This window comes from Nocardia sp. NPDC058499 (assembly GCF_042719915.1).
Lineage (GTDB): Bacteria > Actinomycetota > Actinomycetes > Mycobacteriales > Mycobacteriaceae > Nocardia.
The window spans coordinates 57,672-224,990 of the sequence record NZ_JBHXMZ010000011.1; the positions used below are offsets into that span (position 1 = coordinate 57,672).

Consider the following 167,319-nt stretch of genomic DNA (forward strand, 5'->3'; position numbering starts at 1 on the left):
TGCGCGTCGCTGTTATGGGCTGCGTGGTGAACGGGCCTGGGGAGGCCAGCGCGGCCGATATCGGCGTCAGCTCCGGAAACGGCAAAGGCCAGATCTTCGTCCGCGGCGAGGTCGTACGGACTGTGCCGGAAAGCCAGATCGTCGCGGCGCTGCTCGAGGAAGCGCTGCGCCTGACCGACGCCGAGTAACCGCCACCGAGGAAGCAGCGATGACAACAACGACCGCCCACACCAGGATCGACGACCGGGCCGGCGCCGCAGTCGAGTTGGGGTTGCGTTGCGCCCCCCATCCACAGCCGGCGATAGGGGCAAGCGGTGTCCGCGTACAACAGTGGGTCCGCGATCGGGGCCTGACAAGCAGCGAGGAATCGTTTGCCTGGTATCGACAGTGGGACACCGCCGGATTCGTCGGCGCCAGCTACCCGCATGCGTCGACCGACGGAATGGATTTGGTCGGCCGGTTCATGGCGGTGTCGATTCTGCTCGACGATTCGCTCGAGGAACTCGACTCCGCGGCCGAGTGCGCCCAGAAGGTGGCGCCGTTCGTCGATATCGTCCGCGCCGGAGGCGAGGTCGCCGCACCCGATGCCCGGCCCCTGCACCAGGCATTCGGCGAAGTGATCCGCGAATGCAGATTGCGGGCTTCCGCACGCTGGTGGCGTCGCGCTGCCCATCATTGGGAGGCGAGCCTTGCCTCGGTGGTGCACGAAGTCGGTGACCGGGTGCTACGAGGCAGACCAGCGCCCCGAGACATTCACCTGAGTATGCGCCGCCACGGCGGATACATGCACCCTTTCCTCGACATCATCGAGCCCGCCGCCGGATTCGAGCTACCCGAGCTGGCATTCCACGCGCCCCAGATCGCGGTCATGCGCGAGTGCATCGTCCAGATCGGCAATTTGGTCAACGATCTGTACTCGCTGCCCAAAGAGGTCGCCCGCGGCCAGCACACGAACCTGGTGCTGGTCCTCAACGCCGAATCCGGCGGTATCCTCGCCCGATCTCGGCAAACCGTCGTCGACCTCGTCACCGCGCACGCCCGCCGATTCCGCACGCTGCGCGCCGAGCTACCAGCGATGTGTGACTACCTCGGATTGAGCGGCGCGGACCGCGGTCGAGTCCTGCGCTACGCCGAAGCGCTCGAGCTGTGGGCGGGAGGCTATGAACCATGGCACCGCACCAGCGCCCGCTACCGGCATGTCCTGACCACGCGCCCGCCGACCGGGCCGTGGGCCTATGAGGAGCTAATCGACACCACCACCGTGCGGGCGCCTCAGTGAACGCCGCCACCCACACACACGTGGTGGCCTCCGGTAGGTGGCCGCTGATCGGGCACGCGGCGGCACTGGCGCGTAACCCCCTGCAGCTGCTGCGTCGACTACCCGCGCAGGGGGATCTGGTGGAGCTTCATGTCGGCTCGGCCCGCGTCGTCGTGGTGTGCGCGCCGGAGCTTGTCCAGGAAATGCTGACTCACGACCGCATCTTCGATAAGGGCGGGCCCCTGTATTCGAGATTGGGAGAGGTGATCGGGTCCGGCGTCGGGTCCTGCCCCGCCGAGCACCATCGCCGGCAACGCCGCCTGGTCCAGCCCGCGTTTCACCCGTCCCGGATCCAGGCGTATGCCACCGAGATGCAGCGCCACACTTTGACCGCTGTCGACAACTGGTGCGACGGTGAGGCGATCGCGGTCTATCCAGCGATGACCGCGATCACGAGCCGGATCATCGCGCGCGCCCTGTTCGCCACCCCGGAGACCATCGCGGAAACCGACGCATTTGCCCAGGCGATGTCGCAGATGCTCGGGTCGATGGTGGTGCGCATGCTCATCCCGCCGAGCCTGGACTGGGCGCCGCTTCCCGGCCGCCGCCGATTCCGCGATGCACGCGCACGCATGCGAGACATCAGCCGGCGCATCATCACCCACTACCGACAGGTCGGCATCCAGAGCGGCGATGTTCTGTCGATGCTGCTGTCCGCCCGCGACGAAACCGGACAACCGTTGTCGCAGGACCAGATCGTCGACGAGATCACCACCTTGTACCTGGCCGGCGCCGAAACCAACGCCGCCACTCTGTCGTGGGCGATGCATCTGATGGCCGAGAATCCAGAAATCCAGCAGCGACTACACACCGAGGCCAGCACAGTCCTCGGCACCCGCCCCGCCACCTGGGATGACATCCCGAAACTGCGATACACCCGCCAGGTTCTCGATGAAACCCTGCGTCTCTACCCTCCCGGGTGGATCCTGACCCGTACCACCACCCGCGCTACGACACTCGGCGGCCACCCGATGCCGGAGCGCACCACACTCGCTATCAGCCCCTATCTGCTCCATCGCCGCGGCGATACCTTTCCCGGCCCTGACCGTTTCGATCCCGACCGGTGGGCCGACCCACACCTCCGGCCCGCCGCCGGCAGCTACATACCGTTCGTGGGCGGCGCCCGACAGTGCCTGGGCCGCGATTTCGCGCTCACGCACACCGTTCTCGCGCTCGCCACGATCTCCGCCCGCTGGGCGCTGCAACCGCTACCGGGCCGTGTTCGACGCGGGGTCGGCACCACATTGGCCCCCAACCGTCTGCAGCTTCGGCTACGCGACCGCAGACGCCTCGGGCCCAAAACCAGCATCGACAGCCAGCCGGGGGCGGCTCGCGATGATGTGGCCCTCGCCAAGGCCGGGGCCCTGCGATGAGACCTCGACCACCTGGGAACGAAGCGGGAAGCACAGCCGCACTCATAAGCTCTGACCGTCTCGGCCATGCGACGGCCCGATCACTGTCCCAGCAGCCGCGAACAGATCCAGCCTCCCCATGCCTGCCAGTGGTGCAGGACACCAGCACTGTTTCCCGTGTACACACGGCGGCACCAGGTACTCGCCATTTCGGCAAGCGGTCGCGACGCCGTCAGTACCGGCGGCACGTCGCCTACCTCGATCTGCCCAATCCTGGCGCCGAGGGATCGATGGCCGGAGGGATTCATCCCGATCTCCCGTTGGCCCTCTCGCCCCTGCGCGATGCCCTCGATGATGCGGCCTCGGCAGGGGTGGCGCCGCACCGGTATTCCGCGCTGTTGCATCACTACTGGCTGGTGGTCGCCACAGGTAACGCCGACATCGACCTGGCGACATGGGACCCGCACCGCGGGCCCGCCGCCAATGCCTACACGTTCGACCAGGTGTATGTGAACTACCTTCGCCTTGCCCGGGAGAACCCGCACTATTGGTGGATTGGCATGGCCGGCCTCGCCGGCGCGCCGTTCGCGGGGGGCTGGGCCGATATCGGCGGCCTCGGTACCGTTGTCAGCCGCCCGCTGATCCGATGCGCACTCGATGCCCTTGCCGCTGTCGGCAGAGTAGTCCGGCCGCACGGGCTATTCGGCGTTTCTGCCGATATTCGCCTCACACTGCGCCGCGCAGCAAATCTTACCTCCGCGGACCTCGAGTGGTACCAGAAACGTCTCTCGATCATGCAGAAACATATTTTCACCGACCTGGTGACCCAGCACGAGGCCTACCGCCTGGCGGGCATTTCGGGGATCGAGGAGATGTATCGGGCGGGACTGATCGACGACAGTGCCCGCACAGCGTGGCACGGTATCGCCTCGGGCCGCGTGCCCGGACTCACGGATGCCTTGGTGCGGATGGCCGACCGGGAACAAAACCAGATCATCGCCGACCAATGGGACGCCACCGCCGCCGGCCGCGACGGCCTGGGCCGTGTCATGACCTACGCCTCCACAGTGGTCGGTCGCCCGATCATTCCCGGGGTCCGCCCACCCGGGGTATTTGCACCCACCACCCTCACCACCTGCCTCGGCGGCCGGTTGCTGACACTGCGGATGCCACTACCGGACTTCAACTGGGCCGATCGCCTCGGGCGCTGGAACTACATCGCCGCCGACCTGATCCCCCGGCACGAAGAGATGGAACGACAACCGCACTACGCCGCCTCAGTCCTGCGAATTCCGTTCCCCGAAATCCTGGCTCGGGGACGGCTGGTCAACCGCCTCCCCGACCTGGCCTCCACCCTCACCTCCCAATGGCAAATCACCTGGACCGACTCCGCCCCGGCCCCGGGGGGCCGGGCGCTCGCATGGCCGGTCGCCCGCCGACGCCCGCAGCACGAGCCTTCAGAAAGCAAGGAAAACGATGACGAACACGATCACTGACCAGGCCACGGTCACCGGCGTGGATCCGCTGCACTCAGTCACCGAAATGGCCGATCTGATCACCGGCGCCGTCCGGGAATCAGTCGCTCTGCGCAGAGCACCGGACGATGTCATCGCCGAATTGCATGCGCGCGGCATCACCCGGATCAGCTGGCCGCACAGTCGAGGAGGCGCGCAGCTCTCGGTAACGCAGCAGGTGCAGGTACTCAAGGCCCTCGGCGAGCTCGACGGCTCCACCGCGTGGGTCACCGCGATCTATATCGCCATGCCCTATATGGTCCACCAATTCGGGCAGCACGTCTTCGACCAGTTCCTCGACAGCGACACCCCCTACTCGGCGGGCGTGTTCTCCGTGACCGGCACAGCGACCAGCGTCCCCGGCGGCTATCGCCTGACCGGAACCTGGCCGTTCTGCTCCGGCCAGCACCACGCCGGCTGGATCTTTGTCCCCGCGAACCCCGAGGACGGCGGCCCGCCGATCGCCGCGCTCATCCCACGATCGGAATTCCGGCTCGCCGGCGCCTGGGACCTCACCGGACTCATCGGCACCGGATCCAACGCACTGTCGCTCACCGATGCATTCGTGCCCGATGGCCACGTGATCTCGTTCCAGAACATCCTGGAAGGCAAGAACATCGGTCCCGGCGTCCTGCCCCACTACTACGAGCAGCCCATCGTGCCGATAATCTGCGCCCACTCGGCCGGGCCCGCGGTCGGGATGGCAACAGCAGCCCTGGGCACGTTCAAACGGCGCATCCATACCCGGCCCATCACCTACTCCCACCACGGCCTGCAAGCCGACGCCGAGATCACCGCGCGACACCTGGCGGACGCCCAAGCCCTGATCGACGAGGCCGAATGGTGCGGCCGCCGCGCCGCGCAGACTGTCGATCACCACGTCGCCACCGGCAAACCCTGGGATATCTCCACCCGCGTCCGGTGCCGCTTCGACGGGGCACGGGCGGTGAAACTGTGCCGGGATGCCTGCGACATCATCGAGAAAGCCTCCGGCGCCAGCGCCCGCCGCGAGGGAGACCCACTGATGGCCATCCTGCGCGACATCCACGCCCTCAGCCTCCACGCATTCTTGCACTATGACACCGTCGCCGAGGCCTTCGGCGAAGTCCTGGCGGGCAAAACGCCGTCCTACCCGGTGTACTGACCGCCCCGCACCACACTCGGCGAGCGACACACGAAAGTTTCACGCACCCGTGCATACCGCAAGCCTCCGCGCTCGAGGAGGTCACGTGATTGCCACGGCTCCGAGTTCCTCCTGGAGCAAAGCCAGCGCGAGGAGGTCGTCTTCGCGGCTGTCGTCGAGGTCGATGTCGGGAGGCAGAGGCGTCGAGGGCTGTGGTGGTGGCCCAGTGGCGAGCTGAGCTGCCCAGATCACTTCGTTCAGCTCGACGTCGACATCCCATGGCGCGGCGGGGACCGAGCTTGCGCGGGGGTCAGCCGGATCGGGCAAAAGCCCGTATCGGATGTCCAGCCAGCGGCGCCAATCTCTTCGTTCGATCCTGTAGTGGGCGACGCGTTCAGCGCGCTCGAAATGCAGGCCGTGGTGGTGTGCGATGTCGTCGAGCGTGGTGTCACCCAGCGCCACCTCACCGCGGCCGCCTCGAAGTAGCCCAGCCTGTTTGAGCGCGGCCAGCGCGTCATAGCCGGCGCGGGTGCCGATGTGTGCTGCGGCAAAAATATCCGCGGGTCGGGAAAGGCCCCCGTTGGCCACCAGGTCATAGATTAGGCGCTTGCTCAGGCCCACAACACGCCATGCGTCGTGGATGGGAGCGACACGAATCCGTTCGACGTGTACTGCTGCTACCGCAACCTCCATATCGTCATAGCGGCGCGCGGGAATGAGGCTGTACTGATCTGCCAGAACACCAGCCGCTCGCCGGATCCGGTGGATAGGGGAACCCGGAAGATCCCGGATGTGGGCGAGAACGTCGGCGACGGTGGTAACCGACATCAGCCCAGCAAATAGACTCAACCCTCGGACTCCGACATCGACCAGGGGAGTCCCGTCGTTACCCATTATGCCCTGGCATTTGGCCGCGTACGCAAGTGCTTGCAAGACAGCCGACACAGTCCAACGGTATGGCTGTCCAGGCCAGGTCATCTGAATCCACTCGGTAGCGGATGCGAGCCACCGATCGTATACATCGACAGCATGGGCGCGGTTTCTTTGACCGGGTGCCCTACGGGGGGGCGTGTGCTTTCCAGTGGTCTTGTGTCCGGGGGACCGCAATACCTGTATATGCAGTGAGACCCAGCAACACGCGTTCGCCCAGTCTTGGGCGAGTCGCTCGGTGGCCCTGTTGCCGTATTTGGCTTGGTACGAGTCGTTGAGACCGGGCCATGCGCTGGTTCCGGTCCCCTTCATTCGTGCCTGGACGTCGCCGAGACACAGCCCGCGCAACGCGCTGGCCGTAAGTACTGCCTGCCGTGCTTCAGAAGGGCTTTGGTAGCGCCGGTCGGCCGGGAGGACGCCGGTAACCGCAAACGAGCTGGGAGCCGCCGGCATCGCTGACGAAAGCCGCCAGTGGGGCTGTAGTCGTGCCTGGGCCCCTTCACGCTCCCAGAACTCGGACGCCGGGGGCACGGAAGCGATATGCGCTGCGGCGTCGGCTGTACCTGAGTGCGGTGGCCGGTGATGAAGCGTGTCGCCGAGCAGCGCTCGCATGCGCGCGACCAGCCGCGGCTCCGATCGCTTCTCGAACACGGCCACGGCGTCCTCGATCGAACCGTCGAGCTGACGGTTCGAGCCCTGACGCGTAGCCGAGCCTGGAGGCGTTATCCCGCCGGTCGCGGCGTTGAGCATCGGTGCGAGGTCGAGCGTGGGAAGACGTGCCGCAAGCAGGCGGAGTAAGGGCTCGATGTTGACCCGTCGGAACGCTTCCCCGGCGGCCAGGGGCGTGATCACATGCCGGCCACCATTGCTGGGGTTACGGTCTGAGATCCATCGCCCACCGCATTCGTCGAGCCAAGCACACAGGCGTGCGGCGTCACGCTCGACGGACTCGGGGCCGTGGGCCTTGGTGTCGAAGTCGAAGACCAGTTTGTCGGTGCGGCGGCTCTTGTCGAAGATCGGCACAGCTGCCGGTCTCGACGGTGGACGTTTCGACAACCTTCGCGCCCGGCTCGCCTTATTGGTTTCCGGGTCGATGAGCCTCATCGACGCTCGAGCAGCGACGCGGGAAGCCAGGGCGGCCCACACCTGTGTGCCCGCAGCAGACGCGGATGCGGCAGTGCCACCGGTCGTTTGTGACCGAATCGATATGTCGACTGTGGCGTTGAGCTCATCGCCAGGGTTTGCTGGAAAGATGTCGTCGCTCTGACCAGCGAAAAGATGTGAAACGTCTGCAGTGGCCCCCGGGGCTACTGGACCCATTTTTGGGCATGCAGTATCATGGGACGTGACAAAATTAGTTGTCCTATCGCTTAGGAGGACAGCGCAGGTAGATGAGCCGGTAACTCATCGACCACAGACATAGGGCCCCTCGACTTGGCCGGTCGGGGGGCCCTTCTCATCTGTGGACCCATTGCCGTCCTTGTGTTCAGTTGTTCAGATCATCGGGCGCTCCAGGCCGCTTACTCAGACCATGTAGCTAGGCCTACCTCCCTGGTTTGTTTGTGGTCTCACGTGCATCGACGTTTACGAAGCCTCGGCGTAGGGGGACTTAATGTCCCGGTGCGCAACCAGTCGTAGGTGTACGTGAGCCGAAGTCGAACCGAAATGTGGGTTCCAATTGATCTCATACCCTAGCCGTCGAGCCAGTAGTCGAGTGATCATCGTGTTCCGCGCGAAGTTCCTTGAGACCTGCGGAATGTCCTCCTCGCGGGCCATTTTGGTGATGCTGTCTATCACCTCTGTCGACACACGAAACCTCAAGATTCCTATCTCTTCCGGCTTCGGATCCGCCACTAACGCAGCTGGGTGCGGTACAGGAAGAGGATGCTCACCTTTCTTCGAATGCCCGGTGAGTTCAGTCAGAAGCGTTGAGACCACCCTGCTGAACGACACGCTCTTCTTCGTATCCTCCGTCAAGACGGCGGCATGTTTCGCCAAGTCGTCGACGATGACGTTTGGTGCGTAGTAACGGATTTGGACCCGCCCCCCGGACCGCTTCTCACCCTCGCCAAGCCGCTTCTCACTCATAGGGTGAGTCAACCATGTATCAGGTACGCACGCCACTCCGACACGCCGCCTCCAGTTCAGTGGCGTCATGCGGGCGTTGCTGTCGCCGTCCGAATGCATTGTCCAGCCTCCCCGTTGCCCGGACCGTGAACAGTCTCCGCACCGTAGTAACGCCATTTCGGCGGCGTGTCGGGGACCACAACGTTCCAGAGCGAGCGCGTAACCCCCTGTGCAGCTGGAGGTATCGTTCAAGTCCACTCGCATTGCCCACTCGTCACAGACCCGCGCGGCTGGTCTGCCTGTCCGTCCTTCCCGTGTGCGGCCGCGCACCAATGTCGCAGGTCGGTCCAGAAGCAGCATCGAAGCCAGCGACCGTTCCGGGCTGGTTGGTGGCACTGCGTCCCTCCTCCTCGAGCAGGTTGATTAGCTCCGACGGAAAGGTCCATAGGTCCCACAGCTCCGGGTGCGACTGCCTTCCGCCTTTACTCTTCGGCCCCTCCAGAACCGGGCGGTTTTGCGCTCCAACCCTAGTCGCTAGTCAACGCATCCGTTTCTCATAAATTTTGAGAATGATCTTTCGTCAGGCGCCTTGTAATCAGCAGTAAATTGCGCTATCGAGGTGCCGGCGTCCGAGGGCTCCTGACGCTCCTCATCGAGACTCCTTGTCGTCCACACCGGCCCGACGGCAACTCCCGAACACCTGCGGTCTCTTGGGCGCAGCCGACGAGGCCGGCATAGCCCAGCACACGAAGTGACCCATCGGCATTGGGAATGTATCGGATCGCTTCATAATTCCGATGGGGATGACACTGCGGGGTTCTCACCGTATATATGTGTACGTCGCCGCAATCCCACCCTTGTTGCGGAGCCTGGTTCTTCTTTCCCAGAAACCTTGGGATTGCGCTTCGTTGACACCAGGTGTCTGCACGACGAATGCTATATGCAGTTCCAATTCGTCCTACGCAGGAGATATCGGAGCTAAGGCAACCATCAGTACTGTGAGGGGCATTCGCACTGCAAAGCTATTTCTTGGCGGCGGATCAATTCTGTGAACCGCAGGAGACAGCTCGCGGGTTCCTCTCGTGGTTGCCAAGGGTGGGGGCGTTGTCAAGCAGCCGGTCCGCGTGTATGCCTCCGCTGCCCACATCGAATCGGTGCGCGAGATATCGGGCACCTCTATGGAAGGGAAGTGAAGGTTATGGATCCGGTTGGCCTCCTTATCGCTGGCGCGAACTTCGTATCGGCGGTTCTGGGTATCGTCTACGCGGCCATTCCGTTTGTCGTGTCCTTCCTGCCCTGACGCCGGGGCGGTTAGTTGCTTCGGTTGCTGCGGGGCTCATTGTGCCGAGTTCCCGCAGCAACTGAAGCATTTTCTCGGGGGGCATGACGCCTCTGCCAGAAACTTACATTTTGTTCTTGCGCTCCGTTTATCGGAGTTCTGGCTCAGTGAGGATCAGTTCAAATCGTGCAGGGTTATCGTTTGCGCAGAAATTTCCGCCGATTGGGGTGGCGGGGTGCTGTCTGCGTAGTGGCAGTGGCTGGGTTGTTCCCAGTTTCGACCGTTACCGCTCACGCGGGGGTGCCGGATCCGATTCGTGGCGGCTGCCCTGGTTTGGTGGTTTTGGGCGTTCAGGGTACTTCGGAATCATCACCTAATGCTGACGCCTTTGCCGATAGCGGGATGCTGGCACATGTTTTCGTTCCCATGCTCGCTTCCGGTGTGTCGATCGAGCGTGCTTATGTCCCGTATCCGGCCAGTTTCGGCGGTGCGCCGCTCACCGGTTCCGGAGTGGCGCCGTTTGCCGATTCCGTGGCAGCGGGCAGGGTCAATCTGGATCAGATGGCCGCGTCGGCGGTCGCTCAGTGCCCACACTCGCATCTCGCGGTCGCAGGTTTCAGCGGCGGTGCCGCGGTGGTCGGTAGTTTCGCCGAGGCGGTCGGCTCTGGGAATGGCCCGGTGGCGGCCGACCGTATCGCGGGTGTTGCGCTGATCAGCAACCCGGTTCGCCGTGCCGGTAGCGGGCCTGTTCCGGGGCGGGCAGGCCAGATCGCGCCGAGTCCAGCACCGGGTACCTCGGGAGCGGCGGTCGCGCAAGTTCGGTTCGGCCCGGTGCCTGCCAGCGGTGGGATTGCCGACACCGGAATTGATTTCGGGGCGTTGAGCGGCCGGGTCGGCGAGTTCTGCTTGCCCGGTGACTTGGCTTGTGACGCGCCCGGAAATGCGGCCGCGCTGCACCTGGCCGCCGCGATCGCGGCTCAGGCCGACTTGCGTGACCCGATCGCCGCGCTCAACTCGCTGCTCGGAGTGCTCACCACCACGCTCGGGCAAGCGCGCTCCACGATCATCCTCGAGGACTTCCAGATTCATGGCGGTCAGGTGAATTATGTGCCAGCTCGCAGCGCGTCCCAGCGGATCGCTGCTGCCGCGGATCCTCGTGTGCCGGACCCGGGACCGCAGGATATCCACGCCGCTGCGGTGAAGGAGGGCCAGATCGTCGCGGCCATTACCGGCGATCCCCTCGGGCAGCTGCCCCGTGTGCTCGGTCAGCTGGGTTCGGCGATTGCACAGAACTTCGCCGACAACGCCGGTCTGCTCGATCCGGCTGTACTGGGCCGCTACATCAATCTTGTCGCCAGCCACGCCGGCTACGCGACCGGAGGGCAAACACAACAGGTCGCCGAGTGGTTCGCGGCGTTGTCCCACGACCTCGGAGGCAGCCCGTGACTTCCCCGACACGGAGGTTTCGATACTGGCGCGGCAGCCCGGCAGTCGTAGCCGGTCAGTGTCAGCGCCCGCTCACGGCTCCCGGGGCTGCGGACAGGGCAGCTGAGTCGATCCCGGGGCAGAAAGGCAGACGCCATGAATGATCCGAATCAGCAGCCGTCACCAGCGGCGCCTGGACCCGCCGACCGAAGCGCAGCGGCCGTGCCGATCAACCGCAAGCCATCGAGGCCGGTGCTCGCCTCATTCTCCAGTTGTGGTGGCGAGGTCGTTCTGGAGCGGGACCGGTTGCGGCTCTTGGTGCGTGCTGCGGCGACCGTCAGCCTCGCCGAGGCCGAGTTCGTTCGCCGGGTGCGCGGTGTTGGGGTGACGATGTGGCCGGCGAGTTACCATCACGATCGCGACGTGGTGAGTTGTTACGCGTTGGAGGCGACACCCGGATCTGGGCGAACTCACCTCGGTACCGACCTCGATGCCGATCTGGCGCTTTCGGTGCTGCGTGACGACTGGTCCAAGAACGGGCAGGCGCGGCAACAGGCTACGAGGGAGTGGCGGGGGTTGCGGAAGGCCGGGCTCCTCGACCGAGAGGTCATGGTCCTGCGGGATCCGGTGGTCTGGCGGCGGATGTTCGAGGACGCGGGCACGTTCAACGACTATCTGCGCTCGCTCGATGTTTCCCAGCGCACTCCGTGGGCGTGGGCGTCCGGACGCGTGGCAGGTGTTCTGGCCCTCTGGGCGATTCGACAACAAGGCACCGAACCGGCGCGGGCATTGCAGGCCGCGGCGCTGGAGCTGGCACGGTCGGCACAGATCGACGTTCGTGCCGGTCGTTCGCCCATCGATGCTCCGTCGACATGCGGCACGGTCGCCAGCGGGCTGGCACACCTCGAGATCAGTGCGCAGGGCGATCCCGCGCGCGAATCGTTGCTGTTGCTGATCCAAATCGTTGCCGCGATGGACGATATCGCCAAGGCACACCGCCGCCGTGGCGAGCTGACCGAATCGATCGCTGTCAACAAATGCACGGAGCCCTTGGCGCGGTGGTCCCGAGAGTTGCATCGACGCGCCGGAGACGGAGGAAAGAGCGATGGACAGCCCTGAGCCGTACACCGCGGGCGAGACCCCCATGGTCCGTACGAGCGGTCGTGGTCAGGTCATTCGTCTTTCGGGGCTCCTCGCCGTCTGCGCTGGTGACGCCGCGCGGGGCGCTGTGTGTCCGAGTCGGCAAGAGAGCGGTCGTTGACCGGGCCGCCGCCGGGGTTGGAATCGGCGTTGACAGCAGTGCGCGGCCTCGATCCGGCTGAGGGCGGGGTGCTGCTGGCTGCGTTGTGTGGTGAGCAGGTGGTGGCCGCCCGTCATTTCGGATTGAGCGACGTGCAGCGTTCGGCGGTCGAGGCGGCTGTGGTCGGCGCCGACAGTATCGTGCTGGTGGCCCTCGGCTCGATGAGGGTGGCCCCTCGCGCTCTGGCCGTTGCCGAGTCGATCGAGCGGTTCGCCGGTGACCGCGTGCAGATTCTGGCGTCGGTCTATCTGCCGGATCTCGCCGACGGCACCGCCTGGACCGACTTGAGCGGTCAGGTGGGCGACGGAGTCGTGCACGCCGGCAGGCCCCGCCCCGCTTTCGGCCGCCGTTGGTTCCGGATGCCCACATGGGCGCGCAGAGGACGGTGAATGCCATGACAGAACCTGCGGAGGACAGCGGTGAGGACGAATCGGCTCAGCCGATCAGGCCACCGCACACCAGCGCTGTGCGTCCCTGGGTGTTGGTTGAAGCGCTGGGAAGCAAGGGTGAGGAACGTCGTGTGGTCGCCGAAGGGCTGCATCCACGGCGGTATACGCGTCTGACGCGGACACGGATCGCTGGAAGCCGGGCAATCGCCCAGCATTTGCCCGCCGTGGTTGACGCGGCCGTGGACAGCGGCGAACCACAGGTCAAGGTCGCCTACCCACCGTCGGGTGCTCATTTCCGTATTGCCGCCGTGCCGGTGACCGGGCCGGACGGGTCGGTGCTCGCGGTCCAGGTCTGGGCCGGGCCCAGAGCGCAGGCGGCCCCGGAACGGCCTGCGGTGGGCACGATGGTGTGGCATGCGCCAGGCACCGGTATCACGCTGACCTGTCCGGTCGCCGAGTACCTGCTCGACACGGGCATCTCTGTTTCCGCTGAGCGGGCGCTCCCCGATCTCATACGCCATCTCGAGGGCCTGGACAACCGTGCTGATCTGTTGCGGCTGTTCGATTCCGGTAGTCCGCCGGTCCAGTACGCCGGGTTCGCCGTGACCACCGGCGAATCGTCACAGACCCGGCGAACTCTCTACATCACGGCACGGAGCCGAGGCAGTGGCTCGCAGCGACGGGCCGCAGCGTTGATCACCGATGTCAGTCTGACGCGCCCGGTGCCCGCGCCGGGGTTCACGACGCGATTGATCGATGCGATGCCCACCCCTGCCGATCACGCGATCGGTGTGATGGACCTACGCACAGGTTTGGTGCACGACTGGGTACGACGGGGCCGGGAACCCTTGGATCGCTGGATGAACGAGATCCCCCTCGTGCACCCCCATGACCTGCGTGAACTCTCGACGGCCCGCGCCAGGTTACTCAGCGGCGCGGCCTCAGCCCGGAGTAGCTGGCGGTTGCGGTTCGACGAGCAATCGCCCTGGACGAGAATCCACGCGCAGTGGCGAGTACTGACCTGTGATCCCGCCCCGCAGGCGCTTGTCGAGATCCATGTGCTCGATGCCAAACCGGACGGCCTCTCATCCCGACAGATGAATGACCATCGCCGAACTACGTCGCGGTGAGCCCCCATCGATGACACCACCAACGCCAAAGACGATGAGGAAGTATCAATGTGGGGCTGGAGTAACCACGTCGCCGAACGCGCATACGCCGCGGCCTGGACCCGTCCCCCGGCCCTTCAGGCGCGCCCCGAACAGCGCTGCCCGATTTGCTCCGAGACCCGATCCTCGGAACATGCCGGCGGCAACGAGTCGGTCACTGACGCGATGCGCCGACGCGTGCGGGTAATCCTCGCCAGCCTGCGAATGTGCCGACGCGGCCTCGACAGGAACTGGCGAGGCTCTGACCTGCGGTGATCACTTGTTGCGGCGACAGCGACGAGCTGCTTATCCTGAAGGGGCACCCTCGTGTTCTGTCGGAGGGTTTCCCGGGTAGGTCGCCAACTGCGGACCCGGATGTAGCGCCACTGCTTTCTTTCGCGGTCGCCGCGGGGTGTGGTTTCGACTAATCCGGTACGGCCGCCCGCTGTCAGCGGAGTCACGCAATCTCGGCACCGCAATCGACCTGGGTGAGGTGCGGCCGCGACACAGAGAGCGAGCCCGCCCCATGACCACCCCGAATGCCGCCGAGACTCCGGTCGCGCGCTACCAGGTGGAGATATCGATGGTCGCCGAGGACAAGACCGTCGCAACAGATCGTTTTCACCAACCATCCGAGGCACGCGAGTGGACGCGTAGGTACCTTCGTGTCCAGGGTGATTCCTCCGTCACCGTCACGATCAGCGACACTGTGGCGCAACCTCACCTCGAGCAGAAGCTGTACGCGCTGACTGGTTCCGCCGGCCAGGTGGCCCGCGCGTTGGAGGATGACCGGGCCCCGGTTGTCGCCGAAGCGCTGGAATCCGGGGTCGTGTTCGACGCGGCCGCCGAGTTCGCGCCGATGGTTCAGCTCTACGAACAAGCCACCGCCGAGGCTGCCCGCGTCCCATCCGACACTGCGTTGGCCGAGAAACGGAACAGCCTGCGTAGTGACCTGACACTCACCGTCGACCGGTTGATCGGCAGTGACCATCATCGCGCGGCCGCCCGGGTCACCTACATCGACCTGATTCCCATGGCCCGACCGCACGGCGCCTTCACCGCAGTGTTGGAGTCCAGCACCGGAAACAGCCCAGGCCCGCAGGCCGCCGACCTTGCCACACACCCGCTCGCGCTGCGCGTGCAGCAGTTCGACAGCGGCCGCCATGCCCGGGAATTCCTGCGCGCTCACTGCGAGATGCTCGACGAGACGACCGGGCCGGTGAAAGCCTTTGTCGTGCAGCAAAGGCCCGACGGCACCACAGCGACCCTGCGCAGCGAAACGGGTGCGCCCGCCGAAGTCGCGGCCGCGCTGAAAGATCAGGTGGACTACGACGGAACGCTGATCACCGGTGTCGCCGGCACGGACCGGGACCTGCTGGCGAGGCTGGTCGAGGAGTACGAGGATGCCGCGACCGACGCGCCGGTCTTCCAGCCGGTCGCTGCGGGTGCACAAGGCGCCGCAGACGCACGCCGCCAGCTCGCACCTTCGCGTTACAGCAGGCTGGGCACCGAAATCGCGGAGATGCTGGCTGATCCCCGGCTCGCGGACCAGATTTCGGCACTGCGCCCCGTGCTGGCTGCCGCCGACCGGTTTCAGGCGCGCGGTCCCAATGCGGTCAGCAGCACGGTGGGCTGCCCGTCGTCCGGTTTCGTTCAGGCCGACTTGCAGATCGCGCTCGATCAGCACCACCTGTTGATGGTCGACATGCTGGAAGCGGATAGGCCGATGCGACGACAGATCGCCGCGCAGGCCAGCGAGATCCTGCGGCGCATCGACGCGATGCTGCCCAACCCGCTGCTGACCGCCACCGAGCGCGTCGCGGTCCTCGACGATGTCCGACAGGCGATCGAAACACCGACGAAAGGCTATGAACCGGTATTCGAAATGCCAATGCCGGCAGTGATCCGGCAGCGCGCCGACGAGCTCTTGGACGCGCCACCGCGGTCGGGGCCTGGCATGCGCGGCCGCGATGTCGACGATGCGCTGCGGCTGTATCAGCTGACGCGCATCGCCGCGGACGAAGGGTTCAACCCCGAGCGCGACGCGCTGCGGTTGACGATTCTCGATCAGCGAATTCAGGTGGAGGCGCGGATCCAAGATCATCCGCACCTGAATTCCGGTGAGAAGGCGGCGTTGCGAGCAACCTTTCTCGGACTCGGTCACGACCCCTATCAGCGGATTCCGACGCAACGCGCCGAGCATGTCGCAGCTCCGATCCCGACCGAACGCATGATGCCTCCGGCGCCCGATACCGTGGACCGCTACACCATCGGTTTCGAGGACGCGCGGACCCCGGGACGCGAATTCGTGATTCGCGCGGACGGGGATCGCTGGACCGTACAGGCCTATCGTGGCTATGAGGCTCATCCACAGTGGCGGCTGAGCGAGGGTGCCGCGGAGTATCCCGATGTCTCCGCGATGCTGTCGGCCCTACACGGCGGCGCTCAGGTAGCGACCGCCGAGGGCGGGCGGCGGCGCCTCGATCCTGTCCCGGTCCCCGGCGGTGTACGTGAACTGGCGGGCCACGCGGAGCGGATCCGCAAAGCACACGGCTCAGGCTCGGGATCCGATCCGTCTCGTGCGGCAGCGCCGCAAGCTGCTACGGCCCGGTACTCGGGCGAGCAACGCCGAAAGTCGATGCTGCACAGGCCACCACAGTCAGGGGGCAGACACCGCAAGATCGGGTAGACGCCGTCAGGCGTGTTCGTCGGTGATAACCACCGAATCCGGAGTCGGTGTTGCCGCGGTGGCTGCGTCAGGACGAGGAGACGGTGACGGCGGGTTCTTGCGCCAGGCGAGCCGTTCGAGCAGCACCCGCAACTCGCCCGGGTCACGGGCGGTGTGGTCGCCGAGTTCGTTGCGGAGCGCTTCGGTCAGCGAGGGCCACCGGTAACTCGATTGTGTCGGGGTGCGTTCCAGTTCCAGCTTCGCCGGAAGGTCCCACGCCACCTCGGGATCGAGCACGACCAGATGTGTGTGCTTGCGCGATTCGAGCCCACCGTCAGGTTTTCCGAGGAACACCCATACGAGCGCACCGGGAAAGTCCAGGACCCGTCGTGAGACGGTCATGCCGTCACGCGCCACGCTGGTGATGACGACCGGCACCATCCAATCCTGGTTCACGGCGGTAACGAGGTAATCGGGGCGGACGTCGTTTCTTGTCGGTGCCGCTGTGACCAGGTCCGCGCGCGCACACCATGTGGCGAACACAGCCTTCCCAATCTCGGCGGCCTGCCCGGCCTCGAAGTCGCCACCTTGCCACCGCGCAGCCGCGGCAGCGCGCGCACGACTCGTATTCTCCATCAGATGAAACCCCTGTGCTTGTCTACGAACTGCAAACACAAGCTAGCACAGGGACCCTTACTGATGACTCCGCGTAATCGGCGGAGACTCTGTGTAACTGGCGGATGGTGGTCGCTCGAGGTGGCCCTTGCCAGCTGAGACGCGTGGCCATTGAGTGAATCGGGTGATTGCCAAGCGTGGTTGCGGGCCTTAGGCTACAACTGCGCCCCGTTCTTGGGGGTTTCCCGGTGTCCTGCCGTTTGCGGATCCGGATGTGGCGCTACGACACGTGTCCTGTGGTTCTCTGTGAATCCTTTTCGTGCGTAGTTCGTCGAACCGAGTCGATATCGCGGTCCGCGCGCTCTGCCACATGGCAGTTTGCGCCGGCAGTGCGCTCGAGCGTCTCCTGCCCGTCACGCGATGTCGCGGTTCGGCATCCGGATCGACGTCGAGGGGCATGACATGAACGATTTCATTTGCCGAAGGCTGCAACGCGCGGTCGTGACAGGGGCCGTCCCGGTCGCGATGGCTGTGGCGATGGCAGCCACAGCGCACGCCGCGCCTGGTCAGGCGGGGGTGACGCCGGAGCCGCAAGCAGGCGTCACCACGCCGGCTGAGCCACCACAGCCGGAGCAGGGTATTGCGGTGCTGGTGCCCGATCCACCGCCGCTGTCGGTGCCCGACCGCGCCGCTCCCGAGCCATACCAGCAGCACCTGATGCCCGAACCACCGGCACAGTCGCAGTGGGTCACTCCCGAAACGACGTGGGAACCCGAATCGGCACCGCAAACGCAAGCACCGCCACCTCCACCGGCTGCGCCCGGTCCGCCGGCACCGCGCACGATCCGCGCCGGAGATACCGAGTTCGTTATTCCGGATGTCATCGACCCCTACCTCGAGGAGGACATCGAGGCGTGGCTGCGGTGGGTCGAAACAGAAATCGCGATCGGTTACGACGCGCTCGGCATCCCACGCCAGGAGTCCGATCGTCGTGCGTTGTCCACGGTGACCGGTGGCGCGTTCGGTGCCCTCGTGGGTGCCGAGATCGTCGGAGTCCCCACTGCCGCGCTCGGCGGGCTGCTGGGGGCCGGAGCCGGGGCGCTGGTCGGCGCGGGAGTCGGGTCGCTGGCCGGGGGAGTGGGCGCAGTGCCCGGGGCGTTTTTGGGTGTGGCGGTAGGTATCCCGGTCGGTGGTGCACTGCTGGGTATTCCCGGTGTCGTCACCGGCGGGGTGATCGGGGCCGCACTGGGCGGCGGGCTCGCGGCAGCAGTCGGGGCCAGTATCGACCCGACGCCGGTGCCGCCCCCGCCTCCGCTGCACGAGTTCGGCGCCCCACCCCCACCTGCACCACTGCCATCGTCCGAGACCGATTGCGGATGCGACGGTTCCGGACCTGCTGTTCCCCCGGCACCAGCTCCGATGCCTGATCCCGTGCCCGCGGTCGTGGATCAGGTGGTCCAGGCTGCTGCCCCGGCCATCGAGGCAGTCGAGGCCGCGGCCGCGCCGGTTGTTCAGGCGGCCGCGCCGGTGATCGACGCGGTGCGGGTGGCGGCTGCACCCGTGGTCGATGCGCTGGCCGGTGCCGCAGCCCAGCTGTTACCGCCGCCCCCACCTCCGCCGGCTGCGCCGTGCTGACGGCCCGCCACCGCAATGAGGTGAACACCATGGCCGCAGAGCGCCATACCCGCCGCGACGTGGACCAATGGTGGGATGCGCTGGATCTCGACGATCTGACCCCGCCCCACCAGGCGCCGCCCCCGCCTGGTCACCGCGACCGTAGCGGCGCTGCACGGCACCGGGATTGGGCCGACGAGCTCGAGGAGCGTCTGAGCAAAGAGCCAGCCGCGCCGGGGCCGATCCGTGTCCGTCCCGTGCGCCGCGGCCGCGGTGTGCTGGTGGGTGCTGCGGTGGCGGGTCTGGTCGCCGCGGGCTCGTTGGCCGTGACCACCGGTGGATCCGAGGACGGGGACTCCGATAGCGCTGGGGTCACTCTGGTCCCTGCTACCTCCGCGCCGACGTTGAGGTCCGTCGCACCGACGACCGCGCCGCGCTGCCCTACCCGGATCGAGGGTGACACGGTCACGGGTGCGGGGCGAGGCGGCACGGGATCCGGGCCCGAGGCGATCCTGGCTTTCGAGAACGCTTACTACATCGAGCGCAGTGGCGCGGCCGCACGGACGTTCACCACTGCGGAGGCCTCGGTGCCGGTGGCAGAAGTCATCCAGGCGGGGATCGACTCGGTGCCTGCCGGCACGACCCACTGCGTCCGGATTTCTCCGGCAGGCCCGGATACCTGGGCCGTCGACCTATCGGAATATCGGCCCGGCGAAGGACCTCAGCTCTACCTGCAGACCATCACCACCACACGCCGCGACGACAAGGTGCTGATCACCGGGATCGGTCAGCGATGACCACCCCGGCCACGCTTTCAGCCCGCCGCGAGCCAACCGGCCCGCGACACCGCCGTCGCGGCCGATCGTTGCGGTGGCGCCTGTCGATGCTGGCAGTGGTCGTGCCCGTTATCGCGTCCTTGGTGGGCGCTGCGGGCCCTGCGCTGGCCGGGCCGAGCGGCAGCCCGCCTGCGGCGGGCGCTGGCAGCGAGTGTCCGGCGGTGGCCGGTGTCTTCGTTCCCGGAACATGGGAGACCACCGCGGCCGCGGATCCTCGTCAGCCTCAAGGGCTGCTGGCACCGGTAGCCACTGCGCTCGAGCAGCAGTTCGGACCCAGCTTCCACGCCGTGTTCCCGGCGTACGCGGCCAAGGCGATGGACGGGATGCTGTACGGCGACAGCCAAGCCCAAGGCGTGGCCGCCGCCCGGACTGTGGTGGCCGATATCGCGGCGCGGTGCCGGGCCACCAAGTTCGTCCTCGCCGGCTACTCCCAAGGCGCCGACGCCGCCGGGGATCTCGCCTCGGCGATCGGCTGCCACAACGACCCGGTCCCCGCCCAACGGATCCTGGCCGTCGGGCTGGTCGCGGACCCGAAACAGGGCACCACCGGCGGGAAGCTGGTCGGCCCGGCCCTGGACGGCAATGGAATCCGCGGGACCCGCCCGGACGGATTCTGCCGACTAGGGGCGGTCACCGCGCAACTGTGTGAGCCCACCGACCGCTACTGCGCCACCGACGCGGCCACACACCCCATCCTGGCCGGGCTTGGCCAGGTGCTCTCACAGCCCAGCGGCGCGCCCACCTCCAGGTCCTCCGGCCAGGCCTCCAGCTCCGGGGATTCACCCGGATCGGGGACGTCGGTGGAGTTGACCCGTTCGCTCGACGCTGGGTTCAGTGCGGCGGCGCTGGCAGGATTGCCCGTCGATATCGACGCCTTGAGCCGCCAGGTCGGCTCCGGCGACCTCAGCGGCGACGGGCTGGCCGCGACCGCAGCGTCGGTGGGCACCGTGCTGACCAAGATCGGTGACCTCGCCCGGTGGGCGGGCACCGACCCCACCGTGACACGGCGGCTGTCCGAGGCTGCGCCAGGTTCGCCCGATCAGCACGCCGGGCGAGTCCTCGACACGGTGCAACAGCTCGACCTCGGCGCCGCCGCAAACGCAGCCGCCGTGCTCGCCGACCAACTCCACCGGCCCAGCGGCCCGACGACTCCGGCACTGACCCAAGCCCTGGACACACTCGCCTCGTCGACCTCGGCGCTGACCACACTCGGCAGCGACGTGCTGTCGCAAGCCTCGACCGTGCTGTCGCTGCTCAAACCCGCCACGTTGATCGATCAGATCACCGTGGTCGCGACCAACACCGTCGGCTTCGCCGCGAATGTACCCGCGATCTTGGACACGGCCCGCCGGATCGGGACCGCGGTCACCGACCCGGGCACCGATATCGCGGGCAAAGTCCGCGCAGTCCACGACATCTTCCGCACCCTCAACGACCTGTGCCAGCCGCTGGTGCGGTTGGCGGCCGGGATCGACCTGTCGCTGGTGGCGCCGCTGCTGAGAATGATCCCCGATCCGACCGGCACCGCCCAGATCGCGTCACTGGTGCTGTCACTGTTATCGAACCTCGACGTGATCGGGCTGGCCCGCCAAGTCGGCACCTTGCAGCAAAACCTGTGGCACATCGTCGAAACCCTCACCGGGGGCGGTGATCTGATCGCCATCGGCGCAGCCTTCGCCGAACTGATCCCGACCTTGCTCGGGTTCGCCTCCCTGGCCGTGAACACCTTGACCGGAACAGCGAGCACCACCGACCCGGCGCTGCTCCACACCCCCACCTCAGCGGTCGGACAGACCCGGGACCTGGCCGGCATCGCCGAGGTCCTGCTCGACGCCGCGACGTCCCAAGGCGCCACCGACCTCGCGCAACTGGTTGGCGAAGGACTCGACGCTGCGCAGTTCTTCACCTCCGGAGCCCACCAGGGCTACGACAACTACATCGTCGACAGCGCCGGCCGCACCGCCCTGGACTGGCTGACCGACTGGTTCACCAACCGAATCCGGCAGGTGGGCCTGTGACCTCCGAGACCGAAACCTCCCGCACCTGGACCCTGTTGGCGGCCGCGGTGCCGGTGTTGCTGCTGGGCATGTTCGTCATCGGCGCCTCCGACAGCGGCGAACGCGACCCGTCCTGTCTGCCCGACATGCCTTCGGCACCCGACCCCGACGGCTCGGCCGTCTGGCCGATCACCGCGCCGGTGTCTTCACCGTTCGGCCCCCGCGACGGCGGCCACCACGCGGGCGCGGACTTCGCCGCCCCTGAGGGCACACCGATCGTGTCGGCGACCAGCGGCACCGTCGTCGCCGCCGGGCCGGCCGACGGCTTCGGAAACTGGATCGTCATCGACTCCACCGACTCCGACGGCTCGAAAGTGTCCGCCGTGTACGGGCACATGGAACCCGACGGTGTGCATGTCCGGGTGGGAGATCAGGTCACGACAGGTACGCCGATCGCGATAGTCGGCAACGCCGGCCAAAGCAGTGGCCCGCACCTACATTTCGAGATCGTGCCGGGCGGGCGGTTGTCCGGCGGCCGGGCGGTGGACCCGATCCCGTGGTTGACCACCCACGCCGGACCACAGGGCCGCCCACAGCCCGAAGATCCACGGCTGGTGGCCGCCGGCACCACCACCGACATGCCGCCGCTCCCTGCGGCGAAGGGCAGCGAAGCGAACATGCAGGTCGACGCGATCCGAGTCGCGCGCACGCTGGCTGCGGTGTTCCCGCAGGTCGAACGGTTCGAGATGTGGCGAGCCACCGACGATTTTCCCGACCATCCCAGCGGCCGCGCCGTCGACGCCATGATCCCGGACTGGCACACCGACGAGGGGCGCGCACTCGGCGACGCGATCGCCGAATACGTGATGACCCACAGCGAGGAGTTGCACGTCGTCTATATCATCTGGCAGCAGCAGTACCGTCCTGTCGACGGTGCGGGCAACCGCATGGAAGACCGCGGGTCGCCGACCGCCAACCATTTCGATCACGTCCATATCACCGTGGAGGGCGGCGGCCCACCGGCACCCGGCCAAACCTACGGACCCGTACCACAACAAGCCCCGCCACGCTCGGGCTGCAGCAGCACACCGACCCGCGGGTCCACCGTGGAAGCAGGGATCATTCCTGAAGCGTTCGTGCCCTGGATCAACCGTGCCGCCACCACCTGTTCGGAGGTCACCGCCCCGCTGATTGCCGCGCAACTGGAGACCGAGTCCGGGTTCCGGGTCGATGCCCACAACGACGACTCCCAGGCCGACGGGCCCGGCCAGTTCATCCCCAGCACATGGGATGCCAAGGCTGTCGACGGCGACGGCGACGGCCGCCGCGACACCCGAAGCATCCCCGACGCGGTGATGTCGCTGGCCGCCTACGACTGCGAGCTGGTCGGGATCGCCCTCGACGGGCTCGCCTCCGGTGCGCTCACGGGGGACCTGACCGAACTGTGGCTGTCGATGTACAACTGCGGGCCCAGCGCGACGCTGGCCGTCGGCCGGGTGTGCCAGAACCCCGAGACCCTGGCCTATGTCCGCACCATTCCGGCACGCGCACACGTGTTCGCCGCGGGGAGGCAGACATGAATAGACACAATATCGGTGGCCATACCGTGGCTCGGCCGAGGTGGTGGAGGACGCGGGTGGCGGTGTGCGCTGCGTGTGTCGCCGGACTGCTGCTCGCAGGGTGCGCGACCGGAGGAACCCCCGACTCGGGCCGCGCGAGTAAGGCCAGTGCACAACGTTGGTCACCCACCGCGAAAGTGCCCGATGCGGGTGGACGCCCAGAGCTTTCAGCGGCAACAGCGCTGCCGGTCGATATCGGCCACATCGACCGCTCCGACCCCGACGCCACCGCCAGGGCAGCGTTGATCGTCTGGTTTTCCTGGAACCCGAATGTCGATTCCGGTCCCAACAACGCTGCGGCGAGAGCCTCACCGCTGTTGTCGGCGCCATTGCGGGACTCGATCACCGGGACCGCGCCGGTGCGTAGCCCCGGGGCGCAGTGGCGGCGCTGGGCACAGCAACGGGCGACGGCCTCGGTGCGAGTCGATCCCGGCACCGAGGCGGTCCCGCCACAAACACCGACCGAGGCGATCCGCGTCTATGCAGTGACGCAGAACTGGTTCAGCCCGGCCGGTGAGCCGATCGAGGACGTCGTGCACAAGGTCGGGGTCGTCCTGCGTGCCACCAAATCTGTCTGGGAGGTGCACCATGTCGAGCAGCGATAACCACGAACTCGACCGGCAAGCCGGGCTCTTCGACGATGAACCGGCCACGGCCGGTGATCACGGGGACTACTCCGCGGAGCTGCCGGTCAACCTCCGCGAACAGAAACTGCGTCCCCGCCGGGACGGGAACCATGATCCGGTGCCGCACAGCGGCGGCCCCACTGACCCCTACGGGGTCGGCGCCGATCGTGGCGAGCCGGTCACATTGTCGGCTGCCGAGCGTGAGGAGATGCGCGAAGAGCAGCTACGCCGAGTCCTCGGCCGCCCGGCCGGTGTCGAGGACGACCCCGCGCAGTGGGGATGGCGCGGCAAAGCCAACGCATTGGGGGCACGGTTTGCTCCCACCCGTGACGAGGTCGAGCACCGGGTCGCGGTCGAGCAGATCCGTCAACCACTGCCTGGCACACCGTTGATCGTAGTGTGTAACCCCAAGGGCGGGGGCGGCACGACCCCAACGACGCTGATGCTGTCCAACCTCTTCGGCCGCCACCGCGGTCACGGTGTCGTGGCCTGGGACAACAATGAAGCCCGGGGCACACTGGCCACACGGGCCGCTGTCGCACCGAAAACATTGCCCACTATCTGGGGCCTGCTCGAGCACGCCGGGCAACTGTGCTCAGCGGATGTGGTGGCCTCCGCGCTGGGCCGGTTCCTGCTCCCACAGCCCACCGGTGACGAGATCCTGGCCAGCGACCAGTCCAGCAAACGGATGCACATGATCGGCGAGAACGAGTGCACCGCCGCGTTGGCCGTGTTGCGCCGACACCGCACAGTGGTGTTCGTCGACACGGGAAACAACGAACGCGCGCACGCTTTCGACTGGTCGGTGCGCCATGCCACCCAACTGGTGGTGCCGCTGACCTACCGGCGCGACGCCGCACACATGGTACTGCGGACCTTGGACGGGATCGCCGCCCGCGGCCACGAGGACCTGGTGCGCTCGGCGATCGTGGTCCTCGCCGAAGGCACCGCCACCAGCCCCGCCGCGCGGGAAGCGGTACACGAAGCCTTGGCCCGCGCCGAAATCAGCACCCTGCTGCACGTACCCTTCGACCCGGAACTGTCCAGAGGCGAACGCATCATGCTGTCGCGGCTGCCCGATGCCACCGTTCGGGCATGGACGCACGTTGCGGCAGCTGTCGCCGAAAGCACCGCCAATGCCCTGGCCGGCGGAGAACCCCTCGTCGATGCCGGGCACGCTCCCGAATCCCGCCCGGTCCCCGAAGAGTTCGACAGTCGATGGGGGCCGCGCCCCGCCGGCACCCGCCGTGGACGCCGAGGCACCGAGTACGGGACGTTCCACCGCACCGGAGAGGCCGCCGGATGAGTCCGCAACCACAACACCGGGCCCCGAAGCGCTGTGTCCCTGACCGGTGGCGGCGGGCAGCGCGCGCGGCGACGACGGTATACACGCTGACGATCTGGACGCTGATGTGCGGCGGCCCTGCGTCGGCGCAGGGGATTCAGAACCCGCTCGACGGTATCCGGCCCAACTTCTCGCTGTTCGGTACCGCGCTCGATACCGCCTGGAAGCGAGTCGTGGCCGCGATCTGGGCTGCGGTGCTCATCGGCGCGACCGTCCGCGTGATCGTCGGCGCCTACAAGGTGCGCCGCGCCAAGAACCGCGGCTACGCCGGCGACCTCAGCGAAGGGATGGAAGACCTACAAGACGCCCTGGTGTCCCTCGGTTTGGCCGGGCTGGCCAGCCCGATCGTCGCCGCGATCCTGTTCGTCGTCGGCGGCTGAGACCACACAGCGGAATACGGAGACAGTACTTTGACAGCAAAAGGATTCGCCGGTCTGACCCCCGACGACACGAGCAAACCCGCGGCCCCGGCCGCGGACACGGAGAACAGCATGGGGGTGGGGTCACGGGCTGCGCGCCCACGGTTCGATTGGCCGCTGGTGATCGCGGTGGCCGTGGTGGTGACCGTGTTCGTCGTCATGATCGTCGCGGTGAGCCGCTGCGACAGCCTCGCCGGCACCGGCGAGGAGTCAGGGTTCACCGTCCGCGCCGCCCATGGCCCGACACGCGTCATCGACAACGTCCCCGCCGGCTACACCCGCGACGCCGAGGGCGCAGCGACCGCCGCGGTCAACGCCGTGCAGGCACTGGCCGAAGCCGGGCAGGGCCGGATCGACATGGCCAATGTGGTGCGGGTGGTGGTGGCGGCCGAACCCGGCCCGCAGCTGCGTGAATCGATCGAGATCAGCCGCGACCGCGGCAACGACGGCGACGTGCTGACCGTGCTGCCCGCCGCCGTGTCGGTCCTGTCTCTCACCGACACCGCCGCGGAGGTGTCGGTGTGGACCATGGGGGTTTCGCGGGCCTCGATCGCTCCCGGGGATCCGGTGTCGGTCACGACGCTGTGGACGTCGAACACGGTGTCGCTGGTGTGGGAAGGCGAGGACTGGAAGGTCAAGGAGAAAACCGGCCAGGTCGGCCCGACCCCCGACGAAGTCATTGCACCGGATGCCCCGAGTCCGCTCACGCGCCCGTTGGTCGGCGGCTACTACAGCTTCTACGTCAACTGAGGAAGGGGGCAAACGATGCGGCGCCGCGTACTCGCTATCGTACTGGCCGCACTGTGCTGCGGTCTGTGCACCGGCACCGTAGCCCACGCGGCGCCCACAGACCCGTCGAACAACGCCCCCGCGCGCACGTCGATGCTCCCGAGCGGGTTCCCGGACGAGCTCAAACAATTCATCGGCGGCAGCGACGAATTCCGGGCCGGGCCATGGTTTACCGGCGCCTGCAGCGACCGTGGCGGTGATCTCGGCACCTACATCAACGCTGTGTTCGCTGTCGAAGACCAGCTGCTGTATTGGACCGCTGACGACGAACAGAAAACGGCCATGCTCCGCGGCGCGATGCTGGGCGCCCCGGGCACCGCACTCGACGCGGAAGCCCAGGCCGCGCAGATCGTCGAGCAGGGACAGAAGCCACCAGAACAGTTTTTGCCGCGGGTCTTCCCGAAAGGCGATGCCGCCTACAGTATGCGCACCCCCTACTGTGCCGATGATCTGAAGCGGTGGGCGACTCCGAGCTGGAACACCTGGGGATTGGAGTGGGCTGCCACCCCGGACCGGCAGTCGATGAACGATATCCGCAACGCCGCCGGATTCGACACGGTGCCCGAGCAGGCCTGGACAGACCCCTGCGGTGGTGAGGTCGAGGAAATCTATTGCAACCGCGCCTTCTTCGTCGATTGTGAGCAAGCCGATCCCTCTCCCGACGATCTGCGGCGCTGCATCGCGTGGAACCGCTCGGTCGCTCAGCTGTTCATCGGCACTGCGCAGTGGATCGACGCCAACACCTCCTTCTCCGATCGCCTCGACGCCGCGTTCGGGGTGGCGTTCGCGGCGGGCGCCGCCTACGTCAACGCGTTCGCCTGGGTGTGGGGGACCGCGGTGCCGACGGTGGTCGCATTCGTTGCGGACCCGCAATCGGTGATCGACGACTGGGCGATTTCGTCGAAAGAAGGCGCGGTGCAGCTCTCGACGGAAGTGCTCACCGGTCTGTCCGGTGTCGGCGGTTTCGACCCGGCGGCACCGTGGTTTCTGCGCTGGTATGCGATGTCGACCGGGCTCGGGATCGTGGTGATGGCGCTGATGACGATTCTGGCTCTGTGGCGGGCCTCGGCCAAGGGCGAAACCGTGAAGTCCATCGCTGGCGACCTCCTCGGCTACGCCCCGGCCGGGGTGGTGATGATGCTGTTCGCCCCGCTGCTGGCCCAAATGCTGGTCGAGTTGTCCAACGCCTTGTCGGAATCGATCACCCGCGCCTCCGGGCCGGATATGGGCGAGATGGTCAACAACCTCACCACCTTCACTGGAGAGCTCACCGCGCCCGGGCTTCCCGGCGGCGCGATCGTCGGGCTTTTCCTGTTCCTGCTGCTGATCGCCGGAGCGCTGGGGGTGTTCTTCGGGCTGCTGATGCACGCCAACGCGTTGCCGATCCTGGCCGTGGCGGCCGGAATCGGGTTCGGGATGTGGGTGCACCCGAAATGGCGGCCCAAGGCACTGCGCCCGGTGCTGGTGTTCATCGGCATCGTGTTCTCCAAACCGCTGCTGTTTTTCCTGCTGGCCGTGCAGACCGGGGTGATCAACGCCGAACTGACCGGGGAGGCGGCTACCGAGGGCGACACCGGCACCCTGGGCAAGTTGTGCATGATCGTCGTCAGTTTCCTCGTGGTGGGGCTGGCGCCGTGGTCGCTGGTGAAATATGCGCCGCTGCTACCCACCCGCGCTGATGCCTCCGGTTTCGGAGCGCATTCGGGGTCGCTGATGGCTGGTGCGCTCGGCGGCGTCGCCAGCAGCCACATGTGGTACCGCTTCGGCGGCGGGCAGCGCGACCGCGGTGACCGCAAGGACCGCGGCGGCACCGGCGGCACCGCGCGCGGCGGCACCGGCGGCGGTGGCGGAGATCCCGGGCCCGCGTGGCGCACTGCCGGACGCGGCGACGGCCGCAGCGGCACCGAAGCACGGTTCGGCGACATGCTGCAGCGGCGTTCGGGCGGCGCAGGAGGCGGCGGCGCGGCGAAATCCGCCGGCTCCGGCGGCAAGAAGGCCGCGCTGGGAAAGGCGCTGCGCGTCGGGGGGACCGCAGCCTCGCTGGCCATCCCTGCTGCAGCGCAGGCATCGGCGGCAGCGTTGAACAAGGCACGCTCGGCCGCCGAAGCCACTCCGGGAGAAGCGGAGCAGCAGCAATGAGCGAGCAACGCAGTTACATCCTCGGCGGCGAGATCGCGCGGCGATCCTGGCTCGGGCTCTCGCAACCGGTGATGGTGACCTGGGGCCTGTCGATCCTGATCGCGGTCGCGCTGTATCTGCTGGCCGGCACCACCACATGGTCGATCGCGGCGATCATCATCGGATTGGCGACGGTGTTCGCCGCCACCATGGAATGGAACGGGCAACGTTCCTGGGCCTCGCAACGCCTGCACACCCTGCGGACCTTCGACCGCCGCCGCCGCGGCGAGCACGTCTACCGCAATCCCGGCGATCCCGCGTTCGGCGACCCGCGCCTGGACCCAGGGTGGGCGTTGCCGGTGCCGCTGGGCAACACCGCACCGCTGGACGTCGACGGCACCGGCTTGGACGACATGTTCATCCTGCGCCACGCCAACCCCGGAGAACGCACCTATTTTTCGGTGGTCCTCGCCGTCGACGGCGTCGCCAGCGGACTGCGCGGTGACACCGCCTATGCCGCCACCTCGGCCGCGTTCGGCGCGTTCCTGGCGAACATGGCCAAGTCCAGCTCGTTCATCCGCGGTATCCAGCTGGTGCATCGCAGCGTGCCCCACGACATGGCCCCGCACAAACGATGGGCCGAAGCCCAAGTCGCCGCCCTCACCGACGAGCGTCTGCTCCCGGCGGTCGCCTCTTACGGGGCTCTGCTGGATGTGTTGAGCCCGTTGGCCGAAGAGCACCGCAGCTATGTGTGCCTGCGCCTTCCGCAAACCGATGCCTTCATGAACGAGACCGCCAGCATCGCGCGCGCCAAGAACGCCACCATCTACGGCGGGATCGCGCAACTGGTGCGCGACGAAACCGAACGCGCCGCCCGGATGCTGGCCAACGCCGGCATGGGCAACGTCGAGGTCTACGGCGAACGCCGGGCGTGCGCGGTGCTCCGGGCCTGCATCGACCCCGACTTCGCCCTCGCCCGCCATCGCGACGCCACCTGGGGCAACTGCTGGCCCAGCTACCTCGGTGGCCGCGGCTCTGTGGCCATCTCACCCCACGGGCGATGGCGGACCCGGGTCGGGTTCATCCCGCCCCGCGCAATCGAACCCGCCCCACTCGGAACCCTGTGGCTGGCGCCGCTGCTGACCGGGGTGGAAGCCGACCCCGGCGACGACGACACCGCCCCCATGCCGACCATCCGCACCGTCTCGGTGCGCATGGACTTCGTGCCCGCCGCGCGGGCCCGGGCCGCCGCACGCGGCGACTTCACCGCCGATGAGGCCCGCAAGGTCAAAGAGCAGCGCAAAGGCAAGATCGACGACGGCAGCAGCGACGTCTTACTGTCGGCCTCCGATCGCCGCCGCCACGACCTCAGGCCGGGCTCCGGGCACCACGGCGTGATCTACTCGCTGGCGGTCGCCGTCACCGGCCGCGACAAGGAAGACCTCGAACGCGCCTGCCTGCGTGTCACCGAAGCCGCCAACGACTCGGCCATCAGCGAAATCGAGTGGGCCACCGACGACCACGACGTCAGCCTGTTCGCCACCCTGCCCCTCGGCCGTGGGCTCGCTCCCACCTCCTACACCCGGTGAGCAGCGATGGCATCGACGCTGACCCGCACCCCACCAGTCCCACGCCGACCACGCAAAAGCCTGGCCCGGCGCCTACTCGGCCTGCCCGCACCCCGCAACACCACACCCACCACCGGTGAGCGTGGCGCGTCCGAACCGGTGCGGCGGCCGCCACCCAAACGCCGCCGCTGGCTGGACAAACTCGGCTGGTATGAGCCACGCAGGGAAGGAGCGTGGTCGACCACCCGACAGGCCGAAGCCCTCAACCTGGCCACCAGCCGCCGCTCCGTGCGTCAGGAAGGTGTGGCCGCAGGCTTGAACAAGATCAGCCAGGAACTCGAGATCCTGGACCAATTCGCCCTCTACGGCGACGAGATCAGCGGCATCAACGTCTGCGTCATCGGCGATATCGGCAAAGGCAAATCCTCGCTGATCAAAACCGCGTTCTGCCTGCGCCAGCTCGTCCCCAACCGGCAGGTGGTGATCCTGGACCGCAAACCGCAGTCCGGAGTCGGGGAATACACCCCCATCGCCCGCGCCCTCGGCGCGGCCTCGATCCGGTTCAAGACCGGCGGGGGAGGGGCATGCGTGAACCTCCTCGACCCGGCCATCTCCACCGGAGGTGAACACAGCGGCGGACTCGACGGTGTCGTACCCGCCGGACAAGAAGCGCTCGTGCTGGCCGTGCTGGCCGACAGTATGGGCCGCGACCTCGACGAACGCGAAAAAGCAGCTGTCGGAATGGTGTTGGAGGTCATCAACGCCGAAGCCCGCGCCCAGGGCCGCGCCCCGGTCGTGCGGGACCTGGCGATGCGGCTGCTCAACCCCGAACCCGGCGACGGCACGATGTTCGGTGACCGGTGGGCAGAACGCGCCCGCGAATGGGGCCTGCAACCGGGGCTGGCGCTGCTGCGCCTGGCCGACCGCGACCTCAAAGGCCTGGTCGATCAGGAAACCAGCCCGCAGGTCAGCGACGCACTCGAACAGCACAGCCTCGTGCATTTCGATCTCTCGGCGCTGCCCACCGACGGGCCCGCACTGCGGATCGTGATGACGGTCATCAACACATGGCTGGCCAACCGGCTCGCGTCCCGCTCCTCACGTTTCCAGCAGACAGTGCTCATCGTCGAGGAAGGCTGGCACGTCGCCCAGGGATCCACCGGTGAAGTGTTCCAGGCGAATATGAAACTTTCCCGCGGCCTGGGCCTGGGCACGGTCTCGGCGTTCCACCACATCTCCGACCTACCCGAAAACTCACCGGCGCGGGCGCTGATGCAGGAAGCCAGCATCGTCGTGCTGTTCGGCCAAGACCGCGAGGACGACATCCGCGAAACCGTGCGCCTGTACCGGCTGCCCGCCGGCACCGAAGAAGCACTCATGCGGCTCGGGCGCGGACAAGCCCTGGTCAAGATCGGCACCCGAGACCCGTTCCTGCTCGAACACATCCGGTCCCCGCACGAAATCGTGCTCACCGACACCGACACCGCCGTGAAAGGACGCACATGAGGCAAGCCAAAGCCCGCCAGGTAGGTACCGATGACTGAGTTCGTTTCTCTCGCGCCGGGTTCGCTGGCTCGTCGTTCTCAGGCCGGTGATATGAACCGAGGTCGGCGTTTACTCAGTGAGCGCTCCACACACGCGGCAACATCATGAAGCCGCACTACCGCGACAAGGCAGTCACAGTCTATGCCGGGGACTGCTTGGAGCTACTCCGCGAAATGCCCGCGGACTCGATCGATGCCGTGGTGACCGATCCGCCGTTCGGATTGAACTTCATGGGTGCCGAATGGGATTCGTTCAGAGTAGCGTCACCGCAGGTCCGCGTCTGCAAACGCGGCCTAACAGACCCTGCACAGCGGGGATCGACCGCGACAGCACCCACGGCAGACACCGCTGGCGAGCCGTTCCAGGAATGGAGCCAGACGTGGGCAACCGAATGCTTGCGGCTGCTCAAGCCCGGAGGACACCTAGTCGCGTTTGGCGGCACCCGCACCTGGCATCGACTCGCGACAGGCATCGAATGCGCAGGATTCGACCTGCGCGACTCGATCGCCTGGCTGTACGGCAGCGGATTCCCGAAATCGCTCGACGTGCCCCAAGCGATCCAGCACCACCGCCAGAAAACTCGTGGACAGCCGGTTCGCGACAGCGACATTGATGCCGAGCAGCAATGGGAAGGCTGGGGGACCGCACTGAAGCCGGGGTTCCAACCTATCGTCCTTGCCCGAAAGCCTCTGGCCGGCACGGTTGCCCACAACGTCTTCATGTACGGGACAGGTGCACTCAATATCGACGGATGCCGGATTGACGGACGCGAGCGCATCGATTACGGCCTGGCGAACGCAAAACGGACGCGTGTATCCACCTACGGAGTTCCGAGCAGCTCAGCCGACTTCGATGCCACCAAGGGCCGATGGCCGGCCAATGTCGTGCTGGACGAGGCAGTTTCCGCTGCCCTCACGACAAGCCGATATTTCTACACCGCCAGAGCCGGTTCTTCTGAGCGACCTCAGGTCCATGGTGTTCGGCATCCCACGGTCAAACCGATCGCGTTGATGCGCTGGCTCGTACGTCTCGTCACGCCGCCGACCGGACTGGTGCTCGATCCTTTTGCCGGCAGTGGCACTACCGCCGAGGCCTGCGCACTGGAGGGCAAGCGCTGCATCGCGATCGAGCGCGAAGCAACCTACCTGCCATTGATTCTGGCCCGGCTGGTCAAACCCAAGCCGGTCATGCCGCCTGCACCGGGAGCGAGCCTATGAAAGACGATGATCCGCAGGCGATGCCACTGGCACCGGTACGCGAACGATCCCTGCTCCCAGCCGGCATGGAACTGGGACTGTTCCTCGCCTGGGTCACAGGATGTGGGATCTTCGGCGGCGGCGCCATATCTGGCCTGCTGTGGGGCAACGGCCTGGCGGTGCCGGGCTGGGACGGTATCGGCGCAGTCCTGCGCGGGCTGGTCCGCGACCCCGACGACCCGGCTGCGGCGTGGCCGGGTGACCCGCGGCCGGGCCCGGCGTGGCTGACCTGGCTGTGCATCGTCACCGTCACCCTCATCGTCACCTCGGCCGCGGCGATGGCACGCGCCGAGTTCGATGCCCGCCGTCGTCACCGCCACCAGCGCTCCGGTCTGGCCACCAACAGCGACCTGCGCCGCGCAGGGCTCGACGCCCACAGTGCGGTCAACAAGGCCGCCAATGAATTTCCTCGTCTGGCCGAACGCAGCAAACACCACCTCCCCTCACCGATCCGGAGGCGCAGGAAATGAGAAGACCCGCACTGCTGCGCGCACGCCCGCGCATGGACCCGGCCACTATGGCCGTGCCGCTGGGGCCGCTGGTCGACCACCCCGACCAGATGGTCTACCTGCAGCACCGCGACGCCGTATTGGTCGAAGGACCGACCGGCTCGGGCAAGACCTGGCGTCTGGCCTACCAACTCGTCGACAACGCACCCGGGTTCGTATTGGCCACCACCACCAAATCCCGAGACGTGCTCGGCGCCACGATCGCGGACCGCGCCGAGGTCGGCGCGGTCGCGGTGTTCGATCCCGAAGACCTCACCGGCTGGCCCGACCGCATCCGATGGTCCATCCTCGCCGGCTGCGAAGACCCCGATACCGCGATTCGCCGCGCCGCGGCCATGGCCCGCGCGATGCCGATGGAGGGCACGAAAAACGGCGGATACTTCGAAAACAAAGCGGCCACACTGGTGCGCTGCTACATGCACGCCGCAGCGCGGGAGAGGATCAGCATCCGGGAGGTGCGCCGGTGGGTGTCCTCGCGCACCACCACCGTGGCCCGCGAGATCCTGGCCCGCGACCTGCCGGACTGGGCCGCCGAGCTCGATCAGATCCTCGACTCCGGCTCCGAATCCTCCGACGACGTGATCGCTGCCGCCGCACGGCTTTTCGAACCGCTGGCCTCACCGAAGCTGATGAACGCCATCGACGTCGACCAAGACGACAGCTTCGATGTCGCCTCGTTCGTGCTCGACACGACCCACCACAACACCTTGTATCTGGTGTCGAAAGGCACGACCGGCAGCATGGCCCCGTTCGTGGCCGCGCTGGCCGCCGAAGTTCACCACGTCGCCGACCGCGCCTCCCAGAAACACCCCTCGGGCCGGCTCGATCCACCGGTACGGCTCATCCTCGACGAGGTCAACAACGTCGCCCCCATCCCCGATCTGCCCTCGATCTTCTCCGACTCCGGTGGCCGCGGCATCACCGTATGGGCGTTCGCGCACAACCAGCGGCAAAACCAGCAGCGGTGGGGTGACCACGGCGGACTGATGCTGGCCTACTCCGCGCCGGCGATGCTGCTCCTGCCCGGCATGCGCGGCGACGAACTCAACGAAATCTCACGCCTGATCGGCAACCGCAAGGAATGGCGCGCCACCATCGGCCGCGGCGCCCCCTCCTACCAGCTGCACGACGAACCGATCATGACCGCCGCCGAACTGCGCGAGATGGACACCGACCACGGGCTGCTGCTCTACCGCAACGCCCGCCCGATGAAAGTGCATCTGCCCACGGTCTGGCAGGTCCCGCACACCAGAAAACGCGTCGAAGCCAGCCTCGCCGAATTCGACTCGATCGTGCGCAACGGCCGCGTCCCCGACCGATACCGCCACCACCAGGACACCGCCCGCACAGGAGCAACGTCATGACCAGCACCGCACCCGTCACCACATCCACCGCGCCCAGCGAAAACCGTGGCCTGGTCCCGGGCCCGCTGTGCTGGGAGCACCTCACCAAAGACGAAGCACGCGCCCTGTGGAAAGAACTCCACGAGTGGGTGACCTGGCTGCGAGACGCCTATCAGCTCGGCACCAAAATCAAACCGTGCTGGCCGCGGCACAGCCCCGTCGTACGGGAACTCACCGCGCTCATGGCAGCCCACAAGGCGGTCTACTTCGTCGGACGCGACGAGGAGATCATCGTCTACCGAGAAGACGCCACCGCCTGGCACACCCAGTGGTACCGGTCCTCCCTCGAGGTCGTACAACGACTGCTCGCCGACTGCAGCGGCGAGAAATGCAGCTACAAACACCAAGTGCCGGTCGAAGATCCCGGCATCAACCAGTTCATCACCGCTGACGTGGAACGCCGCAGCAACTCCCGCAACCACCAGTCCTCCCCTCAGGCCCAGGGCTGACCCACGATGTCCGCGCACTGCATCCAGCCCGGACCCGGCCTGCCGGGACCGGCAGTGCGCATCGACCGCGGACACGGCTACCGGGCGGCGCGGCCCCGAACCTCGCGACCGCCCTATCACCCGTTGTCCGCATCGGCGGCGGCCACCGTATCGCGCCGGCATGCGTCCCCCTCCGCACCGGCCCACGGTGGTCGCCGCCCACCACTTACCCGCCCGGCCGCCGCAACACCGGGATCCCCACCCGCACACCGGCGGCACGTCCCTCGGTTGAACGGAGGCTGACCATGGCAGACAGCGACACCGCCCCCACGGGCCTGTTCCAGCGGCTGGCCTACCTGCTGGTCATGCTGGCGATGCGGCGCGCGGCCAAACAGATCCGCGATATCAAAGAGGCCGAAGCCGCGATCTCCGACGGCGACGACGAGAAGCTGGCACGGCACGCTGAACGCGTCGCCACTGCCCGGACCGCCGCCGAACAACGTTTGCGCACGCTGCGGTTGGATTTGCCCCGCGAAGATCTCGCCGCCGCTCTCACCGACGCGATGACCTGGAGCGACAGCTCCGAGATTGCGCGTACCGCCCTCGACAAGCTCATCGCCCATTACGACCTCAACTACGGCCTGAAAATCAGCACCGCCGACAACACCGTCGGCGCCGACCCCGGTTTCGTCGGCGCCATCGACGCAGTCCAGGCAACCATCGAGCGTGCCGCAGTGTTGCAACGGGAACAGGCCGCGAGTGACGCGGTCAGCCACCTGCTGTCCAGCACATATCTGTCCGCAACCGACCACGCCCAAGCCAGCGCCGCGATCACCGCCTGGGCCGCCGATCCCGCCGACATCGACGCCCTGGAACCGGATGCCGTGCGCCGGCGCCGCGACCAGCTCGAACAACAACTCACCGGCACCGGCCTCAGCGACCACGACCGCGCCCAAACCCTGTTCTTGGTTGACTACCTCACCGGCCACGCCACCGACACCTCACTCGATCTCCTCGACACACCGGTCTTCCTTCCCGCCCCGCCACCGGCCACCACCGAACCCCCACACCCCATGACCGGTTCCGACCCGGCCACCGGCCTCAGCGCCACCTCGCCGGGCGAGACGGGCCCAGCACCGACCGGTGAGCACAGGTCCGCGGGGGAAGGTGGCCAGCAGAGGAGTGGGAACCGGCGTGGTGGGCGGCGCAGCAAAGGCGGCCGAGACGAAGCGGCCGCGGCCGGCGCGAACCCTGGGCAAGGCCAGGGAGCCGGTGACGCGACACCGTTCTCGGGCGCCGGGGACGAGGCTGGCCCGTCCTCCGGCGCGGCGCGAGGCAGTGGGCCCGCCCCCGAGGGCGACTCCGGGCAGTCGGGGCCGCCACAGCCCGGCCCTGTCGGGCCGACCTTGCCGCCGAACATCCCCGGGCCGGGGACCGCCGCCGGCCCAGGTCCGGCCGTACCGCCAGGGCCTGAGCCCGTGGACCGAGAACAGCTCTCCGCCTTGTTACGTGACTACCTGGGCGACGTCACCACTGCGCACCGGCATGCCGAGGAGGTCGCCACCGGCCGGGCACAGCCCAGCGACGACATGCTCACCCTGGTCGACGGGATCCGCGACAAACGCCACCAGCTCGTCGCTGCCGCCGACCACGGGCACGGACTCACCCCCATCGAGCGCACCCAGATCCGCGCGGTACTCCACGACATCGACACCGGCAAAACCGAACTCCCCATCCTGTTGTGGGTCGACGAACCCACCAAACGTGAGGCGGACACGCGGCGCCACCGCCACCGCGGCAGCGAGATCGCCTCCGAGATTGTCACCGAGGTCACCGAAGTCCTCGACAAGGCGCAGATATTCGCGCCCAGCGACCCGCTGGCCGCCTCGCGGCTACCGACAGACCTGCACGAACCGCTCCGAGACGCTCTCACCGCGCTACGAGACGACAGTGGCCCGATCGACCAGCGCCGCACCGATTTCATGGCTGCCACACGCGAATTCGTGCAAAAACTCGATGACCTGGCGGTTGAGGGACCGGCCCGCGATGAGACCGCGCAGTTCATCCGCCGCGACATCGCCGGCGAACGCTACGCCACTCACCCCGAGCGGGTCATCACACGCCTAACCCAACTCCTCGACAGCACTGGAATCCTCATCGACCCCGACAAGCTGCCACGCACCGACGCCGCGACCGTGACCGCCACGATGAACACCCTGCACACCGTCGTCACCCAGGTGGCCACCGACAACGACAACCGCGACCGGCTGCTACGCCGCTACCAAACCGCCGTCAACGACCTCGGGCAACACCTCCTCGACACAGGCGTCGACCCCGGCACCCGGGTCGAAGTGCACACCATCATCAAAAACCACGCCCGCCGGGCCCACGAGCACGCGCTACGCGGGCGCGAACGCCGCACCCGCTGGGCCGAGCGCTCCCTACCCAACACCGCCACCGGCTCCGCCCACACCAGCGCCGACCCACCCCGCAACGGCCCGGCCCCCGGAACCCAGAGGCCTACCGCGCGCACACAACGCTTCACGCCCACCCAGCGCCGTCGCCAGATCTTCCAGAACTTCTTTCGCCCCCATCACAACACCCGACGCAGCGCACGAACCTGAAAGCCGCCCTCCCGCATGACCGCACCCGACCTCACACCCCACCACCACCGCCCAGCGCCGCACCGGGCACCGCAGCGCACCGGCCGGGGGCTGGCGCGAATGATCATCGCGACCAGCCTGTGGGGTACCGCGAGCGCAGGACTTGCCACCGTGGACACGCCCGGTTTCGCCGCGGCACCGGTCGCCGCGGGTGCCGCCGCCACGCTGCTGATCTTCGCGGTACTGCGCGGACACGCCCCCTGGGCCGAATTCCGGCATTCCCCACGACTGTTCGCGACCCTCGGTGCGCTGGAAGTGCTGAATCTCGCCTGCTACGTGGCCGCGTTGAAGATCGGGCCGCTGCCGGTGGTCGTGGCACTGCACCTCACCGCGCCGATCCTGTTGATCCTCACGCACCTTGTGCGCGGCCGCCGCCCGCTCACGCTCACCGTCGGGGTCGAACTCGCCGCCGTGGCTGTGGCGCTGGCGTTGATCGCCGGGCAACCGCCCGCGACCACATCGCTGGGACCGGCCCTGGCCGGCTGCGTGCTGGCCGTGGCCAGCGCGGCCTGCGTCGCTGCCCTGATCACGGTGGTGGTCCGCGAAGCCGACGGCCGCAGCAGCGAATCGGCCGCCGGGTTGCAGCTGCTGGCGGCTGCGGTACTGGGCGCGCCGCTGTTCGTCCTCGCCGCGCTCAACGGCTCTGCGCCCACCATCGACCAGTCGCTCGGGCTCGCCGCGATCGGGGGACTGTTACTCGGACCGGGCTTCGCGTTCTTCTGGCTGGCCGCCCGCGACCTGACACCGACCACCACCGGCGTGGTCGGCCTGAACGAAGCACTGGTGGCGACTCTCGCCGGGGCCCTGCTCATCGATGCCCAGACCACAGCAACGGATCTGGTGGCCAGCGCCCTCGTCCTGGCCGCGGCAGCCCTGGAACTCGGCCGCCCGAATCCACAGCAGCTGCCTGACACCGACCGGCCCGCACCGACCGCCGTCTTGCACAGAAAGCCCACACCATGACCCGCCACGACCTGCCCACCGCCCACCGCAAGAGCCTTCGCCCAGACCTGTCCGGGTCCACGCCGCGGACCGAGCCGCCGCTGCTGTGGCACCGCTGGTGCCCGCCCCCACAGCCCGCAGGGCGCTTCCATGCCCGGTTCGAAATCATGGACGCCGCCTACGACCAGGTGCACGCCCGCCGCCGGGCACGCTTCGATACTGCATGGCTGGCCCGCACATGGTTGCAACACCACGGCGCCCGGGCCGGGAGTTCGCCGTGCCGCACGGTGGTCGAGCGCAGCGACCCGGACCGGTCACCGGCCGGCGTGTACCACCTCACCGGTCCCGCCGATGAGGTCGTGGCCGCGCTGACCGTCCTGGCCGCCGACCGCGGCGAACACTCACCGGTCAGCCGCATTCCCGGCACCGACACCGCGGTGCTGTCCTCTCTTCTCGACGAATACCGCTGGTGCCTCGCGCAACTGCGCGACCAGGCCGTGCAGGATGAGCTACCGCGCTACCGGTCCCGGCTGCGCGGCGATATCGGCGCGCTTCTGGCCACCGGGGCGCTCACCACCGATATTCACCGGCGAGCCACCACCGTGCTTCGCGGCGCCGACCTGGCGCTGCTGATCCGCCCGGACGGCGCCTTCCGCGCCGCGCTCGACCCGGTCGATTCCACTACCGAGGACGCCGGGCACACACCGCCCGGAGCACCGCTCATAGGCGCCCGCTACGCCAGCGTTCGCCATGCCCGCGAAGCTCTCCTGCACACGCTGCACACCGACAGCGCGCCGGTGGAGGTGCTGCGGGCGAGCATCGTCGATACCCGCACCGGCGCATACGTCCATGACCTCACCGGTCCCGCCGACCAGATCGAAGACACCCTCGCCGGCGTCACCGAATTCGACGGCACCCTGATTCTGGGCCTGCCCCACCTCGATCACCTCCTGCTGCTGTCGCTGGTCCTCGACTACGAAACCCGCGCAGCGACGCTGCCCACGTTGGCCGCCGCGCGTCACCGCGGCTCCGAGTCCGAGCGGCAGTGGCGCGCCGAAATCCACGCACAACACCACCTGCATCGCGAGATCACCACGATGCTCGTCGAGCCCACGCTGCGCCATCACGCCGCCGCGGTGCGTGCCCGGCTGCTCATCGCCGACTCCCGAAGCAACGGTGCCCCCGAAACCGCGTCTGTGTCTACCCCGGCCGCCCGGCCCGCGAGCGCCCGGTGACCCACCGTGATTGGAGAACACGATGTCCGCACCTCCCGACCCCACCATCCCGGGCTCGCCCACCGGATCGGCCGCACGACCCCCGGAATTGGCCCGGGCCCTCGAGGCCCTGCGTGACTACGTCAACGGCCCCGAAGTCGATGACCCCCGAGTCGCACAGCGCCGGGACCTGCATTTGCTGGATCGCCTCACCACGGAGCTGATGCCGGCGGCGGCGTTGCGTGCCAGCGAGCGCGATGCTCTGGGGTATCTGATCGGAGATCGCCGCGACGACTTCGTCCAGTGGCTGCGGGAGGTCTCGGTCCCCGAAGCATGGTCGCTCGCCAACGACCTCGAAAACGACGACCCACCCCTCGCCGACATCTCTACCCGCCTCGCGGTCATCGACACTGTGCGCCGGGACCGGTTCCAGTCGATCGCCGAAGCACTCAACCGCTACACCTACCTGCACGCAGCGATTAAGCAGCGCTCACGACTGAGGTCCGACGGGGCCCCGCCCGGTTCCGGCCGATTGTTGACCCATACCTACGAGGCCTTCACCACAGAGCTGAATCGAGGAGGGCTCAGCGCCTCCGAACGCCGCCACGCCCAGGAACTACGGCACGAAGACGGGCACCACGACAGGACCCAGATACCGCTGCGCGACACCGATCTCGCCGAAGTAACCAAATCCTCCGCAACAGCACCCGAGCCGGATCAAACCGGCGTCGGGGCGGCGCTGGCCGCGCGGGTCGACGAGCTGCCCGTGTGGCAGCGCCTGATCGCCGGTGAAAGCGACACACCGTATTTCGCGTCGTTCCGCGACAACCGCGGAACCAGCCGCACCGCGTATCACCCCAGTGAATCGGTGGCCTGCACATGGCTGTTGGGCAGCAGCTGGGAGACCGCGCCGGACGCTGTCGTGGAATCGGCGATCTATCGGCCCGACCCCGCCACCGGGGCACAGCGGCTCTGCTGGCAGACCCAGCCCATGCCGGTCGCCGAGCACATCGCCCAACTCGAAACCCTCAACTCCCTGTGGCCCACCGCCCGACGGACGCGCGACGACTACACCGACACCAAACAACTGTCGGCCCTGCGCACCGAATATATGATCGCCACCCAACAGCTCAACGATCCCGGCATGGCGGCATCGGCATTCGAAACCGCGATCCACCGCGACAACCTGCGCACCACACTGAGCAAGTTCGCCGCCTCCATCGGACGCGCCGACCAGACCGAGTGGGCAATCAAGCATATCGACCGAGCGACCCGGCCGGTGAGGCTTGTCGACCTCGGCCGCAGATACACGCCGTACCTGGACGCGGCCATCCAGCGGGCCGAACAGCACCTCACAGACCTGCAGTTCAACGGCGTCTCGGTCAACATCACCGATGTCCCGGGCACCGCTCTTCACAACGCGCAAATCGGCTGGTCGCATACCGAAGGACCCGACCGATGGTTCCACTCCATCACCGACTTCGACAGCGACACACTGTTCACCGAGGAGAAATTTCCCACGCTCACCGCCCTGCTCGACGCGCATCCCGAGCATCAACACCACCCGGCCGCCGCCGACATCCTCCTCGACTTCGACAACGATCACCGGCAGGCACAATCCGGCGCCGACATCGCCCGCGCATGGCGCGACACAATCCGCCACTCCACACCCATGCCCGACGGCCTGGCTCCCGACGGCCTACTCCTGCGCCGACGCGATCCAACCGGCAAGACCGTGTCCACCCTGACCGTGGGATCGGGACGAGAACAGACCCGCGCCGCCGCCAGCGACTCACACCCTCACGCGTCGTCGGAGCCCGCGGCCCAGTCAGGCGTGCGTACTGCCTCCGCGCCGAGCCCGCCGAAGGCCACCACTGTCGCGGCCCGCCCTGAACCACGCGCCGCCGCACCGCGCCGGCCGATACCAGGGGTCGCGTCGGCGGCGGCAAACCGCAGAAAGCCCCGGCTATGACGCGGCCCGGGCGGATCCCCGACCGCGACAAGGAAGCGATCCGGGCTGCTTCCCGCATCGAGGAGGTGATCGGGGAGTACGTCCAGCTGCGACCGGCCGGTACATCCCTGCAGGGCCTGTGTCCGTTCCATGACGAGCGCACGCCGTCGTTCCACGTCAATCCCGACCGCGGGCTGTTTCATTGCTTCGGCTGCCACGAATCCGGTGATGTCTTCGGGTTCCTGCAGAAGCACCAGCAGATCTCGTTTCCCGAAGCAGTGCAGATGGCTGCCGACCGGATCGGATACACCATCCGCTACGAGGGCGGCGGCACAACAGCGCACCGCGAACGAGACACCCGGGCCCGGCTTCTGGCAGCGAACAACGACGCCGCCCAGTTCTACGCCGAACAGCTCCAGACCACCGACGCCGCGCCGGCACGACAGTTCCTCACCCAGCGCGGGTTCGACGACTCGGTGATCGGCGCCTTCGGATGCGGGTTCGCACCCAAGTCATGGGACGCGTTGACCAAACATCTACGTGGACGCGGATACTCCGAGCGCGAGCTCGAGACCGCAGGGCTGTCCCGGGCCGGGCGCCTCGGGCAGATCGACCGGTTCCGCGGGCGGCTGATCACACCCATCCGCAATGCCGGCGGAGACGTGCTCGGGTTCGGCGCTCGCCGCCTGTTCACCGACGACCCCCTCGACGTGAAATACCTGAACACCCCGAAAACCCCGCTGTATGAGAAGTCGCAGGTGCTGTACGGCCTCGACCAGGCCCGCCGCGCCATCGGCAAACACCACCAGGCGGTTGTCGTCGAGGGCTACACCGATGTCATGGCGATGCACGCCGCCGGCATCACCCACGCGATCGCCACCTGCGGCACCGCCTTCACCGAACACCACCTCGCCGCGCTGCGCCGGATCCTGCTCGACGACAAAACCTGGCGCGCCGAACTGTGCTTCCTCTTCGACGGCGATCGCGCCGGCCGAGAAGCCGCCGAACGCGCCTTCCGCCACGTCAAAGCGATCCCCGGCCGCACCACCATCGCCCTGGCCCCCGAGGGCCTCGACCCGTGTGAACTACGCCAACGCGACGGCGACCGCGGACTCCACGATCTGCTGGCCCAACGGGGCTCTCTGGTGAAGTTCGTCCTGCACTCCGCTCTCGCCGAACACAACCTCGCCGAGGTCGACGGACGGGTCGCAGCCCTGCACCACGCCATGTCGATCGTGGCCGAACTACCCGACCCGGTGATGCGCAGCGAATACGCCGCCACCCTGGCCACCTCGCTCGGTGTCGATCCCAGCGCAGCCAAAGCGCTACTGCCCCAGCCCGGCCCCCGGCCAGCAGAGCCCGGAGTGCCGGATGCGCGGGCCCGATCACCCGGCGCACAGCGCTGGCAGCACACCGCGTTGCAGATCGCCCTGCAACAACCCGCACTGGCAGCCGCGCACGGATTCGACGACCTGGACACCGAAGTGTTCAGCGATCCGGACTGTGCGCGAATCCATACCGCGATCACACAGCAAGGCGGGACACACACCGCAACGGAAGACACCGGCCGGTGGATACGCGCTGTGCTCGACCACCTCGGAGATCACACCTCCACCGCGACAAGGCTGACCGTCGACCCACTGCGACTGCCCGATACCGACACCGGCCGGCACGTCATTGCGCTGTTCACCAAGCTCACCGACCAATACCTGGCGGACCGAATCGCCGACCTGCGGCACGAACTGATCACTATCGCCCCCGGCAGCGACCCGCAACGCGCCGGCGAGCTCACCCTTTCCATCAGCGACCTCACACAGCGCCGCCGAACCCTGCTCACCACAGACCCGCCGCCCCCAACCCCGCGCCCCGCACCCTCCCCACCGCCGACGGCACCCTCCGTGGGCGGGCCCCCGCCCCGAAGGCGACCAGCCACCTTCGGCGCGTCGACGAGCAGCCCGCGCCGACCCCGCCTATAGGCCGGTCGGGTCGGTCACCAGGTAGGGCGAAGCTCACGCAGGACCGGCAGCCGGAACACCCATTCGGCGAGCCGGGAACCCCAGTACCCGTCGTTACGGTGCGCCTCGACCAAATGGCCCAACAGCCACACACCGAACCCGACCATCAGCCACAGCACCGCGAAACCCACCTCGCCGCCGAGCAGCGGCGACAGCAGCGAGTCCACGATCAGCAGCACCCCTGCCCACTGCGCCAGCACAGGCAGGAAAATCAGCCCGACCACGGTGAGTACCACAGCGCCGGCAACAACGATTTCGAGCATTGAGACCCCCAGGGATTTGGTAAGGCGGACGGCCCGGGATACCTTCGCCCGTGGTGGCCACCTGAGCAATATACGACCCTTTCAGAGCGCCGGTCAATTCAGATACGTGGCGTAGCGGAAGCGCGGGATACTTTGGGCAGCAACCTTTTTCGTCGCTCGTCAGGGTCGAATGTGGCGGTGGTGGTCTGCTGTTCCGTGCGGGAAGACGACGGGGCCGGCGACGGTTCCGCGTTGGGACCGGGTTTGGTCGTTGAGTCTTGATCGGGTTGTGGAGGGCCCGGCTCCGTAGCGGGTGGTGTGAGAACTCCTGGCTCGGCCTGAGTCGGCGCTTCGGGGAAGGCATCGCCGGTCGCCGCCGAAGTGTCTGCGGCGGTGTAGGCCGTCGCGTCCTGTTCCGGGTCGCGCACTGTGGCAACCGTAGTCGGCTGCGATTCGGTGGTCTCCACCTCGGCGGTCTCGGATTTCGGATCCTCCGTTGCGGTGGCATCGGGCTCGGAGTCTGCTGTTTCCGGGTCGGAAGGGGCGAGAGGTGCGGGATCGAGTACCGATGCGACGTCGCCGGTGGCGGCGTAGGCGGCGGCGAACTGTGCCATCTGCTCGCGCACTACGGTGACGTATTGCTGTTTGGTGACGAATCCGGCCCGCTCGACTGTTTGCTTTGTCGGGTTCAGAGCCAGCGACCAGCCGCGGAGCCGGCCGGCAGCCGCCAACCGCTGATCGCGTGCTTCTTGCTCGGCCAGGGCTTCGGGGCTGTCTTTGGCCTGTTGCAGCGCGAGGCGTAGTTCTGCAAGCTCCACGGTGGCGGCCAGAAGTTCGTCGGCGCGCTCGAACGGCGCATCGACTACCGTGATGGCGTGCTCGAGGTCTGCTTTGTCTGCTTCCACCTTGGCGCGCAGGATCTGCACCCTTTCGGAAAGGCCGGTGTAGGCGTTGCCGATACGTTGGGCCAGGCCTCGTGCGATGGCGGCATCGTCGGGCGGGGCGGTCTGTCCGGGCTGGTTACCGTGCCTGGCGTTGGCGAACAGTCGATCACGGTCGATCTCGGCGGCTACCGGGAGATCGCCGATGGTCAGGCGTAGCACTCCGAGGGTGACCAGGGTGGCGGTGATCGTGTGGCCGTCGATCGCTCCGATATCGCGGGAGAGATCGGAGTCGGAGTGAATTCGTTTATATCGCTCGTCGAACTGCAGCAGCGCCTTGCGGGCTTCTGCCAACAGTGCCTTGTTGGCTTGGCCTCGCTCGCTGAAGGTCCGTCCTCCCACAGAGATGATGCCGGGCTCGTTCGCCCATGCCGCCGCGGCTCCCAGATGCTGTGATGCGGAGTCGATGATGGCCTGGCGTCGCTCGACATCGCCCGGTAGCCATTGCAGATTCCAGCTGGCGCGCGAGCGGGTGGCGGTGTGTGCTTCGTCGAGGGCGGTGAGGTTTTCGACGATGGGTTCGAGTTCCACCAGCCGAAGATGGCGCGGGTCGCCGGTGGCTGCCGCTTTGGTAAGCGCCGCGGCGTGGGTCAGGTCGTCCTCGGCGAAGTCGGCGATCTTGTCGAAGTCGATATTTCCGGTGCGGGCTTGCTGGATGAACTCGGACTTCTGTTCGACCGCCGACCACATCATGACGTCGACGGTGCCCTCGGTGACGTAGGTCAGGATCTCGATCTCATCGTTCTGGTTCTTCTGCCGGATGATCCGGCCCTCGCGCTGTTCCAGATCGGCCGGCCGCCAAGGGACATCGATGTGATGCAGGGCGATGGCACGGGTCTGGGCGTTCATGCCCGTGCCCATTTTCTCGGTACTGCCCAACAGGACAGCGACGTGGCCGTTGTTGCTGTCGGAGATGAGCTGCCGTTTCTCCGACGGCTTGCGGGCGTCGTGTATGAAGCGGATCTTGTCTTCGGGCATCCCGGCCAGGTCGAGCTCGGGGATGCCTGAGACCAGCCACCGCTTGACCGCGTGATAGAGCGAGGCCTTCCTGTTGGCGCCGTCGGGCGTGCCGCGGTCGGAGAATCCGATCTGCAATGCCCCGGGTACCGGGTGCAAGGACCCATCAGGTCGGCGATAGCGGTTGTTCTTGGTGGCGTGGTAGCGAATGAGCATCTCGCGAGCCACCACGTAGGCACGGGTCTGCTCGGGATTTTCCACCTCGACCCCGACCAGCTGGGGATCCAGCGCGACATCGCGTCCGTCGTTGAGGACTTTGAGCTGGTTGTCGTACCAGGTTGTTTCCGGGTCGAGGTCATCGAGCCGGCAATCGAGGTCGGCGATGAAGTCGCGGACTTCCTGGCCGGGGACGGTGGTGATGACCAGCCGTTTGCCTCCGGCGAGCTTGGGCAGTTTGACCGGCACTTGCTCCCGGGTCACGATGTCGGTGAACACCTTGGTCATCGCGATCATCTGCCGGACGTTGGCGTAGGCGGCGACCTTTTCCCTCGCGCGGATCTTGCTGCCCGAGGAATTGGTGGTGATGACCGATTTCGTCTCGGTGTGAACCGATCCCCATTCGGTGACACTGCTCATGCCTTTGGCTTCGAGCAGGTCGGGACGCAGATATTGCTGGTTGACCCATTCCTCTGCGAGTGCGTTCGCGATCCGTGTGCCGGTGGCGACGGTGGCGATGCGCATGTTCTCGAGGTCGGGATCGAGGCCGCGCATCAGAGCCCGCTCACCGGCACGTTCGACCAGGAGCTGCAGGACGATCTTGAGGTTCTCCGCGCGTTTGGATCCTGGGCTCAATGCCAGTTCCGCTACCGGGGAGGAGCGCTGCTTGTTCTTGTATCGGTGGAACTCGTCGATACACAGGTAGTCCATGCCGGTGTCTTCCAGCGTCAGACCAGGGTCTTTTTCGGCCTCCAGCAGCTTTTCCAGACGGCGTTCGACCTGTTTCTTGTCGCGGACGATCTGCTTGATCGTCTTTCGCGTGGCGCTGTCTGCCTTTGCGTCTTCGAGCTCTTCGGTGATCTCGGCGAGCTGGTCCTGCACGTATCGGGTCAGACGGGCGGGTTTGACACCGATTCGTTCGAACACCGACTCGGCGACGATGACGAAATCCCAATCGCTGGTGGCAGTCTGTGCGATGAACCGACGGCGCGCCTCGTTGTCCATGCCGGGCGGGGCGGACAGCACCTTGGCGGAGGGAAACCAGCGCTGGACGTCGTCGATGGCGATCTCTTCGACCAGATGATTCGGGACGACGATCCAGGGCTGGCGGATCATCCCGCGCCGGCGCAGCTCCCACGCGGTCATCAGCATCGTCAGGGTTTTGCCCGCGCCAACGACATGGTCGAGCATCACGGTCGGCTCGTTGAGCCCGCGCATGGTGGCGTTGCGCTGGTAGAAGTACGGCACTACGTCCCGGAGCCCGGGGATTTCGAGGTGGTGGCCGTCGTATTGGGGGTCTGCCCAGCAGTTCAGGGTGTTGTTGAACTGCTTGACCAGCCGGTCGCGGCGCTCGTCGTCGGCCCATACCCAGCGCTGGAACTCGTTCTTGATGCGCCCGGCCTGCGCTTGCGCATGAGCGGTGGCCTTCATGTTGATCTGGGGTTTGCCGTTTTCACGCTCCTTGGCCGAGTGCGCGACGACGATCTCTTCGCTGTTGCACAGAGCTTCCAGCAGCGCCAGCGCAGGCCAGTAGGGGGCTTCCCACTCCTTGGCCCGGGCGCTGACCCGGTTGCTCTCGAACCTCCATCTCCCGCTTGTGTGGTCGGCCTTCACATCGGGCAGGTCGAAGGTCTGGCGAGCAAATTCGACGCGATCGGCTGCGGGGATCCAGGTGGTACTCGGGTTGATTGTGATCCGGGGCGCCTCGAACCATTCGGGTATGACTTTTTCCAGAGCGGCGACGTTCTCCTCGTATTGCGGGTCGGCGGCGGCGGCCACCCGGGCGCGGGCCAGTTTCTGGCGGACGTCACCGCTGAGGTACTTGGGAGCCAGCTGCAGTTGGTCTGGGCGGTCCGGATCGCGATACACCTGCCCGCGCAACTGTTCGCGGGCCGTCGGCTCATCGACTCCGAGTAGCTGTGCGATGAATGTCAGATCGGCGCCGCGGCCGGCAGCCATACTGACCGACAGCGCTTCCTCGGCGGTGTCCGCCGAGGACACCGCCGCCACGGGTGTGATGACGTCCTGGGTGAAGATCGGCGCCTTCACTGCGTCGCCGCTGTGTTCATCGAACACTTCCAAGGCTCGCACCACGGCCATGGCCGGGTCCCGGCTGATCGGACCTTCCAGGTGCAGGCGTCGCTTCGTCCTGGCTTGCGCAGTCCAGGCCTTCTCGTCGAATTCCTCCCAGATGTCGGGGGGAAGCTCGCCGAGGTAGGGGTTGCCCTGATGGTCGGAGTGCCTGGCGCGCCACCGGGACTCCAGTTCGGCGAACCGCTTGTCGCGTTCTTCTTCGGTGCGTTCGCGCCCGCCTTGCCATTTGAACCGGTTGATGAAGCCGTATTTGCGGACGTAGGCGTCGTACTCGGCGTTGAGCTTGGCCCGCGCCTCGTCACGCTCGGTGGGCTCATGGTTCTCACGCTGGGTGATGACCACTTGTTGGGCGAGGTCACGCAGACGCAGCAGCGCCCGGGTCTCGACGCTGCGGTTCGCGTAGACCTTGACCGGCTCCCAGGTGCCGTAATCGGTCACCGCTTCGAACCGGCCCTCGTGGTAGCGCATGGTGCCGATGGGTGAGGTGAACTTTTTGCCCGGATCGTGGATCACCAGTCCGGAGCGCGGATGGGAGTTCTCGGGCAGGTCTTCTGTGCGTGCGGTGAGCGCCAGTCCGTCGACGCGGGCGCTGACGATGATCTTGCGCAGCGCGGCGCGGACGTCGCCCGGCAGTCTGTCCAGATCGGGGTGCTCGACGTTGAGGTGCCCGGAGCGCTGTATTCCGCCGCCGGCCGACACTTCGCCGAGGGCATAGCCGGGGTTCTCGATGAACCACTTGCTGATGCGGAGCTTTGTCGGCTCACCGGTGACTGTGTCGGGAACGGTGCGTGATTGGGTGGCGCGGAACTGGTGGTTGCGCCTGGACACCGCGGCCGGTAGCGCGTCGGGTTTGCTGATATCGATGCTGGGATCGCGTTTGCGCAGGATCACGATGTCGGTGACCGCGCCGGTGCCGGCGACGCGGGAGAACGCTCGGCCGGGCAGCCGGACGGCGCCGACGAAGTCGGCGACCGCGAGCATGTCCCGGCGGGCGAGATCGTTCTCTGCGTCCATCGTCCATGGCGAGGTGATCACCGCGACGTAGCCCCCCGGGGCGGTCAGAGCCAGTGATTTCAGCAGGAACGCGTTGTGGATGGAGTGCCCGCGCGGGTTGTGCACCGGATCGCGGACCTCGAATTTGCCGAAAGGGACGTTGCCGATGGTGGCGACGAAGAAATCACGGGGCACCTTGGTGTGCTGGAACCCTTCGAGGCGGACCAGCGCGCTCGGATACAGGTGGTGGGCGATCTTCGCGGAGATCGGCTCGTTCTCGACGCAGACCATCTCCGCGCTGGCCGGTGCCAGCCCGGCGAAAGTTCCGGTCCCTGCCCCTGGCTCCAGGACCCGGCCGCCGCTGAAACCTGCCGAGCCGAGCGCGGACCACATCGCGGCCACGATCGCGGGGTCGGTGTAGTAAGCGCTGAGGATGGAGTCGAGGGCGGACTCCCGGCCGCTGTCGTCGAGCAGCCCGTACAGGCGTTCGCGATCGTTGTCCCAGTCGGCTTGCCGGGCGTCGAAGATCTCGGGCACCGCGCCCCAGCCCGACCATTGAGCCAACTGCTCCTGTTCGACGGTGGTGGCGGGCCGGTCCTCGTCGTTGAGCCGTTGGACGATTTCGATCGCGGTCATGTTGGCCCGGGCCCGGGAGCGTTTCCCGCTGGGGACGGTGATCGTGCCCGGGTGCTTCCAGTCCCTGCTGCGGTCGATCTCCGCCGGCGCCTCGTCACTGGTGGCCTCGATGAGGTCCTCGGCAGGCTCCGAATCGGTCGACGACTCGGCAGGGGCGTGATCGGCGTCGTCGGAGTCGGTGCGGAGTGCGGCGATGCGTTCGCGGATGAACGCGTAGCTTCTGTTGCCGGGCCCGCTCCACATCGGATCGGTGAGTTCGGCCCGGTCCACCAGCGACAGCGCGGTGTCGAACTGTTTGTCTGCGACTGCCTCGATGGCGTCGTTGATCAATTTCTCGGCAGCGTCGCGGCGCTGTTGTTGGCGCTGTTCCACCTGAGCTTGGGTGAGGCCGAGGATGGCCTCACCTCGGTCGGCGATGCGGGCGAGGGCGATGTCTTTGATCGCGCTATAGGAATGGGCGTGCGAGCGGCCGGGCAGGTGACCGAGGGCGACTTCGGCGACGTAGCGGGCGGCGTCGCCTCCAGTTACCGGGTGGTTGAACAGTGCGGCCTTGTCGTCGGTCAGGCAGTGAATGATCGCGATTTCCAGGTCGGTGAAAGGGCCCTCACTGTTTGTGTGGTCGGTGCCGTCCTCTTGCTCCGTGGCGGTCAGTGCGGTGATGTGGGCGCGGCGTTCGTTGTCGGACAGCTCGGGGAAGTCGTTGAGGGCGGAGTCGAAATCATGACGTGCGCCGACGATTTCGCGCTCGAGTGCGGCGCGGTCTGCGCTTCTGGGCCATTCGGCCGGATCGAGCCCGAGTTCGGTGTTCAGGCGTTCGATTCTGGCTTGGGTGTAGATGCGCTGGCGGCGCAGCTGTCGACGCCAGGGGATATCGGCGTCTTCGGAGGCGAGGACGTTGTCGCGTGCGGTGATCTCAGCCGAAAGGCGCTCGCGGAGTGCTTCCGGCACGGGGCTGGTGACCGGGGTTCCCAGGATCGTGGCGAACCCTGCGTCGTCGGCCTGGTTGGCGGGGTCTTCGCTGACGATGGTGGCCAGCACCTGGTCGACGAGTTCGCCGCGGTGGTGGTCGTAGAGGGCGCGGGTTTGGGCGTGGCGGGCGTCTTCGTCGGGGTCGAGCAGGATGTTGTTGAGATGGGCGGTGACCAGCCGGGTGGCCAGCACGCGGGCGGCCTGTTGGATTCGTTCGTCGGTCAGGTCGTGGGTGTCGCTGAACTGCCTGATCTCCCAATGGGCTGCCACAGTGGCAGTCACGGTGGCGATATCTGCGGCGGTGGCGCGGGCCGGGGAGAGGTTGGCTTCGTAGGCTTCGTCGAGGACCTGGGCGCGGTGCAGTTCACGCAACCAGGGCATGGCCACTTCGATGGTGTCGATCGTGCCGAGGTGCTCGCCGGCCACGATCGCCGTGGGGTCTGTGGCGTCGGTGGTGGCCTGCGCGGTCGAGATCTCATACCGGTGGGGTCCATACACCGGCGGCGGATTGGCGCTGAGGTCCTGGAGACCAGTGAGGACTTGGTGCACGAGGTAGTGGCGGTCGCCCAGGGCGAGCAGCAGGCGCCGGCCCGGCGGGTCGGCTTCCGGGAGTGCGCCCAGGTACTGCTCGACCGGATCGAGGAGCTCGAGAGGTAACCAGGTGCCGTGCAGGTCGGTGAACAGGGGTGTGGTCGCGGCGGCCGCATCGAATAGGCGTTGTTGTTCTTCGGCGTGGGCGTCGCGTTCGGCCTGGGCTGCGAGGTCTTCGCGTAGCCGGGTTAGGGCCTGGTCCATGCTGCCCAAGTTGGTGTCGATCGGGCGGTCGGTGCGCCAGCCCAGTTCGGTGTCGGTGTCGGCGGGGCGCGCGGTCCATACCGACAGTGATTCGGGGCCGCTGCGGCGGCGTTTGATGATGTAGTGGTGGCCCACGGCTTCCACGATGTGAAGCTGGCCGTCGGTACCCGCGCTGCGTTCGTAGGGCGTGATGAGCCCGAGGGGGTTCTCGGCGGCCGGATCGGTGTTGGGAGCGTCGGCGGTGTGCTGGTTGTTTCGGACGACTTCGCGGGCGCGTTCGATCGCGGCCCGCAGTGACCGGTTGTCGAAGGTGCGGGTGTATTGGCTGGGTTGCGCGGTCCAGCGTCGCAATTGCCCGGTATCGGTGGCCGCGTAGGCCAGCCGGACATGCGCGGCGCCGGAGTCTCCGACCAGCACGGTTCGGGGATCGATCACCTGCAGGTCGGCGATATCGGCGGTGTTACCGGTTTCGGCCGCCAGTGTCTGCAACACGGTGGGAACGACCTGCTGGTAGAGGTGTTCGAGCGGGTCTATGCCGGCTGTCGTCAGTGTGGTGAGCAGCGCGTTGTTCTCGGCGGAGGCGATGAGTGCGGAGTAGACGTCTTCGGCGGCGGAGCGGGTCAGGGGTGAGTGCAGCATTTCCGGGGAGATGGCGGGTCCCGCGGCGGCGGTGGCAGCACCGCTGTCGGGTTCGGTGGTCACTGCGGGCCGGCTCACTGTCATGCTTGCCGCTCCGGCTGCGCGGTAGACGTAGTAGCCCTGCCCGGCCAGCGCTTCGGCGGCTTCTTCGGCCATTTGTTTTTCTTTGCTGGGGAGCTCGTGGACCGCACGGACCGATACCACGTTCTTGATGGGGTATTTCCCTACCCGGATTCCGTTCCAGTCGAGTCTGGTGCTGGGACGGACGGAGATGCCCAGCCGGTTCAGCTGCGCAGAGACCGATTGCGCTGTGATCGGCAGCCGCTCGTCGGGTATCGACGGCTGATCACCGGAAGCCACCTGAGGAGACAGTCCCGCTGTCGGCTCATCAGCCGCGGAGCCTGCGCTGTGTGCGGCGGCGACCATCCGCAGCACGAGGTTGTCGCGCAGCAGCGGGTCGGCCAGTCCCTCCAAGGCGACGAGGGGCGCTCCCGGCGCCGACGGTGCGGTGCTGCGCTCGGCAGTGATCGACACTGAGACCGGGGCCGGGTCGTCCTCGCCCCCGGGAGGGTCGGCGGTCGGCCCAGTTAGTGAGTCGGTGGGCTCGTCGCTGGAAATATCGTCGCCCGGTGTGACGATTTTCGGTCCGAGAGACGGGGTCTCGGTCTCTCCGGGGTCGTGGGTGGCGGGCTCGGCTGCGGGAGGTATGGCGCTGATGGCGAGCAGGTCGTGCATCAGGGCGTCGATCTCGTCCAGGCTCGACGGCGCAGGCGAGGGGAGTACGACCGAGGAAGCGAACGCGCGCAGCTCTTCGACGGTGATGGTGACCGCAACGTCCGAGTGTCGGCTTCGCTGTGTCAACCGGATCTGGTGATCGGCCACCTGTATCACGCACTGCTCCCACGCGGGGCGGCGTGAGCGCACTGCCAGCGGCAGCGACGCCAGCAGGTCGTTGGCCAGCAGTGCAGGATCCTCGTTGGAGTTCTGGAGGCTGGCGATCAGTCGTCGGGCACCGGAAGTCGAGGTCGCCACCGCGTACAAAAGCAGCCGCTGGTCTTCCGACAGCACGGGCACCGCGGGGCCAGGGCCTGTTGTGGGCGCGGGTTCGACAGCAGGGGCTATATGGGTTTCGCCGGTGACAGCAGGGCTGGGCTGTGCGAGGGCAGTGGTGGGTGGTGCCTCGCCGCCGTTGGGGTCGGTGTGGTCCAGGACATAGGCCAGTGAGCCGAGGTCGAGTTTCTTTTTGGCACGGGTGACGGCGACGTAGGCGAGGCGGCGCTCCTCTTCGGGGGGCATGACGAGTTCGCCGGTGGCGGTGTCGGGTTCGGGGCCTTTGAAGTCGTCGCCTATGCGGACGTTGTCCCATTCCAGGCCTTTGGCCTTGTGCGCGGTGGAGACCACGACGTCAGGGGGCGGGATGGTGGCCAGCTCGCGGAGGCGCGCCATTTTCGCTTCGCGTTCAGCGGCGCTGCCTTCTGCGACCCATGTCTTGATCGGCTGGCCCTTGTTCTTTCCGGACTTGTAGACGCCGGCGCCGGGAAGGACGCGGCGGTCGAATCCCGCTCGTCCGAGTAAGTGCCGGGCTGCATAGGTGGCGTTCCAGGTGCGTCCCTCGGCGACGATCCCGGCCTCGGTTTCGGGGAAGGTCAGGTCTGCCAATGGGTTTTCGCCGAGTTCGTGGACCTGGCGGACCATGGCTTCGAGACCGTCGACGCCGTTGGTGTCGACGATGCGGACCAGCATGTTCAGCTTCGCGTTGTCGCCGCGCTCGGCCTGGTCGGCGGCCTCGGCCCAGGTGCGGTAGGTCGCCAGGTCGTCGTGCAGTTGCGGTGGGCGCGAGCCTTCCCCTTTCAGATACCGGGCGGTGTCCACCACCGATAGCAGGTCGGCTTTCGTCCCTTTCGGTACGCCGACGCGACGGCCGGCGTCGAGCTCGCGCGCGATCTCTTTCAGAGCGCCGCCGTTGGAGCGCACCAGTATCGCGTCAGGGTCGGCCATCGTGCCCGAGGCGATGATCTCCGAGGCTGGGCCGCCGCCGACGATGCGTAGTGGAGAGTCGAGCAGTTGTAGGAACCGATTGCCCATCGAGGCAACTTCCGGGCCGAACCGGAATGACACGGTCAACGGCAAGATGGTGTCGGCGGTGGCAGTGTCGAGGAAGTCCACGGCTCCGGTGAATCCGTAGATGGCCTGGTTCTGGTCACCGACCAGGATCTTGCGCATCGCCTGGTCGGCAACCACCTTGGCCAGCACCGGCGGGGTGTCTTGCCCTTCATCGAGCATCAGCACGGTGGCTGGTCGGCGAAGCCCCGCCCCCGGTTTGGTCAGATCGGGTCGCGACAGTGCCCACTGTTTGCGGAGATGATCGAGGGTGAGGCGAAGCTTCCCATTTTCGGTGCACAGATCCGCCCACGCAGCCCGTGCGTACTCGACGACGCGGTCTTGCTGAGGAGCGGGCCACTCACGCGCTCGAGGCGGTAGATGGCGACGACTGATGTCGTCCTCGGCGCTGGTGGCGTACGTGTCGACGGCTGCCATCGCGGCCGCGGCCTGCTCGGCTGCGGACTCCGAAGCGCGCCGGATACCCAGATGCCGCGCGACCTCGTCGGGGCGGCGCAACGCGTCGGTCTTCTTCGAGCGCTTCTGCATCGCCCTGGACGACCACGTGTAGGCGATGGAATGACCGGTGCGGGATTCCACATTCGCCGGCATCCGCTCGTCGGCTTCCTCACGCACCGACCGGTTGAACGCGATGTAGACGATGCGTGCTCTGGGATCGACCTGCCCGATACGGCGGGATAGGCCTTCGAGGGTGCTGGTTTTGCCCGCCCCCGCTCCGGCTTGCACTTTCACGTCCATCCCGGCAAGCACCGCGTTGTAGATCGCGGCCTGCTGCGCGGTGGGCGCGAATTTCTCCCCGGCGAGGATTTGCGTGGCGATGGGGTGCTCCGGCACGGCCACCGTGGCGGGCTCCGCCGCAGGACTACTGCCGGTAGGGGTGGGCGCAGGCTGTGTTGCGGCCGCGTCGATTCCGGCGGGCGGGTCGGGGATCTCGTGTGTGGCCACGGCGGCTGGCTCGTCGGGCGCGGTGCTGGGGTCTTCGTCGGGCGTGGCGCCGTCGCTGCTGGTGCGGAGGCGGTCGAGGATTGCGTCGATGGCGTCGAGGCGATCGCCGGGCACGATTTCGGTGTTCAGTGCCTCGCTCAGCGCTTCCTCGGCAGCGGGAGATTCGCCCTCGCGGACCAGTTGCCGGATGGCGCGGTCCAGCGCTGCGTCGAGATAGCCTTCGGCCGTGGTGCTCCGCATGGGGAGCAGCTCGAGCACGGCGGCGCGGGCTGTGGCGATGTGGTGCGCGTGCGACAGTTCGGTTTCGGCGATGGCGGCCCGTTCGCGGGCCCCGTCCGGGTCGTCACTGAGGGCGATGTCGGCGTAGGCGGTCAGTGCCAGTGTTTGCCAGTATTCGATATCGAAGGCGTCGCTGTTGCGCCGCCGGCGGCGGGCGTTGTCTTCGGTGGGCAGGTCGCGGGCGGAGGTGGCGGCGTGCTTGTCGGCGAAGTGTCTGTGCAGATCCTGGTGGACGGCGGTCTGCTGGAGCAGGCCGAATACGACGTCGAGTTCGGGTGTCCGGGGGTCGGTGTCCGAGGTTCCCTGATAGGTCGTGCTGGTCCAGCCTGATCGCGGGGCGCAGTGGCTGCCGAGGCTGTCGACGGGCCAGGCCATCGCGACGGTCAGGTGCTTGTCGTCGAGATCGTTTTCGACGACAAGATGCAGCTGGTCGTCCCGGTGGTGTACTGCGGTGCTCCACCCAGTGGCGGCGGCGGCCGCGGCCACGGCGCGCACCGGGTAGGGCAGCGCGGCGTAGGTGCGGCGGTGCTCGTAGACGGCAGGGGCCGGCAGCGGGGAGTATTCGGCCGGATGCCCGGCGCGCTGGCGGGCTTCGATGTCGGCGTCGATGGCGGCCGAGCGGGCCGCGTGCTCGCGCACCGCGGTCATTACCTCGGTCAGTGGGTGGTTGCCCACATACCCCAGGTAGATGAGCTGCTGGTTCTTGCTGTGGTAGACCTCTGTGCCGCCGTGACTGGGGTGGTGGATGAGAGGGTAGATTTGTCCGCCGGCGTGCACGCCCAGGATGGGAGTGTCCTCGTCGCGGGCGCCGATGATCCCGGTGAATCGCTCGTACTGCGGATCCAATTCCAGTCCGGCGCCGAGGTTCTGTAGAGTCGAGCCGTGGTGGGCTCGCCATGCCTTCTTGGCCGTGCGGCCGGCCAGGAGCGTCCGTGTCTCATGCTCGCCGGTGCCGGGAACCGAGTGGAAGACGATCTCGCGTAGTGCTCGGCGGCTGAGGGTGGGGTCCGGTTCCGGGGTGGCGAGTTGATCTTCGAGGGCCTGGTGGGCGGCGGTGATACCGAGGGCGCCGTACAGTTCGGGTGGTGCTTCGGTGGCGAAGCGGGTCAGCATCGGGTCGGCGGCCGCGGCGTCGATGAGTGCGCTGGTTTCGCGGGACAGCTCGGTGTAGCGCTGGTGCAGGTCGGCGTGGTCGAGGTCTGCGGTGTGCCACAACGGGTCGGTGAGTTCGGCGACGCCGAGCCGGTCGAGGGCGGCGGCGAAGTCGAGTTCGTTGATCGCTTCCTCGGCCATGTGACGGTAGCCCGCCGCGGATTCCTCGCGGGCGGTGCGCCGTTGGGTGGCGGCGGCGCTGGTGGAGAAGAGAAGATGCGGGTTGCGGGTCAGGTACTGCGCCACCGTGTGCTGCACTCGGGCCGAGTCGTGTCGGTCACGCAGCGGCTCCAAGGCGGGCAGTTCGCTCAGGTAACGGTCGGGGGTGGGCAGATGTGCGTAACGGTGCGCTTCGTCGTCGATCACGCAGCGCAGCCGCGCCAACTCCACAGTGTTGAATTCCGCGGTCACGGCGAGGTCATCGAGCACGCCATCCCAGCGGGCGCGACACTGCGGATCGGCGCCGGCGAGCGGACCTCCGGCAAATGCCGTGAGGACTGCGGCGACTCGGTCGGTGTAGCCGGATTCCGAGGCCCGCTCGGGCACATCTTGAATGGTGGTGGTGGCGTGGGTGACGTCCGGGACGCGGATCCAGGTGGAGCTCGGGTGGGTGGTTTCGCCGAACGGCCGGTAGCCGCGGTGGCGCAGTAGAGCGCTGAGCCACCGCGGTGATACCGCGGAGAGCGCGGGTTCGTTCTGCGCGCTGTGGCGGAGGTCGGGGTGCCGCCTGGCCAGAGCGGCCGCGATGTCGGCAACTGAGACTGTGCCGTCACTGTGTGCGGTGTCGCCATCTGAAGTTGTGGGCGGTGGGGTGGGCTCGGCGGGTGTTTCTGCTCCGGTCGCGGGCTCGTCGTCGGGTGATGCGGGTTCGTTGGTCGTCGCCGCGGTGGCGGCGGTGTGAGAGCCGGTTTGCCGGGCGGGAGGCTGATTGCGGACTGCTTCGGGTGTGTACCGGTCCTCGGCGAGGGCGTCGTCGATGCGGTCCTGGGCGAAGGTGGGGAAGGCGCGTGGTTTCCATTCGCCGTACCGTCCTCCGAACAGCCACCACGCGACTTCGCTGGTGTGGTGCTCGTTGCAGCCTTGCACGCGCACGAAACGCTGATCGATGTCGATGGCCAGGCCCAGGATCGGGCGGGCGTGCAGCACTTGATGTTCGGCGGGCATCCTCAGCCAGGGCGCGGCCGCGCCCGCAGGCATGCCGGTGGGCGGGTCGAGGATGGTGACGCGTGCCTGGTCGGGGTCGGTTTCGATGGTGGTTCGCTGGGCTGTGGGTGTGGTGGGGTGCTCGGCGAGGGTGATGCGTCCGACGGTTTCCGGTGAGCCCCAGCCGCCGCGAAGTGGACCGGAGTTGACGAGGTATCCGCGGGCGGTGGTGGGCTCGCGCCGGGAGTTGATGCCGGTGACTTCGCAGTATGTTCCGGCGGCAACATATTGGTAGAGCACCTGGGGTCGATCATTGTCCCAGGTGATGACGTCGGCGGGCACGGTGGTTTCGGTGTTGATCCATTGCTGTTCGCGTGGAGTCATCCACCATCGCGGCGCGTAGTGCGCCCGCACCAGTTCCCGGATCGCGTCGCGGTCGTAGTCCGGCGTGGCGGGGGCCGGACCCGCTGAGATGTGCGGGCGCGGGGGTGCTGAGGTGCCCTCGCCGGGCCCCAGCTGTGCTGGGGTGGTGGACAGGGCCGCCACAAAGGTCAACCACGCGTCGCGTTCGGTTTCCGAGAACCCGGCGACGTCGAGGTAGGCGGCCAGCGGCGGGCGCAGGTCCTCGGAGCCGGCGTTGCCTTGTGGGTTGGTGGCGATGCCGTGCAAGAATTCGTTGATCTGGCGGTCGGTGAGGGCACCGAAGGTGAGAGTTTCGGATTCGATGTGGGGTCGTAGTAGTCGTTCGAACTCGCTGATCTGGTCGTCGAGGTCGGTGAGTACGCGCCGGTAGGTGTCGCACTGGGTGCGCAGTTCGGCCGACGTTTCGTCTTCGGCGAGTTCGGCTTCGGCGCGGGCGAGCTGCGCTCGGCGCCAGGTGCGTTGCAGGCTGGTGGCACCCAGAAATGCGGGGCCGAGATCACCGGTCAGCCTCACCACGGTTTCGGCATGCGACTCGGCGGCACGCAGCGAACCCAGGGAGCCCTCGTCAGCGGCGTCCGCGTCGGGGTTGAGCAGCAGCTGCGCGAACACAACCGCCGGCAGGGCGTGGCGGGTGATCTGATCGGAGTCGGCCAGGGGCCGGCTCCACGACAGCGACCGCCGGAACACCGGCCGCCTGCCGGGTGGTGGGTTTGTCCAGACCAGCCGGTGTTCGCGGCGGTCGCTGTCGTGGTCTCGGGCCACGTGGAGCACGTGGTTGCCGACATCGTCGAGTTCCTCGACGCGATAGCCGAACGCGCGCGCCGCGGCGGCGATCGGTGAGTACGGTTCCACCGCGGATTGACCGGCAGCCAAGGGTAAGGCGGTGTGGTCTTGGGGGTGGGTTTCGGCGCGGCGCGTGCGGTAGGCGTGGGCGTATTCGCGGAGATAGCTCCTGATTTCGGGGTGGCGGGCGTGGTCTTTGGCGACCTCGACGCGCCCGTAGCCGCGGCGTTCGAGTTCGTCGGCCAGGTCCGCGATCGCGTCGACTTTCGCGTCGATATCGCTGCGGTCGAGGTCTTGGCCCACCAGCACGCGATCGTCGGTGTCGGCCAGTTGGTGGGCTTGCGCCTGTGTTCCGCCGTATTTGTTCCAGCTGGTGGAGGTCAACGCGGTGCGGGCGATGTCGAGTGCGGCGCGGTCGGCCGCGCTGTCGCTGGCCTCTTCCGCGGTGCGCAGCATCTGGGCCAGCTTCTTTTTGGTGGGCAAGCTGCGGGGAGACACGGTAGGAAGTTGCCATCGTTGCCCGGGATCGACTGGTGCGGAGGAAGTGTCGGCGGAGGCACTGGTGTGGGCGTGGGCGACCTGGGTGAGTGCGCTGGTGATGGCGTCGATGTCGGTGGCGGACACCGCGAGGGCGTCGAGTGCGGCGACGAGGTCGGTGTGCTGTCCGTCAGTGGCGGCGGTGCGGGCGGCTGTGTCGAGGAGGTCGCCGAGCCGGTCGGCGGCGGCCTCATCGAGCTGTCGGCGGGCCGGGGCGGCGGCGGTTTCTGCGGCGTCGCGGATCGCGGTGAGCCGCTGGTGGGCGTCGAGCGCGGCGCGGGCGCGGGTGAGCTGGCTGGCCAGCCCGGTCTTGGTGCGATGGCCGGTCGCGATGTCGACCTCAATCGTGAGCCGCTGCACCACCGCGTCGTGATAGGCGAGTTCGCGGTCCTCGACGCCGGCGCGATTGCTCCCGCGGTCGGCGGCAGCGTCGCGAACGGTCAGCTCGTGTCGCAGCGCCTGCCACAGCTGCGGATAGACGGGCGTGCCGAAAATGTCGCCGCTGGTGGTGGCGTCCTGAGGCACGGGTTGCGAAGCCGACCCGTCGGCTGGCCCCGGATCGAGGGGATCAGGTTGCGGCTGGTCGGCACCTGTGGGCGGCTGTCCCGGCCGAGGCTCGATTGCCTGGGCAGCGATGGGGCTCGGCGGCGACGGTTCGGACTGGGGTTCGGTGATGGTCAGGCCCAGGACGTCTCGTCCGATGAGGTCTGCCAGCACTGCGGGATCGGTCGTCTCGGTCAGCGCGGCCCGGGTTTCGGCGGGCAGCTGGTAGGCGATGGCGGTCAGGTCATCACGGGTCAGGCGCACGGCCGCCGTATCGGCGTCGGCGAGGCCGCGGATGGTGATGAGCTGGGCGGCGACGTCGATCTCCCACAGTGCCGAATCGGGCCATGGAGTGTTGGGCGGTGCGGCGTCGGGGCGTGGCGGGGTGCGGGTGGTGGTGGCGAACAGGGCCGCGATGGCGTGGTCGGGGTCCGCCAGCGCGGCGGCGATCCGGGGGAGTGTGGTGCCGTGGCATCCGGCCCACAGCAGCCGCTGCTGCTCAGGGCTCAGCTGCACCGGCGGCGTGGGAGGCAGCAGTTGCGCCCAGTCGCCGGCGGCCAGCTCCGTCGAGACCTGCCCGCCGATGTCGAACAGCGTGGGCATATCCGACTGCGCTGCCAGATCATCGAACAGTGTGGTGACCGCGGCCAAGGTCAGCCCACGGTCCAGATCGCCTGCGGCCGTTGCGGTTCCCGAACGCCATCGGTCGTAGTTGTAGTGCCCGGTTGCGGCGTCGAGCAGCCAGGTCAGGACCAGGCTGCGCTCGTGGTCGCCGCTGGGCGGGGTCAGGCGCAGTTCATAGCCGGGTATCCCGTCATAGGTGAGGTGGGTGGTGGCGGGTCGCCATCCGAGGCTGCGTGCGACCGAGGCTTTGTCGGTGGCCGCGCGGGGCGGCGGGTAGGTCGGCGCGTCGATGTCGATGACATCGGGGTCACGCTCGGTGGTCGGTGCGGGCCGCGTGTCGGTGAGGGTGCTGATCTGCGACCAGGCCAGTGGTGTGGTGTGGGCTCGGATGAGGCTGGTGGCGAAGCTCTGGCGGGGGTGGAAGTCCTCGGTGGTTCCGTCGCTTCGGCGCCAGCGGATGTGAGAGTGGGTTTCGCTGTAGCTGTAGGTGCGCTGCTCGGGGTGTTCCCAGGCCAGCGTGAGGTCCCAGGTGCCGGAATCGGTTTCGGTGTGCAGCCGCACCTCGAACACGAAGGTGTCGTCTCGAAGGGTGCGATACCCCAGTCCAGGGTTCCAGCCGGTGGCGGCCGCGCGGTCGATGAGCGCGGTGAGCTGAGACGGCAGCTGGTCCAGGGATTGAATGTTCGCGGGGGTGAAATGCCCACCTCGGTCTGCGGCCGGATCGAGTTGTTCGCGCGCGGCGGTGATCGCCTCGGCGAGCTGGTCGGGGTGGATCTGTTCGTCGGTGCGGTCGTCGGAAGCCAGGGCGGTCACCACGATGTGGCGGCGGTCGAGGGCGCCGACTGTGACCTGGTAGCTCGGAGCCATCTCGGTGTCGGTGTGCAGTTCGCGCAGGACCTCGGGGGCGACTTCCTGATGGAGGTATCGGCGGATGTCGATGCCGGCGTGGTGGGCGCGGTGAACCAGGTCGGTGCGTGAGCGAGCCAAGGCGGCGGTGATCTCGTCGAGGGGGTCGCCGACCAGCGCAGAATTCAGCGCGTTGCTGGAGACGCCGCGGTCGACGCTGTACTTCCACAAGCTTTCCGAGCTCGCGGCAGCGCGCACCCGTACGTCGCCGTGTAGCAGGGGGCGGGCGTAGTCGGCCAGCTCGGCGCGGACCGCGGTGACCCGGCGGTGTACCTCGGGTGCGTTATGACCGGGCAGGTCGCCGTCGAGGAGGCGGTGTTCGTATCGGGCTTCGACCAGTGCGGCGCGGCGGTCGGTGCCCCATTGTTCCCAGGTCTGTCCGCCGTCGCGGGTCAGCTCCCAGCCGGGCCGGATCAGGACCCGGCGGGTGGAGGGCTTGCGGGGATCGACCGGGATCGGGGAGTATCCGAGGTCGATCTTGTACCAGCCGCTGTCGCGGTTGACGTCGGGGAGAGGCAGGTTCGGCTGGACGTGGATGCGGACGTCGCCGATGAGCCAGGCGCGGGTATCGGGATCGGAGATATCGAGGTTCGCCTCGGGCAGCAGCCGCGGCAGGTCGCTGATCAGGTCCTCGATGACCTCGTCGAGCGGGGCGACGCGGGCCGAGGTGAGCGGCATGCCCGTCCAGGTGCTGGTCACCGGGTCGGCATACAAGGCGTCGGCGGCCGCCGCCCGCCAAGCGCCGACCTGTTCGGCGTCGGCGAAAGGTGGCTCCCACCACTGCTCGCGCTCGCGCAGTGCGGCGACGGCGATCTGCTCATACAGTTCCCCGCCGCGGGACGCGCGTCCGTGTGCGGCGATGGTGGCGGTGTGGTCGTCGCTGAGGCGTCGTTGCTCCGACAGGCGCGCGTCCACGATTTCGCTGAATCCGCGATGCCGGGCCAGATAGTGGGCGGGGTAGGGGTGTCGCTGGATCGCCTTGCGCACGGTGGGGTCGGCGGCGATCGTGTCGCGAATTGCGCTCCATTCCACCGGCGCGGCGGTGGCGGGCTCTTCGAGGGGCGGTCGCGGCGGTGGCGGCGCCGAACCGGATGGGGATTCGCTGTCTGTGTGGTCGCCGGGTGAGCTGCTGGTCTGCTCGAACAGGAGCAAGTCGTCAGGGGCCGGGGCCGCCGGCGCGCGCGGCTGCGTGGCCGGGGAAGGCGGGGTGGTCGTCGGCGGATCGGGAGCCGGCTCCGCGATCTGCGGTGCGACGCGGGTCGGTTCGGGAGGGGTTGGGGTGGTGGCCAGTTCGCGTCGGGCGTGGGTGAGCGCGTCACGGAAAACCTGTTCGCGGATGCCTGGGTAGGTTTCGGTGATGTCGACCCAGCAGTAGTCGCCCTCTTTCTGTCCGGGCAGGCGGGGTTGGATGCGTTGTTCGAGGATGACGTGCGCGCCGTCGGGGTCTCCGACGAGGATCGTGTGGTACGACACGGGTCGCAGGTCGGTGGCCCAGGCCGGGTGTTGCGGGTCGGCGGCGATCTCGCGGTGCAGGGTCTGCAGGGTGTCGGGGACCAGCGCTTCGTGCAACAACTGCTGTGGGTTGATCGCGCGCTCGGTCAGGGCGGTGAGCAGGTGGGGTTCGCTGGCTTCGATATCGGCGATCACGTCACCGATCGCGGTGTATACCAGTGCGCTGAACGGGGCGTCGCCGAGGTTGTCGGGCATGAGCACCGGCGAGCGGGCGTAGGCGTGCATCATCTCGTGGGCGTGCAGCGGTGCGCGGGCTCGGTCGATGAACGCGGTGCAGGCGGTGCGGACTGCGGCGTGGATCCGGGCGTCGTCGGCGGTGATGAGGTCGGCGCAGCCGGCCAGGTGCAGGGCTTGGGCGCGGGCGGCGCGGTGATCGTTGCCCCACTGCTGTTTCTGCCGTGTCTCGCGTGGGCCGATCTCCACGATCCAGCTGTCGGTGTACCAGTGGACGCCGACCTCGCGGGATCCGATGGTCCAGCCGTGTGTGGAGCTGGTCCACACCGAAGTAGCGGCGGACGGGAGTGCGGGCAGGATCGTGTGGTGGACATCGGCGGTGAGCCAGTCGGTGATGTCGTCGCGGCGCAGACCGGTCAACAGGTCCGGCGTCCGGCGCGGGAGGTCGTCGATCAGGCGGTCGGTGAGTTCGTCGGCCAAGCGGCCCTGGTGCGTGCGCCAACTGTTGGGCTCGACGAGGCCGAGGACGGGGTCGACGGCCAGTTCTGTGGTCGCCCAGTCCCGCCACTGCCGCAGCGTTGCGGCGTCGCGGAACGGGTGCGGCTGCCATTCGCTGGTGTAGGGGTCGGGCCCGGGACCGCCTTCGGCGATCTGGCGTTCGTCGCGGATGCGCGACAGCAGTTGCGGGTAGCTGTCGCGCCCGGCGCCGTTCCAGAGAGGGTCGGTGAGTTGCGCCTGGTAGAGGGTGGCCAGCGCGGTGTCATAGTCGCCGGTGTCGCAGTGGCCGAGGGCGGCGGCGCGCAGCTGTTCGGCGGCAACGGTGCGGTCTTCGGTGATCTTGGAGCGGCGCGGCCACGAGCGCGAAGGGATCTCGGGATCGGCCCGCAGGACGTTCGCGGTCTCGGCGACGACTTGACGCAACCCGTAGCGGCCGATCAGCTTCGGGAGCTGAACGGAGGCGATGGAGAAGGCGATGCGGTCGATGTCGAGCACACCACCGTAGTGGTTTCCGGCCATGTCCTGTGTCGTGCAGCGGATCACCGCACGGTCGATGCCGGACAAACCCACACAAGGCACCCCGAGCGCACGGTCGGTCACCGCGGGTTCTGCCGCCGCGCTCACCGCCTCGGGTGCCGGCGTCGGCCCGTCCGGCGCCGGGTCGGCAGTCGGTGCCGCTTCCTGCGGCCGCGAGGTCGGTGACCGTGGGGGCTCGGCCCCGGTGCTGGCGGCGTCCGCGCCCGATACTGCCGGGGTAGGGCGGGGTTCGTGGACGTTTTCGGTCGTTGTGGGCTGTGCGGGGGTGCGGACCCGGGTGATCGCGGCGGTGAGGGTGAGTTCGGTGATGGTGTCCCCGGTTTCGTGCGCCGGGGCGCTCCATCCGTCGCGGTCTTCGCTCACGGGGGTGCGGGCGCCGTCGGGGCTGGTGACGGTCACCGTGGTGGGATCGGCGGGGTCCAGGTCCAGATCCTCGCCCGGCAGCTGGGGGGTGAACAACGCCGGCTCGTCGAGGGTGGCCGGGTGCTGGGCCTGCTGGTGCAGCTCGGTCAGGACTTCGGCGGCCGCGGTGTCGCGCAGGAACGGCTCCGGCGCCAATCCGAGGCGCAGCGCTTCGGCGATGAGGACCGGTTCGATGTCGGTGATCGCGGCGACGGCGGCGCGTACGGCCTCGCGGGTGGCCACCGAGGTGTGGGCGGCGGGCACGGTGGCGCCGGGGGCCGCGGGGGCGTTCATCAGCTCCGAGCGGGCGGCGGCATGCAGCAGTTCGTTGGCGGCGAGGTGGGGGCGGGCGCGGTCGTCGAGGGCTCGCCGGATCCCGGCGACGCGGGCACGCACGGCGTGGTCGGTGGGCCGGATCTCCTCGTCGCGGCCGCAGATGCGCAGGGCTTCGGCGACGGCGGCGCGGTGGTCGCGCCCCCAGCAGTCCCATCGATCGCCGTCCTGGGTCACCACCCACCAGGCGTCGCGGTGGCGGGCGACCTCGACGCCGCTGCCGGGCACGGTCCAGCCCCGGGCGGTGGGCCCGAAGGCGGAGTCGGTGCCGTCGGGGTCGTCGAGGGTGGGCACCAGGTGCTGGTGGATATCGGCGCGCAGCCAGTGGGCGGTTTCTTCCTCGCCAGTGTCGAGACCGAGGTCGGGGAGTTGGTCGGTGACCTCTGCCAGCAGCGTGTCCGCGATCGCGTCGACGACCCGCGGCCGGGCCGGGCCGGCCGCGCTCAGGTCGGCGGCCAGCAGCGGATCGGAGCGTAGTTCCTGGGCGGCCCAGCTTCGCCACCGCGCGATATCGGCGTCCGAGCGCAGTGGGGCGCGCCAGTTCCGGCGGGTGTGATCGATCGCGTCGGCGGCGATCTCATATGCGAGACCGTGTAAGGGGTCGCCGGTGCGGGCGTGGCGGTATCGGGCGTCACGCAGGGCGGCGTCGGCGAGGTCCGCGGTGGGCACCGCGTTGAGCTGGTCGGCGATCAGCTGCTGGAACTCCCTGGTGCGCGACAGCGTCTGGGCGTCGTAGCCGAGGCGGCGCACCGCGTCGTCGACTTCGGAGGTGGTGGCGATATGGGTGCGCAGCGTGGTCCACACCGGGGCGGTGACGATGGAGCTGGCCTCGTGCCAGCCATCGAGGAAGGCATCCCGGATGCGTTGCGCGGCCGCGGTGGTGCCGGTTGCGGCCAGTACGGCGGCGAGGTCGGGGTGGCGTGCGGGATCCGGCACGGTCAGCAGGTGCGCGGGTTCGAACAACTCGGCCCCGAGTCGGCGCCAACCCTGCAGAGCCGGGTCACCATCACCGGAGGCGGGGCCGGCGCTCGTGGTTGCGGAGTCGGTTTCGGGGGCGGGGTCGTCGGTGGCGGGGTCGTCGGCGGGCGGCGTGGGCCTTGCAGGCGACGGTGGTGGGGCAGTGGCGGGTGACGCCGGGGCGGGTGTGGCGAGGGCGATCGTGTTGGTGCGGGCGGGCGGTAGCGTGCGGGTGTGGTGGTCGGGTAGGTGGGTGCGGCGCCAGTGCGGGCCCAGTCCTGCGCCGGTGCGGGTGTAGCGGGCGCCGGTGTCCAGGCGTTCCAGGACGGCGCGGCCGATGGTGCGGTGTTCGCTGAGTTGCGCGGTCGACAGGTCGACGACTCGCACGATTTCGGGTTCGGGGTGCCCTGGGGTGGTGCTGATGAGGATGTCGCCGGCGTGCAGATCGGTGATGTCGGTGATCGGGTCGCCGGCGGCGGCGAGAGCCTGCTCTTCGATGGAGGTGAGAGCCCTCCAGTCCCGGGGTATCTCGCCCCAGCCGAATTCGTGGCGGGTGCCAGTGGCCGGCTCCTCGACGATCAGGGGGGCTTCGAACAGGCGCGCGGGCTGGGTGACGCGGGCGAGCAGAAAGCGGGCTTCGGTGGTGATCAGCAGCAGATCGCCGGGCTGGACGTCGGTGAGGGCGGGCCGTTCGGCCAGCGCGGCGAATGCTGGGCGTCGAGGCGGGTGCTCTAGGCCGTGCTGCTGTAGTGCAGGTGGTCGCGGCGGGTTTCTTCTTCGGCCATCCCGTCGAGCAGCGCCTGGTGGATCTGGTCGAACAGCGGGCCCTCGGGAGAGTCCGGGATCGGCAGATTCTCGGTGCGGCGGGCGTGCAGCAGGTGCGCGGCCGCGATCTGGGTCTCCATGTCGTGGTCCGGCCACAGGTCGAAGGCCAGGTCGAACAGGTCCTCGTCCGGGTCCTCCGCCCAGGGAGTCGCCCACCGCTGCATCGGCGGGCGATCCATCCACCGAGCTTCGATCTGGTTCCCGATCTCGCTCTGCTCGTCGAGTTCCTCGTCCTCGTAGGGGTCCTCGTAGCCCTCGTACAGCTCGTGCAATGCCAGCTCGTAAGCCTGATCGCGGGAGTTGTTGCGCAGACCGCTCTTCTGCTCGGGGCTCGGGTCGCAGCCCAGCACCTGGCGGGACTCTGCCAGGTTGTGGCGATACAGCGTTTCCGCCGCCCGGGTGATCCGCGCGCTGATCTCCGCGGTCAGTTCGGCGAGGTGCTGCTCGCGCTGCGCCGGGCTCCATTCCGGCCGCAGCTGCTCCAGCTGGGTCCGCTCGACGTGCTCGCGCAGACGTTTGGTCATGGCCAGCACCGCTTTCGAATAGGGCGGGTTCGGTGTCTTCCGGCAACGGTAGCCCCTCCGCATCGTGAGGCACTGCCTCTGTCGTGATGTGGGCATCACCGATCTCCTCTCGATCCGGGAAGGGGGTTGCAGGAACCGAACTACGGGCGCCCTACACCGATGGCCCAGCGATGGGTGGTGGGTTGTGCTGGGTCCGCGGTCGAGATGATCGGGCGGCGCGGCAACAAGAAATCTCGCGAGCGCCTCATCCATCACCGAGAACCCAGGTGGTGGGGCTGTTTCGACGGTATCAGCGTATGAGGCGCTCCGCCAGCGTGTTACGAGCCGTGTGCTGGCGCCGGGCACGAATCGGTCCGGCGGGCAATAGCTTGCAGGGCGTCGGCCTCGGCCTGCGCACTCCCATGGCGACGAACACCACATAACCGGCCGATTCGCCCGCGAATCCCTCACCATCGCCCATAACGCCCGAGTGCACCTTGGGCACACAGTTTGGCCCGCCACTGAACTCACCTGGTGATCTAGGCCGGAACGGGCACAACCGACCGAAACACACCGAACTCCGACGGCTCCGATCAGCTCATGAACCGCTGCCACTCGATGTGTCAACAGAACGCCAATCCGGACCATCTGACGGAAGTTCAATATGGACCACCTGGTCGGTTGGGTGGGTGGTTTCAGTCTTCAGTTGTGCCGGCGGGGACGCGGCCGAGGTCGCGGTCTTTGAGCCGGTAGCTGTCGCCTTTCAAGGCGATGACCTCGGCGTGGTGGACGAGGCGGTCGATCATGGCCGCGGCGACGACGTCGTCGCCGAAGACTTCGCCCCATCGGCCGAAGACTTTGTTGCTGGTCACGATCAGCGAGGCGCGTTCGTAGCGGGACGAGACGAGCTGGAAGAACAGGTTCGCGGCTTCGTTCTCGAACGGGATGTAGCCGACCTCGTCGACCACGAGCAGTGGGTAGCGGCCGAGTTTTGTCAGCTCGGCCTGCAGGCGGCCGGTGTGGTGGGCTTCGGCCAGGCGCGAGACCCATTCGGCGGCGGTGGCGAACGCGACCCGGTGCCCGGCCTGACACGCTCGGATCGCCAGTCCGATCGCCAGGTGGGTTTTGCCGGTGCCGGGTGGACCCAGGAACACCACATTCTCTTTCGCGGTGACGAAATCCAGGGTCCCCAGGTGCGCGATCACGTCGCGTTTCATCCCGCGAGCGTGACCGAAATCGAACTCTTCCAATGATTTCCGGTGGGGGAAGCGGGCCGAGCGGATCCGTCCCTCGCCGCCGTGGGATTCGCGGGCGGAGACCTCCCGTTGCAGACAGGCGACGAGGAACTCCTCGTGGCTCCAGTTCTCCGCGCGGGCCCGTTCGGGTAGTCGTTGCGCAGCTTCCCGCAGCGACGGCGCTTTCAATGCTCGGGTGAGGAAGCTCAGCTCCGCAGTGAAATCTCTCGTCGTGGTCGAGGTTTTCGCGGCGGCTCGGGACCGGCCGGGCATCAGGCCACCCCGCCTTCGATGCCGAGTGCGGTGTCGTAGTCGGTCAGGCAGCGTTGCTCGACCTCGGGTTCCGGTGCCGGTCGAACGACACCGATCCGGCCGCGCCGCAACGCTTTCGCCGCTTCGACGTGATCGGGGTCGGACAAGGTTTGATGCCAGGCCCAGATCCGTTCGTGATCGGCGACGACCCGGCCACCGGAGAACACCTGGACCCGGTCCAGGTCGGCGACGATCTCGATGCGGCGACCGATCACCGCTGGATGCACCGAGTAGTCGTTGGAATCCAACCGGACATAGTGATCGCGCGGCAGCCGTGCTGAGCGCCGCCACCCGGTCTCCGGCGCGACCGGCGGCAACGCCAGCATCGCGTGACGATCCGCGGTGATCCGATCGGCCGGCGCGCAACCCAACGCGCGCCGGGGCCGATGGTTCACCAGCTCCAGCCAGTCGCCGAGCTGGGCGTTGAAGTCAGCAGGACTGTTGAACGACCGCCCGGGCAGAAACGACCGTTCCAGGTAGTCATGAGCCCGTTCGATCATGCCTTTGGCCTCGGGATCGGCGGGTTTGCAGACGAGTACTTTCGCGCCGAGGGTTCCCCGGAATGCTTGGCATTCGGGCGTGAGTTCGCTGCGGCCGGCCCGCCACCGGCCGATCGCACCTTCACCGTCCCAGACCAAGACCCTGGGCACCGAGCCGAGCCGATGCATATGGGTCCACCAACCAGCGAACAGGTCCTCGGCATGCCGCGACGGGATCAACATCGCCATCAACCAGCGGGAATAGCCCGCCACCATCGTCAGGACCGGCAGGTGTTTCGGGCCCCGGACCTGCCCGAACCCGACCGGCAACTCGATCGGCGGGAACCAGAAATCGCATTGGGCGATCTCACCGGCAACATAGGTCGTCCGCGACGCCGGATCCGGCGGCAGATACGCCGGCCGCAGCTCCGCGACCCGGCCCGACAGCGTCCGGACCGAGCGGGTCCAGCCGATCCGCTCCGCGATCACCGTCGACGGCATCGTCGGATACATCTTCAGCAGCTCCCGGACCTGCGGCTCGACCGCGTCCACAACCGACCCCTTCGCCGGACGCTCGTACTTCGGTGGCCTATCCGAAGCCAGGGCCCGCTTCACAGTGTTGCGGGATATGCCCATCATCCGAGCGATCGCCTGGATCGGAATACCCTCCGACCTGCTCAAACGGCGAATCTCAGCCCAATCCTCCACAGCAAGCATCCCTTCGGTCCTCCCTGGCTCGGATAGAGCCAGGGTCACCGACCAGGTGATCCATTTTGAGTTGCCGCGCAGTGATCAGTTTTCACGTTCTGCCGACACGATGCAGGTCCGGAATCGTCTGAACCGTGTCGAGGCGCCGACCACACCGTCGTCGTATGATCGTCCTGGACGGCACGGCGGGACCACGATCACCGCATCTGCCCAGCTCCACCACCACTTTCGGGGGGATCTACCGAATGACCGGCTCCACGCCACACTCCGCATCGACGAACGGCGCAGGTTCGCCCGAGCGAGCCGATGCCCCGGCACCACGGGACCGCAACATCGCGGTGACAGATCCCATCGCAGTCGACGGCGGCCCGAGATGAGCGACCACACCCAGGTGATCCTGGCGGCGGGGCCACTGATTGTGTGCGCGCTGGCCCTGGTCCTCGGTGAGCGGTCAATATCGACGATCACAGGGCTGATGCTGGCCATCTGGATCTATTGGGGCATCGTCGGGCACCTCGCTGGATTACCCGCCCTCTACTTCATGCTCACGATGCTGCTGCTGATAAGCGCGCTCTGCCTCGAAATGTGGGACCAGAGGGCCTTGGCCCACGCGCGCGCCACGGGCACCCAGCCCGCCGCACGCCGTCACCAGCGCATGCTGAAGCACGCCGACGAAGAGCTGCTGGAGGATGCGATCCGGCTGGACCGCACAGCCCGAGGAGGCGAGGCCGACGGGCTGAGCCAAATGATGTGGGACCTGGTCGGGGCGAGGCCGCGCTGGCAGGTCGCCGGGGTGACGCCGCAGAACGCGGCGCGGTGGCTCGAGGCGTCGCGGGCGGGCTGGCAGCCGGGCGACAGCAGGACCGATGGCCCGGTGACCGGAGGATCACGATGACCGAACCGCGCCGGAGCTGCCCTGGTGAACTTGGCCTTGCTGCGGCTGCGCGCCGAGAAGGCTATGCCCGTTCGGTTTGCCTGGCCACCTGCGTACACCAACTCCCGGCCCCACGGTTCGTTGCCCGCTCGAACCACTCGCCATAGGGGTCTTGGGCCCGCTCCTCGAGCAAGGTCCGGCAGTCCGGGCACAAGAAGCCGCCGGGGCCGGCCGGGGCTTCACGACATATCTGGCATAGGACGGGGTCGTCACTCACGGAGAAATCCTAGCGGCCGACCTGCCCATAGTCGCTGGTCGGGGCGGTGCGCCTAGGGAAAAAGAAAGGCCCCGAAGGGGACAGGGCCTTTCCGGCCCCCCGCGATCGGCGGGGTATGAGGTGACGATATCAGTCCTCGGCCGCGCGATCCGCTCGATTCGAAGACAGAGAAGTGTGCCAAACCGTCGGACGCCGCAACGCGCCCTGGATACGGCGGGCTCCCGCGAGGCCTACGTTCATGAGCTACAGGGCGGGACCGCGGCGCTGCCGGCTGTCGCGGCCGGTCGAGGAGGGGCGCCGGTCGCGGCGGCGTGCCGGCCGGACGGTGAGGAAGTCCGTCTCGGGCTCATCGGTCGGTTCATCGGCGGGGCCGGGCTCGGTGCCCGGCTGGGGTGTGCGGTCGTGGATATCGTGCGGGTCCCCGCTCGCGGGGCGGCTGTGGTGTTCCTCGTGGCGAATGTGTTCTTCCAGTTCGCGTGTGGTGTCGTCGAGGTCTGCGCGGCGCTGCGCCTCGGCGAGGGCTTCGTCGAGTGCATGTGTGTAGTGGTCGATGTCGGTTCGGCGTTGTTCGCTGCGCTCGTTGCGTTGCCGGTCTTCTTCGACGGCGGAGCCGAGTTCGGTTTCCAGGCCGTCTTGGTCGGTGGCGCGGGCCACGATGATGTCCCACTGCTGAGGAACAGTGCCCAGGTCCATGGCCGCGGTCTGGGCGCGTGCGGCTTCTTCGTGCGCGGCGCGGTGCTGTTCGAGCAGGGCCGGGAGTGCGCTGTTCAGGTCGCTGATGGCGGCGTCGAGTTCTCGGCGGGCGCGGCCGCGGACCTTGGTGGTGTCGCGGCGCTCGATCAGGGCGGCGAGTTCTTCGCGGGCCCGCGCCAGGGCTTCGGCGCTGGTCTCGACGGTGGTGTGGGCGGTGCGGGCGGTGGTGATCGCGTCGGCTTGGGTGTGGAGGCGCTGCTGGTGGTCGCGGACCTGGTCGGCGACCGCAGTCGGCGAGAGGGTGGTGTCGGGTTGGCGGCGGGCGCGGCGCAGGTGCTCACGCAGCGTGTCGATCTCGGTGGCCAGGGCGGCGTCGGTGAGCATCGTGAGCCGGTGGCCGCGTAGCCGTTCGGCGACGTCGTGGGCGCGGTCGATGAGTGTGCGCCGCCGGGCAGCGGTCCGCGGCAGTGTCGCGACGGGCCCGCCGGCCGGGGACAGTGGCCGGTCGTCGGTGAGGTCGGTGTCGAGGTCGTCGTCTTCGGCGGCGGCGTGTGCGGCGGCGTTCTCGGCGCGCGCGAGCTGGGCTTCGAGTAGTTCGACTTCGGTGCGCGCGGCGGTGACGGTATCGAGGTCGGCGGTGTCGATGGTGTCGGCGACGATGTCGACGTAGTCGGGGGTGAGGGTGCCTTCGGCGCCGGCGGCGTCCTGCCATTGCTGGTGTGCGTGGTCGGCGGCGTCTTTGGCGGCCGTGGCGTCGGCGGCGGTGAGCGCGGCCTCGGTTTCCAGGACGCTGGCCTCCAGCTCGAGTCCCATGGCTTCGAGTTCGTCGCCGCCGGTCCGGGCGGCGGCCGCCGCGCGGACTTGGTTGGCGTGCGCTTCGCGGGCGGTGGTGGCGGCGCGGTCGGCGAGCACCCACGCGTGGTGGGCATCCATCGCGGCGACGCGGTAGGGGGTTTGGGCATCGGCGCGGCGCCGCAATGCGGCCAGCATCGGCGCGGCCTCGCGTTGACGTTCGCCCTGGCCGGCCAGGTGCGCCGACCACAGTCGCGCGGCGGTGCGCCGCGCCGCGTCCAGATCCGTGCGCAGCCGTGCCACACGCTGCAAGGGCGGCAGGTCTGGATAAGGCAGTGGATCGGGGTCTGCGTCAACGCCGAGCAGATCCCAGTCGACGTGGGTGCCGCTCCGGGCCGGACCCGCAGCGGCCGTGATCGGTGGTGGTTCGTCGGCCACGGCGAACCAGGGGGCGGGTGGTTCCTCGGCCGTGACCGCGGCGAGGTAGTCCGCGTCCGGCTCGGCATCGGCGGAGGTTTCGCCCGGGCTGGTCGCGTCTGCGGCGGGGTAGTCGGCGGGATCGGGTGGAGCCTGGTCGGCGGGTACCGGCTCCTCATCGGCCCAGGTGTGAGGATCCGGTTCGGGATCGAGGGTGGGCGCGTCGAGCAGGGTGTGGATGCGGGTGGCCAGCGCGGCGGCCAGACGCGCGGGATCGAGGCTGTCCTCGTCGGTCCGGTCGTGCAGGGTGTCGGCGGCCAGCCGCAGGATATCGGAGGCCAGCCACCGGTGTTCGGCGTCCTCGATCGCGGCGACCAGCGCGGGCCACGCGGCATCATCCAGTAGTTGTTCGGCCAGTTCCGGGCCCAGGATCTGTTTCAAGGTCGGGAACCAGTCCGGCCGTGGCCGTTCACCGGTCTGCTCCCGTTCGAGGGAGCCCAGGTGCCGGGTCAGGCGCCACCACAGCGCAGCAGCGGGCAGTTCATCGGGCAGCGGGCGTTGCGCGGCGACCGTTTCGGTCAGCTCGGCGATATCGATGCCGTCGCGGGCGGCGGTGGTGAGCTGGTCGGCGAGCACCGGCCAATACGGGTCGGTCAGTAGCCGGGGTTCGATGCGTTGGGCCAGCGGCGTCCACCGGGCGGCCGCGCGGTGGGGGCTGCCCAGTAGCGCGGCCACGCGCTCATCCAGCCTGCGTTGATAGCGGCCTTCGCGGATCGCGAACCGGGGACCGCCGGTGGGGCGCCGGTCCTCCTCGGCCACCGCGGCGGCCGCGCGCCACACCGCGACCTCGCCGAGTAGAGCGCGGGAGTCCTGCGAGCACAGCGGCCGCGCCCACACTGGTGCGCTGCCCGGTTCCCATTCGGCGGCCGCCGCAGTGATCCGGTCGGCGAGATCGCGCACGAGATCGGCGCGCGCGCTCAGATAGGGGCCGAAGGTGGCGTGCTCGCGCAGCGTGTCCGGGATGCCGGTCAGCCAGGGCAGCGGGCCGCGTCCGGTCGAGTGGTCGCCGGAGGCGTCGAGGCGCCAGTCCAGCACCGCCGCGACGTCACCGGCGGTGGTGACTTCGCGGCGGGTGTAGGCGGCGGTCAGCACTTCCATCGCGTCGGCGCCGGCCAGGGCGATGACAGCGAGGTGACCGCGCAGGGTCGCCCACGCGGGTTCGTCGGTGAGCCCGGCATGCAGTTGCTCGGCGCCGGCGTCGATGCGCTGCAGGGCCTCGGGGGCGAGCAGGGATTCCGCAGCCGCGCCAACGGCGTGGACGTAGGCATCCACCGCCGGAGCCAGCCGGGTGCGGGGTTCGGCCAGCTCCCGGATCATCGTGGTCGCGGCCTTCTGCGAGCCGTCGCGGGCCAGCATCCGCGTGAACTGATCGACCGCGGTGACCGGGTTCATGGCGTCGTCGCTGATGACCGAGTGTTCGTCTCCGGACAGGGCGGTGGGGAAGTACACGTCGTTGCAGCGTGCGCCGCGGGTGAGCGCCATGTAGATGTCGTTGCGGGTTTCGTTGCCCGACAGCACGGTATGACTGGTGTCGCTGGTGATGCCTTGGGAGCTCATGATCGTCGAGGCGTAGCCGAGCATCACGTGCTCGCTCGAGTACCAGGCGGGAAGGGTGATCGACAGGTCGGTGCGCACGTGCCGGACGGTCAGCGCGCCGTCGTCGTGGACGTACTCGACGCGCCACCGGTAGCCGTTGCGGACCCAGTCGGTGCCCGACATCGCCAACCGCCGGCTGTTGCGCATGGTGCGAATAACATCACCGGCAGAGACCGCGGTCCCGTCCCGCAGCACGGCTTCCGGGCCGGTGGGGCCCCAGGTGGCGAGGCGGTCGGTGCGGGCGCGTTCGTTGAGACCGCGGGTGATCTCGTGGGTGGGCGCCATCATCACCGCGTCGAGACCGGCGCGTATGTCCTGGACCCAGGCACTGTAGGCGGCGTCGGCGATACCGGCTTCGTCGCCGGTGTGCACGCGGCCGTTGTCGATGTAGTAGCCGATCGCGGCGGTATCGCCGTCGCGCAGGGCCAGCGACGCCGCGCCTTCGTCGTGGCGAGGGTTGCCGTCGGCGTCGCGGAATCGGACGACGTGTTCGAGGGTGTAGGCGCCGTATTCGTCGGCCAGCGCGCGCACGATCCCGCCGGCGGAGATCGCGGCGAGTTGCTTGTCGTCGGCGACCACCCGCACGCTGCCGCCACGCGAGAGCGTGTAGTCGATGACCTGGTCGAGTTGGTGGGTCGAGGCGAGCGCGGCCTCGTCGATGATCACCACCGTGGTCGCGTCGATGGCGCGGACCCAGTCGGGGATGCGTACTGCGGTCCCGGTGGCGGCGCCGAATTCGGCGAGTTGCAGGCTGCTGAGGAGTTTGTCGATGGTGTCGCAGGTGGTGCCGATTTCATCGCGCAGGACCGCGGCGGCGTTGGCGGTGGAGGCGAGCCCGATGACGGTGCCGCCGTCGTTCTCCCATGCGCGGGCGAACACCGCCATGGCGGTGGTCTTTCCGGTCCCGGCCGGCGACAGCGCCAGGTCCACCCGGGCGCCGCTGGTGGCGAAGCCGCGCACGAGCGCGACCTGTCCGTCGTTGAGGACGGTATCGGGGTTGTTGGCGGCGTGCTCGAGCAGTGCGACACCGACGCCGACCTCACCGACACGGCGACCGTCGCGCCGCGCGGCCGCGGCGAGGATGCGTTGTTCGGCGGCCATGATCGGTTCACTGGTGTAGGACTGGGTCCCGGTGGTTATGTAGACGCTGGCGCCGTCGCGGCGGCGCAACGCGGCGGGTTCGTCGAGCACATCGGGCAGTGCCAGTGCGATGCTGCGGGTGGGGTGCAGCGCGGCCACGAGCACCCGGCCGGCGACATCGGCGACGAGAGCGGGGTCGAGGGCGGCGGCGCGTACGGTGCGCTCGACTTCGGCGCCGATGTGGTTGGCCTGCCAGGTGGAACGATCACGCGAGACACGTTCGACCACGGCGTCGGCAGCGGCTTCGATCCACGCGTCGAGTTCGTGTGCCGCGACCGGTGCCGTGTCCTCGCCCGGCCCCGGGTTCATCGCGGCGTGCAGCATGTCCGACACCGCGCGTTCGGAGCCGAGGAACCGCACAGCTTCGTCATGCCACGCGGCGCGCTGCTCGGCTTCGGACCGCGGCTCGTGTTTGCACTGGCGGGTATCGACCGAGGCACGATCGGCCAGCGCATATGCCTCGCGCGGTGAGGGCTCGCGACCGTACTTCTCCTGGAAATCGCGAGTCAGGACTGCGCGGCGAACCTCGATGTCCACGCGCCGCGATGACCATGCCTCGCACAATCGTTGGTCGATTCCGACGATGGCGCGAGTGCTGCGCTTGTTCGGATCCTGGTGCGGACGTTCCTCGAAACGCAACCCGAGGCGTTGCCGCAGATAGGTTTCCATGCGGGTGTTGTAGTGCTCCGAGGCCCACACCGCGAACTTGTGCAGCGTCCGGCCGTCGAGCGCCAGCCACCGCCCGTCGACGGCCTGCACCTTGTTGGAGATCGCGATATGAGAATGCAGATACGGCTCACCGGCGCGCGAATCCCGGTGGGTGAACACTGTGGCCATGACGCCGGTGACGTCCACTTGAGCCACCCCATTGGGGCCGGTGCGGGTGTAGACCGCGGTCTGTTCGAGGAAGCGGACAGCGTCGGCGGCGGCGTCGAGATGGCAGGCAAGGACCACTTCGGCGATCGGCTTCGGCGCCAGCGCCCACAGCGCCGAAATGCTCTTGTCGCCGGGGTAGACGGTGAAGTCGTATCCCGCGCATGCCTGGGTGGTCTGGCGTGAATTGCGGGCAATGAATCCAGACAGCTCGCGGTCGTCGAGCGGCTCGCGGCCGAATTCGGCGGCGAACATCCGCTCACCGACGTCGGTCCGTATCCGCGCCCGCTCCTGTTCTGGAACGGACTCGTTCCACTTACGGCCGCGGGAGGTGTTGTAGTGGCTGAACGCGGCGCCGATTGCCTGCCGGAACTCCGAGGCCTGGTTGAAAACTTTGAACGGCGTGCCCAACCGGCTGACCTTCAACGCCTCCTCGGCGAGGCGGTCACGCGCTTTCGCCTGCGCACTGCGGGCGCTGAGGCCTCGCCGGCGATAGGTCGCGACGTATTTCGCGGCCAGTTCCTGGGCGCCGGCGATCATTTCGGCTTCCATCGCCTCGGCGTTCGGATGGCGGCCGTGGCCAAACAGCGCCTTCATCTGTGACTCGGTCACGGTGTCGCCGGCTGCCACGGTGCCGAGTCCTCGGAGACCGGCGCCGATCCAACGCCCGGGCGCTTCGCCCTTCATGGAGTAGTAGTCGGCCAGAGTGGCCGCGCCGAGCTCACTGGAGTCCATCGCGGCGACCTGTTTTGTGAGGTAGGTGTACCCGTCACCAGCTGAAAGCTTGTGCAGGTTGCCGCCCATGATTTCGATGGTACGGGAAGTTAACGGCCAGAATGCAAGAGATGTGATGCGAGTGAGAGGGTTTGGAAGAGGGCTGCTGCAGGGGTGTGGGGAGACGGGTCAAGGGCAGGGAGCGGTGGGGTGAGTGAAGGACATGCGGAGGGGGCAGATTGAGGGTGCGAGGAAGAAACGGGAACAGAGGCGATGGGGCGCCGAGCGACACGAACCGATGGGGCGTCGCGTAGGCCGGGGACCGGCGGCCGATGTACGCGCGCCGCGCGCGGGCCGCGCTGCGCTCTCGGGTGCGCGCGGCAGGCTCAGCACCGCGCGTACGGTGGATTCCGGGTGGTGCGATACGGAGGAGCGCACATGTCAACAGGTCGAAAGTCCGCTGTTCGTGCCCGTGCCGATGCGAAGCGCATTATGGCGCAGCGCGCGGCGCAGATGCAGGCGGCGATGCAAGCCACGACCGAGGATCTCGCGGAGTTTCTGGAACACAGCCGGACCGTGGCCGCGGCCGTGGAGAAACTCGACGCTGAACTTCGGCGGGCGGGCCCAGTCCGGGATCGGTCGATCGCGGGGGCTGCGGCCGCGTTCCGGGCTCAGGTCGAACGGATCTCGGCCGACGAGACCGGCAAGCAGGACGATGGGTTAGACGAGCTGGAGGCGGCCGTCGATACCGCTGCTGCCGAGTACCGCGCCGCCGCGTTGGCCGCTGCCAGGGAATGTCGCACCGCGGTCCGGAGCGTGCGTCTGCGGCAAGCGGGCGCGGTCGCTCGGATTCGTGAGCGGGGTATGAGCGTCGCAGACATCGGTGAGGCCACTGGTCAGAGTGCGCGGCAGGTCTCCATGCTCCTCAAGCTCGCGAGCACCGCGCCGGCCGACACGGAACATGCCGAGTCGAGTGAGCCCGAAGCGGCTCTGCTCCCGGGCGCAGAGCCAATGCCGTTCGCAGCGAGGCCGGCTCGGGATGGCGCGCGCGACGACGGGGAAGCCGAAACGCTGTCGGCTCTGTAGGGGGCGACCGGCAGAACGCGAACGCCTCGGCCGACAGGCGGCCGAGGCGTTCGGGTGTTCGGATCGGGTTCAGTGTGGCTGGTCGGCGGTCGGTGCCAGCTTCGGATTGTGGGTGAGGCTGCTCAGGTGGAGCTCGGTTTGTGCCACACCGTGCCTGATGAGGCACCAGGACAAGGCCGCGACTGCGGCCGCGCCGATCGCGGCGTGGTCGTCGTGGATCGGGTCGGCGGGTGTGAGGCGGGGCATCACCTGCTGCCAGTTGGCGCATGCCTGGTAGGCGCGCCGCACGAACTCGGCGTCCGCGCGGACCTCACCCGCGTTGATGCTCGCATTCGGCGCGTGCGATGGGCTGCGGTGGCAGTGGCATGAGGATCTCCTTCGGGGTATCAGGGGTGCTCGGCAGTGGATGCGGCGAGGATGTGGCTGCGCAGGATGCTGATACCGGTCCGTTTGGCGTCGTCGACGCTTCGGCACGGGATCATGTCCACGGCGGATGGACGGTCGCGGTGGGCGATCGACAGATGAGCGGTATGCGGCTCGTCGTGGCCGCTGGTGATCGTCGCGGTCCAGCACAGCCCGTCGAAGGTCCAGCACTCCGCCGGCCCTTCGGCGGCGGCGGTGCTACGGGTCCAGCCTTCGAGCGGGGAGCGGCCGAACAGCGCGTGCTGGCAGTTCCAGTGCTCGGCACGTGCCCGGGTGAGTTCGCTGATGTGTGGGTTGTCCGAGTCGGCGACGTTGTCGCTGAATTGCGCCCAGGTCGCGCACCCTGCGGGGAATCCCGGCGCGTCGTCGAGGACGACAACGTCTCCGATGAAGGTGCCCGGAATATCGGTGGCTTCCCCGTCGTAGCAGCCGAGGGCCTCGACCGGGCATTCGGTGATCTTCCAGGACCCCCGGTCGTCCTCGTCGATGGCGAGCACCGCGACGCGCGTGGTGTCGGGTGCTGGGCGCGGGATTTCGGGAAGGTCGTCGGGGGTCTGGCGGTGGCACAAGGTCGCCATCGGCCAGTTGTCGAGGTCGGTGAGTGCGTACAGCATCGGCTGGTCCTCTTTGCGATGATGTGCGGGGGCGGGCGGCCGGACATTCTGGGATATGTCCGGCCGGCCGCCCGCGCTGTGGTCAGAACGGTGGTTCGTCGGAGTCGACGACCTCGTGGAGCTGTGCCGCCGCGTCGCGGCAGGTGGACAGGTACGTCGAACAGTTGAGATCCGCGAGTACGGCGTTCAGGGCGTAGCGGACGTCAGCGAGGATGTCGACACGGTCGGCGTCGGGGCGTGCCGGTGGCGGCGAGCGGTAGGCCTTTTGCGCCAGCACGATGTCGTCGGGGTTGAGTACCCGGATGATGTCGACGGTGATATGGCCGTAGCCGTCGTCGTCGACATCGTCGACGTCCTCGACCGAGAGGAGGACCCCGCGGGCGCAGCATCCACATGCGACGAGTTGCCGGTCGTTGACGATTTCGATGGCGACTCGCAGCAGTTCGGTCCAGATTTCTCCGAACGCCGCTTCTCCCTTTGCCACGGCGGCCAAGGTGGACAGGTACTCGGTGCAGAGCCGGTGGGCGATCTCCTTGTCCAGATCATCGGGGTCAGCGATGAGGTCGAGTGAGGCGTTCATGGATTCCTTTCCGATGCTTCGGCCCGGCCGGGGGCGGACCTTCTGGGCTGCTTGATGCTTCCGGCGGTCAGGCGGCATTGAGACGGGCCAGGGTCGCGCGGGCGTCGGCGAGTGCCTCGTCCACAAGGTCTGCCCCGTAGCCGTTGCCGAAGGTGATCTCGGTTCGGGCGCGGGAGTCGTCGGGCTTGCCGTCCGCATCGATCGGCACGACGGTGAACCCGGGCGCATCGGGCAACGGGTCGCATTCGAGCTCGGCCAGTGACCCGAACTCGATGTTGCCGATGCAGGCGTCGCCCAGCCGGATTCCGCATCGGGACGCGATTACCCAGAGCTCCACGTAACACCAGTCGTCGCGCTGCCACGCCGCGATGTCTTCGGCGCTGTAGCAGTCCGCGTCATACGGAGTCGAGTCGATGTCCGGGACGAGAACGGCGCGCAGGTCGAACCCGTTCTGCGGGGGCAGATCGCGGACGCCGAGAACGAACCGGGTCACCGGGTCTCCTCCCGGTCGGCCGCGCCGAGATGGTCCGCGACGACGTTGGCGGGAACGAGCAGAGTGCCCTTTCCGTCCCCGTTGACCATTGCCCAGTGCTTGCCGTTCCAGTCAGGGCAGTCCTGTTTCCATTTCACGACGGTGTCGTCCTTGAGGGCAGTCACCGTTCCGGCGTAGTCGTGCGCTTTTGCCGCCCTGTACTGGCTTCTGGTGAGCTTGTGTACGCCCATAAGCGTTGTGTTGCCTTTCTATCTCGCGAGGGTGAGGCGGGTAGCTGCCTCGTGCGCCGCACCGGCGGCGAGGGTTCGGGCCGGTGCGGCGGGAGTGGCCTCTACACGCGTGCGAGCGGCTATTGCTCGCGGGAGTCGGCTTCGGTCTGAGCGGGGATGGTGAACCACTGCTTGTCGCGCAGGTCCGGGCCGCCGAGCCGGATGTATCGGGCCAGGTTTGCGTATTCGTCGGCGGATATGTGTGTGTCGAGGTCGAGCCATTCCTCGAGGGGAGGCAACCCGCGCTGGGTCATGCGGTCGATGAGTGCGCTCCAGGCGTCCCACTGGATCGGGTTGCGTGCTGCCATGAGACGCAGTCGGTGCACGATCCCGAAGCGTTCGGTGTCGTTGAGGTGGCGCCAAATGCCGGTAAGCCAGAATGACACCCAGTCGGTCGGCCACACCACCACCGGAATCTCGATTCCACCGACGCGGCCACTGTCGTAGCGGACGAGGAACACGGTCGTCTTGGGCGCGCCGGCGCGATACGGATTCCAGTTCCCGGTCGCGGGACCTTGGGACTGGGACATCAGGTGCTGTTGTCCTCGGGCAGTGGTGTGGACCCAGTACCGGATGGTGGTCCGGATGCTGCCGCCTCGGTTGTAGGGCTGGTCGTGTGCGATCAGCGCACTGTCGGGGGCGTGGTGTCCTCGCAGCACTTCGGTAACCTGTCGGTTGTCCTGGCAGTTCATTTCTTCTCGCTTTCGCGCGGAGTGGGTGGCAAGGCCGGACCCGCACGGGCGGGTGCAGGTCCGGCTGGGGATGGCGAACAGGCGGCGGGGTGAGCGCGGGGCTCGTGGGCCTGGCTCCGGTGCGGCGGGGTGAGCGCGGGGCTCGTGGGCCTGGCTCCGGTGCGGCGCCGCTGGGGTGGACCCGTGCTCGGGTCAGGAGGCGGACGCGCCGGGCTCGAACCAGCCCTTGACCCTCAGGTCGGGGCCGCCGAGTTGGAGGTAGCGGCGCAGATCGGCGTAGTCGGATTCGTCCAGATACATCTGGAGGTCGCCGAGGTCGAGTCGGTCGAGGGGCGGCAGTTCCTGGGCCTTCATCCGGTCGCCTAACGTGAACCAGCGCTGCCAGCCCGTCGGATCGCGCCGAGCCAAAGCGTGTTGTACGAAAGCGCTCGTCTTGCGTTCGGACTCGTTGAGGTGGGACCAGATGCCGGTGAGCCAGAACCGAACCCACTGCCTGTAGTCCCAGAACGGCCCGGCGATTCCGTCAACGTGGCCGTTCTCGTAGCGGACCAGGAAGACTGTGTGTGCGTACCCGCCGGGATGGGGGTTGTTCCATCGGCCGGATTTCGGGTTCAGGGTTTGGGTTACCAGCCGCTGGTGGTCCTTCTTCGCGCCTTTCGATGCGGTCTCGACCCAGCACCGCCGCGTGGTCCGCAACAGGCGGCCATACGGGTAGTCGTCCACGCTGACGGCAGTGTCAGCGGTTGTGTGGCCGCGCAGGACCTCGACCACTTGGCCGCGTTCGTCTTTGCTGCTCATGGTGTTCCTCTTTCGTCCGTGTTCGGGCGATCGGGCACACGTGTGGTGTGTCGATCAGTGGTGGGGTTCGCTCGGGCAGTTCCGCCCTCACACGAAAAATGTACCAAACGTACACACCTTGGGCAAATCGTAACCTGTTGCCTCGCAACGACTTTCACAAACTGGACAGCGGTCGGTGCTGTCCAGCAGGCGAGTCTGCGGTCCCTGCGGATCGCGTCCACGACAGGACGGTGGACAGGTTCTTGCCCGGGGCCTTGGTGAGGTAGGTGCCGTCCACGGAGTGGCAGCCGAACGCGCGGGCGGTGTCGTAGCGGCGGGCGGAGTTGACGCGGCCCATGTGGACCCAGAGTCCGAGGCTTGCGGCGACGGCGGCCAGTTCGGCGGCGTGGCGGCTCAGTTTCCAGTCGGTGTCGCCTGCGAGGAATAGTGCGTCGATTTCGTCCCAGGGGTCCCAGGTGCACAGTTCCATGCCGTTTTGGGCGGCGAATGCGACGGGGTAGCCGAGGTCTCGGATGCGGCGGAGCATGTCGCGGGACCGGGACATGGTGGCGAAGTGGTCGCCGACGACATCGGGGGCGACGGCGAACAGGCAGCGGTCGGCGTGGTGGCGGTGTTTGCGCAGCCATGCCAGGTATTGCTCGTCACCGGGGTATTTGCCGTTGAATACGGCATTGTCCGCGCACCAGGTGTAGTCGGATTCGATGCGGTTGCCCTGGGGTGGTGAGGCGATCATTCCCAGTGCACCGGCGCGGATGGCGGCACGGATAGCGGGCGTGGAGGGCGGGGTGAGATACAGCGGCGCGGGCATCGGCGGCTTCCGTGGTTCGCGTGGTGTCGGCCGGGGTGCCCCCGGGGGGGTGTCACTGGTGCGGGCAACCCGGGGGCAGTGGGTCAGGCTGGCGGGTAGGCCAGATCGGTCAGGTAGTTCGCCAGTGCGAAGGCGGCGGCGAGCTGTGGTTGTGCGCGGCCGTCGTGCTTCCAGAAGTCGGTGCAGCGGACCAGCGATCCGCTCAATGTCTCGGCTTCGGCCCTGAGGATTTCCGGCTCACAGTCGGTTGCGCCGTCTGCCCAGCGGTCCAGTTCGGGGTAGTCGTGGGGGTTGGCCCATGCGCGGGCGATCACACGGGCGTGATATCGACCGATGCGGATCTCGCGCTGCTCGTCGCTGTAGATGCAGGCGACGATCTGCTCGTAGTCGTAGCGCCAGCGTTGCCCTGCGTCGATGTCGAGCCAGCCGCATTCGGCCCAGGGCACCAGCTCGCTGCTCCTGCACCGCGGGCAGCGGCCGCCGGGCTGCGCGGCGACCATCTCACGGCATCCGGCGTCGTCGCAGTACACCAGGCACGACGGCAACGTGCACACCGTAGCGCGCACGCGCACCGGGAGGCGCAGCGTTCCGTGCGCCATTTCGACCAGGTCATCCACCACTGCCGGGGTGGAAAGGTCCGCATGAGGTCGGGGCGTTGTCGGGATGCCGGGGCGGTCTTCGATGACGATCGAGGTGGCGCCGTCGACGGTGGTGTGGAAATGCCGGTAGGTCAGGTCATCGGCGCGAGCGGTGTCGGCCTGGGGCAGTTTGAAGTATTCGGACATGACAGTTCCTTTCGCTGAGCGTGGGGATGCAGCCGGGCCGGCTCCCGGAGAGCCGAAGCCCTTCCGGCCGTTATCGCCCGGAGCCCGGCGGGCAGGTATGGAATCGGAGGTTGGTCGGGCGACCGCCCGCCACAACGAAATGTACCAAACGTACACACGGTGCGCGAATCGTAATCCATTGCGCTGGAATGCATTACGTGTTGTGCAGGTTCACGCGGGCGGCGGTGGTTCCGGTTGCGGGCGGCGCCGGGACGCTGGGCCGAGCGGCGCGGGCTGCGGCGGCTGGGTTGCCGGTTTTCGGCGGACAGCCCGGCGCGGCGCTCAGCGGGTTCTACTGATGGCGCCTACGATGCGGGCAGCCTTGAGTATCGGCGGGCCATGGGGCGCGTCGCGGTCTCGCGCCGGGGCGTGCTTCTGCCCTGGTGTGTGGGCGGATTAGTAGCAATCGGGGGCTTTTTGTTGCCACTAATCTGTCGGGCGCGGTTTTGTCGGGGTTTTCTGGAATCCTTGTGGTCACCGAGCTGTGGAGGTGGTCGTGGAGGGTCAGGCGGGGCTGTGGCCTGGGGAGGCGGAGGTGGCCGAGGTCGAGCGGTTGGTGTTCGTGGGTTTGGGGGCGCCGCTGCTGGAAGCGTTCCGGGGCGCGTTGTCGGGTATGTCGCTGGCGGCGAAGACGCGGGTCACCTACCTGGAGCGGGTGAACGACTTCGTGCGGTGGTGGCGGGGGAGCGGCGGGTTCGACGACGCGTTCACGGGGCGGCGGGGGCGTGATGCGGCGGTAGGCGCGTATTGCGAGGATCTGGAGCGCCGGGGGGTCGAGCCGTCGACGGTGAATGTGTCGCTGGCGGCGTTGGATACGTTCTACCGGTGGGTGGGGCTGGGGCCGGTGCAGTTGCCGCGGGCGGTGCTCGCTCAGATCGTTCCCGATACCCTCGATGTGCGGCAGCGCAGCAGGTTGCTCGCGGCGGCCAGCCAGCGTGGTTTGCGGGATTATGCGTTGGTGACGTTGGCTCTGGATACCGGTCTGCTCGAGTCCGAACTGGCCGCGCTCGATGTGGGGGATCTGTGCTTGGACGAGATGGCCGAGCACGGGCAGGTGCGGGTGCGTGGGCGCACGGTGCCGTTGGGGGCAGGATGCCGCGCGGTGCTGATGCTGTGGTGCGCCGACCGGCGCACGCGGCTGGGTGGGGATCTGCCGGGGCCGTTGTTCATCACCGAGGATCGGCGCCGCCGGGTGGCGGTGCGGACGGTGGACCACATCATTCGCTCTGCGGGCCGGGATGCGGGGATGGAGATTTCGCCGGGGACCTTGCGTAATACCTGCGAACAGCAGTTGCGCCGGTCCGGGCTCAGCGCGGCGAAAGTCGATGCGTTGATGGGGCGCCGGTGGCCGAATCCGGCGCGGGATCGGGCTATGGGGCCCTCGGCGCAGTTGTCGTTCGACTTGAGTGCCTGATGCCCGGGCCGGGCACCGGGTTACCGGTGGCCAGCCCGGGCAGGCTGGTTTGGCCGGGCCCAGGTGGGTCAGGCGTGGGTGTGTGGTGGGCCGTCCTCACGGGTTCCGACGATGGTGGCGTATCCGACGCGGGTGCCATTCTCCAGCAGGTCGTATCCGGCTTGCGGCTCTGCTGGGTCGAACTCTTCGGCGAATGTCGGAGTGAGGGTGAGCTCGATCTCGGCCATGGTTTCGGTCAGCAGCCACAAGAGGTCGTCGAACGAGTCGCCAGCTCCGCCGAAGAATTCGAAGAACGGGCCGGTGTACCAGTCCTCGTCGTCGGAGGCTGCGACCTGCCAACTGTAATTCGCACGGTGTTCGAGGTGGGCGAAAGGGTTGGCGGCTGTGGTGGTTTCGGGCATCGATGTGGTTTCTTTCTGCTGGTGGGAGCGGTGGAGTCGCCCGGGCAGCCGAGGGCTGCGGCTGTGGGGTGGTCGGCGGTGGCTGCGGTAGGTCGGGGGCCGCTCACCGGTGACGCGGTGACGGGTAGGCGGCATGGATGCTCACCTCGATTCGGGCGTCGGCGGCCGAGGATCGGTGGGTAGTGCACAGGATCTGAGCGGTGGCGGCGGTAGTCAGCCCGGTGGCGGCGGCCAGTTTCAGCGCGTGCGCGGCGATGGAGTGGAGGCGGCGGCTGTGGTCGTCGCCGATGGGTGCGTGCCAGCGCAGTTCCATGCGCATGAGCTGGCGGCTGCCGGGGTATCCGCCGTGGGCGAGATAGGGGGCGATCCGGCGGATCTCGCGGTAGAGACGGCGGCGGGCGCGCGCGGCAGCGAGCCAGGCCGGCCGCGGGAGCAGTGCGAAACTGTGGGTGTGCACGACCGGATGGCCGCCGAGGTGGTAGGTCTGGTTCATTCGGGTGTTCCTCTGGGGACTGCGGTGTGGACCCTGGGGCGGGCCGGGCAGTTCTCACCTGCCCGGACCGCCGGGGTCACCGAATGGAGGGTGGAGGGTTACAGCCGGGCGAGTGCGGCGCGGGCCCGGTAGGCCGAGACGAGGAACCCATGGGCGCGGTCGCTGGCTTCGGCGACCCCGATGTGGTCACCGAGTTGGTGAGCGAGGGCGCCGATATCGTGATTGATCATGGCCTGGGTTTCGCACCGGTCATATATGGCCGCAAAGTAGTCGGCCTCGCTCATGGCCTCGTCGCGCGGCGCCAGCACGGGTTCGGTGTATGAATGGGCCGGGTCGATCACGCGGGAGAACAATTCGAGGGCGAAGTAGTGCAGTTCGACTCGGCTGCCAAGTGCGCTGACGGTGGGGATGCCGTCGATGGGCTCGTCGGCGGTCCAGCCCTGGCGGGCGCGCAGCCGTTTGGTCTGGTTCCACATCGCGAGGGCGGCGTTGAATCCCTCCTGTAGCAGGATCTCGGGGCTGTCGGTGTCGACGACGGTGCCCCAGTCGTCGGTTCCGGGTGCGAGATGCCGGTAGCAGAACCGGAATCCGGATTCGTCGTCGAACCCGAACCGGTATTCGTGGGCCGGTTTCCCGTGATCAGCGGGGTTGCGGGGTTCGAGCACGTGGCGGTCCTTGTCGAAGTAGTCGGCCCACTGAGCCAGCGTCGGCTTGTCGCGCATCAGCGCCATGTCCATCCAGGCCAACGCAAGCCGTGGGATCACGGCGGCCGGGCGGGCCTGCGCGAGGTGGTATTCGGCGGTTTCACCGAAGATCGAAACAGCAATGAATCCATGGGATGCCATGCGGCACAACACCTTTCGTTGGTTTCCCCTTCGCTACAAAATGTACCAAACGTACACATTTCTGTCCAATCGGGGCGCGCGGTGCGCGGTCCCGGAGCCGCGACCGGCTCGGTGTCCGGCCGGGCCCGGGGCCGCGGTGGGTGGTCTCAGGTCGCGGGTGCGAGTTCCCAGGTGTCCGGCCAGCTGTCGTCGTCTTCGTCCTCGCCGGAGCAACCCCAGGGGGAGCATCCGAACCGGGTCTGTTGGTCTGCGAGTGCGTCGAACATGTCGAGCTGGCGGGATTTCCACTCGGGAGCGGTGACGTGGTCGATGGGGGCCTGGTCCAGCGGGACCCGCGAGCGGTGCAGGAATGCTTCTCCGCGAAGAAGGTCACCATTGTGCAGGGCGCGGGCCGCGCCGTGGCGGATGCGGCGGTCGAAGTCGACGGCGTCGGCCCACTCGTCGGGGCGGTTGTCGCGCATGTCGCGCCAGTAGGCGTTGCCGTGGCGCGGGCAGCCGATGCAGACGCTGCGCGGGGTGGATTCGAACCCGTGGGCCCGCAGGTAGCGTTCACAGTCGGTGCGGGTCCATCCGACAGCGGCGCGGCCGGTTCCGCCGGGTAGGAACAGCAGGGGGAAGCGGAATTTCATGTAGGAGACATCCTCGGCGATGCGGACTGCGCGTGAGCTCTCGTCGGAGGAGATGCCGATCCACTGATCGGTGTAGACGCCGGTGGGCACCCGTCGGGGGTGGGGGTAGCCCAGCAGTTGGCGGACCCGTGGTTTGAGGGCGGCGATCTTGTATTCGGCGGTGCATTGGCGGCGCAGCATTCCGAGCGATCCGTCGTGGCCTCGGATGTAGAGCGGCATCTGTGCGTAGCGGGCGGCGGCGTCGAGCGCGTCGTTGCGGATGTGGCCTCGGCTCACGCGGTGGATCGGTATGCCCGCGGGGGCGGACACTTCTCGTTCGAGGCGGTCGAGGTGGGCATACACGGCAGCCGATTCCCAGCCGGTGTCGGCGAATACCGCAGCATCCAGTTTCGGTAGCCGACCGTGCGCGGAGAGCAGCAGCAGGGTGGTCGATTGCACGCCCGCGCCGAGCGAGAGCACTCGCAGCGGGGTGAGGACGTCGGGGATGACGAGTTGTGCGGGGCGCCGGGGTGTGGTGGCGATGCCGTTGAGGGTCATGGGGTTTCCCGTGGCGTTGTCGGGTCGGAGGCGGGGCGTCACCCGCGCGGGCCGGTGGTCGCCGGTCCGTGCAGGTCGAGGAGGTCTTGGGTGGCGGCCGCCAGCTCGCGCGCGGCGGCGGCTTCGGCGTCGGGGCCTCGGTCGGCGGCGCGATGGAACGCGGTCAGTGCGGCGGCGAGGTTGTTGAGCGATGCGTGGAGCGGCGGGGCTGGCCGGGTGACGGTGATGGACGGGTGCAGGCCGGACGGGCGTCGTCCGGCGCGCAGCGCGACGATGTCGGCGGCGGTGAGCGCGGCGGCGGCGGCGGTGAGCCGGTCGGTGAGGGCGCCGGCGGTGGCGTCGAGGTAGGCGAGCTGGCCTTCGTCGTCGAACAGGAAGACGGTGAACTGTTCGGCCGGGCCGTGGTTGGTCAGTAGGTCGTTGCCGAGTTCGATGCGCAGGCCGTTGGTGAGGTCGCCGCACAGGGCGCGTTGGGCGCCGCCGATGCAGGCCAGGACGGGAGGCTGGCGGCAGAATTCGGCGAGGGCTGCGAGTTCGGCGCGGTAGCGGTCGGTCAGGTCGCAGTCGTTGAGCATGAGGTGGTGGCTCCTTCGGCGCCGGGAGGGCGGGAGCCCTCCCGGCGTGATCGGTGGTTGGGTCAGTGCTGGTCGCGGTGAGTCAGTGCGCGCAGGGCCGACCACGGTCGGGGCCGCTTCCGGGGTGCGGGTAGGGGTGGGCGGGTGTCGGCGACCGCGGTGGTGGTCAGTGCGGCGGGCAGGTTGTGGTGGCAGTGGCTGTGTCGGCGGCGGGCGGCCGCGCGGTCGGGGTGGTCGAGTTCGGAGAGGGTGGCGCATCCGGCGGCGAAGCCGGGCACGGCGTCGAGGACGATGACCGGGCCCTCGCCCAGGTCGCCGAAGGCTTCGGCTTCGGCGTCGCGGTATCCGAGTGCGGTGACCGGGATGTCGGCGACGGTCCAGGTGTCGTGTTCGTGGCGGCGGGCGGCCACGCGGGTGGTGCGGGTGTCGACCACGGCCAGCTCGCGGCAGGTAGCGGTGTATTCGGCGGGGTCCAGGTCGCCTTCGTCGAGCCAGGTGTCGATGACGCGGATCAGGTCGGCGGGCGCGGGCCCGGGGGTGTGGATGCTGACGCGGCCGCCGTCGAACCGGACCGAGGGGTGCGCTGCCCAGCGTCGGCGCAGGGTGCGGAAGTTGGCGAGGGCGGGGAGATCGATTCGTCCGTCGTCGTCGACGGCGATGGTGAATCGCAGCACCAGCCATTGATCGGCGCTGGAATCCCAGGGCATGTCGACGGCGATCGCGTCGAACACGGCCAGGTCGGGGGCGTCGCGGAGATAGCCGGTCAACGCTTCGGCGACCGATATCCGGCGGACGGCGACGACCTGGTCGCGGTCCTCGGGCGCTGGGTGGGCGCGGTGGACGGCGTCGGTCATTGTCGGGGCGGCGATTTCGTCGATCGCGCCGGATTCGTAGGCGATGTGCCACAGGGTTTCGGTTGTCATGATTTCCTTTCCGGCGCGCGGGGTGCGCGCGGGCGGCGGATCGTGGTGGTCGTGGCGGGGGTGCTGGTGAGGCGGTAGAGGATGGTTCGGGTGTGGCCGGTCTCGGTGGCGTGCGCGGCGTCGGGTGCGGCGGCCGCCGGGGTGCGGGGGTCGAACCAAGGCGAGCGCCAGGGGCAGCCGGGGGTGCGGCACTCGAAACAGACACCAGTCGGCGTAGCCGCTGTCGTCGGCGACGGGCACGGGCAGGGCAGGCAGTGGGCTGGGGTCGGCGCTGTTCATGCGAGGTTTCCTTCCATGTAGAGGTCGACCAGGGTGGTGGGGCCGCGTCGGCCGATGCGGCGCAGTGCGCCGGTGGCGGGGTCGGGCACTCCGTGCTGCTCGGCCATGTCTTCGACGTAGGCCAGGAGGCGTTGGACCGATCCGCCGAAGTAATGGCCAGCGACTGCGGCGACCTCGCGCTGCTGATGGCGGGGGGCGTACTCGCGGCCGGGGGCCGCGGTCTGGCCGCATCCGCAGGCGCAGTCCACGGGCGGCGCGGGCGGCTGCGGGGTGCGCCGGCCGCGCGCGGTGGGCCGCCGGGCCGCGACGGCCGCCGGCGGTGGGGTGGTGGGCGGGCGGTTGAGGTAGCCGACCAGTGCGCGGACCGCGGTGGCGGCGGTTTCCGGGGGGCCGTCGGCGTTCGACGACCAGGAGGCGGTCCGGGCGGGGTCGGTGATCTCGTCGAGCAGGTGCTGGGCTTCGTGCAGGATCTGCGGGGTGCGGGGTGCGTCGGTGGTGGCCCACAGGCGCAGGGCCGTGCAGGGCCGCCCGCCGCGCCACGGCGGGTATCCCGTCCTGGACAGCCAGCGGGCCGCGATGGCTTTCGCTTCGACTTCCACCAGCGCGGTGGCGGGTGTGCGGGTCAGGGCGGCGACCACGTCGGCGTAGACGCTGTAGTCCGGTTCGTGCATGGGTGGTGTCCTTCTGTGCCGCGCCAGATGTCGCGGCGGTAGGCGGTTGTCCGGGCCGGGAGCGGCGGGGGCTCCCGGCCCGGGTGACGGGGGTCAGCGGAGGCGGTCGAGGTAGCGGATCAGCGCGGCCATGGCGACGAGGGCCGGTTCGGGCTCGCCTTCGTGTGGCCAGTTCTCGACGTTGAGCTGCTGGCGCTCACGGAGGTCGCGGGCTTGGCTGGCCAGCACCTCGCGCCCGGTGATGGCGGTGTCGATGAAGTTGCTGCCCCACTGCTGCAGCGTCGAGCCGTCCTCGGCCCAGCCGAGCGCGATGAGCCGCGCCTCCTCGTCGGTGAGCTGGGCGGCGCTGTCGGGGTAGTCGGGCAGGTCGGTGTTGGCGAACAGCCACCGCGCCACACTCTGCGGGGTCGGTGTCTGGCCCAGGTAGCGGATCAACGCGTCCAGCACGGCGGCAGCGGCCTCCGGTGTGCCGCCTTTGTCCCAGGTCTGCCACGCGGCGCGTTGGGCGGGGGCGAGGATTTCGGCCTGCATCCGCTGGGCTTCGCCGATCAGGGTCTCGGTGCGGATCCAGGCGGCCTTGGGTCCGCCGGTGGCCCATTCGTAGAGGTTGACGAAGGGCTCCTCGGTGTCCCATATGGAGAAGTTCAGATCGGCGAACCAGCGCTGCGGGATGGCGCGGGCTTCCAGCGCCCCGAGGGGAGCGTCGGGGTCGTCGTCGAGTTTGGTCAGGACGCGGTCGTAGGTTTCGGGCCGGTATTCCTCGGGGTCGTGATCGAACATGCGCTCCGATCCATACAACTGGGCACGGGATGGGGACGGCTGGACGCGCTCGACGGCGGTGACGCGGTAGAGGTAGACGTCGAGCTGGTCGAGGCCGTAGGGGCGCCAGCCGTGGCGGCGCAGGACCTCGTCGGGGTCCTCACCGATCGGGGTGATCCGGTTGGCGTGGCAGGAGTAGGTCGCGATCGGCGGGCCTGGACGGCCGTCGACGGTGATGACGATGTCGCCCGGGCACAGGTCCGGGTCGGGGTCGATGGTGTCGTCGGTGGCGATGCGGGCGGTGAACGTCGCCCCGTCGGGGATCGCCGGTTGCTGCGGGGCGACCTTCTCGGCGCGGGCCAAGGCTTTGCGCAGCAGCCCCATCATGGTGGTCGGCAGGGGAGCGGTGAAATCACCACCGAGAAGCGCGGTGCCGTTGGGCCGCACGTAGATGTGTCCTTCGCCCAGTGCGCAGCGGGCGGTGACCACGGAGTTGCCGTACGGGTCGCGGGTGACGGTCACTGTTTTGGCCATGAGGGGTAGGGCCTTTCTGTGTCAGAGGTTTTCGAAGGGAAGCCGTGGGGGCCCGGGGCTCCGGGCCCCCACGGGTGCTGGCGCCTGCGCGGGTCAGGCGGGTACCAGCAGGTTTTCGGCAGCCGAGCGCGAGGGCCAGCGCTCGATGTCTTCGCCGGTGACGGCCTCCATCAGGGCGCAGGCGATCACTTCCGCGCAGGCGGGAGTGACTGCGTTGCCGAGCTGGCGGACCTTCTGGCGTTTGTTGCCGAGCAGGATGTAGTCGCGGCCGAATGCCATCGCCACCTGGATCTCGCGGGGCTGCAGCATCCGGAACGACACCTCGTTGATGTCGATGTCGCGGGCACTGATGACATCGACCAGGGCGTAGCGGTCGCGTGTCGACAGCGTCCCGACCGGCTCGGTGACCGGCCGCGACCGGGCGTTGCCGTAGTAGGGCACCAGCAGCGACCGCCCCGCCTGCGCCGACATCGCGCCGGGGGTGACCAGGCCGTGGTGATTACCGCTGGCGGTGACCGTGGCCAGGGCCTCGCTCACCGAGCGGACATCGGAGCTGCCGCCGCGCAGCTCGGTCACAAACGGCCAGAACGCGACACCGGTTTCGGCGCGGGTGGTCTGGGTCCGCATCGGCGCGGAGGCGAGCTGGGCCTCCTTACCGTCGCGGCCCTCCATCGGCACGATCAGCGGCGGGATCACGATCCCGTCGTTGTCCCGAGTCGTGCGGGCAGGCATCGGCATATGCACCGGCACCGCATCCTCACGCCACGTACCGCCGGTCGGCACGGTCATCGGCACCACAGACCCGAAGCGTTGCAACCCGACCCGGATCCGGTTCATCGTCTTCTCCGCCAGCGGCTTGCGCCGGTCACCGATGCGGACACCCGGCACGCTCCAGTCGATCGCGGCGGCCGCCGGAACCGTGGGCGGTTCCACCACCGCGTTGCCGCAGGAGATGTGCGGGCACCGGTAGACGTACTGGGTGCGGTAGCGGCCCATATCGGTGCCGGGGTTCTTCCACGACTGCACCGCCTGGATCCACTGCTCGCAGGACCCGCAGTAGGCCATCGGCCGCAACCATTTGTCCCAGTCCGGCTGCCGGGCAAGGCTTTTGTGCCAGTACCCGAGATAGAGCCGGTCACGGCTCTGCGGCACCCACGCACTCCGCCCCGGCTGGGCGTGCATGGAGTTGAGCGCTATGAGCCGCACGTGGTAGCCCAGGCGGCGGATCCGGGCGACCCAGCGATCCCACTGGTCCCAGCGCCGGACCTCGACCACGTTCTCGACCGCTCCGGCCAGCACCAGGCCGCCGCGCGCGATCACACCCTCGAGGTAGAGTGGGACCTCCTCCATCAGGGCGCGGCTGCGCTCGGCTTCGTCGCGTTTGGCCTTCTCACCCGGATCGTCGACCGCGTCGAACAGCTCGCCCTGCAAACTGTACTGGTAGGTCTGCTTCTTGCCCCGGGCCGACGACCACTGCGGGCACTCCGGAGAGGCCCAGAAGAAGTCGGCGATCGGCCACCGGCCGACAGGTTCGTCGCGGATATCTCCGATCCAATGGTCGGTGGTCGGGAAATTCGCGGCGTGGGACTCGATGGCCTTGACCCAGTGGTTGGCCGCCCACCCCACTTCCAGCCCGGGAGTCACGTGCAACCCCTGGCTGCTGCCGCCTGCCCCGCAGAACCAATCCATGCCCGAATAGGTCATGTCGCGTGTTCCTTGTACGCTGAGGAACTGGCGCGTGCCGGGCAGTTCTCACCTGCCCGGGCCGCGCCACCTCGGCATCTGCAGGGTCAGCGACCCGCGCGGGGACCGGTCCCATACATCCGGAAACTCTCGTATGGCGGCATCGGTTTCCCGAACGGGCGCCCGCCTGCCGCGTACTTGTGCTTGCCCCCTGCCGCCATGTAGCCCCGTTCCGGCGATGACGGCGAAAACAGCGCGTCGGCCCAATGATTGGCTGCCAGCGCAATCGGCGGGGCGAGTTCGATCGCCATCTCATCGACGATCGAGACCAGTTCGCGGTGCACTGCCGGGGCGTGCCCGGCGCGCAGTTCCTCGCGCAGAAGCCGGACGAAGGTTTCCAGGATCCAACGCCGCGTACCGGCGGATGCCGAGTCCTCGGCCCGATCGGCGTTATCGTCCAGCAGCGCAGAGAGCACCTGCGCCGACCGCGTGTCGATTTCGCCTGCTCGGCCCGGGCGCTGGAAGCCGCGCTTGAGCCGGAACACCCTCTCCTGCAGCATGCTCCATTCGAAGCGCGGGACCCCTCGCACGCTGCTGATCAACCACAACGGGGAGCCGTCGCAGTCGGGTGCTTCCTCGATCACCAGGGGCACCGGTCCGATGCAGGCACCGACGAGGCGGTGCACGGCGAACAACACCCGCGCTGCCCCAGTCGGCGCGGCGGCGAGCGCGTGGTAGGCGCTCGCGAGTACCTCCAGCATCCGGTCGGGTGCACCGCAGGGCGCGGTGTAACAGTCGACGGCTTCGGAATGGGCGTAGCCATCGAGGACGACAGCGCGGTGAAAGCCCAGCTCCTGTCCTATCGCGCTGGCGTCGACCAGCAGGTTTTCGTGCCGGTGGGCATCGGAGGCGTACGGGTAGGTGACAGTGCGCATAGCAGTGCCTTTCGGATTTCGAGGGGAGTGTCGGAAGTGATTTCCGGGGCCGGAATGTCTGCCCCGCCGACCCCTAAAATGTACCAAACGTACACGCCATGTGCAAATCGAAACCGTTGCCGCACAGCACCTTTCACTGCCATCAACCCGCAGAGCGTACGTTTGGTACATTCCGTACGTGCAAGCTATCGAAACGACCAAGGCACAGAGACAATTCACCACCCTGGTCAAGGACGCCGCCGCAGGCCAGCAGTACTACGTACTGCTCCACCACGGCACGATCGAAGCCGTCCTCATCGGCTACCAGGACTGGCTTGCAGGCTGTAAAACCGACCCCGTCGACCAGAAATTGCAGCAAACCATGTCCGCGCGCGACGCACGCGATCACCTCGGCGAATGCCGCAAGGCTGCCCGCATCGACGGCATCCATACCCTGCTGACCCTGCGGGCCGGAAGCCGAAAAGACCCCACCTCCGGACTCCGTGCCGCCCTCGTGCCCTACCCATGGGTCGTCAAGGCACTCGACGCAGGCGGACCGATCAACGACCCCACCACGACCAGCACACTCGCCAGCCACGCACCCGAGACCACACCGAACACCGCGATCGGGATCAGCACGAACGAAGCAAGGTCAGGGTTCTCCGCATACGTCACAGACGCCGCCGCCGGCCAGCAATTTCTCCTACGCAACCGCAACGACGCCGAGGCTATCCTGCTCGGCTACCAACAATGGCTGGACCTCTGCAAAAAGAATCCGGTGGATGAAGACCTCCAACAAACGTTGCCCCTCCGCACCGCACGCGCCCACCTCGGCGAATGCCGCACAGCCGCCCACATCAGCGGCATCCACACCCTGATCACCTCCGACCGAGCAACCAAAGCTGTACTCGCGCCCTACCTCTGGGGTGCCAACGTTCTGCGGTAGGACACCAGAGGACCCAGATGCAAATATCTACATATCACATTTAATAAACAGCGGCCCGCGGGGCACACGCCCTGCGGACAGCTCATGGGTGGCCCCGCCACACCCACATCCTCGACCACCAGTGGCGATAAACCTGAAAACACCACGCCGACACCAACACTCACCTCAACCACCGGGCTATCGTGCCGCCGTCACCTCACATGCACCGCTGAGTAGGCCCGGGACGCGGTGGCGGGATTGCTCCTGCTCCGTTTTTAAAAGATAACCCCGGAGTTCGTGGGTTTCTCGGCTTCGGTTCCCCACAGGACCTGGGAGTTTTCCGTTCTCTGGCGGCTTTTGGCAATTAAGACTGAACTTCAGATACTCCGAGCTAATCTCGTGTTAGCCTCGATCCACCGATCGGTTACTGCCGGGTTGGGGTGGCATGAATGGAGAAATGCCCTTTGAACTGGGAAGATCTCTGTTTTCTAGGCAGTGATCGGTCCGGTTCAGAAGGGCACTTCGGGTGCAAGCTTTGCATAGGTTCGCCGCGGAGTCAGCGGTGTTCGATGATCAGAGTCTGGTGTCACTGGCCGGGCTGGTGCCGGTGATGCGGTTGGCCGAGCAGACCGGGCTGGGTGAACTCCTGACGCAGAAGGTAGCGATCAGCGAGCCGCGGATCCGCTCCGGAGCGGCAAACGCCGGGCCGAAGCTGACGACGCTGATCGCAGGGATGTGCGCTGGCGCCGACAGCATCGATGATGTCGGCGTGCTGCGCAGCGGCGGCATGCCCAAGGTGTTCCACCAGGTGTATGCGCCGTCCACGGTCGGCACTTTGTTGCGGGAATTCAGTTTCGGTCATGCCCGCCAGCTCGAATCGGTGCTGGGTGTGCACCTGTCACGGCTGTGTCAGCGGGTCGATCTGCTGCCGGGAGCCGACCGGCGGGCGTTCGTCGATATCGATTCGCTGTTGCGGCCGGTGTATGGGTATGCCAAGCAGGGCGCGTCCTATGGGTTCACCACGATTTCGGGTAAACCCGTTCTGCGTAAAGGGCTTTCACCATTGGCGACCACGATCAGCACCGATCTGTCCGCGCCGGTGATCGCGGGAATGCGGCTGCGTGCCGGGAAGGCCGGCTCGGCCAAAGGCGCCGCCCGGATGGTCGCCCAGGCTATCGCCTGCGCCCGTGGGGCGGGAGTGAGCGGGGAGATCCTGGTCCGCGGGGATTCCACTTTCGGTGGCCGTGCGGTTATCGCGGCCTGCCGGCGTGGCGGTGCTCGGTTCTCGCTGGTGTTGACGAAGAACAGGGCGGTGCAGCGCGCGATCGAGGCGATCGGCGATGATGCCTGGACGGCGGTGAAATACCCCGGTGCGGTGCAGGATCCGGATACCGGGGCGTGGATTTCCGATGCCGAGGTCGCCGAAACCTCGTATACCGCGTTCGCTTCCGGGCCCGAAGCGGTGACCGCCCGGCTGATCGTGCGCCGTGTCCGCGATGCTGCTCGTCAGGACGAATTGTTCCCGGTCTGGCGCTATCACCCGTTCTTCACCGACTCGACCGAGCCGGTCGTGGACGCCGACCTCACTCACCGCCGCCATGCCGTGATCGAAACCGTGTTCGCCGACCTGATCGACGGCCCTCTGGCGCATATGCCGTCCGGGCGTTTCGGCGCGAATTCGGCCTGGGTGCTGTGCGCGGCGATCACTCATAACCTGCTCCGGGCTGCCGGTCGGCTCGCTGATCCGCAACTGGGCCGTGCTCGCGGTGCGACCCTGCGCCGAAAGATCATCAACATCCCCGCTCGTTTCACCCGACCGCAACGCAGACCCATGCTGCACCTGCCCACTCACTGGCCCTGGGCGCGAGCCTGGCGGCAGTTATGGCACGCCACCACCACTCCACTCTCGACCGCCTGAGCACCGCGAAACACCCCTACGACCAGGAGCAACAGTGGAAAGGCTGGGCAGACCAGCGGCTACCCGCTACCCGAAAACCAGTGGTCCGCGCGCCTGCGGCGCGCGGCCCACTCAGCAACTCCATCGGTGGATCGAGGGTTAGATGACGTGGCCGGGTTGGCGCGCCGAGGCCGGCCAGCTCGCCGCCCGCTGCCGAGACGAGCTGGCCGCGGGGGTTGAGGAGCATCCGGGTCGCCGAACAGGAATGGTTGCGGGGGTATATACAACTCCGCGCGAGGTCTCGCTCGCGTGAGCTTCGGCGTTGGCCCGGGTGAGCTTGCTGGCGTCACGATTCAGTCATGGTGCCCGCTGGGCGAAGGAGCATCGCGGCCTTCAAGCGCGCGAATTCGCAACAGGGCCAACAGCCCTTGGACGTCGAGGGGAGTGCCTGAGAGGCCACGGGCTCGCGCGTAGGTATTGATCCAGTCTACTAAGTGCTGCAGGTCGGAGGCGGCGCTGAACGTGGTTCGTGCTGAGCCTTGGCGTTGGGGGCGCTTTTTCCTTCGGTAGGGGGGTTGGAGGACGGCGGGAAACAGCAGTTCGTGCTGGTGTAGGTTGTGGAGTACGGCGACAGCCTGAGCTACGGGTTCGGCGACTGTCCAGGGGGCGGGGCGTTCGACGCCGGTCGGCAGCTTGTCGCCCATATCGTCGACTGCGTTTTTGTAGTAGAGTCCGCGCATCAGCCAGGCGCCCGTGGAGGGGTCGCGTTCGAGGCAGTCGCGGCGGAGGTTCAGGATTTCGCCTGGGTTTGCGCCGGACATATGGGCGATGGTGATCATGCAGGCGGTGCTGAGGTGGCGGGCGAGTCGTTTGGCGTCGTAGTAGCAGATCGGCCCATGCCAGGGTTGGTTGTCGAGTCTTGCGGTGATCGGTGTGTCCAGGTAGGCGCGATCGGCGATGGGCACTCCTGATTGGTGCAGCATCTGGATTGCCCACCTCGGGCGAGACAGTTGCTGGGGTGCACATGCCAGGATGCGGCCGAGGTGGCTGTAGTCGATGTCGGTGGTGCCGTTGGTGGTGGTCCGGCCTGGTAGCTGTCCATGGGTGCGGCGCATGCGGTGCAGGTAGTCGCCGAGACCGTATCTGACCTGGTCAGTTGACGGTGTCGGGAGGCTGTCATCCCTGCGGGGGTTGACGGTGCGGCCGGAGAGAAAGAGGAATTCGGCGTGTGCGGCGAGAATGTCCGGTGCGAACGTTTCGATGAAACGCGACGACCACCGCTGTAGTGACTGCATCGTGGGTTTTGCAATCGGCGTGGTTCGGTTGGCTGGTTGGGTCGCGGTTTCGCCTAATAGTTCGCGGGTTGTGGCGTTTGCCCACGGGGCCCGGGTGGGTAGTTGCGCGGCTTTCGGCAGCTGATCGCGGTAGGCCCAGAGTCGGCGGACTTCGTTGATTTGCCGGCACTTGCGCTTCCGTGGGATGTCGGAGTTGGCGAGGTCTCGGGCGAATGCGTCGAGGGTTGCGGGAGTGACCGCGGCGAGCTCGGTGATCATGTGGCGGTCGAGCCAAAGTATGAACGCTTTGAGGTGGGTCCAAGAGACCGCGACGCTTCGGATCGAGGGGCGAGTGCGTCCTACACGGTGGACCGATACCGGACGGTCGCCGTTTATCAGCTGCCAGATGTAGTGTTTGGCTGCTCGCTGTAGCGTAATGGGAATCGCGGTGAACAGCAGGCTGGTGGGGGGCGCGTCCTCCTCGAAAATGGCAGCGTCGAGGTGCCAGCGGTCGTCTCCGAAGCGTGAAATCACGGCCGTGCCCAGGTCTTGTCGAATGGGTCGGTTCGCCAGCACCGCAGTGTTGTCGTCGGGGAACTGGGTGCTGATCGGGGCGGGGAGTTGCATGGCCGGCGGGATGATGGGGCGGGTCGTCGGCTGAACCGCGGGGCGGGGGGCCGGTTTGCGGTGTTGTTCGGCGTAGGTCAAGCGGAGCCGACGTAGGGATAGTTTTAACGGGATCGGCTGGGTGCGGTGTTCCGGTGGGTCCGCATGTAGGTGGTGGTAGTCGTCCCATTCCGGGTAGACCTTGGGGAGCTGGATTACGCGCAGTCCGCGGCCCGGTGAGTACTTTGTGGTTGCGCGGTAGCCGACGAGTAGTCGGTCGCTGGAGCGGATCTCCCGTGTGCGTGTGGTCAGCTCCACCAGCAGCGCGAAGATCCCGAAAGGGGTGTGCAGCTGTTGGTGGGCTGACAGCTGCTTGGTGTCTGTGGGTGGCTTGATCCAGTCGGGTATCCGGTAGTCGGTGAGGGTGAAGGATTGGTTTGGTGCAATGTGACGGTGTTCGTGTCGATAGTCGGCTGTGAGGCCGGTGATCGTCTGGGGTTCCTGACCGGTTGTGGCGGCGAGAAGTGCGGCGATTGACATTGTCTCGCGCTCGGTCAGGTGTAGTGCGGTCATGCAGTCGGAGACGGTGCCGTACTGAGGTGGTTTCGACTTTTCCTCGACGGTTGCGGCTCGTCCGTGGCGGGGCCTGCTGCTGGGGGTGGGGGATGGCATGTAGCCGTGGCGGTCGACGTAGTCGAGTACGTCGATGCGTCCAACGGCGGGAGTGGTGGGAGCGGCGCGGAATTGTTCGAGTAGTGCTCGGTTGCGTCGGATCCGGGCTGCTGCGGTGCGGAGATCGTTGCGGGCAGCTTCGGCGACGCGGTCGAATTCTGCTTGGCTATAGGGGTGGTGGTGCTGTGGCGGGGTGGTTTGTTTCGGATTGGGCTCGCCGAGTTTGCTGACCGTGCTTTCGTGCAGGCCGTCGGCGTGGCGTAACACCGCCTTGAGGTGGCCCATCGTCTTGCCGAGTGCACGTTCGTGGGCACGGTGATGCTGAAATCCGTCGATGTGTTCGGCTGTGAGCTGCTCCAGGTACGTCGGTGGTTCGGGCAGCGTCGAGAGGTATTCGGCGAAGTTGCGGGTCACCGTGTAGATCTCGCGTGTCGATCTGGCCGTGTCCGGGCCGGCTCCCGGCTCGGTTCGGCGGGCGAAGGCAGCGGCTAGACCCTGCTGGATCGGCGGGGCCACCGCCAGCGTTCCGAAATCGAACTCCCGTCGGCTGCTGCCATCGGGGGCGACCCAACGAACGATGAGGGGAGCGGAGGCGGCTTCAGGCCTGGATCCTGTGTTGTCGCCGGGCTGTGAGGCGAACGGTGGAATATTGCTCGTCTCGGTTCTCGCAGAGAGGTTTTCGGTTCCTTCTGTGCCGCTCACGGTGTGTGATACTACGCTGACCACTCGCTGGCACCGGTAGCGATGAATGGTGGTGTGCAGGCGGTGCTCCGGGCTTTCGGAGCAGTGTCCGGATCGCCGCAGTGCTCGGGGCAGCACTGATGTTCCGGCATGTTGCCCCAACCAGTCGCAAAATGCGGCTGGCTGAGGCTGGTGACAGTATCGGCAACGGTCTGGCCTCGTCGGACCGGAGGTCGCGCGTCACCCCCACGGTGGGAACGAAAGGGGTTGAGCTATGACATTTCGCAGCGAGCTGGAGAGGCGCGCGGCCCTCCCGGGCATGTATTCGGAGTACTGGTGCGGACAGTTGCCGACCGCAAAGGCTTTGCGGTGGTCGTTCCTCGAGCACCGCCAGTACCCGGGAGAGACACGTTGTTTCCCGGGCCCACTGCACCGGCTGGCTGCGGGCCTGGCCGCCGTCCACTTTCGGCACGCCGGTCAGCAGACTGATGCGGACGAGGTTCTCGCTGTCTGGCTTGGCTCGGACGAGGAAATCGCTGAACTCGCTGGACAAATCGACCGCACGGCGGCAGCGCTCGTGCCGAGGCCGCGGGCCACCGCGATCGAATACCATGAGGGCCTCGGTGCCATGATCAGCCGCCTCGCGTACCTCTGGGTCCACTCTTCGCCATTCGCTCATGGCATCGCTGGGGCCCCGGGGGCCCCGATGCGGGCCCAGATCCTCGGGGAGTTGGATGCGGCCGACAGCACCTACTCTGTACTTGCTTGCAACCTCGACCGAGGATTGGTGCGTCTGCCGCCACCTGCGCTGGCATCGTGATAGGCATTCGCGCACTGCGCTGCTGTCTGTTGCGCCTGAATTGACCTGTCTCGCCCAGGGCCCCGAAGACCTGATCTTTCGATCCTCTCGGGTCGCGGTGGTCAGGGGCGGCCGGCAGCCGAACCCGACAGCTCCGCCACCGTCTCGACCTTTGCACCCAGGAAGAGACCTTGGAGACGACGGGTTTCAGCGTCACTGCGCCAGCCTGCTGTGGCGCCGCCATCGACGTGCAGATTATGGCCGGTCACCCATGCCGATTCGTCGGAGGCCAGGTACAAGGCGGCGAACGCGATGTCGCGCCCGGTTCCTGGTCTCTGCAGCAGATGCTGTGACATCTGCCAGGTGCGTAGTTCCTCGTCTACGACGGCGTCGGTCGCCGGCGTCGAAACGAAGCCGGGGGAAATGGCATTGGCTCGCACCCCGAAGGGTGCGCCCTCTGCGGCCAAGGCTTTGGTCATCGAGACCACACCGCCCTTGGCCGCCGAATGTGCGACAGCGCCGAGAGGGCCGATGCCGAGGGCGGCGCTGAGTGAGGCCGTGTTGATAACGCAACCCCCGCCGTCGCACAACCACGGCCACGCGGGTTTCGTTGTGTGAAAGATGATATCCAACTCTACTTTCATGACGTGCAGCCACAGCGAGTGTTCCATGTGGGCGAAGGGGGCGAAGCCGAACCCGGCAGCGTTGTTGTAGAGGACGTCGATCCCGCCCAATGCCTGGGCTGATTCCTCTATCCAGTCGTTGGCGGCTCCGGCGTCGCTGAGGTCGACTTGGCGTCCCTGGACATCGAATCCCTCGCGTGCGAGTTTCTGTGCGGTCTCTTCGGCACCGCCATTGCGAATGTCGCAGCCGAACACCCGCGCGCCCTCCATGGCGAACAATCGTTGTGCTGCTTCTCCCTGACCTCCGGCTGTGCCCGTGATCAGTACGCGTTTACCGGCGAGTCGTCCGATCGGTGAGGTCGAGGTCATTCTGTTTTCCAATCGCTGATCCATAGTTTTCATCAGCACACTGGGGCGCCTGGCGACTGTGTCGGATTATCCGTACAAGCAGTTCTTTCTGGCGTTCCACCAGTGATGCGTTGGTTATGCCCTCAACCTTTGAGTACCGGGCTGTAACTGTCAATCTCACAATTTCGCACGGTTATTGGGAAGGTGTCTTCCTTGCTCACATTTGCGCGGGGATATGAGAATCATCCCTCCCAACGCGAGGACGAATTCGGATCCGCGAGGGCTTGCGGAGTACGCATTACGCGACTCGGTGCGGTCTTCAACTGGCGCCACCGGATGAGAGGAGTTTTCGTGTCTGCTGTCTTTTCCCAGCAAGGCGTTACGACTCGCCCACCAGTTCGCGGACATAGAACTGTGGGACGACGCCGATAGCGAGCCGGGTAAGCTGCGTCTGTTCGGTTGGGTGTTTCGAGGGGGCAGGTTCTTTGTCGATGTCGCGGTTGATGTCGGTAGTGGCGGTTTCGGCACTGCTGTCGGGATGTTCGGGCGCGTCGTCGGCGCCGTGGGAGCCTCCCTCTGCACCGGAAGCGCAGATGGTGACGGCGTTCGGCCGGCCGGTGCCTTCGGGCGAGCACATCAAGTTGCAGGCGGCCGAGCAGTTGCGTTCGGTGGATCCGTGCGGCGTGCTGAATCTCGACAGCCTGTCCAGGCTTGGTGAGGTTATGACGGCCGGTCCCAGCCGCGCACTGTCGGAGTGCGTGGTCAATGTCGCAGTCGCCGGCCAGTCGCTGCCCGGCACTGTCAAGGTCGACCTCGCAGCCAACGGGCCCTCTCCCGATGACGAAACCCTGGACATCGCCGGGGAGACGGTGGCATTCGACACGCTGCTGTCGACCGGGTACAGCTGCCATTACCAGGTGCCCGTGAAGTTCCCCGCCACTCCAGCACCGATGTCGGGCACCGAAACGGAGGGGCCCGACATCGTGGAGTTGCCGCCGGTGCCATACATGTCGGTGTCGGCCTCTAACTTCCGCTCTGTGGACGGCGGCCAGTGCGCAGTAGCACAGGAGGTGGTCGCGGGGATCCTGACCACATTTGCCGAAGACCGGGTGCCGCGGCGTAACCGAGCCCCTGTGGGGGTTCCGCTGGCGGAGCGAAGCCCGTGCGAGTTGATGGAGCGTTTCCCGTCCGAGTTTCCGGTCGAGCGGTTCGATGCCACCACGGCTCCGTATGAGTGCAAGCTCTGGGTCGGAGGCGAGATCGTCGGTGTGTACTTCAAGGCGGAGGACGGTGATTCGGCGATGCGGCCTGTGAGTGGGCAACGCGCCGAGACCATCGCGGGATATCCGGTGCTGGCCAGCGAAGACGATTGGCCGGGCGGCCCGAAATGCGTTTTCAACTTCGCGGTCGGCCCGGTGTACGACGGGTCCCGTCCAGGCTCTGCCGGGCCCGGCTGGGTTCGTGATGACGCCAGAGTCCAGCCGACGGCGCAGGTCAACGGCCCGTGTGAGCCGGTTCGGGCAGTGATGCCGGCCGCGCTCGAGCTGTTCGGAGCCAACCGGTGACCCGCCTGTACGCGGCAGTGGCCGCCATGCTGGCTGTCATGCTCTTGTCCGGATGTGCGGTCGAGGGACTGGCTGTGCCGGTAGGTTCCGGTTACCGGGCGGCACTGGGACCGGACCATGAGCAGGCGCTCGCGATCCAGAGCAACCGGGATCACGCCCGCCAGCTCGACCCCTGTGCGATGGTCGACGAAGCATCTGTCCTCACCGCGGTCGGTACACCACGCCATTTCGGTGCCCATCATGAGCCTGATGAGTGTGAGCTGCGGTTCGACCGCAACACTGCGATCAATGGTGTCGGCCTGATCACCGTGTCACTGACGGTGGTCGAGGATGGCAGCGGCCGGCAGTTTCAGATCGGTGACCGCACCGCGCACACGCTCGACAGCGGCGATCTCTGTCACATCAGCCTGACCTACGACGATATGCGGTCGTTCTTCTACTCGATCAGCGGTCGCGAAGACGCGGATCTGTGCGGGCAACTACAGCAGGTCGTCACCGCTTCCGCGCCGCTGCTCGACCGCGCTCCGAAACGGTCGCAGTCCACCCGCATGCCGGCCACCAAAGCGTGGACACTGGATCCGTGTGCCGCGTTGAGCAGTGCCTACGACCCCGGCCAGGAGATAACCGTCGGCGGGATCGATCCCTTCGAATGCGACTTCCGGCTCGGGTACGAGCATCGGCCTGACGAGCTCAATCGATTCCACATCTCGTTCTTCCACTACTCCGAGGACTCGGCGAATCACCCTCAACCTCATGTCCGGCGCCTGCAGATCGTCGGCGTCAATGCCACCGAGCACACCGGCGAGAACGACTACTGCATCATCGAAATCAACGTCGGAGCCGAACGCCCATTCCCGGTGGTCAACTACGACGGGCAACCCGAGCAATGGATCGAGGCGATGAAGGTCAGCGGTCACGGATGCACCGAAGCCCGGCGCATCGCAGTCGCCGCCGTAAAGGAATACCAGAAGGGGTGACCCCGCCTCCTCCTCGAGGAGACGGCGGCAAGGGACCCGTTGAATTCAAGTCCGACGAGCGATCATCTCACAGCAATAGAAACACAGTCCGGCACTACCGACACCGCCAGCCCTGTCGGTAGTGCCGCCTACGAGGTCCGCTGCCTGGTCAGGCCCTGCAGCGCGACATTGCCGGATACTGATCGCGGTTCGCTTCGCAATGGGTGTTGTAGAGGTCGACGATCGCTTCGGCCATCTCGAGGGCGGCGTCGCAGCCGCTTTCGTCGACGGCGACGTGGATCATGTGCCCCAGGGACACCTCGCCGTCGGCGTCTGTGGGCTGAGCGTCGGGGTCTGCGGCGATGACGATCTGGCAGAACGAGGGATTGCGGTATTGTTTGCCACGCGTTTGAACCGCGGGGTGGCCGCCAACGGTGATCCGGGATTCTTCTTTCCGGTACGCGCCCGGTTCCAGAGCTGCGGACACGACACCGTAGGTGTACCACACGTGATGGGCATTGGCGTGATTGTCCGGATCGATCACGAAATTACACTGCCATCCGAAAGAGTCAGGGTAGAACCGCAGGATAGGCGCTCCCGCGGCAACGGTGGACAGGACCGCGCACGGATCCAGGGTCGCCAACGGATGATTCACCTGCGCATGCGCTGGGAACTCGGGCTGTTCGGTGAACGGCGGCGCGTCGCCGCGCTGCGGAAGCTGGTCAACCGGCGTCTTCGTCAGAGGAATAGCCGCTGTGGCGACGGCTTGCGCAGTCGGGCACAGGTCTTCACGAGGTCCTCGGCCGGAATCCATGAGGTTCCCGGGGCTGGATACTGTGTATGCCAAGCCGATGTGTCGGGTTTCGTCGAACATGATGTAGGCGGTGCAGAAGTCTGGAGTCGCGCTGATCCGGATCGGTGTCCCCGCCACCGGGGTGCCGTAGGTGCCGGTGCTCGTCGTGAACGCGACCGAGATCTCTCGGATCTGTAGCGGTCCGGCCGGTGGAGAGAATCTGCTGCTGCATTCTCCGTAGGCGTTGTTCGCGCCGATATAGGTGGCATGCCCGATCGAGGCGAGCGCATCGGTGTCGAGGAGTCCACAGGGATCCATAGCCCGCATCGCCGCGCGGTGAGGCAGCGTCGCTTTCTGCGCCTCGCTCAAGAACTCCGGATAGGGCAGCGAGGTCGGGGCTGACTCGGTGGCGGCCGCGGGCTCCTGCGGCGCAGTCGATGCCGAGCATGCGCTGGCGGCCAAACCCAGGACGAGCATCCCCGCCATCGCCACAGCCCGGAACGCTCTTGGCCGACAACGCGAAAACGCCCGCGCGCTCCACGGAAACGACATATGTCCCCCTCTACCTCGCTTGAGCGACACCAACACTACTCCCCGCTGGACTGTGAGATCGCCGCTCCTCTGACGGCGGGGTAGATTTGGGTGCCTACTCATCCGCGTCGGGGGTCCTGCGGCTATGCTACCCAGACTCGACGGACCCGGATTGGCCTGATATGGGCTGGTGCAGGGCATCTTCGAACGAATTTGCGCTGACGGTTCGGCTGTGAGAGCTGGGTTCGGTGGCGCAACGTTTTCGTCGCGTCGCTTATCTCCCGCGAGAATAGTAGTGGCGTCGTCGGCGCACCAGGGGGGAGAGTGCACTCGGCGACGCCACTACTCTTCGCAGCCAAGGCTGCGGAATCGGCCAGCCTTGGGGGGTTCAGCTAGCCTAACTACCAGGCTAGCACCAGAATTGAGATGTGGCTTGTCCATTCATCCGTTGAGTTCGTTCGGATGTGGTATGTCAGTGGCTGCAGTACAACTGCGGTGCGTTTTGCGGGTGTTCGATCCTCTGGTCAGATTCATACCGCGGCTGACGTGAGGCGGAATGTCTGAGATGGCTGGTCGATTCGGTCGAGTTACTGGTCGAGACGCACTACGTCTGCTTTCAATGGTTCAATTTCTGTCGAGACCTTCACGGGCAGTAGGAGATGATGGGTAGTGCGCTACGAGGAGCAGGATCGGAAGTTACACCTGGAGCAGGTGGAAAGACTGCGCGGAGAAGGACATACCTTGAATTCCGCATGTTCGCGGGTTTCCTCACTGGCGAACGGGTTACCCACGAAGGATACGCTCATCAGGTGGGTCCGGAACGCAGAGAACACATCGAGTACCGAACCCTCGGTAGTGCAGTCCGATAACTCCACCGCTGAGCCTGACCAGCCACTGTTTGCTGACGATGCGTCCAGCACTGTGGCTACCGAATCCCGCGGGCACCACAGTAACGACGACACGGCACCCGATCGTGGATCGTGCACCGAACAGCGCAACTCCGCACCGGCTACCGAAACCGGGTCAGTCGGCGTGATTGCCGATACTGACAATGGGCAGACGCATGCGGGAGAGCTGGTCCATGTGCCATCGCGCGCAGTGGACGAGGTGACAGTAGAGAACGCTCGGCTGCGGGACGCGTTGAAAGAAGCCGACCGCGAGATCCGGGCCATGCGTGACTTGCTGGTGGTATACGCCTCACGATAACTACCCCGGCAGGTCAAGGGCCTGAGACAAGCCGGGGTGTTGTCAACACGCCGACACCCCACCGCCGCGAATATGGCCAGCTTCCATGTCGACATTCGAGCTGACAGTGCAGTGTGGACGCGATCCTCGAGGCGCCCTGGGCGTCGAATTCATCTGCCCCCACGGCTGGCATTGACTGGACAAGGAACGCGGGCGGGCTCGAGATGGAGTCGGGTCACTCGATCGTGCGGCAGGAGCCGCCGGCGTAGCGCAGTTGGGCAGCGGGTATGGAGACCGGTCGGGCACCGTGGGCGGCGGCGACGGCTGCGGTGATACAGGCTGCGACGAGTTCGGGTTGGTCGGTGGCGATATGGTGGCCGGCCCAGTCGGCGACGACCAGCAGCGCGTGCGGTCCCAGGGATGCTGCGAGGCGGTGTTGCCCGTCCTGCCACTGTGCGTCGAGTTGTTCGGGTGTGCGGGGCGCGTATTCGGCTGCTTGGGCAGGGGTGAGCCGCAGCCATCGCCCGGGTGCGCTGGCCAGGACTACCGCGGGCACCGGCGGCGGTATGGCGGTGCCGAGTTCGGTGATCGATGCGGAGATATCCAGCAGGGATGACCCGGGGCTGTCCGTGCCGCCGTCACGGTCCGGCCAGCCGGTCTCCGCGAGGTGCTGCCGGGTGGTGGGGTCGACCAGGACCAGGCCGGCGACATGGGATCCGTGGCGTGCGGTATACATCCTGGCGATCAGCGCGCCGAGTGAATGCCCGACGACGACATGAGGTGAGGAGATGCCGAGGGTGTCGAGTAGTTGTCGTAGTTCGTCGGCCAGTGCGCCGATCGTGCGTGGCTGGTCGGCGAGATGCGGTGGTAGCGGGTCGCTGCGTCCGATTCCGGGCCGGTCGTAGGTGAGGACGGTGTGCAGGTACAGCCGCGGCAGGACTTGGTCCCATTGGTCTTGTGCTGTCCCGAGCGCGTTGATGAAGACCACCGGAATCGAGTCGTCGTCTCCGGGGGAGAGCGACACGCTCAGTTCGTAACCGATATCCACTGTCTCGAAGCGCCGCACCCGACAACACATACCACCGCGGTACGGACCGTGCCGCGGACTTTGGGGGAGCAGGAGGCGGAAGACGCGACCGCCCGGTGCTCGACCCGCGGGCTGACCTGCGAGTATCAGCGGCTCGGACTCGACGTCAAGGTTCGCTGTGCTGGAGTGAAGTCGCCGAGCGCGGTGGCCATCTGGGCCAGCCCTGCCGACCACTGCGGTTGTTCGTTCCGGCCTGCTGCGGCGATGAGGATGGGGTTGAGCAGGTGGAGATCGCGGGTGGGGTCGTCGGGTACCGCCAGCAGGTCGGCGCTGTGCCCGGCGGCGAGCGTACAGGTGATGTGCGCAATCCGTAGCGCGTCGGCTGCCTGACCGGGCAGGTCAGTATTCGCTGAGAAGGAGGTAGGCGTCGCCCGCCAGTCGAGTAGCAGGGACGGAGACCGGCTCCATCGGCTCGGTCACGTTCTCTCCGTGCTGGTGCCGGATGACAGTGCAGCTCACTTGGCAGTACCAGCGGCGGTCGCTGTGGCGCTGCACATCGAGGTGATCGACGCGAAGGGTGCGGATCGTGGTGGTGTCGGTGTCGCGGTAGAGCTGGCCGACGCGGATCGTGTGTTCACCGACGCGGTAGGCGAAGCGGGACGCCATGCTCAGGTTTCGGGGCCGTGGTCGAATGGCACTTCGATGATGCGGTCGAAGAATTGCAGTATCCGCAGGGCGGCGGTGTCGTTTCGATGGCGATCCCAGAATCCGCGGCAGATTGCGTGCGGTGGTGACTGTCCGTCCTTGTAGGTGCTGTGGCACACGACATAGGTGTCGTCCTCGCAGGCTCGGTCCGCGAGTTTTTCGGCGCTCTCGCGGGTGTAGACGGGGTTGCCCGGCCGGAAGACGCAGGTGGGGCATTTCTTGTCGAGAAGCCGTGACTTGCCGGTGGCGGGGTCGGTGATATCGGTGCGTTCGGGGATTACGAAATCCACGCGGATCCTCTGGTGATCAGGTGTGGGCTGACAGGCGTGGGATCGCCGGCGGGCTCATGCTCGCGGTTCGGGTATCGGGGTTATGCCAGGTCGGGGCCGGAGACGAGGCTCAATCCGGCGTTGGTCAGTTTCTTCCAGGTGTAGAGGTCGTTGATTCGGGTGACCAGTTCGTTGTCCTCGAGGCTGTCGGGTCGGGGTCCGACGATGTCGCAGAGCGTTTCCCAGTTGATTTCGAGGTGGTCGGTGCTGGCCAGTGCGGCCGCGAGTTGGGTGAGCTCGGCGGGTTCGTTGTGCAGTTTGGGTAGGCGGCCGAGATGCAGCGGTTCGGTGATGCCGAGCGCGAGCGCGGCCAGCTCGGCTGCGGTGTGCCCGGGTTTGGCCGGGTCGGGGTTGAGTGGTATCGGGCTGAGGGCGCCGGTGCGGTCGATGAGGATGCCGCCGTAGCGGCGCTGGTCGCCGACGGTGGTGGCGAACAGGTGCACGACGGCCGGAGTACCGATGTCGAAGAGGGTGCGGGGCACGTGGTAGGCCAGCAGGTCACCGGCGCGGTGGCCGGGGAGGGTCCTGGCGGGGTGGGATTGAGGGTCGGTGTCGGCCTGCCACCCGAGTGCGGCGTGTTCGCTGGTGCCGGCCGGTGCCGGGCCGCCGCCGGGGTGGGCGGCGGTGTGCTGTCCGAGGGCTTCGGCGAGCGCTTCGTGCAGCCAGTTGTCGCGTGCCGGGATGGGGGTGAGGTGGCGGTCGATCGCGGCGCGCAGGTGCTCGGGTAGCTCGGTGCAGTCGACGGTCAGGACGTCGATGGAGGTGGGGTAGCCGTAGAAGGCGGTGGCGGTGCGCGCCATCCCGTGCGGGAGGTCCTGTTGTTCGATCAGCCATTCCAGGGCGTGGAACAGGTCGACCGGTGCGGGTTGTTTGGGCAGTGGCGGGTTGGGGTCGGTGTTGGTGCGCAGGGCCGGTTCGATCGGCAGCACCCACCCGGGCGGGACCGTGCGGGGTGCCGGGCCGGAGTCCCAGTTGAACTGGTTGGACACGATCGTGTCCCAGATGGTGTTTCCGAGCTGGGCGAGTTCGTCGATGATCACAGGCGGGGCTTCCCGGCGGCCGCTGGTGATCTGGTCGATGACCTCGCGGCATTGCCGGCGTAGCGCGGCGGCGGTGGCCAGTGCCGGCGGGATGTGGGTGGCGGGCACACGCGGGACTTCTTCGCCGAGGGGCCGTGGTTCCCATAGCGCGGCCGCCGATTTCGCGACCGCGCCCTTTTCCCAGTAGGGCAGGAGGTGTCCGACCAGGTGGGAGACGAGTTCGGCGTCGAGCGGTTTCAGCCGCAACCCGAATTCGTAGGCCTGCGGGTCATCGGGTACTTCGGCGCCGAACAGGGAGCCGCCGCGTTCTCGGCCGCCCCGGCCTTCGGGGTGGATCCAGGCGATCGCACCGCGCAGGCCGTTTCGACCTCCGTAGCCGAGGGCGGCCACGGCATCGGCGCGCAGGCGTGCGGGTTGAATCCGCGGTGCCCCGGGATCGCCGACGGGCACAACCAGCGTCAGGACGCGCGGGTCGGCGTATTCACCGGCGGTGTAACGGGTGACATGGGCTTCGGTCAACTCCCCGTCGAGGGCAGGGAGTTTGACGAACTTCGTGCTGTCACGGAACCGACGCTGCACCAAGGGTTTTCCGCTGGGCGGCCGATCGAACACCGGCAGCGCCGACACCGGGGCCCGGTCGGTTGCCACGAGCCAGCGCAACACGTCCTCACGCAGGTACAGCGGCCGCTTGGGCGTCGATCCCGCCACGGGCTCGGGAAATCCGGCCTCGCTCTTACGCAACGCGGAAATCCTGCCGCGCTTGACCTCTAACAACGCTTCCAGGTCCTGAGTGCTCACGAGATCGGGCAGAGCGAAAACGTCCATGCCACCGAATGTATCAGATGTCTTTTACGTCTACTGTACGAATTCTTGTGCATTGCTACGCTTCATGTCCACCACCAGTTCCGTCGCGTGAAGCCGAGGCCGGGGGCGACGTGGAACGCAGGATGGTTGGCCCGATACTGGCCGCCTGCACTGACGTTGGGGTGCCGGTGGTCCCGATGGTGTTTGGCGGGCGGGGTCCGGCGCAGCAGCCGCGTGGCAGCGCATTTCCCGATCGTGTTCCGGGGTATGCGCGCTGCCGGTCGCGTTCGTCGGCACGGCCGCGGGTGCATGGATAACTTTGCGTCAGCGCTGCTGGCCGGCCGATGGACGCAGCCAGGATCCGCCGGTCCCGTTGGCGGGCATGTGTCGTGACCGGATACCGGGTCTCCCTCATGGCTCGATCGGCGCGGCGTCGATCACGAGGCGGATCAGAATCCGCGTGGCGTGCTCGAGGTAGGCGTCGACTGCGGCAGCTGCAACGGGATCCAGATCCAGCTCGGCGGGAAGGGCATCGATGATCTCGAGCACTACCTCGATGACATCGTCGGCCGTAGGCGCATAGCCGGGTTCGGCGATTATTTCGCTCAGCCAATCCAGACCGGCCTCGAACTCGGCATCGACCGCGGCCAGCAGCGCAGGATCGCTGACGGCCCGGACGAGATCACGCAGGACCAGATCGTCATCGAGTCGCAGCAACGCGAGGGTGTACCCGACCTCCATACCCCAGTGTGCCCCAGTTTTGTCGTGCCTCTGAGGCGAGCGTGGCGCGCAAGCGCCGCGCGGGCGGCTGCGCCCATGGCGAAATGCGCTGTGGGCGCGGGCAAGTTGTGCGGCAGGGGTTCGGTCGACGGTGCGCAGGATTTCTATCGTCAGTTCCGCGCGCACGCTGCCTTGTTGACGCGCCCGGAGGCGGTGGTGGCTGCGGTCAAGAAAGCTCCGGTGCGCGACGGTCGAGACATCGAAGTGGTTCGCGAGCGCCGAGCGTTGCGTCACCGTGTCCCGTGAGGGCCCGGGTGATTCCAGAACTGGCCTCGCGCGAGGTGGCTACGATCGTCGGTCATGAGCCTGCACGTGCCCGTGGCTGCCCGAATCGAATACGCCGAGATCATGGGTAGGTACCACCCGGGCTATCCGCCGACACATTCCTACGCCGGAACCAACCCCGAGCGCGGCCGTGTCGGTGACCCGGGCCACTGCGAGGTCTGCGCGGTCCTCGGCCACGTCCGAGCGCATCCGAGCTACGGGTGCGGCGATGTCGGCTGTACCCGCAGTCATTGAACCCAAGCGGCCCGGTTTCCGTTGTGACCGTTGGCCCGCACTCCCGTTGTCCATCACCTCCGCCGGCGCCGGTAGGCCGCGCGGAGGTGCGGTCATTGCCCTATGCCGTGCCCGGGGGAGCGTTCGACGTTCCGGGCTGTCGGCTGCTGTGCCGTTGGGTCCAGCGCTCGAGGTGGGCGGCGAGGCGCTGGGTGGTGGTCGGTGAGGGGTCGGTGAGGGCTGCATGGATGCGGCGCGCGATCTCGTCGGGGCCGTGGAGGGCGGCGAGGGTGGATTGCAGGATCGTCGCGACGTCGATTCCGGCGGCTCGGCACGCGTCGGCAGCCGCCTGTAGCGCCTGCATGTGTTCGGGGCTGCGGTGGGTGTCGTAGGCGATGATCTCGGCGTGCAGGGCCATCACCAATTGATCGTGACTCATCGCGGTAGCTCCGATCTTCGCTGTACGAGCAGGTCCACCTCGGCCACCTGGTGGCGTTGTGGGCCATGAATTCCAGTGTGCCCTCCTGGACGGGCCTGTCTCGGGGCTCAGGGGCGTCCACGCGGTTCGACTGTTCCCACCGTGTGGGGCCGGCGTACCCGTGGTCCGCGTGTGAGCGCTGAGTGAATCGCCTCCGCGAGGAGCGTCCACCGCCCAGGTCCCCGCCGTACGGCTCGGGGGCCGATGAGCGCGCGGGTCCAGTGCTCGGGGTCGAACAGCTGGTCGTCGGTCAGGCCGGTGGCGTGGTGCAGGGCCTGCGGGTATACCCGGTCGTAGGCGCGGTTCAGCGCGGTGGCCTTCTCGGGGCTCATGAGCATCCACTCCGTGCAGATCCGGGTCGGGGTCCACGAGGCCATCCCGGGCCCGGGGTGTTCGGTGACGTCGAGCAGGCCGCGTTTCTGTAGGCCGCGCCAGAGCGAGGCCCATTGTCCGAACGGTGCGCCGTCGATGTGGGGGCGGTCGATGGCCATGAGTGGCCGGGGCAGGTTGCTGGTGCGGATCACTGCCAGCAGCGGAAGACCGAACACGCGGGCGAGGTGGGTGCGGTGGGTGCCGTCGCCGCGGACGGCATACACCGGCCCGGCCGGTCCTTCGACCCGCTCCAGCGGCACGGGGTAGCGCTTGTCGCCGATCACGAGCCGATCGATCCACGCCTCCAGCGCTTCCGGGGTGGCGGCCGCGTGCAAGGTTACGCAGAAGCCGGCGAGCGAGCGCCGAGCCGGCTCGGCGCGGTCGAACGCTCCCCATTGTTCGGGATCCGGGGTGGTCACGATCAGCTCCGGGTCCACCCAGTCCAGGTAGTACGCTCGCGCTTCGGGTCCGTCGCGGTCCTGCGGCACCGCGCGGGAACCGAACACCGTGATGTCCTGTCCGACCTGTGGTGCGGTCGCGTTCACCCGTGCCACCCGCTCGCCCAGCCAGGCCAGCAGTTCAGCCCCCGGGTCCGGATCGCGGTCCCACAGCATCTGGGCGGCGCGGGGTCCCGGCGCCGGCATGTCGGCGCGCAGCGCGACCAGAACGTCGCGCAGCACTGCACGCTCCGGCCGGTCGGCCACTGCACGCAGACGCTGCACCCACTGGTCGAGGCAATGGTCGAGCTGAGCTTGTCGAATCCCCTCGGCTTCCTCGGCCGCGACGGCCGGCGACACCGACGGACCGGACACGGCCGCCCCGTCGAACCCGAGACGACGCAGAATCGCCTCCATCTCGTCCGCGGTCGCCGACCAGCCACGAAGGTCGAACCCGCCCACATGTGCGGTGAACACGCCCGAGTCCGCTCGTTCGATCATCGGAACCCCCACCCCTACAGCAGTATTCGACTGGACGCTGTCGAGTATCACCCAGGACGGTGACAAGGCCGGGTGCGTTTCGTGGAAGTCGTCCGGATCACCGAGTCCACAGAGTTCCGGGGGGCACCGGGTGGTGGACGCACCGGCGGTACTCGCACAGCGGCAGGCCGGTGGACAGGCCCGGCATCCAGCGGTGAACCCGCGCCTGGGGCGCTATGGTGGTCACGGCTGCTGCGCCGGCCGGAATCCGCGCCGATTCGCCCACGCCGATCGGCATTGGCGGACAAGGGGCTTCGACTCGCGCTATCTGTAGCCAAGGTTTCCTCGCTGATGTGATGAGGGCGCGGTGCGTGGGGTCGGGCCCGGAATGGATCGATATGACGCGAGACAAGCAGCGCAAACAGGCCGCCCACCAGCACAAGGACACCCGTGGTGTCCGATACCGCCGCGCAATGCGGGAACTGGACCAGCAGACCGAACCGGGCCACGGAGACGACAGTTCCGGTAGTGGCTGGTCGATGGTGCGGCAGGCCGCCGACAAGGTGACACACCGAGTGATGGCGCTGCAACACATACCGACCGAACCGGTGGAGCACCGGGCGGACCACCTCGGTCAGTGTTTGAGCCAGCCCGTGTACGCCACCGCGGTCGATCTTGCCCACCGATCGGCGGTGTATGTCTGTGCGGCGGCGGGATCCGGCGTGGTCGACGAAGTCTCGCTGCACCACGCCCGCCAGATCGTCGGGCAGCTGACGCGTGCGTCGGCCGCGAACCGGAACACCCTGGCCCAGATGGTATTCGAGGCCCACCACCACGCGGTCGGCCTGTCGGAGGTGGTCGCGGCGGCGATGGTCGCTTCGTGCGAGCTGGCCACGCAGGTGCGTATGGCGCGCAACGACTGGTACTGCGAGGTCAGCGGCTATTCGCAGGCGTGCACGCCCGGCGCCCGGGACGTGCGGTTGCAGGTCCGTGACAACCGCAGCGGGCGTGCGGTGGATATGCCGCCGGGCTGTGTAGGCCATGTCGCCGAGGAGATCGCGACCTGGACCGGCATTGCGGATGTCGAGATCGAGGTCTTCGGCCCGAATCAGTCCGTGGTCGACCTCACCAGCCGGCGGGCGAGCGGTCTGCGCGAGACCGAGCATTGGCTGCTCGGCCCACAGTGGTGGGACAAGCAGCACACGCTGGCTCCGCAATCCCCGTTCACCGCGTTGTTCAGGTAACCGGCCTGGGCAACCCGGCACGATCGCGAGCAGTCCGGCGCGGGCTGTTCCGACACGCGCACCGAGACGGATCGGATGCTGCGCGGCAGACGCCGCCAACGTTCGCCCCGCGTGGCCTCACTACGCCGATCTACCGGCTCAATGAGGCCACGCGGGACTCGAAGCCCGTCGGCCGGACCGGTGAGGCGCTGCCGTTCTCGCGCCGGGGGCCTGGGTGGCGAAACCAGCAGGTGGCCGGGTCCGCGACCAGCGATGCATGTCGAGGATGCGGGACCTTCGATGTGGGATGATGTGTCGGCCGGTCCGTTGGTGGATGCCTCGACAGCTTCTCCCGGGCCGGCTCTCAAAGCCCGTTAATTCGCAAGATGATTTGCGAATTAATGGGATTGGGTGTGAGACTGGGGGAGTCGAGGCAGCCCGCATTGCGCGGGATTCATCCACCATTCATCGAGGAGAGCGCCGATGAGCGCACCGAAACCGATTCATGACGATATTTCTGTCGAGCGTGCCTGGCAGATCGGGCGACGGATCTATGTGTCCTGCCACTACGAGTCCTCGCTCGGCACGCGGTTGCGGGCCGATCTAGGGGCGCACTGGGACCGTGACCGTAAATGCTTGTGGGTGGGCTCCGGAAAGAAAGCGCAGGTGATCGAGGAGGTTCGGGCTACCGATCTCCGGCGCGCCCGGGTCGAGGAGATCAAACGCACCGGCCGCCCGGTGGCGATTCCCTTCACCGCGACCAGGTTGCGGGCGCTGGCCAAGGAACAGGGCGAAGCGATCTGGGACGACGAACGCAAAGTATGGGTTTTTCCCCGTGAACCGGAGTTCGACGCCGTCTATCACCAGGTCCGCGACGGTGTCGCCGAGATCCGGCAGAAGGCTGCTGAGACCGCGCGGCACGAGGAGCAGTTGCGCCGGGAGGAGCGAGCCCGTATTCGTGCGGCCGAGCAGGAGTGGGTCGAGAAGCAGCGCGTCGAGCAGCGCGTGCGGGTGCTGGAGAAGTCCGGACGCGCCGCGACCGGGGAGCAGACCGCTGTGGTGGTGGTGTCGACGCGCCGGATGAATAAGGCCACTGCCCGCGAGATGGCGTATCCGCTGGGGACGGTGCTGCGGTTGGACGACGGGCGCCGAGGCGTCGTGGTCGAACACGAGGTCTGGTTCACCGGGGAGGAGATGGCGTCCTCGGTGTGCTGGCACCCGGAAACACACGATATGGCCCATTGGGACCTCAAGCACGTAGTGGCCGTGGTCGAACCCACCATCGACGAGCTGTCCGCCGACGAGGCTGAGCGAGCCGCCGCTGCCGACGCCGCCGAGATCCACCAGTTCGTGAACCTGCTGTCCCGCGCCGGTGCTGCGGTGGCCGGGTGGAGTCGTATCGACCCGGACACTGTGGTCGGTGTGATCGAGGCTTGGTACGGGTCCGGCGGGATGGGGCACCGCAGCGGCACGGTGACCCTCACCCGCGATGAACAGGTGATTTTCCAGCATCCCGGCTACTACGACGAATTCGTTCGCACCGAGCGGGTGCTCACCGACCCTGCGCTGGTGGCCCGGATGCGTGCCGTGCTGGCCGCGGGCCCGCGGAAGTGTCTGTATCCCGACCAAACCGTCTACCGCTACGAGGTGTCGGTCCGTGATGAGAAGGTGGATGCCGATGGACCCTGAACCAGGACCTGAATGGCCCGTGCCGCGCAGCGAACTCGCCCGGCGCAAGAAGGTGAGCCCATCGACGGTCACTCGGGCCCTGGCCGTGGCGCAAGCCCGGCACGAGGCAGACCCGGACTATCCGGCGCCACCGGCGCCGGTCAACCCGGGCGAACCCATCCTGCTCTACCCGTGGCCGGAGTTCGACCGGTGGTGGCCGACGCGCCCCACTGTCGGCCGCCCACCACACCCGGACACCAACCCCGACGAAGAGGATTCTGCACGTGCCCGACAAAGTTGACCCCGCGCAGGTCATCGCCGAGCATTACGGCGACCAGGTGGTGCCCGGCCACCGCTACCACACACCGCTACCGCCGGACCTCGCACCCTGGTACCTCTACACAACCAACGGCGGCCACAGCATCCTCGTCACCCTGGGCGGTGAAGGCCAAGAGATCGACGCGCCGGTCAAATCCGTTCTCCGCCAGGGCTGGACGATCACCGACACCGGCTTGGTCCACTGCCCGCTACCCTACGATCCGGTGCTCGGTCTGACGATCGCCGACGGCGACGCCGAGTACGACGACGCCCCGGCCACCTCCGCACGGGCAACAGGGCACACCTTCACCGTGGGGAAGCCCTACAACCCGCGGGTCACCACGTGGCCCGACGGCGTCGCGCAGTGGCGTCTCACCGATGACGGAGTCGAGCTCGCGATCTTCTACGGCACCCCCACCGCAGACGAGATCGAGGCAGTCAGAAAGGGCAACGCCCGGTTCGCGCTGCTGGCCGGGCAGCATGCGCTGATTCTCGGGCACCGGTTGGAGCCGCTGGCGTGGGCGGACACCCCCTGGCAGGTGGTCCGGCAAACCGACGCACCCGCCGGCCTGCCGCTACCCGGGCCAGGCACCAAACTGATGGTTCACGTGGTCCTGGTCGACTCCCGCACGGGAATCCTGGTCGCGCAACGGGTCATTACGTGGCCGGGACGGTTCGTCGAAGCGGTCCGCAAAGCGATCCGGACCCAGTCACTCAACAAATCCACCGTCGCGCAAGGTGACCAAGAGATCAACGCCTGGTATCAGCGGTATCCGACCACCGAACAGCTCATCGCCGCCGCCGACATCAACGAGCGCGGCGGCGAATGAAGCCCGGCCCACCGAAATCTTCCCGATCCGCCGTGTCCGCCAGCAGGGAGCAGAACCGAGGCTCGATCGATCGGTGATTGCGCCGACCGGTCCGACGTCCTGCCCGGATAGCTCCGGGTGTCCGGGCATCAACGGGACCACCGGATGCGGCGCCGGTGCTACCGTGCGATCGAATAATCCCCGCGCCAGGCATGGAGGTCGTGCCGATGACCGGCTGTGCGTCGCCGCTTTATCCGATCTCGATCAAGGGAGTTGCCGTCTGCCGCGGCAGGGTTCTGCTGTTGCGCAACGAGCGCGACGAGTGGGAGTTGCCAGGCGGACGGATCGAGCTCGGCGAGACGCCGCAGGAATGTGTGGTCCGCGAGATCGCCGAAGAGACCGAATGGGCGGTCGTTGCGGGGCCGATTCTCGACTCGTGGATGTATTACATCAACCAGGCCAACAAGAATGTGTTCATCGTGACCTATGGCTGCCACACCGATGGCAGCGAGGACGAACCGGTCCTCTCGCACGAGCACACCCAGGCGGGGTTGTTCACCGAGTCCGAGATTGCCGGGCTGAGAATGCCGGAAGGCTACAAGCGGTCGATCATGACATGGTTCGCCCGGCTCCGCGCCGGCGAAACCGAGCCCCAGGGGGCGAGTACGAGGTGAACGGAGGCTGGCCAGCAGGATGGTCAGCCCCACCGGCCGCAAGGTCGTTCCGGGACGAGGCGGACCGACGTGGTAATCCGAGCCCTTGATGGCGAGGTTGATACACAACGGCGCGCCTGGTCGGGTGTCGGCGGCCCGTCGAACGCCGCGATTGATCGAGACGACGCCGACGGAGACCGGCGGCTGCCCAGAGCATGTCTTCATAGAGAAGACATGTATTTCCTGGGCAACCTCCGCTCCACATCCGCCCAGGTCACCGGGCATCTCCGCCCAGTCCGGCACGGAGTGTTTTGATCACCCCACGTATTTCCTCATGTATCTCCGTACGTATATCCCCACGTAATCCCTCGCGCGGCCCAGGTTCAGGCTCGTTCGCCGCCGCGCGTGTAGCGAGCTCTCCAGCGAGTGACTGTGGTCCGTCCAACGCCGATGCGTTCGGCCGCAGCGTTGCGGGTCAGGTGTGCGGTGCGGCGGACTGCATCGGGAATCGAGGTGAACCCGGCCGCTTGCACCCGGGCCAGCATTTGCGCGCGCCGAGCTGCTACTGCGGCCGGCTGGCTGGTCTGGGCACCGCGGCGGCGGGCGGCGCGTACCGCAGGTAGGGCGTCGGTGGCGGCCCGTGCGGGTGCGGATCGGCGGGCGAGGTCGTCGAACGGGAGGCGAGGCTTCCCGAGGAACTCGCGCCCTGGCACCTCTACATCATCGACGGCGGGCACAGCCTGCTGGTGACCCTCAGCGCCACCGGCGAAGACGGCCACGAAGTCGCAGTGCCGGTGAAGACGGTGCTGCGTCACGGTTGGACCGTTCTTGCCGATGGCCGCATCCACGCCGACCTGCCCTATGACCCGCGACTCGGCCCGACCACCGAACCCGGCGACGACGAGCACTGAAACGGGAGCCGCAACGAAGGCTCAGGCTGTATCAGATCACTCCCAGCGCAAGGGGTGTGGCACGGTCCCTGCACCACACAGGAAGTAGGAGATCTTCTCAATGACCACCGATGATCCAGATGAGCTGTGGTGGACCACCGTTGGATTCGGGGGTAACCCCTGCCCGGTTGGCCCGTGGCATGGCGCGGAAGCGGCCCGCGTGGCCATCGGCCGGTGGCGCACCCGAATGGCCGGCCGCGACGGTGAATTGGTCAACCGGTACAGCGTGCGCCTTTATGGCTATCGCACCCGCGCATTGGCCCGCGGCGCCGATGTCGCCGACAACCCAGCCCGTCGGATCGCGCTCTGAAAACCCCTTACCCTGCGATGCTGACCATGCGCCGATCTGCCCGGTCGCCGCGCACCGCGGCCGCGTAGATCAGCCGGGTCCGCGCAGCAGCCGGCGTTCGGTTCAGCTGCCGATCATCTGGTTCGCCCATCCGGGCAGGTCGGTCAGCGCGGTGGGATCGATCTTGATGGCCAAGATGTCGTAGTGGTCGGCGCCGACGCTGACGGGGATGTCGCGGGTGGCGGCACGAACAGCACCGGCGAGCAACGGCTGCAACCACGTCGGCATTTTCTCCCCGCTCACACCTTCTTCGACGAGTGCTGTGCGCGTGGTGTCGCCGCGCGGTGTCGGATCGAGTGCGATGACGACCTTGGCCCGATTGTCGTACCCGGTCTCGACAGCATCGATCCATACATCGCTGACGGGAATCGGGCCGATGTCATCGCGCATCGTCGCGTGCGTGTACGGCATGATCTCGTTGCCGACGCGATGTAGCGAGGTGGGCAGCGGGATACGCGCGATGTCAGCGGGCGTCTCACCGCCCAGAACCAGCAGGGGAATGTCCCAGTCGAAACCCGTATCGGTCGCGGGCCAAACGGCGGTGCTGTAATGGATGCTCATCGCAATCTCCTGGTGTGTCCGGGATTTCCGTCGGCTTCCTGCTGGTTCCTCGTTGCGCGCCGGACCCGCGGCGAAGCCGCATGTCGATCGCAGGCGATACCAATCCCAGAGGGAGCAAACCCCACAGCCGTGGGGAAATCCCCGCGCGTGCGGGGCCGAGAGCCAACCTGGATATCCAGCGGCTGCGATCATCCTGCCCGATCCCACCGACAGCGTTCACTCCGGGGGCGGTCAGTGGCTCGCGGTCTTGAAGGCAGTCGTGGATCGTCGGAGGTTCGTCTGAATCAACCGTGTCGGGTGGTTGGGGTAGCCTGCTGTCTGGCCGTTGCTGTGACGGCTCAGCTCCGCCGGTTGGTGCCCCACGCGCGCCCGGCACAAGGGGGCCAAGATCCGCCGGGTCACGCAGTCGAATCAACCGATCTGATGCCGTGACCGAACCTCGCCGCGGCAGGGGCGTGGGCCCTGCCGAGGAAGAGACCGCCGTCATGGGATCCAACCGGGGGCCGAACCGCCACACCGCCCGAAAAAACGACGCCCGCGCGCTCGCCACGCGCACCGGAATGCCGTACCAGGCCGCGTTGCGGCAGGTCACACAGAACAATGAGCGTCGCGAGCCCCGGCATCGGTGGCTGCTCACCGACGATGTGCGCGCCTGGTTCGCTGGCGAGGGGTGGCGCGGGGTCGGCTACCCGAACCTGTACGACTGGCTGGATGCGATCCGGCCGACCTACGACTGCGACTGGTGCGGGGAACCCGGCGACGCCCGCACCGTCGACTCGTCGATTGTCCTGCTCGTCACCGCCTACGATCCGGACCTCTCGCCGACCACCGCCCACATCGGGACCCGCACACACCACGCCGCCTGCCAACCGTCGGCGATCCAATGGCTCCAGCGCGCCGACATCCCCTCCGGGCCACAGGCCATAGCTCTGCCCGCCTCCGCCAAGCCCGAGGTGGTCGGCGAATTCGAGCTGACCACGCGTGCGGTGCTGACCACCGGCCACAACGACGAGGACGGCGACTGGGACCAGGCGATGCTGCTGATCACCGCGCGCGTGATCGACGACCACAATCTCGGTGCGCGGCCGTGGATGTCGGAGCTCGAACTGTCGATGCGCGCCGCCGGGTTCGGCCACGCCGATAGTGTGCTGAGCACGCGGGAGACCGACTGGACCCTGCGGATCGTCACCGACCACCCCTCCACCCTCGCCCCGCAGTGGATCGCGCTGCGCACCGGCCGGCCCGAGGGCGGCACCCCGGACCATCTGGTGCTGTGCGCGCTGGACCTGCCGGCCGCCTGGGTGGCGGCCGCGCGACGCGATGGACGCGTCGCCGTGGTCATCGGCCCCTGCACCGCCCATTGGGATTTCACTGATGTTCCCGGTGAGCTGGTGTACGAGCTCGACGACCGCATCGACGAGCCCGGACCCGACGCACACTGCGGATGCGCGGCACTGACCGCCGAGCATGTCTCCGACCTGCTCGACGAGGGCGCCTATGTGGTCGGACTGGTCGAAGTCGCACCGGAGGAAGCAGTGCCGTGACCGCGACGCCCGTGTCGTCGGCCGGGACAACCGGTGACCTGCGGTAATGCTGGATGAGCGGGTGGCTGCACTCCCTCTACGTAGCCTCCGCGTCATGGCGAAGAAATCATGTAATCCGTTCCGCGACGCCGCTGTCGAGCACGACTCCGGCGATGATGCTCTGTGCCTGTCGCGGGCCCATGATCTGGACCCGGACGTGGAATCGCTGCGGCAGTACACCCTCGCCGCCGTGGTGAACGCCTGGGAAGACATCCCGCAGCCGGCGTTCTTCAACGCCCGACACAGCGCGGAATTACTGCTCAAGACCCTGCTGCCGGGCTATGAGCAGGACAAACGGCTCAAGCGCTGTCACAGCCTCACCACGCTGCTCGCCGAGCTGGCCACCCGGAGCGACGACCTGCTCGGCACCGGTGAGGACCAGCAGCTGATCGTCGAGTTCATCCGGGAACTGGACCGCCATGACCCGAATGGTGATCAGGGCCGGTATCCGAGAGATTCCCACGGCAGCCCGTCGCTGGAGAAGCTGTGTTGCGCCGACCGGGACGAATTCGTCCGGGAGGTGGCCCGGCTAGCGCGCTACGGCGAGCTGAGGCTGACCGGCCAGCCGCATGTGACCATGGGCCAGCAGTGGCCGCCGACACCGCTCGAACAGCAGACGACCGGCTAGGTGTTCGGGCCGGTGGACCCGGCAGGCCCGAACCAGACACGCGGGACCCAGTTCGAGAACCGGAACTGGGTCCCCGTTAGGTCCCAGCGCCACCCCCGCCAGCGTGGCTGCGCCGACCCGAAGACCGTCGTCGGCCCCGGGAGGGGAGGGGCGCGCTTCTAGGCGGAGTGCGGGAGATTGCGCAACGCCATGATCGCCTTGTCGACGGCGATCAGCTGGCGTTCCGGGTGCTCGGCGGCCTCGATCTGGTGATCGACCCACTCCCGCAGCAGGCTGGACACGTCGGTACCGCGCTGCTCTGCCAGCTTGGCGAGCTTGTCGCGCTGGTCCTGGGAGAACCGTACCGTCGTCGCGATCAGCCCGGCGGACTTCACCTCGGCGGCGTCGGGCACGGGCAACTCGGACACGTCGGCCGGTTCGCTGCTGCGGACCAGCCGCCCGGCCAGGAAGTCACCCATCAGGTCGGCGTCGTCGGCCTGCGTGGTCAGCTCTTCGATGCGGCGTTCGATGCTCATTGCTGTGCCTCCCAAACGGTGTACACGTCGTCCTCGGACGCTTCGAGGGGTCTGGCGGCATAAATCAGCCAATCCCATCGATCTACCTGGATCACCACCACCGCGACAGCGCGGGCCTCGGTCGTGCGGCCGAAAACCTGGAGCACCCTGGCATCGACCTTCGACTCGATCCGCTGCGGCCATCGCCGCAGATACGCCAGAGCCTCCATGACCTCGGCTTTCGTGACGTCGTGCAAGTACTGAGACTCGGCAATGTCGTCGCGAAAGTGATAACCCACAGTTAGAGCATACAAGCGAATACGCTGATGATCGAGCCGATAGCGATCCGGCGGCTCGGCACCGTTCCAGTCGCTGACCGTGTGCGGCGGTGTCGACGCCGACCTGGACAGGAGCTGTCGATATCGACGATATCCGCCGACTCCATCGAGGGGGCAGAATACGAGGTGTGGATGACGCGGCCGCCCTCGCGATGCTCCAGTTCGACCTCGACCTGGAGTTTCCACGCCGTGTGGCCGATCTGATCGACGATTCCTCCCTGGTCTCCGATATTCGGATCGAATTCGAGACCGCAATCGAATGGCTCGGTGACCGACTGGCCACGTCTGGGGTTGACCGTCACCCTCGCCGACGTCGACTCTCTCAGCACCGATATGTGGGGCAATATGCCCGTGGACCTGATGGAGGGGACCAGCGGCGGCTATCGACGCCGTAGAGGACCACCTCGACCGCATTATCGAGGTAATTCGCGGCATCGTGCTCGAGGCCCCGCGCACAGAACCGTGACCGGCCGGGCCAGCCGTAGCAGGCCCCGTGACCGCCGGGAATCCGGCGGGTGTTACGGCTACCCCGCCTCGTGGAGCGATGTGGCATCGGCAGGCGAGCTGATCGTGTCCTGCGGTGGTGATTCACGGTGCATCACCGATCCGGCATGTTTCGACCGAACGCACCAGCTCCGCGCGACGGCCGCCCACTTCCTCGTCGCATCGCCATCTGATCCGTCCGGAACGGGTGGTGCCGCCGTCACGGAAGGCTCCGGTGCACGGCGGCCGCGGTATCGATGGTTCGGCTGCGCCGGCGCCAGCTCAAACAACGGCTCGGTGCGGGCGATTCGTTCAAGCCGGGCCCACAGAGCGTGGCGACCGGCAATTATGAACCCCGTTCCCACGCTTCCGATGCATATTGCCGAGTGGCCGGTGTGCGCTGCACGAGGGCCGCGGGTCCGGCCTTCTTGCTACGGCAGTTTCTCGCCGCGGGCTCGCTCGAGCTGGGCGCGGGTAACGATGGTCCCGTCGGCCCAGTCGGTGGCGGCCAGAGCTTCGATTCCCTGGCTGGCACCGTAGAAGTCTTCACTGGCCGCGGCGGTGATGTCGTCGAGCAGTTCTTCGATGCGCACCGCGAGCGGGCCGTAGTTGCCATCGGGCCCGTAGGACAGATACTCGCCCGGTATCGGGTACACCGCCCCGTCTGCCACCCGCACCCAGACCGTGTCGGCCTCGAACGCGAGTGCGGCCAGCGGTGTATGGGCCGGCAGCCGGTCCGGGATCGCCGCGCGCAACCCGCCGTCGCGCAGCCGGACGACTGCGGCCCCGGTCAACGGGTCGACCAGCCACTGGGCTACCTGCTGCGGTGCGTCGACGAGCAGTTCGTGCGCGCCGGTGCGCTGTGCCGGCGCGAGACGGCTCGCCCATTCCCGGCTGACCGCCCCGGCGATCTCGATCGGTACCCACCTGGCGTGCGGTACACCGAGTTTGCCGCGGGCCCGCACCGCGCGGGCGACCTCGAGCGCGAGCGGGTCGGCGCTTTCCAGGATCTCCCACCATCCTGCGCGGTGTTGCAGCTCGTCATCGACACGATCCTGCGCCTGCACCGGGACCGGTTCGGCCGCGATTTCGACGATGTCGCCCAGGCCGGCATCGAGGAGGTCGGCGATATCACCGGCGGCGATCGCGGCGACCTCGGCTTGTTCGGCGGTCGCCGCTTCCACCAGCACCTGGTGCGCTGCCCGCTCGGGTGCCATGGTCGCGGCCAGCCGCAGCAGCGGCTCCACATCGAAATCGGGCACCGCCTGGACCAATGCTGGACCGGTGCCCGGCTTCCATGCCTGGATCGCGGCGCCGACGCGTAGCCTGCGCGGCCACCACGGCGCTGTCCCGCCCAGGGCCGCGGCCAGATCACGCCAGGTCGGCTGCTGCCGCGGATCCGGTCCGGCCAGACGGCCGTCCCGGCAGCGGTGGATGCTGAAATCCGGCCCGGTCTGCGGGTTATACGTGCCCTTGCCCGCGAGCACCAGCTGCGGCACCAGCGGCTCGAGCTCGGCGGCACGCGTCCACGCGAACTGATCACCGGTGATCAGCGGCCACACAACCCGCAACCGCACCCGCGGCGCCACCTGCCAATCCTGGGCCACCGCGCCCCCCAGGTCACGCGCCGCGACCAGTTCGGCGGTGTCGGACCGCCAGCACTGCAACGGGGCCGCCGCCGCGATCTCAGGAAACACCGTGGCGCACCAGGCCCACACGGTGACCTGATCCCAGCACGGCCCGTCACCGATCGGCTCCGGCGCCGGGAACCGTCCCGCCTCGAGCGCCCGGCGAGCCACATCCTTTTCCAGGCCCACCATTGCGCACAGCTCGTCGAACTCGAGCAGCAATCGCTGGCGCATGCCCATACCCCACTTCCCCCTGATATCGAACTCCACTGTGAGCCAACACATTACCCAGCACACCGGCCTCCTGCGCATACGCTGGCGCTCGTCGCGGTCGAGAGCCGGATCGCTTCCTCCGACGGGCCGGTACGAGGGTCAGTGCGGCGTGGTATCGATCGTCGGAAACCACGGCGCGGCGTCGTGTTTGAACGAGTGATCCACGGGGACGAGGTCGTCGCCGTTGTCGAGGCTGGCGATGGTGACGCCGACTTCGCCTTCCACGTCTCCTTTGGAGGCCAGGGTCGAGCCGCAGGTGGGGCAGAAGCCCCGCCCAATCCCCTGGAATGTGTAAAACCACTGGGGTTCGGCGTTTCCTTCGCCGGTCCAGGCGAAGGTGGCAGCGGGGAAGTCGATCCAGGCCATGGCAGGTCCGCCGCTCAGGTGCTGACAGTCCCGGCACGAACAGAGGTGCGGCCAAATCGGTGTCGCTTGCGCTCGGTAACGAATTTTGCCGCACCGGCAGCCGCCTTCGTACATCACTCGGGCCCCTTTCGATCAAAAACTGGAGGACACACCGTATTCGTTGACGGTCGCCGCCGGGAGCGGATGGAACCTCGGCTGCGGGATTCCTCGGGGATCGACGGGTCAAGGACCCGGTTGTGTGCTGGTGTCGCCGCGGAGTGTCGATCCCGGGTCCCGGCCCGGTGGGGCGAGGGACAGGACAAGTGCTGCTGAGGCGGCGCAGCCTATCGTACCGTCCAGTGCTGCGGTCACGGCCTCCTCCAGGCCCACCACCTGTGTCACCAGGTCGGCTTCGTCGTCGTCCGGCCGGGCCTCGTGCATGGTCAGCCCGGTCGCCACGAACAGGTGGACCTTGGTCGTTGCCAGACCCGGCAGCGCCCACAACGCACCGACTTTGCGCCAGTGCCGTGCGTGGGCGCCGACCTCTTCTGCGAGTTCGCGGGCCGCACCGGCGGCGGGCTCCTCGCCCGGGTCGAGATTGCCGCCCGGGAGCTGCCACATCCGTGTGTCGGGTACATAGTGGTGCTGCGCGACGACGAACAGGGCACCGGAGCCGGTCAACGCGGCGACTCGTACCTGGTCGGCTCCGGCGACCCAGTCGTAGTGGCCTGCCGTGCCGCCCGGGGTGGTGACCGTGTCGGAGACGACGGTGAAGTACTGCCGCTCCAGCACCACATCACTACTGTGCCGGATCCAGGGACCGCGTCGGTGCATGAACACAACTCTAGGACGCCGGGGCCGGCTGCCCGGGAACAAGTCGGTATGAGGCACTGGACGACTGGGCTCAACCGTGAGTGCGTTCCGGGTAACCCGGGAACCGGAATCGAGGCCTCCCCGCGCGCCGGCCAGCGCCCCACGCGCACAGCGGAATCCGCTCCGGACATTTCGTCGCCACTGTGGACCTACCTCGGGGACACAGTGGTCGGCTACGGTGGACGCCAACCGATCTTCCGTTCCATCCGAGGTAGGGAGATGCATATGCGCGGGCAGGCTCTGTCTGTCGCCGCGGTGGTGGTGTCCGCGGCCGCTACCGTGCTGGTTCGGCCGCCGGCCGCGGCAGCCGAACCGCCGGGCATCCCGGACGCCGCGGCCGCGCGAACGCTGCTGGATGGTCTGACGGTGGCCGAAGAATCCTCGGCCCGCGGATATTCGCGCGACAAGTTCCCGCACTGGAACAGCGTGGGGGAGTGCACGATCCGCGAGACCGTGCTGCACCGCGACGGACTCGATGTGACCGTCGACGGCGAGTGCCAGCCCACCGGCCGGTGGTTCTCGCCCTACGACGACCGGACAATGACCGACCCGGCCGATATTGACGTTGACCATGTCGTACCCCTGGCCGAAAGTTGGCGATCCGGCGCCAGCGAATGGAGCACCGAGCAGCGCGAACAGTTCGCCAACGACCTCGAAAGCCCGCAACTCATCGCGGTCACTGCCTCGTCGAACAGGACCAAGGGGGACCGGGATCCCGCCTCCTGGCATCCTATCCCTGCTTTCGAATGCACCTATTCCAGGATGTGGGTTGCAGTGAAGGCCCGGTGGCAGCTTACTCTCCAGCAGGCCGAGAAGGACGTGCTCACGCGGATGCTGTCGACCTGCTGAACCACCGGCTCGTCCTTGCTGAAATCGAACTACTCGATCGCAACAGCTCGGGTCCGATCAGTCTCCGGGTCTGCCACGATGTAGCAGTGTGACCTGTGCGTATGTCGGGTTGGCGGGGGTTGCACCCGGTCTCCGTACCCTCCGGCGGATGATGAAGAAATCGTGTAATCCGTTCCGTGACGTCGGTGTCGAGCACGACTCCGGCGATGATGCTCTGTGCCTGTCGCGTGCCCATGATCTCGACCCGGTCTTGGAATCGTTTCGGGAGTCCACCGGGGTCGCCACTGTGGTGGCGTTGGAGGGCTTTGCGCGGTGGGCATTCTTCGCCGCCCGCCAGAGTGCCGAATTGCTGCTCAAGGCGTTGCTGCCGGGCTACGAGCAGGACAAACGGTTGAGGGGCTGTCGTCACGACCTGAAGATGTTGCTCGCCGAGTTGGCAGCCCCGTGGTGACGATCTGCTCGGCGCCGGTGAGGATCAGCAGTTGATCGTCGAGTTCATCCGGGAGCTGGATCGCCATGACCCCAGCGGTGATCAGGGTCGCTACCCCAAGACTCTGCGCGGTGACCTGTCCCTGGAGACGGTGTGCTGCGCTGACCGGGACGAGTTCGTCCGGGAAGTGGCGCGCTTGGCTCGCACCGGCGACCACAACGATGTCGGAAGGTGCTCGCCACGTCCAGAACGTGGCGAGCGCGGTTGCGACAGGAGCCCAGTTCCCCAGCCCGGCCCGGGCATCCGGGCCGGCGCCGCGTCCACATCCCGTCGTGAGATCAGCCGGCGGTCAGTCAGCAGATTCTCATCGCTGGATAGCCTCGGTCGTGTTCGCTACCGGTGAGGCAGGGGCAGGTCAGGAGCGTCGATGGCGGGTCTTCCGGAGTCGCTGTTGTGCAGATGAAGGGCGGTTGTGCTGATCGCAGGCGTGTAGGTCCCGCCTTACGTTTCGTGGGGCTACTCGGCGGGTGTGGGGGCGTGGATGGCGTCGAGATATCGCAATCCGGTCCGGATCGTTTCGGCCTCTTCGGGATCGGCTGCGAGGTCGACGCCTTGGGGTATTACCTGGAAACCGGCATCGGTGATGGGGTCGCCTGGGTAGGCGGCCTGCACTGCGGCGTGCATATCTGCGGTGCTGATCGCGGTCTCCGGCTCGCGCAGCAGAACCACGATCGGGGCGTTGGGGTCGTCGCTGCGGTGTACGGCCAATATGTCGGGGTTGATCGTTACCGTGGTCGCCGGGTCGGGGACCACCGCGGACGACAGGCATTGCCCCAGTTGGTCATCGGTGAGCTCGCCCTTCATGCGCGCGCGTTGCAGCTCGAGCCAGAGCGGCGCATTCATGCAGTGGGGGTGGTCGCGGCGCTCGTCACGGAGGGCACGCAGGTCCCGGGGGAGCGGCCGCTGCGCTACGAGGGCGAGCAGCGGTGCCATGTCGCCGCGGGCGGCAGCGGTCAGTTCGGTACTGAGATCGGGTCGATCGAGTTCGGCGACATCGATCCTGCGCCGGAGCATGATGGTGAACATCGCTTCGGTGACATAGCGGCCGATGAGGTCGAAAGCGTCACTAGGAAGCGGCAGCAGCGGCCCGATATCGTGGACCTCCAGCGCGACAGCGTCCGGAGCGTCGGTGTCGACGTGGGTCTTGCAGCGTTGCCGGCGGTAGGTGGCGAAGAGCCGCTGCGCGGAACCGTAGTGTTCGAGCCAGTACGGATCATCGGCTTCCCAGTCCACACGGTATCGGCGCTGGTCATCCCATCTCCCGACCTGGCCGTGTATCTCGACCGGGTTGCGGCATCGCGTGCGGCGGGTGGTCGCGGCCACGCACTGCATGTTGTAGATGTGGCCGTCGTACCGGAGCTGACGGCCGTCGACAACCAGGATCGTGCCGGGTTTCTCAGGCCGGGTGGTCTTCGTCCGCTGTGCTGCGGTGTAGGAGATCCTGGCGCGTTCCTTGCGGGCGCGGATGCGGGCCTTCTTCCGCGATTTGCGGGTCATCTCGGACTCGATTCCAGGCAGAGCCCCGCGTCCTCCACCGTAATCGGTGTCGAGGTAGTTGTGCGCGATTCTCCCGGGGTGGGCGGACCTTGTCCTCAGTGTCGCTGAGCACGCGGGGCTCGGGCGACTCGGAGTCGGGCAGGCGCACCTGCCGAGACCCGGATACTAACACTCCCAGGCATATTCGCGGCGAAGCCCAGACTCCTCCAGCCCTCGAGATGTTCGCGGCCCGCACGGGCGTGGCGCGGCACAGTCAGATCGTTTTCAACATGCCGCCGTCGATAACCGGTTCCGTGCCGCTGATGTTCGATGCCCGGCCGGACGCGAGAAACACCACGAGAGCCGCGATTTCCTCGGGGCTGGTGCGCTTGGCGGCGGCGGCGTGTGGCACCGTCGACCCCCGTCGAAAGTGGGCGGATACGGCGGAGCTGCTGTCGGGGCCGGGCGGGACGCGCCGATGACGGTAGGCGATGTCTGCGAGGACGCGGCTCGCCGATACGCGCAACAGCTCCGGGCGGCAAGCATCATCAATCCGGTCCAGGAACCAGCGTGGGCCGGCGCAGCCCCGATCACAGCTGTTGTCCGGAGCCCGGTGGTTCGTCGGCAGGCCTGGCGAGCCCTGCCGCGACCAGCTGATCACGTACGCGGCGGAATCGGTCGATGTCTACGCCGGCCAGGGCTGCCAGGTCCCGGTCCGGGTATGGGCCCGGTCCGTGGCGTTCGAGGACCTGCCTGATGGCCTCGGTGATCTCGATATCGTGGGTATCGGTCGCGAGCTGGTCCAGTTCGGGCAGAATCTGGTCCATCCAGGTGGTGTCCTGGCCAGTGTCGCGGCGTCGGTCTCGTTCGTCGCGGATCGTGGCGGCCAGCTGGTCGGCCTCGCTGGCTACCCGGGCGAGAGTCTCGCGCCGGTCGGCGTCCATGGTGCCCATCCTGCCCGCCGGGAGGATCGGAGTCCAGGGCACGGTGACGGGTAGTGACGGGTTCCTGCACGAGCCGAGGGGCCCGGTGCGGGGCGGTGGGCCCGCTACGGGTGTTCGTCGAAGTAGAGCGCGAGCATGGCGATCTCGGACAGCAGAGGATAGCCGAAACTCGGTGGCGGGAGCACCGATTCCAATGAGCCGGTGTGCTTCTCGGCTTCGGCGAGCACAGCGCGCCACCCGTTGCTGTGTCGCGCGCTGAGGGGTTGTTCGCCGGGCCCGGCATCGGCCATGCTCGCCAGGTAGGTGCGAGCCTGACCGGTCAGGGTGACCGATTGGCGGGCGAGGAACGCCGTGAATTCTTCGGAGTCCACGTTCGCGGTGCAGGCCGGGTCGCCCGGATGCGGCCAGGGCAGACCGAGTTGATCGAGCACGGCCGCGACGATGCTGGCGAGCGGGGTGTCCGGGCGCCGGTGTGGCGTCATCGCCCACATCGTGTCCGTGTTCTCCGGCGCCGAGGGTGGCGCGGGGCCGGTGGTCCCGAAGCCGTGCACGACGATGCCGGGCGGCCGGAATTCACTGCTGACCGCGGCCAGCACTTCCTGTAGATCGACCTCGGCGTGCGCGGTCGGGGAGTATGGCACGAGCACTTCCCCGGTCGGGCCGCGTAGCGTGTCGGCGCGCTGGGCGAGTTCGCCGATGCCGGCTTCGACGGCGAACTTGGCGGCTGCGGCGCTGGCTTCGCGTTGGCCGAGGTAGCGCTGGAATTCTGCGCTGTCGTCGTGCCATCCGATCTGCCAGGTGTAGCCCGTCGGGGCGGTGGTGCGGTGCGGGGCGAACAGTTCAGTGCGGGTATCACTGATCCGGGGATCCGGTGTGGTGGCCTCGATGATCGCTTCGAGGGGATTCGGGGCGCCCGGAACAGGCAAGGTCGCGGTATACCGGTCGGACGGGTGGTGGTGCCAGGTCAGCGTGGTGGTCGGCCATTCGCTGACCCGCAGGTAGCCGTCGCCGATCCGGGCCGCATGCAACCGCAGCGCCAACCTGAGCACGTCGAGTTCCCGCCGTCCCCATCGGTCGCGATCCTCGGTGCTGATCGCGGTCATCGTGGCAGCGACGGCGGTGCGGTAGCGCTGTTTGCGGGCGTCTTCGGCGGGATCGTTGTCACGGATCACCTCGTACAGCGGCGCCGATTCACGCGGGGTGAGCAACCGGCACGCCAGCTCCGCGCTCGCGCGTGGAAGGCTCAATTGCTGTGCGATGGCGTGGATTTCAGACGCGGTCAGGCGTGACAGGGCGACATCGAGGTAGGCTACCGCGCCGGGTAGGGATTCCGGTATTGGGGGCAGGTGTTCGTGGGAAGCGTCGGTGTCGGTGGCCGCGTCGTAGAGGTCGTTGACGGTGGCCAGACTGCCGACGGGCACCAGGTCCAGGCGCGTGGTGAGCGCGGCGAGCAGACCCTTCGCCAGCGGCCCGGCCGGGCGAGCGGTCGCGGTGAAGTCACAGATCGCATCGATCATCGCCTCCGGGTCGAGGTCCAACGCCTTCGACGCGCGGGCGGCTCGGTCGTGCGGTGCGGCCGGCGAGCTCGATTCACCCATCCTGCGACAATAGGCCCGCCCGGCGCCTGCTGGCGCTCGAGTGTGGCCCGAGCGATCCGGCGGCGCGGCATCGGTGCCCGTGCAGTGCCCCTGTCCGGGGGCTGGCTGTGGGGTTGAGTCATCATCTGTCCCGCTTCGGTCCGATCACCACCGGTGGACACTGCCTCTACTCGGCGCGCCTGTGCCAGCGCAGTGCCGCGTAACCGGTCGCGATCGCCGCGACGAGCACGACAACGCTGATCACCACACCCGCGATATCGGGCCGGAAGGCCGTTCCAGTCGCCGTCGCCAGCAGGGTCACCAGCGCGGGGAGTCCGACAGCGGCCGCGGCCAGCAGGAGATCGGCTTTGCGCGTGCGATCGGTCATGGAACGGCATCCTCCCTGGTAGTCGCCGAGCAACCGCGCGGCCGCGCACCGGCTCTGCTGATCGAGGGTAGCCGGTAGCGTGACCGACCGTGACTTTCAGCGCGTCTCGGACCGACCAGGTGATCAGCGTGGTGACAGCGGTCGGTCGTGCGGACCCACAACACTTGGCAGAGGCCTACCGGTCTGCGTCCCGGCTGGCATGACGCCCGGTTCGGGATGATTCGCCGCCACCACCCGACATCAGATGACCCGTACCCCCGACTTCTCCGACGAGGTGGCCGCCCTGCGTGGCCTACTCGCTGAGCGCGTCAGCGCTCTGCGCGAACTCAGCGACGGTCGGCTACCGAACCCGCTCGACACCATGCTGTAGGGCCCGGGAGTGCGGGCCCCATGCAGTATTCGGACATCCGGATCCCGAATATCGGCACAGTTCCGGTATCACCCAGCACCTGATGTAGCGGGGATACGGGCGGTCAGGCGCCGCGGTCACTCAGGATCACCGCTCGCCGGTCGTCATGGTCGCGTCGGTGGGACACGACCGCCATCAAGCACAGCCTGTTCCTGAGAGTTCGCAGGAGGCGAGGGTCGGTGTCGGTGTTCAACCGGACGCCGAACGAGAACACCGAGGTGGTGAAGGGCCGGACCTGGAGGTCGAGTTGCTCCCATCGCCCCGGGTCGGTGCGATCGTGCGCCCAGAAAACGGTGGCGGGCCGGGCGGTGCCGGTCACGGCGGTGATGTCGCTGAGATCGGGCCATCTGGCGTGGTGTTCCCGACCTGCCGGGTTGTCCGGTGGGATCGGCAGGCGGGATGTGAGATCGAGTGTGTGGTCGCGGATTTTGCAGAATTCGACGGTTACGGCCACGAGTTCGAGGTCGGCGAGGTCTGGTTCGAAGTCCGTACAGCTGCCGCACATCCGTAACGTGGCGTCGACCCAGCGCTCCTTGTCATACTGATACACGTGTCCGAGGATCATGCTGGACGCTACCTCGGTCAGGTTCTGCCATGAGGCGCGGTCGTGGTGCCGTTCGGTCAGTCGGGCAAGCACAGTGGCCGCAGCATCTCCGACGGGGCCGAGCCACGGCCGGTACTTCTCGGCGATCGTAAGCGTCTGCGAGTTCCCGCCCAGCCAGGTGAAGGCCAGTGCTCTCGCAGTGATCATGCCGACATCCTCGAGTGAGGTGATGGTCGCACCCTGGCGGTCGGCGGCGACGGCCGCGACGAATATCGCCGAGGACATGATATCGACGAGGTCGGATTCGGTGGCAGCCGGCCCACCGTCGTGGTCCAGGTCGGTGACGCTGCCCCACCACTGCTGCCGGTCGGCGATCTGGGTCCGGACGAGCCGTCGTGCCGCGTCGGCGGCCAGGGTCCATAGTAGATCTGCGTCGTGCAGAAAGATCTCCATGGATTTTGTTACCTCATTTGCGCAGGTCCACCGTGCCCGATCGACAACGTTACCCGTCTGCCGGCGGATCTCGTTTTCCCGGAACGTAATCGGTGTCGCCGGTGCGACCGGCAAGCCGATCAGTGACAACGGCCTGGCGTTGAAACTGCGGGCGCTCGGAATCCAACCACGCCGGCACCGCAACACCGCCCTGTTCGCGCTCGCGTCCGAGCTTCCCGCGGCACTGCTGGCGAGGATGCTCGGCGTCCATATCTCCGTGGCCGTCCAATGGCAGCGGGTCAGTGGCGGTGACTGGACGGCCTATGCCGCTGAGGTCGCCACACGCTCCGGCCGCGCAGATCAGATCAGGCCCCGGCTACCTGGCCCGCCGACGAATTCTGCGATCGCTTCGAGCCCCGGACGGTAGCCGTCGGTGGTGTCGACCGTCAGTTGTCCGACGTCCATGTTCACCGGTACGAACGACGCGATGGTGCGGGTTCCGGCGGCGATCTCGGCGAGCAGGCCCGCGTCGTTGTGTGCGCGCCGGTGCGGGTCGTGCTCGGCGCGATTGGCGATGCGGTTGTGGAGCACCTGTTGGGGGGCGGTGCAGTGGATGATGCGGATTTCGGCGAACTCGGCCACACGCAGCAGGTTCGGGCGCCAGAGCTTGTCCTGGAACGCGGCTTCAGCGACCGCACTGACCCCGCTGCGGGCGAGCACGGTCAGCACGTCGAAGAACGTGTGGAGGACGGGGATGTTGAGGTCGTCGTAGTCGCCGTCGCGTGTGGGTGTGGTCGCGGCGACCATGCCCTGTTTGATCTCGTCGCGGATGATCGCCGGGATCCCGACCCGCTCGGCCAGGGCGTGGGCCAGAGTGGACTTGCCGGAGCCGGCCGGGCCGCTGACGACGGTGATCACCGGGTTCTGCGCGGAAGTGGGCATGCGGCATTGTGGCAGGTCACTCATCGTCAGCTGTCCGGGTGTCGGCCGTGGAAGGCTTGGTGAGCCGGTAGGCGATGAAGCCGGGTTGCCGGGTCAGGGTCTGGTACTCGGCTGGATGCGTGCGGGCCATCTCCGGGGAGGGTTGGTGTTCGGTGATCGCGTCGATGACGAATCCCGCGGTGGTGAATTCGGCACACCATGCTTGCAGCGGTTGGTGCCAGAAGCGGTGGGTGATGCCGCACGACCACTTCTGTTCGACCCATCCGGTGTCGAAGTAACTGCCTTCGGTGGCGAGCCAATCGGCGGTGGGGTGACTGGTGGAAATGATCATGTGCCCGCCGGGGCGCAGGACGCGGTGGAGTTCGCGGAGCAGGGCGATGCGGTCGTCGATGTAGTGGATGACCAGGGCGAGCAGGCCGATGTCGACAGTGTCCGAGGTCAGCCAGTACAGGGGTTGGGTGAGGTCGTGTTGGCGCAGGGTGATCTGGCCGGCGGTGTGGCGCCGCGCCAGGTCGATCATGTTCGCGCTGGCGTCGATGGCGATGACGTGGGCGCCGCGGGCGAGGAGTTCGGTGACGTAGAGGCCGGGCCCGCATCCGGCGTCGAGGACGACGCGGTCGGTGAGGTCGCCGAGCAAGTTGAGCACGGCGGGCCGGTCATAGAGCGCGTTGTAGGGGCTTTCGGCTGCCTCGGCGGCGAACGCGGCCGCGTGCTGGTCGTAGGAGGTGGTGACGGTGTTGTCGGTGAGCATGGGTTACCTGACGTTCGCGGGTTGACGGTGGATGGGGGGCTGGTCGGGCAGCAGCGCGTCCAGCACGCTGTGGTCGGCGGGTTCGCCATCGACGAAGCCGCAGTGCAGCGCCCGCACGGCGGCTTCGTAGATGTGGGCCGGGGCGCGGCGGCCGGCGTCGATGAGCTGGTCGAGGCGGGTATCGAACTCGGTGAACCAGGCGCGGTAGTCCAGGATCTGCGGGTCGGTGCTCGGCCAGGTCCGGAACAGGTGGCGGCGGGCGAGGGTGAACGGGGTCGGGCTCGAGGCGTAGGCCGTTGAGACCGCGCCCCGGCAGCGTGGCACCTGGTGGTAGACACTGGTGGTTTCCCCGAGGTAGGCGAACCGGTAGCCGAGGCGCCGGTGCAGCGTGAGCCACATGTCCCAGTCCTCGCAGTGGGTCATCGTCTCGGTAAACCGGGCGGTGGTGTCGGTGAAGTTGCGGGATACCAGCGATCCGGTGTGAATGTAGTTGGCGCACAGAAGGAACTGGGCGTCGAACTCGTAGTCCTTGCGCGGCAGCCAGCGGGTGTCACGGGGCAGGGTTTCGATCCACCGGTCGCTGACGAGCGCCCCGCCGTAGACGGCGTCGGCGCTGCCGTGGTCAAGCACGGTGTGCGCGGCGCGCAGATGCCGGGCGAACACGACATCGTCATCGTCGAGGAACGCGACGAATTCCCCGGCCGCAGCGGCCAGGCCGGTGTTACGGGCGGCCGCAACCCCGGCGTGGCCGGTTTCGATCAACCGGACCGGCAAGACGGTACGCCAGCTGTCGGCGACGGGTCGGGCGGGCACATGCCCACCGTCGTCGACCACGATGATCTCGAAGTCGGTGAGTTCCTGGCGAGTGAGGCTGCGCAGTGCCCGGTGCAGCGGGCCGGGCCGGTTGTAGGTCGGGATGATGACGCTGATCATCGTGGCGACCTCACCGGGTCGAGCAGTTCGCACCGCAGCAGATCGAGCGCCGCAACGGTGGCCGGGTGCTCGGCCGTGCCGAGCACCCGTGTGGCGACCGGGCCGGTCACCGCGGCCAGACGGTAGAACTGGGCCCGCTCACCGGCTGCGGTGAGGGTCGCCACTGTCCACACTGTGTCGCCGTCGCGGGTCACCTCGAGGGCTCGACCGCCTTGGGCGTCGCTGATGACGACGTTGCCGCCCGGGAGGGGTTCGGCGCCGCCGGCCAACGGGCAGAACAGGTTCTGCGGTGGATCGGCGAGGTGCTGCCAGACGATCGCGTGGTTGGTCGGGTCGATCTCGAGGACTCGGGAGTAGCCGTGGCGTTGGCCGTTGTCGAACACCAGCAGGTTCCCGTTCGGCAGCATCGTCGGCTGGTGCTGGCCGGACACTTCGCCGGGCCCCCACCACCAGCGGACCGCACCGGCGGACAGGTCGAGCACGGCGATGGTGTCGAGCTCGCGCATCGACACCAGCACCTCCCCGTCTCCCCACAACCCGGCCGGATGAGCTTGCACGACTTCGACGGTGTTGGCGTGCAGCAGATCCGCTGGCGACCCCGGTAGGTCGCGCAGCAGCCGCGAGGCTGTCCGCCCCGGTCGCAGGGCTCCGGCGGCGGCCAGGTCGTGATGAGTTGCCAGCGCTGCGCGATGGTGCGGGGACCGGCGTCTACGGTCGATGTGGCTGATGATCAGCGCGGACAGCACCGCATCGCTCATCAACAGGTCGTACAGCGAATAGGTCGCGGTGGGCGTGCCGGTGTCGTCGATGACGGTGATGGAGTTGTCGAGCATGACGAACGCCGCGTCTGCTCCGTCGACGACCCGGGGTTGTTCGGTCAGGACGTACACCTGGCCGGTGTCGGTGACGTGCAGGTCGTGGTGGACGGGCAGCTCGACGCGCCAGATCAGGGTGGAGTCCGGTGCCAGTTTCAGCAGCGAATGCAGCGGCACCGTCGCATACAGGCTGCCGTCGGCGCCGAGTTCGACGTGGTTCCAGCCGCGCAGATACCTCGGCGGACGGGTCTGCGGCCCGGGTTGGTCGAGGTCGCTGCTCCAGGCGTGCACGATCTGCGCGTCGCGGTCGATCAGGCACGCGACCGGACGGGGATAGGTCGACGACGGCGAGAACAGGAAATGCGTTGCGGCAGTGTCCATCATCGCCTCGCCGCCTCGAGGCCGAACTCCAGCCGGACCGCGGCCGTCATCTCGTGGGCGACCTGTTCGGCGACGCGGGCGCCGATCTCGGCGCTGGCCTTGTGGGCGGTGTAGACGATCCCCGAGGATGTTGCGGCGTCGGGCGGCAGGGGAAACACGTCGTAGCTGAAGCGGCGTGCCGGTGACACCGCTGGGTCGGTGCCGGCGAGGTCGGGGCGGGCCGCGCCGGGGGCGATGTGCATGGTCAGGCTGGATTCGACCATGCCCGCGTGGTGGTCGTCGGTGCGGGCGACGCCGGTTTCGGCCGCGAGAGCGTTGCGGAACGGTTCGCCCACGACGTCCCACCAAGCCACGATCATGATCCGGGCATCGGTGAAGGTGGCGGTGACGATGCGGGCGGCCTCGCACAGGTAGCTGAGGTTGTCGATGGCGGAGTTGACGATGACGACCTGCTGCGCACCGTGTTCGGCCAGGGCGGTCAGGATCTCGGTGACCAAGTGAGTGAAGGTCGTGCCGCTGATGGCGAGGACGCCGGGGAACACACCACCGAGGCGTTGGGGTGCGGTGGCGACCCCGTAGCCGATGGTCGGTGCGATCGTGGCATCGAGGTCGGCGGCCAAGCGGTGGGCGAAGTAGTCGCTGATCATCGTGTCCGCGCCCAGCGGCAGGTGTGGGCCGTGGGGCTCGACGGCCCCGATCGGCACGATCACCAGGCCGTGGTGTCTGCGGATGTCGAAGTCGGGCCAGGTCAGTTCGGCGAGCAGCATCATCGATCTCCTCGAAGTGTTGAGATGTTGGTCAGGCGTCGGTCCAGCCGAGGCTCGGCACTGCGGTGGGGCGCAGGTGTTCGGCCAGGCGAAGGTTGAGGAAGTCCTCTTTGTTCGCGCACCCGGCGCCGGCTTCACACGGCGCCCAGGTGTTCTCGCGCAGCCGCAGATCGAAGCCCGGGTCGAGAACGTTGCCGAAGCGGTGCAGGCCGAGTGCGGCATACCGCGAGCATCGGTAGACATCGCCGTGGATATCGACGAACACGTAGTCCGCGCCGGCCCGGCACGCCCGGTGCTGCGGGGAGGTCAACCCGACCAGCGCAGTGCGGGTGAGTTCGGCGTCGCCCCCGCACGCCGCAACCGTGCCCACCACATCGGCGCTGCTGGCCAGCGCGGGCACCGCGGCCGTGGGGTCGGCACCGGTATCGGCGTTCGACGGCACCGACGGGTCGTAGCCGAGATCGACGTTGAATCGCAGTCCGGCCTCGTCGGCCGCGGCTTTGACCCGCGCGATCGTAGCTGTGTCGTGGTCGGCGAACAACAAAGTGTTCACGACGACGAAGCATCCGTAGGTGTCCTGGGCGAAGGCTGCGGCGGCGATGAACTTTTCCAGGGGCATTTGCCCGTCGTGCCAGGTCAGCCACAGCGACAGCTTGCCGAGGTTGGCATTTCGCTCCAGCGTCGGCAGACGCCGTTGCAGCAGTGACGCGTTGGACAGCAGTTCCACGAACCGCACGCCGGGCTGGCGGGTGAGCCAGGCGGCGCGGTCGAGAAATGCGGGCGAGGCGAAGGGCTCGCCGAGGGTGCCGAGCCGGACATCGACCGGGAACGGGCGGGTGGCGATCCAATCGACGATGGCGGTGAAGGTGTCGCGGTCTTCGTCGGCGCGCCAGTCATAGCGGTTGCTTTTCGCCCAATCGCCGGTCGAGACACAGTATGTGCATTTGAAGTTGCACAGCCGTTGTGCTGCGACGTACCAGATCCGCAGCGGGCGGTTAGCCATCACAGGGTCTCCTCATCCGAAGGTGGCAATGGGCCGGAATTCCCGGCTGGGGTAGTCGGGTGCCTGGTTGTGGCAGCGCCGACACAGGAAATCGTCGGCGGAATCGGCGACGCCGAAGACCTTCTGCCGCAACAGCACCGCGGCGTCGCTGGTCATGAGCTCATGCAGCGAGCCGTCGCGGATGTTGCCGAAGCGTTCGCGCTGGTAGTAGTCGTTGCAGCACAAGAACAGGTCCCCGGCGACGCTGATGTTGGCGTGGTGGACCGGCCAGCCGCAGCCGGTGAGCCGCCCACGGGCCGCCACGTTCTGGAAGTACTCGCCGCCGACATCCCCAGCCCGGTCGCAGGTGGCCGAGGCGGTGACCTCGACGCCGAGAGGCAGATAGCGGCGACCGATCTGCTCGACATTGCCGGCCAGCTGCTCGCCGAGCCCATTGACCACGATCTGTACCCGGAACCCGGCGTCGATCGCGGCGCGCAGGTTACGGGTGGTGGTCTCGTAGCTGCGAGAACCGGTCAAGGCCGCGAACTGATGCGGGTCGACGCTAGGCAGATTGACGATCAGGTGCCGCAGCACTTTGCGGTCACGCAGCGCCTCGATCTTGGCGGGGGTGAGTGCGGAGGCGTTGGTGTAGAGCGCCAGCTCGATACCGTGATCGGCCAGCACCGTCAGGCGGTCGGTGAAATAGCGATCCAGGGTCGGCTCATTGAAGAACTGGAAGGTGACGTAGTCGATGCCACCGTGTTCGGCGAGTTTGGCGACGACCTCGCCGAACAGCGGCATCGGCATGGTCTGGCGCGGTTTCGGGTCGGTGGAGACCGGACAGAAGCGGCACCCCCAATTGCAGTGCGCGGTCACCTCGATCTCCCCGGAGACCAGCCGATATCCCCGACACAAGTCGGCCGGCGCCTGGATCCACTGCCGGGCCACGGCTTCAGCGACCAGCCCACACCCGAACCGCTGCACCAGCCCGGCGGAATCCCGGGGGTGACGGGCACATTCGACCAGCAGCTCCAGCATGCGCGGATCGTTGTGCCAGTCGATGCGGCGATCCAGGCCCACGATCCCGAAAGCCGTTTCGGGGGCTGGCGTCTCGCCGTGCGGATAAGTGGGGCCGAAGGTGTCGGTCAGATAGACCACCGGCGACGCGGCGCCGGGGTCGACGCGCGTGAGATACGGCGAGGTCTGTACCGAGGTGGGTAGTCGAGTCATCGGGCCCCCTGTAGCGGCGCATGCGGATCCCTGGATCGGGGAGTGCGGGTCGGCAAGAGCGCGGGAACAACCGTGCGATGCGGTGGCCCGCGAATGACGATCAACTGAATGTAAGCTCCACCACACAAACAGTCAACTACTTTGCTAGCAAAGTGCTGTGCTGAAGGTGCGGTCTGCTGGCTGATACCGTGAAGTCCGTGGCAAGTGAGATCACTGACGAACGGACCATCCAAACCCGGATCGCCGACGACATCCGTGCACGCATCGAACTCGGCGAGTACGCGGCAGGCGACCAGCTGCCCACCTACGATGACCTGCGCAAAACCTATCTGTGCAGCACTGGCGTGGCACGCAAGGCCATCGACCTGCTGCGTCAGCAGGGCCTGGTCATCTCCCGGCAAGGTAAAGGTGTGTTCGTACGCGAGCGCGCCCAACCCAAACGGCACGGCATCGAGCGCTACGCCCGCAGCCGGTGGAAGTCCGGCGGCACCGCGATCCACGACGCCGAGGCCGGCGGCCAAGGCCTGTCGGTCAAACAGCTCTACCGAGAACTCGGCGAGACTCCGGCCCCCGCAGTCGTCGCGACAGCGTTCGGCATCGAGGAAGGATCACCGGTGTGGGTGCGCAAACGCACCACGGTCGTCGACGACCGCCCACACCAGCTCGCCGACTCCTACTACCCGCTCGACCTGGCCCTGGGGACCCTGCTCACCGAGGAAAAATCGGGACCTGGCGGCGGATTCGCACGTCTCGACGAAGCCGGTGACCCCCTCGCGGAGATCAGCGAGGAGTGGAGCGCCCGAATGCCGACATCACCGGAAAGCGTTGCCCTGCAACTACCCGGCGGCACACCGGTCATGGACTTGACCCGCACCGTCTACGACACCAAGGGCCGCGCGGTAGAGGTCATGCTCGCCGTGATCGCCGCCGACACCGTCCGCATGAGCTACCGCTTCCCGATCCCCGACTGAGAATCCAGGCAAGGAGACCACCATGTCAGCGCCCTCGATTCCCGACATCGCCCTCAACGACGGCAACACCATCCCGCAACTCGGCTTCGGGGTTTTCCGCGTCCCCGATGACGAAGCGACCCCAGCCGTCGCCGCAGCGCTCGAGGCCGGTTACCGGGCGATCGACACCGCCGCCTACTACAAGAACGAACCCGGCACCGGCGCCGGCATCGCTGCGTCCGGGATCCCGCGTGAACTGCTCCACATCACCACGAAGGTCTGGCACACCGACCTCGGCTACGACAGCACCCTCGCCGCCCTGGACAAGAGCCTGACCAACCTCAAACTCGACTACCTCGACCTCTACCTGATCCACTGGCCGGTGCCCTCACGCGACCTCTACGTCGATACCTGGCGTGCGCTGGAAAAGATCAAGAGCGACGGCCTTGCCCGCTCGATCGGCGTATCCAATTTCCCGGCCGCGCAGATCGAACGCCTCATCATCGAAACCGACACCGTGCCCGCGATCAACCAGATCGAACTGCACCCCCGGCTGGCTCAAACCGAGCTACGCGACTTCGACTCCCACCATGGCATCGCCACCCAGGCATGGAGCCCACTCGGACATGGTCAGCTGATCTCCGACCCGACCGTCAACGCCATCGCCGAACGGCACGATAAGACCGCGGCCCAGATCCTGCTGCGCTGGAACCTCGAACTCGGCAACATCGTGATCTCGAAATCCGTGACCCCAGACCGGATTCAGTCGAACATGGAGATCTTCGACTTCGAACTGGCCCTCGACGACCACGACCTACTCGCCACGCTGGATACCGGCGCGCGCACCGGCCCGGACCCAATGGTCTACGGCGCCTACTAGCTAACGAACTCCACGGTGCCCGGCTGGCGTTACCGTGCACCGTGGAACGTCGTAGCGGCGAGCTACCGGGAATGACCGGAAGGATTGCCCGCGAGCGTATTCATACATGTCGGGCCGATCAAGCAGCTCGCTCGAGCCTGCTCGGCGTGTTGGTGCCGTTGCTGCTGGGCGTCGTGGCCGTGAGCCGTCGGCCGGACCGTTGGCCAGCAAACCATCGGATAGTGCTCAGCGTTCGCGCTCGATGCCGCGGGAGCGGTCTCGTTCTCGTTCCAGGGACCGGTTTCTGCTGTGTCTGACGGTCGGCGCGACCTGAGGGAGCTCCCGTCGCGGAGTCTCCGCGCTGAGGGTTGGCGGGCCCAGGCGCAACACATCTGCTGCTTCTCGGGCGCTCATCGGTGTCCGCTCTCCTCGCGCTTGGGCTTCCCTGCGTTCATGGGCGCGTTGAGCTAGCCGGTCGGCCGCTTCGCGCTGCTGCTGCCGTTGCTCCGGCGCTCGGGGTTCCCGGCCCTGCTTCTCGATAGACCGCTGGGTCGCCTCTTGGGTGCGTGGCCTTTGCTGAAGCTGCTCCTGTGCCCTTGCCTCCCGTTCCTGTGTCCTCGTCTCTCGCTGCTGGGCCCTTTGCTGGCGCGCCTTCTCACCGACACCTGGCAATTCGAGCTGTCGACCCGGCTCCAATTCCAGCCCGCGAACCCAAATTTCGCGGGCATCAGCTCGAGAGATGATCTGATGCTGGAACCGGTCCCCGAAGTCCCGAATCAGTCCTCTGATCAGTTCTTGGGCTTCTTTCGAGATGAACTCACCCTCGACCGAACGCAACATGTGACGATTGATCTCTCCCCGCTTGAGAAGTTCCCGGACTCCTCTGAGCTGCTTTTCGTCTTTATCCCCCTTGATTCGGCCGGACTTTTCTTCGATAGACTCGGCGCGACTTCGGTCATGCTCGTTCTTGATTTTGTCGAACTTAATTCGTTCCGTGCGCCCGTTCTGGTCTCGGAACTCGTATTTGCGCGATCCCTGCGCGTATCCTTTTTCGCGGTCACGAAAAAACTTCTCGGTGCCGTGCTCGAAGATCCTGCCGCGCACATGCGGTTCGAAGCCATCGCGGTCCCGGCCGTAGCCGTCACTCATCGGGGACTACATCAGATTGTAGTATTTCCTTCGTAAGTCGTCGGTAATGTGAATGAAGCCGTCGCCGTACTCGGTGTTGTGCTGGATCATGGAGTCGATGTAGGCGAATACCGTGCGTTCGTCTTCGTCGCTGTCGTAATCCACCCAGTGCAAGGCTGGGTTCACGCCACCGTCATAGAATGATTTATCGGGACCATATTCAGTGTGGTCGACCCATTCGCCATCCACGTACTTCTCGAAACACGCGCCAAGAAAGCAAATGAACGCGTCGGTCATATCCTGATTTTCGGGACGGTATGGCGTGTCTGAGTCCGGGAACAGCCCTCTACACACATCATTGAGCCGATTCAGGTCCGAAGAGTCTTCCGGCCACAGCTTCGCAGGCATGCGTTGCAACCCGGCATGATTCAAGAACTTCTGTACCTGCGCCGCCCGCCGGTCCGGGTCGACCCATTTCCCCCATGCGGTCTGCTCGACGGATACGCCAAGATCCATGCTGAGCTGGTCGTCTCCCACGATGCCTGACTCCTCCATTTTCTCTTCCATCCTGAGCCCAAGGTCCAGGCTGAGCTGGTGTACAAACGGTACGGGGCCGCGCGCGGACATGGCAACGAAATCGGCGCGACGTGCCGTGCGGGGATCCGCGGGATCGAGCGGACATCGTCGGTCAGAAGATCGCTCTCACGCCGCCGGGCAGTCGCCAAGGGCCGTCGGCTTCCGTGGGTGTCTGTCCCCGCGGTGCGCTTGTGGTCTTGAGCCGGGACGCCGGCTTCGGCGCCACGTCCACGGTGTGCGCTTCGACTACCTGGGCGACCAGTCCTCGGTGACCGTCGCGTAGTGCGCGGCGATTTCCTCTGGACGGAGCATGCTCACCGGTACGTCTTCGCCGATCACCTGGAGCGCCTGTAGGGATGCGGTTTCCAGCCGGGCGGCGCACTCGACCAGCAGGGCGGTAAGCGGAATTCTCGCCCCCTATCCGGTCAGCAGGAAGCCGTCGGTCCCGGCGTGAAACTAGCGCTCTCGACCGCATCCGGATGTCCTGTCTCGTTGGATCTGAGGCAGTCTCGTTGATTTGAGCTGAGCTGGCGGGATCGGCCGTGGCCCAGAACCGGGGTGCTCAGCATCCGTTTCCGGCCGCGGCCGCCGATCACACGGAGCCGCCGTTGCTCGGCCGCCGGGGCACAGCGCCAGCGGAATGCACGCGCGTCAACCGGGCGTTCCAACCCTGGTCCGGGTCAGCGCATCACGTTGGCGTGGGATTTCGGCGTTGCACCCGAACTTCCCCAGTCGCCACAGATGTGCACGTCCGGTCGAACGTCATCCAAGAGACCGTGCCGGTGGGAATTGGCCCATGGGCTGTGCACAGCGCGGGCACGCCTGATCGCTCACCCGGCGATCGCTGCCGTCTCCGTGGCGAACCGTGTTACGCCGCTGTCGATTCCCAACGACGCCAGAGGCGAAATCGGCGAGTCGTGGGCACCGTAACGGGATGATGCCACCATGGACTCGATGATGCCGGATACGACGGCGACTTATCCCGCGACGGCGCTGAAGATGTTGCATTCCACCGCGGAGCGGGTCACAGTGACCGCCCCGGCGGATCCCGCCGGGGCGGTGCGGATCATCTACGAGGCGCTGGCTCTCACCGCGACCGCGAACAGTCTGATCGATCAGGCGCTGATGGAATTCGAATTCGAGGTGTATTGGCCGGGGCAAGACTTCCTCATCGGCGCGCGAGAGCAGTACTTGACGCTGGCCGTGGACCGGATCACGTCCGTGCTTCCCACCCCGATATCCGCACTCGCCCACGACCATGTGACTGTGCTGACAGGCCCCGAAGTAGCGCCGCGGCAGTATCAGCCGAATCAGCCCGACGGCTACGACGGGGTGGTCTGTGATCCCGACGCGCCGGAGCGGGCTCGCCAGTTGCTTCTGCACCGCACGCAGGCTGTCGCATCGGCGAACAAGAGGGTATGGACCCAGGTCCACAACCTCCTCGTCCGCCTCGTCGACCAGGCGTCGGACCCACAGCACCGCACAGCATGCCGGGTAACAGCTCTGCTCCTCGACGCGATTGTGAATGCGGATCCGGGTACGGACCCTGAGGAAATCCACCGGCGAATTCTCACCATCGAAGCCGTCGGCGAGACTGGCTCCCATCCGTAACCGGCGTTCCACGACGCGGTGTTGAGGGCAGGTTCGCTCGCTCTACCAGCTCTGTCTTCGATTGCGGCCGCACTGTGATATTCCAGGTGCGTAGGAACACTGTCGAGGTCGATGGCCTGCGGGCGACCAGAGTGCTGGGTGCATCGATGCTTGCCCGCTGTGAAAGCGGCCATACCTGGCGGCGAGTGCTCAGGCGGCGAGCTGGTTGATCAGAGCCACGAATTCGTCGGTCGGATACAACGCGAGGCTGTCTTCGCCCGGCTCGACGACGGCGGCGAGTTCGATACGGCCGTCATGCCATCGGTACAGGTGCTGGCTGATCGGCCACGGATCGTTGGCGTAGTGGTGTGTTCCGAGCTTGGCCAGGATATTGCCGGCCATGAGGATGTCTATTCCGTGGATGGGCGCGGCGAGAATGCTGAGTTCGGCAGGGGCGGTGAACAGCACGCCTGCTGGGCCCATGATGTCGGGGTAGTCGCCGAGCCACCGTGCATGAGCGCTGGTGTAGTCCCCGCCGGTGAGCAGGAACCACGGTGGGGCGTCCTCGGGAAAATCAGCGCGTGTGATGTTCAGCGGTCCGTCGGTGCGTGTGTTGTCTTCGGCGAGGGTGAACAGGTCCGGCTCGGTGACCGGCCAGTTCGCCAGCAGCGGGTAGGTGACCGGGGTGATCGTGTGGACGCTGTCGAGCACGACCCGCTGCACCAGGCCCGGCGCCAGCGGCCGGCACACGCAGTCCACTTCGTCGTGGCCGTTGTCGGGGTAGAGGCGGGTCCGGACCAGTGTCGTGATCTCGGAGAATTCTCGGGTCTTCAGCGGCTCGGTGTCGTCGTCGGCCAGCCCGGTGCCGAAGTGGTCGGCGGCCAGCGCCGCCCAGTCCTGCTGTGGGGCGGCGGCGGCTTTGCGGATCAGGTTCTCGAGGTTGCAGATCGAGGTCCCTGTCGGGCCGGTCACCGTCACCTCGCCGTCTCCGGTCACCTGTGTGGCGTGGCCGTGTAATTCGGCTGCGGCACAGAACAGCTCGGTGATCTGGCCCCGGAGCTCGTCCATGTTCCCACCCTCTCCTCATTTGGTGCAGGTCACCGCGAGAGCCTGCCGGCCGAACATAGCCGTGCACTCCGACAAGGCCCGCGCACATCCGCGGCCGGATGAACGTCGTGATCGCCGGTTATCGTGAGGTCTGTCGAACGAACACTTCCGGCCCAGAGCGGACCGGCGGCCCTTCATCCGGGCGGGTGGTTGTTGCCGGACCCTGGTACTACCCGGACTTCTCGGATACGCCGAGGTGGCGGGCGGCGGTCGCGGCGACAGCGCTGCGCGCTTGCTCGATATCGATGAGATGACCTGTGCCGACGAAGCGATCCAGCAGCATCAGCGCCGCATTGTGGAGCCGTTGCGGTGGCGTCCGGTTGGCGTTGGATGCGCACGCGTCACAGACCACCCACGGTGTCAGTCCTGCGTCGAACACCGCTATCGCGGTGGCCAGAACGCAGGCATCGGTGGCGATTCCGCACAGGAACACATCGGTGGGGCGTCGAGGACTTCTGGAATCGTCATGGCCTCGCTTTGTACTCATCCCTCGCCTTCCACCGGCACCCCGGACAGATCCGTAGCAAAGGTGCTCAGCCGGGCGGGAAGTCGAGGACTCCTGGAATCGCGAACGCGTCGATCCGGTCGAGGATGTCGTCGAGTTCGTCGAGGATCTGCTGATCGCGGTGGCGGGCGGCGACACCGCGCTCGTAGTAGCCGGGGTCGAGTACCCCGGCCGCGGTGCGGGCCGGGTCCGGCAGGACCAGGCTGGTGGTGATCGCGGCGATCGTATCGGCCGGCAGCGGGTCGAGTTCACCGATGTAGCCGGCGGCGATGCCGCGGTCGTCGAATTCGGTGAGGTAGGGCTGGCCGGCGAAGGCTTCGAGCAGCTGAGGGTTCGGGCTGTGGTCGGGGTCGGTGAGTAGGCGTTCGGCGACGAGATGCCCGCGGGGTTCGGGGGCGTGGGCCAGGACTTCGTGCCAGTGCCGGAACACCGCGACCGGGCAGGTCTCGGGGTCGCCGGTGGCGGGTAGTTCGATCAGGGGCTGGGCACCGACGGTGACTGCGGTTTCGGTGACCCGGATATCGCGCTGGGTGAGGGCGGCGATCTGGGCCCAGCGCAGCCCGGAGGTGCCCAGCAGCACGATCACCGCGTCTCGGCGCCCGCGCAGTCCTTCGGGCCAGCCGGTGGCGGGCAACTGCGCCACGATCTGGTCGGCGCGGGCGCGGGCCGCGTCGAGGCGCGCAGCACGCCCGGGGTTGAGGGCGCGGCGGACCGCTTCGGCCTCGCCCGGGACCGGTGTCCGTTGGCGGCGGTGGGCTTCGTTGATCGCGGTCACCCGGCCGCGGCGGGTCGCGAGGGTGCCGCCAACCTTCTCAAGGTAGGCGAGGACCGCGGAGGCACAGAACCCGCCAGTGGGGAGTTCGGCGATATCGGCGGCCGCCGCCCAGCGCCAGAACTCCCGCCACTCGCGGGCCTGCTCACCGGTGAGGCCTGGGATGCGGCTGGGCATGCGTCGGTGCCCGTGCGGTGCCCTGTCCGGGGGCTGGCTGTGAGGTTCGGGTTGGGTCATCATCTGTCCGGCTTCGGGTCCGATCACCACCGGTGGGCCTGCCTCTACTCGGCGCGCCTGTACCGGCGCAGCGCCGCGTAGCCGGTCGCGATCGCCGCGACGAGCACGACGACGCTGATCACCACGCCCGCGATATCGGGCCGGAAGGCCGTTCCGGTCGCCGTCGCCAGCAGGGCCGCCAGCGCGGGGAATCCGACAGCGGCCGCGGCCCGCAGGAGATCGGCTTTGCGCGTGCGATCGGTCATGGAACGGCATCCTCCCTGGTAGTCGCCGAGCATCAGCGCGGCCGGGCGGCCGCGCACCGGCTCTGCTGATCGAGGGTAGCCGGTAGCGTGAACGACCGTGACTTTCAGCGCGTCTCGGACCGACCAGGTCATCAGTGTGGTGACAGCGGTCGGCCGTGCGGACCCGCAGCACTTGGCCGACGCCTACCGGTCGCTGTGCGCGCAGGTCCTGCCGGACGGGTGGGTGTGGGAGTGGGCGATCCAAGCCGATGGCACCGACCGCGGCGATTTGCCGTTACCGTCGCAGGCCTGCACCGATCCGCGAGTTCGGCCCGGCGAGCAGTCGCACGGCGGCCCCGCGGTCGCGCGCACCACGGCGCTGGCGCGCTGCCGTGGCCGGCTTGTGCGGGTGCTCGATGCCGACGACCAACTACCCGCTACCGCGCTCGCGGACGCGGTCACAGTGCTTTCTACCGATCCGTCGGTGGGCTGGACCGCGAGCGCGGTGCTGGATCTCGCCGAGGACGGCACGCTCACCGGCTGGCACGGCGATCCGGCCGAGGGGATTCTTCCCCGGGGCTCGACGATCTCCGCGTGGATGGCCGATCCTTGCGCGCTGCGGATCCATCCCGCCACGCTCACCGTTCGGCGCCCTCTCCTGGCCGCCGTAGGCGGATGGATGGCGCTGCCGGCGAGCGAGGACATGGGACTACTCGCAGGGCTGGACAGCCTGGCACACGGCTATTTTCTCCCCCGGCCAGGGCTGGTGCGGCGCTCGCACCCTGCGCAGATGACCCGCGCGCCGGGCTTCGACGCCCAGGTCACCGCCCTGCGAGGACTGATTGCCGAGCGCGTGACCGCAATCGGTGAGCTGTTCCACTGACTTCGAGCGGGGATGCCAGTTCGGGGCGCCCTCGCGCGGAACGAGGGCCTGCCTGCGCCGTGATCGTCAGCCTGTTGTACTCGCGCTCGGGCGACCACGGCGTTGACCTGTTCGAGTTCAGCGATATCGGACGAGCCAACACTTCAGCTGGTCGTCGTTCCGATAGCCCAGGTAGTCGCATACCGCTCGGGCAGTGATGTACGTCAGCGATGTGGCACTGCGCACGAGCTCACCCCAGTCGTCGGTATCCACCCGGTACCGAATGAGGCGGTGACCGTCATGGTCGATGCTCTCGCACAGCGAGGTGATCGCGACGATATTAGGGTGGGAGTGCAGGGACAACGTGCTGTAGTAGCCGGTCACACCGGTTGCTTCGAGCGCGGAGAACGCTTTGAACATTTTCCCAAGTCCCGGGTACGGTTCACCACCGACTTCCCAGCCCGGCTCGGTTGCGGGACTGTCCCATTGGGTGTCCGCCCCGGGGAAGCGCTGCTCCAACTCCCAGCGGAGGTTCTCGCGGATCTTCTTTGCGTCTCGCTGCACTGCACTGGACGCTTTTCGCTCGCTCAGTACCCATCTCATGCGGTGAGCTGCCGCCAGCCTAGCCATCCACCGCCGCGCCATCCGGGCTTGCGGCGTAATCCCCGGTTCCAAGAGCCACGCCGCGTGCGCGAGGTGCTCGCCAACCGCACGAGCGACCGGCCACGGCGCGAGCGCCATAGTTTGGCTATCCACCAGCGCTTTCAGCCCGAGCAGGTGTTGCGCGGCGGCATCAATCATCTGTACCGCATCGAACCCCGCACCGGTACCTTCTGGCTTGGAGAGATCCGGGAAGGCGTCAGCGAGTACAGCATCCTCCTGTGCGGCAGGCGAGATCGGCTGGCTCCCGCCACCGAACTGCCGGTTCGTCGTTGTCCACGCTTTGTACAGTTCGCCGAGTTCCAGGCTCCACTGCGCGAATGCGGCCGCGGTCTCGCCTTCGAACGCCATGCGCACAGGCTAGACGCGTACCGGCGAAGGGGCACACCCATTTTTGCGGAAGGTCCTCCACGGTGACGGGCGACAGTTCGCGTTCGGCGATATCCGTTGGTTTTCAGCGATTACTACCGGAACCCCGACCTCGGCCCACACCCGGCGCCGCCGCCCCGACGGGAGGGTGGCATCGCCGCGCCAACTGCCCCGGCGGACCTGGCTGCGCCGCCTCTCAGCTTGAATCGCGAGCACGGTGGATCCGCACGCTGGTGCAGTGGATGGAGCTTTTCCTACTACGACCACTACAGACCGGTGTCGATGTCGGCGGTGCGCTGGTCGCGTTTGCGGTCATAGACCAGTGAGGTGCTGACCAGCTTGTGCCGGAGCTTGGTCGCGACCTTTTCGGCGGGGACATCGTCGTCGAAAAGCTGAGTAGCCGCGCCGGCGCGGGGGCTGTGGCCACGCAGCTCGCCGACTCCAGCGGCGATGCTCCGGTCGGCGAGGATCGAGCCGACGGAGCGGCCGGACAGCGCGGTGTCGGCATGGGGCAGGCCGCCGTGGGAAACCGGCCGGAACACCGGTCGTTCGGCGTCGTCGCGGTGCGGGGTCGGCCATCCTCCGGTGCAGCGGTGTTCGTGCGGATCACTGGTGTCTCGGCGCAGCATACGTTGCACGGCAATAGATCTCGCGTCGGTGACGGCGGCCGGGTCGACGGCGGCCTGGCGCAGGGCGGTGCGGGCGGCGCTGTCGTGGACGGTGAGGACGTCGAGCCATCGCAACAGGGCGCACCAGGGGCACCACAGGGCGTCGGTCGTGCCGCGGCCGAGGTAGATCTCGTTGGCATCGAGATCACCTTTGCTGCCGCGCAACCGAATTCGCAGCCGGTGGCCGCCCTCAGGGGCCGGCGCAGCGGCCAGGTCGGACAGGTGTAGGCCGACGGCTTCACTGCGGCGCAGCGCCGCGCCGTAGAGCAGCACGATCAACGCGATATCACGTCGGGCAGCGACCTGCTGACGCCAGGTGGATGCGTGGCTGTGGATATGGGGGACGAGAGCCTGGATGACCGGCAGTGTCGCGGCCGGGGCCCGGTCGGGAGTAATCCCGGCCCGGCCGCGGACCCGGCGCACACCGCGCATGACCCGCTTCACCGAGGCATCAGCGGTCGGATCCGGGTACCCCGCGTCGGCGTGGGCGCGCGCGATCCCGGCAAGAAGGACGCGCAACGTGGATACCGGCGCTGGCTGCCGCGGATCAGCGGCGACCGCGGACAGGAACCGAATCACTGTCCGCGGCGAGGTCGGCAAGGCCTGCTGTCCGGCGTCGGCGCACCAGCGGACAAACCGGTCCTGAGCCCAGCGATAGGTGCGGGTGGTGTTCTCGGCATCGGCGAACGCGGCGAATTCGTCGGCGGCGGCGTCGGCGGCCGCGAGGAATTCCGCAGCCCGGTCGTCGAACTCGGGCCCGACATCGGTGGCCGCGGTGGGGACCAGACGCAGTCGGGGGCCGTGTTGTTCGCTGCCTTCACCCTGACTCGGATCTGTCACTGTGACATCTGCGGTGTCGGTCATCGTGTCGGCTCCTAGAGTTCGCGCCAGACTTGGAAGCCGTGTTCGGCCGCCGCGCGGGCGAGGAACGGAGGCAGGGTCCAGGGGAGGCCGGGAGGTGCGGTGGTGGGCCAGGCGGCGAGCGCGGCCACGCATTCGGGCGCGGTGACCCACCAGCCACCGTCGTCGGTTCCGGTGAGCTTGTGTAGCGCGATCCCGGGGCCGTCGCCGATCGCGGTCCGGCGCACGAGTTCTCGTGATCGTGCCTCGTCGAGGGTGCCGGATCCGGTGTGCGCCACCGGGTCGGGTGCCAGACTCGGGTACGCCATTCCGGCCCGGACGAGTTCGCTGATCTGGTCGCCGGTCAGGTGCCAGTGGACCGGGTCCGGGTCAGGTCGGTCCGGGAAGGCGGGGACCGGTGCGCCGGTGGCGGTCACTCGATACAGCTCCACCCCGGCGGTCACGGCCGCGCTCACGGTAGCTCGCCGTTCTCGTCGCGGTAATGGTCCAGTGCCCGGTGCAGCGCGCCTTTCGCCTGGTCGATCGCGGCCTTCGCGTCCGCGATCTCGCTGCGGGCGATTCGCCATTGCTCGACGACGATATCGGGCAGAGCGACCGTACCGACGCCCTGCCAGTCCGAATTCAGCCAGTCCCGGGCATCGGATGCCTTGATGCGGCTGGCGTCCAGCGAGCCCAGAGCGTTGAGGATGATTTCCTGCTGGGTGGGCAGTTCGGTGGTCACAGGTTCTCCTGGGCTGCGTCGGTGGTGAGCAGGCTGGTCGGGGTGGCGCGTACCGCGTGCTCGTAGATCTGCGCAGCCAAGGGGTCGGCATCCCACAGATCGCCCGGCGAGGTTGGGTGAGCGTCGGGGTCGGTGTTACCGCGGACCTCGACCGGTACGGTGAGTCCGAGTTCGGCGGCCCGGTTGGTGGCGGTGGCGCGGAATGCGTCGAGGTAGCGGGTGTAGCGGGCGGTCCAGCGGCGTCGCAAGGCGTCGGCGTCGGCGTCGAATTGTTGTTCCAGCGCGTGCTCTTGCTGGCTGTAGTCCAGGTCGGCGGACCGTGCGGTGAGCGCCTCGAGCGCGTCGCTGCGGGCGAGTTCGAGGGCGTCGAGCTGGTCCTCGTAGTATTCACCGTCGGCGAGCAGCTGCTGCCAGCGCATGTGGCCGGGGGTGTCGGGGTCGTCGACGAGTTGGCCGACTTCGCGCAGCAGGTAGTCGATCCGCACGTCGATCACGATCGGCGCGCTGCGATATCCGGCCAGGACGTCGGGGTCCTCGCACCCGGCACTGTCGAGCAGTCGTTCGATCCCGGCGGCTTCCCAGCTGCCGGGGCGGCCGGCCAGCAGCGCGTCGACACCGCCGCAGTTGGCCGCGACCTCAGCGAGGATCGGCACGAGGAACCCGGCGAAGTCGATCGGCTCGGTCGCGTCTGTGGTGCCGGGAGCCGGGGTGGGGGCGGTGCCCGCGGGGACGCCCGGGCGGGCGGGCCGGCGCAGGCGGGCGGCGCGGTCCAGCAGTTCCACCACCTGGCGGTGGATGTCGGCGAGGGTCTGCGCCGGCACGGCCGGCGGGGCGGTGAGGTCGGGCTGATTCACGGCGAAATCCTTCGGGTGCGGCGACGGTGGGGCCTGGCGGGCCGGGGCGCGGCGAGACGGGGTCCCCGGGTTGCCTGGTCTCAGCCGAGGGCGGGGTCGTCGGGAAACCGGGTGCGGGAGTAGAGCAGACGGTGGCAGGGCTCGGCATAGGCCGACGGCAGCCGGGCGTCGGGTTGCAGCCATTGGTCGGCGATCGCGCGCCAGCCGCCGGGGCCGTGGTGTTCGTCGGCGTAGTCGGCGACCAGGGAGGCGAGGGTCTCGGCGACCTCGGTGTAGCGGTCCTCCGATGCGGTCCAGGCGCGCAGGACCGCGGCCATCCGGTCGCGGGCCTCCACGTGCACGCGTTTGGGGTTCGGGCCGGTGGCGCGCATCGACGCGACATCGCCGGAATCGGTGCGCGGCCACAGATTCAGCTCACTGCCGAAAAGCCACAGCTCGCTCATCAGCGCCGACTCCCACGAACCGGGGCGCCCGGCCACCAGCGTGCGCGTCGCGTAGTCGGCCGTGGCGGAGACATCGGCGTCCCACGGGCCGAACCGGTTACGCGCCTCGAAGTGGATCACTTCGGCCGCGGACGCGAGCGAGGCCACCGCCTTGCGGCCGGCCAGCGCCAATGCTGCCTGGAACTCGTCGGCCTCCTCGGCGCGGCAGGGTTGGACCGTGCGCAACGGCCCGTACGCGTCCGTGATCTCGGCCAGCGTCGCGACCTCGGGTGGCCGTTCCCATGAGGCGGTCGGGTCGAAGCCACGGTAGGTGCCGGTGCCGGCTTGGATCACCCAGCCGACATTGCGGTGGTCGACAAACCGGTACGGCGGCCGGTCATCGGAATGGTTGTCGGTCACGCGCGGTCGCCCTCGGGCGCAGACTCCGCAGTGGGTTCGTCACCGTGACGGACATCGGGCGCGACGGGGAGATCGCGACCGTCAAGGAGGACCACTTGGGCTCCGGCGGGCCACGGCAGGCGCATGGTGGCGGTCGTCTTGCCGACCGGCGGCTCCGCGGGATCAACCGGAAGGGGTCGCAGTGCGAGCGGGCGTTTCTCGGGCACGGGTGGTTTCCCCTCCGGGTCGACGTGCGGATGTGCGGTGAGCGTAGCGCCGGCTGCCGACACCCGCGGGTGCGGCGACCGGACGAGATCGCGGCGATCCGCGGCGATCCCGAAGGTTCGATGCGGGGGTTCCTGCGGCATATCGCCGAGAAGGCCCGGCATCGTGACGACAGGACCATGAGAAATCGACACGATGGGTGAGAATCTAACACGAAAAAATGGTGCTGTCCTGCGACTCTGCGCAATTGACTTCCGTTAACACTTATTAGCGGAAGTCAACCTGAAGGGACTCTGGAAACTTGGTAGTCGGCAAAACATCTATCCGACGATAGTACGTTATGAACCGTACGTTGTGGACTGTCTTTTTGTTACACTCGCCGGGTGCCGTTACTGACCAGCTCCGAAGCCGCGGACATCATCGAGGCCCGCACCGGTTTTCGCCCCGACCGCCGATGGCTGCACGCCCAGGCGATCACCAACCTGCTGCCCGACCACGGCACCGGGGTCCATCACAGGTTCGACGCCGACGAGCTCGCTGAGTTCCTGGCCCGCTATCCCTATCGGCGGACGCTGCCGTTCGCCTATCTCGGTGTTTCCCTCGGCGTGCTCGTCGAGGTCGACGAGTACGAGCGCACCGCGCCCGCTAAACCGTTCCGCCGCTGGGCGGGTTATGACCACCACAACACCCGCGGCCTGACCTCGGTCGAGCGGGCCCGCGCCATCGTGGCGAACTGGCGTATCAGCCGCGCTACCGCGCAATACGTTCTCGACCACCGGCTCCCCTTGATCGGGGATGTCAAAGGTGTTGTCGACCACGACATGATCTACTGGCCTCGCGGCATAATCCCCCTGGCGGGAGGCATCGGTTTCGATATCGACCCCGACCTGCGCGGCCACGACGAGATCGGGACCGGCGCCATCATCGACATCCCCCGTGGCAACGTCTGGCGGCTCATGACCGAAGGCACTGCGCCATGAAACGCCAGGCTTCATCCGCTGTTCCGGTTGTGTCGATCGTGAGTGGCGCGCTGCGGGCCGGAGTGCATGGTGCGCAGCGATGACGCTGTCTGGGTGGTCCAGGTCCGCGAGTCGATCAGCGGCGACGAGACGCAGCGCGCGCCCGAGCAGGCCATCCAAGCCCTGCACCACGCCGCCACGCTCACCGCTGCCGCGTAAGACCTCGACATCCGCACAAACCGCTGAGCTGCAACTCATCCGGAAGATTGTTGTCCCTGGATACCGAATACCAAGGAATGAAGGAAGATTATGACCGTGACAGATGCGGATGCCTACGACCCCTCGATCTTGGCGATGAGGGTGCTGACCGCGGACTTACCCTATGACGATGCGGTCCACCTGGTCGTCGAACACAACCCGCGATCGGATCCATCAATGATGGTCAAGTCGCTCGATTGGCACCTGACCGAGAAGAAGCGCCTCTACACCTTCAAACGCTGGACCCGCTTTTATGACCGCACCTTGGTCTTTATGAGCTCGCCGGAGACAGAACTGAAGTTCGGCGTAATGCTTCTGGCGGCAACCGGCTTCCTGGCCGCGACACTGATCGGGCTCGCAGTGACCGGCCACCTCGTCATGAGCGGCGTGGTTCTGGCCGCCACTGCCATATCCTGCGCAGTTATCGGACTTATCGCTTGGCGGCGCCGCTGCCTGTCACTTCGCTACTCCGACGTCTTCTGGACAGGCAGACGTCGGGGGACGCCCAGCTGAGAACACCGTGCGGCAAGTTCCGCACCCACGGCGGCTACGACCACCGCAACACCGCCGGCCTGAGCCCACAGCAACGGGCCAACGCGATCGTGTCGAGCTGGCCCATCAGCCGCAGCAGCGGCCCCGGACGTCGTCGACCGCGGGTGGCCGCTGATCGGCTGTATGCGGGGCGCAGTCAACCCCGACATCTAACTGGCCCACCGCGGTGGTACCGCTCGGCAGTGGAATCGGGTTCCGGGTCGATCCGGACCGCAAGGGTCATCCCGAGTTTCCCACCGGCGCCATCCTGGATGTCGCGCGCGGCAATATTTTCCGCTTGATGCCGGCAGGCGCAACGCCGTAACGACCTCACTGCGGCCACACCGGACCACAATTCGGTGCTGTTCCCGCACATGCTGGACGCCGTACTGCCATGGCAACCCGCCCCCACCCAAACACCACGATTCTCGATCGGAACCGCGCATGTCGGGCCCCACCAAGTCTCTGCTGTTCACCGCGATCGCGCTGACCGCCATCATCATCGGCGCCGCGGCCGCGTTCCTGTCCAAGGTCGACGGCGCCACGGTGCCCGCCACCGTGCGCGCCGGCGCAATCGGGTTCGGGGCCAGTCTGACGCTGTTCACGGCGGTTCTGACTGCCTACACGGTGGTGTGACCACCCATTCTCTCTCCCGGCTGGCGACATCCGTGTCACCGCGGTCCTGTCCAGCCGGTAGATCGATGCGTCCCTCAGCCGCTTCTGCGGCGTTTGAGTTGGCGCTGGACCGCCTTGTAGCGTGACGTGGTGGACAACTCAAGTTCAATCGACCAGGCGGTGGGAGCCGTCGCCGAAGAGCTAATCGGTCTGCATGCGCACCAGCAGGATCCGACGACGGCGTCGAAGCTGGCCGCGAACGCGTTGGCAGCCCCGGTGCTGCAAACACTGGAACACCAGCGCCCCGGGCTCGCGAATATCCATCTGGCGTTCGCGTTCGCTCGCCTGTTGAGCGAGGAATGCCCGCCCGCCGGCCGGGACAATCGTGGTGTGCCGCAAATGGCTCTGCTGGTCGGTGACGGGGCCGAAATGCCCGGCCACGCCGAGGCACATAAGGCGGCGAGTGCAGGGTTCGGTAACCCCAGCTCGACGGCAGAGGCCAAGGCATCCAACGCGCGTTTTGCCGAAGCCATTCCGCTGGCCCAGCGATTCATCCAGGTATGGACGCTGACTCCGCGCGCGGTGCCGGACTTCGTCCAGGCTCAATCCGCCCGCTCTCCAGTGATGGTCGATGGAGTATGGGGCGTGCTGTGGCAGGCCTGTGTGACAATGCGCTCCGGTCAGAGAGGCTCGGCGGTGGGTCAGCAGCCGCGCTGACGGAGTCGATTCTCCACCGGCGCCACCCTGGACGTCCGACGCGGCAATATTTTCCGTTGGTGCCGGCGGGGACAGCACCGTGAATCTCATACAGCATCGGAACCGTGCGCGATGTGCGGCGGGCCGGGCCGCCGCCCCCGATGCCGGACCGCCGCGCCGGATCGAACCGCGGTAGCCGGCTGCCGCGCTGTGCCTCGAGGGTTGTCCGAGCCGCCGTAGGATCGCGGGGTGATGCGATCGGCGTGGATCAAGTGGGCCAGAGGCGTGGAGCACCAGCGAGGCTTGGCCCGCGAGATGCGGGAGTTCTCCCGCGGCGACACCTACGACTACATCCGCTTCGACAACGCTGGCAAACGGTCCGATCCGCTGGTGAAGATGTACTGGGTGCTCAGGGTCCGGCAGCCGTATCCGGAACGGTGGAGCGTCCTTGTGGGCGACATCCTCACCAATCTCCGCGCGGCGCTCGATCATACGTTCTGGGCTGCGACTATGGCCGCGACGGGCATGCCGGCCAAACCGCACCTGGTCACGTTCCCGCTCTACGGCGACAAAGACAAGTTCAAGTCGAAAGCCAAGGACCTTCAGCCCCTGGTGGCACCAGGATTCTGGGAGCTGGTCGAGGCAGTGCAGCCATTCCACGCCGATCAACCCGACCGAGTCCCGTTGGAATCGCTGCGTTGGCTGTCCAACGTGGACAAACACCGCGCGGTGCATATCGTCGGGCGGACAGCCTTCGATGCCGGCCCGATCATCACCGATAGCGAGTACGAGATCATCGACGACGAACGCATCACGGGCGAAGTATCGGATGGATCGGTTGTAGCGCGTCTGAGATTGCGACGCCCAGCCAACCCAACCGACTTCGCCGTCAACCCGACATTCGAATATTCACCGTCATTGCAGGTCAACGACAGCCCTGAGAAGTTCATCCCATTGGACGTGGTGATGGATGCCATCAGCGAGGACGTGCTGGGGGTTGTGGCAGGCGCTACACGGATTCTCGGAGAAGAGTTCCCGGATCCCGAGAGCTTGAACGTCGGCATGGAACAGGAGACCATCGCCGCTGAGTTTTCAGGGGCGGTCGTGCGCGTCCATGGCGAGGACGAGGCCATTCATCGGTTCGCAGTGCCGATGCACACCTCAGAAGAGGGAACCACCGGCGGAACCGAAGACGCATCGGTAACGCATTGAAAGAACGGCCTCATCGCTTCCCGGGCTGCGCTCCTCGCTGTGGCCGCTCTGCCGATGACGTGCGCAATGGCCTGTCCTGAAGGCGGGTCCCGATCTACCGGCGGGGTCGCGACCTCTGTGCAATGGACGCACCCCGCTCCGGCGTAGGCGTCGATGTCGGGATCTGGTGCGATCATCATCAGCACGTCGGCGAGTGCCCGGATCCGATAGGACTGCGCCACAACGAATCCCACGGGTGGAAAATTTTCTTCCACCATCCGCACCGCAGCTTGAGTTATGTAACACTTCTTTCCATGCAACGTAACGGGGTGTTCAGCCGGCATGTGGTGCGTGTGACGGATCCGGAAGCGCTGTGGCCGAATCTCCCTTTCGCCGACCGCGAGGAGGCGCCCGAGTGGTTCGATCCCGAGACGGGCGAGCACCGGCCGCCGCCGGCGTTCGTCGAATTGTTCGTGCCCGACCCGGATTCCGATGAGTCCCCGGAATTGGCCGCTCGGTGTGAGAGCGCGCCACGGGCAGATGAGGAGGAGTGCGCACGGATAGTGCGCTGGCCCATCCCGCGGGTCGTGCTCGACGACCAGTTCTTCACCATGCTCGCTGAACAGATCGACCCCTTGGCCACCGAGGTCGCGGACGGCTTGACCGTGACCGAGTCCCCACGCGGCTGGCATCAGCGTCTTACGCCCGACGCCGCGGCTGCCCGCGACGAGATCGGTCGCCGGCTGACCGAGCTGCTGGCCGACTCGCCGATTCTTGAAATTCACGAGATCGACGAAGCCAACCAGAAATTGCTCGACCAGCTCGTCCATGCCGACCTGCCGGACAAGGACCTGCCCACGGTCGTGGACACGCTGCGAGAGCGGATCACGCCCCGCCGAGCCGGGAACCGGATCGTGATCGACGGCGGCCTGGAGTACGTGACCGAGCTGCGTGACGCCGCGCGTGCCCGAGTGCGTGACCGCCTGGAGATCGTGGCAGGACTGATGAGCGCCGACCGCAGCGAACGTGACGAACTGCTGCGCCGCATCGTGGCCTGGGACAACGAGGGCGACAGCTACCGCTCGCTGGCCAAACTCGTCGGACTATCGCATCCCACGGTCCGCAAAATCGTCAGGGAGGCCACCGTCGAACACGACCTCGCCCTGAACCACCTACCGGCGACCCTGCGCTCACTGGCGCTGGCCTGGAATCCGCCGGGACTCCCGGAAGCACACAGCGACAGCTACGACGACTACTACGAGCCCGACGATGACGACGGGTACGATGCCGGAGAATCACTACGGCTCGAACACCTGCGTTTGAAGAGCTGCGCGGTATGCGGGGAACCGCCACAGAAGATCGTGCGCCGCTGGACCATCGGCACCGGTGAAACGCTCGACCCCGACGACCCACACCGGAAACAGCCGGGTTACCCGCGCACGCTCGGACAGAAGCCTTACTACGACAGCATGGCACGCTGGGCGGTGTGCGGCACTGTGTGCGCACGCGAAACCATCAACACAGACCGGGCCCGGCCGACCAGGCGAGCCAGCGACGACGAGTACTACGAGGTCAAGCACTTCCACTACACACCGCACGACAGCGAGTTACCGGAATCCCTCCTACACCTACGCGGCCTCCTGCGCACCCTCGGCTATAACTGGGACCAACTCGCCGAAGCCGCGACCACCGACAACACCGAACAGGCCGCACACAGCGTCAACGAATTCCGGCGCGCAGTCACCCGCATCGCCGAAGCTGTCGCGCAGTTCCGCACCTACACCCCACCCCCGCGACAGTTCCTGCCCGGCGATCCCGAACCCACCGACATCGACCGAATCCGCCACGGCGACAACATCCACACCAATGCCACCGACCCCTGGGCTCCCGGACCCCCCGGATGGCATATTCCCGGAACCGAAACCACCCTCTCCTGGGACGAACTCACCTCGATGGCCGACGGCGACCTGTACGAAATACCAGTCGAACAACTCGACCTCACCAGCCTGACAACCACACACGACTGACAGAGTGAGGGCAATACGGATGCCCGGCGCGGATAGACGATCCGGGCGAGTGCGGCTCGCCCCGGCGTCCTGGTGCCGACGCCGATCACCACCGAACGAGCGCATACTGGACAGGTGAGCGCGACCAGCGCAGACGACATAGTCATCCACGCGAGCCATCGTCCGGACGTGCGCCGCTGGATCTGGGTTGCCGCCGACCGTACCGACCATGCGCTGGCCGTGGTTTCCGCTGTACCTATCGCCGACTCCGGCTTCGCGATCGTGCGTGGTGTCCTCACCGTCGTCGCGGGCCGACGACTCGGCACCCGACTGCTGATCCATGCCCGTGACCGCCTATCACGCTGTACCGCAGCGGCATGGCGACCCCCGAAGGACACCGCGCCTGCCTCCGCGCTGAACTCCCACCGTTTCCTGGTAAGGCTGCCGACCTCGCGCGCCGCGGGATCGAATTCGAGCCCTACCCGGCAGACAAAGCCCGTGAGTCCGGTTTCCGCGAACTCCGCGAGGCCGCGGAACGACTCGGGCTACATCCACCATTGGCGTGACTGGTGGTCGATGTACGGACTCGGGCGATTCAGCGGCGGCTCGTCGCGTTTCTCGATCCGACACCAACAACCGAAGCCGAGAGGCTGTGGAGCCGACTCGGCAGTGCTCACGGTCCAGGACGAAAAGCTCGGCAACGTAGCCGAACCGACAACTCTGGGCGATGCATGCGCGGCGCTAAGGGGGCCTCGGGCGCCGAACACCGACCGAATGGCCCACCCGCCGTGAGACACCGGGATTACCCGGAGCCCTTCTCACGGTTCAATCGGCGATATGGAACAGGGCAGTCCTCACACACCGCACCAGCACGATCCCCGCCGCCGGCCACTACCTGGAGGAGCCCTTCTTCTCCGCGCTACCGGTGCTGCTCCTGGCTGCACTGCCGACGCAATCGCGTTCTGCGCTATGACCTCACGAACAGGCCGCGCCGCACCAGGATCATTGCCGGGGAGGACCCCAAGTGATTCATCTGATGCAATGCGCAGGTCCACTAGTTGACAGAATCACGCTTATCGGCGTGGAAAACACATCGATTTGGGCGATCGGCCCAGATCGACCTCCGCGCCGGACGCCGGCTCGGTCGATGCTCTGCCAGGGTGCGGCACGGGTCGCCAGCCGACTCGTTTCCCCAGAGGTCAGTCTATATTCTAATGCGCATAGCATAGTATGTGAATGTAAGCGGGTTTCCTCGTCGACATCGGGGCGTATGCAATCACGGCGATCCCCCGGCGGGCACACAGCCGCAGCCCGCATCCCCTCCCCTAGCCTGTGGCCGGCCTTCGTGGCGGGTTACGAATAGCGTTGAATCGGAAGAGATTCGAGATGTTTACGACAAATGCCCACACCGGAGGCTCTTCCCCTGATCCGGAACGTAAACGGCCACAATGCCATCCAGGTCAGCCGTCAGCAAGCGACTTCTCAACTGCATGCAATCACCCTACCTAATTATCGTCACGTGACATATATCTTCCGCAGGTGGCCGGCGAACTGCGATGTGCCACGCTAGATGTCGTCTACATTGGGCGTGTCTTGGGGCAATCTTCGGCACTGTCCCGGGGCTTCACCCGCCCCATTCTGGACTCCCCCATTCCAGCCGAGTGACCGAGCAGCGCAAGACATCCCTTCCGACGCAACCATGCCAGACTCGGCCCAGAGCCCCTGCGACATACCAAGGATAGGGTCGATACCCCGCCTTGCGGACGGCGAAAGCCGCACCAACACACCCCTACACAGCAAGACACGACCGGAACCGAGAAGGTTAGATAGCGACAACACAAGCCATAGAAACTGCCACTGACCTGCCCTTATAACAGTCTAACAGTGGATATAACAGCCACTCTAACAAATAGCGAAGATGGCTTGTTGGGCACGCGCCAGCAAGAGAACCCTCCACCTTCCGAGTCAACCGATCCGGGATGATTCATGCTACGAACGACAGAGCGGAGAACTCGCCCACTGAACAGCAGGGATCGACAGGCGAGTCGGCGTGACTTTGCTATGAGGTTCTCGTAAGCTTCCATCGACATGCTCTGATCAACGAAAGGGAGTGGGGGATGACGGATGTCGCCACGGAGGGCAACTCCGCCCTTCTGTCGAGTCTTCCTGAATCCGCATGGATGAGAAGTGGGATCAGCGATCCAGACAACTCACTGGCGATTCTCGGCAAGAAAGGCGGAACTGGAAAGACAACACTGTCACAGCTCATTTTGGATGCGGCTGTTCGATTCGGCCTAGTAGCGCTGGGCATAGATGGCGACCCACAAGGTAACCTCTCGATAGCACTTGACAACGAAGTAACACTCCTGGACACCGGAAAGACAGGGCTAGGCGGAAAGAAAGTCCTTGAGCCCGACCGGTTCACACTCGTAGATATTCTCGACGCGAACGAAGATGGCGTAATCGACGAGGGATTTCAGCTCAGCGGTTGGCAGTACAACCCGCAGGCTGAGTTCACTAGAGGTGGCCCGCTCATACCAGGGAAACTTGGAACACTCGGAGTGGTGCCCGCATATAAGGCACTCGAAGATCTGAGCCGAGGTTGGAATATCTCAGATCTGGGAAGACTCGACCGGGCACTCAACAAGCCCTTGGAGCCAGGGGGTACTGTCCCAAGAGTTCGATGGGATCTCGTACTTTCAGACATGCTGCCCGGCGGCTCCGACCTCGCGCGTGCACAACTGAAGGCAATGCGCAGGTATCTGATGCTTACGACGGCGGAGCCGTTCGGTATCAACGCGATCGCAGACACTTTGGAGTTCGGCCGTGACATCCGCGACAACTGGAACAACCCCAGGTTAGAACCACTTGGTCTGGTGTTCACGTCATACAATCCACAGGGCCTTGTAACGCGGGCTGAATTGAAGGAGCTCCGCGAGGCGCAGGCCGCAGGGAGCGATGCCGTAGACGTTGAGATCTGGCCGCCCCGAGTCCCCACTCGAACCGTTGTCCCGCAGGCTCAGGGCTTCAGGGCTCCCGTTTCCGCTCTACTGGCCGAACGGAAATCTCGCGCTAAAGCTACCGAGATGTGCCAAGTTGCCGAGGCAGTGCTCCTCCAAGTTCTCCACAAGGTCGGCCACCCTGACGCCGAGGAGTTGGAGTCGCGATGGCGCGCGGCCTGGCCTGAGCTCTCGCCATGGGCGACTGGAGCCATTACAGACAAGGAGATGGAAAATGGCGCTCCAGCGTAGGGGTGTCCTCGCCGGCACATACGGTGCCAGCGCTGCCGAAAGAGACCAGCCTGCTGCAGGCGCTACCCAGGCCGACCTGGCAGTCGAGGCACGTGAACAGGCATCTGATAGGGCGCCCGCGAAAGAGGCGGAACCCAATCAGGAGCGGGCCCTCTCGTCGGTTTCGGAACCTGCCAGCGCTGGGCAGGGCACGGCATCATCGATTCAGGCCCCGGTTGATCCGGCAGGTAAGGAAAGAAGCCGACAAGAACCTGCCAAGAAGTCACAGAAGGCATCGAAAACTGAGAAGGACAGCGCCGATCGACAGGCGCCGCTAAAGGCGGTCGCCAAAGCCAAGAGGACCCAGCTTCGGGAGGATGAAAACGCCCGGCTCGCCGTCGAGAACTCCTACAGATCGGCGAAGAGGCGGCCAAGGGAGTGGGGCAACGCCGGCATCCGAATCTCCACAACTGTCAAGGCGCGTCTAGCGACTCGACGAGCTCTCGACGAAGAGGTCTTCGGAGTGAAGTTCGCTGAGACGCACTATATCGATGCCGCGCTGGCGCGAGTACCCGAAAACGCTCACGAGGCAATCAAATGGGTGCACGAGTATCTGGACGCTTTCGACCTCAAAGGTCCGACTACTGTCGGAACGACGGGGCGGCTTAGGCACGAGACCTCCGAACGGTTGGACAGGGTAGCCCGCGCGATGCGCATGGAAGCAGGCTACGGCTATATCGGCCACCTCCAAACCGCCGCAGTGGATCGATTGCTCGACTCACTCGACCGCTGGGATTCTCAGCTCCAGCCTCGCACAACCGAGCTGGATGACACTGAGTACTGATATCGGGCAGTTGGTATGAGGATCATCCTCATACGTCATCATCTTCTCGTTGGCTTGCTGCCGAATTCGGTCGATTGGTCAGGTAGTGCGTCAGAGGCCCACGATGCCTCGCGCACTACCTGCACTGAACTGCCGGACGGTCGTCCCTGTGGGAGCCCATCCATTATTTGTCACAGTGATGAATTGGCCATGCGCCGGCGCGCCACGGTCGATTCAACCTCGTGTCGCATTCGATTGTGGAACTTTGACTTCTTCCGGTGCTATGTCGGTGCGTAATCCCTTCCAGCTGGGGGTGGCGCAGGCTCCCGCCGCTGTACTCGCGATACTCGACGCTGCCGACGAGAGCCGGTTCTACGAAATGAACGGCACTGGTGCCGCCGCGGAGTGCAGGTAGGGCGAACAGCGGCTCTACCCGGGCCATTTCGTCGAATCGGATCCGCAGTGCGCGGCGTGCGGCCATGGTGAATCCGGTGCCGACGTTGCCGATGTGCACAAGCTGACTGTCCGGGCGGTGGGCGGCCAAGACCAGGCCGCCGAACGTATCGACCAACGCGCCGGTGCCGGTGGTCCACCCGGCCACGATTGCCTCGGCGCGACGGCGGATCGGGGTCTCTCGCTAACCTAGCAGTCGAGAGCTCACACCTATCCGGAAGTGAAGGGCCCCTCACTGTTCCACCACCATGACTGGGGTCGACCCCGATGGTCCACGAGTAGCGCGCTGGATGCGCTCCTTTCGACGTCGCCCGTATTTGCGCTTGCTATCGGGCCGCAAAGACACACGCGGTCTGTCCAGTGTTGGCGGCGCCAGACACGATAACCGTTGTGCCGGTGCGGCGAGGCCGCCGGTGCCACCCACTTCCTGGTCTGGCCCAGGTCAGGTATCGAACCAGGCGAGGCCAACGATCGCGGATATGGGTGTGGGGGGGGGGAGGAGGGGGGCGGGGGGGGAACGACGCAAGCGGCACGGGGGGGGGGGGGGCGGGGGGGAGAAGGGAGAAGGGGGGGAAGAGCGGGGGGGGAGGGAGGAG

At 67.2% G+C, this 167,319-nt stretch carries 137 protein-coding genes (1 of these 137 cut by a window edge); 66 read left to right on the forward strand and 71 right to left on the reverse strand.

Annotated elements, in window-relative coordinates:
- The 5 genes from ispG to ACFWPH_RS28095 form a co-directional block, all read left to right on the forward strand.
- Window positions 1–188: the 3' portion of a flavodoxin-dependent (E)-4-hydroxy-3-methylbut-2-enyl-diphosphate synthase gene (ispG, locus tag ACFWPH_RS28075; protein WP_378755155.1), read on the forward strand. It extends 952 nt beyond the left edge of the window; 188 of the gene's 1,140 nt are visible here — the last part of the coding sequence; the start codon falls outside the window, past its left edge; it ends in the stop codon at window positions 186–188.
- Window positions 189–208: 20 nt separating this feature from the next.
- Window positions 209–1,279, forward strand: coding sequence for a hypothetical protein (locus ACFWPH_RS28080; RefSeq protein WP_378755156.1), 1,071 nt, complete (start codon window positions 209–211; stop codon window positions 1,277–1,279).
- A gap of 23 nt (window positions 1,280–1,302) precedes the next feature.
- Window positions 1,303–2,691, forward strand: coding sequence for a cytochrome P450 (locus ACFWPH_RS28085; protein WP_378755158.1), 1,389 nt, complete (start codon window positions 1,303–1,305; stop codon window positions 2,689–2,691).
- Between the two features lie 269 nt (window positions 2,692–2,960).
- The gene (locus ACFWPH_RS28090; protein WP_378755159.1) at window positions 2,961–4,166 is read left to right on the forward strand and encodes a hypothetical protein; all 1,206 of its coding nucleotides are present in this window, start codon (window positions 2,961–2,963) and stop codon (window positions 4,164–4,166) included.
- The gene (locus ACFWPH_RS28095) at window positions 4,147–5,328 is read left to right on the forward strand and encodes an acyl-CoA dehydrogenase family protein (RefSeq protein ID WP_378755160.1); all 1,182 of its coding nucleotides are present in this window, start codon (window positions 4,147–4,149) and stop codon (window positions 5,326–5,328) included. The genes ACFWPH_RS28090 and ACFWPH_RS28095 overlap by 20 nt, the downstream gene beginning before the upstream one ends.
- Window positions 5,329–5,409: 81 nt before the next feature.
- On the opposite strand, the gene ACFWPH_RS28100 is transcribed toward ACFWPH_RS28095, so the two are convergent.
- A complete protein-coding gene (locus ACFWPH_RS28100) occupies window positions 5,410–7,260 on the reverse strand; it encodes a hypothetical protein (RefSeq protein WP_378755162.1) in 1,851 nt (616 codons plus the stop codon).
- A 2,659-nt stretch (window positions 7,261–9,919) separates the two neighbouring features.
- Here ACFWPH_RS28100 and ACFWPH_RS28105 point away from each other — a divergent pair.
- The 5 genes from ACFWPH_RS28105 to ACFWPH_RS28125 all read left to right on the forward strand — a co-directional run bounded on the left by ACFWPH_RS28105 (window position 9,920) and on the right by ACFWPH_RS28125 (window position 16,534).
- A complete protein-coding gene (locus tag ACFWPH_RS28105; protein WP_378755163.1) occupies window positions 9,920–11,029 on the forward strand; it encodes a cutinase family protein in 1,110 nt (369 codons plus the stop codon).
- 231 nt (window positions 11,030–11,260) lie between these two features.
- Entirely contained in the window at window positions 11,261–12,127 is an 867-nt protein-coding gene (locus tag ACFWPH_RS28110; RefSeq protein ID WP_378755164.1) for a hypothetical protein, read from the forward strand.
- A 138-nt stretch (window positions 12,128–12,265) separates the two neighbouring features.
- A complete protein-coding gene (locus ACFWPH_RS28115) occupies window positions 12,266–12,697 on the forward strand; it encodes a hypothetical protein (protein WP_378755165.1) in 432 nt (143 codons plus the stop codon).
- Between the two features lie 5 nt (window positions 12,698–12,702).
- Window positions 12,703–13,827, forward strand: coding sequence for a GAF domain-containing protein (locus ACFWPH_RS28120; protein ID WP_378755166.1), 1,125 nt, complete (start codon window positions 12,703–12,705; stop codon window positions 13,825–13,827).
- Window positions 13,828–14,371: 544 nt separating this feature from the next.
- Entirely contained in the window at window positions 14,372–16,534 is a 2,163-nt protein-coding gene (locus ACFWPH_RS28125) for a hypothetical protein (protein WP_378755167.1), read from the forward strand.
- Window positions 16,535–16,540: 6 nt separating this feature from the next.
- Here the strand turns inward: ACFWPH_RS28125 and ACFWPH_RS28130 are convergent, their stop codons facing one another.
- Window positions 16,541–16,969: a hypothetical protein gene (locus ACFWPH_RS28130; RefSeq protein ID WP_378755168.1), complete on the reverse strand. Its 429-nt coding sequence runs from the start codon at window positions 16,967–16,969 to the stop codon at window positions 16,541–16,543.
- A 696-nt stretch (window positions 16,970–17,665) separates the two neighbouring features.
- Between ACFWPH_RS28130 and ACFWPH_RS28135 the strand changes: the two genes are divergently transcribed.
- From ACFWPH_RS28135 to dnaG, 20 genes are all read left to right on the forward strand, one after another.
- A complete protein-coding gene (locus ACFWPH_RS28135; RefSeq protein ID WP_378755170.1) occupies window positions 17,666–18,763 on the forward strand; it encodes a hypothetical protein in 1,098 nt (365 codons plus the stop codon).
- Window positions 18,764–18,792: 29 nt separating this feature from the next.
- The gene (locus ACFWPH_RS28140) at window positions 18,793–19,539 is read left to right on the forward strand and encodes a hypothetical protein (protein ID WP_378755171.1); all 747 of its coding nucleotides are present in this window, start codon (window positions 18,793–18,795) and stop codon (window positions 19,537–19,539) included.
- 200 nt (window positions 19,540–19,739) lie between these two features.
- Window positions 19,740–21,596 (forward strand): cutinase family protein, encoded by a 1,857-nt coding sequence (locus ACFWPH_RS28145; protein ID WP_378755173.1) that lies wholly within the window; start codon window positions 19,740–19,742, stop codon window positions 21,594–21,596.
- Window positions 21,593–23,155 carry a peptidoglycan DD-metalloendopeptidase family protein gene (locus ACFWPH_RS28150; protein ID WP_378755174.1) on the forward strand — a complete coding sequence of 521 codons (1,563 nt, stop codon included), beginning with the start codon at window positions 21,593–21,595 and terminating at the stop codon, window positions 23,153–23,155. The genes ACFWPH_RS28145 and ACFWPH_RS28150 overlap by 4 nt, the downstream gene beginning before the upstream one ends.
- A 176-nt stretch (window positions 23,156–23,331) precedes the next feature.
- Window positions 23,332–23,799: a hypothetical protein gene (locus ACFWPH_RS28155; protein WP_378755175.1), complete on the forward strand. Its 468-nt coding sequence runs from the start codon at window positions 23,332–23,334 to the stop codon at window positions 23,797–23,799.
- Window positions 23,783–25,126, forward strand: coding sequence for a MinD/ParA family protein (locus ACFWPH_RS28160; protein ID WP_378755176.1), 1,344 nt, complete (start codon window positions 23,783–23,785; stop codon window positions 25,124–25,126). The genes ACFWPH_RS28155 and ACFWPH_RS28160 overlap by 17 nt, the downstream gene beginning before the upstream one ends.
- 104 nt (window positions 25,127–25,230) lie before the next feature.
- Window positions 25,231–25,545, forward strand: a complete 315-nt coding sequence (locus ACFWPH_RS28165; RefSeq protein WP_378755177.1) for a hypothetical protein — start codon at window positions 25,231–25,233, stop codon at window positions 25,543–25,545.
- A 159-nt stretch (window positions 25,546–25,704) separates the two neighbouring features.
- Complete coding sequence (locus tag ACFWPH_RS28170) at window positions 25,705–26,334, forward strand: hypothetical protein (RefSeq protein ID WP_378755178.1); 630 nt, start codon at window positions 25,705–25,707, stop codon at window positions 26,332–26,334.
- 15 nt (window positions 26,335–26,349) lie between these two features.
- Window positions 26,350–28,512 carry a hypothetical protein gene (locus ACFWPH_RS28175; RefSeq protein ID WP_378755179.1) on the forward strand — a complete coding sequence of 721 codons (2,163 nt, stop codon included), beginning with the start codon at window positions 26,350–26,352 and terminating at the stop codon, window positions 28,510–28,512.
- Entirely contained in the window at window positions 28,509–30,080 is a 1,572-nt protein-coding gene (locus tag ACFWPH_RS28180; RefSeq protein WP_378755180.1) for an SCO6880 family protein, read from the forward strand. The genes ACFWPH_RS28175 and ACFWPH_RS28180 overlap by 4 nt, the downstream gene beginning before the upstream one ends.
- 6 nt (window positions 30,081–30,086) lie before the next feature.
- Window positions 30,087–31,565, forward strand: a complete 1,479-nt coding sequence (locus ACFWPH_RS28185; RefSeq protein ID WP_378755181.1) for an ATP/GTP-binding protein — start codon at window positions 30,087–30,089, stop codon at window positions 31,563–31,565.
- A gap of 143 nt (window positions 31,566–31,708) precedes the next feature.
- Window positions 31,709–32,821, forward strand: a complete 1,113-nt coding sequence (locus ACFWPH_RS28190; RefSeq protein WP_378755182.1) for a DNA-methyltransferase — start codon at window positions 31,709–31,711, stop codon at window positions 32,819–32,821.
- The gene (locus ACFWPH_RS28195) at window positions 32,818–33,330 is read left to right on the forward strand and encodes a hypothetical protein (RefSeq protein WP_378755183.1); all 513 of its coding nucleotides are present in this window, start codon (window positions 32,818–32,820) and stop codon (window positions 33,328–33,330) included. The genes ACFWPH_RS28190 and ACFWPH_RS28195 overlap by 4 nt, the downstream gene beginning before the upstream one ends.
- A complete protein-coding gene (locus ACFWPH_RS28200) occupies window positions 33,327–34,733 on the forward strand; it encodes a type IV secretory system conjugative DNA transfer family protein (RefSeq protein ID WP_378755184.1) in 1,407 nt (468 codons plus the stop codon). Before ACFWPH_RS28195 ends, ACFWPH_RS28200 begins: the two co-directional genes overlap by 4 nt.
- Window positions 34,730–35,221: a hypothetical protein gene (locus ACFWPH_RS28205; protein ID WP_378755186.1), complete on the forward strand. Its 492-nt coding sequence runs from the start codon at window positions 34,730–34,732 to the stop codon at window positions 35,219–35,221. Before ACFWPH_RS28200 ends, ACFWPH_RS28205 begins: the two co-directional genes overlap by 4 nt.
- 284 nt (window positions 35,222–35,505) lie before the next feature.
- On the forward strand, window positions 35,506–37,824 hold the full coding sequence (locus tag ACFWPH_RS28210) for a hypothetical protein (protein ID WP_378755187.1): 2,319 nt from the start codon (window positions 35,506–35,508) through the stop codon (window positions 37,822–37,824).
- 15 nt (window positions 37,825–37,839) lie between these two features.
- Window positions 37,840–38,826: a hypothetical protein gene (locus ACFWPH_RS28215; protein WP_378755188.1), complete on the forward strand. Its 987-nt coding sequence runs from the start codon at window positions 37,840–37,842 to the stop codon at window positions 38,824–38,826.
- On the forward strand, window positions 38,823–40,040 hold the full coding sequence (locus ACFWPH_RS28220; RefSeq protein WP_378755189.1) for a hypothetical protein: 1,218 nt from the start codon (window positions 38,823–38,825) through the stop codon (window positions 40,038–40,040). Before ACFWPH_RS28215 ends, ACFWPH_RS28220 begins: the two co-directional genes overlap by 4 nt.
- Before the next feature lie 22 nt (window positions 40,041–40,062).
- Window positions 40,063–41,991, forward strand: coding sequence for a hypothetical protein (locus ACFWPH_RS28225; RefSeq protein WP_378755190.1), 1,929 nt, complete (start codon window positions 40,063–40,065; stop codon window positions 41,989–41,991).
- Window positions 41,988–43,946 carry a DNA primase gene (gene dnaG / locus ACFWPH_RS28230; RefSeq protein ID WP_378755191.1) on the forward strand — a complete coding sequence of 653 codons (1,959 nt, stop codon included), beginning with the start codon at window positions 41,988–41,990 and terminating at the stop codon, window positions 43,944–43,946. The genes ACFWPH_RS28225 and dnaG overlap by 4 nt, the downstream gene beginning before the upstream one ends.
- 14 nt (window positions 43,947–43,960) lie before the next feature.
- Here dnaG and ACFWPH_RS28235 read toward each other — a convergent pair whose 3' ends face one another.
- The gene (locus ACFWPH_RS28235; RefSeq protein ID WP_378755192.1) at window positions 43,961–44,248 is read right to left on the reverse strand and encodes a hypothetical protein; all 288 of its coding nucleotides are present in this window, start codon (window positions 44,246–44,248) and stop codon (window positions 43,961–43,963) included.
- Window positions 44,249–44,346: 98 nt separating this feature from the next.
- A complete protein-coding gene (locus ACFWPH_RS28240) occupies window positions 44,347–66,723 on the reverse strand; it encodes a 3'-5' exonuclease (RefSeq protein WP_378755193.1) in 22,377 nt (7,458 codons plus the stop codon).
- Between the two features lie 51 nt (window positions 66,724–66,774).
- On the opposite strand from ACFWPH_RS28240, the gene ACFWPH_RS28245 reads away from it, so the two are divergent.
- Window positions 66,775–67,071, forward strand: coding sequence for a hypothetical protein (locus ACFWPH_RS28245; RefSeq protein WP_378755194.1), 297 nt, complete (start codon window positions 66,775–66,777; stop codon window positions 67,069–67,071).
- On the opposite strand, the gene ACFWPH_RS28250 is transcribed toward ACFWPH_RS28245, so the two are convergent.
- The 3 genes from ACFWPH_RS28250 to istA form a co-directional block, all read right to left on the reverse strand.
- Window positions 67,068–67,685, reverse strand: a complete 618-nt coding sequence (locus ACFWPH_RS28250) for a hypothetical protein (RefSeq protein ID WP_378755195.1) — start codon at window positions 67,683–67,685, stop codon at window positions 67,068–67,070. The genes ACFWPH_RS28245 and ACFWPH_RS28250 overlap by 4 nt on opposite strands.
- A 674-nt stretch (window positions 67,686–68,359) precedes the next feature.
- The gene (gene istB, locus ACFWPH_RS28255) at window positions 68,360–69,172 is read right to left on the reverse strand and encodes an IS21-like element helper ATPase IstB (RefSeq protein ID WP_378755197.1); all 813 of its coding nucleotides are present in this window, start codon (window positions 69,170–69,172) and stop codon (window positions 68,360–68,362) included.
- Window positions 69,172–70,407: an IS21 family transposase gene (gene istA / locus ACFWPH_RS28260; RefSeq protein WP_378755198.1), complete on the reverse strand. Its 1,236-nt coding sequence runs from the start codon at window positions 70,405–70,407 to the stop codon at window positions 69,172–69,174. Before istA ends, istB begins: the two co-directional genes overlap by 1 nt.
- Before the next feature lie 364 nt (window positions 70,408–70,771).
- Between istA and ACFWPH_RS28265 the strand changes: the two genes are divergently transcribed.
- On the forward strand, window positions 70,772–71,293 hold the full coding sequence (locus tag ACFWPH_RS28265; protein ID WP_378755199.1) for a hypothetical protein: 522 nt from the start codon (window positions 70,772–70,774) through the stop codon (window positions 71,291–71,293).
- A 499-nt stretch (window positions 71,294–71,792) separates the two neighbouring features.
- On the opposite strand, the gene mobF is transcribed toward ACFWPH_RS28265, so the two are convergent.
- The gene (mobF, locus tag ACFWPH_RS28270) at window positions 71,793–77,924 is read right to left on the reverse strand and encodes a MobF family relaxase (RefSeq protein WP_378755200.1); all 6,132 of its coding nucleotides are present in this window, start codon (window positions 77,922–77,924) and stop codon (window positions 71,793–71,795) included.
- 348 nt (window positions 77,925–78,272) lie between these two features.
- On the opposite strand from mobF, the gene ACFWPH_RS28275 reads away from it, so the two are divergent.
- Entirely contained in the window at window positions 78,273–78,920 is a 648-nt protein-coding gene (locus ACFWPH_RS28275) for a hypothetical protein (RefSeq protein ID WP_378755202.1), read from the forward strand.
- A gap of 69 nt (window positions 78,921–78,989) precedes the next feature.
- On the opposite strand, the gene ACFWPH_RS28280 is transcribed toward ACFWPH_RS28275, so the two are convergent.
- The 9 genes from ACFWPH_RS28280 to ACFWPH_RS28320 all read right to left on the reverse strand — a co-directional run bounded on the left by ACFWPH_RS28280 (window position 78,990) and on the right by ACFWPH_RS28320 (window position 84,382).
- Window positions 78,990–79,208: a hypothetical protein gene (locus ACFWPH_RS28280; RefSeq protein ID WP_378755203.1), complete on the reverse strand. Its 219-nt coding sequence runs from the start codon at window positions 79,206–79,208 to the stop codon at window positions 78,990–78,992.
- 98 nt (window positions 79,209–79,306) lie between these two features.
- Complete coding sequence (locus ACFWPH_RS28285; protein WP_378755204.1) at window positions 79,307–79,957, reverse strand: hypothetical protein; 651 nt, start codon at window positions 79,955–79,957, stop codon at window positions 79,307–79,309.
- An 82-nt stretch (window positions 79,958–80,039) separates the two neighbouring features.
- Window positions 80,040–80,537 (reverse strand): hypothetical protein, encoded by a 498-nt coding sequence (locus ACFWPH_RS28290; RefSeq protein ID WP_378755205.1) that lies wholly within the window; start codon window positions 80,535–80,537, stop codon window positions 80,040–80,042.
- A gap of 67 nt (window positions 80,538–80,604) precedes the next feature.
- Window positions 80,605–81,030 carry a hypothetical protein gene (locus ACFWPH_RS28295; protein ID WP_378755206.1) on the reverse strand — a complete coding sequence of 142 codons (426 nt, stop codon included), beginning with the start codon at window positions 81,028–81,030 and terminating at the stop codon, window positions 80,605–80,607.
- Window positions 81,027–81,194 (reverse strand): hypothetical protein, encoded by a 168-nt coding sequence (locus ACFWPH_RS28300; protein ID WP_378755207.1) that lies wholly within the window; start codon window positions 81,192–81,194, stop codon window positions 81,027–81,029. The genes ACFWPH_RS28295 and ACFWPH_RS28300 overlap by 4 nt, the downstream gene beginning before the upstream one ends.
- Before the next feature lie 185 nt (window positions 81,195–81,379).
- Complete coding sequence (locus tag ACFWPH_RS28305; protein ID WP_378755208.1) at window positions 81,380–81,958, reverse strand: hypothetical protein; 579 nt, start codon at window positions 81,956–81,958, stop codon at window positions 81,380–81,382.
- 225 nt (window positions 81,959–82,183) lie between these two features.
- Window positions 82,184–82,789: a hypothetical protein gene (locus ACFWPH_RS28310; protein ID WP_378755209.1), complete on the reverse strand. Its 606-nt coding sequence runs from the start codon at window positions 82,787–82,789 to the stop codon at window positions 82,184–82,186.
- A 154-nt stretch (window positions 82,790–82,943) separates the two neighbouring features.
- On the reverse strand, window positions 82,944–83,597 hold the full coding sequence (locus ACFWPH_RS28315) for a hypothetical protein (RefSeq protein WP_378755210.1): 654 nt from the start codon (window positions 83,595–83,597) through the stop codon (window positions 82,944–82,946).
- Window positions 83,598–83,680: 83 nt separating this feature from the next.
- Window positions 83,681–84,382, reverse strand: a complete 702-nt coding sequence (locus ACFWPH_RS28320) for a hypothetical protein (RefSeq protein WP_378755211.1) — start codon at window positions 84,380–84,382, stop codon at window positions 83,681–83,683.
- 574 nt (window positions 84,383–84,956) lie between these two features.
- On the opposite strand from ACFWPH_RS28320, the gene ACFWPH_RS28325 reads away from it, so the two are divergent.
- Entirely contained in the window at window positions 84,957–85,835 is an 879-nt protein-coding gene (locus ACFWPH_RS28325) for a tyrosine-type recombinase/integrase (protein ID WP_378755212.1), read from the forward strand.
- 68 nt (window positions 85,836–85,903) lie between these two features.
- Here the strand turns inward: ACFWPH_RS28325 and ACFWPH_RS28330 are convergent, their stop codons facing one another.
- The 10 genes from ACFWPH_RS28330 to ACFWPH_RS28375 all read right to left on the reverse strand — a co-directional run bounded on the left by ACFWPH_RS28330 (window position 85,904) and on the right by ACFWPH_RS28375 (window position 95,099).
- Window positions 85,904–86,236 carry a hypothetical protein gene (locus ACFWPH_RS28330; protein ID WP_378755213.1) on the reverse strand — a complete coding sequence of 111 codons (333 nt, stop codon included), beginning with the start codon at window positions 86,234–86,236 and terminating at the stop codon, window positions 85,904–85,906.
- 103 nt (window positions 86,237–86,339) lie between these two features.
- Window positions 86,340–86,729 carry a hypothetical protein gene (locus tag ACFWPH_RS28335; RefSeq protein WP_378755214.1) on the reverse strand — a complete coding sequence of 130 codons (390 nt, stop codon included), beginning with the start codon at window positions 86,727–86,729 and terminating at the stop codon, window positions 86,340–86,342.
- 98 nt (window positions 86,730–86,827) lie between these two features.
- Window positions 86,828–87,574 carry a hypothetical protein gene (locus tag ACFWPH_RS28340; protein WP_378755216.1) on the reverse strand — a complete coding sequence of 249 codons (747 nt, stop codon included), beginning with the start codon at window positions 87,572–87,574 and terminating at the stop codon, window positions 86,828–86,830.
- A 146-nt stretch (window positions 87,575–87,720) separates the two neighbouring features.
- On the reverse strand, window positions 87,721–88,740 hold the full coding sequence (locus tag ACFWPH_RS28345; RefSeq protein WP_378755217.1) for a hypothetical protein: 1,020 nt from the start codon (window positions 88,738–88,740) through the stop codon (window positions 87,721–87,723).
- A 38-nt stretch (window positions 88,741–88,778) separates the two neighbouring features.
- Entirely contained in the window at window positions 88,779–89,315 is a 537-nt protein-coding gene (locus tag ACFWPH_RS28350) for a hypothetical protein (protein ID WP_378755218.1), read from the reverse strand.
- Window positions 89,316–89,377: 62 nt separating this feature from the next.
- The gene (locus tag ACFWPH_RS28355) at window positions 89,378–90,238 is read right to left on the reverse strand and encodes a hypothetical protein (RefSeq protein ID WP_378755219.1); all 861 of its coding nucleotides are present in this window, start codon (window positions 90,236–90,238) and stop codon (window positions 89,378–89,380) included.
- Window positions 90,239–90,513: 275 nt separating this feature from the next.
- The gene (locus ACFWPH_RS28360; protein ID WP_378755220.1) at window positions 90,514–91,188 is read right to left on the reverse strand and encodes a hypothetical protein; all 675 of its coding nucleotides are present in this window, start codon (window positions 91,186–91,188) and stop codon (window positions 90,514–90,516) included.
- A 93-nt stretch (window positions 91,189–91,281) separates the two neighbouring features.
- Complete coding sequence (locus ACFWPH_RS28365; RefSeq protein ID WP_378755221.1) at window positions 91,282–92,481, reverse strand: hypothetical protein; 1,200 nt, start codon at window positions 92,479–92,481, stop codon at window positions 91,282–91,284.
- Between the two features lie 93 nt (window positions 92,482–92,574).
- Complete coding sequence (locus tag ACFWPH_RS28370) at window positions 92,575–94,185, reverse strand: DNA cytosine methyltransferase (RefSeq protein ID WP_378755222.1); 1,611 nt, start codon at window positions 94,183–94,185, stop codon at window positions 92,575–92,577.
- Between the two features lie 86 nt (window positions 94,186–94,271).
- Window positions 94,272–95,099 (reverse strand): hypothetical protein, encoded by an 828-nt coding sequence (locus tag ACFWPH_RS28375; RefSeq protein WP_378755223.1) that lies wholly within the window; start codon window positions 95,097–95,099, stop codon window positions 94,272–94,274.
- Window positions 95,100–95,277: 178 nt separating this feature from the next.
- On the opposite strand from ACFWPH_RS28375, the gene ACFWPH_RS28380 reads away from it, so the two are divergent.
- Complete coding sequence (locus tag ACFWPH_RS28380; RefSeq protein ID WP_378755224.1) at window positions 95,278–96,024, forward strand: hypothetical protein; 747 nt, start codon at window positions 95,278–95,280, stop codon at window positions 96,022–96,024.
- A 505-nt stretch (window positions 96,025–96,529) separates the two neighbouring features.
- Window positions 96,530–97,921: an IS1380 family transposase gene (locus ACFWPH_RS28385; protein WP_378755226.1), complete on the forward strand. Its 1,392-nt coding sequence runs from the start codon at window positions 96,530–96,532 to the stop codon at window positions 97,919–97,921.
- 332 nt (window positions 97,922–98,253) lie between these two features.
- Here the strand turns inward: ACFWPH_RS28385 and ACFWPH_RS28390 are convergent, their stop codons facing one another.
- Entirely contained in the window at window positions 98,254–101,154 is a 2,901-nt protein-coding gene (locus tag ACFWPH_RS28390; protein WP_378755227.1) for a hypothetical protein, read from the reverse strand.
- A gap of 253 nt (window positions 101,155–101,407) precedes the next feature.
- Here ACFWPH_RS28390 and ACFWPH_RS28395 point away from each other — a divergent pair, with 253 nt between their 5' ends.
- A complete protein-coding gene (locus ACFWPH_RS28395; protein ID WP_378755228.1) occupies window positions 101,408–101,953 on the forward strand; it encodes a hypothetical protein in 546 nt (181 codons plus the stop codon).
- 101 nt (window positions 101,954–102,054) lie between these two features.
- On the opposite strand, the gene ACFWPH_RS28400 is transcribed toward ACFWPH_RS28395, so the two are convergent.
- Window positions 102,055–102,957 (reverse strand): SDR family NAD(P)-dependent oxidoreductase, encoded by a 903-nt coding sequence (locus ACFWPH_RS28400; RefSeq protein WP_378755229.1) that lies wholly within the window; start codon window positions 102,955–102,957, stop codon window positions 102,055–102,057.
- A 437-nt stretch (window positions 102,958–103,394) separates the two neighbouring features.
- On the opposite strand from ACFWPH_RS28400, the gene ACFWPH_RS28405 reads away from it, so the two are divergent.
- Together ACFWPH_RS28405 and ACFWPH_RS28410 are read left to right on the forward strand one after the other, a co-directional pair.
- Window positions 103,395–104,468, forward strand: coding sequence for a hypothetical protein (locus tag ACFWPH_RS28405; RefSeq protein WP_378755230.1), 1,074 nt, complete (start codon window positions 103,395–103,397; stop codon window positions 104,466–104,468).
- Window positions 104,465–105,445 carry a hypothetical protein gene (locus ACFWPH_RS28410; protein WP_378755231.1) on the forward strand — a complete coding sequence of 327 codons (981 nt, stop codon included), beginning with the start codon at window positions 104,465–104,467 and terminating at the stop codon, window positions 105,443–105,445. Before ACFWPH_RS28405 ends, ACFWPH_RS28410 begins: the two co-directional genes overlap by 4 nt.
- Before the next feature lie 148 nt (window positions 105,446–105,593).
- Here the strand turns inward: ACFWPH_RS28410 and ACFWPH_RS28415 are convergent, their stop codons facing one another.
- From ACFWPH_RS28415 to ACFWPH_RS28440, 6 genes are all read right to left on the reverse strand, one after another.
- On the reverse strand, window positions 105,594–106,703 hold the full coding sequence (locus ACFWPH_RS28415; protein WP_378755302.1) for a DUF3558 family protein: 1,110 nt from the start codon (window positions 106,701–106,703) through the stop codon (window positions 105,594–105,596).
- A 1,465-nt stretch (window positions 106,704–108,168) separates the two neighbouring features.
- The gene (locus ACFWPH_RS28420; RefSeq protein WP_378755232.1) at window positions 108,169–108,999 is read right to left on the reverse strand and encodes an alpha/beta fold hydrolase; all 831 of its coding nucleotides are present in this window, start codon (window positions 108,997–108,999) and stop codon (window positions 108,169–108,171) included.
- Between the two features lie 360 nt (window positions 109,000–109,359).
- Window positions 109,360–109,626: a hypothetical protein gene (locus tag ACFWPH_RS28425; protein ID WP_378755233.1), complete on the reverse strand. Its 267-nt coding sequence runs from the start codon at window positions 109,624–109,626 to the stop codon at window positions 109,360–109,362.
- Between the two features lie 2 nt (window positions 109,627–109,628).
- Window positions 109,629–109,955: a hypothetical protein gene (locus ACFWPH_RS28430; RefSeq protein ID WP_378755234.1), complete on the reverse strand. Its 327-nt coding sequence runs from the start codon at window positions 109,953–109,955 to the stop codon at window positions 109,629–109,631.
- 80 nt (window positions 109,956–110,035) lie between these two features.
- Complete coding sequence (locus ACFWPH_RS28435; RefSeq protein WP_378755235.1) at window positions 110,036–111,859, reverse strand: hypothetical protein; 1,824 nt, start codon at window positions 111,857–111,859, stop codon at window positions 110,036–110,038.
- A gap of 390 nt (window positions 111,860–112,249) precedes the next feature.
- Window positions 112,250–112,579, reverse strand: coding sequence for a hypothetical protein (locus ACFWPH_RS28440; RefSeq protein WP_378755236.1), 330 nt, complete (start codon window positions 112,577–112,579; stop codon window positions 112,250–112,252).
- Window positions 112,580–112,918: 339 nt separating this feature from the next.
- Between ACFWPH_RS28440 and ACFWPH_RS28445 the strand changes: the two genes are divergently transcribed.
- Window positions 112,919–113,137: a hypothetical protein gene (locus ACFWPH_RS28445; RefSeq protein ID WP_378755237.1), complete on the forward strand. Its 219-nt coding sequence runs from the start codon at window positions 112,919–112,921 to the stop codon at window positions 113,135–113,137.
- A 100-nt stretch (window positions 113,138–113,237) separates the two neighbouring features.
- Here the strand turns inward: ACFWPH_RS28445 and ACFWPH_RS28450 are convergent, their stop codons facing one another.
- Both ACFWPH_RS28450 and ACFWPH_RS28455 read right to left on the reverse strand, forming a co-directional pair.
- Window positions 113,238–113,555: a hypothetical protein gene (locus ACFWPH_RS28450; protein ID WP_378755238.1), complete on the reverse strand. Its 318-nt coding sequence runs from the start codon at window positions 113,553–113,555 to the stop codon at window positions 113,238–113,240.
- A 107-nt stretch (window positions 113,556–113,662) separates the two neighbouring features.
- A complete protein-coding gene (locus tag ACFWPH_RS28455) occupies window positions 113,663–114,904 on the reverse strand; it encodes a hypothetical protein (RefSeq protein ID WP_378755239.1) in 1,242 nt (413 codons plus the stop codon).
- A gap of 377 nt (window positions 114,905–115,281) precedes the next feature.
- Here ACFWPH_RS28455 and ACFWPH_RS28460 point away from each other — a divergent pair, with 377 nt between their 5' ends.
- The 5 genes from ACFWPH_RS28460 (at window position 115,282) to ACFWPH_RS28480 (ending at window position 119,575) form a co-directional block, all read left to right on the forward strand.
- Window positions 115,282–116,127: a hypothetical protein gene (locus ACFWPH_RS28460; RefSeq protein ID WP_378755240.1), complete on the forward strand. Its 846-nt coding sequence runs from the start codon at window positions 115,282–115,284 to the stop codon at window positions 116,125–116,127.
- Window positions 116,128–116,589: 462 nt separating this feature from the next.
- On the forward strand, window positions 116,590–117,795 hold the full coding sequence (locus ACFWPH_RS28465; RefSeq protein WP_378755241.1) for a hypothetical protein: 1,206 nt from the start codon (window positions 116,590–116,592) through the stop codon (window positions 117,793–117,795).
- On the forward strand, window positions 117,785–118,075 hold the full coding sequence (locus tag ACFWPH_RS28470) for a hypothetical protein (RefSeq protein ID WP_378755242.1): 291 nt from the start codon (window positions 117,785–117,787) through the stop codon (window positions 118,073–118,075). The genes ACFWPH_RS28465 and ACFWPH_RS28470 overlap by 11 nt, the downstream gene beginning before the upstream one ends.
- Window positions 118,059–118,922, forward strand: coding sequence for a hypothetical protein (locus ACFWPH_RS28475; protein WP_378755244.1), 864 nt, complete (start codon window positions 118,059–118,061; stop codon window positions 118,920–118,922). Before ACFWPH_RS28470 ends, ACFWPH_RS28475 begins: the two co-directional genes overlap by 17 nt.
- A 191-nt stretch (window positions 118,923–119,113) precedes the next feature.
- The gene (locus tag ACFWPH_RS28480) at window positions 119,114–119,575 is read left to right on the forward strand and encodes an NUDIX domain-containing protein (protein WP_378755245.1); all 462 of its coding nucleotides are present in this window, start codon (window positions 119,114–119,116) and stop codon (window positions 119,573–119,575) included.
- A 362-nt stretch (window positions 119,576–119,937) separates the two neighbouring features.
- On the opposite strand, the gene ACFWPH_RS28485 is transcribed toward ACFWPH_RS28480, so the two are convergent.
- Window positions 119,938–120,267, reverse strand: coding sequence for a helix-turn-helix domain-containing protein (locus tag ACFWPH_RS28485; protein WP_378755246.1), 330 nt, complete (start codon window positions 120,265–120,267; stop codon window positions 119,938–119,940).
- A 33-nt stretch (window positions 120,268–120,300) separates the two neighbouring features.
- On the opposite strand from ACFWPH_RS28485, the gene ACFWPH_RS28490 reads away from it, so the two are divergent.
- A complete protein-coding gene (locus tag ACFWPH_RS28490) occupies window positions 120,301–120,465 on the forward strand; it encodes a hypothetical protein (RefSeq protein WP_378755247.1) in 165 nt (54 codons plus the stop codon).
- Between the two features lie 100 nt (window positions 120,466–120,565).
- Window positions 120,566–120,814, forward strand: a complete 249-nt coding sequence (locus ACFWPH_RS28495) for a hypothetical protein (protein ID WP_378755248.1) — start codon at window positions 120,566–120,568, stop codon at window positions 120,812–120,814.
- A 102-nt stretch (window positions 120,815–120,916) separates the two neighbouring features.
- Here the strand turns inward: ACFWPH_RS28495 and ACFWPH_RS28500 are convergent, their stop codons facing one another.
- Window positions 120,917–121,414 carry a hypothetical protein gene (locus ACFWPH_RS28500; protein WP_378755249.1) on the reverse strand — a complete coding sequence of 166 codons (498 nt, stop codon included), beginning with the start codon at window positions 121,412–121,414 and terminating at the stop codon, window positions 120,917–120,919.
- Window positions 121,415–121,899: 485 nt separating this feature from the next.
- Between ACFWPH_RS28500 and ACFWPH_RS28505 the strand changes: the two genes are divergently transcribed.
- Together ACFWPH_RS28505 and ACFWPH_RS28510 are read left to right on the forward strand one after the other, a co-directional pair.
- Window positions 121,900–122,958 (forward strand): hypothetical protein, encoded by a 1,059-nt coding sequence (locus tag ACFWPH_RS28505; RefSeq protein WP_378755250.1) that lies wholly within the window; start codon window positions 121,900–121,902, stop codon window positions 122,956–122,958.
- Between the two features lie 94 nt (window positions 122,959–123,052).
- A complete protein-coding gene (locus tag ACFWPH_RS28510; RefSeq protein ID WP_378755251.1) occupies window positions 123,053–123,625 on the forward strand; it encodes a hypothetical protein in 573 nt (190 codons plus the stop codon).
- 158 nt (window positions 123,626–123,783) lie between these two features.
- Here ACFWPH_RS28510 and ACFWPH_RS28515 read toward each other — a convergent pair whose 3' ends face one another.
- From ACFWPH_RS28515 to ACFWPH_RS28535, 5 genes are all read right to left on the reverse strand, one after another.
- The gene (locus ACFWPH_RS28515) at window positions 123,784–124,140 is read right to left on the reverse strand and encodes a regulator (protein ID WP_378755252.1); all 357 of its coding nucleotides are present in this window, start codon (window positions 124,138–124,140) and stop codon (window positions 123,784–123,786) included.
- Window positions 124,137–124,418, reverse strand: coding sequence for a hypothetical protein (locus tag ACFWPH_RS28520; protein ID WP_378755253.1), 282 nt, complete (start codon window positions 124,416–124,418; stop codon window positions 124,137–124,139). Before ACFWPH_RS28520 ends, ACFWPH_RS28515 begins: the two co-directional genes overlap by 4 nt.
- A 953-nt stretch (window positions 124,419–125,371) precedes the next feature.
- Window positions 125,372–126,808 (reverse strand): hypothetical protein, encoded by a 1,437-nt coding sequence (locus tag ACFWPH_RS28525; protein ID WP_378755254.1) that lies wholly within the window; start codon window positions 126,806–126,808, stop codon window positions 125,372–125,374.
- A 132-nt stretch (window positions 126,809–126,940) separates the two neighbouring features.
- Window positions 126,941–127,321: a GFA family protein gene (locus ACFWPH_RS28530; protein ID WP_378755303.1), complete on the reverse strand. Its 381-nt coding sequence runs from the start codon at window positions 127,319–127,321 to the stop codon at window positions 126,941–126,943.
- A gap of 108 nt (window positions 127,322–127,429) precedes the next feature.
- Window positions 127,430–128,020: an NUDIX domain-containing protein gene (locus tag ACFWPH_RS28535; RefSeq protein ID WP_378755255.1), complete on the reverse strand. Its 591-nt coding sequence runs from the start codon at window positions 128,018–128,020 to the stop codon at window positions 127,430–127,432.
- A 264-nt stretch (window positions 128,021–128,284) separates the two neighbouring features.
- Between ACFWPH_RS28535 and ACFWPH_RS28540 the strand changes: the two genes are divergently transcribed.
- Window positions 128,285–128,908 carry a DUF1524 domain-containing protein gene (locus ACFWPH_RS28540; RefSeq protein ID WP_378755256.1) on the forward strand — a complete coding sequence of 208 codons (624 nt, stop codon included), beginning with the start codon at window positions 128,285–128,287 and terminating at the stop codon, window positions 128,906–128,908.
- A gap of 148 nt (window positions 128,909–129,056) precedes the next feature.
- A complete protein-coding gene (locus ACFWPH_RS28545) occupies window positions 129,057–129,359 on the forward strand; it encodes a HEPN domain-containing protein (protein ID WP_378755257.1) in 303 nt (100 codons plus the stop codon).
- 495 nt (window positions 129,360–129,854) lie between these two features.
- Here the strand turns inward: ACFWPH_RS28545 and ACFWPH_RS28550 are convergent, their stop codons facing one another.
- The 5 genes from ACFWPH_RS28550 to ACFWPH_RS28570 form a co-directional block, all read right to left on the reverse strand.
- Window positions 129,855–130,895 (reverse strand): hypothetical protein, encoded by a 1,041-nt coding sequence (locus tag ACFWPH_RS28550; RefSeq protein WP_378755258.1) that lies wholly within the window; start codon window positions 130,893–130,895, stop codon window positions 129,855–129,857.
- 253 nt (window positions 130,896–131,148) lie between these two features.
- Window positions 131,149–131,400: an SDR family oxidoreductase gene (locus ACFWPH_RS28555; protein WP_378755259.1), complete on the reverse strand. Its 252-nt coding sequence runs from the start codon at window positions 131,398–131,400 to the stop codon at window positions 131,149–131,151.
- 64 nt (window positions 131,401–131,464) lie between these two features.
- Window positions 131,465–131,818 (reverse strand): hypothetical protein, encoded by a 354-nt coding sequence (locus ACFWPH_RS28560; RefSeq protein ID WP_378755260.1) that lies wholly within the window; start codon window positions 131,816–131,818, stop codon window positions 131,465–131,467.
- 104 nt (window positions 131,819–131,922) lie between these two features.
- Window positions 131,923–133,416: a hypothetical protein gene (locus tag ACFWPH_RS28565; protein WP_378755261.1), complete on the reverse strand. Its 1,494-nt coding sequence runs from the start codon at window positions 133,414–133,416 to the stop codon at window positions 131,923–131,925.
- A 166-nt stretch (window positions 133,417–133,582) separates the two neighbouring features.
- Window positions 133,583–133,783 carry a hypothetical protein gene (locus tag ACFWPH_RS28570; protein ID WP_378755262.1) on the reverse strand — a complete coding sequence of 67 codons (201 nt, stop codon included), beginning with the start codon at window positions 133,781–133,783 and terminating at the stop codon, window positions 133,583–133,585.
- Between the two features lie 244 nt (window positions 133,784–134,027).
- Here ACFWPH_RS28570 and ACFWPH_RS28575 point away from each other — a divergent pair, with 244 nt between their 5' ends.
- Complete coding sequence (locus tag ACFWPH_RS28575; protein WP_378755263.1) at window positions 134,028–134,153, forward strand: hypothetical protein; 126 nt, start codon at window positions 134,028–134,030, stop codon at window positions 134,151–134,153.
- Between the two features lie 103 nt (window positions 134,154–134,256).
- On the opposite strand, the gene ACFWPH_RS28580 is transcribed toward ACFWPH_RS28575, so the two are convergent.
- From ACFWPH_RS28580 to ACFWPH_RS28615, 8 genes are all read right to left on the reverse strand, one after another.
- Window positions 134,257–135,189, reverse strand: coding sequence for a hypothetical protein (locus ACFWPH_RS28580; protein WP_378755264.1), 933 nt, complete (start codon window positions 135,187–135,189; stop codon window positions 134,257–134,259).
- A gap of 339 nt (window positions 135,190–135,528) precedes the next feature.
- Window positions 135,529–136,086 carry an AAA family ATPase gene (locus tag ACFWPH_RS28585; protein ID WP_378755265.1) on the reverse strand — a complete coding sequence of 186 codons (558 nt, stop codon included), beginning with the start codon at window positions 136,084–136,086 and terminating at the stop codon, window positions 135,529–135,531.
- A gap of 40 nt (window positions 136,087–136,126) precedes the next feature.
- Window positions 136,127–136,861 carry a class I SAM-dependent methyltransferase gene (locus ACFWPH_RS28590; protein WP_378755266.1) on the reverse strand — a complete coding sequence of 245 codons (735 nt, stop codon included), beginning with the start codon at window positions 136,859–136,861 and terminating at the stop codon, window positions 136,127–136,129.
- Between the two features lie 3 nt (window positions 136,862–136,864).
- Window positions 136,865–137,794, reverse strand: coding sequence for a glycosyltransferase family 2 protein (locus tag ACFWPH_RS28595; protein WP_378755267.1), 930 nt, complete (start codon window positions 137,792–137,794; stop codon window positions 136,865–136,867).
- Complete coding sequence (locus ACFWPH_RS28600) at window positions 137,791–138,993, reverse strand: arylsulfotransferase family protein (RefSeq protein ID WP_378755268.1); 1,203 nt, start codon at window positions 138,991–138,993, stop codon at window positions 137,791–137,793. Before ACFWPH_RS28600 ends, ACFWPH_RS28595 begins: the two co-directional genes overlap by 4 nt.
- Window positions 138,990–139,760, reverse strand: coding sequence for a creatininase family protein (locus ACFWPH_RS28605; RefSeq protein ID WP_378755270.1), 771 nt, complete (start codon window positions 139,758–139,760; stop codon window positions 138,990–138,992). The genes ACFWPH_RS28600 and ACFWPH_RS28605 overlap by 4 nt, the downstream gene beginning before the upstream one ends.
- 28 nt (window positions 139,761–139,788) lie before the next feature.
- Window positions 139,789–140,760, reverse strand: coding sequence for a hypothetical protein (locus tag ACFWPH_RS28610; RefSeq protein ID WP_378755271.1), 972 nt, complete (start codon window positions 140,758–140,760; stop codon window positions 139,789–139,791).
- A 12-nt stretch (window positions 140,761–140,772) separates the two neighbouring features.
- Complete coding sequence (locus ACFWPH_RS28615) at window positions 140,773–141,972, reverse strand: radical SAM/SPASM domain-containing protein (protein ID WP_378755272.1); 1,200 nt, start codon at window positions 141,970–141,972, stop codon at window positions 140,773–140,775.
- A gap of 197 nt (window positions 141,973–142,169) precedes the next feature.
- On the opposite strand from ACFWPH_RS28615, the gene ACFWPH_RS28620 reads away from it, so the two are divergent.
- Both ACFWPH_RS28620 and ACFWPH_RS28625 read left to right on the forward strand, forming a co-directional pair.
- Window positions 142,170–142,943: a GntR family transcriptional regulator gene (locus tag ACFWPH_RS28620; RefSeq protein WP_378755273.1), complete on the forward strand. Its 774-nt coding sequence runs from the start codon at window positions 142,170–142,172 to the stop codon at window positions 142,941–142,943.
- Window positions 142,944–142,965: 22 nt separating this feature from the next.
- Window positions 142,966–143,802, forward strand: coding sequence for an aldo/keto reductase (locus tag ACFWPH_RS28625; RefSeq protein WP_378755274.1), 837 nt, complete (start codon window positions 142,966–142,968; stop codon window positions 143,800–143,802).
- A gap of 225 nt (window positions 143,803–144,027) precedes the next feature.
- Here ACFWPH_RS28625 and ACFWPH_RS28630 read toward each other — a convergent pair whose 3' ends face one another.
- Together ACFWPH_RS28630 and ACFWPH_RS28635 are read right to left on the reverse strand one after the other, a co-directional pair.
- Window positions 144,028–144,930: a hypothetical protein gene (locus tag ACFWPH_RS28630; RefSeq protein WP_378755275.1), complete on the reverse strand. Its 903-nt coding sequence runs from the start codon at window positions 144,928–144,930 to the stop codon at window positions 144,028–144,030.
- Window positions 144,931–144,936: 6 nt separating this feature from the next.
- Window positions 144,937–145,446, reverse strand: a complete 510-nt coding sequence (locus ACFWPH_RS28635; RefSeq protein ID WP_378755276.1) for a hypothetical protein — start codon at window positions 145,444–145,446, stop codon at window positions 144,937–144,939.
- 984 nt (window positions 145,447–146,430) lie between these two features.
- On the opposite strand from ACFWPH_RS28635, the gene ACFWPH_RS28640 reads away from it, so the two are divergent.
- On the forward strand, window positions 146,431–147,096 hold the full coding sequence (locus tag ACFWPH_RS28640; protein ID WP_378755277.1) for a hypothetical protein: 666 nt from the start codon (window positions 146,431–146,433) through the stop codon (window positions 147,094–147,096).
- 189 nt (window positions 147,097–147,285) lie between these two features.
- Here the strand turns inward: ACFWPH_RS28640 and ACFWPH_RS28645 are convergent, their stop codons facing one another.
- The 4 genes from ACFWPH_RS28645 to ACFWPH_RS28660 all read right to left on the reverse strand — a co-directional run bounded on the left by ACFWPH_RS28645 (window position 147,286) and on the right by ACFWPH_RS28660 (window position 149,941).
- Window positions 147,286–148,143: a hypothetical protein gene (locus ACFWPH_RS28645; protein ID WP_378755278.1), complete on the reverse strand. Its 858-nt coding sequence runs from the start codon at window positions 148,141–148,143 to the stop codon at window positions 147,286–147,288.
- A 208-nt stretch (window positions 148,144–148,351) separates the two neighbouring features.
- On the reverse strand, window positions 148,352–148,669 hold the full coding sequence (locus tag ACFWPH_RS28650) for a cysteine hydrolase family protein (RefSeq protein ID WP_378755279.1): 318 nt from the start codon (window positions 148,667–148,669) through the stop codon (window positions 148,352–148,354).
- Between the two features lie 46 nt (window positions 148,670–148,715).
- Complete coding sequence (locus ACFWPH_RS28655; RefSeq protein ID WP_378755280.1) at window positions 148,716–149,636, reverse strand: hypothetical protein; 921 nt, start codon at window positions 149,634–149,636, stop codon at window positions 148,716–148,718.
- A 104-nt stretch (window positions 149,637–149,740) separates the two neighbouring features.
- Entirely contained in the window at window positions 149,741–149,941 is a 201-nt protein-coding gene (locus tag ACFWPH_RS28660) for a hypothetical protein (protein WP_378755281.1), read from the reverse strand.
- 97 nt (window positions 149,942–150,038) lie between these two features.
- Here ACFWPH_RS28660 and ACFWPH_RS28665 point away from each other — a divergent pair, with 97 nt between their 5' ends.
- The gene (locus ACFWPH_RS28665) at window positions 150,039–150,803 is read left to right on the forward strand and encodes a glycosyltransferase (RefSeq protein WP_378755282.1); all 765 of its coding nucleotides are present in this window, start codon (window positions 150,039–150,041) and stop codon (window positions 150,801–150,803) included.
- A 117-nt stretch (window positions 150,804–150,920) separates the two neighbouring features.
- Here the strand turns inward: ACFWPH_RS28665 and ACFWPH_RS28670 are convergent, their stop codons facing one another.
- The 7 genes from ACFWPH_RS28670 to ACFWPH_RS28700 form a co-directional block, all read right to left on the reverse strand.
- Window positions 150,921–151,793: a hypothetical protein gene (locus ACFWPH_RS28670; protein WP_378755283.1), complete on the reverse strand. Its 873-nt coding sequence runs from the start codon at window positions 151,791–151,793 to the stop codon at window positions 150,921–150,923.
- 284 nt (window positions 151,794–152,077) lie between these two features.
- Window positions 152,078–153,343, reverse strand: a complete 1,266-nt coding sequence (locus ACFWPH_RS28675; protein ID WP_378755284.1) for a hypothetical protein — start codon at window positions 153,341–153,343, stop codon at window positions 152,078–152,080.
- 11 nt (window positions 153,344–153,354) lie between these two features.
- Window positions 153,355–153,795: a hypothetical protein gene (locus ACFWPH_RS28680; protein ID WP_378755285.1), complete on the reverse strand. Its 441-nt coding sequence runs from the start codon at window positions 153,793–153,795 to the stop codon at window positions 153,355–153,357.
- Window positions 153,792–154,061, reverse strand: coding sequence for a hypothetical protein (locus ACFWPH_RS28685; protein ID WP_378755286.1), 270 nt, complete (start codon window positions 154,059–154,061; stop codon window positions 153,792–153,794). The genes ACFWPH_RS28680 and ACFWPH_RS28685 overlap by 4 nt, the downstream gene beginning before the upstream one ends.
- Window positions 154,058–154,915 carry a hypothetical protein gene (locus ACFWPH_RS28690; protein WP_378755287.1) on the reverse strand — a complete coding sequence of 286 codons (858 nt, stop codon included), beginning with the start codon at window positions 154,913–154,915 and terminating at the stop codon, window positions 154,058–154,060. The genes ACFWPH_RS28685 and ACFWPH_RS28690 overlap by 4 nt, the downstream gene beginning before the upstream one ends.
- An 80-nt stretch (window positions 154,916–154,995) precedes the next feature.
- Window positions 154,996–155,757: a hypothetical protein gene (locus ACFWPH_RS28695; protein WP_378755288.1), complete on the reverse strand. Its 762-nt coding sequence runs from the start codon at window positions 155,755–155,757 to the stop codon at window positions 154,996–154,998.
- Window positions 155,754–156,125, reverse strand: a complete 372-nt coding sequence (locus tag ACFWPH_RS28700; protein ID WP_378755289.1) for a hypothetical protein — start codon at window positions 156,123–156,125, stop codon at window positions 155,754–155,756. Before ACFWPH_RS28700 ends, ACFWPH_RS28695 begins: the two co-directional genes overlap by 4 nt.
- A gap of 219 nt (window positions 156,126–156,344) precedes the next feature.
- Here ACFWPH_RS28700 and ACFWPH_RS28705 point away from each other — a divergent pair, with 219 nt between their 5' ends.
- The 10 genes from ACFWPH_RS28705 to ACFWPH_RS28750 all read left to right on the forward strand — a co-directional run bounded on the left by ACFWPH_RS28705 (window position 156,345) and on the right by ACFWPH_RS28750 (window position 166,291).
- On the forward strand, window positions 156,345–156,941 hold the full coding sequence (locus ACFWPH_RS28705; RefSeq protein ID WP_378755290.1) for a hypothetical protein: 597 nt from the start codon (window positions 156,345–156,347) through the stop codon (window positions 156,939–156,941).
- A 66-nt stretch (window positions 156,942–157,007) separates the two neighbouring features.
- Window positions 157,008–157,139 carry a hypothetical protein gene (locus ACFWPH_RS28710; protein WP_378755291.1) on the forward strand — a complete coding sequence of 44 codons (132 nt, stop codon included), beginning with the start codon at window positions 157,008–157,010 and terminating at the stop codon, window positions 157,137–157,139.
- A gap of 90 nt (window positions 157,140–157,229) precedes the next feature.
- Window positions 157,230–157,691: a hypothetical protein gene (locus tag ACFWPH_RS28715; protein ID WP_378755292.1), complete on the forward strand. Its 462-nt coding sequence runs from the start codon at window positions 157,230–157,232 to the stop codon at window positions 157,689–157,691.
- A gap of 462 nt (window positions 157,692–158,153) precedes the next feature.
- Window positions 158,154–158,345: a hypothetical protein gene (locus tag ACFWPH_RS28720; protein ID WP_378755293.1), complete on the forward strand. Its 192-nt coding sequence runs from the start codon at window positions 158,154–158,156 to the stop codon at window positions 158,343–158,345.
- 129 nt (window positions 158,346–158,474) lie between these two features.
- Entirely contained in the window at window positions 158,475–159,041 is a 567-nt protein-coding gene (locus tag ACFWPH_RS28725; protein ID WP_378755294.1) for a hypothetical protein, read from the forward strand.
- Window positions 159,042–159,269: 228 nt separating this feature from the next.
- Complete coding sequence (locus ACFWPH_RS28730; RefSeq protein WP_378755295.1) at window positions 159,270–160,232, forward strand: hypothetical protein; 963 nt, start codon at window positions 159,270–159,272, stop codon at window positions 160,230–160,232.
- 293 nt (window positions 160,233–160,525) lie between these two features.
- The gene (locus ACFWPH_RS28735) at window positions 160,526–162,238 is read left to right on the forward strand and encodes a hypothetical protein (protein ID WP_378755296.1); all 1,713 of its coding nucleotides are present in this window, start codon (window positions 160,526–160,528) and stop codon (window positions 162,236–162,238) included.
- 356 nt (window positions 162,239–162,594) lie between these two features.
- Complete coding sequence (locus ACFWPH_RS28740; RefSeq protein WP_378755297.1) at window positions 162,595–162,783, forward strand: hypothetical protein; 189 nt, start codon at window positions 162,595–162,597, stop codon at window positions 162,781–162,783.
- A gap of 1,551 nt (window positions 162,784–164,334) precedes the next feature.
- A complete protein-coding gene (locus ACFWPH_RS28745; RefSeq protein WP_378755298.1) occupies window positions 164,335–165,468 on the forward strand; it encodes a ParA family protein in 1,134 nt (377 codons plus the stop codon).
- Entirely contained in the window at window positions 165,452–166,291 is an 840-nt protein-coding gene (locus tag ACFWPH_RS28750) for a hypothetical protein (RefSeq protein WP_378755299.1), read from the forward strand. The genes ACFWPH_RS28745 and ACFWPH_RS28750 overlap by 17 nt, the downstream gene beginning before the upstream one ends.
- 163 nt (window positions 166,292–166,454) lie before the next feature.
- Here ACFWPH_RS28750 and ACFWPH_RS28755 read toward each other — a convergent pair whose 3' ends face one another.
- The gene (locus ACFWPH_RS28755; RefSeq protein WP_378755300.1) at window positions 166,455–166,871 is read right to left on the reverse strand and encodes a hypothetical protein; all 417 of its coding nucleotides are present in this window, start codon (window positions 166,869–166,871) and stop codon (window positions 166,455–166,457) included.
- Between the last annotated feature and the right edge of the window lie 448 nt (window positions 166,872–167,319).

Bases quoted from the DNA above. Each gene is read 5' to 3' on its own strand.
- ACFWPH_RS28610 (WP_378755271.1), bottom strand. From the start codon at position 140,760: ATGGCTAACCGCCCGCTGCGGATCTGGTACGTCGCAGCACAACGGCTG.
- ACFWPH_RS28615 (WP_378755272.1), bottom strand. From the start codon at position 141,972: ATGACTCGACTACCCACCTCGGTACAGACCTCGCCGTATCTCACGCGC.
- ACFWPH_RS28200 (WP_378755184.1), top strand. From the start codon at position 33,327: ATGAGAAGACCCGCACTGCTGCGCGCACGCCCGCGCATGGACCCGGCC.
- ACFWPH_RS28675 (WP_378755284.1), bottom strand. From the start codon at position 153,343: ATGACCGACACCGCAGATGTCACAGTGACAGATCCGAGTCAGGGTGAA.
- ACFWPH_RS28225 (WP_378755190.1), top strand. From the start codon at position 40,063: ATGTCCGCACCTCCCGACCCCACCATCCCGGGCTCGCCCACCGGATCG.
- ACFWPH_RS28715 (WP_378755292.1), top strand. From the start codon at position 157,230: ATGACCGTGACAGATGCGGATGCCTACGACCCCTCGATCTTGGCGATG.
- ACFWPH_RS28650 (WP_378755279.1), bottom strand. From the start codon at position 148,669: ATGAGTACAAAGCGAGGCCATGACGATTCCAGAAGTCCTCGACGCCCC.
- ACFWPH_RS28120 (WP_378755166.1), top strand. From the start codon at position 12,703: ATGACAGAACCTGCGGAGGACAGCGGTGAGGACGAATCGGCTCAGCCG.
- ACFWPH_RS28250 (WP_378755195.1), bottom strand. From the start codon at position 67,685: ATGACCAAACGTCTGCGCGAGCACGTCGAGCGGACCCAGCTGGAGCAG.
- ACFWPH_RS28470 (WP_378755242.1), top strand. From the start codon at position 117,785: ATGGACCCTGAACCAGGACCTGAATGGCCCGTGCCGCGCAGCGAACTC.
- ACFWPH_RS28330 (WP_378755213.1), bottom strand. From the start codon at position 86,236: ATGCCCGAAACCACCACAGCCGCCAACCCTTTCGCCCACCTCGAACAC.
- ACFWPH_RS28275 (WP_378755202.1), top strand. From the start codon at position 78,273: ATGTCAACAGGTCGAAAGTCCGCTGTTCGTGCCCGTGCCGATGCGAAG.
- ACFWPH_RS28435 (WP_378755235.1), bottom strand. From the start codon at position 111,859: ATGGACGTTTTCGCTCTGCCCGATCTCGTGAGCACTCAGGACCTGGAA.
- ACFWPH_RS28445 (WP_378755237.1), top strand. From the start codon at position 112,919: ATGAGCCTGCACGTGCCCGTGGCTGCCCGAATCGAATACGCCGAGATC.
- ACFWPH_RS28590 (WP_378755266.1), bottom strand. From the start codon at position 136,861: ATGCTCACCGACAACACCGTCACCACCTCCTACGACCAGCACGCGGCC.
- ACFWPH_RS28605 (WP_378755270.1), bottom strand. From the start codon at position 139,760: ATGATGCTGCTCGCCGAACTGACCTGGCCCGACTTCGACATCCGCAGA.
- ACFWPH_RS28645 (WP_378755278.1), bottom strand. From the start codon at position 148,143: ATGGACGAGCTCCGGGGCCAGATCACCGAGCTGTTCTGTGCCGCAGCC.
- ACFWPH_RS28140 (WP_378755171.1), top strand. From the start codon at position 18,793: ATGGCCGCAGAGCGCCATACCCGCCGCGACGTGGACCAATGGTGGGAT.
- ACFWPH_RS28290 (WP_378755205.1), bottom strand. From the start codon at position 80,537: ATGAACGCCTCACTCGACCTCATCGCTGACCCCGATGATCTGGACAAG.
- ACFWPH_RS28465 (WP_378755241.1), top strand. From the start codon at position 116,590: ATGAGCGCACCGAAACCGATTCATGACGATATTTCTGTCGAGCGTGCC.
- ACFWPH_RS28235 (WP_378755192.1), bottom strand. From the start codon at position 44,248: ATGCTCGAAATCGTTGTTGCCGGCGCTGTGGTACTCACCGTGGTCGGG.
- ACFWPH_RS28395 (WP_378755228.1), top strand. From the start codon at position 101,408: ATGACATTTCGCAGCGAGCTGGAGAGGCGCGCGGCCCTCCCGGGCATG.
- ACFWPH_RS28405 (WP_378755230.1), top strand. From the start codon at position 103,395: ATGTCGCGGTTGATGTCGGTAGTGGCGGTTTCGGCACTGCTGTCGGGA.
- ACFWPH_RS28310 (WP_378755209.1), bottom strand. From the start codon at position 82,789: ATGAGCAGCAAAGACGAACGCGGCCAAGTGGTCGAGGTCCTGCGCGGC.
- ACFWPH_RS28740 (WP_378755297.1), top strand. From the start codon at position 162,595: ATGGCGACCCCCGAAGGACACCGCGCCTGCCTCCGCGCTGAACTCCCA.
- istA (WP_378755198.1), bottom strand. From the start codon at position 70,407: ATGCTTGCTGTGGAGGATTGGGCTGAGATTCGCCGTTTGAGCAGGTCG.
- ACFWPH_RS28745 (WP_378755298.1), top strand. From the start codon at position 164,335: ATGACGGATGTCGCCACGGAGGGCAACTCCGCCCTTCTGTCGAGTCTT.
- ACFWPH_RS28365 (WP_378755221.1), bottom strand. From the start codon at position 92,481: ATGGCCAAAACAGTGACCGTCACCCGCGACCCGTACGGCAACTCCGTG.
- ACFWPH_RS28525 (WP_378755254.1), bottom strand. From the start codon at position 126,808: ATGGGCATGCGCCAGCGATTGCTGCTCGAGTTCGACGAGCTGTGCGCA.
- ACFWPH_RS28625 (WP_378755274.1), top strand. From the start codon at position 142,966: ATGTCAGCGCCCTCGATTCCCGACATCGCCCTCAACGACGGCAACACC.
- ACFWPH_RS28660 (WP_378755281.1), bottom strand. From the start codon at position 149,941: ATGACCGATCGCACGCGCAAAGCCGATCTCCTGCGGGCCGCGGCCGCT.
- ACFWPH_RS28185 (WP_378755181.1), top strand. From the start codon at position 30,087: ATGGCATCGACGCTGACCCGCACCCCACCAGTCCCACGCCGACCACGC.
- ACFWPH_RS28400 (WP_378755229.1), bottom strand. From the start codon at position 102,957: ATGAAAACTATGGATCAGCGATTGGAAAACAGAATGACCTCGACCTCA.
- ACFWPH_RS28495 (WP_378755248.1), top strand. From the start codon at position 120,566: ATGACCACCGATGATCCAGATGAGCTGTGGTGGACCACCGTTGGATTC.
- ACFWPH_RS28600 (WP_378755268.1), bottom strand. From the start codon at position 138,993: ATGATGGACACTGCCGCAACGCATTTCCTGTTCTCGCCGTCGTCGACC.
- ACFWPH_RS28505 (WP_378755250.1), top strand. From the start codon at position 121,900: ATGGGATCCAACCGGGGGCCGAACCGCCACACCGCCCGAAAAAACGAC.
- ACFWPH_RS28360 (WP_378755220.1), bottom strand. From the start codon at position 91,188: ATGCACGAACCGGACTACAGCGTCTACGCCGACGTGGTCGCCGCCCTG.
- ACFWPH_RS28415 (WP_378755302.1), bottom strand. From the start codon at position 106,703: ATGGCGGGGATGCTCGTCCTGGGTTTGGCCGCCAGCGCATGCTCGGCA.
- ACFWPH_RS28175 (WP_378755179.1), top strand. From the start codon at position 26,350: ATGCGGCGCCGCGTACTCGCTATCGTACTGGCCGCACTGTGCTGCGGT.
- ACFWPH_RS28335 (WP_378755214.1), bottom strand. From the start codon at position 86,729: ATGAACCAGACCTACCACCTCGGCGGCCATCCGGTCGTGCACACCCAC.
- ACFWPH_RS28210 (WP_378755187.1), top strand. From the start codon at position 35,506: ATGGCAGACAGCGACACCGCCCCCACGGGCCTGTTCCAGCGGCTGGCC.
- ACFWPH_RS28575 (WP_378755263.1), top strand. From the start codon at position 134,028: ATGACCCGTACCCCCGACTTCTCCGACGAGGTGGCCGCCCTGCGTGGC.
- ACFWPH_RS28515 (WP_378755252.1), bottom strand. From the start codon at position 124,140: ATGAGCATCGAACGCCGCATCGAAGAGCTGACCACGCAGGCCGACGAC.
- ACFWPH_RS28565 (WP_378755261.1), bottom strand. From the start codon at position 133,416: ATGGGTGAATCGAGCTCGCCGGCCGCACCGCACGACCGAGCCGCCCGC.
- ACFWPH_RS28165 (WP_378755177.1), top strand. From the start codon at position 25,231: ATGTGCGGCGGCCCTGCGTCGGCGCAGGGGATTCAGAACCCGCTCGAC.
- ACFWPH_RS28125 (WP_378755167.1), top strand. From the start codon at position 14,372: ATGACCACCCCGAATGCCGCCGAGACTCCGGTCGCGCGCTACCAGGTG.
- istB (WP_378755197.1), bottom strand. From the start codon at position 69,172: ATGCCCGGCCGGTCCCGAGCCGCCGCGAAAACCTCGACCACGACGAGA.
- ACFWPH_RS28350 (WP_378755218.1), bottom strand. From the start codon at position 89,315: ATGCTCAACGACTGCGACCTGACCGACCGCTACCGCGCCGAACTCGCA.
- ACFWPH_RS28450 (WP_378755238.1), bottom strand. From the start codon at position 113,555: ATGAGTCACGATCAATTGGTGATGGCCCTGCACGCCGAGATCATCGCC.
- ACFWPH_RS28080 (WP_378755156.1), top strand. From the start codon at position 209: ATGACAACAACGACCGCCCACACCAGGATCGACGACCGGGCCGGCGCC.
- ACFWPH_RS28285 (WP_378755204.1), bottom strand. From the start codon at position 79,957: ATGCTGTACGCACTCACCGACCTCGACAACTGGCCGATGGCGACCTTG.
- ACFWPH_RS28265 (WP_378755199.1), top strand. From the start codon at position 70,772: ATGAGCGACCACACCCAGGTGATCCTGGCGGCGGGGCCACTGATTGTG.
- ACFWPH_RS28215 (WP_378755188.1), top strand. From the start codon at position 37,840: ATGACCGCACCCGACCTCACACCCCACCACCACCGCCCAGCGCCGCAC.
- ACFWPH_RS28530 (WP_378755303.1), bottom strand. From the start codon at position 127,321: ATGTACGAAGGCGGCTGCCGGTGCGGCAAAATTCGTTACCGAGCGCAA.
- ACFWPH_RS28095 (WP_378755160.1), top strand. From the start codon at position 4,147: ATGACGAACACGATCACTGACCAGGCCACGGTCACCGGCGTGGATCCG.
- ACFWPH_RS28180 (WP_378755180.1), top strand. From the start codon at position 28,509: ATGAGCGAGCAACGCAGTTACATCCTCGGCGGCGAGATCGCGCGGCGA.
- ACFWPH_RS28545 (WP_378755257.1), top strand. From the start codon at position 129,057: ATGATGAAGAAATCGTGTAATCCGTTCCGTGACGTCGGTGTCGAGCAC.
- ACFWPH_RS28340 (WP_378755216.1), bottom strand. From the start codon at position 87,574: ATGGCATCCCATGGATTCATTGCTGTTTCGATCTTCGGTGAAACCGCC.
- ACFWPH_RS28460 (WP_378755240.1), top strand. From the start codon at position 115,282: ATGACGCGAGACAAGCAGCGCAAACAGGCCGCCCACCAGCACAAGGAC.
- ACFWPH_RS28710 (WP_378755291.1), top strand. From the start codon at position 157,008: ATGGTGCGCAGCGATGACGCTGTCTGGGTGGTCCAGGTCCGCGAGTCG.
- ACFWPH_RS28510 (WP_378755251.1), top strand. From the start codon at position 123,053: ATGGCGAAGAAATCATGTAATCCGTTCCGCGACGCCGCTGTCGAGCAC.
- ACFWPH_RS28480 (WP_378755245.1), top strand. From the start codon at position 119,114: ATGGAGGTCGTGCCGATGACCGGCTGTGCGTCGCCGCTTTATCCGATC.
- ACFWPH_RS28345 (WP_378755217.1), bottom strand. From the start codon at position 88,740: ATGACCCTCAACGGCATCGCCACCACACCCCGGCGCCCCGCACAACTC.
- ACFWPH_RS28220 (WP_378755189.1), top strand. From the start codon at position 38,823: ATGACCCGCCACGACCTGCCCACCGCCCACCGCAAGAGCCTTCGCCCA.
- ACFWPH_RS28425 (WP_378755233.1), bottom strand. From the start codon at position 109,626: ATGGCGTCCCGCTTCGCCTACCGCGTCGGTGAACACACGATCCGCGTC.
- ACFWPH_RS28540 (WP_378755256.1), top strand. From the start codon at position 128,285: ATGCGCGGGCAGGCTCTGTCTGTCGCCGCGGTGGTGGTGTCCGCGGCC.
- ACFWPH_RS28595 (WP_378755267.1), bottom strand. From the start codon at position 137,794: ATGATCAGCGTCATCATCCCGACCTACAACCGGCCCGGCCCGCTGCAC.
- ACFWPH_RS28550 (WP_378755258.1), bottom strand. From the start codon at position 130,895: ATGACCCGCAAATCGCGGAAGAAGGCCCGCATCCGCGCCCGCAAGGAA.
- dnaG (WP_378755191.1), top strand. From the start codon at position 41,988: ATGACGCGGCCCGGGCGGATCCCCGACCGCGACAAGGAAGCGATCCGG.
- ACFWPH_RS28455 (WP_378755239.1), bottom strand. From the start codon at position 114,904: ATGATCGAACGAGCGGACTCGGGCGTGTTCACCGCACATGTGGGCGGG.
- ACFWPH_RS28315 (WP_378755210.1), bottom strand. From the start codon at position 83,597: ATGCCCGCGCCGCTGTATCTCACCCCGCCCTCCACGCCCGCTATCCGT.
- ACFWPH_RS28205 (WP_378755186.1), top strand. From the start codon at position 34,730: ATGACCAGCACCGCACCCGTCACCACATCCACCGCGCCCAGCGAAAAC.
- ACFWPH_RS28570 (WP_378755262.1), bottom strand. From the start codon at position 133,783: ATGACCGATCGCACGCGCAAAGCCGATCTCCTGCTGGCCGCGGCCGCT.
- ACFWPH_RS28670 (WP_378755283.1), bottom strand. From the start codon at position 151,793: ATGGCGTTCGAAGGCGAGACCGCGGCCGCATTCGCGCAGTGGAGCCTG.
- ACFWPH_RS28630 (WP_378755275.1), bottom strand. From the start codon at position 144,930: ATGAGTGACGGCTACGGCCGGGACCGCGATGGCTTCGAACCGCATGTG.
- ACFWPH_RS28090 (WP_378755159.1), top strand. From the start codon at position 2,961: ATGGCCGGAGGGATTCATCCCGATCTCCCGTTGGCCCTCTCGCCCCTG.
- ACFWPH_RS28580 (WP_378755264.1), bottom strand. From the start codon at position 135,189: ATGGAGATCTTTCTGCACGACGCAGATCTACTATGGACCCTGGCCGCC.
- ACFWPH_RS28370 (WP_378755222.1), bottom strand. From the start codon at position 94,185: ATGACCTATTCGGGCATGGATTGGTTCTGCGGGGCAGGCGGCAGCAGC.
- ACFWPH_RS28135 (WP_378755170.1), top strand. From the start codon at position 17,666: ATGGCAGCCACAGCGCACGCCGCGCCTGGTCAGGCGGGGGTGACGCCG.
- ACFWPH_RS28560 (WP_378755260.1), bottom strand. From the start codon at position 131,818: ATGGACGCCGACCGGCGCGAGACTCTCGCCCGGGTAGCCAGCGAGGCC.
- ACFWPH_RS28700 (WP_378755289.1), bottom strand. From the start codon at position 156,125: ATGCCGGGCCTTCTCGGCGATATGCCGCAGGAACCCCCGCATCGAACC.
- ACFWPH_RS28375 (WP_378755223.1), bottom strand. From the start codon at position 95,099: ATGCGCACTGTCACCTACCCGTACGCCTCCGATGCCCACCGGCACGAA.
- ACFWPH_RS28440 (WP_378755236.1), bottom strand. From the start codon at position 112,579: ATGGAGGTCGGGTACACCCTCGCGTTGCTGCGACTCGATGACGATCTG.
- ACFWPH_RS28655 (WP_378755280.1), bottom strand. From the start codon at position 149,636: ATGCCCAGCCGCATCCCAGGCCTCACCGGTGAGCAGGCCCGCGAGTGG.
- ACFWPH_RS28500 (WP_378755249.1), bottom strand. From the start codon at position 121,414: ATGAGCATCCATTACAGCACCGCCGTTTGGCCCGCGACCGATACGGGT.
- ACFWPH_RS28195 (WP_378755183.1), top strand. From the start codon at position 32,818: ATGAAAGACGATGATCCGCAGGCGATGCCACTGGCACCGGTACGCGAA.
- mobF (WP_378755200.1), bottom strand. From the start codon at position 77,924: ATGGGCGGCAACCTGCACAAGCTTTCAGCTGGTGACGGGTACACCTAC.
- ACFWPH_RS28720 (WP_378755293.1), top strand. From the start codon at position 158,154: ATGTCGGGCCCCACCAAGTCTCTGCTGTTCACCGCGATCGCGCTGACC.
- ACFWPH_RS28320 (WP_378755211.1), bottom strand. From the start codon at position 84,382: ATGTCCGAATACTTCAAACTGCCCCAGGCCGACACCGCTCGCGCCGAT.
- ACFWPH_RS28640 (WP_378755277.1), top strand. From the start codon at position 146,431: ATGGACTCGATGATGCCGGATACGACGGCGACTTATCCCGCGACGGCG.
- ACFWPH_RS28190 (WP_378755182.1), top strand. From the start codon at position 31,709: ATGAAGCCGCACTACCGCGACAAGGCAGTCACAGTCTATGCCGGGGAC.
- ACFWPH_RS28355 (WP_378755219.1), bottom strand. From the start codon at position 90,238: ATGACAACCGAAACCCTGTGGCACATCGCCTACGAATCCGGCGCGATC.
- ACFWPH_RS28735 (WP_378755296.1), top strand. From the start codon at position 160,526: ATGCAACGTAACGGGGTGTTCAGCCGGCATGTGGTGCGTGTGACGGAT.
- ACFWPH_RS28535 (WP_378755255.1), bottom strand. From the start codon at position 128,020: ATGCACCGACGCGGTCCCTGGATCCGGCACAGTAGTGATGTGGTGCTG.
- ACFWPH_RS28160 (WP_378755176.1), top strand. From the start codon at position 23,783: ATGTCGAGCAGCGATAACCACGAACTCGACCGGCAAGCCGGGCTCTTC.
- ACFWPH_RS28750 (WP_378755299.1), top strand. From the start codon at position 165,452: ATGGCGCTCCAGCGTAGGGGTGTCCTCGCCGGCACATACGGTGCCAGC.